At 59.1% G+C, this 230,686-nt stretch carries 196 protein-coding genes and 5 pseudogenes (1 of these 201 only partly in view); 110 read left to right on the top strand and 91 right to left on the bottom strand.

Annotated features, from left to right (window positions below):
- A protein-coding gene (locus tag ACZZ0D_RS07730; protein ID WP_463552837.1) for an NAD(P)/FAD-dependent oxidoreductase crosses the window boundary here: on the bottom strand, positions 1 to 877 show its 5' portion. 368 nt of this gene lie to the left of the window's left edge; only the first 877 of its 1,245 coding nucleotides appear in the window; its start codon is at positions 875 to 877; the stop codon falls past the left edge of the window.
- 168 nt (positions 878 to 1,045) lie between these two features.
- Positions 1,046 to 1,387, bottom strand: a complete 342-nt coding sequence (locus ACZZ0D_RS07725; protein ID WP_463552836.1) for an ArsR/SmtB family transcription factor — start codon at positions 1,385 to 1,387, stop codon at positions 1,046 to 1,048.
- A gap of 103 nt (positions 1,388 to 1,490) precedes the next feature.
- Here ACZZ0D_RS07725 and ACZZ0D_RS07720 point away from each other — a divergent pair, with 103 nt between their 5' ends.
- Positions 1,491 to 2,354, top strand: a complete 864-nt coding sequence (locus ACZZ0D_RS07720) for an MBL fold metallo-hydrolase (protein WP_463552835.1) — start codon at positions 1,491 to 1,493, stop codon at positions 2,352 to 2,354.
- Between the two features lie 126 nt (positions 2,355 to 2,480).
- Positions 2,481 to 4,088, top strand: coding sequence for a hypothetical protein (locus ACZZ0D_RS07715; protein ID WP_463552834.1), 1,608 nt, complete (start codon positions 2,481 to 2,483; stop codon positions 4,086 to 4,088).
- 31 nt (positions 4,089 to 4,119) lie between these two features.
- On the opposite strand, the gene bkdR is transcribed toward ACZZ0D_RS07715, so the two are convergent.
- Positions 4,120 to 4,608: a Bkd operon transcriptional regulator BkdR gene (gene bkdR / locus ACZZ0D_RS07710; RefSeq protein ID WP_008086971.1), complete on the bottom strand. Its 489-nt coding sequence runs from the start codon at positions 4,606 to 4,608 to the stop codon at positions 4,120 to 4,122.
- A gap of 185 nt (positions 4,609 to 4,793) precedes the next feature.
- On the opposite strand from bkdR, the gene ACZZ0D_RS07705 reads away from it, so the two are divergent.
- The 5 genes from ACZZ0D_RS07705 (at position 4,794) to ACZZ0D_RS07685 (ending at position 10,976) form a co-directional block, all read left to right on the top strand.
- Positions 4,794 to 6,029 (top strand): 3-methyl-2-oxobutanoate dehydrogenase (2-methylpropanoyl-transferring) subunit alpha, encoded by a 1,236-nt coding sequence (locus ACZZ0D_RS07705; RefSeq protein WP_007915086.1) that lies wholly within the window; start codon positions 4,794 to 4,796, stop codon positions 6,027 to 6,029.
- Between the two features lies 1 nt (position 6,030).
- Complete coding sequence (locus ACZZ0D_RS07700; RefSeq protein WP_463552833.1) at positions 6,031 to 7,089, top strand: alpha-ketoacid dehydrogenase subunit beta; 1,059 nt, start codon at positions 6,031 to 6,033, stop codon at positions 7,087 to 7,089.
- Positions 7,090 to 8,361, top strand: coding sequence for a dihydrolipoamide acetyltransferase family protein (locus ACZZ0D_RS07695; RefSeq protein ID WP_463552832.1), 1,272 nt, complete (start codon positions 7,090 to 7,092; stop codon positions 8,359 to 8,361). It abuts the gene before it with no gap.
- A 7-nt stretch (positions 8,362 to 8,368) separates the two neighbouring features.
- The gene (gene lpdA / locus ACZZ0D_RS07690) at positions 8,369 to 9,742 is read left to right on the top strand and encodes a dihydrolipoyl dehydrogenase (protein ID WP_463552831.1); all 1,374 of its coding nucleotides are present in this window, start codon (positions 8,369 to 8,371) and stop codon (positions 9,740 to 9,742) included.
- Positions 9,743 to 9,956: 214 nt separating this feature from the next.
- Positions 9,957 to 10,976, top strand: coding sequence for a branched-chain amino acid aminotransferase (locus ACZZ0D_RS07685; RefSeq protein ID WP_053121443.1), 1,020 nt, complete (start codon positions 9,957 to 9,959; stop codon positions 10,974 to 10,976).
- A gap of 165 nt (positions 10,977 to 11,141) precedes the next feature.
- On the opposite strand, the gene ACZZ0D_RS07680 is transcribed toward ACZZ0D_RS07685, so the two are convergent.
- From ACZZ0D_RS07680 to ACZZ0D_RS07670, 3 genes are all read right to left on the bottom strand, one after another.
- Positions 11,142 to 11,963 carry a TIGR03915 family putative DNA repair protein gene (locus ACZZ0D_RS07680; RefSeq protein WP_463552830.1) on the bottom strand — a complete coding sequence of 274 codons (822 nt, stop codon included), beginning with the start codon at positions 11,961 to 11,963 and terminating at the stop codon, positions 11,142 to 11,144.
- Positions 11,960 to 13,180, bottom strand: coding sequence for a putative DNA modification/repair radical SAM protein (locus ACZZ0D_RS07675; RefSeq protein ID WP_463552829.1), 1,221 nt, complete (start codon positions 13,178 to 13,180; stop codon positions 11,960 to 11,962). The genes ACZZ0D_RS07680 and ACZZ0D_RS07675 overlap by 4 nt, the downstream gene beginning before the upstream one ends.
- A 119-nt stretch (positions 13,181 to 13,299) precedes the next feature.
- On the bottom strand, positions 13,300 to 14,061 hold the full coding sequence (locus ACZZ0D_RS07670) for an ArsR/SmtB family transcription factor (protein ID WP_463552828.1): 762 nt from the start codon (positions 14,059 to 14,061) through the stop codon (positions 13,300 to 13,302).
- Positions 14,062 to 14,139: 78 nt separating this feature from the next.
- Between ACZZ0D_RS07670 and ACZZ0D_RS07665 the strand changes: the two genes are divergently transcribed.
- The 5 genes from ACZZ0D_RS07665 to ACZZ0D_RS07645 all read left to right on the top strand — a co-directional run bounded on the left by ACZZ0D_RS07665 (position 14,140) and on the right by ACZZ0D_RS07645 (position 18,102).
- The gene (locus ACZZ0D_RS07665; protein ID WP_463552827.1) at positions 14,140 to 15,243 is read left to right on the top strand and encodes a cytochrome P450; all 1,104 of its coding nucleotides are present in this window, start codon (positions 14,140 to 14,142) and stop codon (positions 15,241 to 15,243) included.
- Between the two features lie 436 nt (positions 15,244 to 15,679).
- Positions 15,680 to 16,057, top strand: coding sequence for a DUF6124 family protein (locus ACZZ0D_RS07660; RefSeq protein WP_463552826.1), 378 nt, complete (start codon positions 15,680 to 15,682; stop codon positions 16,055 to 16,057).
- 202 nt (positions 16,058 to 16,259) lie between these two features.
- Positions 16,260 to 16,520, top strand: coding sequence for a helix-turn-helix domain-containing protein (locus ACZZ0D_RS07655; RefSeq protein ID WP_463552825.1), 261 nt, complete (start codon positions 16,260 to 16,262; stop codon positions 16,518 to 16,520).
- A 107-nt stretch (positions 16,521 to 16,627) separates the two neighbouring features.
- Positions 16,628 to 17,848, top strand: coding sequence for an S-type pyocin domain-containing protein (locus ACZZ0D_RS07650; RefSeq protein WP_463552824.1), 1,221 nt, complete (start codon positions 16,628 to 16,630; stop codon positions 17,846 to 17,848).
- A gap of 14 nt (positions 17,849 to 17,862) precedes the next feature.
- A complete protein-coding gene (locus ACZZ0D_RS07645; protein WP_463552823.1) occupies positions 17,863 to 18,102 on the top strand; it encodes a pyocin S6 family toxin immunity protein in 240 nt (79 codons plus the stop codon).
- Positions 18,103 to 18,505: 403 nt separating this feature from the next.
- Here the strand turns inward: ACZZ0D_RS07645 and ACZZ0D_RS07640 are convergent, their stop codons facing one another.
- Positions 18,506 to 18,844: an FKBP-type peptidyl-prolyl cis-trans isomerase gene (locus tag ACZZ0D_RS07640; RefSeq protein WP_463552822.1), complete on the bottom strand. Its 339-nt coding sequence runs from the start codon at positions 18,842 to 18,844 to the stop codon at positions 18,506 to 18,508.
- Between the two features lie 163 nt (positions 18,845 to 19,007).
- Between ACZZ0D_RS07640 and ACZZ0D_RS07635 the strand changes: the two genes are divergently transcribed.
- Positions 19,008 to 20,087: a diguanylate cyclase domain-containing protein gene (locus tag ACZZ0D_RS07635; RefSeq protein WP_463552821.1), complete on the top strand. Its 1,080-nt coding sequence runs from the start codon at positions 19,008 to 19,010 to the stop codon at positions 20,085 to 20,087.
- A gap of 8 nt (positions 20,088 to 20,095) precedes the next feature.
- On the opposite strand, the gene ACZZ0D_RS07630 is transcribed toward ACZZ0D_RS07635, so the two are convergent.
- The gene (locus tag ACZZ0D_RS07630) at positions 20,096 to 20,401 is read right to left on the bottom strand and encodes an RcnB family protein (RefSeq protein ID WP_053121466.1); all 306 of its coding nucleotides are present in this window, start codon (positions 20,399 to 20,401) and stop codon (positions 20,096 to 20,098) included.
- 323 nt (positions 20,402 to 20,724) lie between these two features.
- On the opposite strand from ACZZ0D_RS07630, the gene ACZZ0D_RS07625 reads away from it, so the two are divergent.
- The 4 genes from ACZZ0D_RS07625 to ACZZ0D_RS07610 all read left to right on the top strand — a co-directional run bounded on the left by ACZZ0D_RS07625 (position 20,725) and on the right by ACZZ0D_RS07610 (position 25,612).
- Positions 20,725 to 21,327: a LemA family protein gene (locus ACZZ0D_RS07625; RefSeq protein WP_463554770.1), complete on the top strand. Its 603-nt coding sequence runs from the start codon at positions 20,725 to 20,727 to the stop codon at positions 21,325 to 21,327.
- Positions 21,328 to 21,495: 168 nt separating this feature from the next.
- Positions 21,496 to 23,214, top strand: a complete 1,719-nt coding sequence (locus ACZZ0D_RS07620) for a M48 family metallopeptidase (protein WP_463552820.1) — start codon at positions 21,496 to 21,498, stop codon at positions 23,212 to 23,214.
- 325 nt (positions 23,215 to 23,539) lie between these two features.
- Positions 23,540 to 24,832, top strand: coding sequence for an MFS transporter (tcuC, locus tag ACZZ0D_RS07615; protein ID WP_053121470.1), 1,293 nt, complete (start codon positions 23,540 to 23,542; stop codon positions 24,830 to 24,832).
- Between the two features lie 12 nt (positions 24,833 to 24,844).
- Complete coding sequence (locus tag ACZZ0D_RS07610; RefSeq protein WP_463552819.1) at positions 24,845 to 25,612, top strand: substrate-binding domain-containing protein; 768 nt, start codon at positions 24,845 to 24,847, stop codon at positions 25,610 to 25,612.
- Here ACZZ0D_RS07610 and ACZZ0D_RS07605 read toward each other — a convergent pair.
- Positions 25,602 to 26,516, bottom strand: a complete 915-nt coding sequence (locus tag ACZZ0D_RS07605) for a LysR family transcriptional regulator (RefSeq protein WP_212544650.1) — start codon at positions 26,514 to 26,516, stop codon at positions 25,602 to 25,604. The two genes, ACZZ0D_RS07610 and ACZZ0D_RS07605, sit on opposite strands and share 11 nt — an antisense overlap.
- 249 nt (positions 26,517 to 26,765) lie before the next feature.
- On the opposite strand from ACZZ0D_RS07605, the gene ACZZ0D_RS07600 reads away from it, so the two are divergent.
- A complete protein-coding gene (locus ACZZ0D_RS07600; RefSeq protein WP_463552818.1) occupies positions 26,766 to 28,574 on the top strand; it encodes a monovalent cation:proton antiporter-2 (CPA2) family protein in 1,809 nt (602 codons plus the stop codon).
- Positions 28,575 to 28,710: 136 nt separating this feature from the next.
- Here the strand turns inward: ACZZ0D_RS07600 and hcnC are convergent, their stop codons facing one another.
- The 4 genes from hcnC to ACZZ0D_RS07580 all read right to left on the bottom strand — a co-directional run bounded on the left by hcnC (position 28,711) and on the right by ACZZ0D_RS07580 (position 32,997).
- A complete protein-coding gene (hcnC, locus tag ACZZ0D_RS07595) occupies positions 28,711 to 29,970 on the bottom strand; it encodes a cyanide-forming glycine dehydrogenase subunit HcnC (protein ID WP_463552817.1) in 1,260 nt (419 codons plus the stop codon).
- A complete protein-coding gene (gene hcnB, locus ACZZ0D_RS07590; RefSeq protein WP_463552816.1) occupies positions 29,963 to 31,372 on the bottom strand; it encodes a cyanide-forming glycine dehydrogenase subunit HcnB in 1,410 nt (469 codons plus the stop codon). The genes hcnC and hcnB overlap by 8 nt, the downstream gene beginning before the upstream one ends.
- Positions 31,369 to 31,683, bottom strand: coding sequence for a (2Fe-2S)-binding protein (locus ACZZ0D_RS07585; RefSeq protein ID WP_463552815.1), 315 nt, complete (start codon positions 31,681 to 31,683; stop codon positions 31,369 to 31,371). The genes hcnB and ACZZ0D_RS07585 overlap by 4 nt, the downstream gene beginning before the upstream one ends.
- Positions 31,684 to 32,064: 381 nt before the next feature.
- Positions 32,065 to 32,997, bottom strand: coding sequence for a hypothetical protein (locus ACZZ0D_RS07580; protein ID WP_053121485.1), 933 nt, complete (start codon positions 32,995 to 32,997; stop codon positions 32,065 to 32,067).
- Between the two features lie 309 nt (positions 32,998 to 33,306).
- On the opposite strand from ACZZ0D_RS07580, the gene ACZZ0D_RS07575 reads away from it, so the two are divergent.
- Complete coding sequence (locus tag ACZZ0D_RS07575; RefSeq protein ID WP_212544654.1) at positions 33,307 to 33,990, top strand: response regulator transcription factor; 684 nt, start codon at positions 33,307 to 33,309, stop codon at positions 33,988 to 33,990.
- Positions 33,968 to 35,362: a sensor histidine kinase gene (locus ACZZ0D_RS07570; protein WP_463552814.1), complete on the top strand. Its 1,395-nt coding sequence runs from the start codon at positions 33,968 to 33,970 to the stop codon at positions 35,360 to 35,362. Before ACZZ0D_RS07575 ends, ACZZ0D_RS07570 begins: the two co-directional genes overlap by 23 nt.
- Positions 35,363 to 36,163: 801 nt before the next feature.
- Here the strand turns inward: ACZZ0D_RS07570 and ACZZ0D_RS07565 are convergent.
- From ACZZ0D_RS07565 to ACZZ0D_RS07555, 3 genes are read right to left on the bottom strand one after another with little or no spacing between them, the layout of a single operon-like run.
- Positions 36,164 to 36,574, bottom strand: a complete 411-nt coding sequence (locus ACZZ0D_RS07565) for an SRPBCC family protein (RefSeq protein WP_400752325.1) — start codon at positions 36,572 to 36,574, stop codon at positions 36,164 to 36,166.
- A 23-nt stretch (positions 36,575 to 36,597) separates the two neighbouring features.
- The gene (locus ACZZ0D_RS07560; protein WP_463552813.1) at positions 36,598 to 37,395 is read right to left on the bottom strand and encodes an SDR family NAD(P)-dependent oxidoreductase; all 798 of its coding nucleotides are present in this window, start codon (positions 37,393 to 37,395) and stop codon (positions 36,598 to 36,600) included.
- Complete coding sequence (locus ACZZ0D_RS07555; protein WP_159814705.1) at positions 37,392 to 38,414, bottom strand: aldo/keto reductase; 1,023 nt, start codon at positions 38,412 to 38,414, stop codon at positions 37,392 to 37,394. Before ACZZ0D_RS07555 ends, ACZZ0D_RS07560 begins: the two co-directional genes overlap by 4 nt.
- A 112-nt stretch (positions 38,415 to 38,526) precedes the next feature.
- Here ACZZ0D_RS07555 and ACZZ0D_RS07550 point away from each other — a divergent pair, with 112 nt between their 5' ends.
- Together ACZZ0D_RS07550 and ACZZ0D_RS07545 are read left to right on the top strand one after the other, a co-directional pair.
- Positions 38,527 to 39,513: a LysR substrate-binding domain-containing protein gene (locus tag ACZZ0D_RS07550; protein WP_463552812.1), complete on the top strand. Its 987-nt coding sequence runs from the start codon at positions 38,527 to 38,529 to the stop codon at positions 39,511 to 39,513.
- A 165-nt stretch (positions 39,514 to 39,678) separates the two neighbouring features.
- The gene (locus ACZZ0D_RS07545; protein ID WP_463552811.1) at positions 39,679 to 40,338 is read left to right on the top strand and encodes a methyltransferase family protein; all 660 of its coding nucleotides are present in this window, start codon (positions 39,679 to 39,681) and stop codon (positions 40,336 to 40,338) included.
- Between the two features lie 111 nt (positions 40,339 to 40,449).
- On the opposite strand, the gene ACZZ0D_RS07540 is transcribed toward ACZZ0D_RS07545, so the two are convergent.
- Both ACZZ0D_RS07540 and ACZZ0D_RS07535 read right to left on the bottom strand, forming a co-directional pair.
- Positions 40,450 to 41,115 carry an HAD family hydrolase gene (locus ACZZ0D_RS07540; RefSeq protein ID WP_463552810.1) on the bottom strand — a complete coding sequence of 222 codons (666 nt, stop codon included), beginning with the start codon at positions 41,113 to 41,115 and terminating at the stop codon, positions 40,450 to 40,452.
- 56 nt (positions 41,116 to 41,171) lie between these two features.
- A complete protein-coding gene (locus ACZZ0D_RS07535; protein WP_053121513.1) occupies positions 41,172 to 41,585 on the bottom strand; it encodes a response regulator in 414 nt (137 codons plus the stop codon).
- 199 nt (positions 41,586 to 41,784) lie between these two features.
- On the opposite strand from ACZZ0D_RS07535, the gene ACZZ0D_RS07530 reads away from it, so the two are divergent.
- Positions 41,785 to 42,726 carry a class I SAM-dependent methyltransferase gene (locus ACZZ0D_RS07530; RefSeq protein ID WP_463552809.1) on the top strand — a complete coding sequence of 314 codons (942 nt, stop codon included), beginning with the start codon at positions 41,785 to 41,787 and terminating at the stop codon, positions 42,724 to 42,726.
- A 120-nt stretch (positions 42,727 to 42,846) separates the two neighbouring features.
- On the opposite strand, the gene ACZZ0D_RS07525 is transcribed toward ACZZ0D_RS07530, so the two are convergent.
- On the bottom strand, positions 42,847 to 43,626 hold the full coding sequence (locus tag ACZZ0D_RS07525) for a helix-turn-helix transcriptional regulator (protein ID WP_212551492.1): 780 nt from the start codon (positions 43,624 to 43,626) through the stop codon (positions 42,847 to 42,849).
- 305 nt (positions 43,627 to 43,931) lie between these two features.
- On the opposite strand from ACZZ0D_RS07525, the gene ACZZ0D_RS07520 reads away from it, so the two are divergent.
- Positions 43,932 to 45,050 carry a DmpA family aminopeptidase gene (locus ACZZ0D_RS07520; RefSeq protein ID WP_463552808.1) on the top strand — a complete coding sequence of 373 codons (1,119 nt, stop codon included), beginning with the start codon at positions 43,932 to 43,934 and terminating at the stop codon, positions 45,048 to 45,050.
- Positions 45,051 to 45,146: 96 nt separating this feature from the next.
- On the opposite strand, the gene ACZZ0D_RS07515 is transcribed toward ACZZ0D_RS07520, so the two are convergent.
- Positions 45,147 to 45,734, bottom strand: coding sequence for an NAD(P)H-dependent oxidoreductase (locus tag ACZZ0D_RS07515; RefSeq protein WP_463552807.1), 588 nt, complete (start codon positions 45,732 to 45,734; stop codon positions 45,147 to 45,149).
- An 85-nt stretch (positions 45,735 to 45,819) separates the two neighbouring features.
- Between ACZZ0D_RS07515 and ACZZ0D_RS07510 the strand changes: the two genes are divergently transcribed.
- The gene (locus tag ACZZ0D_RS07510; RefSeq protein ID WP_463552806.1) at positions 45,820 to 46,446 is read left to right on the top strand and encodes a TetR/AcrR family transcriptional regulator; all 627 of its coding nucleotides are present in this window, start codon (positions 45,820 to 45,822) and stop codon (positions 46,444 to 46,446) included.
- On the opposite strand, the gene ACZZ0D_RS07505 is transcribed toward ACZZ0D_RS07510, so the two are convergent.
- From ACZZ0D_RS07505 to ACZZ0D_RS07490, 4 genes are all read right to left on the bottom strand, one after another.
- The gene (locus tag ACZZ0D_RS07505; protein WP_053121525.1) at positions 46,443 to 47,129 is read right to left on the bottom strand and encodes a GNAT family N-acetyltransferase; all 687 of its coding nucleotides are present in this window, start codon (positions 47,127 to 47,129) and stop codon (positions 46,443 to 46,445) included. The genes ACZZ0D_RS07510 and ACZZ0D_RS07505 overlap by 4 nt on opposite strands.
- Positions 47,130 to 47,287: 158 nt before the next feature.
- The gene (locus ACZZ0D_RS07500) at positions 47,288 to 47,845 is read right to left on the bottom strand and encodes a YceI family protein (protein ID WP_463552805.1); all 558 of its coding nucleotides are present in this window, start codon (positions 47,843 to 47,845) and stop codon (positions 47,288 to 47,290) included.
- 72 nt (positions 47,846 to 47,917) lie between these two features.
- Positions 47,918 to 48,922 carry an acyltransferase family protein gene (locus tag ACZZ0D_RS07495; protein ID WP_463552804.1) on the bottom strand — a complete coding sequence of 335 codons (1,005 nt, stop codon included), beginning with the start codon at positions 48,920 to 48,922 and terminating at the stop codon, positions 47,918 to 47,920.
- Positions 48,923 to 49,495: 573 nt separating this feature from the next.
- Complete coding sequence (locus ACZZ0D_RS07490; protein WP_053121529.1) at positions 49,496 to 50,854, bottom strand: MATE family efflux transporter; 1,359 nt, start codon at positions 50,852 to 50,854, stop codon at positions 49,496 to 49,498.
- A 170-nt stretch (positions 50,855 to 51,024) separates the two neighbouring features.
- On the opposite strand from ACZZ0D_RS07490, the gene ACZZ0D_RS07485 reads away from it, so the two are divergent.
- Together ACZZ0D_RS07485 and ACZZ0D_RS07480 are read left to right on the top strand one after the other, a co-directional pair.
- Positions 51,025 to 51,591, top strand: coding sequence for a chorismate mutase (locus ACZZ0D_RS07485; protein WP_463552803.1), 567 nt, complete (start codon positions 51,025 to 51,027; stop codon positions 51,589 to 51,591).
- A gap of 144 nt (positions 51,592 to 51,735) precedes the next feature.
- Positions 51,736 to 53,379, top strand: a complete 1,644-nt coding sequence (locus ACZZ0D_RS07480) for a sensor domain-containing diguanylate cyclase (RefSeq protein WP_159815220.1) — start codon at positions 51,736 to 51,738, stop codon at positions 53,377 to 53,379.
- On the opposite strand, the gene ACZZ0D_RS07475 is transcribed toward ACZZ0D_RS07480, so the two are convergent.
- From ACZZ0D_RS07475 to ACZZ0D_RS07465, 3 genes are all read right to left on the bottom strand, one after another.
- A complete protein-coding gene (locus tag ACZZ0D_RS07475; protein WP_159815219.1) occupies positions 53,380 to 53,673 on the bottom strand; it encodes a hypothetical protein in 294 nt (97 codons plus the stop codon). It lies immediately after the preceding gene.
- An 89-nt stretch (positions 53,674 to 53,762) separates the two neighbouring features.
- A complete protein-coding gene (locus ACZZ0D_RS07470; protein WP_463552802.1) occupies positions 53,763 to 54,851 on the bottom strand; it encodes a polyamine ABC transporter substrate-binding protein in 1,089 nt (362 codons plus the stop codon).
- A 54-nt stretch (positions 54,852 to 54,905) separates the two neighbouring features.
- Positions 54,906 to 56,207, bottom strand: a complete 1,302-nt coding sequence (locus ACZZ0D_RS07465) for an NAD(P)/FAD-dependent oxidoreductase (RefSeq protein ID WP_463552801.1) — start codon at positions 56,205 to 56,207, stop codon at positions 54,906 to 54,908.
- A gap of 160 nt (positions 56,208 to 56,367) precedes the next feature.
- On the opposite strand from ACZZ0D_RS07465, the gene ACZZ0D_RS07460 reads away from it, so the two are divergent.
- Complete coding sequence (locus ACZZ0D_RS07460) at positions 56,368 to 57,258, top strand: LysR family transcriptional regulator (RefSeq protein WP_463552800.1); 891 nt, start codon at positions 56,368 to 56,370, stop codon at positions 57,256 to 57,258.
- Positions 57,259 to 57,333: 75 nt separating this feature from the next.
- Here ACZZ0D_RS07460 and ACZZ0D_RS07455 read toward each other — a convergent pair whose 3' ends face one another.
- Together ACZZ0D_RS07455 and ACZZ0D_RS07450 are read right to left on the bottom strand one after the other, a co-directional pair.
- Positions 57,334 to 57,720 carry a c-type cytochrome gene (locus ACZZ0D_RS07455; protein WP_159815215.1) on the bottom strand — a complete coding sequence of 129 codons (387 nt, stop codon included), beginning with the start codon at positions 57,718 to 57,720 and terminating at the stop codon, positions 57,334 to 57,336.
- A gap of 65 nt (positions 57,721 to 57,785) precedes the next feature.
- Entirely contained in the window at positions 57,786 to 59,117 is a 1,332-nt protein-coding gene (locus ACZZ0D_RS07450) for an aminotransferase-like domain-containing protein (protein WP_463552799.1), read from the bottom strand.
- Positions 59,118 to 59,207: 90 nt separating this feature from the next.
- Between ACZZ0D_RS07450 and ACZZ0D_RS07445 the strand changes: the two genes are divergently transcribed.
- Positions 59,208 to 60,101, top strand: coding sequence for a DMT family transporter (locus ACZZ0D_RS07445; protein WP_463552798.1), 894 nt, complete (start codon positions 59,208 to 59,210; stop codon positions 60,099 to 60,101).
- A 3-nt stretch (positions 60,102 to 60,104) separates the two neighbouring features.
- Here ACZZ0D_RS07445 and ACZZ0D_RS07440 read toward each other — a convergent pair whose 3' ends face one another.
- On the bottom strand, positions 60,105 to 60,920 hold the full coding sequence (locus ACZZ0D_RS07440; RefSeq protein WP_463552797.1) for a cupin domain-containing protein: 816 nt from the start codon (positions 60,918 to 60,920) through the stop codon (positions 60,105 to 60,107).
- Positions 60,921 to 61,053: 133 nt separating this feature from the next.
- On the opposite strand from ACZZ0D_RS07440, the gene ACZZ0D_RS07435 reads away from it, so the two are divergent.
- The gene (locus ACZZ0D_RS07435; RefSeq protein ID WP_401237380.1) at positions 61,054 to 61,572 is read left to right on the top strand and encodes a carboxymuconolactone decarboxylase family protein; all 519 of its coding nucleotides are present in this window, start codon (positions 61,054 to 61,056) and stop codon (positions 61,570 to 61,572) included.
- Between the two features lie 179 nt (positions 61,573 to 61,751).
- Here the strand turns inward: ACZZ0D_RS07435 and ACZZ0D_RS07430 are convergent, their stop codons facing one another.
- The gene (locus ACZZ0D_RS07430; protein ID WP_463552796.1) at positions 61,752 to 63,197 is read right to left on the bottom strand and encodes a SulP family inorganic anion transporter; all 1,446 of its coding nucleotides are present in this window, start codon (positions 63,195 to 63,197) and stop codon (positions 61,752 to 61,754) included.
- 157 nt (positions 63,198 to 63,354) lie between these two features.
- Here ACZZ0D_RS07430 and ACZZ0D_RS07425 point away from each other — a divergent pair, with 157 nt between their 5' ends.
- Positions 63,355 to 63,663, top strand: coding sequence for a DUF7693 family protein (locus ACZZ0D_RS07425; RefSeq protein WP_463552795.1), 309 nt, complete (start codon positions 63,355 to 63,357; stop codon positions 63,661 to 63,663).
- Here the strand turns inward: ACZZ0D_RS07425 and ACZZ0D_RS07420 are convergent.
- The gene (locus tag ACZZ0D_RS07420; protein ID WP_463552794.1) at positions 63,654 to 64,112 is read right to left on the bottom strand and encodes a GNAT family N-acetyltransferase; all 459 of its coding nucleotides are present in this window, start codon (positions 64,110 to 64,112) and stop codon (positions 63,654 to 63,656) included. The two genes, ACZZ0D_RS07425 and ACZZ0D_RS07420, sit on opposite strands and share 10 nt — an antisense overlap.
- A gap of 142 nt (positions 64,113 to 64,254) precedes the next feature.
- Between ACZZ0D_RS07420 and ACZZ0D_RS07415 the strand changes: the two genes are divergently transcribed.
- Entirely contained in the window at positions 64,255 to 64,896 is a 642-nt protein-coding gene (locus ACZZ0D_RS07415; protein ID WP_463552793.1) for a TetR family transcriptional regulator C-terminal domain-containing protein, read from the top strand.
- 641 nt (positions 64,897 to 65,537) lie between these two features.
- Here the strand turns inward: ACZZ0D_RS07415 and ACZZ0D_RS07410 are convergent.
- Positions 65,538 to 66,071, bottom strand: a complete 534-nt coding sequence (locus tag ACZZ0D_RS07410; RefSeq protein ID WP_463552792.1) for a cysteine hydrolase family protein — start codon at positions 66,069 to 66,071, stop codon at positions 65,538 to 65,540.
- A gap of 66 nt (positions 66,072 to 66,137) precedes the next feature.
- Positions 66,138 to 67,865 carry a gamma-glutamyltransferase gene (gene ggt, locus ACZZ0D_RS07405; protein WP_212544682.1) on the bottom strand — a complete coding sequence of 576 codons (1,728 nt, stop codon included), beginning with the start codon at positions 67,863 to 67,865 and terminating at the stop codon, positions 66,138 to 66,140.
- 151 nt (positions 67,866 to 68,016) lie between these two features.
- Between ggt and ACZZ0D_RS07400 the strand changes: the two genes are divergently transcribed.
- Positions 68,017 to 68,553 carry a methylated-DNA--[protein]-cysteine S-methyltransferase gene (locus ACZZ0D_RS07400; RefSeq protein ID WP_463554769.1) on the top strand — a complete coding sequence of 179 codons (537 nt, stop codon included), beginning with the start codon at positions 68,017 to 68,019 and terminating at the stop codon, positions 68,551 to 68,553.
- Between the two features lie 28 nt (positions 68,554 to 68,581).
- Here the strand turns inward: ACZZ0D_RS07400 and ACZZ0D_RS07395 are convergent, their stop codons facing one another.
- Positions 68,582 to 69,025 carry a hemerythrin domain-containing protein gene (locus ACZZ0D_RS07395; protein WP_401237367.1) on the bottom strand — a complete coding sequence of 148 codons (444 nt, stop codon included), beginning with the start codon at positions 69,023 to 69,025 and terminating at the stop codon, positions 68,582 to 68,584.
- 149 nt (positions 69,026 to 69,174) lie between these two features.
- Here ACZZ0D_RS07395 and ACZZ0D_RS07390 point away from each other — a divergent pair, with 149 nt between their 5' ends.
- Positions 69,175 to 69,600 (top strand): GNAT family N-acetyltransferase, encoded by a 426-nt coding sequence (locus ACZZ0D_RS07390; RefSeq protein WP_463552791.1) that lies wholly within the window; start codon positions 69,175 to 69,177, stop codon positions 69,598 to 69,600.
- A gap of 103 nt (positions 69,601 to 69,703) precedes the next feature.
- Here the strand turns inward: ACZZ0D_RS07390 and ACZZ0D_RS07385 are convergent, their stop codons facing one another.
- Positions 69,704 to 70,054 carry a hypothetical protein gene (locus tag ACZZ0D_RS07385; RefSeq protein WP_053121569.1) on the bottom strand — a complete coding sequence of 117 codons (351 nt, stop codon included), beginning with the start codon at positions 70,052 to 70,054 and terminating at the stop codon, positions 69,704 to 69,706.
- A gap of 135 nt (positions 70,055 to 70,189) precedes the next feature.
- Here ACZZ0D_RS07385 and ACZZ0D_RS07380 point away from each other — a divergent pair, with 135 nt between their 5' ends.
- Both ACZZ0D_RS07380 and ACZZ0D_RS07375 read left to right on the top strand, forming a co-directional pair.
- The gene (locus ACZZ0D_RS07380; protein WP_212544684.1) at positions 70,190 to 70,519 is read left to right on the top strand and encodes a DUF6388 family protein; all 330 of its coding nucleotides are present in this window, start codon (positions 70,190 to 70,192) and stop codon (positions 70,517 to 70,519) included.
- Positions 70,520 to 70,545: 26 nt separating this feature from the next.
- A complete protein-coding gene (locus ACZZ0D_RS07375; RefSeq protein WP_463552790.1) occupies positions 70,546 to 71,250 on the top strand; it encodes a YoaK family protein in 705 nt (234 codons plus the stop codon).
- A gap of 57 nt (positions 71,251 to 71,307) precedes the next feature.
- Here the strand turns inward: ACZZ0D_RS07375 and ACZZ0D_RS07370 are convergent, their stop codons facing one another.
- Complete coding sequence (locus tag ACZZ0D_RS07370; RefSeq protein WP_463552789.1) at positions 71,308 to 71,442, bottom strand: hypothetical protein; 135 nt, start codon at positions 71,440 to 71,442, stop codon at positions 71,308 to 71,310.
- Here ACZZ0D_RS07370 and tusD point away from each other — a divergent pair.
- The 6 genes from tusD (at position 71,441) to ACZZ0D_RS07340 (ending at position 74,907) form a co-directional block, all read left to right on the top strand.
- Positions 71,441 to 71,833 carry a sulfurtransferase complex subunit TusD gene (gene tusD / locus ACZZ0D_RS07365; RefSeq protein ID WP_212544685.1) on the top strand — a complete coding sequence of 131 codons (393 nt, stop codon included), beginning with the start codon at positions 71,441 to 71,443 and terminating at the stop codon, positions 71,831 to 71,833. The two genes, ACZZ0D_RS07370 and tusD, sit on opposite strands and share 2 nt — an antisense overlap.
- Position 71,834: 1 nt before the next feature.
- The gene (gene tusC, locus ACZZ0D_RS07360) at positions 71,835 to 72,191 is read left to right on the top strand and encodes a sulfurtransferase complex subunit TusC (protein WP_212544686.1); all 357 of its coding nucleotides are present in this window, start codon (positions 71,835 to 71,837) and stop codon (positions 72,189 to 72,191) included.
- Positions 72,191 to 72,484 (top strand): sulfurtransferase complex subunit TusB, encoded by a 294-nt coding sequence (gene tusB, locus ACZZ0D_RS07355; protein ID WP_401237362.1) that lies wholly within the window; start codon positions 72,191 to 72,193, stop codon positions 72,482 to 72,484. Before tusC ends, tusB begins: the two co-directional genes overlap by 1 nt.
- The gene (locus ACZZ0D_RS07350) at positions 72,481 to 72,816 is read left to right on the top strand and encodes a TusE/DsrC/DsvC family sulfur relay protein (RefSeq protein ID WP_159815199.1); all 336 of its coding nucleotides are present in this window, start codon (positions 72,481 to 72,483) and stop codon (positions 72,814 to 72,816) included. Before tusB ends, ACZZ0D_RS07350 begins: the two co-directional genes overlap by 4 nt.
- Positions 72,813 to 73,814, top strand: a complete 1,002-nt coding sequence (locus ACZZ0D_RS07345) for a glycosyl transferase family protein (RefSeq protein ID WP_463552788.1) — start codon at positions 72,813 to 72,815, stop codon at positions 73,812 to 73,814. The genes ACZZ0D_RS07350 and ACZZ0D_RS07345 overlap by 4 nt, the downstream gene beginning before the upstream one ends.
- Before the next feature lie 91 nt (positions 73,815 to 73,905).
- On the top strand, positions 73,906 to 74,907 hold the full coding sequence (locus ACZZ0D_RS07340) for a glutathione S-transferase family protein (protein WP_463552787.1): 1,002 nt from the start codon (positions 73,906 to 73,908) through the stop codon (positions 74,905 to 74,907).
- A 94-nt stretch (positions 74,908 to 75,001) separates the two neighbouring features.
- Here ACZZ0D_RS07340 and cysG read toward each other — a convergent pair whose 3' ends face one another.
- The 6 genes from cysG to ACZZ0D_RS07310 all read right to left on the bottom strand — a co-directional run bounded on the left by cysG (position 75,002) and on the right by ACZZ0D_RS07310 (position 82,641).
- Positions 75,002 to 76,396, bottom strand: a complete 1,395-nt coding sequence (gene cysG, locus ACZZ0D_RS07335; RefSeq protein ID WP_463552786.1) for a siroheme synthase CysG — start codon at positions 76,394 to 76,396, stop codon at positions 75,002 to 75,004.
- Positions 76,397 to 77,677: a serine--tRNA ligase gene (serS, locus tag ACZZ0D_RS07330; protein ID WP_053121586.1), complete on the bottom strand. Its 1,281-nt coding sequence runs from the start codon at positions 77,675 to 77,677 to the stop codon at positions 76,397 to 76,399. It abuts the gene before it with no gap.
- A gap of 15 nt (positions 77,678 to 77,692) precedes the next feature.
- The gene (crcB, locus tag ACZZ0D_RS07325; RefSeq protein WP_053121588.1) at positions 77,693 to 78,067 is read right to left on the bottom strand and encodes a fluoride efflux transporter CrcB; all 375 of its coding nucleotides are present in this window, start codon (positions 78,065 to 78,067) and stop codon (positions 77,693 to 77,695) included.
- Complete coding sequence (locus ACZZ0D_RS07320; RefSeq protein ID WP_053121590.1) at positions 78,067 to 79,389, bottom strand: replication-associated recombination protein A; 1,323 nt, start codon at positions 79,387 to 79,389, stop codon at positions 78,067 to 78,069. Before ACZZ0D_RS07320 ends, crcB begins: the two co-directional genes overlap by 1 nt.
- Before the next feature lie 155 nt (positions 79,390 to 79,544).
- Positions 79,545 to 80,165, bottom strand: coding sequence for an outer membrane lipoprotein periplasmic chaperone LolA (gene lolA, locus ACZZ0D_RS07315; protein WP_053121592.1), 621 nt, complete (start codon positions 80,163 to 80,165; stop codon positions 79,545 to 79,547).
- 67 nt (positions 80,166 to 80,232) lie between these two features.
- Positions 80,233 to 82,641, bottom strand: a complete 2,409-nt coding sequence (locus ACZZ0D_RS07310) for a DNA translocase FtsK (RefSeq protein WP_053121593.1) — start codon at positions 82,639 to 82,641, stop codon at positions 80,233 to 80,235.
- A 297-nt stretch (positions 82,642 to 82,938) separates the two neighbouring features.
- Here ACZZ0D_RS07310 and ACZZ0D_RS07305 point away from each other — a divergent pair, with 297 nt between their 5' ends.
- The 4 genes from ACZZ0D_RS07305 (at position 82,939) to infA (ending at position 84,967) form a co-directional block, all read left to right on the top strand.
- Positions 82,939 to 83,127 (top strand): hypothetical protein, encoded by a 189-nt coding sequence (locus ACZZ0D_RS07305; protein ID WP_400652208.1) that lies wholly within the window; start codon positions 82,939 to 82,941, stop codon positions 83,125 to 83,127.
- 63 nt (positions 83,128 to 83,190) lie between these two features.
- Positions 83,191 to 83,871: a leucyl/phenylalanyl-tRNA--protein transferase gene (gene aat, locus ACZZ0D_RS07300; protein WP_053121596.1), complete on the top strand. Its 681-nt coding sequence runs from the start codon at positions 83,191 to 83,193 to the stop codon at positions 83,869 to 83,871.
- A 57-nt stretch (positions 83,872 to 83,928) separates the two neighbouring features.
- On the top strand, positions 83,929 to 84,636 hold the full coding sequence (locus ACZZ0D_RS07295; RefSeq protein ID WP_053121598.1) for an arginyltransferase: 708 nt from the start codon (positions 83,929 to 83,931) through the stop codon (positions 84,634 to 84,636).
- Between the two features lie 112 nt (positions 84,637 to 84,748).
- Entirely contained in the window at positions 84,749 to 84,967 is a 219-nt protein-coding gene (gene infA / locus ACZZ0D_RS07290; protein ID WP_002553999.1) for a translation initiation factor IF-1, read from the top strand.
- A gap of 962 nt (positions 84,968 to 85,929) precedes the next feature.
- Here infA and clpA read toward each other — a convergent pair.
- Together clpA and clpS are read right to left on the bottom strand one after the other, a co-directional pair.
- Complete coding sequence (clpA, locus tag ACZZ0D_RS07285) at positions 85,930 to 88,200, bottom strand: ATP-dependent Clp protease ATP-binding subunit ClpA (protein ID WP_053121600.1); 2,271 nt, start codon at positions 88,198 to 88,200, stop codon at positions 85,930 to 85,932.
- A 30-nt stretch (positions 88,201 to 88,230) separates the two neighbouring features.
- Positions 88,231 to 88,614, bottom strand: coding sequence for an ATP-dependent Clp protease adapter ClpS (clpS, locus tag ACZZ0D_RS07280; protein WP_053121602.1), 384 nt, complete (start codon positions 88,612 to 88,614; stop codon positions 88,231 to 88,233).
- Positions 88,615 to 88,838: 224 nt separating this feature from the next.
- Here clpS and cspD point away from each other — a divergent pair, with 224 nt between their 5' ends.
- Entirely contained in the window at positions 88,839 to 89,126 is a 288-nt protein-coding gene (cspD, locus tag ACZZ0D_RS07275; protein ID WP_400755944.1) for a cold shock domain-containing protein CspD, read from the top strand.
- Positions 89,127 to 89,209: 83 nt separating this feature from the next.
- Here the strand turns inward: cspD and icd are convergent, their stop codons facing one another.
- On the bottom strand, positions 89,210 to 90,466 hold the full coding sequence (icd, locus tag ACZZ0D_RS07270) for an NADP-dependent isocitrate dehydrogenase (protein WP_159813875.1): 1,257 nt from the start codon (positions 90,464 to 90,466) through the stop codon (positions 89,210 to 89,212).
- A gap of 481 nt (positions 90,467 to 90,947) precedes the next feature.
- On the opposite strand from icd, the gene ACZZ0D_RS07265 reads away from it, so the two are divergent.
- The 32 genes and pseudogenes from ACZZ0D_RS07265 (at position 90,948) to ACZZ0D_RS07110 (ending at position 138,639) form a co-directional block, all read left to right on the top strand.
- Positions 90,948 to 93,173, top strand: a complete 2,226-nt coding sequence (locus ACZZ0D_RS07265; protein ID WP_053121607.1) for an NADP-dependent isocitrate dehydrogenase — start codon at positions 90,948 to 90,950, stop codon at positions 93,171 to 93,173.
- Positions 93,174 to 93,373: 200 nt separating this feature from the next.
- The gene (locus ACZZ0D_RS07260) at positions 93,374 to 93,820 is read left to right on the top strand and encodes an NUDIX hydrolase (RefSeq protein WP_053121609.1); all 447 of its coding nucleotides are present in this window, start codon (positions 93,374 to 93,376) and stop codon (positions 93,818 to 93,820) included.
- A 59-nt stretch (positions 93,821 to 93,879) separates the two neighbouring features.
- Entirely contained in the window at positions 93,880 to 95,004 is a 1,125-nt protein-coding gene (gene mnmA, locus ACZZ0D_RS07255; protein WP_122661291.1) for a tRNA 2-thiouridine(34) synthase MnmA, read from the top strand.
- Positions 95,001 to 95,624: a high frequency lysogenization protein HflD gene (hflD, locus tag ACZZ0D_RS07250; protein ID WP_053121613.1), complete on the top strand. Its 624-nt coding sequence runs from the start codon at positions 95,001 to 95,003 to the stop codon at positions 95,622 to 95,624. The genes mnmA and hflD overlap by 4 nt, the downstream gene beginning before the upstream one ends.
- 127 nt (positions 95,625 to 95,751) lie before the next feature.
- Positions 95,752 to 97,122, top strand: coding sequence for an adenylosuccinate lyase (purB, locus tag ACZZ0D_RS07245; RefSeq protein ID WP_463552785.1), 1,371 nt, complete (start codon positions 95,752 to 95,754; stop codon positions 97,120 to 97,122).
- Between the two features lie 86 nt (positions 97,123 to 97,208).
- Positions 97,209 to 98,378, top strand: a complete 1,170-nt coding sequence (locus ACZZ0D_RS07240) for a ribosomal protein uL16 3-hydroxylase (protein ID WP_053121616.1) — start codon at positions 97,209 to 97,211, stop codon at positions 98,376 to 98,378.
- Positions 98,371 to 98,796: a GNAT family N-acetyltransferase gene (locus ACZZ0D_RS07235; protein ID WP_053121618.1), complete on the top strand. Its 426-nt coding sequence runs from the start codon at positions 98,371 to 98,373 to the stop codon at positions 98,794 to 98,796. Before ACZZ0D_RS07240 ends, ACZZ0D_RS07235 begins: the two co-directional genes overlap by 8 nt.
- 950 nt (positions 98,797 to 99,746) lie before the next feature.
- A complete protein-coding gene (locus ACZZ0D_RS07230; RefSeq protein WP_463552784.1) occupies positions 99,747 to 100,508 on the top strand; it encodes a secretin N-terminal domain-containing protein in 762 nt (253 codons plus the stop codon).
- Positions 100,509 to 100,982: 474 nt separating this feature from the next.
- The gene (aceA, locus tag ACZZ0D_RS07225; RefSeq protein WP_008032724.1) at positions 100,983 to 102,308 is read left to right on the top strand and encodes an isocitrate lyase; all 1,326 of its coding nucleotides are present in this window, start codon (positions 100,983 to 100,985) and stop codon (positions 102,306 to 102,308) included.
- A gap of 494 nt (positions 102,309 to 102,802) precedes the next feature.
- Entirely contained in the window at positions 102,803 to 103,168 is a 366-nt protein-coding gene (locus ACZZ0D_RS07220; protein WP_463552783.1) for a DUF6124 family protein, read from the top strand.
- Between the two features lie 135 nt (positions 103,169 to 103,303).
- Entirely contained in the window at positions 103,304 to 103,663 is a 360-nt protein-coding gene (locus ACZZ0D_RS07215; protein ID WP_053121623.1) for a DUF6124 family protein, read from the top strand.
- Between the two features lie 704 nt (positions 103,664 to 104,367).
- Positions 104,368 to 105,792, top strand: a complete 1,425-nt coding sequence (locus tag ACZZ0D_RS07210) for an amino acid permease (RefSeq protein ID WP_463552782.1) — start codon at positions 104,368 to 104,370, stop codon at positions 105,790 to 105,792.
- Between the two features lie 139 nt (positions 105,793 to 105,931).
- Positions 105,932 to 106,468: a 2,4'-dihydroxyacetophenone dioxygenase family protein gene (locus ACZZ0D_RS07205; protein WP_053121625.1), complete on the top strand. Its 537-nt coding sequence runs from the start codon at positions 105,932 to 105,934 to the stop codon at positions 106,466 to 106,468.
- 42 nt (positions 106,469 to 106,510) lie between these two features.
- Positions 106,511 to 107,422, top strand: a complete 912-nt coding sequence (locus tag ACZZ0D_RS07200) for a LysR family transcriptional regulator (RefSeq protein ID WP_400755604.1) — start codon at positions 106,511 to 106,513, stop codon at positions 107,420 to 107,422.
- A 32-nt stretch (positions 107,423 to 107,454) separates the two neighbouring features.
- A complete protein-coding gene (locus tag ACZZ0D_RS07195) occupies positions 107,455 to 108,696 on the top strand; it encodes an aspartate aminotransferase family protein (protein WP_463552781.1) in 1,242 nt (413 codons plus the stop codon).
- A gap of 2,281 nt (positions 108,697 to 110,977) precedes the next feature.
- Positions 110,978 to 111,391: an NADH-quinone oxidoreductase subunit A gene (locus ACZZ0D_RS07190; RefSeq protein WP_003223812.1), complete on the top strand. Its 414-nt coding sequence runs from the start codon at positions 110,978 to 110,980 to the stop codon at positions 111,389 to 111,391.
- 10 nt (positions 111,392 to 111,401) lie between these two features.
- Entirely contained in the window at positions 111,402 to 112,076 is a 675-nt protein-coding gene (locus ACZZ0D_RS07185) for a NuoB/complex I 20 kDa subunit family protein (protein WP_053121628.1), read from the top strand.
- Between the two features lie 73 nt (positions 112,077 to 112,149).
- Positions 112,150 to 113,933: pseudogene (nuoC, locus tag ACZZ0D_RS07180) on the top strand (NADH-quinone oxidoreductase subunit C/D).
- Between the two features lie 2 nt (positions 113,934 to 113,935).
- A complete protein-coding gene (nuoE, locus tag ACZZ0D_RS07175) occupies positions 113,936 to 114,433 on the top strand; it encodes an NADH-quinone oxidoreductase subunit NuoE (protein ID WP_007920186.1) in 498 nt (165 codons plus the stop codon).
- Positions 114,430 to 115,785, top strand: a complete 1,356-nt coding sequence (gene nuoF / locus ACZZ0D_RS07170) for an NADH-quinone oxidoreductase subunit NuoF (RefSeq protein WP_008082856.1) — start codon at positions 114,430 to 114,432, stop codon at positions 115,783 to 115,785. The genes nuoE and nuoF overlap by 4 nt, the downstream gene beginning before the upstream one ends.
- 134 nt (positions 115,786 to 115,919) lie before the next feature.
- Entirely contained in the window at positions 115,920 to 118,634 is a 2,715-nt protein-coding gene (gene nuoG / locus ACZZ0D_RS07165; RefSeq protein ID WP_463552780.1) for an NADH-quinone oxidoreductase subunit NuoG, read from the top strand.
- Positions 118,631 to 119,638, top strand: a complete 1,008-nt coding sequence (gene nuoH / locus ACZZ0D_RS07160; RefSeq protein WP_463552779.1) for an NADH-quinone oxidoreductase subunit NuoH — start codon at positions 118,631 to 118,633, stop codon at positions 119,636 to 119,638. The genes nuoG and nuoH overlap by 4 nt, the downstream gene beginning before the upstream one ends.
- Positions 119,639 to 119,649: 11 nt before the next feature.
- Entirely contained in the window at positions 119,650 to 120,198 is a 549-nt protein-coding gene (nuoI, locus tag ACZZ0D_RS07155) for an NADH-quinone oxidoreductase subunit NuoI (protein ID WP_007920177.1), read from the top strand.
- A gap of 9 nt (positions 120,199 to 120,207) precedes the next feature.
- Complete coding sequence (gene nuoJ, locus ACZZ0D_RS07150) at positions 120,208 to 120,708, top strand: NADH-quinone oxidoreductase subunit J (protein WP_008082850.1); 501 nt, start codon at positions 120,208 to 120,210, stop codon at positions 120,706 to 120,708.
- A 3-nt stretch (positions 120,709 to 120,711) separates the two neighbouring features.
- A pseudogene (gene nuoK / locus ACZZ0D_RS07145) lies at positions 120,712 to 121,021 on the top strand (NADH-quinone oxidoreductase subunit NuoK).
- Positions 121,018 to 122,871, top strand: a complete 1,854-nt coding sequence (gene nuoL / locus ACZZ0D_RS07140) for an NADH-quinone oxidoreductase subunit L (protein WP_038362640.1) — start codon at positions 121,018 to 121,020, stop codon at positions 122,869 to 122,871. The pseudogene nuoK and the gene nuoL overlap by 4 nt, the downstream one beginning before the upstream one ends.
- 39 nt (positions 122,872 to 122,910) lie before the next feature.
- On the top strand, positions 122,911 to 124,443 hold the full coding sequence (gene nuoM, locus ACZZ0D_RS07135) for an NADH-quinone oxidoreductase subunit M (protein WP_008082846.1): 1,533 nt from the start codon (positions 122,911 to 122,913) through the stop codon (positions 124,441 to 124,443).
- Positions 124,444 to 124,450: 7 nt separating this feature from the next.
- Positions 124,451 to 125,914 carry an NADH-quinone oxidoreductase subunit NuoN gene (gene nuoN / locus ACZZ0D_RS07130; protein WP_159813898.1) on the top strand — a complete coding sequence of 488 codons (1,464 nt, stop codon included), beginning with the start codon at positions 124,451 to 124,453 and terminating at the stop codon, positions 125,912 to 125,914.
- 954 nt (positions 125,915 to 126,868) lie between these two features.
- Entirely contained in the window at positions 126,869 to 128,194 is a 1,326-nt protein-coding gene (locus ACZZ0D_RS07125) for an OprD family porin (protein WP_463552778.1), read from the top strand.
- A 414-nt stretch (positions 128,195 to 128,608) separates the two neighbouring features.
- Positions 128,609 to 133,216, top strand: coding sequence for a SpvB/TcaC N-terminal domain-containing protein (locus tag ACZZ0D_RS07120; RefSeq protein WP_463552777.1), 4,608 nt, complete (start codon positions 128,609 to 128,611; stop codon positions 133,214 to 133,216).
- The gene (locus ACZZ0D_RS07115) at positions 133,213 to 135,867 is read left to right on the top strand and encodes an RHS repeat domain-containing protein (protein WP_463552776.1); all 2,655 of its coding nucleotides are present in this window, start codon (positions 133,213 to 133,215) and stop codon (positions 135,865 to 135,867) included. The genes ACZZ0D_RS07120 and ACZZ0D_RS07115 overlap by 4 nt, the downstream gene beginning before the upstream one ends.
- A gap of 93 nt (positions 135,868 to 135,960) precedes the next feature.
- Positions 135,961 to 138,639, top strand: coding sequence for an RHS repeat domain-containing protein (locus tag ACZZ0D_RS07110; protein ID WP_463552775.1), 2,679 nt, complete (start codon positions 135,961 to 135,963; stop codon positions 138,637 to 138,639).
- Positions 138,640 to 138,713: 74 nt separating this feature from the next.
- On the opposite strand, the pseudogene ACZZ0D_RS07105 reads toward ACZZ0D_RS07110, so the two are convergent.
- Positions 138,714 to 138,893 (bottom strand): annotated as a pseudogene (locus ACZZ0D_RS07105) (DUF6124 family protein); the annotation flags it as partial.
- Positions 138,894 to 139,061: 168 nt separating this feature from the next.
- Between ACZZ0D_RS07105 and ACZZ0D_RS07100 the strand changes: the two are divergent.
- Positions 139,062 to 139,466 carry a hypothetical protein gene (locus tag ACZZ0D_RS07100; RefSeq protein ID WP_463552774.1) on the top strand — a complete coding sequence of 135 codons (405 nt, stop codon included), beginning with the start codon at positions 139,062 to 139,064 and terminating at the stop codon, positions 139,464 to 139,466.
- A gap of 169 nt (positions 139,467 to 139,635) precedes the next feature.
- On the opposite strand, the gene ACZZ0D_RS07095 is transcribed toward ACZZ0D_RS07100, so the two are convergent.
- From ACZZ0D_RS07095 to ACZZ0D_RS07075, 5 genes are all read right to left on the bottom strand, one after another.
- Positions 139,636 to 139,968 (bottom strand): DUF2790 domain-containing protein, encoded by a 333-nt coding sequence (locus ACZZ0D_RS07095; protein ID WP_463552773.1) that lies wholly within the window; start codon positions 139,966 to 139,968, stop codon positions 139,636 to 139,638.
- A 66-nt stretch (positions 139,969 to 140,034) separates the two neighbouring features.
- Complete coding sequence (locus ACZZ0D_RS07090) at positions 140,035 to 140,235, bottom strand: co-regulatory protein PtrA N-terminal domain-containing protein (protein ID WP_463552772.1); 201 nt, start codon at positions 140,233 to 140,235, stop codon at positions 140,035 to 140,037.
- A 226-nt stretch (positions 140,236 to 140,461) separates the two neighbouring features.
- Complete coding sequence (locus ACZZ0D_RS07085; protein WP_463552771.1) at positions 140,462 to 143,611, bottom strand: CusA/CzcA family heavy metal efflux RND transporter; 3,150 nt, start codon at positions 143,609 to 143,611, stop codon at positions 140,462 to 140,464.
- Between the two features lie 14 nt (positions 143,612 to 143,625).
- Positions 143,626 to 144,813 carry an efflux RND transporter periplasmic adaptor subunit gene (locus tag ACZZ0D_RS07080; RefSeq protein WP_463552770.1) on the bottom strand — a complete coding sequence of 396 codons (1,188 nt, stop codon included), beginning with the start codon at positions 144,811 to 144,813 and terminating at the stop codon, positions 143,626 to 143,628.
- Positions 144,814 to 144,862: 49 nt separating this feature from the next.
- Positions 144,863 to 146,110: a TolC family protein gene (locus ACZZ0D_RS07075; RefSeq protein ID WP_463552769.1), complete on the bottom strand. Its 1,248-nt coding sequence runs from the start codon at positions 146,108 to 146,110 to the stop codon at positions 144,863 to 144,865.
- Between the two features lie 536 nt (positions 146,111 to 146,646).
- On the opposite strand from ACZZ0D_RS07075, the gene ACZZ0D_RS07070 reads away from it, so the two are divergent.
- From ACZZ0D_RS07070 to ACZZ0D_RS07055, 4 genes are all read left to right on the top strand, one after another.
- Positions 146,647 to 147,321, top strand: a complete 675-nt coding sequence (locus ACZZ0D_RS07070) for a heavy metal response regulator transcription factor (RefSeq protein ID WP_053121655.1) — start codon at positions 146,647 to 146,649, stop codon at positions 147,319 to 147,321.
- A complete protein-coding gene (locus ACZZ0D_RS07065) occupies positions 147,318 to 148,724 on the top strand; it encodes a heavy metal sensor histidine kinase (RefSeq protein WP_463552768.1) in 1,407 nt (468 codons plus the stop codon). The genes ACZZ0D_RS07070 and ACZZ0D_RS07065 overlap by 4 nt, the downstream gene beginning before the upstream one ends.
- Positions 148,725 to 148,982: 258 nt before the next feature.
- Positions 148,983 to 149,321: a type II toxin-antitoxin system Phd/YefM family antitoxin gene (locus ACZZ0D_RS07060; RefSeq protein WP_256671872.1), complete on the top strand. Its 339-nt coding sequence runs from the start codon at positions 148,983 to 148,985 to the stop codon at positions 149,319 to 149,321.
- On the top strand, positions 149,318 to 149,695 hold the full coding sequence (locus ACZZ0D_RS07055; protein ID WP_053121660.1) for a type II toxin-antitoxin system VapC family toxin: 378 nt from the start codon (positions 149,318 to 149,320) through the stop codon (positions 149,693 to 149,695). The genes ACZZ0D_RS07060 and ACZZ0D_RS07055 overlap by 4 nt, the downstream gene beginning before the upstream one ends.
- A 1,038-nt stretch (positions 149,696 to 150,733) precedes the next feature.
- Here ACZZ0D_RS07055 and ACZZ0D_RS07050 read toward each other — a convergent pair.
- The 6 genes from ACZZ0D_RS07050 to ACZZ0D_RS07025 are packed head-to-tail and all read right to left on the bottom strand — an operon-like array spanning position 150,734 to position 156,702.
- Positions 150,734 to 152,476 (bottom strand): ABC transporter substrate-binding protein, encoded by a 1,743-nt coding sequence (locus ACZZ0D_RS07050; RefSeq protein ID WP_053121662.1) that lies wholly within the window; start codon positions 152,474 to 152,476, stop codon positions 150,734 to 150,736.
- 48 nt (positions 152,477 to 152,524) lie between these two features.
- Positions 152,525 to 152,797 (bottom strand): DUF2160 domain-containing protein, encoded by a 273-nt coding sequence (locus tag ACZZ0D_RS07045; protein WP_053121664.1) that lies wholly within the window; start codon positions 152,795 to 152,797, stop codon positions 152,525 to 152,527.
- 10 nt (positions 152,798 to 152,807) lie between these two features.
- Positions 152,808 to 153,602, bottom strand: coding sequence for a carbohydrate ABC transporter permease (locus ACZZ0D_RS07040; protein ID WP_371926003.1), 795 nt, complete (start codon positions 153,600 to 153,602; stop codon positions 152,808 to 152,810).
- Between the two features lie 30 nt (positions 153,603 to 153,632).
- Positions 153,633 to 154,499, bottom strand: coding sequence for a carbohydrate ABC transporter permease (locus ACZZ0D_RS07035; protein WP_463552767.1), 867 nt, complete (start codon positions 154,497 to 154,499; stop codon positions 153,633 to 153,635).
- Positions 154,496 to 155,608: an ABC transporter ATP-binding protein gene (locus ACZZ0D_RS07030; RefSeq protein WP_463552766.1), complete on the bottom strand. Its 1,113-nt coding sequence runs from the start codon at positions 155,606 to 155,608 to the stop codon at positions 154,496 to 154,498. The genes ACZZ0D_RS07035 and ACZZ0D_RS07030 overlap by 4 nt, the downstream gene beginning before the upstream one ends.
- Entirely contained in the window at positions 155,608 to 156,702 is a 1,095-nt protein-coding gene (locus ACZZ0D_RS07025; protein ID WP_463552765.1) for an ABC transporter ATP-binding protein, read from the bottom strand. Before ACZZ0D_RS07025 ends, ACZZ0D_RS07030 begins: the two co-directional genes overlap by 1 nt.
- Positions 156,703 to 157,084: 382 nt before the next feature.
- Here ACZZ0D_RS07025 and ACZZ0D_RS07020 point away from each other — a divergent pair, with 382 nt between their 5' ends.
- A complete protein-coding gene (locus tag ACZZ0D_RS07020) occupies positions 157,085 to 158,923 on the top strand; it encodes a sigma-54-dependent Fis family transcriptional regulator (protein WP_463552764.1) in 1,839 nt (612 codons plus the stop codon).
- A gap of 84 nt (positions 158,924 to 159,007) precedes the next feature.
- Here ACZZ0D_RS07020 and ACZZ0D_RS07015 read toward each other — a convergent pair whose 3' ends face one another.
- Positions 159,008 to 160,213, bottom strand: coding sequence for an MFS transporter (locus ACZZ0D_RS07015; RefSeq protein ID WP_463552763.1), 1,206 nt, complete (start codon positions 160,211 to 160,213; stop codon positions 159,008 to 159,010).
- 518 nt (positions 160,214 to 160,731) lie between these two features.
- Here ACZZ0D_RS07015 and ACZZ0D_RS07010 point away from each other — a divergent pair.
- The gene (locus ACZZ0D_RS07010) at positions 160,732 to 161,715 is read left to right on the top strand and encodes a hypothetical protein (RefSeq protein ID WP_463552762.1); all 984 of its coding nucleotides are present in this window, start codon (positions 160,732 to 160,734) and stop codon (positions 161,713 to 161,715) included.
- A 4-nt stretch (positions 161,716 to 161,719) separates the two neighbouring features.
- Entirely contained in the window at positions 161,720 to 163,429 is a 1,710-nt protein-coding gene (locus ACZZ0D_RS07005) for an Ig-like domain-containing protein (protein WP_463552761.1), read from the top strand.
- A gap of 94 nt (positions 163,430 to 163,523) precedes the next feature.
- Here ACZZ0D_RS07005 and cysS read toward each other — a convergent pair whose 3' ends face one another.
- Positions 163,524 to 164,906, bottom strand: coding sequence for a cysteine--tRNA ligase (gene cysS, locus ACZZ0D_RS07000; protein WP_008082133.1), 1,383 nt, complete (start codon positions 164,904 to 164,906; stop codon positions 163,524 to 163,526).
- A 22-nt stretch (positions 164,907 to 164,928) separates the two neighbouring features.
- Positions 164,929 to 166,626, bottom strand: a complete 1,698-nt coding sequence (locus ACZZ0D_RS06995) for a glutamine--tRNA ligase/YqeY domain fusion protein (protein WP_463552760.1) — start codon at positions 166,624 to 166,626, stop codon at positions 164,929 to 164,931.
- A 249-nt stretch (positions 166,627 to 166,875) separates the two neighbouring features.
- Between ACZZ0D_RS06995 and ACZZ0D_RS06990 the strand changes: the two genes are divergently transcribed.
- Entirely contained in the window at positions 166,876 to 167,382 is a 507-nt protein-coding gene (locus ACZZ0D_RS06990) for a peptidylprolyl isomerase (RefSeq protein WP_053121679.1), read from the top strand.
- Positions 167,379 to 168,125: a UDP-2,3-diacylglucosamine diphosphatase gene (gene lpxH / locus ACZZ0D_RS06985; protein ID WP_463552759.1), complete on the top strand. Its 747-nt coding sequence runs from the start codon at positions 167,379 to 167,381 to the stop codon at positions 168,123 to 168,125. The genes ACZZ0D_RS06990 and lpxH overlap by 4 nt, the downstream gene beginning before the upstream one ends.
- Positions 168,126 to 168,293: 168 nt before the next feature.
- Here the strand turns inward: lpxH and ACZZ0D_RS06980 are convergent, their stop codons facing one another.
- The 7 genes and pseudogenes from ACZZ0D_RS06980 to ACZZ0D_RS06950 form a co-directional block, all read right to left on the bottom strand.
- Positions 168,294 to 169,823: a DHA2 family efflux MFS transporter permease subunit gene (locus tag ACZZ0D_RS06980; RefSeq protein WP_053121684.1), complete on the bottom strand. Its 1,530-nt coding sequence runs from the start codon at positions 169,821 to 169,823 to the stop codon at positions 168,294 to 168,296.
- A 259-nt stretch (positions 169,824 to 170,082) separates the two neighbouring features.
- Entirely contained in the window at positions 170,083 to 171,285 is a 1,203-nt protein-coding gene (locus ACZZ0D_RS06975) for an HlyD family secretion protein (RefSeq protein ID WP_212544715.1), read from the bottom strand.
- Positions 171,286 to 171,300: 15 nt separating this feature from the next.
- Positions 171,301 to 172,771, bottom strand: a pseudogene (locus ACZZ0D_RS06970) (efflux transporter outer membrane subunit).
- On the bottom strand, positions 172,761 to 173,243 hold the full coding sequence (locus ACZZ0D_RS06965; protein ID WP_129392145.1) for a MarR family winged helix-turn-helix transcriptional regulator: 483 nt from the start codon (positions 173,241 to 173,243) through the stop codon (positions 172,761 to 172,763). The pseudogene ACZZ0D_RS06970 and the gene ACZZ0D_RS06965 overlap by 11 nt, the downstream one beginning before the upstream one ends.
- A 236-nt stretch (positions 173,244 to 173,479) precedes the next feature.
- Positions 173,480 to 177,154, bottom strand: a complete 3,675-nt coding sequence (locus ACZZ0D_RS06960; protein WP_463552758.1) for a translocation/assembly module TamB domain-containing protein — start codon at positions 177,152 to 177,154, stop codon at positions 173,480 to 173,482.
- Positions 177,151 to 178,877 (bottom strand): annotated as a pseudogene (locus tag ACZZ0D_RS06955) (autotransporter assembly complex protein TamA). Before ACZZ0D_RS06955 ends, ACZZ0D_RS06960 begins: the two are co-directional and overlap by 4 nt.
- A 66-nt stretch (positions 178,878 to 178,943) precedes the next feature.
- A complete protein-coding gene (locus tag ACZZ0D_RS06950; RefSeq protein ID WP_053121694.1) occupies positions 178,944 to 179,594 on the bottom strand; it encodes a GNAT family N-acetyltransferase in 651 nt (216 codons plus the stop codon).
- A gap of 295 nt (positions 179,595 to 179,889) precedes the next feature.
- Here ACZZ0D_RS06950 and xthA point away from each other — a divergent pair, with 295 nt between their 5' ends.
- Positions 179,890 to 180,702 carry an exodeoxyribonuclease III gene (gene xthA, locus ACZZ0D_RS06945; protein WP_463552757.1) on the top strand — a complete coding sequence of 271 codons (813 nt, stop codon included), beginning with the start codon at positions 179,890 to 179,892 and terminating at the stop codon, positions 180,700 to 180,702.
- 291 nt (positions 180,703 to 180,993) lie between these two features.
- Positions 180,994 to 182,328 (top strand): substrate-binding domain-containing protein, encoded by a 1,335-nt coding sequence (locus ACZZ0D_RS06940; RefSeq protein ID WP_463552756.1) that lies wholly within the window; start codon positions 180,994 to 180,996, stop codon positions 182,326 to 182,328.
- A 121-nt stretch (positions 182,329 to 182,449) separates the two neighbouring features.
- On the opposite strand, the gene ACZZ0D_RS06935 is transcribed toward ACZZ0D_RS06940, so the two are convergent.
- Complete coding sequence (locus ACZZ0D_RS06935) at positions 182,450 to 183,679, bottom strand: acyl-CoA dehydrogenase (protein WP_212551218.1); 1,230 nt, start codon at positions 183,677 to 183,679, stop codon at positions 182,450 to 182,452.
- Between the two features lie 185 nt (positions 183,680 to 183,864).
- On the opposite strand from ACZZ0D_RS06935, the gene ACZZ0D_RS06930 reads away from it, so the two are divergent.
- The 3 genes from ACZZ0D_RS06930 (at position 183,865) to ACZZ0D_RS06920 (ending at position 186,432) form a co-directional block, all read left to right on the top strand.
- Entirely contained in the window at positions 183,865 to 184,794 is a 930-nt protein-coding gene (locus ACZZ0D_RS06930) for a LysR family transcriptional regulator (RefSeq protein ID WP_016986544.1), read from the top strand.
- A 196-nt stretch (positions 184,795 to 184,990) separates the two neighbouring features.
- On the top strand, positions 184,991 to 185,389 hold the full coding sequence (locus ACZZ0D_RS06925) for a MerR family transcriptional regulator (protein ID WP_007917234.1): 399 nt from the start codon (positions 184,991 to 184,993) through the stop codon (positions 185,387 to 185,389).
- Positions 185,390 to 185,532: 143 nt separating this feature from the next.
- Positions 185,533 to 186,432: a hydroxymethylglutaryl-CoA lyase gene (locus ACZZ0D_RS06920; protein ID WP_463552755.1), complete on the top strand. Its 900-nt coding sequence runs from the start codon at positions 185,533 to 185,535 to the stop codon at positions 186,430 to 186,432.
- Positions 186,433 to 187,101: 669 nt separating this feature from the next.
- Here the strand turns inward: ACZZ0D_RS06920 and ACZZ0D_RS06915 are convergent.
- The gene (locus tag ACZZ0D_RS06915) at positions 187,102 to 188,799 is read right to left on the bottom strand and encodes an AMP-binding protein (RefSeq protein ID WP_463552754.1); all 1,698 of its coding nucleotides are present in this window, start codon (positions 188,797 to 188,799) and stop codon (positions 187,102 to 187,104) included.
- 294 nt (positions 188,800 to 189,093) lie between these two features.
- On the opposite strand from ACZZ0D_RS06915, the gene ACZZ0D_RS06910 reads away from it, so the two are divergent.
- From ACZZ0D_RS06910 to ACZZ0D_RS06895, 4 genes are all read left to right on the top strand, one after another.
- On the top strand, positions 189,094 to 190,257 hold the full coding sequence (locus ACZZ0D_RS06910; protein ID WP_008082097.1) for an isovaleryl-CoA dehydrogenase: 1,164 nt from the start codon (positions 189,094 to 189,096) through the stop codon (positions 190,255 to 190,257).
- A gap of 12 nt (positions 190,258 to 190,269) precedes the next feature.
- On the top strand, positions 190,270 to 191,877 hold the full coding sequence (locus tag ACZZ0D_RS06905) for a carboxyl transferase domain-containing protein (RefSeq protein WP_150693883.1): 1,608 nt from the start codon (positions 190,270 to 190,272) through the stop codon (positions 191,875 to 191,877).
- A 118-nt stretch (positions 191,878 to 191,995) separates the two neighbouring features.
- A complete protein-coding gene (locus ACZZ0D_RS06900; protein WP_053121779.1) occupies positions 191,996 to 192,811 on the top strand; it encodes a gamma-carboxygeranoyl-CoA hydratase in 816 nt (271 codons plus the stop codon).
- Positions 192,811 to 194,760, top strand: coding sequence for an acetyl/propionyl/methylcrotonyl-CoA carboxylase subunit alpha (locus ACZZ0D_RS06895; protein WP_463552753.1), 1,950 nt, complete (start codon positions 192,811 to 192,813; stop codon positions 194,758 to 194,760). The genes ACZZ0D_RS06900 and ACZZ0D_RS06895 overlap by 1 nt, the downstream gene beginning before the upstream one ends.
- A 40-nt stretch (positions 194,761 to 194,800) precedes the next feature.
- On the opposite strand, the gene ACZZ0D_RS06890 is transcribed toward ACZZ0D_RS06895, so the two are convergent.
- Positions 194,801 to 195,460 carry a LexA family protein gene (locus ACZZ0D_RS06890; protein WP_463552752.1) on the bottom strand — a complete coding sequence of 220 codons (660 nt, stop codon included), beginning with the start codon at positions 195,458 to 195,460 and terminating at the stop codon, positions 194,801 to 194,803.
- Between the two features lie 131 nt (positions 195,461 to 195,591).
- Here ACZZ0D_RS06890 and ACZZ0D_RS06885 point away from each other — a divergent pair, with 131 nt between their 5' ends.
- On the top strand, positions 195,592 to 195,930 hold the full coding sequence (locus tag ACZZ0D_RS06885; RefSeq protein ID WP_053121713.1) for a DUF6124 family protein: 339 nt from the start codon (positions 195,592 to 195,594) through the stop codon (positions 195,928 to 195,930).
- Positions 195,931 to 196,074: 144 nt separating this feature from the next.
- Here the strand turns inward: ACZZ0D_RS06885 and ACZZ0D_RS06880 are convergent, their stop codons facing one another.
- A complete protein-coding gene (locus tag ACZZ0D_RS06880) occupies positions 196,075 to 196,386 on the bottom strand; it encodes a hypothetical protein (protein WP_053121716.1) in 312 nt (103 codons plus the stop codon).
- Positions 196,387 to 196,409: 23 nt separating this feature from the next.
- On the opposite strand from ACZZ0D_RS06880, the gene ACZZ0D_RS06875 reads away from it, so the two are divergent.
- Positions 196,410 to 197,561, top strand: coding sequence for a M14 family metallopeptidase (locus ACZZ0D_RS06875; protein WP_463552751.1), 1,152 nt, complete (start codon positions 196,410 to 196,412; stop codon positions 197,559 to 197,561).
- A 92-nt stretch (positions 197,562 to 197,653) separates the two neighbouring features.
- On the opposite strand, the gene ACZZ0D_RS06870 is transcribed toward ACZZ0D_RS06875, so the two are convergent.
- Both ACZZ0D_RS06870 and ACZZ0D_RS06865 read right to left on the bottom strand, forming a co-directional pair.
- Positions 197,654 to 198,199, bottom strand: coding sequence for a cytochrome b (locus tag ACZZ0D_RS06870; RefSeq protein ID WP_426619687.1), 546 nt, complete (start codon positions 198,197 to 198,199; stop codon positions 197,654 to 197,656).
- Positions 198,196 to 199,302, bottom strand: a complete 1,107-nt coding sequence (locus ACZZ0D_RS06865; protein ID WP_463552750.1) for a catalase family peroxidase — start codon at positions 199,300 to 199,302, stop codon at positions 198,196 to 198,198. Before ACZZ0D_RS06865 ends, ACZZ0D_RS06870 begins: the two co-directional genes overlap by 4 nt.
- 157 nt (positions 199,303 to 199,459) lie before the next feature.
- On the opposite strand from ACZZ0D_RS06865, the gene ACZZ0D_RS06860 reads away from it, so the two are divergent.
- Together ACZZ0D_RS06860 and ACZZ0D_RS06855 are read left to right on the top strand one after the other, a co-directional pair.
- Entirely contained in the window at positions 199,460 to 199,966 is a 507-nt protein-coding gene (locus ACZZ0D_RS06860; RefSeq protein ID WP_053121724.1) for a sigma-70 family RNA polymerase sigma factor, read from the top strand.
- On the top strand, positions 199,963 to 200,700 hold the full coding sequence (locus ACZZ0D_RS06855) for an anti-sigma factor family protein (protein ID WP_463552749.1): 738 nt from the start codon (positions 199,963 to 199,965) through the stop codon (positions 200,698 to 200,700). The genes ACZZ0D_RS06860 and ACZZ0D_RS06855 overlap by 4 nt, the downstream gene beginning before the upstream one ends.
- Before the next feature lie 120 nt (positions 200,701 to 200,820).
- Here the strand turns inward: ACZZ0D_RS06855 and ACZZ0D_RS06850 are convergent, their stop codons facing one another.
- The 7 genes from ACZZ0D_RS06850 to ACZZ0D_RS06820 all read right to left on the bottom strand — a co-directional run bounded on the left by ACZZ0D_RS06850 (position 200,821) and on the right by ACZZ0D_RS06820 (position 207,262).
- Positions 200,821 to 201,792 (bottom strand): Csu type fimbrial protein, encoded by a 972-nt coding sequence (locus ACZZ0D_RS06850; RefSeq protein WP_053121727.1) that lies wholly within the window; start codon positions 201,790 to 201,792, stop codon positions 200,821 to 200,823.
- On the bottom strand, positions 201,789 to 204,146 hold the full coding sequence (locus ACZZ0D_RS06845) for a fimbria/pilus outer membrane usher protein (RefSeq protein ID WP_463552748.1): 2,358 nt from the start codon (positions 204,144 to 204,146) through the stop codon (positions 201,789 to 201,791). Before ACZZ0D_RS06845 ends, ACZZ0D_RS06850 begins: the two co-directional genes overlap by 4 nt.
- Positions 204,147 to 204,273: 127 nt before the next feature.
- Entirely contained in the window at positions 204,274 to 205,050 is a 777-nt protein-coding gene (locus tag ACZZ0D_RS06840) for a fimbrial biogenesis chaperone (protein WP_212545731.1), read from the bottom strand.
- Positions 205,051 to 205,084: 34 nt separating this feature from the next.
- Entirely contained in the window at positions 205,085 to 205,585 is a 501-nt protein-coding gene (locus ACZZ0D_RS06835; RefSeq protein ID WP_212545730.1) for a Csu type fimbrial protein, read from the bottom strand.
- Positions 205,586 to 205,589: 4 nt separating this feature from the next.
- On the bottom strand, positions 205,590 to 206,126 hold the full coding sequence (locus ACZZ0D_RS06830; protein WP_053121735.1) for a Csu type fimbrial protein: 537 nt from the start codon (positions 206,124 to 206,126) through the stop codon (positions 205,590 to 205,592).
- Positions 206,127 to 206,146: 20 nt separating this feature from the next.
- Positions 206,147 to 206,680 (bottom strand): Csu type fimbrial protein, encoded by a 534-nt coding sequence (locus ACZZ0D_RS06825; protein WP_400751881.1) that lies wholly within the window; start codon positions 206,678 to 206,680, stop codon positions 206,147 to 206,149.
- 78 nt (positions 206,681 to 206,758) lie between these two features.
- Positions 206,759 to 207,262 (bottom strand): Csu type fimbrial protein, encoded by a 504-nt coding sequence (locus tag ACZZ0D_RS06820; protein ID WP_463554768.1) that lies wholly within the window; start codon positions 207,260 to 207,262, stop codon positions 206,759 to 206,761.
- 269 nt (positions 207,263 to 207,531) lie between these two features.
- Between ACZZ0D_RS06820 and zapE the strand changes: the two genes are divergently transcribed.
- Positions 207,532 to 208,662, top strand: coding sequence for a cell division protein ZapE (gene zapE / locus ACZZ0D_RS06815; protein ID WP_463552747.1), 1,131 nt, complete (start codon positions 207,532 to 207,534; stop codon positions 208,660 to 208,662).
- Between the two features lie 180 nt (positions 208,663 to 208,842).
- A complete protein-coding gene (locus tag ACZZ0D_RS06810) occupies positions 208,843 to 210,156 on the top strand; it encodes a leucine-rich repeat-containing protein kinase family protein (RefSeq protein WP_463552746.1) in 1,314 nt (437 codons plus the stop codon).
- Between the two features lie 102 nt (positions 210,157 to 210,258).
- Here the strand turns inward: ACZZ0D_RS06810 and ACZZ0D_RS06805 are convergent, their stop codons facing one another.
- A complete protein-coding gene (locus ACZZ0D_RS06805) occupies positions 210,259 to 210,963 on the bottom strand; it encodes a YebC/PmpR family DNA-binding transcriptional regulator (RefSeq protein WP_053121745.1) in 705 nt (234 codons plus the stop codon).
- Between the two features lie 221 nt (positions 210,964 to 211,184).
- On the opposite strand from ACZZ0D_RS06805, the gene ACZZ0D_RS06800 reads away from it, so the two are divergent.
- On the top strand, positions 211,185 to 212,570 hold the full coding sequence (locus tag ACZZ0D_RS06800; RefSeq protein WP_463552745.1) for a type VI secretion system Vgr family protein: 1,386 nt from the start codon (positions 211,185 to 211,187) through the stop codon (positions 212,568 to 212,570).
- Positions 212,571 to 212,688: 118 nt separating this feature from the next.
- Here the strand turns inward: ACZZ0D_RS06800 and ACZZ0D_RS06795 are convergent, their stop codons facing one another.
- Both ACZZ0D_RS06795 and ACZZ0D_RS06790 read right to left on the bottom strand, forming a co-directional pair.
- The gene (locus ACZZ0D_RS06795) at positions 212,689 to 214,086 is read right to left on the bottom strand and encodes an FAD-dependent oxidoreductase (RefSeq protein WP_463554767.1); all 1,398 of its coding nucleotides are present in this window, start codon (positions 214,084 to 214,086) and stop codon (positions 212,689 to 212,691) included.
- 67 nt (positions 214,087 to 214,153) lie between these two features.
- A complete protein-coding gene (locus ACZZ0D_RS06790; RefSeq protein ID WP_053121750.1) occupies positions 214,154 to 215,479 on the bottom strand; it encodes an MFS transporter in 1,326 nt (441 codons plus the stop codon).
- Between the two features lie 285 nt (positions 215,480 to 215,764).
- On the opposite strand from ACZZ0D_RS06790, the gene ACZZ0D_RS06785 reads away from it, so the two are divergent.
- Both ACZZ0D_RS06785 and ACZZ0D_RS06780 read left to right on the top strand, forming a co-directional pair.
- Positions 215,765 to 216,637, top strand: coding sequence for a LysR family transcriptional regulator (locus ACZZ0D_RS06785; protein WP_053121752.1), 873 nt, complete (start codon positions 215,765 to 215,767; stop codon positions 216,635 to 216,637).
- 122 nt (positions 216,638 to 216,759) lie between these two features.
- The gene (locus ACZZ0D_RS06780) at positions 216,760 to 217,488 is read left to right on the top strand and encodes a CatB-related O-acetyltransferase (protein WP_463552744.1); all 729 of its coding nucleotides are present in this window, start codon (positions 216,760 to 216,762) and stop codon (positions 217,486 to 217,488) included.
- Position 217,489: 1 nt separating this feature from the next.
- On the opposite strand, the gene ACZZ0D_RS06775 is transcribed toward ACZZ0D_RS06780, so the two are convergent.
- Positions 217,490 to 218,350, bottom strand: a complete 861-nt coding sequence (locus tag ACZZ0D_RS06775) for a LysR substrate-binding domain-containing protein (RefSeq protein ID WP_426619676.1) — start codon at positions 218,348 to 218,350, stop codon at positions 217,490 to 217,492.
- A 112-nt stretch (positions 218,351 to 218,462) separates the two neighbouring features.
- Here ACZZ0D_RS06775 and ACZZ0D_RS06770 point away from each other — a divergent pair, with 112 nt between their 5' ends.
- The 3 genes from ACZZ0D_RS06770 to ACZZ0D_RS06760 all read left to right on the top strand — a co-directional run bounded on the left by ACZZ0D_RS06770 (position 218,463) and on the right by ACZZ0D_RS06760 (position 221,281).
- Positions 218,463 to 219,572, top strand: coding sequence for a 2-aminoethylphosphonate--pyruvate transaminase (locus ACZZ0D_RS06770; RefSeq protein ID WP_282358772.1), 1,110 nt, complete (start codon positions 218,463 to 218,465; stop codon positions 219,570 to 219,572).
- 144 nt (positions 219,573 to 219,716) lie between these two features.
- Positions 219,717 to 220,544, top strand: a complete 828-nt coding sequence (gene phnX, locus ACZZ0D_RS06765) for a phosphonoacetaldehyde hydrolase (RefSeq protein ID WP_053121759.1) — start codon at positions 219,717 to 219,719, stop codon at positions 220,542 to 220,544.
- Positions 220,545 to 220,732: 188 nt separating this feature from the next.
- Positions 220,733 to 221,281, top strand: coding sequence for a cytochrome b (locus ACZZ0D_RS06760; protein ID WP_053121761.1), 549 nt, complete (start codon positions 220,733 to 220,735; stop codon positions 221,279 to 221,281).
- A 182-nt stretch (positions 221,282 to 221,463) separates the two neighbouring features.
- On the opposite strand, the gene ACZZ0D_RS06755 is transcribed toward ACZZ0D_RS06760, so the two are convergent.
- The 6 genes from ACZZ0D_RS06755 to speB form a co-directional block, all read right to left on the bottom strand.
- Entirely contained in the window at positions 221,464 to 222,387 is a 924-nt protein-coding gene (locus ACZZ0D_RS06755) for a 1-aminocyclopropane-1-carboxylate deaminase/D-cysteine desulfhydrase (RefSeq protein WP_463552743.1), read from the bottom strand.
- 153 nt (positions 222,388 to 222,540) lie between these two features.
- Positions 222,541 to 224,580: an NADPH-dependent 2,4-dienoyl-CoA reductase gene (locus tag ACZZ0D_RS06750; RefSeq protein ID WP_053121765.1), complete on the bottom strand. Its 2,040-nt coding sequence runs from the start codon at positions 224,578 to 224,580 to the stop codon at positions 222,541 to 222,543.
- A gap of 167 nt (positions 224,581 to 224,747) precedes the next feature.
- On the bottom strand, positions 224,748 to 226,436 hold the full coding sequence (gene betA / locus ACZZ0D_RS06745; protein ID WP_463552742.1) for a choline dehydrogenase: 1,689 nt from the start codon (positions 226,434 to 226,436) through the stop codon (positions 224,748 to 224,750).
- 2 nt (positions 226,437 to 226,438) lie between these two features.
- On the bottom strand, positions 226,439 to 228,007 hold the full coding sequence (locus ACZZ0D_RS06740; RefSeq protein ID WP_463552741.1) for a purine-cytosine permease family protein: 1,569 nt from the start codon (positions 228,005 to 228,007) through the stop codon (positions 226,439 to 226,441).
- Positions 228,008 to 228,116: 109 nt separating this feature from the next.
- Entirely contained in the window at positions 228,117 to 229,625 is a 1,509-nt protein-coding gene (locus ACZZ0D_RS06735) for an aldehyde dehydrogenase family protein (RefSeq protein ID WP_463552740.1), read from the bottom strand.
- Positions 229,626 to 229,648: 23 nt separating this feature from the next.
- Entirely contained in the window at positions 229,649 to 230,647 is a 999-nt protein-coding gene (speB, locus tag ACZZ0D_RS06730) for an agmatinase (protein WP_463552739.1), read from the bottom strand.
- Positions 230,648 to 230,686: the final 39 nt, after the last annotated feature.

Below are 230,686 nucleotides of genomic sequence, written 5' to 3'. Positions count from 1 at the left end.
GGCTGTGCTGATTGACTTCGCACCAGCCGGCGGCGTCGGCCAACGGACTGTTCGCGATGAAATCCGGCGAGACCTGCGGCGGCACGACGTGCAGCAGATCGAAGGTTTTTGCCTCGCGAGTGACGTTGCCGTCAGCGTCCTTGATCTCGAACCATGCGGTTTTCGCCGGGCCGTCGACCTTGACCAGATTGGAGTTGAAGGCCAGTTGCGCGTTGTATTTTTCGATGTACTTCATCAGTGGCGGCACGAACGTCGCCACCCCGAACAACGCGGCGCCGGCGAGATTGAATTCGACATTGATGTTGTTCAGCACGCCGCTTTTAAGCCAGTGATCGCAGGACAGATACAGCGCCTTTTGCGGCGCGCCGGCGCATTTGATCGGCATCGCCGGTTGCGTGAACAGCGCTTTGCCGCCGCGCAGTTTTTGCACCTGATCCCAGGTGTATTGCGCGTGCTGATAGCTGTAATTGGAAGTGACGCCGTGCTGACCGAGGCTTTCCTGCAAGCCTTCGATTTTCTCCCAGGCCAGACGCAGGCCGGGGCAGACGATCAGGTTTTGATAGCTGACCGTGCGTTGATCATTAAGGGTGAGTTGGCGCTTGTCGGGATCGATGCCGGTGACGGCGGCTTGCAGCCAGTCGACCTGACGCGGCATTACCTTGGCCATGGGTCTGGCGGTGTCTTTTGCGTCGTAAGCACCGCCGCCGACCAGCGTCCACGCTGGCTGGTAATAGTGCTGCGAACTCGGCTCGATCACGGTGATTTTCAGGTCAGGATCACGCTTGAGCAGGCTGGCGACGAAGCCGATGCCCGCCGTGCCGCCGCCGATAACCACGATGTCTGCACTGATGGATGGGCCCCAGTGTTGATCGTTCATTGCTTGTTCCTTTTGCTGCACGCAAGGATTTCGTCAGCCATCACACAGATCCAATGTAGGAGTGAGCCTGCTCGCGATCGCGGTGGGTCAGCCAACATGTTTATCGACTGATACACCGCTATCGCGAGCAGGCTCACTCCTACAGGGGATTGGTGCGATGGCTGGCATTTATGGGTATTCCCAGCTTTTTAGGACGGCCCCGCAATAAAGCCCCGACAGGGTCTTCATCACCTGAATCACTTCCGGGCTGGCGAGCCCATAAAAAATGTATTTGCCTTCGCGGCGAGTGGCGACCATGCCTTCGTCGCGCAAAATGCCCAATTGCTGGGACAGCGTTGGCTGGCGTACGCCGGTCATGGTTTCCAGCTCGCCGACGTTGCGTTCGCCCTGGGTCAATTGACAGAGGATCAACAAACGATCCTCATTGGCCAACGCCTTGAGCAACGCACAGGCCTTGGTGGCCGAGGCGCGTAATTGGGCGACTTCACATTCGGTCAGACTGGATTGCATTTGCACGATGCCTTCAACGTCACTTAAGCTGCGAACATTATGTTTTTACATAAAGTGTTGCAACCCCGAATGACTTTTCGCCCACTCGTACAGGTTTGTGTCCATGCCCGCGCTGATTGAAGCTTTCCTCGACCCCGCCTCCTCGACCTACAGTTACGTGGTCTATGAAGCCGACGGCGGACACTGCGCAATCGTCGATCCGGTGCTCGACTACGACGGCGCCGCCGGCCGCACCTGTACCGCTCAAGCCGACAAAATCATTGCCTTCGTCCGCCAACACAACTTGCAAGTGCAGTGGCTGCTGGAAACCCACGCCCACGCCGATCACCTGTCCGCCGCGCCCTACCTGCGCCGGGAACTGGGCGGCAAGATCGCCATCGGCGAGTCGATCAGCAAAGTGCAGAACGTGTTCAAGGCGCTGTTCAATCTGGAGCCGGAGTTCTGCGTCGACGGCTCTCAGTTCGATCACCTGTTCGCGCCGAACGAGTCATTCAGCATCGGTAATCTCAAAGCTACCGCGCTGCATGTACCCGGCCACACACCGGCGGACATGGCTTACCTGATTGATGGCGAGCAGATTCTGGTCGGCGACACGCTGTTCATGCCGGATGTGGGCACGGCGCGCTGCGACTTCCCCGGCGGCAACGCCAATCAACTGTACAACTCGATCCACAAACTGCTGGCCTTCCCGGCAAGCGTGAAGCTTTACGTCTGCCACGACTACCCGCCTGAAGGTCGCGAGTCGCAGTGCCAGACCACGGTGGGCGAGCAGCGCAAAAGCAACATTCATGTGCATGACGGGGTTGATGAGGCGGCGTTTGTCGACATGCGCACGAAGCGTGATGCCGGGTTGGGCATGCCGACGCTGTTGCTGCCGGCGATTCAGGTGAATGTGCGGGCGGGGAACTTGCCGGCGGCTGAGGACAATGGTGTGGTTTATCTAAAGATTCCGATCAACAAACTCTGATCGACAGCACTGACCGACAGACGGTTGGTTTTCACCCGTGAACCTGTAATTTCTGACAGTAGACGCCAAAGCGCCCAATGCGCAGAGTCAAAACTCCCGACCGATCGAGTTAAAAGGAGTTTTCTCATGAGCGCAGTAGCTGACGAAGTGACCATCCTTTTTCCCAAAAATCACGCAACTGTCCACCACGACATCCTGTTTCAGGGAAAAGGCACAACCGGAGCGACTGTTGTCCTGACGGCAAACACCGTTGAGATTGGTCGCACTGTCGTGACAGAAGAAAGTTCCTGGCACATTGATTTTGCATTGCTTGGCAATGGCGCAAAAAACATTGTTGCAACCCAGACCGACCTGCTTGGAAATGTCACCCGCCACGGCGTTACCCTCTACGTCACAACTAGGGAAGTCAAAATCAGTTCACCTCTCGAAAACGACTCGGTGCTTTCTCATGTTCTGGTGAATGGCGAAGGCGATCCGGAGGCAATCATCGAAGCGTTTATCAACGGTAAAAGCGTTGCCAGCGCGACGGCGGATTGGGGTTATTTCACCCTCTCGATCGGCCCTCTGCCTGACGGGAACCACCGAATAGCCGTACAGCAACGCTCTATTAGTGGCGAGGTTTCATCAGCCATTGTGAACATCACCTGTAATGCTGGCCGGCCGTTGCACATCAAGCAGCCTGTAGAGGGTGAGGAAGTATTTTCTGGCCACGAGTTCAGAATTGAAGCTTTGGCCAATGCAACACTGATCGCCACGGAAAATGGCGAATCCATAGCTCAAGGTCAAAGCGACATCTATGGACACTGGCTATTTACCTACGATGCAACTTCACTCGGTGAAAAAACGGTCAAAGTAATGCAGGAGTTGGAGGGTTCAATCCAAACCACGTCCGTAACTTTTAGCGTTATCAGAGGGCATATTCAGGTTTCTATTTATGCTCCGTATCCAGATTCCGATGTTTCGCCAGGAGTGGGATTCGCCGGAAATGGTGAGGGCTGCGCAAAAATTACGCTTTCGGATGCAAATCAGGTCCTCGGAGAGGGAGTAGTCGACCGCTTAAATCCAATAGGTGACGCGTATTGGTATGTGATTCCAGACAAGAAGCTCACGCCAGGCGAAAAATACATAACCGCGACACAAATCACGCACGACGGGTTGAAGTCCAGCGCAACCATTAAGGTCAATGTTGTCGAGAAATTGCCGGTGACCTTCTTCCATCCTCATGACGGTGAAACAACGGGATCAATTTTTTCAACCTACGGCACTGGCACCGTAGGGGCTCAAATACTCCTGACTGAAGACTCGCACCCGATAGGCAACGCTACCGTTGATACATCGCACGATTGGATGATCGACGTTAAAGGCCTATCGGCTGGAGAAAAAAAATCGACCGCGGTTCAGACTTATGAAGACGGAACAACCAGTAAAGCGACCGTGGTGTTTAATGTCGAACCCCAAATACCATTCACTATTGAATACCCGGAAGAGGGCTCGACGGTTCATCAGCTTGACCCTGAATTCGCGGGAACAGGACAGCCGGATGCAATAGCGGTTTATATAGATGAATTTGAAGGAGACATTCCGATAGTCATTGCCAGGGTCGACGGCAATGGCAACTGGAAAGGTCGTTCTGGAAAAGCTTTTCAGTATGGCAAAAACAGCATAACCATATCCCAGCAAAACGCACTCGAACCCACAAGCGTCACGCGCACTTTCTACATAACGCCCCCTTGATGCTTTTATTCGATCCGGGTTGATTTGGGGATCACGCCCCCAACGTCAACCCATTCGCCGGCAACGGCAGCGCGGTTTTATACCGCACCTGCTTCAACGCAAAACTCGAGCGAATATTCGCCACCCCCGGCACTTTGGTCAGAAAGTCCATCATGAAGCGCTCCAACGACTGAATCGTCGGCACCAGCACCCGGATCAGATAATCCGGGTCGCCGGCCATCAAATAGCACTCCATCACTTCGGGGCGATCAGAAATCGCTTCTTCGAAATGCTGCAACGCCAACTCCACCTGTTTCTCCAGGCTGACGTGAATAAACACGTTCACGTGCAGCCCCAGCAGATCGGCGTCCAGCAGCGTCACCTGCTCGCGAATCAGGCCTAATTCTTCCATCGCTTTCACCCGATTGAAGCACGGCGTCGGCGACAGATTCACCGAGCGTGCAAGGTCGGCGTTGGTGATGCGCGCGTTCTCTTGAAGGCTGTTGAGAATGCCGATGTCAGTACGATCCAGTTTGCGCATGAGACAAAACCACCTGTTTTTTATGTTTATGCAGAATTTCTATCTGCAAATCGTCTCCAGCGCAACGAAACAGAGATAAATATTCTTCTTCGCCCGGCCTATGATTGTTGTAGGACAAGATTTCCTCTACCGAGGAATGACTGCCAGCTCACTACAAGAAATTCACAAGATCGAGCGTAGAAGCCATGACCCAAGCGTATGAACCGCTGCGTCTGCACGTCCCTGAACCCTCGGGCCGTCCAGGCTGCAAAACCGATTTTTCCTACCTGCATCTGACCGATGCCGGTACGGTGCGCAAACCTTCCATCGACGTCGAACCTGCCGACACCGCCGACCTGGCGCGTGGGCTGATTCGCGTGCTCGACGATCAAGGCAACGCCCTCGGCCCTTGGGCTGAAAACGTGCCGGTCGAGATCCTGCGCAAAGGCATGCGCGCCATGCTCAAGACGCGCATCTACGACAACCGCATGGTCGTCGCCCAGCGTCAGAAAAAGATGTCGTTCTACATGCAGAGCCTTGGCGAAGAAGCCATTGGCAGTGCTCAGGCGTTGGCGCTGAACATCGACGACATGTGCTTTCCGACCTATCGTCAGCAAAGCATTCTGATGGCCCGCGAAGTGCCACTGGTCGACCTGATCTGCCAACTGCTGTCCAACGAGCGCGATCCGCTCAAGGGCCGCCAGTTGCCGATCATGTATTCGGTTAAAGAGGCGGGGTTCTTTACCATTTCCGGCAACCTTGCGACCCAGTTCATTCAAGCGGTCGGCTGGGGCATGGCGTCGGCGATCAAGGGCGACACCAAAATCGCCTCGGCGTGGATCGGTGACGGCGCGACCGCCGAATCGGATTTCCACACCGCCCTCACCTTCGCTCACGTTTATCGCGCGCCGGTGATCCTCAACGTGGTCAACAACCAGTGGGCGATTTCGACCTTCCAGGCGATCGCCGGTGGTGAAGCCACCACCTTCGCCGGACGCGGCGTCGGTTGCGGCATCGCTTCTCTGCGCGTCGATGGCAACGACTTCTACGCGGTCTACGCCGCTTCTGCCTGGGCTGCCGAACGCGCCCGCCGCAACCTCGGCCCGACCATGATTGAATGGGTCACCTACCGCGCCGGCCCGCACTCGACCTCCGACGACCCATCGAAATACCGTCCTGCCGATGACTGGAGCCACTTCCCGCTCGGCGACCCGATCGCCCGTCTCAAACAGCATCTGATCAAGGTCGGCCACTGGTCGGACGAAGAGCACGCCGCCGTCAGCGCCGAACTCGAAGCCGAAGTGATTGCCGCGCAGAAACAGGCCGAACAGTACGGCACCCTCGCCGGCGGGCAGATTCCAAGCGCCGCGACCATGTTCGAAGACGTCTACAAAGAGATGCCGGAGCACTTGAAGCGCCAGCGTCAGCAGTTGGGGATCTGACATGAACGATCACAACAACAATATTCAGCTGGAAACCGCCATGACCACGACCACCATGACCATGATCCAGGCCCTGCGCTCGGCCATGGATGTGATGCTTGAGCGTGACGACAACGTGGTGGTGTTCGGTCAGGACGTCGGCTATTTCGGCGGCGTGTTCCGTTGCACCGAAGGCCTGCAAACCAAGTACGGCGCCTCGCGCGTGTTCGATGCGCCGATTTCTGAAAGCGGCATCGTCGGGGTTGCCGTTGGCATGGGCGCCTACGGTTTGCGTCCGGTCGCCGAGATTCAGTTCGCCGACTACGTCTACCCCGCCTCCGACCAGATCATTTCCGAAGCGGCGCGCCTGCGTTATCGCTCGGCTGGCGAGTTCACCGCACCGATGACCCTGCGCATGCCTTGCGGCGGCGGCATCTACGGCGGCCAGACGCACAGCCAGAGCATCGAGGCGATGTTCACTCAGGTCTGCGGCTTGCGCACCGTGATGCCATCCAACCCGTATGACGCCAAAGGCCTGCTGATCGCCTCCATAGAAAACGATGACCCGGTGATCTTCCTTGAGCCGAAACGCCTGTACAACGGCCCGTTCGACGGCCATCACGACCGCCCGGTAACCCCGTGGTCGAAACACCCGCAAGCGCAGGTTCCGGACGGTTACTACACCGTGCCGCTGGACGTTGCCGCGATCACGCGTCCGGGCAAGGACGTGACCGTGCTGACCTACGGCACCACCGTGTATGTCTCGCAAGTCGCTGCCGAAGAATCCGGTGTGGATGCCGAAGTCATCGACCTGCGCAGCCTGTGGCCGCTGGATCTGGACACCATCGTCAAGTCGGTGAAGAAAACCGGCCGCTGCGTGGTGGTTCACGAAGCCACGCGCACCTGCGGTTTCGGCGCCGAACTGGTGTCGTTGGTGCAAGAGCATTGCTTCCATCACCTGGAAGCGCCGATCGAACGCGTCACCGGTTGGGACACCCCCTACCCGCACGCGCAGGAGTGGGCGTATTTCCCAGGGCCGTCCCGAGTGGGCGCGGCGTTGAAACGGGTTATGGAGGTCTGAATGGGCACGCACGTTATCAAGATGCCGGACATCGGCGAAGGCATCGCAGAAGTAGAACTGTCGCAGTGGCACGTCAAGGTCGGCGATCTGGTCGTTGAAGATCAGGTGCTGGCGGACGTGATGACTGACAAGGCGATGGTCGATATTCCGTCGCCGGTGCATGGCAAGGTGATTGCGCTTGGTGGTCAGCCGGGTGAAGTGATGGCGGTTGGCAGTGTGCTGATCAGCATTGAGGTTGAAGGTGCCGGCAATCTGAAAGAATCCGCCGCGCCTGCGCCTGTTAAAGAAGCACCCGTTGCGCCGAAAGTTGAGGCCGTTGTTGAGAGCAAGCCCTCTCCAGCCGCCCCACGTCCGGCTGCCGTTTGCCAAGGCCCGATGGTGGCTCGCGAAGCAGACGAACGCCCGCTCGCCTCCCCGGCCGTGCGCAAACATGCGCTGGATCTGGGTATTCAATTGCGTCTGGTGCGCGGTTCCGGCCCGGCCGGTCGGGTGTTGCACGAAGACCTTGAAACCTACTTGGCGCAAGGTCAGTCGAACGCCTCGGCACCAGTTGCCGCTGCTTACGCCCAGCGTAATGACGAAGAACAGATTCAAGTGATCGGCATGCGCCGCAAGATCGCCCAGCGCATGCAGGACGCCACTCAACGTGCCGCACACTTCAGTTATGTCGAAGAAATCGACGTTACTGCGATTGAAGAACTGCGTGCGCACCTGAATGAAAAACACGGGGCCAGCCGTGGCAAGTTGACCTTGCTGCCGTTCCTCGTCCGCGCCTTGGTCGTCGCCCTGCGCGACTTCCCGCAGATGAATGCCCGTTACGACGACGAAGCTCAGGTCATCACCCGCCTCGGCGCGGTACATGTCGGCGTCGCCACGCAAAGCGATGTCGGCCTGATGGTGCCGGTGGTGCGTCACGCCGAAACGCGCAGCCTGTGGGACAGCGCCACGGAAATCTCGCGTTTGGCCAATGCCGCGCGTAATGGCAAGGCCAGCCGCGACGAATTGTCCGGCTCGACCATCACCCTGACCAGCCTCGGTGCGCTGGGCGGCATCGTCAGTACGCCAGTGTTGAATCTGCCGGAAGTAGCCATCGTCGGCGTCAACAAAATCGTCGAACGGCCGATGGTCGTCAAAGGCCAAGTGGTGATCCGCAAGATGATGAACCTCTCCAGCTCGTTCGATCACCGCGTGGTCGATGGCATGGACGCGGCACTCTTCATCCAGGCCATTCGCGGCTTGATCGAACAACCTGCCACTTTGTTTGTGGAGTAAGGCTCGTATGCAATCTCTGAACACCACGCTGCTGATCATCGGCGGTGGCCCCGGCGGTTATGTAACCGCTATTCGCGCCGGGCAACTGGGCATTCCGACGATTCTGGTCGAAGGCCAATCGCTGGGCGGCACTTGCCTGAACATCGGCTGCATACCGTCGAAAGCGCTGATCCATGTGGCTGAGCAGTTTCACCAGACCCGGCATCACAGTCAGCATTCGGCGCTGGGCATCAGCGTTGCCGCGCCGACGCTCGACATCACTAAAAGTGTCGAGTGGAAGGACGGCATCGTTGATCGCCTGACCACAGGCGTGGCTGCCCTGCTGAAGAAGAACAAGGTTCAAGTGATCAATGGCTGGGCCAAAGTCATCGACGGCAAGACTGTTGAAGTCGGCGACACGCGTATTCAGTGCGAGCACATGGTGCTGGCCACCGGTTCGACCAGCGTCAATCTGCCGATCCTGCCGATTGGCGGGCCGATCATTTCCTCCACCGAAGCGCTGGCGCCGACATCCGTGCCGAAACGTCTGGTCGTGGTGGGTGGGGGTTACATCGGTCTGGAATTGGGCATCGCTTATCGCAAGCTCGGCGCCGACGTCAGTGTGGTCGAGGCACAGGATCGCATCCTGCCAGCCTACGACGCCGAACTGACGCAACCGGTGCATGACGCGCTGAAGCAACTCGGCGTGAAGCTGTTCTTGAAACACAGCGTGCTGGGTTTCGACGGCACGTTGCAGGTGCGCGACCCTGAGGGCGAGACGCTGAACCTGGAAACCGATCAGGTGCTGGTAGCCGTCGGTCGCAAGCCGAATACACAGGGCTGGAATCTGGAAGCGCTGAATCTGGACATGAACGGCTCGGCGATCAAGATCGACAGCCGCTGCCAGACCAGCATGCTCAATGTCTACGCGATAGGCGATTTGAGCGGCGAGCCGATGCTGGCCCACCGCGCGATGGCGCAGGGCGAAATGGTTGCCGAGTTGATCAGCGGCAAAACCCGTGAATTCAGCCCGACCGCGATTGCTGCGGTGTGCTTTACCGATCCGGAACTGGTGGTGGTCGGCAAGACGCCGGACGAGGCTAAAGCTGCGGGGCTGGACTGCATTGTGGCGAGTTTCCCGTTCGCGGCGAATGGCCGGGCGATGACGCTGGAGTCGAAAAGCGGCTTCGTGCGCGTGGTCGCTCGTCGGGACAATCATCTGATTGTCGGCTGGCAGGCGGTGGGCGTTGGCGTGTCCGAGTTGTCGACAGCGTTTGCGCAAAGCCTGGAAATGGGCGCGCGGCTCGAGGACATCGGCGGCACCATCCATGCGCATCCGACCTTGGGAGAAGCGGTGCAGGAAGCGGCGTTGCGTGCCCTCGGGCATGCGTTGCACCTGTAGGCCCCTTCGCGAGCAAGCTCGCTCCCACATTTGGAATGCATTCCCCTGTGGGAGCGGGCTTGCTCGCGAATTCTTGAGAGCAACGCGATTTATCTGTCTGTCATCCGATAGTCCGGGCTGCGAAACCGCTCAAGAATGAAGTATTGTTGTGCCCATCCAAAAAACGTCAGAAGCCTTGAACCGTTTCGACGGTTGTTCAGTGATAGAGGGTGTCATGGGTAACGAAAGCATCAATTGGGACAAGCTGGGTTTTGACTACATCAAGACCGACAAGCGCTATCTGTCGTACTTTCGCGATGGCGAGTGGGACAAGGGCACCCTGACCGAAGATAACGTGCTGCACATCAGCGAAGGCTCGACGGCCCTTCACTATGGCCAGCAGTGCTTCGAAGGCATGAAGGCCTATCGTTGCAAGGACGGCTCGATCAACCTGTTCCGCCCGGATCAGAACGCCCTGCGTATGCAACGCAGCTGCGCGCGTCTGCTGATGCCGACCGTTGATACCGAGCAGTTCATCGAAGCCTGTAAGGAAGTGGTTCGTGCCAACGAGCGTTTCATTCCGCCTTATGGCACCGGCGGCGCGCTGTACCTGCGCCCGTTCGTGATCGGCGTAGGTGACAACATCGGCGTGCGCACTGCCCCCGAGTTCATCTTCTCAATCTTCTGCATCCCGGTCGGCGCCTACTTCAAGGGCGGCCTGACCCCGCACAACTTCCAGATCTCCAGCTACGACCGCGCCGCCCCACAAGGCACCGGCGCAGCCAAAGTCGGCGGCAACTACGCGGCCAGCCTGATGCCGGGCTCGAAAGCCAAGAAAGCCAACTTCGCTGACGCGATCTACCTCGATCCGATGACCCACACCAAGATCGAAGAAGTCGGTTCGGCCAACTTCTTCGGGATCACCCACGACAACAAGTTCATCACCCCGAACTCGCCGTCGGTTCTGCCAGGCATCACCCGCCTGTCGCTGATCGAACTGGCGAAATCGCGTCTGGGCCTGGAAGTGGTTGAAGGCGATGTGCTGATCGACAAGCTGTCGGACTTCAAAGAAGCCGGCGCTTGCGGTACTGCGGCAGTGATCACGCCGATCGGTGGCATCAGCTACAACGATCATCTGCATGTTTTCCACAGCGAGACAGAAGTCGGCCCTGTGACCCAGAAGCTTTATAAAGAGCTGACCGGTGTACAGACCGGCGACATCGAAGCGCCAGCAGGTTGGATCGTTAAGGTTTGATTTGACGGCTCTGGATGTATAAAAGCCCTCCACCGAGTGATTGGTGGGGGGCTTTTTTGTTGTGGTGATAAAGATCAAAAGATCGCAGCCTTCGGCAGCTCCTACATAGATCTCCTGTAGGAACTGCCGAAGGCTCGGGCCGCGATCGGACGATCTTTTGATCTTCTATTTCAAGGCAATCCTTTTTCCGGCACGACTGGCGATCCCACTCGCCTGCCCGTTCTGCTGTTTCCCCATCCGCGCCTGCGTAATCAGCCCAGGAATCAACTCGCCCTCCGGCAGATTCTTCCAGAACCGCACCGGCAAATGTCCCTGCATGACCTTCGGATTCAACCGCGCCGGATTGAAGATGTGGCTGTAATACGTCAACCACAGATCACCATGCGGATCATCGACGTTCTGCGCCAGTTGCTGCCATTCCACGGGGCATTGACGCTGGTGAATCAGTTGCTCGCCATCGTAATAAACCCCGTCACGCGGCGTCGCGATCAGCCAGCGATGACGGCCCATGCGCCCGATGAAATGTTCGCTGGCACTGTGCAGGATGTCGTGGGCCGGTTCGTGCCACGCCACGTATTGCGGGCCAGCGCTGGCTGATGGCCGTTCGATGAAGCGCACAAACGCATGCAGGTGATGGGCTTCGCGGCGCACCTGTTTGATACGCCGCTGTAGCTCGCTGCCAAGCTTGTCTCCGGCGAGCATGGCCGTGCGATCGCCATGGCTGACCCGCCACAGCACTTCATACAAAAGGCTCCAGCGCTGATCGCCGCGGTATTGCGCCGCTTGTTCCAGCGTATCGAGCAATGCACGCGGGATCCTCGCCATAAACGGCCCCTGACCCTCTGGAACTGGATCATCATTGGCGAACAGATCTCCCACCCCTTCCGACGCCCAACTCACCAGACTTGGATCGATTTCATGGCTCAGCAGCCAACGTGCTTGCTGACGCCACGTCTCGAACAGATCGTCGCAATCAAGATTGATCATCCCCACAGCCCCATTTGCTGCGGCATCGGCCGGTCGCGTAATTGCTGATAAAGCAAATGGCTGGTGACTTCGGCCTGCTGTGGGTGGTAATCGCTGGTGATGATGAACGGCTTGGCCTTGGCCAGCACGCAGCGCATACGCGCGACGTCTTCGTAGCGGATTCGGCGCTGACGACGCAGCTCGACCAGGCGTTCGGTGGTGCGCAGGCCGATGCCGGGGATGCGTGAGATCAGACACGCTTCGGCACGGTTCAGATCCAGCGGGAACACTTCACGATTCTGCAGTGCCCACGCCAGTTTCGGATCGATGTCCAAGGCCAGATTGCCCGGGCCCTTGAGCAGTTCGTCAGCGCTGTATCCGTAGCTGCGCAGGAGGAAATCGGCTTGGTACAGGCGATGCTCGCGCATCAATGGCGGCGCGGCGAGGGGCACGCTTTTCGGGCTGTCGGGGATCGGGCTGAATGCCGAATAATAAACCCGCCGCAAACGGAAGTTGCCGTACAGCGACTGCGCACTGTGCAAAATTGTGCTGTCGTCGGTGTCATCGGCGCCGACGATCATTTGCGTGCTCTGCCCAGCGGGCGCGAACTTCGCTGAACGGGGTTCATTGAGAACGGTCTGCACACCGGTGAAGATGGTGTTCATGGCCTGCTTGATCGAGCCGATATCTTTCTCCGGCGCCAACGTCTGCAGGCTGGCGTCGGTGGGCAGTTCGATATTCACGCTCAAACGATCGGCATAACGCCCCGCTTCTTCGATCAACGCAGGATCGGCTTCGGGGATGGTTTTAAGGTGGATGTAACCGCGAAATTCATGTTCTTCGCGCAGCAGCTTCGCGACGCGTACCAGTTGCTCCATGGTGTAGTCCGCCGAGCGGATGATTCCGGAACTGAGAAACAGCCCGCTGACGCAGTTGCGCCGGTAGAAATCCATGGTCAGCGCCACCACTTCTTCCGGCGTGAAACGTGCGCGGGGGACGTCACTGGAACGGCGATTGACGCAGTATTGGCAATCGTAGAGACAGAAATTGGTCAGCAGAATCTTCAACAGCGACACGCAGCGCCCGTCCGGCGTGTAGCTGTGGCAAATGCCCATGCCATCGGTCGAGCCCAGACCACTCTTGCCCTCGGAGCTGCGTTTGGGCGCACCGCTGCTCGCACATGACGCGTCGTACTTGGCGGCGTCGGCGAGAATGCTCAGCTTGTCGATGATTTGCATGGCGCGGGCTCTTTACTGTTTGGATATACAGTATAGCGTCGCGAGCTTGGGCACAAGGTTGGGCACGACCCCTCGTCGGCTTGGAGCGAAGATCAAAAGATCGCAGCCTTCGGCAGCTCCTACACGTGATCCGTTACCCCTGTAGGAGCTGCCGAAGGCTGCGATCTTTTGATCTGGCCTTTATCAATCGCCACCTCAACACCAAACCGCACACTGATTTCCTTGCGCCCTACGGCCGTCAACGCCAACGCCCGACTGTCCAGATCCTGCGTCACCCACTTACGCCTCAACGCCGCTTGCAACAACGCAGCCCCCAGCGAACCACCCAGATGTGGGCGCCGCATGCTCCAGTCCAGACAAGGACAAGCAAACTTGCGGCGCAACGTGCTCAAATCCTGCACCTCGATACCCAGACATTCAAACAGCGCCCCGCCACTGTCACTCAAGCGATATGCCTGCTCGCCAGTCTCCACCAGCCATCCGGCCTCGATAAAACGGTCATGCAGCAACACCGCCAGCGTCCCGGCCATATGGTCATAGCAAGTCCGCGCGAATTGCAGACGATCCGGCGTGTGCGGTTTGAACGTCGGCGCGGCGCTCTGGCCAATCACCATCAAGGCTTCCAACGCCTGGGCGACACGCTGGTCGGCGAGGCTGTAATAACGATGACGGCCCTGCACATGCAGACGCACCAGCGCGAGATCCTTGAGTTTGGCCAGGTGCGCACTGGCCGTGGAGGCGCTGACCTCAGCGATGGCGGCCAACTCCGTACTGGTGCGGGCGTGGCCATCCATCAGCGAGCAAAGCATTTTCGTACGTGCCGGTTCCGCGATGGCGGCGGCCACTTGCGAAACGCCGATGTCTTGATGTTCTGCGTGCATATTTCGCTCCCGGACGAATCGTCGCCGCTGACGAACGACGATACTCGCATCACTTTCCTGACGACAAGGCTGCGAACCATGGATCCGATCAACGCTGCGACTCATACCGATCCCTATCCTTATTACGCATCGCTGCGTGCTCAAGGAGGCTTGGTGTTTCATCAGGAACTGAAATTGTGGGTCGCCAGCAGCGCCCGTGCGGTGTGCGTGGTGTTGGCGCATGCCGATTGCCGCGTGCGTCCTGCACAGGAACCTGTGCCGAAAGCGATTGCCGATGGCATGGCCGGCAAGGTGTTCGGCCAGTTGATGCGGATGAATGATGGCGAGCGTCAGCGTTGCCCGCGTTCGGCAATCGAGCCTGCGCTTGAGCTGATCAATAAAGCCGAGGTTCGCGCCTTGGTGGCTGCACGGTTAATAAACGTGGACGCCGACGGCTTATATAAAGCCATGTTTCGCGGGCCTGTTTGCGTGGTCGCGGCGCTGCTAGGTTTTACCCCGGCGCAGGGCCGGGCGATCAGTGCGCTGACGGCGGATTTCGTCGCCTGTCTCTCACCGTTGAGCAATGACCTGCAATTGGCGGCGGCGCATGCGGCGGCTGAGCAGTTGCGCGGGTATTTCATCGAGTTGCTGGCTGAGGCGGACAGCGCTTTGCTGACAGAAATTCAGCGGCGTTTTGAAGGCGATGGGGAAGCGCTGATCGCCAATTTGATCGGGCTGTGTTCACAGACTTATGAAGCCACTGCCGGGTTGATCGGTAATGCGTTGGTGGCGCTAAAACGTCAGCCCAATTTGCGTGAGGCGCCGATGGAAGCGGTGTTGGCGGAAGTGCAGCGTTTTGATCCGTCAGTGCAGAACACGCGACGGTTTGTGGCGCAGTCCTGTGAGATCGATGGGGTGCGCGTTGAGGCTGGGGATGTGATTCTGCTGTTGTTGGCCTCGGCCAATCGGGATCCGGCGTTGAACGAGCATCCTGACCAGTTTTTGCCGGATCGCCCGAACCGGCGCAGTTTCAGTTTTGGCAGCGGTCGGCATCAGTGTCCCGGGCAAATACTGGCGATGGAAATTGCCAGTGCGACTGTCAGAGAAATCCTCGATCACGGTGTGAATCTGGAGCGACTGGCCTGGCATTACCGGCCTTCGCTGAATGGGCGGATGCCGATGTTCAGTTTCTTCGGTGACTGATAGGCCGCCTTCGCGAGCAAGCCCGCTCCCACAGTTGATTTGCGTCGGGCTCGAATCCCCTGTGGGAGCGGGCTTGCTCGCGAAGAGGCGCGGAAAAACGCAGCATCATTTCGGCATCATCCACAAGGCTACAGCGCCTTGCGCCTTTGCCTACAACTACGCCAGAATCCGCCGGCTTGTGCGGTTTGGGGGCTGCCGGTAACTTGGTTCGCGTCACTGAATGTTCAGTGATCGGGTTTAGTCGCTCGGTAATCCACTCAATCTGTACAACGTTCCAGACAGTGGGTATTTCGATACCTCACTCAATGGTAGCTGTGCGCAGGGCGCCTTCGGGTGCGCCGGTTTGGGTGGGGTTTCCGGTCGACTAACCTGCGTATAGCTGCCACCTCTCGTTTAGTCGCGAAGTGGTGTCAGCATCACTTTGGAAACCTCCGCAATGTTCAAAGTAACGCCGAATCCACCAGAAACAGATGCCATACCCGAATCAGATCCAACCTCCCCCTACTCAGCCCCCAATTCCAGAAAACTCCACGAAGCTGCCGAACGCGCCCTCGACCATTACCTCAAACCGCACCTCCCGTCCGAACGAAAACCCAGCACCATGTTCCTCGTCGCCCCGAACATGGACACCGAATCCCTTCTGGCTCACGCCTGCGAATCCATGGCCTCGGCCAGCATCATGCTCAGCGACTTCGCCGGCCTGCTCGAAACGCCCTACCGCAACACCCTGCTCGGCATCCAGCAAGTCGTCATGCTCGGCGAACTCGCCGTCAACCGCGCCCTCGACAACCTCGAACCGCCCACCCGAAACTAAGACTGAAAACTGTGGCGAGGGAGCTTGTCGAATCGTCGCACCGTCCCGCTCGGCTGCGAAACAGTCGCAAAACCGGTATCTGCGGTGTATCTGAAATACCCGGATTGAATGGTTTTAGGGTTGCAACGCAACCCAGCGGGAGCAAGCTCCCTCGCCACAAAAAAGCAGGCCGTCTGAAACCAAGGAAACAGGCTATGAACCCATGACGGATCATCAAAACCGCAATCAGAGATATTCAAGTGTTTGGGACGCATTGGAAGACACTCCGCAGGACGCAGCCAATATGCGTCTGCGAGCCAAACTGATGCGTACGCTTTGCGAGACCGTTAAGAGCTCGGATGACCCACCGAAGAAAGCAGCCAAACGACTTGGAATCGGTGAGTTTCAGCTCAAGGATTTGCTAAAGGGCAAAATCGATAAGTTTTCGCTCGATAAGTTGTTAAACCTGTCGCCCCAACCATGATTTTTACACTTGTAACAAGCACTAGAGCTTCAGACTCGTCCTACATCTAACTGATGCATATTGATTTAGCGTCCACATCGCTTTTTGACGATGGAACAAGGACGCTCATGCCTCTTAGATCTGACATCCCTCGGGTTCAAAACCCACCCGCTGGTGACGGGCACCACATCACCACACGCTACATGACTGCCACCGAACTGGCAGAACGCGAAGCCAGGCAAACAGCTTACGAAGACATGTTGGCCAGACAGCAAGCTTACGAAAATCGACTTATCAAACAACCGATACAACTTCAGCCCGAAACAAAAGGTTGTGTATTTGCCAAGAGCTGCAAGCTTCCGAATGGTGTCATCAATCATGCCAGCAACGCCGGATTCATCCCTGTCGAGAAGCTGGCCGATTTTGGAGAGTTGGCCCTGTTAGGCGGGCGCGAAAGAGATGCCCTTGGAAATATCCCCTTAAAAAGAATCGGCGGTAGCAACTTGCCCACCACAGTGGGAACCCTTGCTCTAGGTTCGATTGCGACTGCAAGCTCCAACGCCGGTACCGTCGGTGGAGCTAATGTAATGTCGGCAGGTGTCGCTGCCGGTGCAATGATCGGTATGGTTGCGTTGCTTTGGCCATCCAGCGTGGGAGACAGTTCGCTTTATACAGAAGAACAACTGAAATCACTTGAGAAAGGCCGCAGTCGCGTCCGACTGCATGTAGAGCAACAGGCTGATGGCACTTTGAAGGGGTATGGATTCAACACCCAGACCCGCAGCGATTGGGAAATGATTCCTGTCGTTCAATTCGTCGAACACGGCAATCAACGAATCGCAAACTTCGGCAACGGTGCAACACTGATCTGGACGCCGGCCATTGACTCATCCAGCACCTTGGGTATTCCAACGCTGGAGGCTTCGCCGCAAACTCCACACATCTGGATTTACCCTCCGACCGAACAAGCAGACAGAATCATCGTCAATCCGGTTTACCCACCGGAGTACCAAGATTTCATTCTGGTTTTTCCGGCTGACTCAGGGGTGCCGCCTCTGTATGTAGTGCTTTCAAGACCCGCTCTCGGCGGTGATATTAAGTACCACAGGCCCCCGGTAACTCTCCCCGCATTCCCGGATACCTTTCCTGTCAAATCCAAAAGCAGCGTTCAAGGCGGCGGTAGCAGACGAAGCCGATGGAAAGACAGGAAGGGTCGAATTTACGAGTGGGACAGTAAGACTGGCGCGATTGAGCTTTATAACAAGCAGGGCAAACATCTTGGCGAGTTTAACCACGAGACAGGGGAGCGGATCGATCCAGCAGACCCTGAAAGATCAACCCCAAAATGACCAGGAGGTTACTGATGTTTTTATGGATTAGCGGTTTTTTGAAAGATGATGACTACGATGACTCATTAAAATATGAGTTCACTGTGAATCAAAAATCCGAACCCGCCGTGCTCGCCGTACTGGGCTGGAAGAATTTGGATGATAGCCCTGATGGAGAGTGGCTGCTGACAAGTGATCAAGTTCAACAAATCAGCGAAGTAATTGCTGAGCAAATACCTATGGAGCTGGATGTATTCATTGGCGTAAGAGGTTAACCCCGCTGAACCTTGAATATGACGATTCATCAATATCCCGCGAACACGCGATAGGACTTCTTGCTAGCGGCGTTAACAAGAGCGTCATTATCGGATTGATTTCTATTGGATTAACCGAGGAAGACAGAGCTTGGGCAGAGGACATCTGCCTGAAACACCTATCCAGCGAAACCGAAGCGATTGTGGCGTCCGCAGTTACTGCTCTCGGCCACATCGCACGCCGACATGGCGAACTGGATACCGAAACGGTCTTGCCGGCGCTGGAAATAACCAAGGAGAGATTTCCCTCTCTCGTAGGGACGATCGAAGATACGCTTGACGATATCGACGTATTCACCTGATACGCCGAATGTCATTTGGATGAGGGCAAGTCCCTCATCCAGCCCAATAGCCGTCCGCCATCTCAATCCTCCCGCGTTAAAACCTCCAACAACTCAATCTCAAACACCAGATTCGAATTCGGCGGAATCTTGCCCATCGTCCGCTCGCCATAAGCCAAATGCGCCGGAACCAGCAATTTACGCTTGCCGCCCACCTGCATCCCCATCAGTCCTTGATCCCAGCCCTTAATTACACGACCGGTGCCAATCACGCACTGAAAAGGTTTGCCACGGCTGTAGGAAGAATCGAACTCGCTGCCGTCTTCCAGCCAGCCTGTGTATTGGGTGGTGATCAGCGCGCCTTTGACTGCGGCTTTGCCCTCGCCCACTTGGAGATCGATTACCTGCAGTTCATCATTCATAACATTCGCTCTATTGTTCAGCAGGCCGCCGTTTTCCCAGAATTGCTGGCTGTTGGCAACCCGAACACGCAGATCAACGCTGTATCCGAATCGAGTGATGACGAATTAAGATAGCCAACCGCCACTACTTCACGGATCGATTCGCCATGCCGGCAGCGCCCCAATGACCCAGCTCTGGATCGGCCTCGCCGTTGGCGTGATTTTGCTGGCCGTGATTGCCGTGCTGTTCTGGCGCGAACGTGAATTGCGTCGGCAACTCGCCGATTACCGAGAGCTGCTGACCCGCGCAGCCGATGGCCAGAACATTCATCAAGACGGCGATGCCGAGCGCTTTAAACGCAGCCAATATTTCGCGCGCATTGGCACCTGGGATTGGGAGGTCGATACCGATCGCCTTTACTGGTCAGACGCCATCTACGGCATGTTCGGTTTCAAGATCGGTGACATCACGCCGTCCTATGCCCTCTTCTGCTCCTGCGTACACCCGGATGACCGCGTGCGGGTGCGCGACGGTGAGTTGCGTTGCCTGGAAACCGGGGAAAACCATGACGAGGAATACCGCGTGGTCTGGCCCGACGGCACGATTCGCTGGCTGCGCGAGACCGGCAACGTAGTGCGCAACGACCACGATGCGGTGATCAAAATGATGGGCGTGGTGCGCGACATCACTGAAGAAAAGGCCTCGGCCAGTTACCTCCAGCATCTCGCCCACTTCGATCCGCTGACCGGTTTGCCCAATCGTCTGGTGCTGGAGCAACGGCTGTCCGAAGCACTGGATCAGGCGCGACAAACCGAAACCCGCGTCGCGCTGGTGTTCGTCGACCTCAACGGTTTCAAAAACATCAACGACCACTACGGCCACGCAGCCGGCGACCGCGTTTTGATCACCACGGCCACCCGCCTGAAACGCATCCTGCGCAGCACCGACACCGTCGCGCGCATTGGTGGCGACGAATTCGTGGTCATCCTGCAGGGCCTGTCACCGAGCCTCAACCTGCAGGACGAAGCCCGCAGCATCTGTCAGAAAATTTTCATCGAACTGTCGCCACCGATCAGCATCGGCAACGACCAGCGCCACATCGGCACCAGCCTTGGGGTGGCGGTGTTTCCGGATCATGCGACGGCGATGGATCGGTTGCTGCACATTGCCGATCTGGCGATGTATGAGGCTAAGCGCAGTGGGAATAATCAGTATCGATTGGGCGGGGAAAGCCCTGCGCGAGTGCATGCGCAGGGCTTTTGAATCTCAACTTAACGCGGAACCGGTTTCATCTCGACAATCGTCCCGTTGGTAATCATCACCATGACGTACTGGTCATTGATCTGCACCCATTGCGCCTGCTCAACCGGTTTTTTCAGGCCTTTGGCTTTCCAGTCGATGGCTTTTTCGCTGCGTTGATAGATATCCGGGGCGCGGTCGTTGACCTTCAATTCGCGGTCGCTGACCGGGGATTGAACGGAGGGATCGCTTGAGGTTTGCGCCGCTTGAACAAGTGGACTGATCCCGGCAATGCCGGCGACGAGGGCCAGGCTGGCGATTAGGGTTTTGCTGTTCATCGGTGAACCTCTAATGATGTGTGATACCTGAACTCCGACTGCGGGGCGCGGGAATCATTCCGTATTTTTGCTCGGGCTGGCCAGGAAATTGTAGCCGCCTGTCATGCCTTCATCGCTGGCAAGCCAGGCTCCCACAGGATTTTCATGTGTCCGCAAATTTCGTGCACACAGCAAAACCTGTGGGAGCGGGCTTGCTCGCGAATGCGGTAGCACCGACAAAATATCCAGAGAATGACACACCGCTTTCGCGAGCAAGCCCGCTCCCACAGGAGTGATGTTTTTGCGCTACCATGCCGCGCAATTTCCCGCCGAGTGAAAAGGACATCACCGTGAACACCTATCTCGTCGTCAATCTGGTTTTGCTGGCGCTGTGCGCCCTCTACGCCATGCACGTGTTCAACTCGCTGGTGGCGCGGCGCAACGAAATTAAGAACGCCTTCGCGCAAGTCGAAGTGCAGCTCAAACGTCGTTATGACCTGATCCCCAATCTGGTGGCCATCGCCAAAGGTGCGATGGCCAACGAACGCGAAACCCTCGAAGCCGTGATCGTCGCGCGCAATGCCGCAGTGGCGGTGCTTGCAGCCGCACAGTCGCAACCGGGCAAGGCGCAAAACATCGAACAATTGGGTCAGGCCGACAGCGCGCTCAACGGCGCCGTGGATCGTTTGACTGTGACGCTCGAGGCCTATCCGGATCTGAAAGCCTCGCAGAACATGCTGCAACTGAGTGAAGAGTTGAGCAGCACCGAGAACAGAGTGAGTTTCGCGCGCCAGGCTTACAACGATGCGGTGATGGCTTACAACACGCTCAAACAGAGTTTTCCGGCGGTGCTGCTGGCGACCAGTTTTGGCCACGGCACCGATGCCGCTCCCCTTAAATTCGCTGACACATTGGCCATCAAGGTCGCTCCAAAAGTGTCGTTCTGATCCTCTTTGCCAACGGATGGCTTCATGAATTTTTTTGAACAACAGCGTCAGTCTCGACATCAGACTGCGCGGCTGATCTTGCTGATGGTCATGGCAGTTGCCTGCCTGATTCTGCTCACCAGCCTGCCCTTCGTCATCGGCGCCTTTGATCGCCGACACAACAGCGACATGGGCGCCGCCTGGCGTGCGTTGGCGTTCACCGCAACGTGGGTGTCGGGCATTGTGCTGGCGGGCAGTCTGTACAAATTCTTTCAACTGCGCGGTGGCGGCAAAGTCGTTGCGCAGACGCTTGGCGGGCGCTCTGTTAACGAAGACGTGCGCACGCTGGAAGAGCGCCAGTTAATGAACGTAGTCGAGGAAATGGCGCTGGCCTCTGGTGTCCCTGTACCGGCGGTTTACCTGCTGCCGGATGAGAGCATCAACGCTTTCGCCGCCGGATTCACGACCGAAGATGCAGCGATCGGTGTGACTCAGGGTGCAATAACACTGCTGACTCGCGATGAGTTGCAAGGCGTCATCGCTCATGAGTTCAGCCATATCTACAACGGCGATATGCGCCTCAACACGCGGTTGGTGGCAGTGGTTCACGGGATACTGGTGCTGGGTTTGGCAGGCGCTTCCTTACTCGCAGGGCTAGCCAATACCGGCAAGGGTGAAAAGCGTGATGGCCGGTTGGTTTTCGTACTGGCTTGTCTCGGACTGATACTGTGCGCGGCCGGTTTTGCCGGTAGTTACTTTGGCAATCTGATCAAGGCAGCGGTCAGTCGCCAACGCGAGTTTTTGGCGGATGCCAGTGCCGTGCAATTTACGCGCAACCCCCAGGGCCTTGCCGGTGCGCTGAAAAAGATTGCCAGTCAGGGTTCGTCCTTGAGTTCACCACGAGCCCAGCAGTTCAGTCATCTGTACTTCAGCGACGGCTCAGCAAAGCCGTTGAAAAACCAGCTAGCCACTCACCCTGATATTGGCGAGCGCATTCGGCGGATTGATCCTCTTTGGGATGGCAGTTTTACCAATATCCCGGGATCAATCCAAGCGCGAACCGAGCCTCGAACCTTTCCGCATCTGTCTGACGTCTTCAGCATGGTTCCTGATTCAGCCATGGCTGTGCTTTACGAGATGAATGCGGATCAGGCTCCCATTTCTACCATCGGCGTCATCCCCCAAACTCTCAAAGATGCCGCTCACAGCACCGAAGGCGCACAGGCCATCGTTTACGGCCTGCTACTTTCCCGCTCGCCTTCACTCTCGGCAATTCAACTCGATGCACTACAAGATGATATCGACGCCGCAGTATTCGACACCCTCAACCATCTACATGAACCGTTATTGACGCTGAATCCAGGCCTGCGTCTACCGCTGCTGGATCTCGCTATCCCCAGCCTCAAGCACCTGGACAAGAAGCCCTTCGCGGCGTTGAAGCAAACCATGAACCGGCTGATAAATACCGACAACGAAACCGAGCTACTGGAGTGGACACTGCTGGGCATCGTCGAACGCAATGTCGAGGGCGCGCCTGCGGTTCAGTTCAAGTTCGGATTGTTTCAGTGCGCGGAACAATTGCTGGTTTTGCTCAACGCCATGGCCCGCGCCGGGCAGCAGAATCAACAGGCAGCCTTGAAGGCGCTGCATTTTGCCTGGGAAGGACTGACGTTCGAACCGCCGGAAGAACTGCCGATTGAACTGGAAGAACTGGCAGGACTGGAAGCGGCGATCAAGCGTCTGCGCCATCTTATGCCGGAAGAGCGGCCCGCCCTGCTCAACGCGATGACTCGTTGTGTGATGCATGACGGCGTAATCACCGTGGCTGAGGCGGAAATTTTCCGCGCGGTGGCTGATTTGCTCGATTGTCCGTTGCCACCGTTTCTGGTCGCAACTGCTGACGCTTAGACCGCCATCGCTGGCAAGCCAGACTCCCACAGGATTGCGGGGTGCTCGCAAAATCTGTGGTCACCCCGATCAACTGTGGGAGCGGGCTTGCTCGCGAATGCGGTAGCCCAGGCAAAATATCCAGAGAATGACACACCGCTTTCGCGAGCAAGCCCGCTCCCACAGGGTTGTGCGTCGCAGCTGTGGGTATTGATCCGCTTTACACATCAATGCATGCCAACAATGCAATTAACATATTGTTACACCTGCGCCACCATCCGCCCCAATAACATCCGTGCGCAGACTCTCCGTGGCGCACGTCATAAAAGCGGTGGAGTACTTTGCTATGACAGCCACAATCCCTCACGGCGGCTCGCGGGCCGGCGCCATTTTCCGGGTGACCTCGGGCAACTTCCTCGAACAGTTCGACTTCTTTCTGTTCGGCTTCTATGCCACCCAAATCGCGTCGGTGTTCTTCCCGGCGAGCAGTGAATTCGCGTCCCTGATGATGACCTTCGCGGTGTTCGGCGCAGGCTTTTTGATGCGTCCGCTGGGGGCAATCGTGCTCGGTGCGTACATCGATGACGTCGGTCGCCGTAAGGGTTTGATCGTCACGTTGTCGATCATGGCCAGCGGCACGATATTGATTGTGTTGGTGCCCGGATACGAAACCATCGGCCTGTTTGCGCCGGCGCTGGTGCTGATCGGGCGTCTGTTGCAAGGATTCTCCGCCGGTGCGGAATTGGGCGGGGTTTCGGTGTATTTGTCCGAAATCGCTACGCCGGGCCGCAAGGGCTTTTTCACCGCGTGGCAGTCGGCCAGTCAGCAAGTGGCGATCATCGTTGCCGCTGCGTTGGGCTTCGCGCTGAACGCATGGATGGCGCCGGATGTGATTGCCGATTGGGGCTGGCGCATTCCGTTTTTCGTCGGTTGCATGATCGTGCCGTTCATCTTTCTGTTGCGTCGTAATCTGGCGGAAACCGAAGAGTTTGCCGCGCGCAAACACCGTCCAAAAATGGGCGAAGTGTTCCGCACTCTTGGCCAGAATTGGGTGGTGGTGCTCGGCGGGATGTTGATGGTCGCCCTGACCACCACCGCGTTTTACCTGATCACCGTGTACGCGCCGACGTTCGGCAAAACCGTGCTGCACCTGAGCACCTCGGACGCGCTGCTGGTGACTTTGCTGGTCGGCGTGTCGAACTTCTTCTGGCTGCCGATCGGCGGCATGTTGTCGGATCGCATCGGCCGTCGTCCGGTGCTGATCGCGATGTCGCTGCTGGCACTGGCCACGACTTATCCGGCGCTGTCGTATCTGGTGCAGGCGCCAAGCTTCAGCCACATGTTGCTGTCCCTGCTGTGGCTGTCGTTTATCTACGGCATGTACAACGGCGCGATGATTCCGGCGCTGACCGAGATCATGCCGGTAGAAGTGCGTGTGGCTGGTTTCTCTCTGGCGTATAGCCTGGCGACCGCGATTTTCGGCGGTTTCACCCCGGCCATGTCGACCTTCCTGATTCAGTACACCGGCGACAAAGCCGCGCCGGGTTACTGGATGAGCATCGGCGCGCTGTGCGCATTGTGCGCGACGCTGTACCTCTATCGCCGCGCGGGCGGCCGTCTGCAACCGGTTGCCGCATAAGGAATCATGACCATGAAAAAACTCTTCAACCTCACCGCCCTCGCCCTCTTCGCGTTCAGCGCTCTGGCACATGCCGAACAACTGAACGTGATGACGTCGGGAGGCTTCACCGCCGCTTACAAAATCCTCGGCCCGAAATTCGCTGCTGCCACCGGTAACACCCTCGACACCCAACTCGGCCCGTCGATGGGCAAGGCGCCAGAAGCAATCCCCAATCGCCTCGCGCGCGGTGAACACGCCGACGTGGTGATCATGGTCGGCTATGCCCTCGATGACTTGATCAAACAAGGCAAGGTCGACCCGGCTTCCCGCGTTGAACTGGCGGATTCGCGGATCGGCCTGGTGGTGCGCGAAGGCGCGGCGAAACCGGACATCAGCAACGTCGACAACCTGAAGAAAACCCTGCTCGACGCACAGTCGGTGGCTTACTCCGACAGCGCCAGCGGCGTGTACATCGAGCAGCAGTTGTTCAAGAAACTCGGCATCGAGGATCAACTGAAAGCGAAAGCGAAGATGATCCCGAAAGTCCCGGTGGGCTCGGTGGTTGCCACTGGCGACTATCAACTGGGCTTCCAGCAAGTCAGCGAATTGCTGCCAGTGCCGGGGGTGAGTTTTGTCGCGAAGATTCCGGAATCGGTGCAGTCGGTGACGCGTTTTGCTGCCGGGATTCCGGTGAACGCTGAGCATCCAGCCGAAGCGAAAGCCTTGCTCGCTTATCTCGCCGCGCCCGCCGCCCAGGCTGACGTGCAAGCGACCGGGCTGGATTCGGTCAAGCGCTGACGGTCGGCGACACGACTTTCATTTCCACCACCAGCCGCTCCAGTTCCAATGCTGCCGGGGTCAACGTACGATCCCGGCGCTTGATGATGCCGACGCTGCGCATCACCTGCGGATCGGTCAGCGGCACCCGCGTCAGAATCGGATGATCCGGCCCCGGCATCGCCATCAACGGCACCGCCGCCACGCCCAACCCGGCCTCCACCAAACCGATCATCGTCGTCACATGCAGGGTCTCGCAGATGCTTTGACGCTGCGGCACCACACGGCTCAAGGCCTGATCGAGCAAAAAGCGATTGCCCGAGGTTTTGTCCAGCGAGATGTAATCCTGCTGATAAAACTCGTCCCACGTCACGCTGCTGCGCCCGGCCAGCGGGTGATCGCGGCGACAAGCGACCACGTAGCACTCCTGCACAAGCGGTTCAAAATCAACTTTGGCATCCTGCGTGCCCATAAAACTCAATCCGAAATCCGCCTCGCCGTTGACCACGGCGGTAAGGACATCGTGGGCGCTGGAGTCGAGGACTTTGACCTTGATCCGCGGAAATTGCTGGTGATAGCGGGCGACCACGCGCGGCATGAAGAAGTACGCGGCAGACGGCACGCAGGCGACGGTGACGTGGCCCAATCGGGTCGAGGCGACTTCGCTGATGCCGAGCAGCGCGACATCCAGATCATCCAGCAAACGCTCGACGCTGGGCAGAAACCCGCGTCCGGCCTGAGTCAGGCTGACTTTGCGCGTGGTGCGCTCGAACAGCTTTACCCCGAGCGCGTCTTCGAGCTTCTCGATGCGCCGGCTCAGGGCTGGTTGCGACAGACGCACGGTGTCGGCGGCCTTGCGGAAACTGCCCTGCTCGACCACCGCGCGAAAGGCTTGCAGGTCGTTGAGGTCGAAGTTGATGGCCATGGCGGACTCGCAGGGATTGATACGCAGGGGTTATGAATGTAACCAATTGATGCAAATTATTACAGACTCACCGCATAACCCTGTGGGAGCGGGCTTGCTCGCGAATGCGGTTGCAGCAGAAAAATATCCATCAACTGACACACCGCTTTCGCGAGCAAGCCCGCTCCCACATTGGATCTGTGGTGGATATGCAATCGTTTCAGCCCTTATCCTTGCCGCATTCGCCGTACCGTTGTCAGGAGTAAACCCATGCCCCATGAAGGCAATTTGTTACAAGCCATCGTCGTCTTTCTATTGGCGGCGGTGCTTATTGTGCCTTTGGCCAAACGTCTGCAATTGGGCGCTGTGCTCGGTTATCTGTTTGCCGGGGTGATCATCGGCCCATCCGTGCTGGGGCTGATCGGTAACCCGCAAAGCGTCAGCCATATTTCCGAATTGGGCGTGGTGTTGTTGCTGTTCATCATCGGCCTTGAGCTGTCGCCGCGACGGTTGTGGGTGATGCGTAAATCGGTGTTCGGCGTTGGCCTGGCGCAGGTGCTGCTGACGGCGTCGGTGATCGGTGTGTTGGCGTTGTTCGCCTTCGGCCAACCGCTCAACAGCGCGATTGTGCTCGGCCTCGGTCTGGCCTTGTCGTCAACGGCGTTCGGCCTGCAAAGCCTGGCCGAGCGCAAAGAGCTGACCAGTCCTCACGGTCGGCTGGCGTTTGCGATTTTGCTGTTTCAGGACATTGCGGCGATCCCGTTGATTGCGCTGGTGCCAATGCTGGCCGGCGGCGATCACACCACCAGCGCCGCTCAAGACTTGAACCACGGTTTACAGGTGCTGGGCAGTATCGCCGTGGTCGTGGTCGGCGGCCGTTATCTGTTGCGCCCGGTGTTTCGTATTGTCGCGAAAACCGGCCTGCCGGAAGTCTCGACCGCCACCGCACTGCTGGTGGTGATCGGCACGGCGTGGCTGATGGATCTGGTCGGCGTGTCGATGGCACTGGGCGCGTTTCTCGCCGGCCTGCTGTTGGCGGATTCGGAATATCGCCATGAGCTGGAAGCGCAGATCGAACCGTTCAAAGGCTTGCTGCTCGGCCTGTTTTTCATCAGCGTCGGCATGGGCGCCAACCTCAGTTTGCTGCTCAGTGCGCCAATTACTGTACTGGGGCTGACGCTGCTGTTGATTGGTCTGAAACTGCCACTGTTGTTTATCGTGGGACGCTTGGCCGGCGGACTGAACAAGGTCAGTGCGATTCGTCTCGGTATCGTGTTGGCGGCTGGCGGTGAGTTTGCCTTTGTGGTGTTCAAGATCGGACGCGATCAGAACCTGTTCGATCCGCGCCTGTATGATTTGCTGGTACTGACCATCACCCTGTCGATGGCGGTGACGCCGCTGCTGTTGTTGATCTGCGCCAAAATGGTCAGCCCGAAAGTGCAGCCGGTGGAAGTCCCGGAGAAATTTCGCGAAATCGATACCGACAGCCCGCGCGTGGTGATCGCTGGCATGGGACGGATGGGTCAGATCGTCGCGCGGATTTTGCGTGCGCAGAACATCAAGTTTGTCGCCCTCGACACGTCGGTGGAAACCATCGAACTGTCGCGCAGCTTCGGCGGTGTGCCGGTGTTCTACGGCGACCCGATGCGCCCGGAAATTCTCAACGCGGCGAAGGTTGGCGAGGCGGAATATTTCGTGATTGCCACGGACGATCCGGAGACCAACATCAAGACCGCCGAAGTGGTGCGCAAGCTGTATCCGCACATGAAAATCATCGCCCGGGCGCGTAACCGTCAGCACGTTCACCGTTTGGTGGACGTCGGGGCTGAGGCGATTCGTGAAACGTACTACTCAAGTCTGGAAATGAGCCGGCGCACGTTGGTGGGGCTTGGGTTGACGCAAGCGCAGGCCGATGCGCGGATCAAACGCTTCAAGCATCACGACGAACAGGTACTGGAAGCGCAACATGCGGTTTACGACGACATGGCCAAAGTCCTGCAAACAGCCCAGGAAGCCAGAGCGGAGCTGGCGCGGCTGTTTGAGTCGGATCAGCTGGAAGAGGAATCGCGCAAAACCTGAGCCCGTGTTCAATACCGAAATGATGTGGTAACCCAACCCTGTAGGAGCTGCCGAAGGCTGCGATCTTTTGATGTTGTTTTTTATAGGATCAGGATCAAAAGATCGCAGCCTTCGGCAGCTCCTACAGGGGATTGTGTCAGGCCAGGTCAAGTTCCAGGGCTTGCTTGACCGGCACAGCTTCAAAGCGATCGGCCAGAAACGGCGTGATGTCCAGTGGCAGCGGTTCATCGTTGACCAGTTTGTCCAGCAACACGCCGGTAATCGCCGAGGTCAGAATCCCGGTGCGGAAGTGTCCGCAGGCATTCAAATACCCTTCCACGCCGCGCATCGGCCCTAGAATTGGCAACTCATCCGGCGAACCCGGGCGCAATCCCGCCCATGTGCGTTTCAGGTTCACATCCTTGAGCTCTGGCAAACAGCGCACCGCGCCCTGCACCAGCCCGGCAATTTCCGGATAGGTGGTGGTGACGTCGAAGCCTTTGTCTTCGGTGGTGCTGCCAATCAGGATTTCACCGTTGTCCTTTTGCGCCACGTAGCAATCACTGGTGGTCAGGCAGCCGTTGAGGATTTTCGGCATGCGTTCGGTCAGCAGAATCTGGCCCTTCACCGGTTTCACCGGAATACGGATGCCGGTCGCCCACTCGCTCAAATCTGCCGCCCAGGCACCGCCCGCGTTGATCAGGGTTTTGCAGTGGAACACGCCTTCTTCCGCCGCTTGCACACCGGTCACCCGCGAACCGTGATGCAGCACACCGGTCACGTTAGTGTTGACGTAGATATCGACGCCGTTCTGCCGCGCACCTTCGGTGTAGGCATCGGCGAGACGGAACGGGCTGACCTGATGGTCGCAAAGGAATTCCAGCGCCCCGCGTGCTTCGTGACTGACGCTCGGTTCAGCTGCGCGCAACTCGGCCCGATCCAGCCAGCGCACTTGATCGGCCAGATGCGGAATGCATCCAACGATATGCTCGGCGTACAACCGATCCTCATCGTCATAGATAACGAATTTCAGCCCGGTTTTTTCGAACTTGAAATCCATTCCGTGGTTGTCCTTCAACTCACGGTGCAGCGCCGGGTACAGCGCGTTGGATTGCAGGGCGAAGTCGAAGAACGACGGCGGCAGAATGTGCGGCGTGCTCGAGTCGACTGCAACAGCGGCGCCTTGGGTTTCGCGCTTGCGGTTGGCCGACATCATGCGAAAAAAGATCACCCCGCAACCGAGGCCAACCGACTCGCCAATCGCCCACAAACCACCGGCGGAAGCACGGGTGGCGTTGCCCGGGCGCTTGGCATCGATCAGGGCGACTTTAAGATTTTTGCGCTTGGACAATTGATAGGCGCAGGACGCGCCGATCACGCCGCCACCGGCGATGATCACGTCGTAGAACTTACTCATGGGAAGCGGCCTCCGTGCCGACGGACTGAAACGCGGAAAAGGGAATCGGATCAATCGGGAAACGCGGGCGCAGCCAGCCGACATCCTTACGTCCGGTGGCCTGGCGCAAACGGTCGCTGCAATAGCCGACGCACATGCGCCCCTGACAATCGCCCATGCTCACGCGGGTGCGCATTTTCAGACTGGCGATGTCTTGCACGCCTTGCTCCAGCGCCAGATCGATGTCGGCACGGGTGGCGTGTTCGCAGCGGCAGATCACCGTGTCGGCCGCGGGCAATGCCGTTTGGCCAACCCCGCGTTCGGTGTAGCGATCGACCGCCGCACGGAATCGCACAATGGCTTTGAGTTTGGCCAGAAAGCGGTCGCGTCGAATCTGCGCCAGCTCCTCTTCGAAGACGCCGCGTTGCAGGAGGATCGACGTGGCGGCAATTTTGCCGGCGAGCATCGCCGCTTCACCGCCGCGAATCCCGCCCATGTCACCGGCCAGATGCACGTGGGGCTGATTGCTTTGCTGCCAGATATTCGAATGGGCACGCAGATAACCGTCGTCACTGAAACCGTGATCCAGGCCCATTTGCTGACTGAGCTGCGTACGCGGGATAAAGCCGTAACCGACGGCCAAGGTCTGCGCTTCGAAACGCTCGACGCGGGCCATGTCCGGCGCCCACGTGGCCGAGTAAGGTGCGACGCTGACGCTTTTCAGTTCGCCCTCGCCATGGGCTTCGACCACGCCCCAGCCGTAGTGCATCGCAATGCCGTGCAGTTTCAGATAGGCCAGCATGCTCAACCCGTCGAGGAAGAGCTGCGGTTTGTTCAGCAGCGCCAGACTCTCCCGTGCGATCTTGCCGAACGCGCAGGCCTCATAAACGCCAGACACCTTGACGCCGGACGCATGCAGTTGCGTCGCCACCAACGGCAGCAGGGGCCCGGTGCCGGCAATGATCACGGGGCCTAGCGGTTTAACCACGCCACTTTTGATCTGCAATTGCAGGCCACCGAGCATGATCACCCCCGGTAGCGTCCAGCCAGGAAACGGCACGCTGCGTTCGTGGCAACCGGCCGCGAGCAATAACTGCGGGTATTCGATTTCGTGGAGTTGTTCATCACCATCAAGCATCACCAGTGCGCGAGTACCTTCGGCACCGACCACACGATGGTTGAGCCGGACGTCAATCAGTTCGGCATGCTTCTGGAACTCACCGTGCAGTTTGCCCAACGCCTCCGAATAACGCGGCCCCAGATAATCCAGTTGCACGCCGTCCCGCAACGGCCCGCGATACACCACGCCACCCAGACGCGAAGCCTCCTCCAGCACCGTGCAACGCACGCCGTGGCGAGCCAGTTCAATGGCCGCGGCCATGCCCGCCGGCCCACCGCCAACAATCACCGGATGCAGGTTCATACGACCTCCTGCGCAGTGATGCGGTTGACTTTAGTTTCAATTTGCATACCGTCACGCACCACCGTCTGGCAGGCGCGGCGCTTGTGCCGGCCATCGATTTTCACCAGACAGCACTGGCACACGCCCATGCCGCAGTAGGCACCGCTGATCTGCTCATGGTCGTTGCGTGCGATCTGACGCATGCCGAGGGATTGAATGACGCTGAGAACGGTTTCGCCAATGGCGGCGTCGACCGACTGGCCGTTGATATGGACAGTCATATCCGCCCGCGCCAAGGGCTGGATATCGAAGGTTCTTTCTAGGCAGTGCATTGCAATTCATCCGTGAAAATTTCAGGGGAGTTGTGCGTCAGCTCCTTGCTGCACTACAGCGTGTCGACGTGTGTACTTCATCTGATTCGTGCGTCGTTTCGGCTACTACGTCAGCGCAGTATTTGCGCCTGATTCACTGTAGCTCACGCCCAGCCAGGGTCTGGATCAAATACGTTAGTGAATATTCCAGACGGAAATATTGATCCAGATCGGTAACTGATCATCCAGGCAAAAACGAAAAAGCCGCTTGCACCCGAAGGTGCAAGCGGCCGAGGCATAAGCCCCATTAGATCAGTGTACGAACAGCGCAATCAGGATGATGATCGGGATCGGTACGCCGAGAAAAAACAGTAGAAGTGAGCGCATGGTGATGCTCCTTGTTTAACGGACTGGAGTGGTCGTGGTGTAGGTGTCGACTTCAACGTACTCGACTGCATCGCGACGACGACCGCCGAAGGTGGCCGCGAGGCTGGCAAAGAACGCACCGGCCAGCAGCGCGATAAACATCCACAGCGAAGTCCAGGCAGCGACTTTCGCAGCGGTGTCAGCCGCTTGTTGAGCTTTGACTTTGGCGTCGGCGATGGCTTTCTGAGTGCGGGCGTAGACTTCGTCTACACGGCGCTCGGCATCAGCCTGCGACAAGTTAGTACGTTGAGCGACCAGTTGCGCGAGGTAGGTACGATCCTCGGCACTCAGCTGACCGTTGGCCAGGCTTTGCGCAAAGATGCGGGCCACGGCGCCGTGGGCAGCGTCATCGCTGACCGAAGCCGGGCGATCATCACGGAACAGGCTGTCGATGAAGTAACCGTACTGGTTGCTGTCGGTGTTCGCCGCAGCGGTACCGGCCGCCTGGGTCATGGCACTGGCTGCACCGCCCGCCACGCTGGCACCGGCCTGCACACCGCCGCTGACAATGCTGCTGACCGAGCCGACCACCAATGTTGCGGTGACCAACGTTGCCACACACCAGGCGAGGAAACCGTGCGCGGTGTCGCGGAAGTACACCTCGTCACCGTGCATGTTCGCCCATTTGACGCGCAGACGCCCGGCCACATAACCGCCCATGCCGGAAGCGATAATCTGCGTCGCCGCCAGCCACACGATTGTTGAAATACCGAGGCCCTTGGCACTCACGCCCTCCCCGGCCCACGGTGAAACAGCGGAGAAACCCAGACCGAAACCGAGCAGTACAAGGATCAACGACAATGCCGCAGCCGCCGCCGCGCCAGCGAAGATCGCGCCCCAGGACACCCCTGAGACGTTGCTCGAATCTCCTTCAAAGGCAGGATAAAACCCATCAGAGGATCTATTCATTGTTGTTCTGCTCCAGGCATGAAAAATGGTGTTACAACTCGTTCGAGAGAGGAATTGCAGCGACCGTGCCAGATACAGATATTAAATAAATCCTTTATTTTCATTTAGTTACAAAGAATGAACTTCCTAAGACCATGCAAATTGCAACAAGCTGTGAATTACAGCGGGTTTTATGCATTAGTCTGCATTGATCCGCAGCAAGCGAATCTGCGTTTCTGACAGCCCCTACATGAAAGTTAATTTAAAGCGTCAGGCAAAAATCTTGGCAAAATGCTGCCATTCCGTTTCAACCGATCAGCAGGCCTGCCCATGACTCGCATTTTGACCATCGAAGACGACGCCGTGACCGCCCGGGAAATCGTTGCCGAACTGAGCAGCCATGGCCTGGACGTGGATTGGGTCGACAATGGCCGAGAAGGCCTCGACCGTGCCGTCAGCGGCAACTACGACCTGATAACCCTCGATCGCATGCTGCCCGAACTGGATGGTCTGGCCATCGTCACAACGCTGCGCACCATGGGCGTGTCGACACCGATTCTGATGATCAGCGCCCTCTCCGATGTTGATGAACGCGTGCGCGGTTTGCGCGCCGGTGGTGATGACTACCTGACCAAACCGTTCGCCACCGATGAGATGGCCGCGCGGGTTGAAGTGCTGTTGCGCCGCCAAAGCAGCGCCGATACGCCACCGACCACGTTGCAAGTCGCCGACCTTGAGCTGGATTTGATCAGCCACGAAGCACGCCGCGCCGAGCAAGTGCTGACGCTGCTGCCGACCGAATATAAATTGCTCGAATTTCTGATGCGCAACAGCGGCCAGATTCTGTCGCGGATGATGATTTTCGAAGAGGTCTGGGGTTATCACTTCGACCCGGGCACCAACCTGATCGACGTGCACATCGGCCGCTTGCGCAAGAAAATCGACGCGGTGGGCAATGTTCCACTGATCCGCACGGTACGGGGCTCCGGTTATGTCATTGCCGAACCCGTCTGACGGTTGGCGCTCTTCCAGCAGCCGCTTGCTGGCGCTGTACAGTTCGTTGTTCGTGGCCTGGAGCGCGATCCTCATGGGGGTCATGTACTTCGAGGTGTCCAGCTACCTCGATAACCTCGCCAAGCATTCGCTGATGCAACGTCAGCATCTGTTTTCGCACTTTCGCGGTGAACAATTGGAAGACGCCCTCGCCGCGAGCATGACTTTCGACATTCGTGGCATCGACGCTTATGGCCTGTTCGACGTCGAAGGCCGCTACCTTGGCGGCGCCCTGCAACAAATCCCCGAAGGTCTGCCGCTGGACGGCAAGATTCACATGCTCGCCGACTGCGCGGGCTCCGATGATCCGACCTTGCCCAATGACAGTTGCGACGCCGTCGCCACGCAAACCCGTGACGGCCGCTGGCTGGTACTGCTGCGTGACAACGGCTCGTTGTTCGCGGTGACACGGATCATCTTGCATGCGTTGTTCTGGGGTGTTTCGTTAACGATTCTGCCGGGGATCGCCGGTTGGCACTTGCTGCGACGCCGACCTTTGCGACGGATCAGAGCGATACAGGACAGCGCTCAGGCGATCGTCGCGGGCGACTTGACCCATCGCCTGCCACTGTCCAATCGCCGCGATGAACTGGACATGCTCGCTGCCATCGTCAACGCCATGCTTGAACGCATCGAACGTTTGATGAACGAGGTCAAGGGGGTTTGCGACAACATCGCCCATGACTTGCGCACACCGTTGACCCGCTTGCGCGCGCAGTTGTATCGCATGCAGCAACAGGCCGGCGAAGGTTCGCAAGAAGCGGCGCAACTGGATCTGGTGCTGGCTGAGGCGGACACGCTGATGGCGCGGTTTCGTGGTTTGTTGCGGATTTCCGAACTGGAAGATCGCCAGCGCCGCTCCGGTTTTGTCGAGCTGGATCCGGTGCAATTGCTGCAGGAACTGCATGAGTTTTATCTGCCGCTGGCTGAAGAAGATGAGCTGCATTTCGAACTGAACATGCCGGAAACATTGCCGGCGCTAAATGGCGATCGGGCGTTGTTGTTTGAGGCGCTGGCGAACCTGTTGAGCAACTCGATCAAATTCACGCCGGCGGGTGGCACGGTGATTTTGCGCGGTGTGAATGACGCAGGGCATACGCGCATCGAAGTGCACGATTCGGGGCCGGGGATTGCCGAGTCAGAGCGTGAGGCGGTGTTTCAACGTTTCTATCGTACCGAGGGTGGACAGCCGCAGAGCGGGTTCGGATTGGGGCTTTCGATCGTTGCGGCGATTGTCAGCTTGCATGGTTTCAGCCTTGAAGTCGGCACCAGCGACCTCGGCGGCGCGAAACTGGTGCTCGACTGCCGGCAGAGCCTGATCACCCATTCCTGAAGTTCATTTGGAATGCGATCAATGTGGGCGCGGGCTTGCTCGCGAAGGCAGTGTGTCAGGCAACAAATGTATCGACTGACCCACCGCTATCGCGAGCAAGCTCGACTCCCACAGGGCTCTCGGCTGTACACATAATCCCGGGCACACCACAAATTAATGTAGGAGTGAGCCTGCTCGCGAAGGCAGTGTGTCAGGCAACAAATGTATCGACTGACCCAACGCATTCGCGAGCAAGCTCGACTCCCACAGGGCTCTCGGCTGTACACATAATCCCGGGCGCACCACAAATTAATGTAGGAGTGAGCCTGCTCGCGAAGGCGGTGTGTCAGGCAACAAATGTATCGTCTGACCTTCCGCATTCGCGAGCAGGCTCACTCCTACAGGGATCTCGGCTGTACACATAATCCGGGGCGCACCTACGATCAATGTGGGAGCGGGCTTGCTCGCGAAGGCGGTGTGTCAGGCAACAAATGTATCGTCTGACCCACCGCATTCGCGAGCAGGCTCACTCCTACAGGGATCTCGGCTGTACACATAATCCGGGGCGCACCTACGATCAATGTGGGAGCGGGCTTGCTCGCGAAAGCGGTGTGTCAGGCAACAAATGTATCGTCTGACCCTCCGCCTTCGCGAGCAGGCTCACTCCTACAGGGATCTCGGCTGTACACATATCCCGGGCACACCTGCGATCCATGTGGGAGCGGGCTTGCTCGCGAAGGCGGTAGGTCAGGCAATAAATGTATCGTCTGATCCACCGCTTTCGCGAGCAAGCCCGGCTCCTACAAAGGATTTTGCGGTGGCTTAGGTTGGGTAGTTGGCCCGCAGGGCTTCTAGGCCGCCCTGGTAGATGCCGGTGAACAGCGCCACCACTTCATCATCGCTCACGCCTTTGGCGGTGAAGCGCCCTGACCACGTCACCCGTGCGCCCTGCCCTTGGGCTTCAACCTTGATCGTCGCCAGATAATCCGTTGCCGGAAACGGTGCCTGTTCGATCGAGTAGCTGTAGGTCTTGGCGGCGTTATCGAACGCTTGCAGGCGTTCGATCACCACGGCGCCGTCAGCGGTTTGCAAGGTGCGAACACGGCCGCCGTCGCTCAGTTCACTTTTGGGAATGAACGGCAGCCAGTCCGGTAGCGTGTTGAAGCCGCCGATCAATTGCCAGACCTGATCGGCCGAGGCCGGGATGTCGATATGTGCAGATGCAGATGCCATGGATAAACGTCTCTCTCAAGAATTCAAATAGTCAGGCTGTCGACCACGCCGCCATCGACGCGCAACGCAGCGCCCGTGGTAGCCGAGGACAGCGGCGAAGCAATGTAAGTCACCAGGTGCGCGACTTCTTCAACATCCGCAACACGCTGGATGATCGAGGTCGGGCGGGCCTTGAGCACAAAGGCGTCGGCCTCATCGCGCAAGTTGCGGCCAGACTCGGCGGCGGCATCCTTGAGCATGTCTTGCAGGCCATCGGTGAACGTCGGCCCCGGCAAAATCGCGTTCACCGTCACACCAGTGCCCGCCAAGCGCTTGGCCAAACCGTGGGACACCGCGAGATTGGCGCTTTTCGTCACGCCGTAATTGATCATGTCGGCCGGCGTCGCCACCCCGGATTCCGAGGACAGAAAGATCACCCGTCCCCAGCCCTGCTCGACCATCGCTGGCACGTAATGCCGCGCCAGGCGTACGCCGGAAATCACGTTGACCTCATAGAACCGCGTCCACTCGCTGTCCGGCGCTTCGAAGAAATCGACGGCGTCGAAGATGCCAAGATTATTCACCAGAATGTCTGCGCGCAGTTCGGCGGCGAACAGTGTCTGCGCGCCCTCCGCCGTGCCGAGGTCGGCCGCCAGACCGCGCAATTGCGCGCCCGGCACTTTTTCGCGAATGCTCGCCAACGCCTGCTCGACCTTGCCGCTGTCGCGGCCGATCACCACCACGGTGGCGCCGGCTTCGGCCAGCGACTGGCTGATGCCCAGACCGATCCCAGCGGTGCTGCCGCTGACGATGGCCAGTTTTCCACTCAGATCAATCTTCATGCTTTCACCTCATCGATGGGTAATGGTGCGCGTTCAGAAACCAGTTTTGCCTCACGCATGGCCTGCCAGAAACCGGCAGGAATCACCGCCGACAACGCCGCGACATCTTCAGCGATGCGGCCCGGTTTGCTCGCGCCGGGAATCACCGCAGCAACGGCAGGATTGGCCAACGAAAATTGCAGCGCGGCAGCTTTTACATCAACGTTGTAAGCGGCGGCGATGCGTTTGATCTGTTCAACTTTAGCGATCACTTCCGGGCTGGCCTTCTGGTATTCGAAGTGCGAACCACCGGCCAGAATGCCCGAGCTGTAAGGGCCGCCGACGACGATTTCGACATTCTGCGCCAGCGCCGAGTCCATCAAACGTTGCAACGGACGTTCGTGATCGAGCAGCGTGTAGCGCCCGGCCAACAGGAAGCCATCCGGTTGCGCTTCGGTCAGATCGAGGGTCAATTCGCACGGTTCGACTTTGTTCACGCCCAGACCCCAGCCCTTGATCACGCCTTCTTCGCGCAAACGGGTCAGTACTTTGAACGCGCCAGTACGGGCCTGATTGAAGTATTCCAGCCATTGATCGCCGTAAAAGTCCTGAGCGATGTCGTGTACCCAGACGATGTCGAGGCGATCGGTTTGCAGGCGTTTGAGGCTGTCTTCGATCGAGCGCAGGGTCGCGTCGGCGCTGTAGTCGTTGACGATTTTGTTCGGGCGACCGTGTTCGAACACGCCGCTCTTCTCGCCGAGATCGCGGGCTGCAGCGTCTTCGACTTCATCAAGAATCACCCGGCCAACCTTGCTGCTCAGCACATAGTCGTCGCGCTTGTATTGCTTCAAGGCTTCGCCGAGGCGAATTTCCGACAGGCCCGAGCCGTAAAACGGTGCGGTGTCGAAGTAACGCACGCCGGCATCCCACGCAGCATGCACAGTGGCCTGCGCTTCTGCTTCGGGAATGGCGCGGAACATGTTGCCCAGTGGTGCGGTGCCGAAGCCCAGTTGGCCGGGCAGTTTGTCTTTCAAACTCATCGGATTGTCCTCATTCGTTGGTGGTCTGCGTGACCGTTGAGCAGATCCTAGATTGCGACACCGAGACCGTCCAAGACATAATGCGCAGCACTTGAGTCCCTATAGGTCTGACATGATCGACATCCGCCAATTGCGCTACTTCGTCGCCGTCGCCGAGGAAGAACACGTCGGCCGCGCCGCCGAACGACTGCATATTTCCCAGTCGCCGCTGAGCCGGCAGATCGCTCAGCTTGAAGAGCGCCTCGGCCTGACGCTGTTCGAACGCAGCCAGCAGCGCATTCGCCTGACCCGCGATGGCCAGACCTTTCTTGCTGAAACCCGCGCACTGCTCACGCACGCCAATCGCCTCGAATCCCTCGGTAAACGCTTGGGTCGTGGCGAAGAAGGCGGTTTGTGCATCGGCTATATCGAGAACGCCATGCACGCCGGGGTTTTGCCCAATGCCCTGCGTGTGTTGCGGGTCGATCGGCCGAATGTCCACGTCGCGCTGTACAACCTGAGTTCCGCCGAGCAACTCGAAGGCCTGCGTCAGCGTAGTCTCGATATCGCATTGGTGAGTGAGCCGCCGACCGATGACGACCCGGATCTGCTGGGCTTTCAGGTGCTGGATGATCCGATGCTGCTGGCGCTGCCGGAACAGCATCCGCTGGCGCAGCAGGCGGTGTTGAGCCCGCAGGATCTCGCGGATCAGGAATGGATCGGCGTGCAGCCACGGCAGGACGCGAGTGATGAGTTTGTCAGCGCGTGCATCAGAGCGGGTTTCACGCCGGATGTGCGCATGCAGGCGACTGAGCCGTTTACCGCGCTGGGGCTGGTGGCGTCGGGGCTGGGGATTGCGATGATTCAGAAAGGCCTGAGCCATAACGCGCCGCCGGGAGTGGTGCTGCGCGAGGTGCCGTGGCTGGCGTTTACTACGCCGTTGTGGGCGGCGTGGCACCGGATCAATTTGCGGCCGTTGGTGGAAACCTTCCGCAAAGTCCTCACCGCCGCACAACCTGTCCCTTGTGGGAGCGAGCCTGCTCGCGAAAGCGGTCTGCCAGTTACCGGCATATTGACTGAGCCACCGCATTCGCGAGCAAGCCCGCTCCCACAGGGGTAGGTGGCGTACGCAAATTCTGTGTGCACCGCCAATTACTGTAGGAGCTGCCGAAGGCTGCGATCTTTTGATCTTGTTTTTAAAAGAACAGGATCAAAAGATCGCAGCCTTCGGCAGCTCCTACGGGGATCTACACTGCAAGAGTGTGTATGCCGCCGTGAGAACGCCATGAGAATGTCAGCGCAAATGACCGTGGTCGCCGTGCTCGCTACCCTCGCCTATCTGGGCCTGGCGGTGTGGGGCATTGGTGGCGTGGGGATGTTCTTTTCCCACGGCTCGCTGGTGGTGGTCGCGCTGGCCACCGTGGCGATGGTGATCGCGTCGTTGTTTACCGAGGTCAACCTGAGCTCCGGCGAACGCGAGGATCGCGCCAATCGCTGGGTGCTTCCGGCGTTTGCCTTGATTGGTTTGCTCAGCGGTTTTCTACCCGCGTACTGCGATCGGCTGAATTTCTGGACGTTTGGCGGCGAAGGTGTGCGCTGGCTTGGCGCATTGTTGTTCATCATTGGCGGGGCGCTGCGCTTGTGGCCGGTGTTTGTCTTGGGCCACCGATTCAGCGGGTTGGTGGCGATTCAGCCGGGGCATCGGTTGGTGACCGATGGGATTTATCAGCACCTGCGCAACCCGAGTTATCTGGGGTTGGTGGTGAATGCGCTGGGATGGGCGTTGGCGTTTCGTTCAACTGTCGGGTTGCTGCTGGCGGCGCTGACGTTGATCCCGTTGATCGCGCGTATCCATTCTGAAGAGGCGCTGCTGCGCGGTCAGTTTGGCGCCGAGTACGATGCCTACTGCGCCCGGAGCTGGCGCTTGTTACCGGGTGTCTACTAACGCCGCACCCCCTGTAGGAGCTGCCGAAGGCTGCGATCTTTTGATCTTGGTCTTTTAAAAAAACAAGATCAAAAGATCGCAGCCTTCGGCAGCTCCTACAGGGGGACAGCTTCAGGCAGGCTGTAGGTGCAGGCCGTCGTTGTCGATTTGGACGCGGATCGCATCGTAACTGGCCAGCGTCGAGTGCTCGGTTTCAAGCGGATGCTGATGCGTCGTGGTGATGATCATCAACGACGCGCCCGCCGCTTCAGCGGCTTGAATCCCAACGGTTGCATCCTCAAAAATCAGACACTCCGCCGGTTCCAGCCCCAAACGTTTAGCCGCCAGCAGATAACCCGCCGGATCCGGCTTCCCCGCCTTCACATCCTCAGCCGTAATCATCACCGCCGGCTCGGGAATCCCCGCCGCCGCCATCCGCCGCAATGCCAGATCGCGCGGAGCCGACGTCACCATGGCCCAACGATCCTTTGGCAATTGATTGAGAAACGCCGCCGCCCCCGGAATCTCGACAATGCCTTCAACATCCTCGATCTCCGCCGCGGTAATAAACGCCGCTTGTGCCTCCGCGTCCACGCCCGGCAGGTTCAGCCGATTGATCGTGTCGATCGCCCGTGCGCCATGAATGGTCGGCAGAAACGTCTCGACATCGACGCCATGGCGCACGGCCCAAGCTGACCAGATCCGCTCGGCGGCGGCGATGGAGTTGAGGACGGTGCCGTCCATGTCGAACAGGAACGCGCCGAACGCGCGGTCGAAAAGATCATTGTGAGCAGACAAAGGGTCGCATCCTCTGGCAAGGGGCCGGGCAAATTTGCCCGGCAATGTAGCACTTGTCAGTGCAGACGCGGAGCCTTGGACTTGAAGGCACTCTCGACGCAATCGAGCAACTGGCCGATCGCCCAAGGTTTCTTGATGAACGCGACCGAGTGCTTGACCCCAGACGTCTCCGGCGTTTCATAACCCGACATGACCATCACCGGTTTGTCCGGCCAGCGATCGCCGACCAGGTTGGCCAGATCGGCGCCGTTGAGGGTGCCGGGCATGGTGATGTCGGTCAGCAATAGATTCACTTCCGGCGCGTGCTCGTCCAGATATAACTTGGCTGCGTCGGCGCTGCTATGCGGCTCGACCTTGAAACCTTCCTCCTGAAGAATTTCGCAAAGAAACTCCAGAATCAACGGATCATCCTCAACTACCAGAATCAACCCGCCAGGAAGGTGCGCGTCCGCCGTTGGTGATGGGCACATGAAACTGCACTCCCTGAATAGCATTAACGATTTAGCGGCTTGAATCCGCTGCTTATCTGGTATGAGCAGCGCGTTCTGTAGAAATTCATTTTTGATACAGGAGTTTTCCAAATGGTCGAATTGGCAATCCTGAGACAAACGTTCGAAGTGGCATAATTGTGGTTAAAATGCCGGCCCATTTGCTTGCCGACCGTGACCGATGAACCCTGAAGCCCTCGCCACCCTCCACGCCCATTTGCTGCCGGCACTCGCCAGCGCACCGGGCGAAACCCGTCGCTTGTTTCATGGGCGCGGGCGTTGCTGGCCGGGTCTGGAACAGGTCACGGTGGACTGGCTGCAAGGCGTGGTGCTGGTGTCGCTGTTCAAGGAGCCGGCGCCGGAGCAACTGGAAGATCTCAAGCGTGTGTTGCTCGACATCACCGCTTCGGCCGAATGGCAGCAGTCCAAAGCGCACACGTTGCTGATCCAGCACCGTTATCTGCCGCAGAGCACCGCCGAATGGCTAATGGGCGATGAGATCGAGGAAATGACCATCGTCGAAGGCGGTCTGCAATACCGCGTCGACCTGGGCCGCAAGCAGAACGCCGGGCTGTTTCTCGACATGCGTTACGGGCGCAACTGGGTGCGCGAACAGTCCGCCGGCAAGCGCGTGCTGAACCTGTTCGCCTACACCTGCGGTTTCTCCGTGGCGGCCATTGAGGGTGGCGCCAGCCATGTGGTCAATCTGGACATGTCCCGCGCCGCGCTCAGCCGTGGTCGCGACAATCACCGTTTGAATGGCCATGACACCGGCAAAGTCAGCTTCCTCGGCCACGACCTGTTCAAGTCCTGGGGCAAGGTGATCAACAGCGGCCCTTACGATCTGGTGATCATCGACCCGCCGTCGTTTCAGAAAGGCAGTTTTTTGCTGACCAAGGATTATCAGCGCGTGTTGCGGCGTCTGCCGGAGTTGCTGACGGCGGACGGCACGGTGCTGGCCTGCATGAATGATCCGGCGTTTGGTTCGGACTTTTTGATTGATGGCGTGACGCAGGAGGCGCCGAGTTTGCGCTTTGAACAGCGGCTGGAGAACCCGCCGGAATTTCCCGACATCGATCCCGAAAGCGGCCTGAAAGCCCTGGTCTTCAAACGCACTTCCTGACACAACCCAAATCCCCTGTGGGAGCGGGCTTGCTCGCGAAAGCGGTGTGTCAGTTAATTAGATGTTGGCTGACCCACCGCTTTCGCGAGCAAGCCCGCTCCCACAGGGGGAATTGTGGGGTCAAAGAGTTGGTGGGCGCAGCACCAGGGCGAACAGCTCACCATGTCCGGTGACATTGAGCTTTTGATAGAGATTGCGCCGATGCACTTTCACCGTTTCCGGCGAAATCCCCATCTGCTGGGCGATCGCCTTACTGGAGAAACCCTGCAAGATCAGCCGCGCCGTGTCGTTTTCACGCACCGTCAGCCGCGCATCGAAGCGATCCAGCAACGTCGCCAGATCGCCGACCAGCACTTCAGCAACCGCCCCTTGCGGCGGCAATAGCTGCACATGCCGGCGCATCGCTGCGAGCACCCAGTCGCGCACACACAGCAGCCGGCCCTGCTCGGCCATTTCGAACGGCGTCGAACGCCCCATCGATAAGCCCAACACGCTGCCATCAACGTTAATCATGAACTGCAACTCATCCGCGCCCACCACCGAGCGGAAGTAGCTCTGGTAGTACTCACTCTGCAAAAACTGGTCAGGCGCCACCGACGCCAGGCTGTGCAAGCCATCAGCGAGCCCCGCCGAAGCGGCCTGATAAAACGGATCGAGCAGGTACATGCCGGCGGTGTAATCGGCGAGGTTTTCCTGTTCTTCGACAGCGCCCTTGCTGTCGATATCAATCAGCAATTGCGGCGCCTGGCCCGCCTTCATCACCGCGACCAAGGCGTTATCCATCGGCACCAGCAGGCGCAAGGTATCGACCAGCGCCCGCCAGAATCCGTCCTGCCCGACACAGGTGAAGACCCGCGCCAGACTTTGATGCACAGGCAATTCCTGCAACAACGCGTCCACGCTCTACCCCTTTTGTGTAACCCATGATGGGAATGGGTCAGGCGCGATCGGATCGATAGGCTGACCGCACTTGATCAACACCGGCCGCATTGGCCAGAAGTGTCGAATCATGCGGGGTCATCGAGGGGATATCAACCGGTGGTCCAGAAAGTAAAAACACCGTAAATCCCTGTGGGAGCGGGCTTGCTCGCGAAGGCGTCGTGTCAGGTGACACCTGCGTTGACTGAACGGACGCTTTCGCGAGCAAGCCCGCTCCCACAGGGTTTGGTGATCGGCTCAATATTTTTATGGAGAGACAGAAGTCAATGAAACCTCGTGCCCGTGACCTCAACATCCGCATTGGCCAGATGCAGCCCGGCCCGCTCAATGCGATCACCGACGTGCCCGGTGTGCGTGTCGGCCACAGCAACGTGCGCGGTAAAAGCACGGCCGGTCGTGACATTTGCACTGGCGTCACCCTGATCGAACCGCGTCAGGGTTCGACCAACCGGCAACCGTGTTTCGCCGGCGTGCATGTGCTCAATGGCAACGGTGACGCCAGCGGTCTTGAGTGGATTCGCGAGGCGGGCCTGTTGACCAGTCCGATCGCCTTCACCAATACCCACAGCCTCGGCGTGGTGCGCGATGCGCTGATTGTGCTGGATCGTCAGCAGCAACCGGACGATGGCCGTCTCTACTGGAACATGCCGGTGGTGCTGGAGACTTACGACGGGTTGCTCAATGACATCAACGGCTTCCACATCAAACCTGAACATGTCGCCGAAGCCCTGCACAACGCGGTCGACGGCCCGGTTGTGGAAGGCGCGGTCGGCGGTGGCAGCGGCATGATCTGCCATGAATTCAAGGGCGGCATCGGCACTTCGTCGCGGCGATTGAGCGCTGCGCAGGGCGGCTGGACAGTGGGTGCGATCGTCCAGGCCAACCACGGCATTCGCAACGAATTGCGGGTCGACGGTTACCCGGTCGGGCGCTTTATGGAACAGAAAGATTCACCGTTTTTGCGCGCCGCGCTGCCGCATCCGGGCATGGGCTCGATCGTGGTTTGTCTTGCCACCGATGCGCCGTTATTGCCACATCAATGCACGCGTTTGGCGCAACGGGCGAGCCTCGGTCTGGCGCGCACCGGTGGCGGCAATGAGGATCACAGTGGCGACATCTTTATCGCCTTCGCCACGGGTAACGATCACGTACCGCCGGCGGCTTATGAAGGTAAAGGCGCGGCGACGTGTGACGGCTTGCGGATGGTCAATAACGATCACATCAGCGAGCTGTTTCTGGCCGCCACCGAGGCGGTTGAGGAAGCGATCATCAATGCCTTGCTGGCCAGCGAGAGCACTGAAGGCAATGGCCATTCAGTTCAGGGGCTGGATGCACAAACCTTACTCGCCGCCCTCGAAAAGGCAGGCTGGCCTGGCTCGCGATAACCCCACAAATCCCTGTAGGAGCTGCCGAAGGCTGCGATCTTTTGATGTTGTTTTTCAAGATCAAAAAATCGCAGCCTTCGGCAGCTCCTACAGGGGTTATGTGAACATCTGATAACCGAGTTTCCGGGCCACTTGCAGCTGCAACTGCGGCTCGCGCAATTCTGACTCAGGCAACAACGTCGAACTCAGCACCGTCGCCCCGCTGTAATCGAAAATCCCGTGTTCAATCTGCGCCTTCATCGCCGCACCGTAACCGTGACGTTCATAGGTGCGTTCGTCCGCCCCGGCGAGTTGTACAAGGTGCACGCGCAAACGCTGCAGCAACTTCACATGCTTCAAGTCACCCGCAAAATCGAACGCCCAGCCATTGCTGAACACCCGATCAATCCAGCCCTTGAGCAGTGCCGGCATCGACCACCAATACACCGGGTAAACCAGCACCAACGCATCGGCGCGATCAATGCGTGCCTGTTCCGCCAGCACATCCCCCGGCGGCGAGGCCTCGCGATGATGCACGGCAAAATCCGCTGCGCCGAAACGCGGTTCGAAGCCTTCAGCGTAGAGATCGGCGATCTCGAAGGTGTTGGCCGGATCGGCTTCGGTCAGGCCGGCAGCAATTTGTGTGGCAACGCTGTGGGTCAGTGAGCGCTGATCGTGATGAGCAACAACAATCAATGCGTGCATGGCAATTCTCCGGTTGGTGAGGCTGATCAAGGCTTATATACTCTTGGTAAGTTACGAAGCTTAAGTTACCTTTGGTATATAAACCATGTCAACTGATCAACTGACCGATAAGAATTCCCCCGCGCAACCGCGCAAACGCCTTTCCCGTGAGGATCGCCTGCGCCAATTGCTCGATGTCGCCTGGCAGATCATTCGCGCCGAGGGCACCGATGCGCTGACCCTCGGCTATCTCGCCGAAAAGGCCGGCGTGACCAAACCGGTGGTCTACGACCATTTCGTCACCCGCGCCGGCCTGCTTGCGGCGTTGTACCGCGATTTCGATGCACGCCAGACCGTGGTGATGGACGCCGCGATCGCCGAATGCGAGCCGACACTCGTCGGCACCGCTTCAGTGATTGCCAAGGCGTATGTCGATTGTGTGATGTTTCAGGGAACGGAAATTCCGGGGATCATCGCCGCGCTGGCGAGCACCCCGGAACTGGAGAAAATCAAGCGAGAGTACGAGGCGATCTTCCTCGAAAAGTGCCGCCGCGACCTGGCGCCTTACGCCAATGGCGGGACGATCACTGCTGCCGGACTACGTGCAATGCTCGGCGCCGCCGAAGCGCTGTCGCACGCTGCCGCCAACGGTGAAATCAGCGCCGAGGACGCGATCAACGAGTTGTTCGCAACCATCATCGCAATGGTCGAACGCGCCACTGTCAGGCTCTAGTGCAGGGTCAGCCGCTGACGGACAAATTCTTCCGTGTGGCGAGTGGTTTGATCCAGATGGCGATCGCGCTGCTTCTCGGCATCGAGCATCGCGCGCTTGCTGTTTTTCTGTAGCAGATACGTGTGAATCTGCTGCACTTCCAGTGAGCGGTAAATCGGCGTGGTGTCGATGAAACCGCGCAAGCCGTTGCTGCGGTAATGCCGGGTGCTCATCAGTACCTGGGTCTCGCGCGAGCCGATCACCTCAAAGCCCAGCGCTTCGAAATACGGGACTTTGCCGACGGTGCAGCCCAGCTCCGCATGCGGATAACGGCCGAGCATTTCGCCGATCATCGCCCGCGCCACGCCTTGCCGCCGGTGCCCTTCGCGCACCGCCATGTAGGCGACACTGCACGCTTCCCAGTCGCCCTGCACCGGCAGGTACAAAAGGAAACCGATCACCTGTTCCGGATCTTCATCGGCGGTCGCCACCAGCAACTCGACTTCGGTGCCCTTGTCGCCATTCAACGCTTCCAGATACAAATGCACCTCGTAGCCCACCGCGTACTGATACACGTTGTACAGCAGGTTGCTCGGGCCCAGGCCAACCGCGCTGATGTCGGTCAGGTAGTCGACGACCATTTGCAGAATCTGGCTGTTGACGCCCTCGGGGCATGGGGATTTGTAGTGGGTGATGCGAGGCATGGCAGCTGAACTCCGGCAGAAAACCGCGACATCATACCTTGTCCCTGCGCCAACCCCTGTAGGAGCTGCCGAAGGCTGCGATCTTTTGATCTTGTGTTTAAAAGCAAAATCAAAAGATCGCAGCCTTCGGCAGCTCCTACATTGGGAAAGTCGGGGTATTACTGCTGCGGCGCCACCACTTTGATTTTGATCGCGATGTCCTTCGACACCACGGTGTCCGCCCACTCCCCCGCGCCGAGCCCAAACTCGTCGCGCTTGAGCAGCAACTCTCCGTCAAAAATGCCGATGGCGTTCTCCGGCTTCAATTCAACCGGCACCTGCACGTCGCGGGTGATGCCTTTGAGGGTGAGCTGGCCGGCGATCAGGTAGCGGTTTTCCGCCACTTGCGTGAAATGGCTCGATTCGAATACCGCGACGGGGAATTTTTCCGTGTCGAACCACGCCGGTTTCACCAGTTCGGTGTTGGCGTCTTCGCTGCCGGCATCGATGCTGGTGAGGTCGATGTGCAGCGTGGTGTGGGCATTGGCGAGATTGTCGGAATCGAAGCTCAGCGTCGCCTCGAACTTGCCGAACGTGCCGTACATCCGCGAGCCCATCTGGTTATAGGTGAAGCTGATCTGACTGGCGGTCGTGTTGACCCGGTTGTATTCAACCGCCTGCGCAATCGACACGGCGCACAGGCAAAGCACGGCAGCGAGCAGGAATCGGATCGACATGGGATTCTCCGGGCAGCGCTTGCCGTCGAGGGCCTCGATTGACTTAAGCAAACATCCGCCGGTTATGCCACCTCAGGTGCTTTCGATTGCGCTACTGCCCTGCGAGGGCGCCGTCGTAGTTTTCAAACCCGCGCGTAGCTTGTGACGCAGTGCCAATATCGGTTTTTCGACGAAGTAATACGACACGCAACTCAACCCGAACGCGAGAACCAGAACCGCTGTAACCATCTGCGCGTCATACGCCACCGGCCAGAACCCGCGCAGCAAGTACATCACCACAAAATGGTTGAGAAACACGCCATAGCTGATATTGCCGAGCAATTCGTCGACGCGGTGATACTTGAATCGCGTGAGCACCAACACCGCCGGAATCCCCAGCGCGATGCCCAGTGTGACCTCAGCATTGAACGGATGGCGCGTAATCACGCCGGTCATGATCGCCACAAACAAAATGCTGGCCGCCACGGTGGTCAGCCCGGCCACGAGCAACCCTCTGGCCTGCGGGCGGTACAAATAGCTGCCGCACAGAAAGATGAACAGCACCCCCGGCAGCAGGCGATAGCCGTAGACATCGGTGTTGATGTAACCGAAACACGCCACCAGGAAAACACCGACCGACAGTACAAATGCCACACCGCGCAGCTTGAAAATCAGCAGAAACGGGAACACCAGGTAGAAGCACAGCTCAAGCCCCAGCGACCATCCGGCCGGGAGAATCCAGCTACTACCGACGCCGAACATATAGAAGCCCAGCGGCAGCATCGTCAGGCTGGTGAGAATTTTTTCAATCGTCAACTCGGCCGCTTGCGGCGTGCCGGGTAGCAGCCAGTGAATCACTGCACAGGAAGCGAGGAAATACAGCAGAAATTGCGGATAAAGCCTGAGCGCCCGGTTCAGATAAAACCGCCCGACGCTGGCCGTGGTTTTATAGTTGCGCTCGATCAGCGAAGTCATCACGAAGCCGCTGATGATCAGAAAGGAAATCACGGCGACCACACCGGGGTTGAGCCCCGCGAACGTCTTGCCCATATGTGAAACGGCTACCAGAACAGCCAACAGCAGTCGAAAAGCTCCCACTTACACCCTCGAACGTTCTTATATTTATGGCGCGTAAGCTACGATGCTTTCCCTGATATTGCCAGTAACAAAAAGGGTGGCCCCACAGGACAACCCTTGCTCTCGTTCATCTCCCCACCCTGTGGGAGCGAGCTTGCTCGCGAAAGCGGTAGATCTGCGGCAATGATGTTGAATGTGACCACGCCTTCGCGGGCAAGCCCGGCTCCCACAGGTTGCCATGCCCTGCACAGAATCTCGGACAAAACCAAAATCCCTGTGGGAGCGGGCTTGCTCGCGAAAGCGGTATATCTGCGGCAATGATGTTGAATGTGACCACGCCTTCGCGGGCAAGCCCGGCTCCCACAGGTTGCCATGCCCTGCACAGAATCTCGGACAAAACCAAAATCCCTGTGCGGGCTTGCTCGCGAAAGCGGTTTATCTGCGGCAATGATGTTGAATGTGACCACGCCTTCGCGGGCAAGCCCGGCTCCCACAGGTTGCCATGCCCTGCACAGAATCCCGGACACAGCCAAAATCCCTGTGGGAGCGGGGCTTGCTCGCGAAGGCGCGAGACCCGTCAACCGAGCATCAGGATCAAACCATCCGCTCGATCTTCTGATGCTTCCACACCAGTTTGTAATACAGCGTCTGCAACACCAGCATCCCCAGATACGCCACCGGAAACGCCATCCACACACCCTGCAAACCGTACTGGCCATCAAGCCAGTACGCCGCCGGCAACTGCACGCCGACCACACAAATAATCGCAATGATCACCGGCACCAGCACTGTGCCACTGGCGCGCATGATCCCGCCGATGATCGCCTGGAAGCCAAACACCAGCAGGCTCCAGAGCATGATGTGCAGCAGATGCTCGGCCATCGCCCGGGTTGAGTCTTCGGTCAGGAACAAGCCAAGCAGCCAGTGCGACAGCAGGTAACCCAGCACAATCAACCCACCGGTCAGGCACACGTTGATCAGCAAACCCGTGCGCAGAATCGGCGCCATGCGCTCCAGACGCCCGGCACCAATCGCCTGTGCGCCCAGAATCGACGCAGTGATGGCAATCGACAACGCCGGAAACTGCACGTAGTTAACGATCTGCGTCACCGCGCCATACGCCGCCGTCGCCTGCGAACCGTGCTGATTCACCAGCGCCAGAATCACCAGTTCCGACAGAGAAAGAACAATCATCTGCACGCCAGTCGGCAGGCCTATACGCAGCACCTTGCCGAGGATTGCACCGTTGAGCCGCAGCGCTGCAAAAAACTCTCGATCCGGCGCCAGCGGATGGCCCTTGCGGATCAAGCGCCACGCCAGCCACGCCATCGCCGCGAGGTTACCGGCCAGGCCCGCGTACGCCGCACTTTGAATGCCCAGTTGCGGCAGGCCAAACCAGCCGCGAATCAACGCCGGGGTCAGCGCCAGACCCACACTGGTCGAGACGATCAGCGCCAGCAGCGGCGACAACGTGTCACTCACCCCACGTAGCAACTGGGTGAACAGCACAAACACCAGCATCGACGGCAGAATCCACATCATCACGTGCGCGTAGGCCACCGCATCGTCCAGCACATCCGCCGGCGTGCCCAATCCGGTCAACGCCTGCCGCGCGAACACACTGCCGAGCACTGCCGCAATCAAACCAATCAGCACACCCAGCAACAACGTTGCGCCGGCGATGGCTTTAACCATGTGCGGCTCGCGCGCGCCCCACGCCTGACCGATCAACACGCCCGCGCCCGCGCCAAGGCCGATGACCAGCGCGATAAAGAAGAAGATGATCGGAAACATCCCCGACACCGCCGCCAGCGCCTGAGTGCCGAGCATCTGGCCGATGTAAATGCTGTTCACCGTGCCCGACATCGACTGCAGAAAATTCGACAACACCATCGGGGCGAGGAACAACAAATACGTTTGCCAGAGGGGTTTGGTGACGGCTGGGGTTTGCATGGGGCAGGAGGTCCATCTCGACGGCAGGAAGGCTTAAGGAGGATAGCTTCGATGAGTTGTCGGCGGGGCGCAATTAACATTTAAGCTTCGTGTTTAATTTCGCCCTGAAGCGATGCCGAAGTCTGTGGTAAACAACACTCCACCCATTGTTCGTGATTGAGATTTTGCTCATGCCGCACGTTCCAAATCTGCTGACCAGCGCCCTCCTCGTTCTTCTCGCCGGCAGCGCTTGCGCCGCCACGCCCAGCGCTGCTCCCGAAGCCTTGAAGCCGTTGTTGATGACGTTGAACGAGCGCCTGAACATCGGCGATCTGGTAGCGCTGACCAAGTGGGACAGCGGCAAGCCGATTCAGGACAGCCCGCGTGAAGCGCAGGTGATTGCCAATGCGCGCACGCTGGCCGCCGAGCGCAAACTTGATGCTGAAGACGTGGCGCAATTGATTGCTGCGCAAATGGAGGCCAATAAACTGGTGCAGTACGGTTTGCTCGCACAATGGCAAGCGGCGGGTGTGGCGCCGGACACTGCACGCCCGGATCTGGGCAAGCAGATTCGGCCGCGACTGGATGAGCTGCAGAGCCGATTGTTGCAGCAGTACGCTGATTTCGCGCCTTACCGTCGGGATCCGAATTGTTCGAGCTGGCTGGCGGAATCGCGCAAGGGATTGGCGCGGGATGCGCTGCATGAGTTGGCGTTGATGCGGGGCACCGGTGAATTGTGTGTGCGGGCGGCGAGGTAATAAAGTCAAAAGATCGCAACCTGCGGCAGCTCCTACAACGGTCAGCGACGGGTCTGACAAATCCTGGCGCAAGTGACGACTGGCGGTCGGTCGATCATTGCGCATACCATCCGGCCACAACTTCAAAACAGAATCCGCTCGCCCATGCTCAAAGCCAGTCTGCGTAGCCATCTCACTCTTTGGTTTGCCGGTTTATCCCTGCTGACGCTGCTGAGCGTGGGTTTCTACGTCGGTCATATCGCCACCGAGCAGATGAAACAGGCCAGCGGCAATGCGCTGCTGAGCACCGCGCGCTCGGCGGCGGCATTGCTTGGCGAACAGTTGCGCGAGCGGCAACTTGAGGTTTATTTGCTCAGTCGAGCGCCGCATCTGGAGCGCGGCGATCTGGACAACCCGGCGATTCTCAAGTCGATGCAGTTGCGCACCCAGGCCCGTGCCGAATATGCGTGGATGGGCGTGGCCGATGCCGACGGTCTCGTGCATCAGGCCGTAAACGGTTTGCTGGTCGGTCAATCGGTGCAACAACGGCCGTGGTTCCAGGCTGGTCTGCGCAATGAGTACACCGGTGATCCGCACGAAGCCGTGTTACTCGCCAAATTGCTGCCGGGATTGCCGAATGGCGAACCGTTGCGCTTCATTGACTTCGCCGCGCCGATTCACAACGCCGAGGGCCAAGTGATTGGTGTGCTGGGGGCTCACGCACACTGGAGCTGGGTGACGCGGATTGTCGAATCGGCGGCGGTGTCGCACAAGGATTCGGCGCCGGATCTCGAAGCGCTGATCATCGATCATGACGGTAAAGTGCTGTACCCGGAGGCGTTGATGGGCCAACAGGTCGCGGCCAACGATCCGAACTCGCCGGGCTGGACGGTCGGCGATGGTTATCTGACCAGCCGTGTGACCGTACCGACACCGTCGAGCACTGCATTGTCGTGGTCGATTGCTGTGCGCCAACCGCTGGACACTGCCCTGCAACCGGCGCGCCTGCTGCTCTACAAACTGTTGCTGTTGGGCGTGTTCGCGGCAATCGGTTGTGGCTTGGTGGCGTACTACCTGGCGCTGTACCTCAGCCGCCCGATTGAACAACTCGCTCGCTCGGCCAAACGCGTACAGAACAATCAACCCGGCGCACACTTCCCGCTGCAACATCCAGTGCAGGAAATTGCCCAACTCGGCCAGTCGATCGATGCGATGACGCAATCACTGCTCGGCAAAGAACGTCAGTTGCAGGAGGCCAATGCCTCACTGGAAGCGACCGTCGCGCAACGCACGGCGGCCCTCACCCAAGCCAACGCCGAACTGCTCAGTCTGGCGACCCACGATTCCCTGACCGGCGTTTTCAACCGTCGTCGCTTCGACGAAAAGCTTACCGAGTACAACCTGCTGTTCCGCCGTACCGGCCGCCCGTTTGCCTTGCTGCTGATCGACGCCGATCATTTCAAACGGATCAACGACACCTACGGCCACGCCATCGGCGATGACGTGCTGGTGCAACTGGCGCAACTGATTCGCGAGAGCACCCGCAGCACCGATTTCGTGGCGCGCTACGGTGGTGAAGAGTTCGCGGTGTTGTTGCCGGAAGTCGCGCAACCGGATACCCCTGAAGTGGTCGCCGAGAAAATCCGCACAGCCATCGCCAACGCGCATTTCCCTCATGTCGGCAACATGACCGTCAGCATCGGCATCGGCCTGGCGGATCCGGCTGACAACAGCCAGACCCTGCTGATCAAACGCGCTGACCAACAGCTGTACCGGGCAAAAGCCGCCGGGCGCAATCAGATCGCCTGATCAGCCCTGCTTCACTTCGCAGATCCCGTTGGCCTTGTTCTTCCCGGTGTACGACACCCCCGGTGAACCATCGGGATTGATGCTCAGCGAAATGGTCACGCCCGCGCCTTTGGCCTCGAAATAGTTGTCGTTGAATTTCTTCAATTTGGCTTCCTTGCCATTGATGTAGATCGGCCCGCCCTCATCGGCGTGAACTTCGATCTTGCCCGGGCAAGTGGCATTGAGCATCGGAATGCCAGCGTGGGCCACTGATGCGATGAGCAACAAAGGTGCTGCCAGCAACAAAGATTTCATGGAAAGCTCCTTGGTTTCGGCGACATGCCGCGCTGTCAGCAATAACCCAAAATCGCCCATCCCACCAGTGTCACCGTTGTCGCGGGGGGTCAGGTATTGGTTTTCAACTTCGTCCACAACCGCGTCGTCAGCCGCGCAATCGCTGCCGGCAGTTCTTCGACGGTGAACAATTTGTCCGTCACTTCTTTTGGCGGATAAATCGCCGGATCGCCGATCACGTCCTGATTGAGAAACTCATTGGCCGCCGCATTCGGATTGGCGTAATGGATGCTGTTGCTGATGTTGGCAATTACCTTCGGTTCGAGCAGGTAGTTCATGTAGGCGTAGCCGTTCTTTTCATGCGGCGCGCTTTTCGGCATGACCATCATGTCGAACCACAATGTCGTGCCTTCGGTCGGGATCGAATAGGCGATGTCGATGCCGTTCTTGGCTTCCTTGGCGCTCGCCGCTGCTTGAACGATGTCACCGTTGAAACCGATCACCGCGCAGACGTTGCCGTTGGCCAGGTCGCTGATGTATTTCGAGGCGTGGAAATACTGGATGTACGGGCGGATTTTCAGCAAGGCCTGCTCGGCTTGTTTGTAGTCGGCCGGTTCGTGGCTGTGCGGCGGCAAGCCGAGGTAGTTGAGGGTGATCGGCAGCACCTGTGTCGGGTTGTCGATGATCGCCACGCCGCACTGGCTCAGCTTCTTGATGTTCTCTTCGTCGAAAAACATCTTCCACGAACGGGTGATGTCGGTGTTGCCGAAGATCGCTTTGATTTTTTCGACGTTGTAGCCGATGCCGGCCGTGCCCCACATGTACGGGTAGCCGTACTGATTACCTGGATCGTTGACTTCGAGTTTCTTCATCAACACCGGGTCGAGGTTTTTCCAGTTCGGCAGTTGCGACTTGTCGAGTTTCTGAATCGCCCCGGCCTTGATCAGGCGCGAGAGAAAGTGGTTCGACGGGCTGACCACGTCATAACCGGTGTTGCCGGTCATCAACTTCGACTCCAGTACTTCGTTGCTGTCGTGGATGTCGTAAGTGGTCTTGATGCCGCTGGTCTGGGTGAAATTGGCCAGCGTGTCCGGGGCGATGTAGCTGTTCCAGTTGGAAATGTTGACGGTTTCGTCGGCACAAGCGGCCGCCGACGTTGCAGCGAGGGCGATCGCCAGGGTGAGCGTAATGATGCGCATGTTCTATCACCTGAAAGGAAGTGGCTTTTTTGTTCTTCTGCGGTTCGCGGATTTTCAGATTTCTGTTCTGGCCCTGACCGCCTCCACGCGCATGCGAAGCATGGCACCGATGTCGAAGAAAGGACGCGGCGGCAACCAGCCAGGTTCGGCGCGCTGCATCACTGATTGCAGCAGTGGCGAGTCAACGCCCGAGGCCAGTTCTGCCAGCAGTCGGCCCCACAAGGTTCCGCGCGCAACGCCGGAACCGTTGCAGCCCGCGACGGCGTACACGCCCTCTTCCACCCGGTCGAAATACGCCTGACCGCTGCGGGTAGCGCTCAAATGACCGGTCCAGGTGAATTGAATGTCGCGCTCGTCGAGGAAGGGAAAACGCCGCTGCAATCCAAGTACATGATGCTGGCGACGTTGCGCGAGTGCGCCGTTGGACAGGTCGCGCGTGCGGTATTCGGCGGTGTTGCGGATCATCACGCGGCGATCCGGGGTCAGGCGCACGGTGGCGCCGAGTGGCCGGGTCGACAGCACGCCCCAAGGCTCGACCGCGCCAATCGCCTGAAACTCGTGATCGGTCAGCGGCCGCGTCAGACTGGCGCTGAGTTCCATCGGGAATGTGCCGCTATCGTTGATGCCGACCCGAGGGATAAATGCGTTCAGGCACACCAGCACTTTCTTCGCTTCAACGCTGCCGTTAGCCGCGTTGGCGCGCAGCCCGCCCTGACTCAGACGCTCGACACTGGCGATGTCGGTGTCCTCATACACGGTGATGTTGCCCGGCAGTGCGTTGAGCAAACCTTTCACATACTTGGCCGGTTGCAGCAGCGCATTGCCATGGCCACACCAGATCGCGGCGGCGTAGTGACGGGTGCCAAGTTTCTGCGCCAACGGTTCACCTTGCAGAAACTCGGCCCGGGCACCGAGCGCGCGCAACGTCGCCAGTTTGGCCTCGACATGATCAAGCTTGGCCGCGTCATTGACCGCAAAGTAATAACCGCTGTCGCGAAAGTCGCACTCGATCGCGTGCTGGCCGATGCGCTGACGGACTTCTTCGCTGGCCGCACGGGAAATCATCGTGTCGGTTTCGAACCCGGCAAATCCGGCGGTGCCGATCAATTCGCTGTGCGCCGGGTGTTCGTGAGCAACGACAAAACCCGAATTGCGCGCCGAAGCACCTTGCGCCGCGCATTGCCGGTCGACCACCACAATGCGTGCCTGCGGATGCATTTCGGCAAGCGTGTGCGCAGCGCTGAGGCCGGTAATGCCGGCGCCAATCACCAGCCAATCGGCCTTTTGCGCGCCACTCAGGCGACCGCGCTCCGGCGAATGGCCAGCCTGCGCGATCCAGCCGCATATGTTTTCCATACATCACCTCATAGGACTGTCGTTCAACGGCTTGCCTCTGTGTAAAGTGCATGCGTGAATCGCATGGACACCTTGAGAAGATCGCCGCCAGAGCTAGAATCTATAAGGTCTTCGTCAGACCAACCAACGTTATAAAATCATCGAGCCATTCTGAAATCGCATGGATAAAATTCGCCACGTACCGTCCCTTCAGGCCATGCAGGCACTGGTCGAAGTCGCCGATTGCGGCAGCTTCACCTTGGCGGCGCAGAAGCTGTGCCTGACCCAAAGCGCGGTCAGTCGGCAAGTTCAGCAACTGGAAAGCCACTTCAATGTCGCGCTGTTTATCCGCACCAGCCGCAGCCTGCGCCTGACCGCAGAAGGCGAGCAGGTGCTGGCCAGCGCGCGCAGCATTCTCGAACAACTGAAAAATCTCGAAGAGCGCCTCGCCCCACAGGAGCGGCCATTCCGCATCCGCATGCACGTGTCACTGGCGGTGCGCTGGCTGCTGCCCAAACTCAGCGACTTTTACCTCAGCCATCCCGAGGTTTCCTTGGCGATTGAGACGGTCGCCACCGAAGTGGTTGAGCCGGCCAGCGACAGCGACGCGTACATTCTGTATCTGCCGCAAGCGACCAGCGACCCGGCGTATCTGACGCTGTTTGCAGAAACGCTGGTGCCGGTGTGCGCGCCCAATCTGCCGGGCGCACCGCGATCAGTGGACGAGTTGCAGCGTTTTGCCTTGCTGCATCGCTCGGCTGATCGTCAGGCGTGGTTCGAATGGCTGGCGGCGAATAATGGAAAACCGCTGGAGGATTACCGGCACATCCCGTTCAACCTTGATGAGTTGGCACTGGATGCGGCGGCGCGCGGGTTGGGCGTGGCGGTCACTGACATGACGCTGGCGGCGGAGTCGCTGGAGCGCGGCGTGTTGGTGGTGCCGTTCGGCCCACCGCTGAAAACCGGCGGCATTTATTCGCTGTGCTTGCAGCCGTCAGCGGCGACGCACCCGGCGTGTGCATCGGTGATGCAATGGTTCACCAAACAAACCGACACCCCACAATCCCCGTAGGAGCTGCCGAAGGCTGCGATCTTTTGATCTTGCCCTTAAAAAACCAGATCAAAAGATCGCAGCCTTCGGCAGCTCCTACAGGTGTTCCGAGAAGGTCTGCAGGTAGGCGAGCAGGTTGTCGAGTTTCTCTTCATCGCTCAGGCCCCAGAAAATCATCCGCGTGCCTGGCACCACGCCTTTCGGGTCTTTGAGATACGCCCGCAACGTGTCGGCATCCCAGGTCACGCCGGAGTTTTTCATCGCGTCGGAATAGACGTAATTGGCCGAAGTACCGGCAGGCCGACCGACGATGCCGTTGAGTTCCGGGCCGAAACCGGGGCGGGCCGACTCACCGACCTGATGGCAACCACCACACAAACGCGGGAAGATTTTTGCCCCCGCTTCAGGGTCGCCGGCGGCTTGGGCAGTTGAACAGGTGGCGATAAGGCTCAAGGCCAGGGACAGTAAAGCAGTGGTTTTCATCGAACGATCCAAAAACAGGCGCTACACAATTGCGGCAAGCCTAACATTTTGTGCAAGGCAGTTTTTTACAGGTAAGCGCCGATGATCTTTCTGACGGTGATCAATGCCTGACGCAAAACGGCCATGTCCACCGAGCCCAGCGCCAGCCGAATCGCATGCGGCACATGGGCGGACACCGCAAATGGTTCGGCTGTGGTGACGGAGATCTGATGCTGCTGCAGTTCCACGACGATCTGATCGGCGCGCACATCTTCCGGCAGCGGCAGCCACAAAAAATACGAAGACGGATGGCCGATGCACGACAGCCCTTTGAGCAATTCCGCGGCCAATTTTTGCCGTGCTTTGGCGTCGTTGCGCTTCTGTTCCTCAAGCTCAATGACGGTGCCATCGTCGAGCCAGCCGCAGGCAATCGCAGTCATCACGCCGGGCGTGTTCCAGGTCGTGGCGCGAATGACGCGTTCCAGCGCCGGCACCATCCCCACGGGCGCGGCGATAAATCCGACGCGCAAACCGGTGGCGATGTTTTTCGACAGTCCCGACACGTACACCGTGCGCTCCGGCGCCAGATCAATCAGCGGGCGCGGTGGGTTTTCCACCAGAAAGGCGTAGGCCGCGTCTTCGATGATTGTCAGATCATGCCGTCGGGCGATCGCCAGCAGTTGTTCGCGTTGATCAATCGGCATTACCCAACCCAGCGGATTGTGCAACGTCGGCATGCTGTACACCGCGCGTACCGAGCGCTGCCGACAAAGCTTGTCCAGTGCCTGCAAATCCGGGCCGTGCGCGGTCAGCGGGATCGCCACCACTTCCAGATGCAGCGCTTCGGCCAGCACTTTGAACCCGGAATAGGTCAACGCGTCAGCGGCAATCACATCACCCGGTTTGAGCAACGCCATCAGCGTCACCGCCAGCCCTTGCTGCGCACCGTTGACGATCAGCACTTGCTCGGCCTCGACCTGCACGCCACGGCTTAGCAGATGTTGCGCAACCGACGCGCGCTCATGGACGCGACCGGCGTGCGGCTGATAACGCAGCAACGCTTCGAGATCGCCCGACAACGCCAACTGCCGCAGCGCCGTGCGCAGCAGATCGGCCTGACCGGGCAACGACGGGTAGTTGAAATTGAGGTCAATCATGCCGACCGCGACGTCCTTCTGATCGATGCCCTGCCCCGGCGACAACGAGGTTTCCCGCACAAAAGTGCCGCGCCCGGCCTCGCCACTGACCAGGCCCATCGCCTCCAGTTCGGCATAAACCCGTGAAGCGGTGACCAGCGCCAGCCCTTCGCTCGCCGCCAGTTGCCGGTGCGTCGGCAGGCGCGTGCCCGGCGACAGGCGACCCGAGCGAATGTCATCGGCGTAGGTATCAACCAGCGTCTTGTATCGGGAGCGCGGCATGTCGGCTGTATCCATGACAATTCTTTGATTGTGCTGATTCTCAGCCATAGGATTCAAATGACGCAACCCCACCTTTGAGCGCGACCTGGCATGGAACGAACCTCGAATCTGACGAACCCGGCACTGGAAAAAACCAGCGGCTGGATCAACGGCTTTATTGGCGTGGTGATTTTCAGCGGTTCACTGCCGGCCACGCGATTGGCAGTGCTGGAATTCGATCCGGTGTTTCTCACGGTATTGCGTGCCGCCATCGCTGGGGTATTGGCCGTGGCACTGCTGTGGCTGTTTCGCGAACGGCGCCCCACACGCGATCAGTGGCTGTCGTTGTTCATCGTGGCGATGGGCGTGGTGCTCGGATTTCCGCTGCTGACTGCGTTGGCATTGCAACACGTGACGTCAGCGCATTCGATTGTCTTTGTAGGATTGCTTCCGTTGGCCACGGCGATTTTCGGCGTCCTGCGCGGCGGTGAACGGCCGCGTCCGGTGTTCTGGATTTTCTCGGTACTCGGCAGTGCGCTGGTGGTGGGGTTTGCGATCTCTCAAGGCCTGACCGCTTCGCCCACCGGCGACTTGCTGATGCTGGCCGCCATCGTCGCCTGCGGTCTGGGCTACGCCGAAGGGGCGAAACTGTCGCGCAGCCTCGGCGGCTGGCAGGTGATTTGCTGGGCGCTGGTGCTGTCGCTGCCGCTGATGGCTGTACTCAGTCTGTGGCTGGCGCCCGCCTCGTTCAGCACCATCAGCCTGTCGGCGTGGTTGTGCCTGGGCTATGTGTCGCTGTTCAGCATGTTGATCGGTTTTGTGTTCTGGTATCGCGGCCTGGCGCAGGGCGGGATTGCGGCGGTGAGTCAGTTGCAGTTGTTGCAGCCGTTTTTTGGCCTGGCGCTGGCGGCGACACTGCTGCATGAACACGTCAGCGTCGGCATGCTCGCGGTGACATTGGGCGTGATTCTGTGCGTCGCCGGAGCGAAGAAATTCGCCAAATAATCCCTAAGCGCCAGCCTTCCACTCGCGCGGGCTGAGCCCGGTCTTGCGGCGAAACGCGCGAGCCAGCGCCGAAGGGCTTTCGTAACCGACCTCTGCAGCGATCAGCGCAATTGGCTTGCCCTCGCGCAAACGTTTCTGCGCCAGGCTGACCCGCCAGCTCAGCAGATAATCAGCCGGCGTCTGCCCGACCACGCGGCGAAACTGCTCGGCAAAACTGGCGCGCGACAGGTTGGCGACGCTGGCCAGCTCGGCCACGCTCCACGGTTTATGCGGCTGCTCGTGCATCTGGATCAAGGCCCGCGACAAACGCGGATCGGCGAGCCCGGCCATCATCCCCGGTTGTTGATCGCGACTGCTGATGAGGTGGCGCAACAGCAGAATCACCAGCAGTTCAAACAGCCGATCCATCACCGCAACCCGCCCGCAGTGTCCTTCGAAGGCTTCCCTGAACAACCATTCCAGCGTGCTGCCGAGTTCGGGAATGTCGCTGAGTTTCAGCACCAGATAATCCGGCAACGCGGTGGCGAGTGCATTGCCCGATCCGCCGTCGAACGTCAGCGTGGCGCAGACCACGCGGGTGTCCATGGACTCGTCGGCAGACATTCGGTGGGGAAACGGTCGCGGAAAGAAAATCAGCGAGGGTTCACTCAGCCTGAACTCGCGTTCGTTACCCGGCCTGAGCAGCAACTCGCCCGCCTGCAACAGATGCACATGCCCGCACGGCTCGCCCTCATGCACGCTGATGCCGCAAAACGCGCCGCTGTGAAAGGTGCCGGCATTCACACCGAAGTGGCTGAGCAAAGTAGAAAGGCGATCCATTGGGCGACTCCTGCGGGCGAATCTGGACGATCTGCCGCATATCGTCGACGATTTGCCGCCAAAGCACCAGTTTCGCTCACTAACATTCATTCCATCGCCGACGCAGTTCGCGCCGGACTTTCGGAGAATCACCATGAGCCGCATCAACGCCATCAGCCTCGAAACCGCCACCGACGCCACCCGCCCCGTGCTGGAAGGTGTGAAGAAGAAAATCGGTTTCCTGCCGAACCTGTTCGCCACACTGGCCAAGGCGCCGGTCGCGCTCGACACCTACGTGCAGGCATCGGCGACACTGGGCAAATCGTCGCTCAGCGCCAAGGAAAAAGAAGCGGTGTACCTGGCGACCTCGCAGGTTAACGGCTGCGATTACTGCCTGGCGGCGCACACCTTTTTCGGCAGCAAGGCCGGGTTGTCGGCCGAGGACATCGTCGCGGCGCGCCAAGGTGAGTTGAACGCCTATGCCGCCCTCGCCTATCAATTGACGGAAAGCCGTGGCCACTTGAGTGACGAGCAGATCGCCGCCGCTCGCGCCGCGGGGATTGATGACAGCAAGATCATCGAAGTGATTGCCGTGGTCGCGGTGCAGACCCTGACCAACTACCTGAACAACGTGGCGCTGACCGAGATCGACTTCCCGGCCATCGACGCCTGATTAGAAGACCCGTGTAACCCTTGTGGTGAGGGGATTTAGCGAAACGTCGCACCGCCCCGTTGGATTGCGGAGCGATCCCTCTTTTAACTAGAAAACAGGGGCCTGCTGCGCAGTCCAACGGGGATAAATCCCCTCGCCACAAGTCAACATTCATCACAAAGTCGTGTAAGCGACGTGTGTCAGTCGTGATCGACGCCGGCGCGCTTGAGCAGTTTTTTGCAGCGCTCGGACAAGTGGAATACCTGCAGATCCTTGCCTGCCTTGGCGTAACGCTCACGCAAGGTTTTCAGTGCGGCAATCGCCGAGTAATCGACAAAGCTCAGATGCCGGCAATCGAGGGTGACTTTTTGCGGATCGGTCGCCGGGTCGAACTGGTTGAGGAACGGCGTGGTCGAGGCAAAAAACAGCGTGCCGTGCAGACGATAGAGTTTGCTGCCATCCGCTTCCAAATGCTCATCGGCGTACAACTCGCGCGCCTGCTGCCAGGCGAAATTCAGCGCAGCAATGATGATGCCGCACAGCACAGCGGTGGCCAGATCGGTGAACACGGTGATGGTGGTCACCGCGATGATCACCAGCACATCGTTGAGCGGGACTTTGTTGATGACGCGCAACGACGCCCAGGCGAAAGTCTGCTGCGAGACCACGAACATCACCCCGACCAACGCCGCCAGTGGAATACGCTCGATCAGCGGCGATAGAAACAGAATGAACAACAAAATCAGCACGCCCGCGACCACACCGGACAAACGTCCGCGCCCGCCGGAGCTGAGGTTGATCACGGTCTGGCCGATCATCGCGCAACCGCCCATACCGCCGAATGCGCCCGAGACCATGTTCGCCGCGCCCAGCGCCACGCATTCACGATCCGGGTAGCCACGGCTTTCAGTGATTTCGTCGGTGAGGTTGAGCGTCAGCAGGGTTTCCAGCAGCCCGACCAGCGCCATCAGAATCGCGTAGGGGGCGATGATGCGCAGGGTTTCGAAAGTCCACGGGATGTCCGGCAAGGCGAAAGTCGGCAGACCACCGGCGATATGCGCCATGTCGCCGAGGGTGCGGGTCGGCAGGCCGAACAGATAGACCAGCAGGCCGACGCCGAGAATCGCCACCAGCGCCGGCGGCACCGCTTTGGTCAGGCGCGGCAGGATGTAAACGATCGCCATGGTCAGCGCCACCAGCCCTGCCATCAGGTACAACGGCGTGCCGCTGAGCCATTCCTCACCGTTCTTGAAATGCTCCAGTTGCGCCAGGGCAATGATGATCGCCAGACCGTTAACGAAGCCGAGCATCACCGGGTGCGGCACCATCCGCACCAGTTTGCCCAAGCGCAGCAAACCGAACGCCATCATGATCAAACCGCCGAGCAGCACGGTCGCCAGCAGGTATTGCACGCCGTGTTGCACCACCAGCGCAACAATCACCACCGCCATCGAACCCGCCGCGCCGGAGACCATACCCGGCCGACCGCCGAACAAAGCGGTCAGCGTGCAGATGATGAAAGCACCGTACAGGCCCATCAGCGGATTGAGGTGTGCCACCAGCGCGAAGGCGATGCATTCGGGCAACAGGGCAAACGAGGTGGTGAGTCCGGCCAGGACATCGGCGCGCAGACGAATCGGTTTCATGGCTTACCTGACTGAGCGGCCGACGTCGGCGACCGCAGGTGTTCGGGGAAAAGTGGGTTGCGGATGTTACGGAATTGTCCTCGCAGCGGCCAGTGATCGCTGACAGTTATCGACCTGCGCTTTATGCTGGCGCGCTCAGTCCTCATCGAGTTCGAACATGTCTGCATTTTTAACCGCTCGCGAAGTTTGTCAGCGTTTGCGTGACGCGGCGCTTGAGATGCTCACCTTTAAAGTAGGCGAGGCGCCCTCCGCCTCCGGGCTGGTTGCCGTCGATATCGAGGGCTGGCGCTTGCTGCTGGATTTTGACGGCGGCCGATTGCATCACTGTGAATACGCGCGCGATACCGATGGGCGCGAAGGCGCGCTCGAGGGTTGGCAACGTTATGGCACTGATCCGGTGAGCTTGCTCAGTACTTGGGAATTGGCGCAGATCGAGCGGCTACTGGCGCAACCCCCTCAGCCCTGACGCAAGTCGAGCATGTAAGTGTAATAACCGGTATCGCGCACATACCCCAACGACTCGTACAAACCCTGCGCGGTGAAGTTGTCGGTGGCGGTTTCCAGTACGAGACCTTTGGCGCCGGTTTCCAGGGCAAACGCGCGGGCGGTGTTCATCAGCAATCGGCCAACGCCGCGACCCCGCGCGGCTGGCGTGGTGAACAGATCGCTGAGCAGCCAGGTGCGGTGGGCGTCGATGGAGGAAAACGTCGGATACAACTGCACAAATCCCAGCGCTTCACCGTGCTCGTCCTGCGCCAAAAAAATCGCCGATTCACCCGCCGCCATGCGTTCGGCGATGAAGGCGCGCGACTGTTCAAGGTTCGACGGCTGCTTGTAAAAGCCTCGATACGCGTCGAACAACTGCGCCACCGCGTCCACCTGTGCGGTATCGGCGCGCAATGCCTTAATCGTCATGACCCCGTCCTCGTTTATTCAATGATCGAAGCAGCATAGCGCTGTCTGTCGAGTAAGCTGGCCTCACCGCTATATAGTTTTGTATATTGCGAAACCGAAATCGCCAGAATCTTTCCATGTTGTTTATTCAGACTGTTTTTCCATGAGCGCCATCCGCGTACGCAACGAGCAGTTGATCCTCAACGCTGCCAGTGAAGAATTCGCCGCCAACGGCTTCGACGCCACCCAGACCCGCGACATCGCCGCCCGCGCCGGCGTGCCCAAGGCGAACCTGTATTACTACTTCCAGACCAAGGAAAACCTCTACTCGAAAGTCTTGCTGGGGTTTGTCGAACCGTTGCTGGAGGCGTCGGCGGTGCTGCGTGAAAGCGATGATCCGCTGGTGGGTTTGCGCGCTTACGTCGCTGCGCGGATTCGTATTGCCCGCGAGCATCCGGCGATAGCCAAGGTTTTCAGTGGAGAGTTGTTGCTCGGCGGGCGGCAGTTGCCAGACGAGTGCCGCGACCTGCTGCACGCTGAAGCGCGACGGAATGTCGAGTGTTTGCGCAGCTGGATCGAGCGCGGTTTGCTGGCACCGGTGGATCCGGAGCATTTGATGCTGTTCATCTGGTCGGCGACGCGCACGTACACCAACATTGGCTGGCAGATGGGCCGAATCATGGAACGCGAAGAGCCGCTGGATGAGGATTACGAACGGGCGGCGGAGACGATTACGCGGTTGGTGCTGGAGGGTGTTGTGCCGCCAAGGGTTGGCGAGATTCGTGGGATTCTGTTTGCGACTTGAACCGCTTTTGGTGGGAGCGGGCTTGCTCGCGAAAGCGGTGAATCAGTCGCCTTCAATGTGTCTGACACGCCGCTTTCGCGAGCAAGTCGAATCGTCGCACCGCCGCTCCCACAAGGGGATTCGTGGTGTGGTCGGAAGCCGATTCCGCTGCTGGAAGAGGTTGTGGCGCCACAGGCTGGGAAGATTCGTGGGTTTATTTACGACTCGAGCAGGCTTTTGTGGGAGCGGGCTTGCTCGCGAAAGCGGTGAATCAGTCGCCTTCAACATGTCTGACACACCGCCTTCGCGAGCAAGCCCGCTCCCACTCGGGATTCGTGGTGTGGTCGGAAGCCGATTCCGCTGCTGGAAGAGGTTGTGGCGCCGTGAGTTGGGGGGATTCGCGGGAGTTTGTTTGCGACTCAAGCCCGCTCCCACTCGGAATTTGTGGTGTGGTCAGAAGCCGATTCTGCTGATGGAAGAGGTTGTGGCGCCGTGAGTTGGGGGGATTCGCGGGAGTTTGTTTGCGACTCAAGCAGGCTTTTGTGGGAGCGGGCTTGCTCGCGAAAGCGGTGAATCAGTCGCCATTAGTGTGTCTGGCACACCGCTTTCGCGAGCAAGTCGAATCGTCGCACCGACGCTCCCACATGGGATTTGTGGTTTGGCTAGAAAACGATGTCGGCAGCGGGTTTCACGTCGATGCGGGCGACGGAGCCGGTCAAATGCGCGAGGTCTTTGTTGTGTTCGGCGATGATATCGTCGGCGCTCATCGGGCCGTTGTCGACGGTGGAGTGTGCGTCGGCGGCGAGCACTACGTCGTAGCCCAGTTGATGGGCCTGGCGCACGGTCGCGTTGATGCAATAGTCGGTTTGCAACCCGCAAATGACCAAGCGTTCGAAATCCTCGCTCGGCAGCAGTTTGCGTAAATCAGTCTGATAGAACGAATCGGGCGTGGTCTTGCGCACGCGTAAATCCTCGCTCGATGTTTCCAGCCCTTCGGCCAGTTGCCAGCCTTCCGCGGCATGGGCCAACGGACTGTCCTTTTCTTCATGCTGAATCAGCACCACCGGCACCCCGGCCGTGCGCGCTCGGCGGCTGAGGCTGTTGATGGTATCGATCACCCGGTGAATGTCATGGCACTCATACTCGCCCGAGCAGAGAGCTTGCTGGACGTCGATGATCAGCAATGCGGTGGTCATGATGAGCCTTCCTTGATCAGTCCATGAAACAGGGGCGGACATGGGCCCGCCCCGTTTTTACGCGCCTTAGTAACCCAATGACAACCCGGTATTACGCCGTGGATCGTTGGCACCGTAGAAGCGGTTTTTGCCAACCGGCTTACCGCCCAGCGACGGTGCGCCGACCAGAATCGCGGCGATGTGGTTGGCATCCTGCGGGCCGGCAAACTTGTGGCCCCAGCTCTCGAGAATCTTCTTCGTGTCGGGACTCGCCGCGAAGTCTTCGAGGTTGGTTTCCTCCGGCATCCACTGCTGGTGGAAGCGCGGCGCATCGACTGCTTCCTGCAGGCCCATACCGTAGTCGATGACGTTGAGCATGGTCAGCAAGGTCGCGGTGATGATCCGGCTACCGCCCGGCGTGCCCACCACCATCACCACTTTGCCGTCCTTGGTGACGATGGTCGGGCTCATCGACGACAGCGGTGCCTTGCCCGGCGCGATCGCGTTGGCTTCGCCCTGCACCAGACCGTACATGTTCGGCACGCCGACCTTGGAGGTGAAGTCGTCCATTTCATCGTTGAGGATCACCCCGGTCTTGCTCGCCATCACGCCCGCGCCGAACCAGTCGTTGAGGGTGTAAGTGACCGAAACCGCGTTACCCCACTTGTCGACGATCGAATAGTGCGTGGTGTTGCTGCCTTCATGCGGTGCGGTACCCGGTTTCAGCTCGGCCGAGACGCCAGCCTTTTGCGGTTGAATCGCGTCGCGCAGTTTCGTTGCGTAGTTCTTGTCGAGCAGATGTTCGATCGGGTTTTTGACGAAATCCGGATCACCCAGATAGCTGTTGCGATCCACGTACGCGTGGCGCATCGCTTCGATCTGATAGTGCATGCCCTGGGCCGAATGGAAGCCCAGATCCTTCATCGGATAGCCTTCGAGGATGTTCATGATCTGGCAGATCACCACACCGCCGGAGCTTGGCGGTGGCGCGGAAACCACGTGGTAGCCACGGTAATCACACTCGACCGGCGCCAATTCGCGGGTCTTGTATTTGTCGAGGTCGGCCTGGGTGATGATGCCCTTGTTGGCCTGACTCGACGTCACGATCGCATCGGCGACCCAGCCTTTATAGAAGCCGTCGGTGCCTTTTTCGGAAATGGTGCGCAGGGTTTTAGCCAGATCCTTCTGCACCAGTTTCTGCCCGACCTGCATCGGCTCGCCGTTGTGCAGGAAGATCGAGCCGGAATCGCGCATGTCCTTTTTGAACACATCGGTGGCATATTCCAGCAGCTCGACGTCGCCCTGCTCCAGTTCGAAACCGTCTTCAGCCAGTTTGATGGCCGGGGCGATCATGTCTTTGCGCGGCTTGGTGCCGTACTTGCTCAGCGCCAGTTCCATGCCGGAGACGGTGCCCGGTACGCCGACCGCCAAGTGGCCGCGCGTGCTCAGATCAGGAATGACGTTGCCTTCCTTGTCCAGATACATATTGGCGGTCGCGGCCAGCGGCGCCTTTTCGCGGAAATCGAGGAAGGTCTTGCGCCCGTCAGCCAGTTGAATGGTCATGAAACCGCCACCGCCGAGGTTGCCCGCTGCGGGGTAAACCACCGCCAGCGCGTAACCCACCGCGACGGCGGCATCCACCGCGTTGCCGCCGCTTTTCAACACATCGACGCCGACGTGGGTCGCCAGATGTTGCGCGGTGACCACCATGCCGTTTTCGGCAGCGACCGGTGCGACCGAGGCCGCGTGAGCCATCAGACAGCTGAGTGCCAATGAGGTCGCTATCAGCGATTTGGCCAAAGGTTCGTACTTCATGAGTCGATCTCTTTTTTGTTTTTAGGGTCTGTGCAAAACAGAGGTGAACGCTTCAAGAGCAACAAGCAGTATGGTCGCGATTGCGCATTGCGCCTCCCCACGCAGGCAGTATGCTGAGCGCCATCAATGCCCTGAACCGGAGCTGGCCTGCATGGCTTTTACCTTCATCACCCTGCCCTCGCCCGTCGGCGAGTTGAAGCTGGTCGCGAACGGTTCACGACTGGCGGCCATCCTCTGGGAAAACGACAAACCGAACCGCGTGCGCCTCGGGCCGATGAGCGCAGCACCAGACAATCTGATCCTGATAAAAACCGCTCGGCAGCTGCAAGAATATTTTTCCGGCACCCGCGATCGATTCGATCTGGAACTGGATTTTGTCGGCACTGATTTTCAAAAACAGGTGTGGGCGGCGTTGCTGACCATTCCGTTTGGCGAGACGCGCAGCTACAGCCAGATTGCCGCGCAGATCGGCAATCCTTCGGCAGTGCGGGCGGTGGGCGCAGCGAATGGGCGTAATCCGATTTCGATTGTGGCGCCGTGTCATCGGGTGATTGGCGCGTCGGGGAAACTCACCGGGTTTGCGGGCGGGCTGGAGGCCAAGGAGCATTTGCTGACGCTGGAGGGAGCTTTAACATCAAAAGATCGCAGCCCGCGGCAGCCCCTGCATTTGCAATTCGATCTCCTGTAGGAGCTGCCGAAGGCTGCGATCTTTTGATCTACTTGGCGTCGACCTGCTCCTGATACTCTTTTTCATATTGTCCGGCGAGCTGCACCTTCTGCTTCTCATTGAGCAATTTGCCGGCCATCTGGAAGAACTTCTGCTCTTCTTCCTCCAGGTGGTGATGCACCTTCTCCGACAACTTCTTCGCCGTCGCCAACCACGCCGGGCTCGACATCTCGGTCTCGTCGAGCTCTTCCATCATCTCGTCCATTTCATGGTGCTCGGAAATCGCGTGACGACTGAGGTCGACACCGGCATCGCACTCCATCAACGGAATGTAGAAGTGACGTTCTTCGGCGGTTTCGTGGGCTTGCAGTTCATCTTTAAGCAGTTTGTAAGCCTCAACCCGCTCTGGGGTGTCACCGCTGGTTTTGATCAGGCTTTTGGCGTAAGTGCGCTGGCGGTCGTGGCTTTCACGAAGGGCTTCAAAAATATTCATGGCGTGTCCTCATCAACCGCGTGCTGGAATGACGCTGTAAAAGCTAGACCGCGACGCGCGAGCGACGGTTCCACCGGTTTTGCGCAGGGACTTGGAAGCAGACCACCGGGCAGGATACGCTGGCGAATTATCCTACAAGGAAGTCCTGCATGAACTTGCGCATCGAGTTAACGCAAACACCCACGGAAGAACACCGCGCGGCGATTCTGGCGCCACTGCGCGCACATAACGTCTCCCAGGCCGGCCCATCGGCGTGGGAACCGATCGCGCTGTTGGTGCGCGACGAGCACGACGCTGTGCTCGGCGGCCTGTATGGCCACACGTTTTATCGCTGGTTGTTCATTGAATTGTTGGCCGTGCCGATGGAGGGGCGCGGTCAGGGCATCGGTTCGAAATTGATGCAGATGGCTGAAGATTTTGCGCGAGAGAAGGATTGCGTGGGGATCTGGCTCGACACCTTTTCGTTTCAGGCGCCGGAGTTTTACAAGAAGGTCGGGTATACCGAGTGCGGTGAGATTGTTGATTATCCGCTGGGGCATAAGCGGCATTTTTTCCAGAAGCGGTTGATTGACTGAATGTGACGGCCCCTTCGCGAGCAAGCCCGCTCCCACATTGGAATGCATTTCAAATTGTGGGAGCGAGCCTGCTCGCGAAGGCGGCCGTCAATTCACCCAATAATCAGAGGCAAGTCGCCAACGCCGCCAACCGCCGCTTCGCGACAAAATCATCTTTCTGCGCGTAGTAGTTCAGCGTCGTCCCCGACGGCTCCGTGCTCAGGTCAACGAACGACTCCGCCGAACGGGTGTACACCGTCGAACCGCCCTTCTTGCCCGGTTGCAGATAAGCCCCCGCGTCCACGCCAAATACCGCCTCGTCTTGCCAGGCGAATTGCACGCACTGCGCCACGAGCTTCTCGGCTTTGTCCGAGGTCATGACTTTATAAGGCGCCTGGGTGCGCGCATCGTCCATCGCCGAACCTGCGCAACCGGCCAGAACCGTCGCCGCCAGCGCTACCATCAGAATTCGCATTGCATTCGCTCATTCGGAAAAAAGCGGACTGTATCACCGCCGCAAGCGGAAATCGTTCTGCTTTACTGCATTTATAGCGAGACAGGCACTCGCCGCTGCGGCAACCTAAGGTCATCAGCCTCACAAGGAAAACCCATGGCGCCTACCGATCAGCGACATGAACACGCCCTGAAACTGTTTCTCGATGCGCGCCCTGAATTGCGCGAAAGCCTCGACCACCTCAATCCTCTGCTGGCTCAGGCCAAGGGCGAAACCCAGGCGCAATACCGCGAAGAACGTCTGCATGAGGCGTTTGAAGAAGAGGCGGACAAACTGGGGTTGTTTGCCTGGGAACTGACGTTGCAGCTGACCGCTGATTCGCCTGAGGAATATCAGGCGCAGCGCCTGGAAGTGCATCGCGAGGTGGCGGAAATGGCCGGCATGGACTGGCTGGAATACTGCGACCTGTATGGGATAGAACCTTAACCGCCACGCCAAGGATCCTTTCGCCGATGCTGCCTTCCGCCTCGACTCATCGCGCCAGCCCCGGCCATCTGCACACGCAGAAATGGCGCGGACGCGTGGGTCTGGCGCTGGTCGCCAGCCTGTCGGTACTGGCCGGCATGACCGATGCCATCGGTTTCATGGCCAGCGGCGATTTCGTTTCGTTCATGAGCGGGAACACCACACGACTGGCGGTGGCGATCAGTGAAGGTGATCTCGGGTTGACCTTGCGCCTGGTGATTCTTGTCGCGACGTTCATCCTCGGTAATGCCTTGGGCGTACTCGTCGCGCGCCTCGGTGGGCGACGCGCGCTGCCGCTGCTGCTGTGCATCGCCACCCTGCTCAGCACCTCGGCAGCGTGGCCGTTCGACGCGCAACTGCCGGCACTGCTGGCCGCGATCATTGCGATGGGCATGCTCAACGCGGCGGTCGAGGAAGTGAATGGCCTGCCGGTCGGGCTGACCTACGTGACCGGCGCGCTGTCGCGATTTGGCCGAGGACTGGGGCGCTGGATGCTCGGCGAACGGCGCAGCGGCTGGCGGGTGCAACTGGTGCCGTGGAGCGGGATGTTTATCGGCGCCATTTTGGGGGCGGTGCTGGAACAGCATCTGGGCCTCAAGGCCATGTTTGTCAGCGCTGTGCTGGCCGCGATGATCGGCCTGCTTTCCCTCAGAATCCCGCGACGCTGGCAACTCGGCTACATGCCCCGCTAACCAAGGACACCAAAAATCCCTGTGGCAGCGGGCTTGCTCGCGAAAGCGGTGGGTCAGTCAAATACATTTCAACTGACCCACCGCTTTCGCGAGCAAGCCCGCTCCCACATTTTGATCGCCTGCAACTTGGATTTCGCGGCTGTCGCCATAAAGCTTTATCATGGCCGCAGTTTTGCTGATCGAGTCCGTCATGAAGTTCGCCATCGCGTTGTTTTCCGCCGCCCATGCGCCCTCCTCGCGCCGTGCCCTGCTGTTTGCGCAGGCGGCACTGGCCGGTGGGCATGAGATTGTCCGGCTGTTTTTCTATCAGGACGGCGTCTACAACGCCTCCGACGCGGTGGTCACCCCGCAGGACGAACTCGACTTGCCCAAGCAATGGCGCGCGTTTATTACCGAGCAGAAGCTCGACGGCGTGGTCTGCATCGCCGCCGCCCTGCGCCGTGGCGCCCTGAACGCGGAAGAAGCCAAGCGTTACCAGCGCGAAGCGATTTCGGTCAGCACGCCGTGGGAATTGTCCGGCCTCGGTCAGTTGCATGATGCGGTGCAAGATGCCGATCGCCTGATCTGCTTCGGAGGTGCATGAGATGGCTAAATCCTTGTTGATCATCAGCCGCCAGTCGCCATGGTCGGGCCCCGGCGCCCGCGAAGCGCTGGACATCGTGCTGGCCGGCGGTGCGTTCGATCTGCCGATCGGATTGCTGTTTCTCGATGACGGCGTGCTGCAACTCAGCGCCGGGCAAAACGCGAAAGCGCTGCAGCAGAAAGACCTCAGCGCCAACCTGCAAGCGCTGCCGATGTTCGGTGTTGAAGAGCTGTTCTATTGCGCCGACAGCGCCAGCGCCCGCGGCCTCAGCACGTTGTCGCTGGACGAAGCCGCGCCGCTGGCCGCCGAGCAAATCACCGCCCTTATTGACCGCTACGACCAGGTGATCACCCTCTGATGTCGACTTTGCATGTGTTGTCTCATTCCCCGTTCGGCGACGATCGCCTGACCAGTTGCCTGCGCGTGATCGGCGGCGCTGATGCTTTATTGCTGTCCGGCGATGCGGTCTACGCGTTGCAACCGGGCACCGCGCCGTTCACCGCGCTGCACAACCGCCAGATCAAATTGTTCGTTCTGGCCGAAGATGCGCAGGCGCGCGCCATCCAAGTTCCTGACTGGGCCGAAGTGATCGATTACCCGGCCTTCGTCGAACTGTCGATCCATCACGACAAGGTCAACAGCTGGCTATGAATTCCATGACCGTCGGCGCCCGCGCCATCGAACTGGACAAGGATGGTTTCCTCGTTGACCTCAGCGACTGGTCGCAGGATGTCGCCAGCGCCCTCGCCGCTGCCGAAGAGATTGAGTTGACCGCCGAACACTGGGAAGTCCTCGAATTGCTGCGCAGCTTCTACGCCGAATTCCAGTTGTCCCCGGCCACGCGTCCGCTGATCAAGTACACCGCGCTGAAACTCGGTGTGGAAAAAGGCAACAGCCTGCACCTGAACCGACTGTTCAAAGGCACCCCTGCCAAACTCGCCGCAAAACTGGCGGGCCTGCCCAAACCGACGAACTGCTTATGACCGACTTTCCAGCGCTGACCCTCGAAACGCCTGCCGAACATCCATTCGCCCAGTTCGTACGCATCCTCGGCAAGGGCAAACGCGGCGCCCGTGACCTGACGCGCGAAGAAGCGCGCGAAGCCATGGGCATGGTGCTCGACGACAAGGTCGAGGACACCCAGCTCGGTGCGTTCCTGATGTTGCTGCGCCACAAGGAAGAAAGCGCCGAGGAAATGGCCGGTTTCACCGAAGCCTTGCGGGAACGCTTGCAGGCGCCGGCGCTGAACGTCGATCTGGATTGGCCGACCTACGCCGGTAAGAAGCGCCATCTGCCGTGGTACCTGCTGGCCGCCAAGTGCCTGGCGAAGAACGGCGTGCGCATCTTCATGCACGGCGGCGGCGCGCACACCGCCGGGCGGCTGTACAGCGAGCAACTGCTCGGCGAGTTGAACATCCCGTTGTGTCGCACCTGGCAACAGGTCGGCACGGCGCTGGACAACGGCGGCCTCGCATTTATGCCGCTGGTGGACTGGGCGCCGCAGTTGCAGAACATGATCGATCTGCGCAACACCTTGGGTCTGCGCTCGCCGATTCATTCGCTGGCGCGGATTCTCAATCCACTGGGCGCACGCTGCGGGCTGCAAAGTATTTTCCACCCCGGCTACCAAGCGGTGCACCGCGATGCCAGCGGCCTGCTCGGCGACACAGCGATTGTGGTCAAGGGTGATGGCGGCGAAATCGAGATCAACCCGGATGCAAACAGCCACCTCTACGGCACCACTGGCGGCGAGAGCTGGGATGAGGAATGGCCGCAGATGTCGGCGCAACGCCACGTCAAACCTTCATCGCTGGATATTGAGCACTTGAAAGCCGTGTGGCGCGGCGACGTGGTCGACAGCTACCCACAAATGGCGCTGATCTCGACGATGGCGCTGGCCCTGCGCGGGCTTGGCCAACCGCGTGAACAAGCCTTCGAAACCGCCGAGCAATACTGGGCTGCGCGGGACAAATCGATTTAACCGATCATTCACGCCCGATCTTTGCGCTTTTTGTTCGAACTCACAGGAATAGACTCGACTCCAACGTTTACTGATTTACGGAGTCTTGATCATGGGTTTACTCGTCGATGGCCACTGGCAGGACAAGTGGTACGAAAGCGGCAAAGACGGCGCGTTCCAGCGCGAACAGGCGCAACGCCGCAACTGGGTGACCGCCAACGGCGAGCCCGGCCCGAGCGGTGAAGGTGGTTTTGCCGCCGAGGCCGGTCGCTATCACCTCTACGTGTCACTCGCTTGTCCATGGGCACATCGCACGCTGATCCTGCGCAAACTCAAAGGTCTGGAAAGTCTGATCGACGTTTCGGTGGTCAGTTGGTTGATGCTGGAAAACGGCTGGACGTTCGACAAAGCGCTGGGCTCGACCGGCGACAAACTCGATGGCTTTGAATTCATGCATCAGCGCTACACCTCTGACACCGCCGACTACACCGGCCGCGTCACCGTGCCGGTGCTGTGGGACAAAAAGCTCAAACGCATCGTCAGTAATGAATCAGCGGAGATCATCCGCATGTTCAACAACGCGTTTGATGGATTGACCGGCAACGAGCTGGACTTCTACCCGGCGCCACTGCGCAGCGAGATCGATGCACTGAACGATCGAATTTATCCGGCCGTGAACAACGGCGTGTACCGCGCGGGGTTTGCCACGTCGCAACAGGCGTATGAACAAGCGTTCGATGAGGTGTTTGCTGAGCTTGATAATCTGGAGCGGGTTTTAGGTGCGAATCGCTATCTGACCGGCGAGTACCTGACCGAAGCCGATGTGCGCCTGTTCACCACGATGATTCGTTTTGACGCGGTGTATCACGGGCACTTCAAGTGCAATCTGCGACGGATTGCCGATTACCCGAATCTGTCGAACTGGCTGCGTGAGGTGTATCAGCTGCCGGGGATTAGCGAGACGGTGGATTTTCAGCACATCAAGAACCACTACTACGGCAGTCACAAGACCATTAACCCGACGGGGATTGTGCCGAAGGGGCCGGAGCAGGATTTCACGGCGGCCCATGATCGGGCGCGGTTGGCTGGGAAAGGGGTTTGGTTGAAGGGCTAACAGCAAAAAGCAAAAGATCGCAGCCTTCGGCAGCTCCTACATGAGAATGCGTTCTCTGTAGGAGCTGCCGAAGGCTGCGATCTTTTGATCTGACTCAGACCTGCGCCTGAGCCCCTTCAAACCACGCCAGTTTCTCGCGCAGTTGCACCACTTCCCCCACGATCACTAATGTCGGCGCATGCACTTCATGCTCCGCCACCATGCGTGGCAGATCCGCCAGCGTGCCGGTAAAGACTCGCTGATTGACCGTGGTGCCTTGCTGAATCAACGCCGCCGGGGTATCCGCCGCGCGACCGTGCTTGATCAACTGCTCGCAGATCACCGGCAAGCCCACCAGGCCCATGTAGAACACCAGCGTCTGCGCCGGGGCGACGAGGTCGGCCCAGGGCAGGTCGGTCGAACCGTCCTTCAAATGCCCGGTGACAAAGCGCACTGACTGCGCGTAATCACGATGGGTCAGCGGAATCCCGGCATACGCCGCGCAACCACTGGCTGCGGTAATCCCAGGCACCACCTGGAATGGAATCCCATGCGCCGCCAGTTCTTCGATCTCTTCGCCGCCACGGCCGAAGATAAACGGATCACCGCCCTTCAAGCGCACCACGCGCTTGCCGGCCTTGGCCAGATCAACCAGTTGCTGGTTGATCTGATCCTGCGGCACTGCATGATCTGAACGGCGCTTGCCGACATACACGCGCTCGGCATCGCGACGGCACAACTCAAGAATCGCTGGCGCGACCAAACGGTCGTACAACACCACGTCGGCTTGCTGCATCAGACGCAAAGCCTTGAACGTCAGCAGATCCGGATCACCCGGCCCTGCGCCGACCAAATACACTTCACCGGTGGTAACCGTTACTTCGCCATCAATCTTGGCCTGCAACAGACGCTCGGCTTCGGCGCCCTGCCCGGCCAGTTGGCGGTCGGCAATCGGCCCTTGGAACACGTCCTCCCAGAATCCGCGACGCTGCTGCACATCCGGAAACAGGCTTTTCACCTGATTACGGAAACGTGCGGCGAGCCCGGCCAATTGGCCGTAAGTCGAGGGAATCCAGGTTTCGATCTTGGCGCGAATCAGTCGCGCCAGCACCGGCGCGTCGCCACCGCTGGACACGGCGATGATCAGCGGCGAGCGATCGACGATCGCCGGGAAGATCACGCTGCACAAGGCAGGCGCGTCGACCACGTTGACCGGCACGCAGCGCTTGTGAGCATCGGTGGAGACTTGTGCGTTCAGCGTTTCATCGTCGGTGGCGGCGATGATCAGCCCGCAACCGTCCAGATCCGCCTCGACGTAACCGCGCAACAGGCATTCGCCGCCAGAAGCTGCGACCAGCTCACGCAGCTGCGATTCGATTTCAGGTGCGACCACCCGCAGCAGCGCACCGGCATCGGCCAGCAGGCGGGATTTGCGCAAGGCAATTTCCCCCCCACCGACGACCAACGCACGACTGCCGCGCAGGTTGTGAAACAGCGGCAGATATTTCATTTAGCCGATGACCTCAAGGCCACCCATGTACGGCTTCAGCACGTCCGGCACACGGATCGAACCGTCGGCCTGCTGGTAGTTTTCCAGCACGGCAACCAGGGTACGGCCGACGGCCAGACCGGAACCGTTCAGGGTGTGCACCAGCTCAGGCTTGCCGGTTTCCGGGTTGCGGAAACGCGCTTGCATACGACGCGCCTGGAAGTCGCCGCAGTTCGAGCACGACGAAATTTCGCGGTACTTGTCCTGGCTCGGAATCCACACTTCCAGATCGTAAGTCTTGACCGCGCTGAAGCCCATGTCGCCGGTGCACAGCGCCAGGGTGCGATACGGTAGACCGAGCAGTTGCAGGACTTTTTCAGCGTTGGCGGTCAGGCCTTCCAGCGCTTCCATCGAGGTCGACGGCTCAACGATCTGCACCATTTCAACTTTGTCGAACTGGTGCTGACGGATCATGCCGCGGGTGTCGCGACCCGATGCACCGGCTTCACTGCGGAAGCACGGGGTGTGGGCAACGAATTTGATCGGCAGCAGTTTCGAATCGACGATTTCGCCAGCGACGATGTTGGTCAGCGACACTTCGGCAGTCGGGATCAGGTACAGATCGGCTTCGCCTTCGCGGGCGATCTTGAACAGGTCTTCTTCGAATTTCGGCAGTTGACCGGTGCCTTGCAGCGCCGGGGCCTGAACCAGATAAGGCGTGTAAGCCTCTTCGTAGCCGTGCTCGTTGACGTGCAGGTTGATCATGAACTGCGCCAAGGCGCGGTGCAGACGGGCGATCGGGCCACGCAGCAGGGCGAAACGCGCGCCGGACAGCTTGGCGGCGGTTTCAAAGTCCAGCCAGCCGAACTTCTCGCCGAGGGCAACGTGGTCTTTCACTTCGAAATCGAAAGCGGTCGGCGTGCCCCAGCGGCGCACTTCGACGTTGTCGTCTTCGTCCTTGCCGACCGGCACGGATTCGTGCGGCAGGTTAGGAATGCCCAGCACGATCGAGTCCAGTTCGGTCTGGATCGCGTCCAGCTCGACTTTACCGGCACTCAATTCGCCCGCCATGCGCTCGACGTCCGCCATCAACGGCGCGATGTCTTCGCCGCGCTGCTTGGCCTGACCGATGGATTTGGAACGCGCGTTACGCTCAGCCTGCAGTGCTTCGGTGCGGGTCTGGACGGTCTTGCGCTGTTCTTCCAGCGCTTCGATGCGCGCGGTATCCAGGGCAAAGCCACGGGAAGCCAGGCGGTCCGCTACGTCCTGAAGGTTGCTACGTAACAGTTTGGAATCGAGCATGTCGGTTTCTCGTTATCAAAGTTTGGTCAAAGACAGGCCAGCCCACGTCGCGAGCAGCCCGCCGAATACGCTGAGTGCCGCGTAGCCCAGGGCCAGCGGCACTTGCCCGCTTTCCAGCAGGCGCACCGTATCCAGTGAAAAGGATGAAAAAGTCGTCAGGCCCCCGAGGAAGCCGACCATCAACCCGGCACGCACCTCGATCGGCACTTCCGGGCGTATCAAAAACAGGCCATACAACACGCCGATCAGCAGGCAGCCCACGATATTAACGGCCAGCGTCGCGGTATAGAAGTGCCGCGGCCAATTGGCGTTGATCCAATTGCCGGTGGCGAAGCGCAACAAAGTGCCAGCAACGCCGCCGGCAGACACCGCAATGATCAATGGAAGCACTATTTTCTCCGCTGCCGAGGACTTAAACGATCGAGTTGGGCGAGGTGGTTGAGCTTCTCGCCGATCTTCAACTCCAGGCCACGCGGCACCGGTTGGTAGAACGGGATCGGGTCGAGTTCGTCCGGAAAATAGTCTTCGCCGGCGGCATAAGCGTCCGGTTCATCGTGGGCGTAACGGTATTCGTCGCCGTAGCCCAACTGTTTCATCAGTTTGGTTGGCGCGTTGCGCAAGTGCAGCGGTACTTCCAGCGAACCGTGTTCGGCGGCGGCGCGCAGGGCAGTTTTGAAACCCATGTACACCGCGTTGCTTTTCGGCGCGCAGGCCAGATAGGTGATGGCTTGCGCCACGGCCAATTCGCCCTCCGGACTGCCGAGGCGCTCCTGCACTTCCCACGCAGCGAGGCACAGGCTCAGCGCGCGCGGGTCGGCATTGCCGATGTCTTCGCTGGCCATGCGCACCACGCGCCGAGCCAGGTACAGCGGATCGCAACCACCGTCGATCATCCGCGCGAACCAGTACAGCGCGCCGTCGGGGTTGGAACCGCGTACCGATTTGTGCAGCGCCGAAATCTGGTCGTAGAACGCTTCGCCGCCCTTGTCGAAGCGCCGACGCGTATCGCCGAGCAGACTCTGCAGCAGATCAATGCCCATCTCGCTGTTGTCGTCGGCCAGGTCGGAGGCGTTTTCCAGCAGATTAAGCAGACGCCGGCCATCGCCATCGGCGGCGGACAGCAGCATCTGGAAACCTTCATCGCTGAGGGTCAGATTGCGCTTGCCCAGCCCGCGCTCTTCGGTAAGTGCGCGGTGCACCAGTTTGCGCAGCGCCGCTTCGTCGAGGCTTTTCAGCACGTAGACGCGGGCCCGCGACAACAAGGCGTTGTTGAGTTCGAACGAAGGGTTTTCGGTGGTGGCGCCGATGAAGATCAGCGTGCCGTCTTCAACGTACGGCAGGAATGCGTCCTGCTGCGACTTGTTGAAACGGTGGACTTCATCGACGAACAGAATTGTGCGCTTGCCGTACTGACCGGCCTGCTGCTTGGCGATCTCAACCGCCTGACGGATCTCTTTGACCCCGGCGAGTACCGCCGAAACCGTTTCGAAGTGCGCGTCCGAGACTTCCGCGAGCAACCGCGCCAAGGTGGTTTTACCCACGCCCGGCGGCCCCCAGAAAATCATCGAATGCAGAGCACCCTGCTCCAGCGCCTCACGCAGAGGCTTGCCGCGAGCGAGCACGTGCTCCTGACCGACGTACTCATCCAGATTGGTCGCACGCAAACGCGCGGCCAGTGGCTGGGCAATCGGTGCACTGCGAAACAGATCCATCACGTAGCGTTGAAACCTCTATTTGAATCGGTTGCCGATCATGCTTTTGATTTTGTAGGAGTGAGCCTGCTCGCGATTAGATTTGTCAGTCACAGATGCATTGTCTGACCCACCGCTATCGCGAGCAGGCTCACTCCTACAAAGGATTTTGCATTTTACTCTTGGATTACATCCGCACCCTTGGGGATGTCGAACTTGAACTTGGAGGCCGGCACTGGCTCGTTGGCCTTCACCCCGGTGAACAGGATGTTGGTGCGTTGGCCGACGCTGTCGATCAGTTGCATGTCATTAAGCAAACCGTTGCGGAACGACAGGCGCAGGTTGTCGAACAGGGTGTCTTTGGTTTTCGGCTTCAGCGTGAAGTCGATCACGCCGCCCGCTTCTTTCGCGGTGATGTCGAAGCTCTGGCTGATCTTCGACACGTCGCCGGACAACAGCAGCGCCGGAGTCTGGGTCAGACGCTCGTCGAGCTTCTTGATGGTCGCCTGTTCCAGATCCGGATCCCACAGGGTGACTTTCTTGCCATCAGAGACCATGGTCTGCTCGGCCGGCGCATTGGTGTGCCAGTAGAACAGGCCCGGGCGCTGCAGGGTCATGTTGCCGGTGGTTTCCTGCAACTGGGTGCCGCCGCCGTCGAGGGTCAGCTGCGAGAAGTTGGCGGTCAGGGTTTTCGATGTTTCCAGCAATTGGGTCAGACGCGCCACGTCCTTGTCATCGGCGTGAGCCGTGAGGGTGGTCAACGCCAGTACTGGCAACAGCATGCGGATAAGACGCATGGGAGTCCTCTTGAATACTCGTTGGGAGAGCGGCGGAACATCATTGTCCCGCCTCTTGCTTCTGGATTCAGTCGCGAACCGGGCCCGGGGCCAGGACTTCACGCGAACCGTTGGTGTTCATTGAGGTGACGACGCCGGCCATTTCCATGGCTTCGATCATCCGGGCGGCGCGGTTGTAGCCGATCTTCAGCTTGCGCTGCACAGCAGAAATCGAGGCGCGACGGCTTTCGAGGACGAATTGCACGGCTTCGTCATACAGCGCGTCAGCTTCCGGATCATCGCCATCGCCGCCACCGCTGCTGCCTTCAAAGCCGCTGCCCGCCTCTTCGACACCGTTGAGGATGTCGTCGTTGTATTCAGGAGCGCCGCGCAGTTTCCACGCTTCCACCACACGGTGAACTTCTTCGTCGGAGACGAACGCGCCGTGAACCCGGATCGGCAGGCTGGTGCCCGGCGGCATGTAGAGCATGTCACCGTGGCCAAGCAGTTGTTCGGCGCCGCCCTGATCGATGATCGTCCGGGAGTCGATCTTGCTCGACACCTGGAACGCCATGCGCGTCGGAATGTTCGCTTTGATCAGACCGGTGATCACGTCCACCGACGGCCGCTGGGTCGCGAGGATCAAGTGAATACCGGCCGCACGCGCCTTCTGCGCAATACGGGCGATCAGTTCTTCAACCTTCTTGCCGACGATCATCATCATGTCGGCGAATTCGTCGACGACCACGACGATGGTCGGCAGCTTCTGCAACAGCGGCGCTTCGTCGTGGATGCTTTCGCGCTTGTACAGCGGATCGCTCAACGGCTCGCCGGCGTCCTGCGCTTCCTTGACCTTGGCGTTAAAGCCGGACAGGTTACGCACGCCCATCTTCGCCATCAGCTTGTAGCGGCGTTCCATCTCGGCAACGCTCCAGCGCAGGGCGTTGGCAGCGTCCTTCATGTCGGTCACGACCGGGCACAGCAGGTGCGGAATGCCTTCGTAGATCGACAACTCCAACATCTTCGGGTCGATCATGATCAGCTTGGCGTCTTCCGGGCCAGACTTGAACAGGATCGACAGAATCATCGCGTTCACGCCCACCGACTTACCGGAACCGGTCGTACCGGCCACCAGCAAGTGCGGCATCTTCGCCAGGTCAGTGATGACCGGCTTGCCGCCGATGTCATGGCCCAGCGCCAGAGTGACCGGCGATTTGAAGTTGTCGTACTCAGGCGTCGACAGCACTTCCGAGAAGCGCACGATCTGCCGGTCTTCGTTGGGAATCTCGATACCGACCGTGGTCTTGCCCGGAATCACCTCAACCACCCGCACACTGGTCACGGCCAGCGAACGCGCAAGGTCTTTGGCGAGGTTGGCGATGCGGCTGACTTTGACGCCGGCGGCAGGCTGAATTTCGTAACGGGTAATCACCGGACCCGGGTGGATCGAGTCGACGGTCACTTCAACACCGAATTCCTTGAGCTTGATCTCCAGCAAGTGGCCGACCGCTGCCAGGGATTCCGGCGAGTAATTGAGTTGTTTCTTTTCCGCAGGATCGAGGATCGAGATCGGCGGCAAGGTGCCTTCCACGGCGCTGTCGACGAACAACGGCACCTGTTTCTCTTTCTGCACGCGCTTGCTTGGCTCGGGCGCTTTGGCCGGCGCCGGAGCAATCACTGGCGGAACCTGTTTCTCGCGATCGGACATGTGCTTGCTCAGCGCTTGCTCACGTTCGATCAGGCGTTCTTTGACTTTGGCCTGCTCGCGCTTGTCGGTCACCGTCGGCGCGACCACGTCATGCACGCGATCATCGACCTCACGCAGTTGCGCGACCAGTTGCTTGCGCTCGGTACGCGCCGACCACCAGCGATTGAGCGCGCCCTGGAACAGTTCGAACAGGTCGAGGGTGATCTTGCCGGTGATGTCCATCACCTTGAACCACGACAGGTCGGTGAACACCGTCAGACCAAACAGGAACAGCGCGATGAACAACAACGTGCTGCCCTGAATGTTCAGCGCGTTCTTCGCCAGATTGCCGAGGCTTTCGCCCAACGCACCACCGGCACCGGCCGGCAGACCCGACGCGGCATGGAAATGCAGATGCGCCAGCGCAGCGCCGGACAGCACCAGAAACACCAGACCGATCAGGCGCCAGGAGAACAGCCAGCCGCTCCACTGCCATGGTTCGTGGCGTTGACGGAAGATCTGATAAGCCTTGATCGCCAGCAGCAACGGGAAGATGTAGGCGAAGTAACCCAGCACCATAAACAGGATGTCAGCGCTGTAGGAGCCCGCCGGGCCGCCGAAATTCTGCACGTCGTCGATCTTGCTGTTGTGGCTCCAGCCCGGATCGTCCTTGCCGTAGGTGAGCAAGGCCATCATCAGGAACAGGCACAAAGCGCCGATGGCGATCAATGCACCTTCCTTGAGCCGGTAGTGCAACTGTTGGCGCCAGAGCGGAACGACTGTTTTGGGTGCTGCGGTGGATTTCTTCAAAACGCTACTTTTCCTGCGCCAATGGCGCGTCCATCTATTGAATGACGATAAAAAACTGCCCAATCCAGGCAGGTAACAAAGTGAACGAGCGCAACTGAGACTACTTTTAACACTGCGCCGTGGCTTTTAAAAACACGGCACAACGCGAATATTCTGTAACAGCCCGGCATTGTACGGGTTTGTACGTGCGATGCCATGCTTCAAACCCCAGGGTAAAGCATAGTCAAGCACACAAAACCCACGGGCCAATTTGAGCATGCATTACCTTTTGTGACAAAGGCTTATGAGGTGTATTTGATGAACGCAGCGAAGCATTCACGCCTGATCATCCTCAACTCCGGCACGGCGCTGATGGAACGCTTGCATCAACACGCCACACGGGCTGCCATAGCGATCGTTTACGACCACAGCCTCGACGCCAAGTTGCAGCCGCGTCCATTCGGCTGCATGAGCGAGCAGTCTCTGGACGACATTCCTGTCATTTAACGGCACACTTTATCGCGGGCCGAACAGCCCGCCCCGCCCTCCCCTTCTGCAAGCCTGGATGCCATGCTGACTTGGTTACAACGCAACTCCCTGACTTTTCCGCCATTGGAAAAGGCCATGCGCGAACCCAACGGACTGCTCGCCGCCGGTGGTGATCTGTCCGCCGATCGTTTGATTCAGGCGTATCGTCACGGCTGCTTTCCATGGTTTTCCGAAGGCCAGCCGATTCTCTGGTGGTCGCCGGATCCGCGCACGGTGATGTTTCCCGACGAACTGCACGTCTCGCGCAGCCTCGGCAAACTCCTGCGCAAGGAACGCTATCAAGTCACCTTCGATAAAGACTTCGACGCGGTCATTCGCGCCTGCGCCGCACCCCGCGATTACGCCGATGGCACGTGGATCACCGAAGCGATGCAGGACGCCTACGTTGAATTGCATCGACGCGGCTTCGCGCATTCGGTGGAGGTTTGGGATCAGGGCGAACTGGTCGGCGGCCTGTATGGGCTGGCGATGGGTCAACTGTTCTTTGGCGAGTCGATGTTCAGCCGCGCCGACAACGCCTCCAAGTACGGTTTCGCCACGCTGGTGCGCCATCTGCAAGATTCGGGTTTTGTGCTGATCGACTGCCAGATGCCGACCGATCATCTGCACAGCCTTGGCGCCCGCTCGATTCCCCGTCAGGAATTTGCTGACTACCTTGCCCGACATCTGGATCAACCCAGTCGCGCCACCTGGGTTTGCTGAGCGACTTTTGCGCGCGTGGCTTACACTTAATTCACCAGCTTATCCCGAGGGTTGATCATGACCGAGTTGGCGCGTCTGAAGTTCTATGCCACTCAACCTCACTCTTGCAGTTATCTGCCTGAGGAGCAGGCTACCACCCTGTTTCTCGACCCGAGTCAGCCCATGGATGTGCATGTCTACGCAGACCTGTCGGAAATGGGCTTTCGTCGCAGCGGCGATCATCTGTACCGCCCGCATTGCCAGAACTGCAATGCGTGCGTGCCTGCGCGCATCCCCGTCGCACAGTTCACCCCCAATCGTCAGCAGAAACGCATTTTCAAGCGCAACGCCGATTTGCAGGTGCGCCCGGTCAAACCGCAATTCAGTGAAGAATATTTCGATCTATATCAGCGCTACATCGAACAACGCCATGCCGATGGCGACATGTACCCGCCGAGCCGTGATCAATTCTCGACGTTTCTGGTGCGTGATTTGCCCTTCTCGCGTTTTTATGAGTTTCGTCTCGACGGACGGTTGCTCGCCGTGGCGGTGACCGATTTGCTGCCTAATGGCTTGTCGGCGGTTTACACCTTTTACGAACCGGCGGAAGAACGCCGTAGCCTTGGCCGCTTCGGCATTCTCTGGCAGATCAGCGAGAGCCAGCGCCTGGGACTGGAGGCGGTTTACCTCGGTTACTGGATCAAGAACTGCAAAAAGATGAACTACAAAACCCAATATCGCCCCATTGAACTGCTGATTAATCAGCGCTGGGTCATCCTCAACTAAACCAAAGCCCTAAACCCCTTGGCGTAAACCCCATTTTTCGGGCACAATGCACGCCGCTTTTGCCTGGCGCAGTTGCACCGGGCCATTCATTGGATACCGAGGGCTTTACTGCATGTCGAAAGAAGACAGCTTCGAAATGGAAGGCACTGTCGTCGACACCCTGCCCAACACCATGTTTCGTGTGGAGTTGGAAAATGGGCACGTCGTAACCGCGCATATTTCCGGCAAGATGCGCAAGAACTACATTCGTATTCTTACCGGTGACAAAGTGCGCGTCGAGCTGACGCCCTATGACTTGAGCAAAGGGCGCATTACTTACCGCGCTCGTTAATCAGGTCAATACAAGACGCCCGGTTTATGCCGGGCGTTTTTGTTTGTGCGTTTTTTGAGGTTTTGGGTTTTGGGGGCATATCCGTTGCTGCGGGTGATGCCGCTGGCGGTTTCGCTCTTACAGCGAGTCACCTTTTCCAGATGCCGAAAAGGTAACCCAAAAGGCTTGGCCCCGGCGTACGGCACTTCGCTTAGGCTCAGTGTTCCCTCGCTCCGGTGCCCATCAGGGGGCATCGCCTACGGTTTGCTTCGCTGCACCTCCTCTCGATGTATGCGGCTGCGCCGCATGGCGCTACGCGCCTACCCCTGATGGGCACCTACGCTCGGCCTGCCGAAGGGGCTGAAGATCAAGAGCCAGAGCCAGATCAAGGGCCAAATCAAAATCAAAAGCCCCTCACCCTAGCCCTCTCCCGGAGGGAGAGGGGACTGATCGCGTGGATTGGTAGAGATACGCCGACTTGCGATACCGAGGCGAACGCATATTTTGAAAAGCCCACGAATCGGCCCCCTCTCCCTCGGGAGAGGGCTGGGGTGAGGGGCGAATCCAACGCATATCAAAAAGCCGTGCGCGCCCCGCTCTTCACCACTCAATAGGCCGAGTGTCAGCTCGCCTGCTTTTGATCTTGATCTTGATCTCGGAGCCCATCGGCAGGCTGAGTGGAGGGATTGATCCGGGTGTGGGAGCGCAGCGACCGTTTGGCGCAGCCAAACACAGCGAGAGGAGGTGCAGCGAAGCAAACCGTAGGCGCTGAACCCCGGATCAATCCCGGAGCGAAGGAACCCGAGCCTTAGCGAGGGCCGAACGTCAGGGCAAAGCGTTTTGGTTACTTTTGGGCTTCTGCAAAAGTGACCCGCCGTAAGGGCGGAACCCTAACCAGCCATCACCACAACAACGGATATTCACCCAAAAACACCAGACAACAAAAAGGGCGCCCGAAGGCGCCCTCAGCGTAACAACAACGATCAAGCCATCTCAGCAGTGGTCTCGAAATCAAAGGTCAACTCACCATCCTTGATATCGATATGAACAACCCCACCATGCTCAGCCAACTCACCAAACAAGATCTCCTCCGCCAGCGGACGCTTGATCTTGTCCTGAATCAGACGAGCCATCGGACGCGCCCCCATCGCCGCATCATAACCACCCGCCGCAATCCAGCTACGCGCCGCGTCAGTCACTTCCAGCAACACACGCTTGTCTTCCAGTTGCGCCTGAAGCTCGGTAAGGAACTTGTCCACCACACTTTTGATAACCTCATGACTGAGGCGACCAAACTGAATAATGGTGTCCAGACGGTTACGGAACTCCGGCGTGAAGCTCTTCTTGATCACTTCCATCGCATCAGACGAGTGATCCTGATGGGTGAAACCGATCGAAGCCCGCGCCGCCGTTTCAGCACCGGCGTTAGTGGTCATGATCACAATCACATTGCGGAAGTCCGCTTTGCGCCCGTTGTTATCGGTCAGTGTGCCGTGATCCATCACCTGCAGCAGCAGGTTGAAGACTTCCGGATGCGCCTTCTCGATCTCATCGAGCAGCAATACGCAATGCGGCTGCTTGGTGATCGCTTCGGTCAACAGACCGCCCTGGTCGAAACCAACATAGCCTGGAGGCGCACCGATCAGACGCGATACGGTGTGGCGTTCCATGTACTCGGACATATCGAAGCGAACCAGTTCAATGCCCAACGCCTTGGCCAATTGCCGCGCGGCCTCGGTTTTACCGACACCGGTCGGGCCGGCGAACAGGAACGAACCGACTGGCTTGTCAGGCGACTTGAGGCCAGCACGGGACAGTTTGATCGCAGTCGACAGCGAATCGATCGCCGCGTCCTGACCAAACACCGTCAGCTTCAGGTCACGCTCCAGGTTACGCAGCAGTTCCTTGTCGGAGCTGGTGACGTGCTTCGGCGGAATTCGCGCGATCTTCGCCACGATGTCTTCGACGTGCGGCACTTCGATGCGCTTGGCGCGCTTCTCGACCGGTTGCAGGCGCTGATAGGCGCCCGCCTCGTCGATCACATCAATGGCTTTGTCCGGCATGTGCCGGTCATTGATATAGCGCGACGCCAGTTCAGCAGCGGCACGCAGTGCTTCGTCGCTGTATTCGATGTTGTGGTGCTGCTCGAAACGCCCTTTCAGGCCGCGCAGGATACCGATGGTGTCTTCCACCGACGGCTCGACGACATCAACCTTCTGGAAGCGACGCGCCAAGGCACGATCCTTCTCGAAGATGCCGCGGAATTCCTGGAACGTGGTCGAACCGATGCAGCGAATGTCGCCAGACGACAGCAGCGGCTTGAGCAGGTTTGAAGCATCCATAACCCCGCCCGACGCAGCGCCCGCACCAATAATGGTGTGGATCTCGTCGATAAACAGAATCGCTTGCGGACGTTTCTTCAGTTCATTGAGCAGCGCTTTGAAGCGCTTCTCGAAATCACCGCGATACTTGGTGCCCGCGAGCAGAGCACCAAGATCAAGCGAATAAACGACGCTACCCGCCAACAGATCCGGCACCTGGTTGTCGACAATACGCTTGGCCAGGCCTTCGGCAATCGCGGTTTTACCCACGCCCGCCTCGCCGACCAGCAGCGGATTGTTTTTGCGCCGACGCGCGAGAATCTGCGCGACACGCTCGACTTCTGACTCACGGCCGACCAGCGGATCGATACGACCCTGGCGCGCGAGTTCGTTGAGGTTGCTGGCATACGCATCCAGAGGATTGCCTGAAGAAGAAGACTCACCGCCCTCGTCGTCCTGCATATCTTGTTCACCTTCAGAGTGATCGCCATGCCCCGGCACTTTGGAAATGCCATGGGCGATGTAGTTGACGACATCGATGCGCGCAACGCTCTGCTGTTTCAGCAGGAACACCGCCTGACTCTCTTGCTCACTGAAGATGGCAACCAGCACGTTGGCGCCGGTCACTTCGCGTTTGCCCGAGCTCTGTACGTGAAAAACAGCACGCTGCAGTACACGCTGGAAGCCCAGGGTTGGCTGGGTTTCGCGATCTTCGTCATGAACGGGGATCAATGGCGTGGTGGAGTCGATGAACTCCTGCAGGTCATGCTTGAGTTTGTCGAGGTTTGCGCCGCAGGCACGCAAAACGGTGGCGGCAGCCTCATTATCCAATAGGGCCAGCAGGAGATGTTCGACGGTCATGAATTCATGACGCTTCGAACGAGCCTCCTTGAAGGCTAAATTGAGGGTGACTTCGAGCTCGCGGTTTAACATAGCTTCACCTCATACCCAAGTGGTCGGCGATTAACCGTCCTTCTCGATTTCACAGAGTAGCGGATGCTGGCTTTCCCTGGCGTACTGGTTGACCTGCATGGCCTTTGTCTCGGCGATGTCGCGGGTAAACACTCCACATACTGCCCGTCCTTCTGTATGAACGGCCAGCATGACCTTGGTCGCCAGCTCGCGATTCAGGTTAAAAAACACCTCGAGCACTTCGACGACGAAATCCATCGGTGTGTAGTCATCGTTGAACAAAACCACCTTGTACATCGGCGGCGCCTGTAATGCAGGCTTTGCTTCCTGAACAGCAACGCCCGCCGAACCGTCGTCGTGTTCCTCCGGGTGATCCTTTTGGAAAGTCGGGCGATCCTGATTGAATGTTAGTCGAATCTGGCTGATTGCATGCATGGAAAGAAAGGTTCGTCAGTTGTGCAAATACAGTGGTGGGGGCGGTTGTACACGTTTTCAACTCCGACTGCCCGGTCACCTTGACTATCGGGAAAACGGTGTTACAACCAATAGAGCCCACAGTGGGTAAAAAAGATCCGCGGAGTCAATCCTTTTAACGGATTAGATTGCGGATGAATTGGATGATACTCCAGCGATGGAATCTGTTGCAGAGGGATTTGAGCATGGCAGGCGTCAAGGTCAGCGGTAAGGTCAAATGGTTCAACAATGCCAAGGGTTTTGGATTCATTAACGAGGACAGCCAGACAGAAGACCTGTTTGCCCATTACTCGGCGATCCAGATGGATGGTTACAAAACCCTGAAGGCCGGCCAAGAGGTGTACTTCGAACTTATTCAAGGCCCCAAAGGCCTGCACGCCATCGCGATTCAGGACAAAAAAACAGTGGATGACGCAGTTGGTGCAGCAGCGGCCGCAGCCGCCGCTACCAGCCAAGCCGCAGTCGTGAGCTGAGCAACCCTCGCCCAAGACGTCCGGCCATAAAAAAACCGCCTGACTCAATTCATCGAGTCAGGCGGTTTTTGTGTACCTGCGTTTTACATGTGCGAGATCAGCGCATCACCGAAACCCGAAGACGACACCAGTTTGGCCCCGTCCATCAGACGTTCGAAGTCATAAGTCACGGTTTTGGCCGAGATAGCGCCGTTGGTGCCCTTGATGATCAGATCCGCCGCTTCCGTCCAGCCCATGTGGCGCAGCATCATTTCTGCCGAAAGAATCAACGAACCCGGGTTAACCTGATCCTTGCCGGCGTACTTCGGTGCAGTGCCGTGGGTGGCTTCGAACATCGCCACGGTGTCAGACAGGTTGGCGCCCGGCGCGATGCCGATACCGCCCACTTCTGCCGCGAGGGCATCGGAGAGGTAGTCACCGTTAAGGTTGAGGGTCGCGATCACATCGTATTCGGCCGGGCGCAGCAGGATCTGCTGGAGCATTGCGTCGGCGATGGCGTCTTTGACCACAACGTTCTTGCCGGTTTTCGGGTTTTTGAACTGCATCCACGGGCCGCCGTCGAGCAGGGTCGCGCCGAATTCTTCAGCGGCCACTTCGTAGGCCCACTCTTTGAAGGCACCTTCGGTGAACTTCATGATGTTGCCTTTGTGCACGATGGTCAGCGAATCGCGGTCGTTATCGACCACATATTGCAGAGCCTTGCGTGCCAGACGCTTGGTGCCTTCCAGCGAAACCGGCTTGACGCCGATGCCGCAGTTTTCGTCGAAACGGATCTTGGTGACGCCCATTTCTTCTTTAAGGAATTTGATGACCTTGGTGGCTTCCGGCGAACCGGCCTTCCACTCAATGCCGGCATAGATGTCTTCGGAGTTCTCGCGGAAGATGGTCATGTCGACGTCGCCAGGCTTTTTCACCGGGCTTGGTACGCCTTCGAACCAGCGCACCGGGCGCAGGCAGACGTACAGGTCGAGCTGCTGACGCAGGGCCACGTTCAGCGAACGGATGCCGCCACCGACCGGCGTGGTCAGCGGGCCTTTGATGGAAACCACGTAATCCTTGACTGCGTCCAGCGTTTCCTGAGGCAGCCAGGTGTCCTGATCGTAAACCTGAGTGGCTTTTTCCCCGGCGAAGACTTCCATCCAGGAAATCTTGCGTTTACCGCCGTATGCCTTTTGAACTGCAGCATCGACAACCTTGATCATCACCGGGCTGATGTCGACACCAATGCCGTCACCTTCGATGAAGGGGATGATCGGGTTATCAGGAACATTGAGAGAATGGTCTGCATTGACGGTGATTTTGTCGCCGACGGCTGGAACCTGAATCTTCTTGTAACCCATGCTGAACTCCATTGTTTGGATTGAACATCTGGCTTGGTTCGAGCGTAACCCAGTTAAATCAACACGCAAACCCTCTGTTCCCGGCAATCGCACAACTCGTTTCGTACAACCCTGAAAGCAAAGGGAAAAGCGCCAAACTCAAGCATTCGCAACGACTCTACGCGCCACCTTGCCCTGCGACCTTTAGACCAATGGACGAGATTGGTTGCATATGAACCATCGGCAGATTGCCAGCTACCTATGTATAATGCCCGCCGCTGACCACAGGGTCACGACGGCTGGCCTCTCTAGAACGAGACTTTCCGCCTGATTGGTCGGGTTGTTACCGCAGCCTGACTGCTTGACGCTCTACTGATGCACCCAACATCACCGCGAAGAATCTCGACATTCGGTTCATGGATGACTTTGAACGAACGCGCTTACCCGGCGCCCCTCGAGTTTCTGCGCACGCTTTAGCAAAGAAGAGAGAGTTAATCCGAATATGCCCACCCGCTCGAAGATCATCTATACCTTCACCGACGAAGCTCCAGCCCTCGCCACCTATTCCCTGCTGCCGATCATCGAGGCCTACACCGCTTCGGCCGATATCGCCGTGGAAACCCGCGATATCTCTCTTGCAGCACGTATTCTGGCCAGCTTCCCCGAGCAACTGGGTGACAAAGCCGTAGCCGACCACCTCGCCGAACTGGGCGACCTGGCCGTTACGCCTGAAGCCAACATCATCAAGCTGCCGAACATCAGCGCTTCGGTGCCTCAGCTGCAAGCCGCGATCAAAGAGCTGCAAGCGCAGGGTTACAACCTGCCGGACTACCCGGAAACCGTGACCAGCGACGCCGACAAAGACGCCAAGGCGCGTTACGACAAGGTCAAGGGCAGCGCCGTGAACCCGGTTCTGCGTGAAGGCAACTCCGACCGTCGCGCTCCGCTGTCGGTTAAAAACTATGCGCGCAAGCACCCGCACAAAATGGGCGCCTGGGCCAAAGACTCCAAGTCCCACGTCGCTCACATGAGCACCGGCGATTTCTACGGCAGCGAAAAAGCTGCCCTGATCGACGCCGCTGACGCCGTGAAGATCGAGCTGATCGCCAAAGACGGCACCGCGACCGTTCTGAAAGAAAAAACCACCGTTCAGGCTGGCGAGATCCTCGACTGCGCCGTGATGAGCAAAAACGCCCTGCGCGCGTTCATCGCTGCTGAAATCGAAAGCGCCAAGGCCCAAGGCGTGCTGCTGTCTGTTCACCTGAAAGCGACCATGATGAAGGTCTCCGACCCGATCATGTTTGGTCAGATCGTTGCCGAGTTCTATAAAGACGCGCTGACCAAGCACGCAGCCGTGCTGGCCGAGATCGGCTTCAACCTGAACAACGGCATCGGCGATCTGTACGCGCGCATCAAAGCCCTGCCGGCTGAGCAGCAAGCGCAGATCGAAGCCGACATGGCCGCCGTGTACGCCGCTCGTCCGTCGCTGGCGATGGTCAACTCCGACAAAGGCATCACCAACCTGCACGTGCCGAGCGACGTTATCGTCGACGCCTCGATGCCAGCGATGATCCGTGACTCCGGCAAAATGTGGGGCACTGACGGTCAGTTGCACGACACCAAGGCTGTGATTCCGGATCGTTGCTACGCAACCATCTACCAGGCCGTGATCGAAGATTGCAAAGCCAATGGCGCTTTCGACCCGACCACCATGGGCAGCGTGCCAAACGTGGGTCTGATGGCGAAGAAAGCCGAAGAGTACGGCTCGCACGACAAGACCTTCCAGATCAAGGCTGACGGCGTGGTTCGCGTGACCGACAGCAAAGGCACCCTGCTGATGGAACAGGCTGTTGAAGCCGGCGACATCTTCCGCATGTGCCAGACCAAAGACGCGCCGATCCAGGACTGGGTCAAACTGGCCGTCAACCGTGCTCGCGCCAGCAGCACGCCAGCAATCTTCTGGCTCGACCCAATGCGCGCTCACGACGGCGTAGTGATCGAGAAAGTTCAGGCGTACCTGAAGGATCACGACACGGCCGGTCTGGACATCCAGATCATGGCGCCGGTCGACGCCATGAAGTTCACCCTGCAGCGCACCCGCGAAGGCAAGGACACCATCTCGGTGACCGGCAACGTACTGCGCGACTACCTGACCGACCTGTTCCCGATCATGGAACTGGGCACCAGCGCCAAGATGCTGTCGATCGTGCCGCTGATGAACGGCGGTGGCCTGTTCGAAACCGGCGCTGGCGGTTCGGCGCCGAAGCACGTGCAGCAATTGGTTGAAGAGAACTTCCTGCGCTGGGATTCGCTGGGCGAGTTCCTCGCACTGGCGGCGTCTCTTGAGCATCTGGGTGTGAACTACAACAACCCGAAAGCGCTGGTGCTGTCGAAAACCCTGGATCAGGCCACTGGCCAATTCCTCGACAACAACAAGTCGCCATCGCGCAAAGTCGGCAACATCGACAACCGCGGCAGCCACTTCTACCTGGCGATGTACTGGGCTCAGGCCCTGGCCGCCCAGACTGAAGATGCGGCACTGCAAGCGCAGTTCGCGACTCTGGCCAAGACTCTGACCGAGAACGAAGCAACCATCGTTGCCGAACTCAACGCCGTTCAGGGCAAGCCAGTCGACATCGGCGGTTACTACCACGCCAATGCCGAGCTGATCAGCAAGGCCATGCGCCCAAGCGCAACCCTCAACGCGGCGATTGCTGCGCTGGTTTAAGGTTGTAAAGGGAACATCACAAACCCCGGCCCCCTGCCGGGGTTTGTGTTTTCAGAGTTCACACAATTCCCCTGTAGGAGTGAGCCTGCTCGCGATAGCGGTATACCATTCAACAATTATGGTGACTGACAATGCGCTATCGCGAGCAGGCTCACTCCTACATTGGATTGCATTTCAACCCCAGACTTGAGGAAGGTTTTATGGAATGGCTCCCCCACATCACCGTCGCCACCATCGTCGAGGACAACGGTCGCTTCCTGATGGTTGAAGAACACAAAGCCGGGCGCAACGTGCTCAACCAGCCCGCCGGTCATCTCGATCCGGACGAAACCCTGATCGACGCCGCCATCCGCGAAACCCTTGAAGAAACCGGCTGGGACGTCGAGCCCACAGGCGTCATCGGCATTTACCTCTACACCGCCCCGAGCAACGGCGTGACCTACCAGCGCGTGTGCTTCAGCGCCAAAGCCGTTAAACACCACCCGGATTACCAATTGGACGACGGCATCGTCGGCGCCAAGTGGCTGACCCGCGACGAATTAATCGCCCAGCGCGACAACTGGCGCAGTGAGCTGATCATCCGTTGCATCGACGATTATCTGGCCGGGCATCACTTCAGCCTCGAACTGATCCGCCCTTCTCTTTAGCCTTGAGGCCGCGAGCCTGCTAGAATCGCGTCCTTTTTCAAGACACTCATTGAATCCCTATGCGTGATCCAGCCCCTTCTGACACATCCAAGAAGCGCGTCATTGTCGGCATGTCCGGCGGCGTGGACTCTTCCGTTTCCGCTCTCCTGCTGATCGAGCAGGGCTATGAAGTGGAAGGCCTGTTCATGAAGAACTGGGAAGAAGACGACGGAACGGAATACTGCACCGCCATGGACGACCTGGCGGATGCCCAGGCTGTCTGCGACAAAATCGGTATCAAACTGCACACCGCCAACTTCGCTGCCGAGTACTGGGACAACGTGTTCGAGCACTTCCTGGCCGAATACAAGGCCGGTCGCACGCCGAACCCGGACATCCTCTGTAACCGCGAGATCAAGTTCAAGGCGTTCCTCGATTACGCCATGATGCTCGGCGCCGACCTGATTGCCACCGGCCACTACGTGCGCCGCCGCGACATCGATGGCCGCACCGAACTGCTCAAAGGCCTCGATCCGAACAAGGATCAGAGCTACTTCCTGCACGCCGTTGGCGGCGAACAGATCGCCAAGACCCTGTTCCCGGTCGGCGAACTGGAAAAGCCGGAAGTCCGTGCAATTGCCGAGAAATACGAGCTGGCGACCGCCAAGAAGAAGGATTCCACCGGGATCTGCTTCATCGGCGAGCGTCGCTTCAGCGACTTCCTCAAGCAATACCTGCCAGCGCAACCGGGCGAGATCAAAACCACCGAAGGCGAAGTCATCGGCCGTCACCACGGCTTGATGTACCACACCATCGGTCAGCGTCAGGGCCTCGGCATCGGCGGGTTGAAAGACGCCGGCGACGAGCCGTGGTACGTGCTGCGCAAGGATCTCGACACCAACGAGTTGATCGTCGGCCAGGGCAACAACCATCCGTGGCTGTTCTCCGGCGCCCTGCTCGCTTCGGAAATATATTGGGTCAACCCGATCGACCTGAGCCAGCCGCTGCGCCTGACCGCCAAGGTTCGCTATCGCCAGAGCGATCAAGCCTGCACCCTGGAAAAAACCGCCAATGGCTACCGCGCCGTGTTCGACGAGCCGCAACGCGCGGTGACGCCGGGCCAGTCCGTGGTGTTCTATGACGGTGAAATCTGCCTCGGCGGCGGCGTGATCGAAGTGGCCGAGCCGTGGAGCGGCCAGGCATGAGCCCGACTCAGGAGCAACTGACGGCGCTGGGCGGCGTGTTTCTCGCCGCCGTGCTGGTCGACCGGATCGCCAAAAGCGGCCAGACCAGCGAAGCCGGCCTGACGTGCATGCTCGGCAGCCTGTTGGTGCGCGACCCGAAAGACACGCTGGACGTGTACGGCGGCGATGACCTCAATCTGCGCGAAGGCTACCGCGCGCTGATCGGCGCCCTCGAACGCGACCCGAGCACTTTGCAGCGCGAGCCATTGCGTTATGCCCTGTCGATGCTCGGCCTGGAACGCCAACTGGCGAAACGTGGCGACATGCTCGATGTGATCGGCAAACGTCTGCCGCAGATTCAGTCGCAGGTCGAACACTTCGGCCCTGCCCATGAAAACGTGATTGCCGCTTGCGGCGCGCTGTATCAGGACACCCTGAGTACCTTGCGCCAACGGATTCAGGTGCACGGCGACATGCGCAACCTGCAACAACCGAGCAACGCCTCGAAGATTCGCGCCCTGCTGCTCGCCGGTATCCGTTCGGCACGCCTGTGGCGACAGCTCGGCGGCCATCGCTGGCAGTTGGTGATCAGCCGGCGCAAGCTGCTCAAAGAGCTGTATCCGTTGATGCGCAGCGAGTAATTCGCCCTGCAATAAAAGCTTTGTAGTCTGTAACGCGTAATACGCCGGTCAGTTGGCAACGAGCAGGCGGATTTTTTCATGTATGATACGCGCCCCATTTCGTTGCCCGACTGTCCGAGAACACCCCATGCAGCTTTCTTCGCTCACTGCGGTTTCCCCTGTTGACGGCCGCTACGCCGGCAAAACCCAGGCCCTGCGCCCGATTTTCAGCGAGTACGGTTTGATCCGTGCCCGAGTTCTGGTTGAAGTGCGCTGGCTCCAGCGCCTGGCCGCCCACGCTGCTATCCCAGAAGTGCCAGCCTTCTCCGCCGAGGCCAACGCCGTTCTCAATGAACTGGCTGAAAACTTCTCGCTGGAGCACGCCGAGCGCGTCAAAGAGATCGAGCGCACCACCAACCACGACGTCAAAGCGATCGAATACCTGCTCAAAGAGCAAGCGGCCAAGCTGCCGGAGCTGGCCCAGGTCAGCGAGTTCATCCACTTTGCCTGCACCAGCGAAGACATCAACAACCTGTCCCACGCCCTGATGCTGCGCGAAGGCCGTGATGACGTGATGCTGCCGCTGATGCGCCAGACCGCCGAAGCCATCCGCGAACTGGCCATCCGTTTCGCTGACGTGCCGATGCTGTCGCGCACCCACGGTCAACCGGCCTCGCCGACCACTCTGGGTAAAGAGCTGGCGAACGTGGTTTACCGTCTCGAGCGTCAGATTGCTCAAGTCGCTGCCGTACCGCTGCTGGGCAAGATCAACGGCGCTGTCGGCAACTACAACGCGCACCTGTCGGCCTACCCGCAGATCGACTGGGAAGCCAATGCCCGCGCCTTCATCGAAGACGAGCTGGGCCTGGGTTTCAACCCGTACACCACGCAGATCGAACCGCACGACTACATCGCCGAGCTGTTTGACGCGATCGCGCGCTTCAACACCATCCTGATCGACTTCGACCGTGACATCTGGGGCTACATCTCCCTGGGTTATTTCAAGCAGCGCACCATCGCAGGCGAAATCGGTTCGTCGACCATGCCGCACAAGGTCAACCCGATCGACTTCGAAAACTCCGAAGGCAACCTGGGCATCGCCAACGCGCTGTTCCAGCACCTGGCGAGCAAACTGCCAATCTCCCGCTGGCAGCGCGACCTGACCGACTCCACCGTACTGCGTAACCTCGGTGTCGGCTTCGCCCACAGCGTGATCGCGTACGAAGCCAGCCTCAAAGGCATCAGCAAACTCGAGCTGAACGCTCAGAAGATTGCCGCTGACCTCGACGCTTGCTGGGAAGTGTTGGCTGAGCCGATCCAGACCGTGATGCGCCGCTACAACATCGAAAACCCGTACGAGAAGCTGAAAGAACTGACCCGCGGCAAGGGCATCAGCCCTGAAGCGCTGCAGACTTTCATCGATGGTCTGGACATGCCAGCCGAAGCGAAAGCCGAGCTCAAGCAACTGACCCCGGCCAACTACATCGGCAACGCTGTAGCGCAAGCCAAACGCATCTGATCGACCGTTTGCCCCGTTTGAGACGCCCGGCCGCGCCGGGCGTTTTTATTCCCGTCTGAAAAGTGCTTTTTTTCAATAGGTTACACATGAATCCTGATATTCCTCTGCAACTTCTGGGTGGCATCACCGCACGCGAATTCCTGCGCGACTACTGGCAGAAAAAACCGCTGCTGATCCGCCAGGCAATCCCTGACTTCGAAAGCCCGATCGACGCCGACGAGCTGGCGGGTCTGGCCCTGGAAGAAGAAGTCGAATCGCGTCTGGTGATCGAGCACGGCGAGCGCCCATGGGAATTGCGTCGCGGCCCGTTCGCTGAAGACGAATTCAGCAAATTGCCGGAAAAAGAGTGGACGCTGCTGGTTCAGGCCGTCGATCAGTTCGTGCCGGAGGTCAGCGAGCTGCTGGAAAACTTCCGCTTCCTGCCGAGCTGGCGCGTCGACGACGTGATGATCAGCTTCGCCGCCCCGGGTGGCAGCGTCGGCCCGCACTTCGACAACTACGACGTGTTCTTGCTGCAAGGTCACGGCAAGCGCAACTGGAAAATTGGCCAGATGTGCGATTCCGAAAGCCCGCTGCTGCAACACGCGGATCTGCGCATCCTCGCTGAATTCCACGAGACCGAAGAGTGGACGCTGGAACCGGGCGACATGCTCTACCTGCCGCCACGTCTGGCTCACTGCGGTGTCGCGGTCGACAACTGCATGACCTACTCGGTCGGTTTCCGCGCGCCGAGCGCCTCTGAGGTGCTGACCCACTTCACCGACTTCCTCAGCCAGTTCCTGACTGACGAAGAGCGCTACACCGACGCCGACGCGCAACCAGCCGCTGACCCGCATCAGATTCAACACGATGCGCTGGATCGCCTCAAAGCCCTGCTCGCCGAGCACATGAGCGACGAGCGTCTGCTGCTGACCTGGTTCGGCCAGTACATGACCGAGCCGCGCTACCCGGAACTGGTCAGCGGCCCTGACGACGTCGAGGAAGAAGAATTCCTTAACGCTCTGCAAGACGGCGCCGTGCTGATCCGCAATCCGAGCGCGCGTTTGGCGTGGTCGGAAGTCGATGACGACCTGTTGCTGTTCGCCAGCGGCCAGAGCCGCTACCTGCCGGGCAAACTGCGCGAGCTGCTGAAACTGATCTGCGCCGCCGACGCCCTGCACGCCGACAACCTCGGCGAGTGGCTGAACGACGAAGACGGTGCCGGCCTGCTCTGCGAACTGGTCAAGCAAGGCAGCTTGGGGTTCGCTGATGAATAAGATTCGCGTTCGTGTCGCAGACTGGCAGAAGGACATCGCCGAGATCCGGCGCATTCGTGAAACGGTGTTCATTGCCGAGCAATCGGTGCCACCTGAGTTGGAATGGGACGCGGACGACGCCAGCGCCGTGCATTTCCTGGCGTTTGAAGGCGACTTCCCGATCGGCACTGCGCGCCTGTTGCCTGACGGCCACATCGGCCGCGTGTCGGTGCTGAAAGACTGGCGCGGGATGAAGGTCGGTGATGCGCTGATGCAAGCGGTCATCGCCGAAGCGGAAGCACGCGGTTTGAAAGAGCAAATGCTCAGCGCGCAAGTGCAAGCCACGGCGTTCTATGAGCGCCTGGGCTTCAGCCTGGTCAGCGAGGAATTCCTCGAAGCCGGGATTCCGCACGTCGACATGGTTCGCCATTCGGCTTAAGACCGCGGCGCGGCCTTCGCGAGCAAGCCCGCTCCCACAGGGGATCTCTATTTGGCGCAAAATTTGTGCCCACCAGAGATCCAATGTGGGAGCGGGCTTGCTCGCGAAAAGGCCCTCCAGCTCAGCACAAAATTCAATACTGAACATGCAAAACCCTGTGGTGAGGGGATTTATCCCCGATCGGCTGCACAGCAGTCGCCAACCCGACAAACTCGGTTTACCTGACGCACCGCGTTTTCAGGATTTGGGGCTGCTTCGCAGCCCATCGGGGATAAATCCCCTCGCCACAAAGGCCCGCAAGAGCACCACAAAACGCCCCGCCATTTTCGGATGCCGAGGCGTTTTGCTGTCCTGGATTCATCGGCCTGAGACCGCGGCGCGGCCTTCGCGAGCAAGCCCGCTCCCACAGGGGATCTCTATTTGGCGCAAAATTTGTGCCCACCAGAGATCCAATGTGGGAGCGGGCTTGCTCGCGAAGAGGCCCTCCAGCACCGCACAAAATTCAATAATGAACATGCAAAACCCTGTGGTGAGGGGATTTATCCCCGTTCGGCTGCGCAGCAGTCGCCAACCCGACAAACTCGGTCTACCTGACGCACCGCGTTTTCAGGATTTGGGGCTGCTTCGCAGCCCATCGGGGATAAATCCCCTCGCCACAAAGGCCCTCGCTAAACACCACAGACCTGTGCCCCCCCTGTTGTGAGCCACACAAGCAGCTCTCAAAGCGCCTTGGTAGCCAGTGATGCCGGGGCGTTTTGCTGTCCAGGATTCAACTTGCCCCATCTCAGGCCGAAAACCCTGTAGGAGCTGCCGAAGGCTGCGATCTTTTAAGCTTCAGCACAATAAACGCGGCGTCGTTTTGATATCTTGGGCTGAGGAGCAAGTGCCAGATCCAAAGATCGCAGCCTTCGGCAGCTCCTACAGAAATTTATTCAGCGGAGATAACGGACATGTCCCTACGCACCCTGCTCACCACCCTGCTGCTCGGTTGCAGTTTTTCGGTGATGGCAGCCACAGAAATCGTCCCCCTCAAGTACCACACCAGCGCCGACATGCTGCCGGTGGCGCAGGACTTCATCGGTCAGGACGGCCAGGTCAGCGCCTACGGCAACCAGCTCATCGTCAAGGCCGAGCCGGGCAAGATTCAGGAACTCAAGGATCTGCTGTCACAACTCGACACCGCGCCCAAACGCCTGCTGATCACCGTCGACACCAACGAAAACAATGGCCGTGGCGACGAAGGCTATTCAGTCAACGGCGCCCCGCCGAACCAGACCCGCATCATCAGCCGCAGCACCACCAGCCGTAACGGCGGCATCCAGCAAGTACAGGCCAGTGAAGGCGCACCGGCGCTGATTCAAGTAGGCCAAAGCGTGCCGATCACCAGCAGCCAGAGTAATTCCTACGGCGATTACAACAGCCAGACCCAGTATCGCAACGTCACTCAAGGGTTCTACGTTACCGCCAGCGTCACCGGCGACACCGTTCACCTGGCGATCAGTACCAACCGTGACCGCATGAGCCAGGAACGTCCCGATGTAGTGAACGTGCAAAGCACTGACACAACCGTCACCGGCCGCCTCGGTGAGTGGATCACCCTCGCCGGCGTCAACAGCCAGACTCAGGCTGACAAACAGGGCCTGACCCGCAGCTACTCTACTCAAGGCCGGGATGACATGACCTTGCGGGTGAAAGTCGACACCTTGGACTAACTCACCAAAAACTGACTGATTAGTCGTATTAGACGAAAGATGTAGTGCTTGAAAAAAAGCACTACAAAACGTTTGACGAGGCAAAAAAGCAAAGGCATGATGGCCTCGCTCCCGCTAATCAGAGGCCCTGGCAAGGGCCTTCGAAGCGATGTTCGCACCTACCCCGCGAACCGCTTCGTGTCTGTACCGCCCACAAGGTGTGTTTGACGAGGTTGCCGACTGGAACGAAGTTGTCCCGAGGGACGGAAGCGTAATTAGGTAACCCGGCTCCACGCTGTAGACCGTATAGAGGCCCACGACGCCCGAATGCGCCCGCAGTCCGCCACTACCTGCTCACTTCCCCTCGAGCCCATCGTTCATCCCGTCGCCTACCCCGCCGAATCCGACTTGACCCCCTAAGCTTCTGGTCAGCGAGCGCAGGAATTTTCCACCGCAGAACAACTTTTCATAAAAGACGCGACGAGGTTTATCTCCATGGCACTGACACGCGAACAGCAAATTGCAGCCCTCGAAAAAGACTGGGCTGAAAACCCGCGCTGGAAAGGCGTGACACGCGCTTACTCCGCTGCTGACGTCGTCCGCCTGCGTGGCTCGGTTCAACCTGAGCACACTTTTGCAAAACTGGGCGCCGAGAAGCTGTGGAACCTGGTCACCCAGGGCGCCAAGCCGTCCTTCCGTCCTGAGAAAGATTTCGTCAACTGCATGGGCGCCCTGACCGGCGGCCAGGCTGTGCAACAAGTCAAAGCCGGTATCCAGGCGATCTACCTGTCGGGCTGGCAAGTAGCTGCGGACAACAACTCCGCCGAATCGATGTACCCGGATCAGTCGCTGTACCCAGTGGATTCGGTTCCAACCGTGGTCAAGCGCATCAACAACTCGTTCCGTCGTGCTGACCAGATCCAGTGGAAAGCCGGCAAAGGCCCGGGCGACGAAGGCTACATCGACTACTTCGCACCAATCGTGGCTGACGCTGAAGCCGGTTTCGGTGGCGTGCTGAACGCTTACGAGCTGATGAAAAGCATGATCGAAGCAGGCGCCGCCGGCGTTCACTTCGAAGACCAACTGGCTTCCGTGAAAAAATGCGGTCACATGGGCGGTAAAGTACTGGTTCCAACTCAGGAAGCCGTACAGAAGCTGACCGCTGCACGTCTGGCTGCTGACGTTGCCGGTACCCCGACCATCATTCTGGCCCGTACCGACGCGAACGCCGCTGACCTGCTGACCTCCGATTGCGACCCGTACGACCAGCCGTTCGTGACTGGCGAGCGCACTCAGGAAGGTTTCTACAAGGTACGTGCCGGTCTGGATCAAGCCATCGCTCGCGGTCTGGCTTACGCGCCATACGCCGACCTGATCTGGTGCGAAACCGCCAAGCCGGATCTGGACGAGGCTCGTCGCTTCGCCGAAGCGATCAAAAAGGAATACCCGGACCAACTGCTGTCGTACAACTGCTCGCCTTCCTTCAACTGGAAGAAAAACCTGGACGACGCGACCATCGCCAAGTTCCAGCGCGAACTGTCCGCCATGGGTTACAAGCACCAGTTCATCACCCTGGCCGGCATTCACAACATGTGGCACAGCATGTTCAACCTGGCGCACGACTACGCCCGTAACGACATGACTGCTTACGTGAAACTGCAAGAGCAGGAATTCGCTGACGCCGCCAAGGGTTACACCTTCGTGGCTCACCAGCAGGAAGTGGGCACCGGCTACTTCGACGACATGACCACCGTGATTCAAGGTGGCTCGTCTTCGGTAACCGCACTGACCGGTTCGACTGAAGAAGAACAGTTCCACTAATTCTGCTTCGCCTGAGCAAACGGCCCCTGCGGATCGGATAGAAAGCTAACCGCAGAGCCGCAAAACTGACGCCCCGACTGGTTCGGGGCGTTTTTTTGTCTGGGATTTGGCGGTCTGCTGAGGTGATTAAACACAAATCCGCATGCGCGTTTAAATTACACAAACCGTTACGCCATAAAGGCTACAACGCCTTGCGCCGTTACCTACGCGCACCTCAGAATCCGCCGGCATACGCTGCTATGGGTCGGGTTATATCGTTGCTCTGTCACTGAAAAACAGTGATCGGGTTTGGTAGCCCGTTTCTAAGCGTGTGTTGACGCCTGTTGCAGTCCCTTTTTTGGGGACTCGGCTTTTATGGCGGCCATGCGTGGGGCTTCTTCGGGAGCGCCGGGGTTTTACTCCGCTTAGACCGGTCTACCAACCCGCGCCTGGCCGCCACCCTCGTTTGGTAGCGAGAGTGATGGCTCTTCATTTTGCTGAGTGGAGTTCCATCTATGTTCAAAGTCACGCCCAACCCACCGGAAACCGATCCGATCCCGTTTGACCCGTCGCTCGAACCTCAAAAGATAAAAGAGGCGACAGACCGGGCCATCAATTTCTACCTCAACCCCGATTCACTGAAACTCTCCACCCCTTCCCGCAAGACCAGCAAGATCTTCCTGATCGACCCCGCCGTAGACGAAGAAACATTACTCGTCGAAGCCTGCGAATCATTGGCCGCCGCCAACGACATGGCGCGTGAAATTGGCGAAGCCGTCGACAACTCACAACGCCGATCCCTGTTGATGCTGCATCAGGTAATCATGCTGAGTGAACTCATGGTCAATCGAGTCCTGGACGGCCGACGCCTGCCGCACTAACAAACTCCCCACAATCCCCTGTAGGAGCTGCCGAAGGCTGCGATCTTTTGATCTGCTTTTGTAAAACCAAGATCAAAAGATCGCAGCCTTCGGCAGCTCCTACAGGGTGTCATTTATCCATCGGAGTTTCAGTTGATGTCCGAAACCACAAACAATCCGCCGGTCACAGACCCGGCGTCACCCTATGAATCACTCAATTCGAAAAAGCTTCATGCAGCGGCTGAGCGCGCGCTCGATCATTATCTTGCGCCTGAGAAAATCATGGCCACGCCGTACAGCCCCAGCACGCTGTTTATGGTTAATCCGCAATCTGACACCGAAACTTTGCTGGCCAATGCTTGCGAATCACTGGCCTCGGCCACGGTGATGCTGGGTGATTTTGCCGGGATGCTGGAAGGGCCGAATCGCAATACGTTGCTGGGGATTGCGCAGGTGGTGATGCTGGGGGAATTGGCGGTGAACAAGGCGCTGGATAATGTTGTGCCGAGTGCCTGAACCGCTGCCCTCACCCCAACCTCTCCCAGAGTTATTGGGGACTGACCGAGTTGTCTGGGCGTTATACATCGACCTGAAAAATCCAGTCGATTATGGATTCAAAGCGGCACGTTCAAGTCGGCGTATCCCTCCAGCATCCCCCATTCAGTCCCCTCTCCCTCTGGGAGAGGGCTAGGGTGAGGGGCTTTTCAAGCTGACCGCTGATCGCTGATCGCGCAGGCAGATCTGCTCAACAGCATCCGCGCAATCTTCAGTAAACGTCTGTAATGGATCAACGTCCTTTCCCCTCACCCCAGCCCTCTCCCGTAGGTAGAGGGAGCCGACCGAGGTATCTGGCGTTATACATCGACCTGAAAAATCCAGTCGATTATGGATTCAAAGCAGCACGTTCAAGTCGGCGTATCTCGTGAGCATCTCCCACTCAGTCCCCTCTCCCTCCGGGAGAGGGAGCCGACCGAGGTGTCTGCCGCTATACCTCGACCTGAAAAATCCAGTCGATTATGGATTCGGCAGAGCATCCGCCCGCCATCCCCCGTCCTTGACACTCCCCCACCAAACCTTCCCCATCTGTGACGACAGTTCACACCCTCTTTGAACCATTTAGGGCTAATACCCTCCCCTCTATCCGCTTAGGGTACGGCCCATCGCCGTGTCGTTGCGGCGTTTCAGACAATAATAAAGACGTTCATTCGAGGTACGAGCCGATGCGTGATGACAAAGACAAGGCTAACAACGAGCTAGGGAATGGCTTGAAAGGACGGCAGGTCACGATGATTTCGATCGGCGGCGTGATTGGCGCCGGTCTGTTTGTGGGTTCGAGTAATGCCATTGCCACCGCTGGCCCTGCGGTGCTGGTGTCGTATGTCTGCGCCGCGATCATTGTGGTGCTGGTCATGCAGATGCTCGGCGAGATGGCGACTGCGCGGCCGGACACCGGGTCGTTTTCTTCCTATGCCGATCAGGCGATTGGTCGCTGGGCCGGGTTTTCCATCGGTTGGTTGTACTGGTGGTTTTACGTGTTGGTGATTGCCATTGAAGCAATTGTTGCCGGCAATATTCTGGGCGACTGGCTGGGGATTTCGCATTGGGTGGCGGCGTTCGGCGTCACGTTCGCATTGATCCTGTGCAACAGCCTCAGCGTCGGTTCGTTCGGTACGCTGGAATATTGGTTGTCGCTGTTTAAGGTCGTGTCGATCGTCGGTTTCATCATTCTCGGTGTGCTGGCGATTTTCGGGATTTTGCCGGGTTCCTCGACCAGCGGGATTTCCAATCTCTACGCCAACGGCGGTTTTGCTCCCAACGGTAATGTGGCGATTGTCGCCGGCCTGCTGACAGCGATGTTCAGTTTCCAGGGCAGCGAAGTGGTGACCATTGCCGCCGCTGAATCCAAGGATCCCAAAGCCAATATCAAGAAAGCCATTCGTGCCGTGGTCTGGCGTCTGGGCTTGTTCTATCTCGGCTCGATGTTTGTGGTGGTGTGCCTGATTCCGTGGAACGCGCCGGATCTGGCGCAGGGTTCTTACCAGGCTGTGCTGAGCGCGATGAACATTCCGTGGGCGCCGCAGATCATGGGCATTGTTGTGCTGGTGGCGGTCACCAGTTGCCTCAATTCAGCGATCTACACCGCTTCGCGCATGGCCTACTCGCTGGCACGTCGCGGTGATGCGCCGAACGCGGTGTCGCACACCACCCGTCACGGCGTGCCGCTGTTGGCCGTCGCGCTTACATCGGTTGCTGCGCTGACGGCGCTGACCGCCAACTATCTGCTACCCAAGCAAGTGTTCCAGTTTCTGCTGGCCACCAGCGGCGCATTGGCCTTGCTGATGTACCTGGTGATCGCCGTCACGCAATTGTGCATGCGCCGCAAACTGGTCGCGCAGGGCAGAAAACTCGAAGTGCGCATGTGGATGTTTCCGTATCTGACAATCCTCACAATCGTGTTCATCCTCGGCGTGTTCGCGATCATGGCGGCTTTCCCCGGTCAGCGTGCGGAACTGCTCTCGACCCTTGGCCTGACTGCGGTGCTGGTGATCATCGGCGCGTATTTGCAGAAGTCGCAGCCCGAATTGTCGGCACGACGCAGCGCCATGGCGCCAGTTGAAACCGCCACCCCGCAAGTATTGGCCTGAACACCGCCCGCCGCTGTGACTGAGCGTCACAGCGAGTGTGCCGGCGACCTGCTTTTTCACAGCTGATCGCCACCCTACTCTGCTTGAAACCCCGGCCAACAACCGGCCGGGGGTTATCAAAACTTACAAGGAACGCCTCATGAGTATTGCGCCTAAACCTGACGAACTGGCCATCCCGTATCAACTGCCGCAAGTGCCGTACATGGCGCCCGACATGGTGCACCCCGGCGTCCTCGGCCAGTGGCTGGAAGACGATCAACTGTGGGTGCCGGTGACCGATTCGGTGTCGTTCAAACCGGTGTTGCTCAGCGTGTCCGGTGGCTACTACATCAACTTGCTGCGCGTGCGCAAAAGCGGCGTGCTCTCGCGTCATCGTCATACCGGCGGCGTGCACGCGATGGTGCTTAAAGGTCGCTGGTACTATCTGGAGCATGACTGGGTCGCCGAGGAAGGTTCGTTTGCCTTCGAGCCGCCGGGCGAGACTCACACCCTGTTCGTGCCGGAAGATGTCGAAGAGATGATCACCTGGTTCCACGTGCAGGGCGGTTACACCTACGTTGACCCACAAGGTGTAGCGGTCGGTTACGAAGACGTTTTCACCAAACTGGAAACCGCTCGCGCGCATTACAAAAAGCTCGGGCTGCCAGACGATTACATCGAACAGTTCATTCGCTGATCGACGCCGTGGCAGGCGTCGGATCGACACGGGAGGCAAGTCTTGGATAACTACTCGCAGCTGCTGGCGTTTCTTTGGGCCACGGAGCACGGTAACTTTTCAGCGGCCTCTCGCGCCCACGGTCTGACGCCGTCGGCCATCAGCAAGCTGATTTCGCGTCTGGAGGATCGTTTGCAGGTGCGCCTGTTTCAACGCGGCACGCGCAGTTTGTCGCTGACCGAAGAAGGCGCGGCCTATCTGGTCAGCGCCCGCGCGGTGATCAACGCGATGGCCGAAGCCGACTCGCTGGCCGAAGCGTTTCCGACGCGGGTCAGTGGCATGCTGCGGATTCACACGATGTCGACGTTTGCCAAACACCAGATCATTCCGTGGCTGCCGGAGTTTTTGGCGGCCTACCCCGGGTTGACGATTGATATCCAGATCGGCGCGCAATTTTCCGATCAGTTCGATCAAGGGCTGGATCTAGCGATTCACAGCGGCGTGCTGCCGGACTCCACGCGCATCGCCCGCAAGATTGGCCAGAGTCGCTGGATTATCTGCGCCTCCCCGGACTACCTCGCCCGCCACGGAACGCCCGAACATCCGCAGCAGTTGCTTGATCACACCTGTTTCAGCTTCGGCTTCAACAGCGTGTGGAACGACTGGGATTTCCTCATCGATGGCAACCCGACCAGCATCCCGGTGATTCCCAAAGCGACTTTCGCTCAGGGTGATCTGCTGCGCGATCTGGCCCTCAGCGGCGCGGGCATTGTGCGCTTGGCCGAGTTTCATATCGGCCACGACATCCGCGAGGGCCGCTTGATCCCGCTGCTACAGAGCTACAGCCCGGACAGCTTCGAACCGATTTACATGATCTACACCAATCGCAAGCACCTCAGCCCCAGGATCCGCGTGTTCCGCGACTTTCTTGAACAGAAACTCGCGCAGAGTCCGTGGAACACCGAGCGCGGCTGAACGCTCACCTATTAATAAGCACAGAGGCTTCTATGCGTAACCTGATTGGCGATGTCTCCAGCGCCGCGCGCATCCTTCCGAAACTCAATGGCGAAACCCTGTTTATCCGCAACGGCAAGGATGCCTATGTGTATGACGATCAAGGTCGTCGCTACATCGACACGGCGCTTGGCTTTGGCGCGGTGCTGTTGGGGCACGCCAATAATCGCGTCAACGAACAGGTGGCGGCGGCGTTGGCCGATTCTGCCGCGCCATCGTGGGCGCATGTCCGTGAACACGCGGCGGCCTCGGCACTGGCGGCGCATACCGGTGCGCTGAGCAAGGTGATTTTCACCAACTCCGGCAGTGAAGCGGTGCACCTCGCCTGCCGCGCGGCTCGCGCGTATACCGGGCGCGGGCGTATCGCGAAAATGGCCGCGGGGTTCGATGGCTGGTTTGATGACGTCAGCTTTGGCAATGTGTCGTCCAATGAGGCGAATTTTGCTGACGGTCAGCGACCTTCTACGCCGCGCACTACGTTGCTGCGCTTCAATGACTTTGCTGATGTCGAGCGACTGTTTGCTGAGGATTCCGACATTGCGGCGGTGATTCTTGAGCCGATGCTCGCTAATGCGGGATGCATCATGCCAGCGCCGGGGTATTTGCTGCATGTGCAGGAAGTCGCGCATCGGCATGGGGCGCTGGTGATCTGTGATGAAGTGTTGATGGGGTTTCGTTTGTTCGCCGGGCTCGCGGGTTTGCAGGCAGGGCTGGATCCGGACATCGCCAGTGTTGGCAAGGCGATTGGTAATGGTGTGCCGGTGTCGGCGATTGTCGGCAAGCCGCATATTTTGGCGGGTTTTGAGGAAGGTCGCGTGTTGCGTGGCGGTACGTTCAGCGGCAACCCGATGGCGTGCGCGGCGGTGATCAGCACCTTGGCGCAACTGGATGACGCGGATTATCAGCGTTTGATTGCGCGGGGTGAGGCGCTGCGCGTTTCGGTGGAGGCCTCGTTCAAGGCGCACGGGATGACGGTGAGCACCAGCGGCTACGGCAATGTGTTCGGGATCTGGCCTTCGGCGCAGCCCCCGACGAATTATGCCGAGGCGCTGGAATGTGGCGATGCGGAGTTTAGTAAGGCGCTGCATTTGGCGTTGCGCGAGGCTGGGGTGTTGGTGATGCCTTCGCCTTATGGGCGGGTTTATCTGTCGTTTGCGCATGATGATGAGGTGGTTGAGGAAATGAAGGCTGCTTTTGAGGTCGCGGCTTCGAAGCTGGCTGGGCGGTTTGGCTGAGAGGATTGGAGGGGACTGGCCTGGCGTGCAAGGCGTCGGGGCTGGTGGTGATTGATCTGGCGCTTTCGCGAGCAGGCTCGCTCCCACAGGGGTTCTCGGTAGTACACAAAACCTCGGGGACACCACGAATCATTGTAGGAACTGAGCTTGCTCGCGAAGGCGGTGTGTCAGGCAATAGATGTTTCGACTGATCTGGCGCTTTCGCGAGCAAGCTCGCTCCCACAGGGGTTCTCGGTAGTACACAAAACCTCGGGCGCACCACAAATCATTGTAGGAGTGAGCCTGCTCGCGATGGCTTAAAGTCAGCCAACATCTTCGGTACAGACACACCGCTATCGCGAGCAGGCTCACTCCTACAAGGTTCGTGTCAACGCCACAAATCAGTGTGGGAGCGGGCTTGCTCGCGAAGGCGGTGTGTCAGGCAATAAATGTGTTGGGTGATCTGGCGCTTTCGCGAGCAAGCTCGCTCCCACAGGGGTTCTCGGTAGTACACAAAACCCCAGGCACACCACGAATCATTGAAGGAGTGAGCCTGCTCGCGATGGCTTAAAGTCAGCCAACATCTTCGGTACAGACACACCGCTATCGCGAGCAGGCTCACTCCTACAAGGTTCGTGTCAACGCCACAAATCAGTGTGGGAGCGGGCTTGCTCGCGAAGGCGGTGTGTCAGGCAATAGATGTGTCGACTGATCTGGCGCTTTCGCGAGCAAGCCCGCTCCCACAGGGGTTCTCGGTAGTACACAAAACCTCGGGCGCACCACAAATCAATGTAGGAGTGAGCCTGCTCGCGATGGCTTAAAATCAGCCAACGTCTTCGGCACAGACACACCGCTATCGCGAGCAGGCTCACTCCTACAAGGTTCGTGTCCACGCCACAAATCAGTGTGGGAGCGGGCTTGCTCGCGAAGGCGGTGTGTCAGGCAATAGATGTGTTGGGTGATCTGGCGCTTTCGCGAGCAAGCTCGCTCCCACAGGGGTTCTCGGTAGTACACAAAACCTCGGGCGCACCACAAATCATTGTAGGAGTGAGCCTGCTCGCGATGGCTTAAAGTCAGCCAACATCTTCGGTACAGACACACCGCTATCGCGAGCAGGCTCACTCCTACAAGGTTCGTGTCCACGCCACAAATCAGTGTGGGAGCGGGCTTGCTCGCGAAGGCGGTGTGTCAGGCAATAGATGTGTTGGGTGATCTGGCGCTTTCGCGAGCAAGCCCGCTCCCACAGGGGTTCTCGGTAGTACACAAAACCTCGGGGACACCACGAATCATTGTAGGAACTGAGCTTGCTCGCGAAGGCGGTGTGTCAGGCAATAAATGTGTTGGGTGATCTGGCGCTTTCACGAGCAAGCTCGCTCCCACAGGGTTCTCGGTAGTACACAAAATCCCAGTCACACCACAAATTGATGTAGGAGTGAGCCTGCTCGCGATGGCTTAAAGTCAGCCAACATCTTCGGTACAGACACACCGCTATCGCGAGCAGGCTCACTCCTACAAGGTTCGTGTCCACGCCACAAATCAGTGTGGGAGCGGGCTTGCTCGCGAAGGCGGTGTGTCAGGCAATAGATGTGTTGGCTGATATGGCGCTTTCGCGAGCAAGCTCGCTCCCACAGGGTTCTCGGTAGTACACAAAATCCCAGTCACACCACAAATTGATGTAGGAGTGAGCCTGCTCGCGATGGCTTAAAGTCAGCCAACATCTTCGGTACAGACACACCGCTATCGCGAGCAGGCTCACTCCTACAAGGTTCGTGTCAACGCCACAAATCAGTGTGGGAGCGGGCTTGCTCGCGAAGGCGGTGTGTCAGGCAATAGATGTGTTGGCTGATCTGACGCTTTCGCGAGCAGGCTCGCTCTCACAGGGATCTGCGGTGCTCGGACAAAACATTGATCCAGAGCGGTAGCGGCGTAGGAAAAATCGTGTAAAACGGGCGCCGTCGCTACTTGCAGTAACGTGCAAGTAAGACAACTTCCCAATACCTCACCCGTTAAACAGTTACAAAACCGCGCCAAACAATATTGATTATCATTTAGCAGCAACTATGTTCGTTACATTTCAAACAAAACATATTTCCCGCAAAACCGGCTAATGCCCGCAACGCATGGGCTGGCGGGGCCTGGAGGTACGCTATGTCCTTATTCCAATAAATAATTTCGCTATAGGAATTTTACTTGCCGGGTGTTTAGCCATAAAATCAGCGCGATTGATTGCTGCGACATATCGTCACTGCCTTATTTCTTTATCAAGCTCAGAGACCTTTGCTCTCTGTTAAGGATTACCAGCATGCCCGAAGCGACAGGACTCATGGCCCACAACTGGGGCTTTGCCATTTTCCTTCTGGGTGTCGTCGGCCTGTGTGCCTTCATGCTCGGTGTCTCCAGCCTCCTTGGGTCAAAAGCCTGGGGCCGCAGCAAAAACGAACCGTTCGAGTCGGGCATGCTACCTACCGGTGGCGCCCGCTTGCGGCTCTCAGCCAAATTCTATCTGGTCGCGATGCTCTTCGTGATCTTCGATATCGAAGCCCTCTTTCTCTTTGCATGGTCTGTGTCCGTCCGCGAAAGCGGCTGGACCGGATTCGTCGAAGCTCTCGTTTTCATAGCAATTCTGTTGGCAGGTCTTGTCTACCTGTTCCGAGTGGGCGCCCTTGACTGGGCTCCGGAAGCTCGTCGCAAGCGGCAGGCGAAGCTGAAACAATGAGGCTTTGGCAATGCAATACAATCTCACCAGGATCGACCCCGATGCTCCTAACGAGCAATATCCGATTGGCGAACGGGAAACCGTTTCCGATCCGTTAGAAGATCAAGTCCACAAAAACATTTTCATGGGCAAGCTGGAAGACGTGCTGAGTGGCGCGGTCAACTGGGGACGTAAGAACTCCCTGTGGCCGTACAACTTCGGCTTGTCGTGCTGCTACGTGGAAATGACCACCGCCTTCACGGCGCCCCACGACATCGCGCGCTTTGGCGCCGAGGTTATCCGGGCATCGCCGCGTCAGGCCGACTTCATGGTTATCGCCGGTACCTGCTTCATCAAGATGGCGCCGATCATCCAGCGTCTCTACGAGCAAATGCTCGAGCCGAAGTGGGTGATCTCCATGGGTTCGTGCGCTAACTCCGGTGGCATGTACGACATCTACTCTGTGGTTCAAGGGGTGGACAAGTTCCTGCCCGTGGACGTCTACGTACCTGGCTGCCCTCCTCGTCCGGAAGCATTTCTGCAAGGCTTGATGCTGTTGCAGGAATCGATCGGCAAGGAGCGTCGTCCGCTTTCCTGGGTCGTTGGCGATCAAGGCGTTTATCGCGCCGACATGCCTTCGCAGAAGGAACAGCGCCGCGAACAGCGAATCGCAGTCACCAACCTGCGCAGCCCTGACGAAGTCTGATCCAGATCTGTTCTGACAAAGAAACGAGAAGCTGGCTTCATTCTTTACGTTGACCGAAAGCGAAAAAATAACCATGACTACAGGCAGCGCTCTGTACATCCCGCCTTATAAGGCAGACGACCAGGATGTGGTCGTTGAATTGAACAACCGTTTTGGCGCCGAAGCGTTCACCGCTCAGTCGACCCGCACCGGCATGCCGGTGCTGTGGGTGGCGCGCGCCAAACTCGTCGAAGTCCTGACCTTCCTGCGTAACCTGCCCAAGCCGTACGTCATGCTCTATGACCTGCACGGCGTGGACGAGCGTCTGCGCACCAAGCGTCAAGGGCTGCCGAGCGACGCTGAGTTCACCGTGTTCTATCACCTCATGTCGCTGGAGCGTAACAGTGACGTGATGATCAAGGTCGCCTTGTCCGAGAGCGACCTCAGCTTGCCGACCGTTACCGGTATCTGGCCGAACGCCAACTGGTACGAGCGTGAAGTCTGGGACATGTTCGGCATCGACTTCAAAGGCCACCCGCACCTGTCGCGCATCATGATGCCGCCGACCTGGGAAGGTCACCCGCTGCGCAAGGACTTCCCGGCGCGTGCGACCGAATTCGATCCGTTCAGCCTCAACCTCGCCAAGCAACAGCTTGAGGAAGAAGCCGCGCGTTTCCGTCCTGAAGACTGGGGCATGAAGCGTTCCGGGACGAACGAGGACTACATGTTCCTCAACCTCGGTCCGAACCACCCTTCGGCGCACGGTGCGTTCCGCATCATTCTGCAACTGGACGGTGAAGAAATCGTCGACTGCGTACCGGATGTCGGTTACCACCACCGTGGTGCCGAGAAGATGGCCGAGCGTCAGTCGTGGCACAGTTTCATCCCGTACACCGACCGTATCGATTACCTCGGCGGCGTGATGAACAACCTGCCGTACGTGCTCTCGGTCGAGAAGCTGGCCGGCATCAAGGTGCCTGAGAAGGTTGACGTCATCCGCATCATGATGGCCGAGTTCTTCCGGATCACCAGCCACCTGCTGTTCCTCGGGACTTACATCCAGGACGTCGGCGCCATGACTCCGGTGTTCTTCACTTTCACCGACCGCCAGAAGGCGTACACGGTGATTGAAGCCATTACCGGTTTCCGTCTGCACCCGGCCTGGTACCGCATCGGTGGCGTTGCCCACGACCTGCCGCGCGGCTGGGAAAAACTGGTGAAAGACTTCGTTGAATGGCTGCCAAAACGCCTCGACGAGTACACCAAGGCTGCCCTGCAGAACAGCATCCTCAAGGGCCGTACCATCGGCGTCGCTGCCTACAACACCAAAGAAGCCCTGGAATGGGGCGTCACCGGTGCCGGCCTGCGTTCGACCGGTTGCGACTTTGACCTGCGTAAAGCGCGTCCATACTCCGGCTACGAGAACTTCGAATTCGAAGTGCCGCTGGCTGCCAATGGCGATGCCTACGACCGCTGCATGGTGCGCGTTGAAGAGATGCGCCAGAGCATCAAGATCATCGACCAGTGCATGCGCAACATGCCGGAAGGCCCGTACAAGGCGGATCACCCGCTGACCACGCCGCCGCCGAAAGAGCGCACGCTGCAGCACATCGAAACCTTGATCACGCACTTCCTGCAAGTTTCGTGGGTCCGGTGATGCCGGCCAACGAATCCTTCCAGATGATCGAAGCGACCAAGGGCATCAACAGTTATTACCTGACGAGCGACGGCGGCACCATGAGCTACCGTACCCGGATCCGCACTCCGAGCTTCCCGCATCTGCAACAGATCCCTTCGGTGATCAAAGGCAGCATGGTCGCGGACTTGATTGCGTACCTGGGTAGTATCGACTTCGTTATGGCCGACGTGGACCGCTAAGCATGAACAGCACGCTTATCCAGACAGACCGTTTCACCCTCAGTGAAACCGAGCGCTCGGCCATCGAGCACGAGCTGCATCACTACGAAGACCCGCGCGCGGCGTCGATCGAAGCCTTGAAGATCGTTCAGAAGGAACGCGGCTGGGTGCCGGATGGCGCCTTGTACGCGATCGGCGAGATCCTCGGCATCCCGGCCAGCGACGTTGAAGGTGTGGCGACGTTCTATAGCCAGATTTTCCGTCAGCCGGTTGGCCGTCACATCATTCGCGTCTGCGACAGCATGGTCTGCTACATCGGTGGCCACGAGTCGGTGGTCAGCGAAATCCAGAACAATCTGGGCATCGGCCTGGGTCAGACCACCACCGACGGTCGTTTCACCCTGCTGCCGGTCTGCTGCCTCGGCAACTGCGACAAGGCACCGGCGCTGATGATCGACGACGACACCTTTGGTGATGTGCAGCCTGCTGGCGTCGCCAAACTGCTCGAGGGCTACGTATGACCCTGACATCTTTCGGTCCTGCCAACCGCATTCAGCGTTCGGCCGAGACTCACCCGCTGACCTGGCGTCTGCGTGACGACGGCGAAGCCGTGTGGCTCGACGAGTACCAGGCCAAGAACGGTTACGCCGCTGCGCGCAAAGCCTTCGCTGACATGGATCAGGACGCCATCGTCCAGACCGTGAAAGACGCAGGTTTGAAAGGTCGCGGCGGTGCAGGCTTCCCCACGGGCGTGAAGTGGGGCCTGATGCCCAAAGACGAATCCATCAACATCCGCTACCTGCTGTGCAATGCGGATGAAATGGAGCCGAACACCTGGAAAGACCGCATGCTGATGGAGCAACTGCCCCATCTGCTGATCGAAGGCATGCTGATCAGTGCTCGCGCACTGAAAACCTACCGTGGCTACATCTTCCTGCGTGGCGAATACACCACCGCCGCCAAGCACTTGAATCGTGCAGTGGAAGAAGCCAAGGCTGCGGGCTTGCTGGGTAAAAACATTCTGGGCAGCGGCTTCGATTTCGAGCTGTTCGTCCACACCGGTGCCGGGCGTTACATCTGCGGTGAAGAAACCGCACTGATCAACTCCCTCGAAGGCCGCCGCGCCAACCCGCGCTCCAAGCCGCCCTTCCCTGCCGCCGTCGGCGTGTGGGGCAAGCCGACTTGCGTGAACAACGTCGAAACCCTGTGCAACGTGCCGGCGATCATTGCCGACGGCGTTGACTGGTACAAATCGTTGGCCCGCGAAGGCAGCGAAGACATGGGCACCAAGCTCATGGGCTTCTCCGGCAAAGTCAAAAACCCGGGCCTGTGGGAACTGCCATTCGGCGTCACCGGTCGCGAGTTGTTCGAAGACTACGCCGGCGGCATGCGCGACGGTTTCAAACTGAAGGCCTGGCAGCCAGGCGGGGCCGGTACCGGTTTCCTTCTGCCTGAGCACCTCGACGCACAGATGTACGCCGGCGGCATCGCCAAAGTGGGCACCCGTATGGGTACCGGCCTGGCCATGGCGGTGGATGACAGCGTCAATATGGTCTCCTTGCTGCGCAACATGGAACAGTTCTTCGCTCGCGAGTCGTGCGGTTTCTGCACCCCGTGCCGTGATGGTTTGCCATGGAGCGTGAAGCTCTTGATGGCCATCGAAGAAGGCCGCGGTCAGCCAGGCGACATCGAGACCCTGCTGGGTCTGGTCAACTTCCTCGGCCCGGGCAAGACCTTCTGTGCTCACGCACCGGGTGCCGTGGAACCGTTGGGCAGTGCCATCAAATACTTCCGTCCAGAGTTCGAAGCCGGTATCGCGCCAGTCAGCGCCGCCGTCCCGCCTCTGGCAAGGCCGATCGTAATCGGCGCGTAAATGCTTAATAAGGTGAAGGGCCTGGGCCTTTCACCTCCTGCGATGACGCCTTTCGAGGCTGGTTTGATTCGCACGGATAACAAGATTCCATTAGCCACGCCCGCTGACACCGGGCCAACGAAGACCTTTGAACCATGGCCACTATCCACGTAGACGGCAAAGCGCTCGAAGTCGACGGGGCAGACAACCTGTTACAGGCATGTCTGTCGCTGGGCCTCGACATTCCATATTTCTGCTGGCACCCCGCGCTTGGTAGCGTCGGGGCTTGCCGCCAGTGCGCGGTCAAGCAGTACACCGACGAGAACGACACCCGTGGTCGCATCGTCATGTCCTGCATGACCCCGGCCACCGACAACACCTGGATCTCCATCGAAGATGAAGAATCCAAGGCGTTCCGCGCCAGTGTTGTTGAATGGCTGATGACCAACCACCCGCACGACTGCCCTGTGTGCGAAGAAGGCGGTCATTGCCACCTGCAAGACATGACAGTGATGACCGGCCACAACGAGCGCCGTTATCGCTTCACCAAACGCACCCACCAGAACCAGCAACTGGGCCCGTTCATTTCCCACGAAATGAACCGCTGCATCGCTTGCTACCGCTGTGTGCGTTTCTATAAGGATTACGCTGGCGGCACCGACCTCGGTGTGTTCGGCGCCCACGACAACGTGTACTTCGGTCGCGTTGAAGACGGCACCCTCGAAAGCGAGTTCTCCGGCAACCTCACCGAGGTCTGCCCGACCGGTGTGTTCACCGACAAGACTCACTCCGAGCGCTACAACCGTAAGTGGGACATGCAGTTCTCGCCGAGCATCTGCCATGGCTGCTCGAGCGGTTGCAACATCTCCCCGGGCGAGCGTTACGGTGAACTGCGTCGCATCGAAAACCGTTTCAACGGTTCGGTGAACCAATACTTCCTGTGCGACCGTGGCCGTTTCGGTTATGGCTACGTCAACCGCACCGACCGTCCACGTCAGCCGCTGCTGGCCGACGGCACCAAGCTCGGTCTGGATGCTGCACTGGATAAAGCCGCTGACCTGCTGCGCGGTCGCAACATCGTCGGTATCGGTTCGCCGCGTGCCAGCCTCGAAAGCAACTACGCGTTGCGCGAACTGGTTGGCGCCGAGCACTTCTACTCGGGTATCGAAGCGTCCGAACTGGAACGCATTCGTCTGGTCTTGCAGGTGCTGAACGACAGCCCGCTGCCTGTGCCGAACATGCGCGACATCGAAGACCACGATGCGATCTTCGTCCTCGGTGAAGACCTGACCCAGACCGCCGCTCGCGTGGCGCTGTCGCTGCGTCAATCGGTCAAGGGCAAAGCTGAAGACATGGCCGAAGCCATGCGCGTTCAGCCTTGGCTCGACGCTGCGGTGAAGAACATTGGTCAGCACGCGCTGAACCCGCTGTTCATCGCCAGCCTGGCGGAAACCAAGCTCGACGACATCGCTGAAGAATGCGTACACGCTGCTCCGGACGACCTGGCGCGCATCGGTTTCGCCGTTGCCCACGCACTGGACGCCAGCGCCCCGGCCGTTGAAGGTCTGGACGCCGAAGCACTGGAACTGGCTCAGCGCATCGCCGATGCCCTGCTCGCGGCCAAACGTCCGCTGATCATCGCCGGTACTTCGCTGGGCTCCAAAGCCTTGATCGAAGCCGCCGCAAACATCGCCAAAGCACTGAAACTGCGCGAGAAGAACGGCTCGATCAGCTTGATCGTACCGGAAGCCAACAGCCTCGGTCTGGCCATGCTCGGTGGCGAATCGGTCGACGCGGCGCTGCAAGCCGTCATCGACGGCAAGGCTGACGCGATCGTTGTGCTGGAAAACGATCTGTTCACCCGCACCGCCAATGACAAGGTCGATGCCGCACTGAACGCTGCGAAAGTAGTGATCGTTGCTGATCATCAGAAGACCGCGACCACCAACCGCGCGCACCTGGTTCTGCCAGCCGCAAGCTTCGCTGAAGGCGACGGTACGCTGGTCAGCCAGGAAGGTCGTGCTCAGCGCTTCTTCCAGGTTTTCGATCCGCAATACCTCGACGCAAGCATCCTGGTTCACGAAGGCTGGCGCTGGCTGCACGCCCTGCGCGCGACCCTGCTGAACCAGCCGATCGACTGGACGCAACTCGACCACGTCACCGCTGCCGTTGCTTCGAGCACCGCGCAACTGGCGCGTATCGTCGACGCAGCACCGTCGGCGGCGTTCCGTATCAAGGGTCTGAAACTGGCGCGTGAGCCGCTGCGTTACTCCGGTCGCACCGCAATGCGCGCCGACATCAGCGTTCACGAACCACGCACCCCGCAAGACAAAGACACCGCGTTCGCCTTCTCCATGGAAGGTTACTCGGGTTCGGTTGAGCCGCGTCAGCAGGTTCCGTTTGCCTGGTCTCCGGGCTGGAACTCGCCACAAGCGTGGAACAAGTTCCAGGACGAAGTCGGCGGTCACATCCGTGCTGGCGACCCGGGCACCCGCCTGATCGAAAGCACTGGCGATTCGCTGAACTGGTTCGCTGCAGCACCGCGTGCCTTCAACCCGGCAGCGGGCACCTGGCAAGCCGTGCCGTTCTTCCACCTGTTCGGCAGCGAAGAAAACTCTTCGAAAGCCGCACCGGTTCAAGAGCGCATTCCGGCTCCTTACGTGGCACTGGCGAAATCCGAAGCGGATCGTCTGGGCGTCAACGAAGGTGCATTGCTGAGCCTGAACGTGGCCGGTCAGACCCTGCGTCTGCCGCTGCGCATCAATGAAGAACTGGGCGCCGGTCTGGTGGCATTGCCAGCGGGCATCGCCGGCATTCCACCGGCATTCGCCGGCGTATCCGTCGACGGTCTGCAGGAGGCAGCGCAATGACCTGGTTCACCCCTGAAGTGATCGATGTGATCCTGACGGTCATCAAAGCCATCGTCATTCTGTTGGCCGTGGTGGTCGCCGGTGCGTTGCTCAGCTTTGTCGAACGTCGCCTGCTGGGCTGGTGGCAGGACCGCTACGGTCCGAACCGCGTTGGGCCGTTTGGTATGTTCCAGATCGCCGCCGACATGCTGAAGATGTTCTTCAAGGAAGACTGGACGCCGCCGTTTGCCGACAAAGTGATCTTCACTTTGGCGCCGGTGGTGGCCATGTCCGCCTTGCTGATCGCGTTTGCGATCATCCCGATCACCCCGACCTGGGGCGTCGCGGATCTGAACATCGGCTTGCTGTTCTTCTTCGCCATGGCCGGTCTGTCGGTCTACGCGGTGTTGTTCGCCGGCTGGTCGAGTAACAACAAGTTCGCCCTGCTCGGCGCCCTGCGTGCTTCGGCGCAGACCGTGTCCTACGAAGTGTTCATGGGCCTGGCCCTGATGGGCATCGTGGTGCAGGTCGGCTCGTTCAACATGCGCGACATCGTCGAATACCAGGCGCAGAACCTGTGGTTCATCATTCCGCAGTTCTTCGGTTTCTGTACCTTCTTCATCGCTGGCGTCGCCGTGACTCACCGTCACCCGTTCGACCAGCCGGAAGCGGAACAGGAACTGGCCGACGGTTACCACATTGAATACGCCGGTATGAAATGGGGCATGTTCTTCGTTGGTGAATACATCGGCATCATCTTGATCTCGGCGCTGCTGGTCACCCTGTTCTTCGGTGGCTGGCACAGTTCGTTCGGCATCTTGCCGCAACTGTCCTTCCTCTGGTTCGCACTGAAGACCGCGTTCTTCATCATGCTGTTCATCCTGCTGCGCGCGTCTATCCCGCGTCCGCGTTATGACCAGGTGATGGATTTCAGCTGGAAATTCTGCTTGCCACTGACCCTGATCAATTTGCTGGTGACCGCTGCGGTCGTGTTGTGGAACACGCCTGCAGTCGCGGTTCAGTGAGGATTTGACCCATGTTCAAATATATTGGCGACATCGTTAAGGGTACTGGTACCCAGTTGCGCAGTCTGGTCATGGTCTTCGGCCATGGCTTTCGCAAGCGCGACACCCTGCAATACCCGGAAGAAGCGGTCTACCTGCCACCACGCTACCGTGGTCGTATCGTCCTGACCCGTGACCCCGATGGCGAAGAGCGTTGCGTTGCCTGCAACCTGTGCGCCGTGGCTTGCCCGGTGGGTTGCATCTCGCTGCAGAAAGCTGAAACCGAAGACGGTCGCTGGTACCCGGACTTCTTCCGTATCAACTTCTCGCGCTGCATTTTCTGCGGTCTCTGCGAGGAAGCCTGTCCGACCACCGCAATCCAGCTGACACCGGATTTCGAGATGGCCGAGTTCAAACGTCAGGATCTGGTGTACGAGAAAGAAGATCTTCTGATCTCCGGCCCCGGCAAAAACCCTGATTACAACTTCTATCGTGTTGCAGGTATGGCAATCGCTGGCAAGCCGAAAGGCTCCGCACAGAACGAAGCCGAACCGATCAACGTGAAGAGCTTGCTGCCTTAAGGAAGAACGATGGAATTCGCTTTCTATTTCGCATCGGGTATCGCTGTTGTGGCCACGCTACGTGTGGTCACCAACACCAACCCTGTGCACGCCCTGCTCTACCTGATCATCTCGTTGATCGCTGTGGCCATGACCTTCTTCGCACTCGGCGCACCGTTCGCCGGCGTGCTGGAAGTGATCGCCTACGCCGGCGCCATCATGGTGCTGTTCGTGTTCGTGGTGATGATGCTCAACCTCGGCCCCGCCGCGGTTCAGCAAGAACGCGCCTGGCTCAAGCCCGGTATCTGGGCAGGGCCGGTGATTCTCGCCGGGCTGCTGCTGGCCGAACTGCTGTATGTGCTGTTCGCTCACCAGAGCGGTCAGGCCATCGGCCACACCACCGTAGACGCGAAAGCCGTGGGCATCAGCCTGTTCGGCCCGTACCTGCTGGTGGTCGAACTCGCCTCGATGCTGCTGCTCGCTGCAGCCGTCACGGCGTTCCATTTGGGCCGTAACGAGGCGAAGGAGTAAGTCATGCCTGCTATCCCTCTCGAGCATGGATTGGCCGTCGCCGGCATCCTGTTCTGCCTTGGTCTGGTCGGCCTGATGGTCTCGCCGCAACATTTTGTTCGTGTTGATGAGTCTGGAAGTGATGATGAACGCCTCTGCACTGGCGTTCATTGTCGCGGGCGCCCGTTGGGGCCAGCCGGATGGACAGATCATGTTCATCCTGGTGATCAGCCTTGCAGCTGCCGAGGCCAGTATTGGTCTGGCGATCCTGCTGCAACTGTATCGCCGCTTCCATACGCTCGATATCGACGCTGCCAGTGAGATGCGCGGATGAACCTGATCTTTCTGACTTTCGTATTCCCTCTGATCGGTTTCCTGCTGCTGTCGTTCTCCCGTGGACGCTGGTCGGAAAACCTCTCGGCGCTGATCGGCGTGGGTTCCATCGGCTTGTCGGCGATTGTCGCCGCTTACGTCATCTGGCAATTCAACGTCGCACCACCCGAAGGCGGTCACTACACCCTGGTGCTGTGGAAGTGGATGGCGGTCGAAGGCTTCAAGCCTGACTTCGCCCTCTACGTCGACGGCCTGTCGATCACCATGCTCGGCGTGGTCGTTGGCGTCGGTTTCCTGATCCACCTGTTCGCGTCCTGGTACATGCGTGGCGAAGCGGGTTACTCGCGCTTCTTCTCGTACACCAACCTGTTTATCGCCAGCATGCTGTTTCTGGTACTCGGCGATAACCTGTTGTTCCTGTACTTCGGCTGGGAAGGCGTGGGCCTGTGCTCGTACCTGTTGATCGGTTTCTACTACAGCAACCGCAACAACGGTAACGCCGCGCTCAAAGCCTTCATCGTGACCCGGATCGGCGACGTGTTCATGGCCATCGGCCTGTTCATCCTGTTCCAGCAAGTGGGCACGCTGAACATCCAGGAACTGCTGGTGCTGGCACCGCAGAAATTCCAGGTCGGCGACTTCTGGATCACTTTGGCGACCCTGATGCTGCTGGGTGGCGCAGTCGGTAAATCGGCACAACTGCCGCTGCAAACCTGGCTCGCGGACGCGATGGCCGGCCCGACCCCGGTTTCGGCACTGATCCACGCCGCAACCATGGTAACTGCCGGTGTATACCTGATCGCCCGTACTCACGGCCTGTTCACCCTGGCGCCGGAAATCCTGCACCTGGTGGGGATCGTTGGTGGTGTGACCCTGGTTCTGGCAGGTTTCGCCGCGCTGGTACAAACCGACATCAAACGTATCCTCGCCTATTCGACCATGAGCCAGATCGGCTACATGTTCCTGGCGCTGGGCGTTGGCGCATGGGATGGCGCGATTTTCCACCTGATGACCCACGCCTTCTTCAAGGCCCTGCTGTTCCTTGCTTCCGGTGCGGTGATCGTTGCCTGCCACCACGAGCAGAACATCTTCAAGATGGGCGGTCTGTGGAAAAAACTGCCACTGGCCTACGCCAGCTTCATCGTCGGCGGCGCGGCACTGGCTGCCCTGCCACTGGTCACCGCAGGCTTCTACTCCAAGGACGAAATCCTTTGGGAAGCGTTCGCCAGCGGCAACCACGGTCTGCTCTACGCAGGTCTGGTCGGCGCGTTCATGACGTCGCTGTACACCTTCCGCCTGATCTTCATCACGTTCCACGGTGAAGCCAAGACTGAAGCCCACGCCGGTCACGGCATTGCTCACTGGCTGCCATTGTCGGTGCTGATCGTATTGTCCACCGCCATTGGCGCGATGATCGTTCCGCCACTGCACGGCGTACTGCCAGAAAGCGTTGGCCATGCCGGTGGCGAAGCCAAGCACAGTCTGGAAATCGCGTCGGGCGCCATCGCCCTCGCCGGTATCCTGCTGGCAGCGCTGCTGTTCCTCGGCAAGCGTCGCTTCGTCACGGCGATCGCCAACAGCGGCATCGGCCGTTTCCTTTCGGCCTGGTGGTTCGCTGCCTGGGGCTTCGACTGGATCTACGACAAACTGTTCGTCAAGCCTTACCTGGCGATCAGCCACGTACTGCGCAAAGACCCGCTCGACCAGACCATCGGTCTGATCCCGCGTATGGCCAAGGGTGGTCACACTGCCCTGAGCCGCACCGAGACCGGTCAACTGCGTTGGTACGCTGCTTCGATGGCTGCTGGTGCCGTGCTGGTTATCGGCGCCATCGTGCTGGTAGCGGTCTGATATGAACCTTGCGAATTTGCGAAAGGAAACGAGCCCGTCATGATTCTGCCTTGGCTAATCCTGATCCCCTTCATCGGCGGCCTGCTGTGCTGGATGGGTGAGCGCTTCGGCGCTACCCTCCCGCGCTGGATTGCGCTGTTGACCATGACCCTGGAACTCGCCCTCGGCCTCTGGCTGTGGGCCCACGGTGACTATTCATTTGCCCCGGCGCCTGGCGCCGATCCGACCTGGGCGCTTGAGTTCAAGCACATCTGGATCGCGCGTTTCGGCATCAGCGTACACCTGGCCCTCGACGGCCTGTCGCTGTTGATGATCCTGCTGACCGGTCTGCTGGGTATCCTCTCGGTACTCTGCTCGTGGAAAGAGATTCAACGTCACGTTGGCTTCTTCCACCTGAACCTGATGTGGATCCTGGGCGGCGTTGTCGGCGTGTTCCTCGCCCTCGACCTGTTCATGTTCTTCTTCTTCTGGGAAATGATGCTGGTGCCGATGTACTTCCTCATCGCGCTCTGGGGTCACAGTTCTTCGGATGGCAAGAAAACCCGGATCTACGCGGCGACCAAGTTCTTCATCTTCACTCAGGCGTCCGGCCTGATCATGCTGGTGGCGATCCTCGGTCTGGTGCTGGTCAACTTCAACAACACTGGCGTGATTACCTTCAACTACGCCGACCTGTTGAAAACCAAGATGTCGATGACCACCGAGTACATCCTGATGCTCGGCTTTTTCATCGCCTTCGCGGTCAAGCTGCCGGTTGTACCGTTCCACTCCTGGTTGCCTGATGCTCACGCCCAGGCGCCGACTGCAGGTTCCGTCGACCTCGCCGGTATCTTGCTGAAAACCGCTGCTTACGGTCTGCTGCGTTTCGCCCTGCCGCTGTTCCCGAATGCCTCGGCCGAGTTCGCGCCGATCGCCATGACCCTCGGTCTGATCGGGATCTTCTACGGTGCGTTCCTCGCGTTCGCGCAAACCGACATCAAGCGTCTGATTGCCTTCTCGTCCGTTTCCCACATGGGTTTCGTGTTGATCGGCATCTACTCCGGCAGCCAACTGGCCCTGCAAGGTGCAGTGATCCAGATGCTCGCGCACGGTGTGTCGGCGGCGGCACTGTTTATCCTCAGCGGTCAGTTGTACGAGCGTCTGCACACTCGTGACATGCGTGAGATGGGCGGTGTGTGGTCGCGTATCGCTTACCTGCCGGCAATCAGCCTGTTCTTTGCAGCCGCGTCCTTGGGTCTGCCGGGTACCGGTAACTTTGTCGGTGAGTTCCTGATCCTGATCGGCTCTTTCGCGAGCTGGCCGTGGATTACTGCGATTGCCACTTCCGGTCTGGTGTTCGGTTCGGTCTACTCGCTGATCATGATCCACCGTGCTTACTTCGGCCCGGCGAAATCGGATTCGATCCTGCACGGTATGGACGCTCGCGAACTGATCATGGTGCTAGGCCTTGCGGTGTTGCTGATCTACATCGGCGTCTACCCGCAACCGTTCCTCGACACTTCTGCCGCCACGATGCATGGCGTTCAGCAGTGGCTCGGCACCGCCTTCACTCAACTCGCTTCGGCCCGGTAAGAGCGCTATGGAATTCACGATTCAACACTTTATTGCGCTTGCGCCACTGTTGATCACCAGCCTCACCATTATCGTGGTGATGCTGGCAATCGCCTGGCGCCGCAACCACTCGCAGACCTTCCTGATTTCGGTGGCGGGTCTGAACCTGGCCCTGTTGTCGATCCTGCCTGCCCTGAAAGTCGCGCCTCTGGCCGTGACCCCGTTGCTGCAGATCGACTCGTTTGCCTGCCTGTACATGGCGCTGATCCTGGTCGCCACCCTCGCCTGCGTCACCCTCGCCCACGCCTATCTGGGTGATGGCGGTTCGGGTTACCCGGGCAACCGTGAAGAACTGTACTTGCTGATCCTGATGGCCGCCGCCGGTGGTCTGGTTCTGGTCAGTGCGCAGCACCTGGCCGGTTTGTTCATCGGTCTGGAACTGCTCTCGGTACCGGTTTACGGTCTGGTGGCTTACGCCTTCTTCAACAAGCGTTCGCTGGAAGCCGGCATCAAGTACATGGTGCTGTCGGCGGCCGGTTCCGCGTTCCTGTTGTTCGGTATGGCCCTGCTCTACGCTGACGCCGGTTCCCTGAGCTTCACCGGTATCGGTCAGGCACTGGCCGCGACGGGTCTGCCTAGCCCGCTGGCACAACTGGGCCTGGGCATGATGCTGATCGGTCTGGCGTTCAAGCTGTCGCTGGTACCGTTCCACCTGTGGACGCCGGACGTCTACGAAGGTGCTCCGGCGCCGGTGGCAGCGTTCCTTGCGACCGCGTCGAAGGTTGCGGTGTTTGCGGTGATGGTGCGTCTGTTCCAGATCTCCCCTGCCGCCAGCAGTGGCGTACTGAGCGACGTGCTGACCGTTATCGCCATCGCCTCGATCCTGTTCGGTAACCTGCTGGCCCTGACCCAGAGCAACCTCAAGCGTCTGCTCGGTTACTCGTCCATCGCGCACTTCGGCTACCTGCTGATCGCGCTGGTGGCGAGCAAGGGTCTGGCGGTGGAAGCCATCGGCGTGTACCTGGTGACTTATGTGATCACCAGCCTCGGCGCCTTCGGCGTGATCACCCTGATGTCCTCGCCGTACAACGGCCGTGACGCGGATGCCCTGTACGAATACCGCGGCCTGTTCTGGCGCCGTCCGTACCTGACCGCCGTGCTGACCGTGATGATGCTGTCGCTGGCCGGTATCCCGCTGACCGCTGGCTTCATCGGCAAGTTCTACATCATCGCCACCGGTGTTGAAGCGCACCAATGGTGGCTGGTCGGTTCGCTGGTACTGGGCAGCGCCATCGGCGTCTTCTACTACCTGCGCGTGATGGTCACCCTGTACCTGATCGAACCAAACCTGCGTCGCCACGACGCCCAACTGCACTGGGAACAAAAGGCAGGCGGCGTGATGCTGCTGGCCATCGCCCTGGTCGCATTCTTCCTGGGTGTGTACCCGCAGCCATTGCTGACACTGGTTCAGCAGGCGGGTCTGGCGGGCTGATTGCTCGGCTGGCTACACATGAAAACGGCACCTTCGGGTGCCGTTTTTGTTTTTGTGGGATTTAACATTTTCATTGCCTGACCCACCGCTTTCGCGAGCAAGCCCGCTCCCACAGGTTATGTGTCGTGCACAAATTCTGTGGCCATCCCGGATCATTGTGGGAGTGAGCCTGCTCGCGAAGGCGTCGGCACATTCAACATCTTCATTGCCTGAACCACCGCTTTCGCGAGCAGGCTCGCTCCCACAGGTTATGTGTCGTGCACAAACTCTGTGGTCATCCCGGATCATTGTGGGAGCCGGGCTTGCCCGCGAAGGCGTCGGCACATTCATCATCTTCGTTGTCTGACACACCGCTTTCGCGAGCAAGCCCGCTCCCACAGGTTATGTGTCGTGCATAGATTCTGTTGTTATCCCGGATCATTGTGGGAGCTGGGCTTGCCCGCGAAGGCGTCGGCACATTCAACATTTTCATTGCCTGACCCACCGCTTTCGCGAGCAGGCTCGCTCCCACAGGTTATGTGTCGTGCACAAACTCTGTGGTCATCCCGGATCATTGTGGGAGCCGGGCTTGCCCGCGAAGGCGTCGGCACATTCATCATCTTCGTTGTCTGACCCACCGCTTTCGCGAGCAAGCCCGCTCCCACAGGTTATGTGTCGTGCACAAACTCTGTGGTCATCCCGGATCATTGTGGGAGTGAGCCTGCTCGCGAAGGCGTCGGCACATTCAACATTTTCATTGCCTGACCCACCGCTTTCGCGAGCAGGCTCGCTCCGACAGGGTTCAGTGGTATTCACACCCGCCACATGACGAAATTGTAATTCCCTCATCACCTTGGCGTTATCCGCAGCTTGCAACGATGTCACCCGGCGACCATGCCGGCGGGCCCTCGCCCGTCGAACAATAAAACTCACGCCGAAGCACGTTCCCGTTCTGCCGAACTCCAGGAGTGACTGATGCTTAACCCTACAAAAATATCGATGGCCGCTTTAACGGTGGCGATCAGCGCCGGATCACCCATGGTAGTGGCGGAGGAAAAAGCCGAAGGCTTTATCGAAGGCAGCAGCCTCACCGTCCTCAACCGCAACTACTACTTCAATCGTGATCACCGCAACGGCCAGTCCAGCCCTACCGGCAATGGCTATTCCGAAGCCTGGGCGCACGCAGTAATCAGCAAGTTCGAATCCGGATTCACTCAAGGCACTGTCGGCTTCGGTGTTGATGCGTTTGCCATGATCGGCCTGAAACTCGACACCGGTGACGGCCGTAACGGCGCTCGTAGCTCCTTCGATGTGTTGCCGGTCAACAGCGATGGCCAGACGCAGGACGAGTACACCAAATTCGGCGGCGCCGCCAAAGTAAGCGCATTCGATACGGTCGTACGGGTGGGCGATGTGTTCCCAGCCACTCCGGTGGTTGCAGCCGGTGACTCACGATTGCTGCCGGAGAGCTTTAAAGGCGTGACAGCCATCAACACCAGTATCGAAGGCCTGTCGGTACAGGGCGGTCGACTGCATGCAATGAGCCAACCGACCTCCAGCGACCTCAATGATAACTTCGCCACCTTCTACGCCGGCCCGGTCAATTCCCCGTGGATCGCCTACGGCGGCGGCGATTACACGCTGAACAAAAACCTCACGTTCAGCCTGTATTCCAGCCGTCTCAAGGACGCCTGGAATCAGTACTACGCCGGTACCGCATGGACGTATCCATTGGCAGATGACCTGTCATTGTTCGGCGACCTCAACTACTACAAGGCCGTCGACGAAGGCAAACAACTGCTCGGCGAATTCGACAACAACATCTGGAGCGGCCGCGTCGGAGTGAAAGTCGGCGGTCACTCGGTTGCCCTCTCCCACCAGCGCAACAACGGCAACGACGACTTCGATTACCTGCGCCAGTCCGACTCGATCTTCCTCGACAACTCCGTCCAGTACAGCGACTTCAACTCGCCCAAGGAACGTTCGTGGATGGTGCGCTATGACCTCGACATGACCCCGTACGGCGTGCCGGGTCTGTCGTTCATGACCCGTTATGGTCGCGGCACCGATGCTGATTATTCCAACGCCAACGCTGTGTACATGCGCCGCGACGCGGAGGGTAATCCGCTCACCGATCAGAAGCGCTGGGAGCGCGATGTTGAAGTCAAATACGTGGTGCAAAGCGGCTCGATGAAAGACCTGTCACTGCGTTTGCGTCAGGCCACGACCCGCGCCACAGCGTTCGAGTCCGATCTGGAAGAAGTGCGGGTGATCGTCGAATACCCGCTGGCGATTCTGTGAATTTCATGAGCGATAAGATTCACCTTTAGAAGCTCCTTGCTCCTTTGGAAAGAGGTGAATTTTTGGCGTCCTTCGGGGCGCCTTTTTTATTCCGTGGAGACACGAAAAACCCGTAGGAGCTGCCGAAGGCTGCGATCTTTTGATCCTGAAAGACACAATCAAAAGAACGCAGCCTTCGGCAGCTCCTACAAGTTTTGGCGATAGATCGGTTATCTGTTGAGCGAATTTGATCTAAGAAAACTGCACCACCCTGTCAGGTCTGACAGGTTACACCGCCAGTCTTTACCGCTAGCGTTAACCCGCCGGGCATCCTATCGATGCCACCCATCTGGCAGGGAGATTCACTGATATGGCCGTCGCCACCTCCATCATCGCTTACATAAGTTGCACGGCCAGACGCAACGGCGGTTCGCTATGAGTGAGCAACCGCAGCAACAGTCAACGATGCAAATCAACACCCCCACCCTGCCAAAAATGGGCGGTGCCATTCAAAGTATCGGCAAGGGTTCAGGTGGCGTCGGCACCACCGGCGCGGCATCGCTTGAATTGCCCCTGCCGATTTCCCCCGGCCGTGGTTTTGCCCCGGCGCTGGGTTTGAGTTACAGCAGCAACGTCGGCAATAGCCCCTTTGGCATTGGCTGGCATCTGACGGTCAATGCCATCACCCTGCGCACCACCAAAGGCGTGCCGACGTATGAGGGGAATGATCAGATCGTGGGGCCTGGCGGTGATGTGTGGATGCCCGAACGCAATGACAGCAGCGGCAGCATCATCAGCAGAAACGTCACACGCTACAACGGCACCGAACTGGGTACCGTCCATGTGGTCGTGCGCTACTGGCCCAGGCTCGAAGGTGCTTTCAGCCTGATCGAGCACTGGTCAACCGCGACCGACGCAAGCGGATTCTGGTTGATTCATGGTGCCGATGGCAGCCTGCATATCTATGGCAAAACTCCCGACTCACGCCGAGCCGACCCGGCCGATCCATTGCGCGTCGGCGTGTGGATGATCGACGAAAGCCTCAACACGCGCGGCGAGCACATCGTCTACCAATACAAAGCGGAAACTGACGCCCCCGCCCCGCCGCAACTGCGCGACTACCGTGCGCAGCGCTACCTCAAGTGCGTGTATTACGGCAACGCCAAGGCCCATCCGCACCTGTACGCCTGGGTCACCGACAGCTGGAAAGCCGAGCAATGGCACTTCCATTTACTGTTCGATTACGGCGAACGCAGCACTACCCTGGAAACCGCCCCCACCTACGCAGAAACACAACCGTGGCCCGTACGCAGCGATCCCTTCTGGAATTACAGCTACGGCTTTGAACTGGGCACCCAGCGCCTGTGCCGGCAAGTGCTGATGTTTCATCACTTCCCCAAAGAACTCGGCGATACGCCCGTGCTGGTGCAGCGCCTGTTGCTCGAGCACCGGGCCAACCCGCTCGGCTACAACCATCTGACCGCCGCGCACATTCAAGCGTATGACGCACTCGGTCAGGTCGAAAGTCGCCCGCCCATGGAGTTCGGCTACAACGCTTGCGAGCTCGACCCCAAACATCCGGGCTGGACACAGTTTCCCGACATGCCCGGACTCAATGACGGCCAGTTCTATCAACTGGTCGACTTGTATGGCGAAGGCCTGCCGGGGGTGCTGTGTCGTTATGATCAAGCGTGGTATTACCGCGAACCATTGCGCTGCGACAGTGGCGGCGACGACGTCTGCTACAGCGACTGGAAACGGCTGGAAAACATTCCGGTGGCCGACAGCAGCAAAGCGATTCACCAATCGCTGACCGACCTGACGGGCGACGGCAAGCTCGACTGGGTAATCGCCATGCCCGGTATGCACGGCTTTTTCACCCTTGGCCCGGATCGCGACTGGTCAAACTACGTTCCCTTCAAAGCGTTCCCCAACGAATTCCTGCATTCAATGTCACGCCTGACCGATCTGGTCGGCGACGGCCTCAGCGACCTCGCACTGATCGGCACCAACAGCGTGCGTCTGTATGCCAATCGCCGCGAGCACGGGTTCGACGACGGCGTCGACGTGCCTCATCGTTATAAATTGCCCGACGGTGACGACGATGAGCTGCCGTCATTGCTGAATACGCAAACCGAAGTGGTCGCGTTCGCCGACCTGCTCGGCAGTGGCCAGCAGCATCTGGTGCGCATCCGCCACAACGAAGTCAAAGTCTGGCCGAATCTGGGGCGCGGGCGCTTCGGCAAAGGGTTTGTGCTGTGCGCGCTGCCGTTCACCTACAGCGAGTTCAATGCGGCACAGGTTCTGTTGGCCGATCTCGACGGCTCCGGCGCGGCGGATCTGATCTACCCGGAACCCAAGCGTCTGCGTGTGTTCATGAACCACGCCGGTAGTGGATTCGAGCAAAGCAGTGTCGACCTGCCGTGGCCCGAAGGCGTGCTTTACGACCGACTTACCCAGGTCAGCACCGCCGACCTGCAAGGGCTGGGTTGCTCAAGCCTGATCGTGACGGTGCCGTACATGGCCCCTCGACACTGGCGCTACGATTTCGTCAAAGCCAAGCCGTATCTGGTCAACCGCACCTGCAACAACATGGGTTCCAGCAGCGGCGTGACCTACCGCAGTTCGGCGCAGGAGTGGCTGGATGAAAAAAACCAGCAGCAGGCAGCGGGTATCGAAAACCCGATTTCCCGATTGCCCATGGCGCTGCATGTGGTCAAGCAACAGACCCAGCACGATGACATCACCGGCAATACGCTGACGCAGGGTTTCAGTTATCGCGGCGGCTATTACGACAGTTCCGAGCGTGAATTCCGCGGCTTTCGCTTGCTCATGCAGACCGATACCGAAGCGACGCAAGCCGAACGCGCAACCGCCGGTTTCACCGCACCGATCCTGAGCAAAACCTGGTTCCACACCGGCGAGGATATCGACCCTTCCCGCGACGGTTATTACACGGGCGACCCGTCTGCGGTAGCCCTGCAACCCACGCTGCTACACGATCACGCGGCGCAACCCATCGAGTCACCAGACGAAGACCTCCAGCGCGAAATTGCCCGCTGCCTGAGCGGCAGAGTCCTGCGCTCGGAGGTCTACGCAGCAGACGACGATCCCGCCACTGCCGTGCCTTACGCTGTCCAGGAAAGCCGCGTCGCCGTGCGCGTGTCGCGGCCCAAAGGTGAGCACAATCCTTACGCGGTGGTACAGCCGCTTGACCTGGAATCGATCAGTTATCAATACGAGCCAGACATCGCCGATGACCCGCTATGTCAGCACACACTGAACCTGGAATGGGATGAATACGGCAGCGTCATTCATGGCTTTACCGTGCACTACGCCCGGCGCAAAACCTTGAGCGATACACCGCCGTTCAGCGACGAATATCACCAAACCTGGTGGAAGGATGCCCACGACGATGCCCAACAAAAGTGGTACCTGACGCAAACCAAAGCGCTGCACCTTCACCTGCCAAATCCAGAAGCCTGGCGCCTTGGCCTGCCCTATCAGGCGCGCGGCAACGCACTGGTGCTCGACAAACCGGCGCTCACCGCCGCCAACATCACCCATGAGTATTTTCTGCAACAAAGCGCCGACGACGGCGCGTGGGCGAAACAATCCGTGCTCACAGGCTTGTCGATGCAGCTCTACATGAACCCCGCCAACAACCAGCCCCTTGCACCCGGCCAAGCGACGTTCGAAGGCTTGCCCGCGTACATAGAAACGGCGGAGCTGGATGCCATCGCCCTTAGCGCTTACGACAAACTCAAGGACGCGAATGGCAACATGCCCTTCAACCTGAAAGAAAAACTCGAGTCGCCGGAAGTCGGTTACCACATCATGGATCTGTTCCTGCCTGAAGTGAAAAACACCCCACCGACCGACCCGGACGATGCAAAAAACTACCTGTGGTCGGTGCGTAAAGGCTTCCCCACCTATCACACGCTAGATGGTTTTTTTAACATCCAGAAGTATCGCGAAACCCTTAGCCACGGTGAGACCCAGGTCTTTTACGACGACTATTGGTGCCTGACCAATGCCGTCACCCTGCCCGATGGCTGCACCACCCGCACCCTCGATGTGGATTACCGCAGCTTTCTGCCAGCCGCCATCGAAGACGCCAACCGCAATATTCAAGAAGCACTTTACAACGCCTTCGGCGAGGCACTGGTCAGCAGTTTCCACGGCACGGAGCTGGGGCTGCCAGTGGGTTTTGATCTGCTGAACACCTACGTCCCGCCTGCCGACCGCGACCCGGCGATCGCCATTGCCGACCCGAAAAAAGCCATCGGCAATTTCGCCAGTGTCGGTTTCAGCGATCCGTTCAGCTGGATGGGGCGCATCTCACGCACCGCACCGCCCTCCCCTGAATGGCAGGCATGGGCCAGACGTGAAGGATTCATCCTGCCCAGCGGCCACTTCTGCGACAGAGCGCGGCAGCATCTCGCCGACGTGCACACCCCAGACGCAAACGAAAAAATCCTCAAGCAACAACTCGACGCCACCCAGCGCGAACCGATACACGCCGTTACGATGTTGGCCGACCGCTACCCCGGTGATCCGGAGATGCAAGTGCGGGTCAGCATTGTCTGCTGGGATGGTTTTGGTCGAACGTTGCAAACCAAACAGGAAGTCGAGCCGGGGAAATCGTGGCAAGTCGACGACAACGGTGAATTGATCCTCGACTCGGACGGCAAGCCTGTAGAAGCCGAGGTGCCACGACGCTGGCGTGTCAGTGAGCCGGTTGAATACAACAACAAGGGCGAGACCGTGCGGATCTATCGCCCCTACTTTGCCGATCAGCCGCGCTACATCAATGATCGCTCGATGCGCGAGCATGCCTTCCACGATCAGCAGTTTTACGATGCAGCCGGTCGCCCGACTGAAACGGTGCTGGCGAAAAAAATGCTCCAGGGCAATCCACCGCAAATGAAACCGTTGCGACGGGAGACGTGGTACTGGATCTGGTGCAACGTGGCGTTTGATGAAAACGATCTGTTTGAGCCGCCGCCGGAACAACCGCGCAAGAAGTTTCCATTCATATGAGTTCAGGGATTGATGCATTTACCCCGAATCTCACTGCCACCGATAGCCGTGGTTTGCCAGTACGGCAGATTGCCTATTGGCGGCGGGATGTCAGCCAGCGTGAAGCGCGAGCCACGATTCAGCAGCATGACGCTGTTGGTCGCCTGGTGGCGCAACAGGATCCGCGGTTGCTGGCGGATGCTTCGGCGCCGGCGAATCTCGTGTCGGTCTATTCGCTGTCCGGGAAGGTGTTGAGCACGGTCAGTGTGGATGCCGGCTGGCGGCTCAGCTTGTCGGGTGAAGCGGATCAAGCGTTGTTGGGATGGGATGGCCGGGGGAGCCAGCGCAGGACGGAGTATGACGATCAGGTACGGCCGATCGCGGTATTTGAGCAGGCAATTGATGATGGCTTGTTGTGTACCGAGCGTTTTGCCTATGGCGACGACGATCCGGAATTTTCCGCGCGTAACCAGTGCGGGCGACTGATTCGCCACGACGATCCTGCAGGTACACAGCTTTTCGAGAAGTTCGGTTTGGCGGGTAAAGTCTTACAGCAGACACGCCATTTTTTGCAGACGCTGGAATCCCCCGACTGGCCGGAGCCCATTGCCGAGCGTGACACGTTGCTTGAGCCCGGAGCCGGATTCAAGGCGCGCGCGCGGTTCAACTCGTTGGGTGAGGCCATCGAACAAATCGACGCCAGAGGTAACCGGCAGTTTTCCATTCACACCCTCGCCGGCCAGTTGCGCGAAGTTCGTTTGCAACTGGCAAAGGACGTCGCGCCGAAGGTATTGGTCAGCGCCATCCAGTACAACGCCCTCGGTCAGACTGTGCGGGAGACAGCCGGTAATGGCGTGATTACTTCGCTGGATTACGCCGCTGACGACGGTCGGCTTTCGCGGTTACAGGCCAAACGAGGTAACGACGCTCTGCAAGATTTGCGCTACGCCTACGATTCGGTCGGCAATGTGCTCAGTATCGAAGACGCCGCCCTGCCCGTTCGCTACTTTGCCAATCAGCGGGTTGAACCGGTTAATCGCTACGTTTACGACAGCCTCTATCAGTTGATCAACGCGACGGGATGGGAGGCTGGCGGTTCTAATCAAGGCCCGACATTTTCGAGGTTTGACGATCCGGCGTCGTGCGCCAACTATTCGCAATCCTACCGCTATGACCGTGGCGGCAACTTGCTGGAACTGACGCATGACGGGCCGCAGAGTCACGGTCATCGACTGGTGGCGGCTGCGCAGAGTAATAGCTGTTTGCCGGTGATCAATGGCGTGGAACCGACCGACGAGGACTTTCGCAAAAGCTTCGATGCCAACGGCAATTTGCTCAACCTTCAACCGGGGCAGGTTTTGCGTTGGGATCTGCGTAATCAGTTGTGCGAAGTCAGACCCGTGGCGAATGACCGTGAGCGTTACGTTTACGGCGCCGACGGTATGCGCGTTCGTAAAGTGCGCTCTGTGCAAACCAACGCCCGAACGCTGATTTCGGATGTTCGTTACCTGCCAGGCCTGGAGTTACGCACCCACAGCGGAACGGGGGAAGCGTTGCAGGTGATCACCGTTCAAGCCGGACGAAGCAGCGTGCGGGTTTTACATTGGGAATCCGAGCCGCCGAAAGACATCGCCAACGATCAATATCGCTACAGCCTTAATGATCATCTCGGTTCCTGCGTGCTCGAATTGGACAACTCAGGCGACATCATCAGCCAGGAGCTCTATCACCCGTTTGGCACCACCGCATGGTTTGCCGGGCGCAGCGAAATCGAAGCGGGTTACAAAACCGTGCGTTATTCGGGGCAAGAGCGAGATGCCACGGGGCTTTATTATTATGGTTTCAGGTATTACGCGCCGTGTATGCAACGTTGGCTGAATCCGGATCCCGCTGGATACGTAGACGATCTTAACTTTTACAAAATGACCATTAACAATCCGCTTGTCTTTAACGACAAATTAGGATTGGCCCCGGTATTCGCTGAAGGTATGGAGGCACAATTAGCACCACATACCAATCTGATTATCGACCAACCTGAGGCGAATGAAAATTTTTTTGTATCTTACCGCGTACAGGGGTTGAAAGAGCGCTTGTCAGCAGCTGACGAACTATCAAAAGGTCGGGCCGAACATGTAGCAAACGCATTCACACACAAAGTCATCCTGAAAACCATTGTCATGACAGAGCCCAAAATAAAGGACATGGATAGCAGCAAAGTCAGCAAATACTTCAACATGATTAATAAACACGAATGGGAGTTCAAACAGAATTACAAATTCAAAGACTCAGGAAATGTGTTTGCCAACGATATATTCAGGCACCAGTACAAAGTAGCTTCAGAAAAAAACAAAAATTTTGGCGAGCTTCCCAGCGCCATTCGAAGATCTAAAGTAAAGAATGACACGACATTGAAAACAACTGAAGGCCTTCAAAGTGGCACCCCCGAGCTACTCGATGCCTTCTTCAAAACACCCAACGGCAAAACGACTCAAAGAGTGATTGAGGATTTCGGTATGGTCGCGACGAAGGTTACAACAGAAGCAAACGGAAAAGACCTGGATTTCGTTGTTACCGTTAAGCCACTGGGTGATTACCAAACCATCAACACGCTTCAGGTGCAACCAAAAAGAACAGGCAAAGCTGCGGTATTTACAAAATCGACAACCACTTGAGAGCAACCCGACGATCTAAATATCTTTGCAGGTGATGCGGCTGATAATTGCAGCAAGCTTGAATCGACAGTGCGTTTCAATAAGGGTGACTATATGGGTGTCAGTTCACTTACCCCAAACGTCGCAGTAAATGACAATCGTGGCTTGCCGGTGCGGCAGATTGCGTACTGGCGCCAGGATGTCAGCGAGCCTGAGGCGCGGGTGACCCTTGCGCAGCATGACGCCGCCGGGCGATTGGTGGCGCAGCAGGATCCGCGGTTGCTGGCGGATGCTTCGGCGCCGGCGAATCTCGTGTCGGTCTATTCGCTGTCCGGGAAGGTGTTGAGCACGGTCAGTGTGGATGCCGGCTGGCGGCTCAGCTTGTCGGGTGAAGCGGATCAAACGTTGTTGGGATGGGATGGTCGGGGGAGTCAGCGCTGGACGGAGTATGACGACCAAATCCGGCCAATCGCGGCGTTTGAGCACGCAGTTGATGCTGGTTTTTTGTGTGCCGAGCGTTTTGCCTATGGCGGCGACAATCCGGCATTTTCCGCGCGTAACCAATGCGGGCAACTGATTCGCCACGATGATGCGGCGGGCACACAGCTGTTCGAACAGTTCGGTTTGGCGGGTGAGGTGTTACAGCAGACACGCCATTTTTTGCAGACGCTGGAATCACCCGACTGGCCGGAGCCCATTGCCGAGCGTGACACGTTGCTTGAACCCGGTGCGGGGTTCACGGCCCGCGCACGGTTTAACCCGCTGGGTGAGGCCATCGAACAAACCGATGCCAAAGGTAACCGGCAGATGATCAGCCACACCGTTGACGGCCTGTTGCACGAGGTTCGTTTGCAACTGGCAAAGGACGTCGCGCCGAAGGTATTGGTCAGCGCCATTCAGTACAACGCCCACGGTCAGACTGAGCGGGAAACGGCCGGCAATGGCGTGATCACCTCGCTGGAGTATGCCGCGCAGAACGGTCACCTAACACGACTTCAAGCCAAACGTGGCAACGACGCACTGCAAGATTTGCGTTACGTATACGATCCGGTAGGCAACGTGCTCAGCATCGAAGACGCCGCCCTGCCCGTTCGCTACTTTGCCAATCAGCGGGTTGAACCGGTTAATCGCTACGTTTACGACAGCCTCTATCAGTTGATCAACGCGACGGGATGGGAGGCTGGCGGTTCTAATCAAGGCCCGACATTTTCGAGGTTTGACGATCCGGCGTCGTGCGCCAACTATTCGCAATCCTACCGCTATGACCGTGGCGGCAACTTGCTGGAACTGACGCATGACGGGCCGCAGAGTCACGGTCATCGACTGGTGGCGGCTGCGCAGAGTAATCGCTGTTTACCGGTGATCAATGGCGTGGAACCGAGCGAAGAGGACTTTCGCAACAGCTTTGATAGCAGCGGCAATTTGCTCAACCTGCAACCGGGGCAGGTTTTGCGTTGGGATCTGCGTAACCAGTTGTGCGAAGTCAGACCCGTGGCGAATGACCGTGAGCGTTACGTTTACGGCGCCGACGGTATGCGCGTTCGTAAAGTGCGCTCTGTGCAAACCAACGCCCGAACGCTGATTTCGGATGTTCGTTATCTGCCAGGTCTGGAACTGCGCACCCACAGCGGAACGGGGGAAGCGTTGCAGGTGATCACCGTTCAAGCCGGACGCAGCAGCGTGCGGGTTTTGCATTGGGAATCCGAGCCGCCGAAAGACATCGCCAACGATCAATATCGCTACAGCCTTAATGATCATCTCGGTTCCTGCGCGCTCGAACTGGACAACTCAGGCGACATCATCAGCCAGGAGCGCTATCACCCGTTTGGCACGACCGCATGGTTTGCCGGGCGCAGCGAAATCGAAGCGGGTTACAAAACGGTGCGCTATTCGGGGCAAGAGCGAGATGCCACGGGGCTTTATTACTATGGGTTTAGGTATTACGTGCCGTGGTTACAGCGCTGGCTTAATCCGGATCCGTTGGGAACCGTGGATAGCTTGAACTTATTTAGCATGGTCATAAACAACCCGATGAGTTACTTCGATGTCGATGGCGGAGTTCGCGAAGGGCTCACGGATGCTAGGCGGACGGAGGAACCACCTGAACATACGCCTGCTGCATTGACAGGTACTCCGTTCTCATCAAGTGAGAAAGAACCAGGTAGTTCGAAATTTGATTTCCCTGACCCCGTCCCTCCTTCTCCGCAAAGCAACGAAAATGCTCACCTCTTGACTGAGTCCATGCAGCTACTTGAGTTGAATGCAACGCCCTCCACAACGAGCATCATCTCTGTTCTAGACGATATCGGTAATCGCCCACCTATTTCTGGAGGTGGTGAGGGGGAGATTTTCGAGAGCCTCGATGGTAATTACGTCTACAAGAAATTTCATGGATTTAGTAGCTTGGACTCCATTCCCGGCTCTGTGAAATTTGAGGAGCAAGGTTTCAATGATTACTACGGGGCCGGCGCAGCAACGGCTATTTTGGAGGATAAACAGGTTTACCTGAAGATGATAAAGCTTGACGGAAAGCCTTTGGACAAATTTGAAAACCAATCCATAACGATAGACGCTGTTTACGCGCTACAAACTATGTTTGAAGAGCTGGAAGGCAAGGATCTATTCCATCAGGACGTACAGAGCAAGAATTTTCTTTATTCCGAGAAACACAAAAAAGCTTATCCCGTTGACATGGCAGTACTCAGCTACGAACTCGCTCAGTACACCATCGATGTTTACAACAGAAACCAGCAAAGTGTGATCCAGGATTTTGCAAACAAGGTAAAACACTGAGAATGCTATGGGCGGCCGAAAAAACCGGCTCATTCAATCTGAGCCGATTTGGCGCCACCGAACTGATGCACCGCTTATGCGGGCGGATCGACGTTATCCCAAGCTTTATTTACCGCCAATTCACCGAGCATGACCACTTGCGCGATACCCAGCAGCGTCTTGCGATGCGTGCCTTCGAGTTGCGCGGCGAAGTCGCCGAGCATGACGGTGGCCGAGGCGAGGGATTCGCGGGCGTTGGCCAGTAAGAATTCGCTGAGGGCAAATGCGCTCCACAGAAATCGATATAACACTGAGCAACTCAGAAAAACGTCCAAGACGTCTACTGTCAACTCTGACAGTAGATCACCGAATAAAAATATCGATACTATCGAACGGCTGCTTTTAGAAGCGGCTCAATATATTCATTACGTAAAGGAATAGACATGAGCAACTCAACTGAAATCTCTACCACGTCGTTGACTGGCCACTTTAAAGCTATTACCACACACGACAGCAAGCCGTACTTGACCAGCGATACAGTGACTTACAGCAGCGACAACGTGACCGGGCGCCAAGGCGCACGCGAACTTCGACTGACATTTAAAAAAGGCACTCCACCAGGCGAATATCAATTTGACAAAGGGCATTTTACAGGAGGACAACTCACGAGCCAGCTTCCAGGCTCAGGGGTCATCAACACACGATTCATTATTATCCAAGGTGACTTAACGTTAACTGAAACAAGTCTTTCTAGAGTCACAGGCGCGTTTCATATCAAACTGATTGGCACACAAGACCTCAACGAAAAAATCGAGCTTAAGGGCACATTTGATATTCAAGACATTTAATAACCAACCCCTTCATTTTCGTTATAATCAGCGGCATAGAGCCAGAATTGATGCCGAAATAAAATCCGTTCACTGTAGGAGCTGCCGTAGGCTGCGATCTTTTGATCTTGAAAACCAAGATCAAAAGATCGCAGCCTACGGCAGCTCCTACAGGGGATTGTGATTTTTTTCAGCTTCCGCCGTTGCGGCAAACGCCCGCCACGCTGTATTTGATTGTGTTGAGCTGGCCCTTCGAATCTTCGTACGTCATCGCTGTCGGCACCACGGCGCAGGCCGCCTCGGGCTTGACCACGCTCACCACTTTGACCACGTCGAGCTTCATCCCGTACGCGTAATCCTTCACCACCGGCGGCGCTTTGCCTTGGCTGGCGGCGTACTGTTCCATGGCTTTGGTGTTGGCGCTGAGCGCGCGTTCGAAGGTGCGATCACCGCCGCCCTCGGCCAGCGCATTCACCGACACTGCCATCGCTGCAGCGAACGCTATCCGTTTAAAAATCTTCATGTCCATTGCCTCATCGAATAGCCCGGCATCGGCAGTCGATGACAGGCTTGCTCATTTTCCGAACGCTTACAGCGCTTTGGTTTTGTCGTCTTTTTTCTCGTTCAACACGACAGGGTCGCGGGCCTGTTCCTTGGCGACGAACAGTTCGACGGAACGGTCGTTGGCGGCCATCATTTTTGCGAACGTGCGGTCACCGCCACCTTCGGCCATGACCAGGGAAGACACCGCGAGCGCGGCTGCGAAGGCACTGAGTTGGGCTAGTTTCATGGTTGACTCCTCGTTTAAGTAGCTGACGGGATCAAGGTAACAAGGTGAACCTTTCGTGACGGTGGCGGGGAAATTACAGATCCGTTATCTGCCGAAACAGCCTTTTAAGTCCGCACACAAAACCAATGTGGGAGCGGGCTTGCTCGCGAAAGCGGTGTGTCATTCAAATAATGTTTTGACTGACACACCGCTTTCGCGAGCAAGCCCGCTCCCACAGGGGGATTACCTATTTAGTTGGAACGTTGTCCTCATCCCGGCGATGCGCGAGCTGGTAGAGAGCCGGCAAGATCAGCAGTGTGAGGATGGTCGAGGAGAGGATCCCGCCGATCACTACGGTGGCGAGCGGCCGCTGCACTTCGGCGCCGGTGCCGGTGGCGAGGGCCATTGGGATGAACCCCAGCGATGCGACAAGCGCTGTCATCAACACTGGCCGCAAGCGTGTCAGTGCGCCTTCGTTAATGGCATCGGAAAGCGAACGCCCCTCCTCGCGCAAATTACGAATAAACGCAATCATCACCAAGCCATTCAACACCGCCACACCCGACAACGCGATAAACCCCACCCCCGCCGAAATCGACAGCGGAATATCTCGCAGCCACAGCGCCATCACGCCGCCGGTCAGCGCAAACGGGATCCCGGTAAACACCAGCAGTCCATCCTTCAGATTGTTGAACATCATGAACAACAACCCAAACACCAACAGCAACGCCACTGGCACGACAATCTGCAAACGCTTGGCCGCCGATTGCAGTTGTTCGAACTGCCCGCCCCAACTCGTCCAGTAACCAGCGGGCACCTGCACATCACGCTCAATCACTGCGCCAGCCTCGCTGACAAACGAACCGATATCACGCCCACGCACGTTGGCGCTGACGATCACCAGGCGTTTACCGTTTTCGCGGCTGACCTGATTCGGGCCGAGCACCAGGTCGAGGCTGGCGACTTCCTTGAGGGCGATAAAACCGATCTGACTCGCCGTGCCATTCACAGAAGGCACCGGAATCAGCAGCGCCGAGAGTCCGTCGATGTCCTTGCGCATGGCATCGGACAAACGCACGACCATGTCGAAACGCCGATCGCCTTCATACAAAATCCCCGCCTGACGCCCGCCCACCGCAACGGCAATCGTGTCCTGCACATCCCCCACATTCAGCCCATAACGCGCCGCCTTGTCGCGATCGATATTGATGGTCAGCACCGGCAACCCGGTGGTTTGCTCGACCTTCACTTCAGAGGCGCCGTTGACCTTTTGCATGGCTGCGGCAATCTTCGCCGCCGTGGCGTTGAGCACGTCCATGTCATCGCCAAACACCTTCACCGCGACGTCACTGCGCACCCCGGAGATCAGCTCGTTGAAGCGCAACTGAATCGGCTGCGACAACTCATAGTTGCTGCCCGGCAAGGTCGCGGCAGCGGCTTGCAACTCGGCCATCAAGGTTTCGCGCGACTTGCGCGGATCCGGCCACTGCTCTTTCGGCTTGAGCATCACGTAGCTGTCGGAGATGTTCGGCGGCATCGGATCGGAAGCGATTTCGGCGGTGCCGGTACGAGCAAAGACGCGTTCGACCTCCGGCACTTTCGCCAGAATCACCCTCTCCAGGCGCTGCTGCATGTCCACCGATTGCGTCAGGCTGGTGCCCGGCACGCGCAACGCTTGCAGAGCAAAATCCCCTTCGCTGAGGCTCGGCACAAACTCGCTGCCCATGCGACTGGTGAGCACGCCGCTGAGCACGATCACGGCCAACGCAGCGCTCACCGCGACAGCGCGATGACTCATCACCCAGGCCAGCGCCGGCGCATAAACGCGGCGTGCACCGCGCATCACCGCGCCCTCTTCTTCTTTGACTTTGCCGGTCACGAACAACGCAATCGCCGCCGGGACAAAGGTCACCGACAACAGCATCGCGCCAAGCAAAGCGATGACCACGGTGAACGCCATCGGATGGAACATTTTCCCTTCGACGCCGCTCAACGCGAAAATCGGCAGGTACACGACCATGATAATCAACTGCCCGAAAATCAGCGGTCGCCGCGCTTCTTTCGCCGCCGCAAACACCTCCTTGAAACGCTCGGCGCGGGTCAATAAACGCCCATGATGCTGCTGCGCATGGGCCAATCGCCGCAGGGTGTTTTCAACGATTACCACCGCGCCATCGACGATGATGCCGAAGTCCAGCGCGCCCAAACTCATCAGGTTGGCGCTGACTTTGTTGCTGAACATCCCGGTGAAGGTGAACAGCATCGACAACGGAATCACCATCGCGGTAATCAGCGCCGCGCGGATGTTGCCGAGGAACAAAAACAGAATCGCGATCACCAGAATCGCGCCTTCAATGAGGTTCTTTTTCACCGTGGCGATGGCTTTGTCGACTAGGTGAGTACGGTCATAAACCGGCACGGCGATTACGCCTTGGGGCAAGGATTTATTGATCTGTTCGAGCTTGCTGGCCACCGCTTGCGAGACCGTTCGACTGTTCTCGCCGATCAGCATGAACACCGTGCCGAGCACCACTTCGCGACCGTTTTCCGTGGCCGCGCCGCTGCGCAATTCGCGGCCGATTTCTACCGTCGCCACGTTCTTCACGCGGATCGGCGTGCCGTCGACATTGGCCATGACGATATTGGCGATGTCCTCGGTGCTCGCCACTTGCCCCGGTGCGCGAATCAGCAACTGCTCGCCGCTGCGCTCGATGTACCCGGCGCCGACGTTGGCGTTGTTGCGCTCCAGCGCGGTGACCAGATCAGTGAGCGTCAACTTGTACGCCGCCAGCCGTTTCGGATCCGGCGCAATCTGATATTCCTTGGCGAAACCGCCGATGGTGTTGATCTCGGCCACGCCCGGCACGTTGCGCAATTGCGGCTTGATGATCCAGTCCTGAATCACCCGCAAATCGGTCGGCGTGTAGCTTGTGCCGTCGTCCTTGAGCGCGCCCTCCTTGGCTTCAACCGTCCACAGAAAAATCTCGCCGAGCCCGGTGGAAATCGGCCCCATCATCGCTTCCGCGCCTTCGGGCAATTGCTCCTTGGCGATCTGCAAACGCTCGTTGACCAGTTGACGGGCGAAGAACAGGTCGGTGCCGTCCTTAAAGATCACCGTCACCTGCGACAGGCCCGAACGCGACAGCGATCGGGTCTGCTCCAGCGCCGGCAAACCGGCCATCGCCGTTTCAATCGGGAAGGTGATGCGCTGCTCGGTTTCCAGCGGCGAGAACCCGGCAGCGCCGGTGTTGATTTGCACTTGGACGTTGGTGATGTCGGGCACGGCGTCGATCGGCAGTTTTTGATAACTGGCGATACCGAGGCCAGCCATAAGCAGAACGGCGAGCAGCACGATAATGCGCTGCTCGATGGCAAACTGGATCAGGCGTTCGAACATGGGAGTCTTCCGGATCAGTGGCTATGCTCGGCTGAGGCTTTGCCCAGTTCCGATTTGAGGACGAAGCTGCCGGCGCTGGCGACTTGCACGCCGGGTTCCAGCCCCTGGGTGATTTCCACCTGGCCCGCCGCGCGACTGCCCAATTCAACCGGGCGCGCTTCGAAACCATCGTCAGTGCGCACGAACACCGTGGGTTTGTCCTCGACGGTCTGGATCGCCGTTTCCGGCACAGCGACTTTTGCTTCGCGGCTGTCGGTGGCGACCAGCGCGGTGACGAACAGACCGGGGCGCCATGAGCCTTGCGGGTTTTCCAGGGTCACGCGCACGGTTGCAGTGCGGGTTTGTTCGCCGAGCAAACTGCCAACATAGGCCACGCTGCCAACAACTTCGGCGTTCAATTCCGGCGCACTGACGGTGACCGCTTTACCCACTTGCACCTTGGTCAAATCCTTCGGTGAAACGCCGAATGTCACCCACACCCGCGACAGATCCGAGAGCGTGAACGCTGCCGTGGTTTCATCGACCACTTCACCCGGCGTCAGGTGTTTTTCCACCACCACGCCGTCAAACGGCGCACGCAATTCGTAGCGATTGCCGCCGGTGGCGACCACGCTGCCGCTGAGCACGCTGATCTTTTGCCGCGCATTACTCACGGCGATTTCGGCTTCTTGCAAAGCCTGACGCGCCTGGAGGAAATCCTGCTCGGCGGAGATCTTGTCCTGCCAGAGTTTCTTCTCTCGCTCATAGGTTGTGCGCGCCAATGCCAAACGCCGTTGCGCCGCCGCTTGTTCGCTGCGCTGATCGGATATCTGCTGACTGGCGATCACCGCGAGCAACTGGCCCTTCTTCACCGTCTGCCCGAGGTTGACCGAGACCGCCTCGACCACCCCCGGCACACGCGGCACCACGTGGGCGGTGCGGTCTTCGTCGAAACGCACTTCACCGGGGAACGGCAAGCCGAGGCTGATGTTTTGCGGTTTCGCTTCAGCCAATTGAATGCCGGCAGCGGTGATCTGCTCGGCGCTCAATTCGATGTGCCCTTCTTCGCCATGCTCAGCCGCAGCGCCTTCTTCAGCGTGATCGGCGTGATCCGCCGCTTCATCGGCATGCGCGTCGATGGAGGCATTGCCCGACCACATCGAGCCCACACCAATGCCCAACGCCAATGTCGCCGCAGCGACCACAATCAGTTTTTTATCCATGGAAACTCCTCTGCGCCGTGCCATCGCGCAGTGCTCAAAAAGATGAAATTCAAGGGCTGACGGCGAGCTCGCCGAAGATCCGTTCGATGCGTACGCGGGCGTCGGTGGCTTCACTGACGGCCTGGATGTATTGGCTGCGCGCGGCGATCAAGGTGCGCTGCGCATCTAGCACATCGAGGAAGCCGAACTTGCCCATTTCAAAGCCGCGCGTGGCGCTGTCGACGGCACTTTGCGCGGCGGGCAGGATGGTCTGGTTGAACGCTGTGACTTCGCCGTTAGCGGTCTGCCATTGCTCAAGGCTGGTCTGGATTTCGGTGCGCAAACGCAGTTCGGTAGCGTTGCGCAGATCCCGTGCCTGATCGGTGCGGCGCGCGGCGGCGAGTACGTTGCCTTGATTGCGATTGAACAGCGGAATCGGCATCGACAGCCCGACCACGTTGACCCGTTCGCGCTCGGTTTCGCTGTATTGGCTGCCGAGGCTTACGGTCAGATCGGGGATGCGCTGGGACTTCTCCAATCCCAATGAGGCTTCGCGCTGATCGATCTGCAACCTGGCCAGACGCAGCTCGGCGGTTTCGTTCAGACGCTCGAGTAATCTTGTCGGCGGTGGAACAGCCATCAGGCTTTTCGTCGGTGCTTGCACCTTGGTCGATGCAGGCAAAGGCGCGCCCATCACCTGCGCCAATTGTTGGTAAGCGTTGGCCTGATCGCGCTCGGCGCGGCTCACTTCAAGACGTACTTCCGAGAGCTGCACTTGCGCCCGCGTGCCTTCAACCGGCGACGATTTACCGGCCTCAATGCGCCCGTCAGCCACGCGCAAACCCTTCTCGGCGAGTTGCAGCGATTGTCGAGACAGATCCAGGCGTTGCTGTGCGGTTTGCGCGCTGTTGAATGCTTGAATCACATCGGCGCGCAAGGCATTGCGCTTGCGCTCCAGCTCAATGCCAGCCGCGTCCTGCGCGCGGCTGGCGACGTCGATCCGTGCACCGCGTTTACCGCCCAGTTCAATCGGTTGGCTGAGCATGATCGTCGTGGTGCGCGAATCGCGGCGAGTGTCTTCGGCCTCCCAGGAAACTTCGGGATTGGGGATCAAACCAGCCTGCACACGATCACCTTCGGCAATGCCGATTTCCCACTGCGCGGCGGCCAGATCGGGGTTACCGGCGAAGGCGCTTTGCAGGGCTTGATCCAGAGTCAGCGTCGAGGCGTTCGCCAGGCTGGCACTGGCCAGTAACAGCAGGCCGCCGAGTGTTTTTTGCAGGCGTGATCGCGCCGTCAGTTCAATTAAACCGGGCAATGGCAGACTTCCTTTATTCAAGAATCTTTGATGCCGCCACGGTAGGGTCTTGAACTTATCGACAAGGTGACTGGAACATTACAAATCCGTTATCCACGGTTTGAACTAGTTGTTTTGTTCTAGGATGCGAAGTGCGAACGCTGTTGTCGTAATACATAGAAACAAATGCAGGTTAGATATCTGCTGAACAGCCCTTGTGTAAATCAATGTCATGGGGGGTTTTGCAGTTTGTGCTGCGACAGGCTGTCGCAGATCGCCGTTTTAAAGCGCTTGGCGGTTGACCCTGTAGCCACTACAACCTTTATTGTGCGACTTCCCCTCACCCCAGCCCTCTCCCGGAGGTAGAGGGAGCCGACCGAGTTGTCTGGCGTTATTTAGCGACCTGTTACATCAAGTCGATTATGGATTCAGTAAAGCTTTTTCACGTCGGCGTAGTTCTGAAATATCCCCCATTCAGTCCCCTCTCCCTCCGGGAGAGCGCTAGGGTGAGGGCCCTTTTTAATCAAATACCCATTAAATATAAGTGGTGAAAGATCATGCGAATCCTTGTCGTCGAGGACGAGCTTAAAGCTGCCGAATACTTGCATCAGGGATTGACCGAAAGTGGATATGTGGTTGACCACGCCGCCACCGGCGCCGATGGTTTGCACCTGGCGCAACAACAGGCCTATGACCTGATTATTCTCGATGTGAACCTGCCCGAACTGGACGGCTGGGGCGTGCTGGAACAACTGCGCAAAACCCACGCCACGCGGGTGATGATGCTCACCGCGCGCGGACGTCTGGCCGACAAGATTCGTGGCCTCGATCTGGGCGCCGATGACTATCTGGTCAAGCCGTTCGAATTCCCCGAACTGCTCGCGCGGGTGCGCACCTTGATGCGTCGCAGCGAAAACATTCCGCTACCACAGGTGCTGAAAGTCGCCGATCTGGAACTCGACCCGGGCCGCCATCGCGCATTCCGTGGCGAGCAACGCATCGACCTGACCACCAAGGAATTCGCCCTGCTGCACCTGCTGATGCGCCAGTCCGGCGAAGTGCTGACGCGCACGCAAATCATCTCGCTGGTGTGGGACATGAATTTCGACTGCGACACCAATGTGGTCGAAGTGTCGATCCGCCGCTTGCGCGCAAAAATCGACGACCCGTTCGACAGCAAACTGATCCACACCCTGCGCGGTGTCGGCTACGTGCTGGAGGCGCGCGAATGAAACCGGCCAGCCTGTCGATGCGCCTCGGTTTGACGGTGAGCATTCTTGGCGCGCTGCTGGTGGTGTTTCTGGCGATCCTCGCCTATTTCGCCCTGACCCATGAGCTGAATGCGCTTTCCAGAGACAGTCTGGAAAAGAAGATGCAACAGGTTGAGCACAGCCTGTCGTTGTACGTCGACGCCAATGAAATCAGCGGTAAACCACATATCCTGCTCGATCAGGTGATGGGCCATGACAACCTCACGCTGACCATTTACGACCGCATTAATCAACGCTCGCCGCTGCTCAAATCCGGCTCGGGACTGGCCGAGCCACGGGTTGAATTGAAGGCGGTTCGCGCCACCACAGATCAGTTGACCTACAGCGACAGCACCGACGCGGAAGGGAAGAAATTCCTCACCGCCTCGAAACTGATTCGCCTCAAGGACGGCAACAGCGTGCCGGTGCTGCTGTCGGTGGATAACGCCCACGACGAGGCGTTGCTCAGCGCCTATCTACGCTCGACGCTGATTGCCTTGCCGCTGTTGCTGGTATTCATCGGCCTCACGGCGTGGGGCGCGGTGCAACGCGGACTGGCGCCGATGCGCGAGTTTCGCAAAGTCGCGGCGATGGTCTCGACTCAGGATCTCGATCATCGCCTGTCGGTGGTGAACATGCCACAGGAGCTCAGTGAATTGGCGCAGGGCATCAACTTCATGCTGCATCGACTGGATGCCGGGGTGCAGCAGTTGTCGCAGTTCTCCGACGATCTGGCGCATGAACTGCGCACGCCGATCAACAACCTGATGGGCAAGGCGCAAGTGACGCTCTCACGCGAACGCAGCGTGGAGGAATACAAGGATGTGCTGGTGTCGTGCACCGAAGAACTGGAGCGCGTGGCGCGGATCGTTTCCGACATGTTGTTTCTGGCGCAAGTGAGTCATCCGTCAGCGCTGGCGCCGTTTGAATCGGTGGCGCTGGAGGTTGAAGTGACGAAGGTGGCGGAGATGTTTTCATTGTCGGCGCAGGATAAGGGCATCCATTTGAACGTGGTCGGGAGCGCGACGGTGATGGGCGATCGGCTGATGATTCAGCGGGCGATTTCGAATTTGTTGTCGAATGCGCTGCGTCATTGCCCGAACGGGAAAACCGTCACGTTGTTGCTTGAACAAGGCGCGACGCAGACGTCGTTGCTAGTGAGCAATCCCGGCGCCGGGATCGAGGCGCAGCATCTACCGTATCTGTTTGACCGCTTCTACCGCGTTGATAGCAGCCGCTCAAGAACGCAGGGAAGTACCGGGTTGGGGTTGGCGATCGTGCGCTCGATCATGAGCCTGCATCAGGGGGTGGCGGAGGTGAAGAGCTTGCCGGGGGTGATGACGGTGTTCCGCCTGGGCTTCCCCACCACCGAATCATCCCTGTAGGAGTTACCGCAGGCTGCGATCTTTTGCTCTTTTTTTTTAGATCAAGATCAAAAGATCGCAGCCTGCGGCAGCGCCTACATAGATTTTCGGAGGTCGTGTCGGTCGATATTTTCGTACGACTTTTTACCGGTTTGCTCCCGTCCCTACGCAAACACCGAAAGCTCTCGCCGCAACCTCCGTTTTGTCCTACAGCCAGATTTGAGTAGGTAGTTCTATGGTGGTGGCCTTGGCAGATGGAATATCGACGAGAGGCAAAAAATGAACAGGGATATCGTTTGCGAATGGGCTGAAGAAGTCTATGAATTGGCAGTGCTGAAATATTCTGGCTATATTTGTCCAGAATACAGGGGTGAGCCGATGATCATCGTTCCGCTGGCTGAAGCAAAAAACAATTTATCCAAACTCGTCGATGATGCCGCTGCTGGCAAAGTCATTACGATTGCCAAGCATGGCCGAGCGATGGCTCGCCTCGTTCCCGTAGGAAAGCCCAGCGCACAGCGAATTGGCGCAATGAAAGGCAAACTGGTATTGCCCGACGATTTCGACTCACCATTGCCCGATGACATGCTTGATGCATTTGAGGGCACTCAAGCATGAGGCTTCTGCTCGACACGCACATTTTGCTCTGGACGCTCAGTGATGACGCGAGACTGTCCGGCAAAGCCAGAAAACTGATTGAGAACGCTGCCGATGTCTACATCAGCGCCGCCACCTTTTGGGAAATGGCGATCAAGGTCGGGCTCGGCAAGCTGAATGTTGATCTGGAAGAAGTCCGCCAATCTTGCCTTGATAGCGGCTTCATCGAACTGCCGGTGACTGCAGAACACGCCATCGCCGTGAAGGATCTTGAGCACCATCACCGGGATCCGTTTGACCGCATTATCGTGGCCACCGCAATGACCGAACCGATGAAGTTGCTCACGGCTGATCCTTTGGTTGCTCGGTACACCGACCTGGCTGTTTTGGTTTGACCTGATACCCCAGAAGCCTCAGGGCAGATGGCCTGCAAGCGATAGCGGTGGGTCAGTTGTTTTCGATGTTGAATGGCAGACCGCATTCGCTTGCAGGCAAGCTCCCACAGTGACCTGCGGCGTGCGCGGAGTCTGTGGTCACCGCAGAAAAATGTGGGAGCCAGCCTGCTGGCGAAAGCGGTGGGTCAGTTGATTTCGATGTTGAATGGCAGACCGCATTCGCTTGCAGGCAAGCTCCCACAGTGACCTGCGGCGTGCGCGGAGTCTGTGGTCATCGCAGAAAATGTGGGAGCCAGCCTGCTGGCGAAAGCGGTGGGTCAGTTGATTTCGTCGTTGAATGGCAGGCCGCAATCGCTTGCAGGCAAGCTCCCACAGTGATTTGCGGCGTGCGCGGAGTCTGTGGTCATCGCAGAAAAATGTGGGAGCCAGCCTGCTGGCGAAAGCGGTGGGTCAGTCAATTTTGATGTTGGATGGTAGACCGGATTCGCGAGCAAGCCCGCTCCCACAGTGGTTTGTGGCGTACCCAGATTTTGTGAACACTGCAAAAAACTGTGGGAGCGGGCTTGCTCGCGAAAGCGGTGGGTCAGTTGATTTCGATGTTGAATGTGAGGCCGCTTTCGCGAGCAAGCTCTGCTCCTACAAAAGCAAGATCAACAGATCGCAGCCTTCGGCAGCTCCTACATGGAATCGCGGCGAACTCGCACCCAATTAGGCCGAGTGTCAGCTCGCCTGCTTTTGATCTTGATCTTAGAGCCCGTCGGGAGGCTGAGTGGAGGGATTCATACGGGGAAAGCATCGAGAGGAGGTGCAGCGAAGCAAACCGTAGGCGATGCCCCCGGATGAACCCGGAGCGAAGGAACCCGAGCCTTAGCGAGGGCCGGACGTCAGGGCAAAGCGTTTTGGTTACTTTTGGGCGTCTGCAAAAGTGACCCGCCGTAAGGGCGGAACCCTAATCAGCCCCCCCCCCGCAGCAACGGATATGTACACAATCATCCAAAAAAAACGGCACCTCGCAGTGCCGTTTTCCAGCTTCAATGTTTACTTCCGCGCATCCGCCCAGGATTTCAGCAGCTCGTTATAACTCACCGTCTCCCCCTTAGGCTTCTCATTCGCCAACTTAGGCTTCGGCGCCCCCGGCTGATCAAACCAATATTGCGCATCCCGCTCCGGATTCATCTTCGGCGCACACACCGCCTGCGCCTTCGAACGCTCCAGACGCGTCATGATCGCATCCTGATCCTTGGCCAACCCATCCAGCGCCTGCTGCGGCGTCTTCTCACCACTCGCCGCCTCAGCAATATGACTCCACCACAACTGCGCCAGACGCGGATAGTCCGGCACGTTAGTCCCGGTCGGCGTCCACTGCACCCGCGCCGGGCTGCGATAAAACTCAACCAGACCACCGAGCTTCGGCGCCAGATCAGTCATCGCCTGCGAGTTGATGTCCGACTCACGAATCGGCGTCAGCCCGACAATGGTTTTCTTCAGCGACACGGTTTTCGACGTCACAAACTGCGCATACAACCACGCCGCCAGTTTCTGCTTCTCAGGCGTCGACTTCATGAACGTCCACGAACCCACGTCCTGATACCCGAGCTTCATGCCCTCCTCCCAATACGGCCCGCGTGGCGACGGCGCCATCCGCCACTTCGGCGTGCCGTCGGCGTTGACCACCGGCAGGCCCGGTTTGGTCATATCGGCGGTAAACGCGGTGTACCAGAAAATCTGCTGGGCGATATTGCCCTGCGACGGCACCGGCCCCGACTCGGAGAAGGTCATGCCCGCCGCTTCCGGTGGCGCATAAGCCTTCAGCCAATCGACATATTTCTGCGTGGCGAACACAGCGGCCGGGCCGTTGGTGTCGCCGCCACGGGTCACGCTGGAACCGACCGGATGGCAGTCCTCGACGCGAATTCCCCACTCGTCCACCGGCAAACCGTTGGGCAAACCCTTGTCGCCGCCACCGGCCATGGAGAACCAGGCATCGGTGAAGCGCCAGCCCAGCGACGGGTCTTTCTTGCCGTAATCCATGTGCCCGTAAACGCGCTTGCCGTCGATTTCCTTGACGTCTTCGCTGAAGAATTTGGCGATGTCTTCATAGGCCGACCAGTTCACAGGCACGCCCAATTCGTAGCCGTACTTTTCCTTGAACTTGGCTTTCAGATCGGCGCGCTCGAACCAGTCAGCGCGGAACCAGTAAAGGTTGGCGAATTGCTGGTCAGGCAGTTGATAGATCTTGCCGTCCGGCGCGGTGGTGAACGAGATGCCGATGAAGTCCTTGATGTCGAGGGTCGGCGAGGTGAAGTTCTTGCCTTCGTTGGCCATCAGGTCGGTGATCGATTCGGTCTTGCCGTAGCGAAAGTGCGTACCGATCAGGTCCGAGTCGTTGACCCAGCCGTCATAGATATTTTTGTCGGACTGCATCACCGTCTGCATTTTCTCGACCACGTCGCCTTCTTGCAGCAGGTCGTGGGTGAGCTTGATCCCGGTGATTTCGGTGAAGGCCTTGGCGAGCACTTTCGACTCGTATTCGTGGGTGGTCAGGGTCTCGGAAACGACCTTGATTTCCATGCCGCGAAACGGCTCGGCAGCCTTGATGAACCACTTCAATTCTTCGAGCTGCTGTTCAGCCGTCAGGGTCGACGGTTTGAATTCACTGCCGATCCATTTTTTCGCCGCGTCTTCGTAGGCATCGGCCCACGCGGCGGCGCTCAAACCGCTGAGTGCCAGCATGGCTGCCAATGAAATGCTATGTCGCAGCTTATTGTTTTTGTCGAACATAGAGACCTCCTGTTTAGGATTTCGGAGCACGGTTGCCGATTGACTCGACTAGCCCCAACGCATCACAGCCAACAGCCACACCAGGGACAACGCGGACGCCACCCAGATGCTCCAGTCGGTGGCGCCGATCACCAGCAAATGCAGGTAGGCGCTGCCGAGAAGACCGATAAACAAACGATCGCCACGGGTGGTGGCAATCGGTAGAAAACCTCGCCGCAAGATGCTCGGCGAACGCAATTCCCACGTGGTCATGCCGACCAGCAGGAGACCGATGACGATGAAAAATGCTGCGGTGGGTGTGGTCCAACTCATCCATTCCATCATCAGTTCCTCAGACCCGACCGAGGGCAAAGCCCTTGGCCACGTGGTTGCGAACAAACCAGATCACCAGCATGCCCGGCAGAATGGTCAACACCCCCGCCGCCGCCAGCACGCCCCAATCGATACCCGATGCTGAAACCGTACGCGTCATCACCGCCGCAATCGGCTTGGCGTTTACCGAGGTCAACGTGCGCGCCAGCAGCAACTCGACCCAGGAAAACATGAAGCAGAAAAACGCCGTGACACCGATACCGGAGCCGATCAGCGGGATGAAAATCTTCACGAAAAACTTGGGGAAACTGTAGCCGTCGATGTAGGCGGTTTCATCGATTTCCTTGGGCACGCCGGACATGAAACCTTCGAGAATCCACACCGCCAGCGGCACGTTGAACAGGCAGTGCGCCAAGGCCACGGCGATGTGCGTGTCGAACAGTCCAATCGACGAATACAACTGGAAGAACGGCAGCAAAAACACCGCCGGTGGCGCCATGCGGTTGGTCAGCAGCCAGAAGAACAGATGCTTGTCGCCAAGAAAACGGTAGCGCGAAAACGCATACGCCGCTGGCAGCGCCACGCTCAGCGAGATCACCGTGTTCAGGCTCACGTAATACAGCGAGTTGAGATAACCGTTGTACCAACTCGGATCGGTGAAGATCACTTTGTAGTTCGCCAGCGTAAAGTCCTGTGGGAAAAGGGTCAGACCGCCGAGGATTTCGGTGTTGCTCTTGAAGGACATGTTCAGCAGCCAGTAGATCGGCACCAGCAGGAACAGGATGTACACCAGCAACGGAATAACTTTTTTCATAGGGGTAAGCCGTTTGCTCATGGCCGGGCCTCAGCGGTTGGCGTCGGAGTGCGTCATGGCGGTGTAGAACAGCCAGGACACCAACAGGATGATCAGGAAGTACACCAGCGAAAACGCCGCTGCCGGACCGAGGTCGAATTGCCCTACGGCCATCTGGGTCAACGTCTGACTCAAGAAGGTCGTGGCATTACCCGGCCCGCCGCCGGTGAGCACGAACGGCTCGGTGTAAATCATGAAACTGTCCATGAAGCGCAGCATCACCGCGATCAGCAACACGCTTTTCAGCTTGGGCAATTGGATGTGCCTGAACACCGCCCAGGCCGAAGCGCGGTCGATGCGTGCGGCTTGGTAATACACGTCGGCAATCGCGCGCAATCCGGAGAAGCACAGCAACGCCACCAATGAAGTCCAGTGCCAGACATCCATCACCAGCACCGTCACCCAGGCGTCCATGGTGTTGGCCGCGTAGTTGTAGCTGATGCCCATCGCGTTGAGGCTTGAACCCAGTAGACCAATGTCGGCGCGGCCGAAAATCTGCCAGATGGTGCCGACCACGTTCCACGGAATCAGCAGCGGAATCGCCAGAATGATCAGCACCACCGACGACCAGCGACCTTTGGTCGGCATGGTCAACGCGACGGCAATGCCCAGCGGAATTTCAATCAACAACACGCACGCCGAGTAGATGAACTGACGCAGCAACGAGTCGTGCAGACGCGGATCGAGCAGCACTTGCTTGTACCAGTCAGCGCCGACGAAGTAGCGGCTGGACTGGTCGAAGATGTCCTGCACCGAATAGTTGACCACGGTCATCATCGGGATCACCGCACTGAACGCCACCAGCAGGAACACCGGCAACACCAGCCACCAGGCCTTGTTGTTCTGCACCTTGTTCATGGCTGCACCTCGCTGCTGTCGGCTTCTAGCAGAAACTCATCGGCATAAACCATCAGCCACTGCGCCGGAAAACTGATGTACGCGGTGCCCTGCGGCACCGGTTTGTCTTCGGCCAGACGCACTTTCAACGGCGCGCCGTCGAGGTCGAGGGTCATGATCTTGTAGGTGCCGAGGTCTTCGACGTGTACGACGCTTGCCTGCATCGCGTCATCAAACGGCTCGTCCCACACGTGAATGAATTCAGGACGGATACCGACCTTCAGATTTTTCCACTGGCCGTGCTCGATATGTCGCTGCATGGCGTCGGACAAGGGCAAATGTGTCGAGGCGAAACCGACGCCGCCGGGTTGCGGCTGCACTTCGATCAGGTTCATCCCCGGGCTGCCGATGAAATAGCCGACAAAGGTGTGGCTCGGCCGTTCGAACAATTCCCGTGGCGTACCGAACTGCACAATCTGGCCGCCGTACATCACCGCGATCTTGTCGGCGAAGGTCGAAGCCTCCAGTTGATCGTGGGTGACGTAGACCATGGTGATGTTGAACTGCTCGTGGATCTGCTTGAGCTTGCGCCGCAGTTTCCACTTCAGGTGCGGGTCGATCACCGTCAGCGGCTCGTCGAAAAGGATCGCGGAAACGTCATCGCGCACCAGACCACGGCCCATCGAGACTTTCTGTTTTTCGTCGGCGGTGAGGTTGCGTGCCTTCTTGCTCAGTAGGTTTTGCAGGTCGAGCACTTCGGCAATTTCCTGCACCTTGCTGTGCACTTTCGCCTCGGCCATGCCCTGATTGCGTAGGGGGAAGGCGAGGTTATCGAACACGGTCATGGTGTCGTAGACCACCGGAAACTGGAAAACCTGAGCGATGTTGCGCTTCTCCGGCGTCAGGTCGTTGACCGCTTTGCCGTCAAACAGCACATGGCCCTGCGAGGGGCTGAGCAATCCGGAAATGATGTTGAGCAAAGTCGACTTGCCGCAACCCGATGGGCCAAGCAAGGCGTAAGCGCCGCCCTGCTCCCAGACGTGATCCATCTCGCGGATCGCATAATCCTCCGCGCCACTCGGGGTTTTGCTGTAGCTGTGGGCGAGGTGCTGCAAACGGATTTCGGCCATCAGGCAACCCTCGCGACACGCCGGCCCGGTGCTTGCACCAGACGGCCTTGCGCATCGAAAACGAACAGTTTGTGGGTCGGGATGTAAATGCGGATCGGCGCATCGACGTCGTATTCGTGAACGCCGGGCAGGTGCAGCACCAGCAGAAAATGCTCGTTGCGCACGTGCAGGAAGGTTTCCGAACCGCTGATCTCGGCGACTTCGACGGTGACCGCCAGTTCGAGGTCGTCATCGTTGCTCGGCACCAGCGAGATGTGGCTGGGGCGCACGCCAAAACGGAACTCGCCCTCGCCCACCGGGCGCAGATCGACGTTTAACGGGAAGTGCACAAAATTGGCGAAGCTGACTTCGTTGCCGGCGATGCGCCCCGGCATCAGGTTGATCGGTGGCTCGGAGAACAATTCGGCAGCGAGCACGGTTTGTGGCTGGTGATACACCGAAGTCGACGGGCCGCTCTGGATCACCCGGCCTTCGTGAAGAATGGTCGTGGTGCCACCGAGGGCCAGCGCTTCGTTGGGTTCGGTGGTGGCGTAAATCGCGATGGTGTGGCGCGCCTTGAACAGCTCGCGCATTTCCTGGCGCAGTTCTTCGCGCAACTTGTAGTCGAGGTTGACCAGCGGCTCATCGAACAGGATCAGTTCGGCGTCCTTGACCAATGCGCGAGCCATGGCCGTGCGCTGCTGTTGACCGCCGGACAGCTCCAGCGGATAGCGCTGCAGAAACTTCTCGATGCGCAGCATGCGCGCGGTTTCCTGCACTTTGCTGTGGATGATCTCTTTCGACACACCGGCCTGACGCAGCGGCGAGGCGATGTTCTCGAACACGGTCATGGTCGGGTAGTTGATGAACTGCTGATAGACCATCGACACGTTGCGCAAACGCACCGGACGCTGGGTGACATCGACGCCGTTCATCAGGATGCGGCCCGTGTCGGGCTTGTCGAGACCGGCCATTAAACGCATGAGGCTGGTTTTGCCGGACAGGGTGCGGCCGAGCAAAACGTTGAACGAACCGGCTTCGAATTTCAGGCACGCATCGTCGATCCAGGTCTGGCCCTCGACGGTGCGGCTGACGTGCTCCAGGGTGAGTGACATGGCTCGGCCTTTTTATTATTGGAGTCAAGCGACCTGTGCACAGGAGCGAGTTTCGTGCCAGAAATGGCAAGTGATTGATTAGTCGCGAAAATCGTTGAAAACGCAGGGATTGGGCGTTCATTGCTGAACACATTTGAACAGTCGGGCGATTGACAATGAACAATAGTGAACAACACTCTATGAACGCTTTTTACCCAATTCTGTGAACGCCGAAGATCCATTGTAGGAGTGAGCCTGCTCGCGATAGCGGTGAGTCAGTCGATGCAATTTTGTCTGATAGACCGCTATCGCGAGCAGGCTCACTCCTACAGGGGATCTGTGCAGGTTTCGAAGATCGGGCCCATAACAACAATAAAAATCGCTGCATCAGAGGCTGACTGCCATGGCCGCAATTGCCCCGCCGCTGTCCCACGACGCGATCGTCCAGACTTCCTGGCAACGTTGCCGCGCGTTCGGTCTCGACCACCAAAGCACGCCCGCCTTCGACCAGCTCCCCGCCGCCGGCATCACGCATCTGCTCGATAGCCATCATTCACTGGTACAAACCACGCACCAGGAAGTCCTGCCCTATTACGAGAATATCCTCAGCAACTCCAATTGCCTGATCATGCTCGCCGACAATCAGGGCCAGGTGCTGACATCGTGGGGCACGCAGCGCTTTATCGAGCCGAATCTGGCCAGGGGGTTTCAGGCCGGTGCGAGCTGGATGGAGCGATGCAGCGGCACCAACGCGATCGGCACGGCACTGGCGTGCGAACAAGCGGTACACATCGAACACGATGAACACTTCCTCAAGGCCAACCGCTTTATGACCGGTTCCGCCGCGCCGATTTTCGACGCCGAGCGCAAGGTGATCGCCGTGCTCGATGTGTCCAGCGACAGTTATCTACCGCCCTCGCACACCTTGGGCATGGTCAAGATGATGAGCCAGACCGTGGAAAACCGGCTGATCCTCAACCTGTTCCATGGCCAGCATTTTCAACTGACCTTCAATACCGGACTGAACAACCTCGACAGCCAGTGGGCCGGGTTGTTGATTTTTGATGAGAGCGGGCAAGTGCTGTCGGCCAATCGTCGGGCGGATAACCTGCTCGGTGTGCGCTTGTCGCGGGTCAGTGTTGAGAGTTTGTTTAATGTGTCGCTGCTGGAATTGCTCAATCAGCCGGATGATCTGCCGTTTGCCTTGCAGACTTCTGGGCGCAACCGTTTTCAGTGTCTATTGAAACGGCCGAAGCAGGCGTTGGTTCAGCCACGGGTGTTTATCGCGGAGGCCAAAGCGGCCGCACCATCGGGCATTAGCCTCAACTCCCTGCACTTCGGCGATAGCCGCGTGGAAAAAGCCGTGCGTCAGGCGGAACGGCTGTTGGAGAAAGACATTCCACTGCTGATCCACGGCGAAACCGGCGTCGGTAAGGAAGTCTTCGTCAAAGCCCTGCATCAAGCCAGCTCGCGCAGCAAACAGACCTTCATCGCCGTCAACTGCGCAGCGATCCCTGCCGAACTGGTTGAATCCGAACTATTTGGCTACGAGAAAGGCGCGTTCACTGGAGCCAATCAGAAAGGCAGCATCGGCCTGATTCGCAAGGCTGACAAAGGCACGCTGTTTCTTGATGAGATCGGTGACATGCCGCTGCCGACGCAGGCGCGATTGTTGCGGGTGTTGCAGGAACGTTGTGTGCAACCGGTGGGGAGTAGCGAGTTGTTTGCCGTGGATTTACGGATTATCTCGGCGACTAATCGCTCCTTGCGCGAACAAGTGCAATTAGGGCGGTTCAGGGAGGATTTGTATTACCGCATTGGTGGGCTGACGCTGGAACTGCCCCCGCTGCGGGAGCGCAGTGATAAAGAGGCGTTATTTAAACGCTTGTGGGAGCAGCATCGCGAGCCGACGCAATGGGCGGGATTGAGCCAGGAAGTGCTGGATTTGTTTGATCGGCATCCGTGGCCGGGCAATTTGCGTCAAGTCAGCAGCGTGATGCAGGTGGCGCTGGCCATGGCCGAGGAGCAGCCAGTAAGGCCGGAGCATTTGCCGGATGATTTTTTTGTCGATCTGGAGATGGAGCCGATGGAAACCTGCGCCCCGTTAGGGATTGATCTGAACGATGTCGAGGCGTTGAACCGGGAGCTGAAGGCTTCCGGGGGCAATATCTCGCATTTGGCGCGGCGGTTGGGGGTGAGCCGCAATACGCTTTATAAGCGGTTGCGGCAGTTGGGGGGTTAGCAGCGCAGATCAAAAGATCGCAGCCTTCGGCAGCTCCTACAGGGATCGTATGTAGGAGCTGCCGAAGGCTGCGATCTTTTGACTTTAAATGGCTGGCTCAACCTGCACAGCCGAAGCCGCCGCCAATGTGCGCAACCCCACCAGCACAACAACCACCATCATCAAACCCGCACCAATAGCCACCGCAAATCCCGCTCGCGCGCCAAAGGCATCAATCACCATCCCCGCCAGCATGCCACCGAGTGCAACACCCACGCTGATACCGGTGGTCATCCACGTCAGCCCCTCGGTGATCCGCGACGGCGGGATAATGATCGTGCCCATTTTCATCACCACCACCATCGTCGGCGCAAACGAGATGCCGGCGATAAACAGCGCTGCGGTCAGCACATAAACGTCCGTCGCAAAAACCGGCAGCACACCGGTAAACGCCGTGACCAATATCCCGATCAGGAACTGTTTTTCAATCGCCAGGGAAACCCTCATCGCCCCGAACGTCAGGCCTGCCACCAGCGAACCAAAGGCATAAGCCGCGAGAATGAATGTCGCCGACGCTGGCCAGCCTTGCGCATTGGCGAACGCAACGACGGCGACATCGATTGCCCCGCCGATAACGCCCATCGCCAGCAGCGCCAAAACAATGGTGCGGACGCCGGGGATCAGCAAGGTTGAGCCGGCATGACTGCTGTGGCCCACGACAACCTTGGGTTCGGTCTGGCGTTGCAGCACAAACGCCGTGACCCCGATGGCCAGCAATCCGACCGCGACCAGCGGCCCCGCTTCGGCGAAAAAGCTCACGCTCAGTCCGATTGCCAGTGGTGGGCCGACGATGTAGGCCATTTCAGTCAGAACCGTGTCCAGCGAAAACGCCGTGTGTAACTGCGGCTTGCCCCGGAATAGCTGCGTCCATCGGGCGCGGATCATCGACGGCATGCTCGGCATCGTCCCCGCCAGTGCCGCCAGAATAAACAGCCATGCGGCGGGCGCGCGAATGTACACGGCAATGATCAGCGCCAGCAGCATCACGATGCTGAAAACCGTCACGACCGGCAGCACGCGGCTCTGGCCGCGCTGGTCAACGAGTTTCGAGATGTACGGGCCGAGCAGTGCATTGGCCAGGGTGAACGTGCCGGCGACTGCGCCGGCCAACCAGTACACACCGGTTTGCTGAACCAGCATGGTGATGATGCCAATGCCGATCATCGCCTGCGGCAACCGCGCGATGGAGCTCGCGAGCACTAACCCGGTGGCGCCGGGGGTCGTGAACAGTTCGCGGTAGTGATTGGCCATGATTTCTCCGTTGCAGAATCGTCATCGACGCAGCATCCGGCTGCGTCAGACATCAAGACCTACGCGCAGAGCAAAAGCAACCTCGGCTAAAAGCACAGATCAAAAGATCGCAGCCTTCGGCAGCTCCTACAGGAATCGCATTTCATGTAGGAGCTGTCGAAGGCTGCGATCTTGATCGTTCCCACGCTCCGCGTGGGCATGCAGCCGGGGACGCTCTGCGTCCCTGCAAAACCGAACGCGGAGCGTCCGAAGAGGCATTCCCACGCAGAGCGTGGGAACGATCAAAACCAGTCGATTACGGATTCGGTACAGCACGTTCACGTCGGCGTATCTCGTGAGCATCCCCCACTCAGTCCCCTCTCCCTCCGGGAGAGGGTTAGGGTGAGGGGCTTTTCAATCTCCTAAGACCGACCATTCGTCGCCACTGTCAGATCTGACAGTAGCCGCCCCAGCCTCTTTTCCCGCCTGATACCCCCACAGCCAATACCGGCCACGTCGTTCGCTGATCGGACCATCCCATGACCACTCAACCCGATCAAACCGCGCAGGATGAAACCCCACTCGCCAATCGCCCGCCGACGATCGTGGCCAGAACCGAGATGACTCACCCTGAACACTACGACGGCGGCATCTCCATTGTTGCACTCGCCCACGGTCTGCGAGTGGCCATCAATCCGTGGCTCAACATTGCCTACGACGATCTGGTCGAAATGTTCTGGGGCAACAACACGCATCCGGTCTGGAAAAAAGTCATCGACAGCGCCGAAGAATTGACCGAAGGCGTGCGCTTCAATATCCCCAGCGGCTTCATCATCGATGGTGAGGCCACGCCGGTGTTCTACCGCGTGACCAAACTTCATCAGACGCCGGAGGACTCTACACCGCTATCGATTTACCTGGTCAAACTCACCCGCCCCGGCGGCGTGGATGATGATGGCGAAGGCAATGGCAATCCGGGGCTCAAGTATTCGTTTACGCCCGACATCTCCGGCGGGGTCACCAGCAACATCGCCAATCGCGGCGTGCAGATGCACATCGTGCCTTACCAAAATATCACCCGCTTTGATCGCATCGTCGCCCGCTGGGGTGATCAGGAAGTGGTGCATTATCCGGTGACGCAGGAGCAAATCACTGACCCGAACAACCATCCGATCGTGATGAATTTCACCAAAGCGGTTATCGAGAAAGCAGGCAACGGCGAACGACTGCCGGTTTCCTATCAAGTGATTGACCGCTGCGGCAACTACCCGGACGAGCAGGATCCGTGGGCCAAAATTACGCAAGTGTTTGTCGATCTGGACGATCACCGCCTCGATGCGCCGGTTGCGCTCGTCGCCGGTCAACCGGTTGAGCTGATCGAACTCGATGCCTTGGGCGAGGCCGATGTCACCGTTCGTGTTAATGCTCTTTCCCCGGATTTCGCAGCAAACGACTTAATCCGTATGACCTGGACTGGCACGCCGGCAGAAGGCGATCCCGTTATCGTCGGTTCCGCTGGATAAAACCGTGGGCGCGTTGCCCGGCGATTATGATTTCACTATCCCTAACGTCATGGTCAAAGCGATCGCCAAGGGTTGGGCAACCGTGGGTTATCTGCGTATTCGTGCGGGCGTGGCTGATCTGCCGTCCAAAACTGCCAGCCTTAACGTCAAGGGTGAGATTCCTCAGCTGTTGGCGCCGAGTGTGAAGGAAGCCAACGGTACGCAGCTTGATCCGATGAAAGTGCAGCAAAAGCTGGTTGTGATGTTGCCGCAGGGGACGTTGCTGCCGACAGATAAAGTCAGTGTGAGTTGGCTCGCGGCTGACGGTTCACCGGCGGCGGCTTCACACACCACCCTGACCCGGCCTGTAAGCGAAAGTGGGATCGAGATCGAGATCCCGGTGTCAGTGATCGCCTATAACCTGGGCAAACCGGTGACAGTGATTTACAGCGTGGCGCGAGGTACGGCAGCGCCCAAGGACTCGCTGCCGTTGTTGCTGAACGTGTTACCGATTGCGGCGAGTGAGTTCAAGCGCCCGACGATTCTGGTGGCAGATAACAATGGTGAAGGCCCGGTTCTGGATGTCACGGACCTCACGGATGGTGCAGCAGTGCGTATTGGCGTGTGGCCGCATATCGCGGTGGGTCAATACGTTTGGCTGACTCTGAAAGGCAAGAATGCCAATGGCGAACAGCATGACTTGTCACTGTGGCTGCAACCTTCGGACGTTAGCGTCAACGCACGGTGGATCGCCGATGGGTTCGTTGATAAACCGGTGCCTTACAACTATTTGAAAAGCCTTGGGCACAACACTGAACTGAGCATCGTGTTCAAGGCATCGTTGAGCAAGAGTCAGGAGGAAAGTACGGCTCAAGCGTTTGCAGTACGCACTTACACGATCAAGTCGACGCCGACCATTACATGGCTGAGAGGCTCGCCGAGTGGTCAGGCGATTGCGCCGGGCGGTTATACCAAAGAAACCAGCGTGACGTTGAGCGGCACTGCGAGCAAAGGTCAGCAGGTAGATATACGAGATGGAGACGACTCAAAAGGTCAGGCCGTTGCTGACGCGGTAACCGGAATTTGGCAACTGCTGATTCACGTACTGGCCGTGGCGCGGCACAGCTTGACCGCCAGAGCGATGGACGCTGGTGGAGCGACATCCAAGGCATGGGTATTTACTGTTATTGATGAGCTGAGCATTGATCGGCAACAGATGAACCTGAACGGGCTCTCCGTGAAAATGCCGGACTGGCCGAGGACGGGTGAGGATTCGATTGGTAATACCCAAGTCCGCCAACCGACGGGTGGGTTAGCGCCGTATTTTTATGTCTCTAGTAATCCGACCATCGCGTCTGTAACGGCAGATGGGAAAGTGACGGGTAATAAAAACGGCGTTGCTACCATTGCTGTTTCTGACTCTGCTGGAGCGTCTATTACTTATACCGTCGCGGTGACTAATGTGTATCGCTTGAGGTTAAATGAAACCCCTATGACTGCACGGCAGGCTGTTGAGTGGAGAGAGAGTCTGGCCAACGCGATCCCCTGCACTGATCCAGCATTGTTTGATTTAGACCTTGTACATGGGAAACCTCTACCAATTTCCTCCAATCTCTGGCAGTGCACTTTAAGTGGCTGCCCCGATTTATATTTCCCGGTATTTTACAAGTCAGGGGGCGTAGGTTGCCGTATTGGATTATATGAATATGCAGCATGGTGTATTCAACCAACATAATCTTGGTATGGCCAAACGCCAAGTCAGGCGCTATTTAGCTCCTAAAAAAACAAAACCCGCACAAGGCGGGTTTTGTTTTGCAGCAATCAGGCAATCAGTCAGCCAGACGCCAGGTAGTCCCACCCTTACCGTCTTCCAACACAACACCCATCGCCGTCAGTTGATCACGAATCCGATCCGACTCAGCCCAATCCTTCCCGGCCCGAGCCGCCAGACGCGCGGCAATCAGCGCATCAACTTCAGCCGCATCGACACGCCCTTCGGCGCCCGCCTGCAGGAAGTCATCGGCTTCCAACTGCAACACACCCAACACGCTCGCCAGCTCTTTCAATCGTGCCGCCAGACCCGCCGCCGCATCGAGATCGCTCTCACGCAGGCGGTTGATCTCCCGCACCATCTCAAACAGCACCGCGCACGCTTCCGGGGTACCGAAGTCGTCGTTCATCACGGTAGTGAAGCGTTCAACAAACGCTTCGCCGCCCGCCGGTGCAACAGTCGGCAGGCCTTTCAAGGCGTGGTAGAAACGCTCGAGTGCGCCTTTGGCGTCCTTGAGGTTGTCTTCCGAGTAGTTGATCGCGCTGCGGTAGTGGCTCGACACCAGCAGGTAACGCACGACTTCCGGGTGGTATTTTTCCAGCACGTCGCGAATGGTGAAGAAGTTGTTCAAGGACTTGGACATCTTCTCGCCATTGATGCGAATCATGCCGCAATGCATCCACGCATTGGCGTAGGTCTTGCCGGTGGCCGCTTCGCTCTGGGCGATTTCGTTTTCGTGGTGCGGGAACTCGAGGTCGCTGCCGCCGCCATGAATGTCGAAGGTCTCGCCGAGGCAGCAGGTGGACATCACCGAGCACTCGATGTGCCAGCCCGGACGCCCGGCGCCCCACGGCGATTCCCAGCTTGGCTCGCCCGGTTTGGTGGCTTTCCACAGCACGAAGTCGAGCGGATCCTGCTTGGCTTCGTCGACTTCGATGCGCGCGCCGATGCGCAGGTCTTCGATTTTCTTGCGCGACAGTTTGCCGTAGCCCATGAACTTGGCGACGCGGTAGTACACGTCGCCATTGCCCGGGGCGTAGGCGTAACCCTTGTCGATCAGGGTCTGGATCATGCTCAGCATGCCCGGAATATGATCGGTGGCACGCGGTTCCATGTCCGGCTTGAGGATGTTGAGGCGCGCTTCGTCCTCGTGCATCGCGGTGATCATGCGCTCGGTCAGCGCGTCGTACGGCTCGCCGTTTTCGCGGGCACGATTGATGATCTTGTCTTCAATGTCGGTGATATTGCGCACGTACGTCAGGTTGTAACCGCTGAAGCGCAACCAGCGGGTCACAAGGTCGAACGCGACCATGCTGCGGCCGTGGCCGATGTGGCAGTAGTCATACACGGTCATCCCGCAGACGTACATGCGCACATTGTTGCCATCCAGCGGTTTGAAGACTTCTTTGCTCTTGGTGAGCGTGTTGTAAATCGTCAGCACTTTTAATTTCCTTGACGCTGAATCACTGGCCCCACGAATCACGCAGGGTCACGGTACGGTTGAATACCGGCTGACCTGGTTTCGAGTCCTTCAAATCGGCGACGAAGTAGCCTTCGCGCTCGAACTGGAAACGGTCTTCCGGCTGCGCATTGCCAAGCGATGGCTCCGCACGACAACCGGTGAGTACCTGCAGCGAATCAGGGTTGATGTTGTCGAGGAAACTTGCGCTGTCTTCAGCCTTCTCAGGGTTCGCCGAACGGAACAGACGATCGTACAGACGCACTTCGCACTCGACGCTGGCCGCAGCCGGTACCCAGTGGATCACGCCCTTGACCTTGCGGCCTTCAGGGTTTTTACCGAGGGTTTCCGGGTCGTACGAGCAACGCAGTTCGACGATGTTGCCGTCGGCGTCCTTGATCGCTTCGTCGGCACGGATCACATAGCTGCCACGCAGACGTACTTCGCCGGCGGGTTCGAGGCGCTTGTAGCCCTTTGGCGGCTCCTCCATGAAGTCGTCACGGTCGATGTAGATTTCCCGGGCGAACGGCAGAGCGCGCACGCCCATGTCTTCTTTCGGGTGGCGCGGCAGCTCGAGGTTTTCGACCTGGCCTTCCGGGTAGTTGGTGATCACGACTTTCAGCGGACGCAGCACGCACATGGCACGCGGCGCAGTGTGGTCGAGGTCATCACGGATGCTGAATTCGAGCATGCCGAAGTCAACCACGCCGTCGGAACGGTTGGTGCCGACCATTTCGCAGAAGTTGCGGATCGATTTCGGCGTGTAGCCACGGCGGCGGAAACCCGACAGCGTGGACATGCGCGGGTCGTCCCAGCCATGCACGTGCTTTTCATCGACCAGTTGCTTGAGCTTGCGCTTGCTGGTGATGGTGTAGTTGAGGTTCAGACGGCTGAACTCGTACTGACGCGGGTGCGCCGGCACTGGCAGCGCGTCGAGGAACCACTCGTACAGCGGACGATGGCTTTCGAATTCCAGGGTGCAGATCGAATGAGTGATGCCTTCGATGGCGTCCGACTGACCGTGGGTGAAGTCGTAGTTCGGGTAGATGCACCACTTGTCGCCCGTCTGGTGGTGATGAGCGTGGCGGATGCGGTACATGATCGGGTCGCGCAGGTTCATGTTCGGCGAGGCCATGTCGATCTTCGCACGCAGCACGCGGGCGCCGTCCGGGAACTCACCGGCGCGCATGCGGGCGAACCAGTCGAGGTTCTCTTCCACCGAACGGTCGCGGAACGGGCTGTTTTTGCCCGGCTCGGTCAGGCTGCCACGGTATTCCTTGGCTTGTTCAGGCGTGAGGTCGTCGACGTAGGCCTTGCCAGCCTTGATCAGCTCAACGGCCCAATCGTGCAACTGGTCGAAATACTGCGAGGCGTAGCGCACTTCGCCGAACCATTCGAAGCCCAGCCATTTGACGTCGGCTTCGATCGCGTCGATGTATTCCTGGTCTTCCTTGGCCGGGTTGGTGTCGTCGAAACGCAGGTGCGTGACGCCGCCGAACTCCTGGGCCAGGCCAAAGTTCACGCAGATCGACTTGGCGTGGCCGATGTGCAGGTAGCCGTTGGGCTCAGGCGGGAAACGCGTGACGATCTGGGTGTGCTTGCCCGAGTCCAGGTCTGCCTGGATGATCGGCCGCAGGAAATTGACCGGCACGGCGGGGCCGGACTTGGCATTCGAGGTAGGGTCGACAGTGGGCTTGCTCATAGGATCCTTGACTTACAGGTGCGCGGCCGCAGTGGGGGCCAGACAAAACAAAGCCGCTATCATAGCCGATGCCGTCAAGGGGCTGACAGAGCAGGCCCTATAAAGGCATGCATTTAATCGCCAGGATTTGAAAAACTGCCTCGAAATTCGCGCCTGTCACGCTAAACTGCGCACCTTGGCCCACGCTGGCTGAACCGGTTTGGGGGCTCGATGTCCCAAAACCACGAATTCCTCTAAAGAGAAGCGATCATGACTCAAGTCAAACTGACCACCAACCATGGCGACATCGTCATCGAACTGAACGCTGACAAGGCGCCGATCACCGTCGCCAACTTCATCGAGTACGTGAAAGCCGGTCACTACGAAAACACTGTTTTCCACCGTGTCATCGGTAACTTCATGATCCAGGGCGGCGGTTTCGAGCCAGGCATGAAAGAAAAGAAAGACAAGCGTCCAAGCATCCAGAACGAAGCTGACAACGGTCTTTCCAACGACAAGTACACCGTTGCCATGGCCCGCACCATGGAGCCGCATTCGGCTTCCGCGCAGTTCTTCATCAACGTTGCCGACAACTCTTTCCTCAACCACAGCGGCAAGAACACTCAGGGCTGGGGTTACGCGGTATTCGGTAAAGTGACCGCCGGCACCGACGTTGTCGACAAGATCAAAGGCGTGTCGACCACCATGAAGTCCGGCCACCAGGACGTACCAGCAGACGACGTGATCATCGAGAAAGCCGAGATCATCGAAGCGTGATATTGCTGATTTCAGACTTGCATCTGGAAGAGGAGCGCCCGGACATCACCCGGGCGTTTCTGGATTTGCTCGCCGGACGCGCCCGCTCGGCGAGTGCGTTGTACATTCTTGGCGACTTCTTTGAAGCGTGGATTGGCGACGACGCCATGACGCCCTTCCAGCGTTCCATCTGCCAGGCCCTGCGCCAATTGAGCGACAGCGGCACGGCGATTTTTCTGATGCACGGCAATCGCGACTTCATGCTCGGCAAGGCGTTCTGCAAAGAAGCCGGCTGCACCCTGCTGAAAGACCCGAGTGTCGTACAGTTTTACGGCGAGCCGGTGCTGCTGATGCACGGCGACAGCCTCTGCACCCGCGACGTCGGCTATATGAAGCTGCGCCGCTATCTGCGTAATCCGATCACGCTGTTTATCCTGCGCAATCTACCGCTGAGCAGCCGCCATAAACTGGCGCGCAAACTGCGCAGCGAGAGCAAGGCGCAGACGCGGATGAAGGCCAATGACATTGTTGATGTCACGCCGGAAGAGATTCCGCGGATCATGCAGGAGTTTGGCGTGAAAACCCTGATCCACGGCCACACCCATCGCCCGGCGATTCACAAGTTGCAGATTGGTGATGAAGCGGCAAAGCGGATTGTGCTGGGGGATTGGGATCGTCAGGGTTGGGCGTTGCAGGTGGATGAGAGCGGCTACGCGCTGGCGCCGTTCGACTTCGCCCCACCGCTGGCATTGCCGCACGGCTGAAGATCGCCACCCCCTCACCCCAACCCTCTCCCGAGGGAGAGGGAGCCGATTTGTGGGCTTTTCAAAACCTGAGTTCGACTCGGTATTGCAAGTCGGTGTAGTTCAAACATCCATCTCGGTCAGTCCCCTCTCCCTCCGGGAGAGGGTTAGGGTGAGGGGCTTTTAACCTCAGTGCCCCGAAGCGGCAGGCCCTGCCTTCGCGGCAAACGGCGGCTTCGCCAGCCACACAATCAAAATCAACCCCATAAACCCCCACCCCAGCAGCGTGAAGTAATCCACGGTCGACAGCATGTACGCTTGACTGGTCAGCACATGATCCAGCTGCGCATACGCCGGGTTGCTCGCCCCGCCCAACTGGTTCAGCGCCTCCCGCGTCGCCGGTTCATACGTGCTGATGCTCTCGCTCATATACGCATGATGCTGGTCAGCCCGACGAATCCAGATCCAGGTAGTCAGCGAAGCCGCGAAGCTGCCGCCCAACGTCCGCAGGAATGTGGCAAGACCGGCGCCGTCGGCGATCTGGTTCGGCGGCAAGTCCGACATCAGAATGCTCAGGGTCGGCATGAAGAACAGCGCCACGCCAATGCCCATGAACAGTTGCACCAGCGCGATATGCTGGAAATCGACTTCGTTGGTGAACTCGGCGCGCATAAAGCAGCTCAAGCCAATCGCCAGGAACGCGATGCCGGCGAGTAAACGCAGGTCGAACTTGTGCGCGTACTTGCCGACAAACGGCGACAGCAGCACCGGCAGAATCCCGATCGGCGCCACGGCCAGACCGGCCCAGGTCGCGGTGTAGCCCATTTGCGTCTGCAACCACTGCGGCAGGATCAGGTTGATACCGAAGAAGCCGGCGTAACCCAACACCAGCACCAGCGTGCCGATGCGGAAGTTGCGGTAAGCGAACAGCCGCAGATTCACCACCGGGTGGCGGTCGGTCATTTCCCAGATCACGAACACCGCCAGCGCCACCACGGAAATCGCCGCGCCGATGATGATGAAATTCGACTCAAACCAGTCGAGGTCGTTGCCCTTGTCGAGGATCACCTGCAACGCGCCGACGCCGATGATCAGCGTGATCAGACCGACGTAGTCCATCGGCTGACGGCTGGTTTCCACCGGACGTTTGGCCAGTTGCGAACGCACCACCATCACCGCAAAAATCCCGATCGGCACGTTGATGAAGAAGATCCACGGCCAGCTGTAGCTGTCTGTAATCCAGCCACCGAGGATGGGGCCTGCAATCGGCGCGACCACCGTGACCATCGCCAATAACGCGAGGGCCATGCCTCGCTTCGCGGGGGGATAGACCGCGATCAACAGGGTTTGCGTCATCGGATAGAGCGGCCCGGCGACCAGGCCTTGCAGGACGCGGAAGCCGATCAGTTCCGGCATCGACGTCGAGATACCGCAGAGAAACGAGGCCAGCACGAACAGAATCGTCGCCCACAAAAACAGTTTCACCTCACCGAAACGCCGACTGAGCCAACCGGTCAACGGCAGCGCAATCGCGTTACTCACGGCGAACGAAGTGATCACCCAGGTGCCCTGCTCCGAACTCACCCCGAGGTTGCCGGAAATCGTCGGCAACGCCACGTTGGCGATGGTGGTGTCGAGCACTTGCATGAACGTCGCCAGCGACAGACCGATGGTGCTGAGCAACAGGCTGGGCGGCGTGAAAGAAGCGTTATTGCTCATTGTGAATCCTTTGGAACCGGGTTGACGCTGCGTCAGTTACAGACGCGGCTGCCCATGCGGAAAACAATCTATGGGATAAGGAAAACTACTGTGGCGAGGGGATTTATCCCCGTTGGACTGCGCAGCAGTCCCGTCTTTTCCTGATCCAAAGAGGGGTCGCTGCGCGACCCAACGGGGATAAATCCCCTCGCCACAAGGAATTCCTTTTCCCAGATCAATCCCTGTACCTCAGATAAATCCCCTGACCACAGGTGCGATCTCAGCGTTGCGCGGTTTTGCTCGCCGCGGCGCTGTTGTCGTGGATCAGTTGCGCGATCATCGCGTCGGCGTCGGCCAGTTGCTGATCGTAGATATTGGTGGTGAACGAGGCCTTTTGCGGTGGCTGCTGCGCCAGCATCGGGCCGCTCTGGTCGTGCAGGTTCACTTCAACGTTGGTCGACAGACCGACGCGCAGCGGGTGCTTGGCCAGTTCTTCGGCATTGATGTGGATGCGCACCGGCACACGCTGAACGATCTTGATCCAGTTACCGGTGGCGTTCTGCGCAGGCAGTAGCGCAAACGCACTACCAGTACCGGCGCCGAGGCTGTCGACGGTGCCGCTGTATTTCACATCGCTGCCGTACACATCGGATTCGATGTCCACCGGCTGACCGATACGCATGTCGCGCAGTTGGGTTTCCTTGAAGTTGGCGTCGATCCACAGTTGATCCAGCGGAATCACCGCCATCAGCGCGGTACCCGGTTGCACACGCTGACCGAGTTGCACAGTGCGTTTGGCCACGTAACCAGTGACCGGCGCGATCAAGGTGCTGCGCGCATTGGTCAGGTAAGCCTGACGCAATTCAGCGGCGGCCTGCATCACGTCCGGGTGCGAAGAGACCACGGTGTCATCGACCAGCGCGCTGGTGGTTTTCAGTTGCTGTTTGGCATTGGCCAAGGCGTTTTGCGCCGAGGTCAGATCGTCGCGAGCGTGGGACAGTTCTTCCTGAGAAATCGCGCCGCCAGCGGCAAGGTTCTTCCGGCGATTGAAGTTGTCCTGGGCTTTCTGCACTTCGGCCTGTTGCGCGTTGACCTGGGCTTTCATGCCATCCACGTTGCTGTACAGACCGCGCACCTGACGCACGGTGCGCGCCAGTTTCGCTTGCGCACTTTGCAGGCCGACTTCCGCGTCGTTCGGGTCGAAGTTGATCAGCACCTGACCTTCGTGCACCAGATCGCCGTCGTCAGCACCGATGCTGACCACGGTGCCAGTCACCAACGGCGTGATTTCCACAACGTTGCCATTCACGTAGGCATCGTCGGTGCTTTCATTAAAGCGCCCGATGAACTCGTGATACGCCCACACGCCAGCGCAGGCGAGCAGGACGACAACAGCCAGCACCACCAGCATCACTTTGCGTTTGCGCGGGTTGCCGTTGTCCGGGGTGTTGTCTTGAGCTTGAGTGTTTTCGGCAGTGGCCATGACAATTACCTTGAATTAGTTGTGCGGCGTGGCTGGGGTGGCGTTGGCTGCGGTCAGGGTCTGCCCCTGGAAGCCGCCGCCCAGCGCTTGCATCAGTTGAATCGACAGGTCGATCTGCTCGGCATTGAGGTTGGCCAGTTGACGTTGGGCCTGCAGCAATTGCTGCTCGATGCTGAGCACGTCCAGGTAGTTGCCGATGCCGGAACCGTAACGCTGGACGACGGTGTTGTAAGAATCCTGAGCAATCTCGGTGGCGTGTTGCTGCGCGCCGATTTGCCGGCCGATATCACGCAACTGATTGATCGTGTCGCTGACATCGCCCAGTGCTTGCACCAGATTTTTGTTGTACTGCGCCACTGCCAGATCGTAATCGGCGTCGCGCGCGTCGAGGTTGGCGCGCAGGCGTCCGCCGTCGAAGATCGGCACCGAAATGGTCGGGGCAATGTTGAAGAAGCGACTGGCCGAGCCAAACATCGCGTCACCCAACAAAGATTCGGCACCGGCCGAGGCCGACAGGTTCAAGTTGGGATAGAAGCGGGTTTTCGCCGAGTCGATGTCTTTGCTCGCCGCTTCTACACGCCAGCGTGCGGCGATCAGATCCGGACGACGACCCAGCAGCTCGGCGGGCAATACCGACGGCACTGCGACAGCGCTGGCTTGCAGGACTTTCGGCCGGGCAATTTCATTGCCGCGATCCGGGCCTTTGCCGAGCAGTACGGCCAGCGCAATTTTGGCGCTGTTCAGGCGCTTTTCCGCGTCGATCAGGTTGGCCTCAGACGTAGCTTCCAGACTTTGCGTTTGTTGGTATTGATACTGGCTGTCGATCCCCGCACTCAAGCGACGCTGGCTCAGGTTGAGCATCTGCTTGGTGCGTTTGAGGTCGTCGTTGGACAGGTCATAAACGATGTGCGCCTGACCGAGATCGCTGTAAGCGCGAGCGACGTCGGCAGCGAGGGTCAGCTGTGCCGCCTGACGATCGACTTCGGCGGCGCGGGCCTGACCGAGTGCCGCTTCCCAGGCATCGCGCTGGCCGCCCCACAGATCGAAGTTGTAATTGAAACCGGCGCTGACGTTACGCACGGTGGCGTAGGCATCGCCCTGCCCCAGCGGATCCTGATCCTTGGCCAGGCGTGAACGGCTGATGCCGGCGCTGGCGTCGAGGGTCGGATAGCGTTCGGCATCGGCGGCATAGGCGGCGGCGCTGGCCTGGTGGGCGCGTGCTGCGGCGATCTGCATGTCCGGGCTGTCGTGCAGGGCTTCGCGGATCAAGCCGTCGAGTTGCGGATCGCCGAGGCTGGCTCGACCAATCGCTTTTCGGCCATGCGGCTGGCGACAGGGTCACGCCGTTGAGGGACTGGCCGACTTTCAGGTTTTTCGCATCAAGGTTCTGGCCTTGAGTGTCGAGGCCGCTGTAGTTGGCGCAACCGGCGAGGATCATCGCCGACAGCACCAGCGTCAGGCTGCTGCGCAAGGTTTTACCGCTCATTGTGTTCACCTAACCGCTGGAGAGTGATCGGGTCACCGGCTGCCAGCAGGATTTTCTTGAGGATGTATTCCAGGGTCTTCAACTCGTCCGGAGTGACGGCGCCCGCCAGTTCATTCATCGCGTCGGCGCCGATGTGCGGCAGGCGATCGGCCAGTAACTGGCCTTGCTCGGTCAGGGTCAGTTGCACCTGACGGCGGTCGCCTTCGCTGCGTTGGCGAGCCAGAAAACCTTTCTGCTCCAGACGATCGAGCATGCGCGTCATCGAACCGCTGTCGAGCGACAGATGCCGGCAAAGTTCGGCCGGGGTATCGACGCCGTACTGGGCCATGATGATCAACACCTTGAACTGCGCGGCGGTGATGCCGTGGGGTTCCATGTGGGTGTCGATGATCCGGTCTTTGAGCAGCGCAGCACGGCCAAGCAACAGGCCGAGATGGCAGTGTTTGAATTCGTCCGGGGTGAAATGCTTCATTTGCTCACCTAATAACTGCCTAGGCAGTGAATGTATGTCGAGATGTTACTGCCTAGGCAGCGAATGTCAACGCAATAGTTAGGTTGCTTAGCAATTAGTTGACCAGTGGGCTTGGTTTTTGTGTTGCCCGCACGGACGCCATCGCGAGCAGGCTCACTCCTACAAGGGAACGCATTCCAAATGTAGGAGTGAGCCTGCTCGCGATTGAAGCGACTCGGTTTTGGAGGGAGCGCGGTCTAGAAATCGCGCTTGTAGAAGATATCCAGCGAACTCGCGACGCCACTCGCCGCTTCGACGTAGACCTTTTTGCTCAGCTTGTAGCGCAGCGCGATGGTGCTGGCCGGTTCAAACACGCCAACGCCATAACGCAAACTGAGCTTCTCGGTAATGTTGCCGCTGGCCACCACGCTGGTGGCATCGCCGCTGCCCGCCGTGTCGAGCTGGAAGTCCTGAATCCCGAGATCCTTGGCCAGGCTGCTGGTCACCCCGGCGCTGCCCATCAAGCCCAACCCCAACGCCGCTTGCGCGAGCATGTTGTTGTCTTCGCCGTTGGTGCTCAGCGGACGGCCGAGTACCAGATAGGACAGCGCCTGCTCCTGGCTCATCGCCGGTTCGGAGAAGATCTGCGTGGTCGGCTGTTCAGCGCTGCCGCTCAGGCGAATACCGGCGATCACGTCGTCGGTCTGGCGAATCGCTTCGATGTCCAGATACGGCTGATCGATGGGCCCGGCGAACAGCAGGCGCGCACGCCGCACAGACAAGCGCTGACCGTAAGCACTGTATTTGCCATCGTTGAGCCACAGCTCGCCACGGGTGTCCATGTTGTCGCCGATGTGCACATGCCCCTGCACATTAGCGGTCAGGCCAAATCCGGCGAAGGCGAGTTTGTCGTCGCCAACCTCCACGTCGATGTCCATTTTCATGGCCATCGGCGGTTTACCCGCTTCGGTCTGCGCACCGACGATGATCGTGTCGTCAGAGACTTTCACCGTCGATGGCGGCAGTTCACGCACGGTGATTTCGCCTTTCGGCACCCGCACTTTACCGGCGATTTTCAGCTCATCGCCGGCCATGGAAATTTTCAGATCCGGCGCCATTTCGAGCTTGGCGTACGGTTCGACAGTGACCGGCAACTGCGTGCCTTTCAACGCCAGATCGACCACCAGCGCCTGACCCCAGGCGACGTTACCGTTCAAGCTGCCTTGCCCGCTCTTGCCGCTTTTCCAGCCGCCGTCCAGACGCACCGATTCACCGGCGATCAATGCGGTGAGTTGCAGATCCTGCAGCTCCATCGGCAACTCGGCGCCGGACACTTCGCCGTCACTGAGTTGCACCGTGCCGTTGACCAATGGCGCCAGCAGGCCACCGGAAATCGTGCCGCTGCCGTTCAGGCGCCCGGTGAGTTTCTCGACCATCGGCACAAACGGCCGCGCCACCGACAGATCCAGACCGGTGAGGCGGAACGAGCCGCTCAGCGGTTTGTTTTTCGGCAATGGATTGAGCTGCGCCTGCACCATCAGTTCGCCAAGCTTGCCGCCGACGAAGTTGAGGTCGGTGTCGACGCGCTTCGGCGTGAGTTTGCTGGTGAGCTTGAGCGTCTGGTACGGGAAGTTCAGCCACTGATCCTTTTCTTTCATGCGCAAAGTACCGCCGCTGGCATCGACGCTGATCACACCGTTCGGGCCGCTCGCCGGCAAGTCCAGTTGCAGATCGGCGTTGAGCTTGCCCTGCCAGGCGAAGTCTTTTGGCAACCATTGCGCGAGGCTTTCAATCGGGAACTGCTTGAGGTGGTAGCGCAGTTTCGGCTCCGGCATCAGCCGTTGGTCTTCACCGCACAGACTGGCATTGCCGGACATCCAGCAATGCGCGCCGAAGTTGATTTTGCCGTCAGCCAGACGCTCAAGTTTGGCCGGGTTTTGCAGCTTCCAGTCTTGGCCACCGGCCTGAATATCACCGCTGGCCAAACGGCCGCGCCAGTTGCCCTTGTCCAGATTGCCGTCGAGACCGAGGGCCAGTTTCAGCTTCGGCCCGAGCAGGTCGAGGCTGAGTTTCTGGCTCTTGATGTCGCCTTGAGCGCTGGCGGTCAGCGTGCCCAAAGACGTATCCCCGGCCTGAATGCCACTGCCCTTGAGGTCGATTTTCGCCCGTTGCGCACTGTCGAGGGTGGCGTCGAGGTTGAGGCTTTGCAGGCGATTATCCTGGAACGCCAGTTGTGAACCTTGCAGACCGAGTTTGCCCTGCGGGGCTTTCAGCGTGCCGGCGACATCGACGCGGCCGTTGATCTGCCCGCGCAGTTCTGGCCAAAGCTGAGCCAGACGCGCCAGTTTGATGTCGATCTGTCCGGTGAGTTTCTGTTGCAGACTGCCCTTGCCGTTGATGCTGTTGTCGCCGAGGCGAATTTGCAGGGCATTCAGGTTCCACTGTTCGCTAGCGCCGTCGGCCTTGGCTTGCAGGATCGCCGGTTGCCCACGCAGTTTGCCTTTGAGGTCGAGGTCAGCGGTAAGGCTCAGGCGTTCGTTTTTCATCTCGCCTTTGCTTTTCAGCGGCCCGGCCAAGGTGCCCGGCAACTCAGCGACCCAATACGCCGGGTTCAGCGCCGAGAGATCGAGCGCCGTGTCCCAGGCGATGCCGTCGGCGAACTGCACATTGACGTGCCCTTCAGCCTTGCCCTGCCCGGCTGCCATTTTCAATTGCGGCAAAGCGATCTGCTTGAGGTTGCCGCTGAACGGACTGCTCAGAGTGAACGCGCCCGCCGGGCCATCCAGTGCGGCGGCGAAGTTGCCGAGGTATTGACCGTCGGTGTAGGAGACTTCGCCAGTGAAGGTACGCAAAGCGACTTGCGGCTCGTCGATTTCGTTATAGAGCCGGTGCCACGGGAAATCCTGCCAATTGATGTTGGCTTGCGCCGTGAGGCCTTTGCTCCAGTCGACGCTGCCGGTGAGCTTGAGGCTTTGTTTGTCGTTGGCGCTCAGGTCGAGGCCGGCGATTTGCGCGCCACTGGCGTCAACTTTGCCTTTCAGCAACAACGCGACCGGGCCTTGATCGGCGGGCAGCGCAGCGTTGCCGTTTAACTGGTAACCGTTTTTCAGGTCGCCTTCGGCGGTCAGCAGCAGTTGATTAAGTTGCAGGGTGTCCGGCAGATCGGCGCTTGGTTTGAACGCGTCGCTGGTGATACGCAGCTTGGCCGGCAGGTTTTCCACCAGCGGTTGCAACTCGCCGCTCAATTGGCCGTCGAGGTAGCCACGACTGTCGGCGTGCAGGTTGAGGGTTTTCAGCAGGTCGCCGTCGATTTTTAGCGCCAGCGTCCATGGGCCCTTATCCGGCGATGGCAACGTCAGGTCACCGGCGATGTTCAACGGCCAGTTACCGGTCGGCGCGAGGGTGCCGGACAGGTTCAGGCTGAGGTCGTCGCGCTGCAATTTGATGCTTTCAATCTGCATGCCCTGCGCCGTCCAATGCGCCGCCAGTTGCAAGCCCTTGAGCTGTTCGCTGCCGTTGAACAACAGGCTGCCGACCTGCACGTCGCCCAGCTCGATGGCCACCGGCAATTGCAGATCCGGCAGTTTGATCGGGCCGCTTTCAGTGGTTTCTTCACTCGGCGGAAATTGCAGGATGACCTGATCAGCCTTGAGCTGTTCGATGCACAACGTCATGCGCGTCAGGCACAGCGGCGACCAGGCGAAGATCGCCTTGTTCAGCTCGACGCGGCTGGTGTCTTGCTGCCAGAGCAGATGATCGGCGCTCCACTGACCGCCGAGGCGACCCTGAAAATTCTCGACGCTGAGGCCCGGCACCAGACCCAACACCCAACGGCTGCCGGCCTGCGTGCCGAGCACCGTGGCGACGCTCAATACAATCAACAACACCAGCGCCAATAGCGTGAGTGCCGTTATTTTCAAACCACGCTTCACAGCTCAGGCCCCATGGAAAAGTGCAGCCGGATGCCGCCGTCGTCGTCGAGTGCGTGGGCCAGGTCGAGGCGGATCGGCCCGACCGGCGAGACCCAGCGCACACCAATACCGACCCCGGTCTTGAGGTTCGGCAGTTCGAGTTTATTGAAAGAGTTGCCCTGATCGACGAAGGTCGCCACGCGCCATTTCTCGGCGATCGAGTACTGATACTCGACGCTGCCGGCGACCATGTAACGGCCACCGATGCGATCGCCCTCGGAGTTTTCCGGGACAGGCTCTGGTAATCGTAACCGCGCACGCTCTGATCGCCACCGGCGAAGAAGCGCAGCGACGGCGGCACCGATTTATAGCCGTTGGTGGCGCTGCCGCCGACCTGCACGCGACCGAGCAAGCGGTGTTTGTCGAACACCGTGGTCAGGCCTTTGACCAGCGCGGTGCCATATAGAAGGTTGTTATCTGAACCCAGACCTTCTTTCGCCACTTTGCTTTCGAAGCTCAGGCGATAGCCGTTGTGCGGGTCGATGCGGTTGTCGCTTTTCAGGTACGAGTAGCTGATGCCGGGCATCAGCAAAGTACTCAGGCCTGAGTCGTCACCGAGTTCGTATTCTTCGCGCTGCCATTTCAGCGAGATCACCCGCTGCCAGCCGCTCGGCAATTTGCTGTGCCATTCCGGGCCGAAGGTCAGCAGCTTGCTCAACGTGTCGGAGCCGTCGATGTCTTCAAATTGATAGCCGCCGGCCCAGCGCAGTTTGTCGGTCAGTGGCGGGTCGAGCGGGATGTCGTAGAACAGCCCGACGTTTTGCCGTGGCGCCGAGAGTTCGGCCTCCCAGCCATAACTGTCGCCCTGCGGGTTGACCCAGTGGCGCGTCCAGTTGGCTTTGATGCGTGGGCCGACGTCGGTCGAGTAACCGAGGCCAAGGCCCATGGTGCGTGGTTTGCGCGTGTCGAGTTTGACGTCGACCGGGATCACATCATTCTTTGCGGCAGTCGGTGCGGCATCGACGCGCACGCCCTCGAAATAGCCGCTCGATTGCAGGTCGCGGTTGAGTTCGGCGATCAGCTCCGAGTCGTACGGCTCGCCTTCCTTGAACGGCACCATGCGTTGCAGCAGGTCTTCGTCGAACGGCGTGTCGCCTTCGAATTTGACGCGGCCCAGCGCGTAACGCGGGCCGCTGTCGTAGATCAACTCAACATCGGCGACACCCGCGCGCGGGTCGACCAGGAGTTTTTGGCTGGTGAAGTGGCCGCTAAAGAAACCGAAGCGTGAAGCCTGATTCTGAATAATTCTTTTGGCGTCTTCATAACGCCCATGATTGAGCACCGCGCCGGACTTGAGCACGTCGCTTTTCGGTACACGAAAGGATTTGAGGGAGGCAGCCGGGCCGTCGACACGGATGGTGACGTTGCGCAGACGAATCGGTTCGCCGGGATCGATGTTCAGCACCAGGCGCGGTTTTTCGCCGCCCTTCACGTCACTTTCAATCTGCGGCTGGTAGTAGCCCAACGCCTGGGCCGCTTTGCGCGCCTGCTCTTCGGCACCGCGACTGAAGCGCAGCAAGGCTTCTTCGTCACGGTCACCGAGGCTGCCGATATAGCCTTCTATATTGGCCTTCAGTTCATCGTTGGACGGTTTGATCCGCACATCCAATTCACTTTGCGCCAGCGCCGCGCAGCTGGATAACAGCATGAGCACGCCACTGGTAAATCTTCCTGGAAACTTCATAGGCGCGGATGCTATCACGAGCTTGGGAGCGTGATAGATCAAGACTTGTCTCGAAAAGTTCGACGCTTAAGCAGTCGCCGTTTGTAACACTTGCGGATTGGCGTGGAAAAATACGTGTTCTCGCACCGGGCCGACGGCAACCTCGCCGATCTCCTCGTAACCCTGCCTTTTATAGAATTCCAGATAACGTGGATTGCCGGTGTCGAGCACCACGCCTTGCGACGTTTCATCGACGGCGCACCAGTTGTGCACGGCGGTCAGCAGTTGCTCACCAAAGTGTTTGCCCTGGAACTGCGGATGAATGCCCAGCAGCGGCAGCATGTGCACTGACTCGGTCGGCACGCACGCGGAAACGGCGTCGTGGTATTCGAGATAGCGGCGGGTGCAGCGGAAACCGGTGCTGAGCACCATGCGCAGGCGCCAGGCCCAACTTTCGGTGATGCCCAAGCGTCGTTGCGGTGGCGCGATCAGAGCGATGCCGATCAAGCGGTCGTTGACCAACAGGCCGATGGCCGGCAAGTCCTGGAGGAAATGTTGTTTGACCAATTCACGCACGGTGGCGCGAACTCGTTGCTCGTAGCCTGGGCGCTCGGCTTCGAACAGGTAGCCGAAGGTCGGTTCGTGGCGATAGGCCTGATAGAGCAGCGATCGGGCTTCGCGGGAATAACCGCGGTCGAGCATATGAATGTCGGCGATGGCGGTCTGGGTTTCAGGCATGACAGTGATTCTCCCCGGGGCGCGTCAAATGGCGGCGCTCTTGTTGGTACGAACCTTTTGGCGTTGGCACAGTTCCCCACAGGTATAGACCAACCTTGCATCTTCATCGACTGGGCGGGCCCTATCGCGAGCAGGCTCACTCCTACATTTGGAATGAGTTCCCCTGTAGGAGTGAGCCTGCTCGCGATGGCGCCTTTGCAGACACCACAAATCCCACAGCCAAAAATGATTTCTCCCACACTGGCCCATCTCCCCCATGTCAGCTAGCATCGCCCTTTTGCCAGGACTGCCGACCATGAAGATCGTTTCCTTCAACATCAACGGACTGCGCGCCCGTCCGCATCAGCTGGCAGCGCTGATCGAAAAACACCAGCCGGACGTGATCGGCCTGCAGGAAACCAAAGTCCACGACGACCAGTTCCCGCTCGAAGAAGTCCGCGCCCTCGGCTACCACGTGTACTTCCACGGGCAGAAAGGCCATTACGGCGTAGCGATGCTGTCGCGTCAGGAACCGATCGCCATTCACAAAGGTTTCGCCACCGACGACGAAGACGCCCAGCGGCGCTTTATCTGGGGCACCTTCACCGACGCCAATGGCGTGCCGGTGACGATCATGAACGGCTATTTCCCACAGGGCGAAAGCCGCGACCACCCGACCAAATTCCCCGCCAAGCAGCGTTTCTACAGCGATCTGCAAGCACTGCTGGAAAGCCAGTTCCACAACGAACAACCGGTCGTGGTGATGGGCGATGTGAACATTTCCCCGGAAGACTGCGACATCGGCATCGGCCCGGACAACATGAAGCGCTGGCTGAAAACCGGCAAATGCAGCTTCCTGCCGGAAGAGCGCGAGTGGATGGCGCGCCTGAAGAACTGGGGCCTGACCGACAGCTATCGCCACCTCAACCCGGACGTGACCGACATGTTCAGCTGGTTCGATTACCGCAGCCGTGGTTTTGAGGATGAGCCGAAGCGCGGGCTGCGCATTGATGTGATTCTGGCGTCGCATGGTTTGTTGCCGCGGGTGAAGGCGGCGGGCGTGGATTATGAATTGCGCGGGATGGAAAAGCCGTCCGACCATGCGCCGATCTGGCTGGAACTGGCCTGATCCTCGAATCACCAGAACCCCATTTGGCTATGGGGTTCTTTACTCAGATGACCTGAATTGGGTGGTCAGAAGAAGTACCTGTGGCGAGGGGATTTATCCCCGATGGGGTGCGAAGCGCCCCCATATTCTTCCTGTTAAACCGCATTCACAGGTTTTGGGTCGGCTTCGCCAACCATCGGGGATAAATCCCCTCGCCACAAAAGCCTTTCCACATTTAGATCGCTGTCATCTTCAAGTAACTTTTCTGACTTAATCTCCCCGGCAATCCCCTTGGCTTGATTCGGTGCCGGCATGACCCTGCGTGTTCTGTGCGTCTTTCTCTTGAGTGCGTGGCTGACGGTGTCCGCCGCCGGTTTGCCGGTGCCGGACGATGGGCCGGCGTTGCGCATTCAGGGTTCCAACACCATCGGCGCCGAACTCGGCCCGGCATTGGTCGAAGGTCTGCTGCAACAGCAAGGCCTGCTGAAGATCCACCGCGAAACCCAGGGCACCGCTAACGAATTGCGCATTGTTGGCCAGACGGCTGAAGGCAAACGCGTGCTCATCGACGTCGCCGCTCACGGCTCCAGCACCGGTTTCACCGCCCTGAAAAATGCCAGCGCCGACCTCGCCGCCTCCTCCCGCGAAATCAAGGACAGCGAGCTGCTAAGTCTGCAATCCCTCGGCGATCTGAAAAGCTCTGCCGCCGAGCAAGTCATCGCCATCGATGGCCTGGCGATCATCCTTCACCCCGGAAACCCGTTGCAGCAACTCGACACCGAGCAACTGGCGCGGATCTTCGCCGGCGAAGTGAAAAGCTGGGAAGACCTCGGTGGTCGCGGCGGTGCGATTCATTTATATGCGCGGGATGATCAGTCCGGCACCTACGACACGTTCAAGGAATTGGTGCTCAGTCGTCGTGGGAAAACGCTGAGTAGCGCGGCGAAACGTTTCGAATCCAGCGAGGAATTATCCGACTCGGTGAGTAGTGATCCGCAGGGCATCGGTTTTATCGGTTTGCCTTACGTGCGTCAGGCCAAAGCCGTGGCGATTGCCGATGGCGCGTCGCAATCGATGCTGCCGCTCAACAGTCTGATCGCCACTGAGGACTATCCGTTGTCCCGGCGTTTGTTCTTCTATCTGCCGCCGGACAGCAGCAATCCATGGGCAAAAGCGCTGGTGGCGTTCGCGCAAAGTCGTCAGGGTCAGGAGATTGTTGCGCGCAACGGTTTTATCAGTCAGACCGTGCACGCCATGACGGTCGCGCCGAATGCGTTGATGCCCGAGGGTTATCAATCCCTCAGCCGTCACGCCCAACGTCTGACAGTGAATTTCCGTTTTGAAGAAGGCAGCGCGAGTCTGGACAACAAGGCGCGTCAGGATCTGGCGCGGGTGTTCGACTATATAAAGCGCCATGACAAGACCGATCGTGCGGTGACGCTGGTAGGGTTTGGTGATGTAAAGGACGACCCGGCGCGCGCGGATTTGCTGTCGAAGTTGCGGGCGATGGCGGTGCGACGGGAGTTGGTGAAGAACGGCGTGGTGTTGCGCGAGGTGCGCGGGTTTGGCGCGCAGATGCCGGTGGCGACCAACAGTGCGGATGAGGGAAGGATCAAGAATCGGCGGGTTGAGGTTTGGGTGTATTGAGTCTGATGTTGATGGGTTGAATGTTCAGGCCCTTTCGCGAGCAAGCCCGCTCCCACAGGATCTGTGGCGTTCACAAATCCAATGTGGGAGCGGGCTTGCTCGCGAAAGGGGCGACGCGGTCTTACTGACCGCTACGCAACATTTCCTTCGGCACGTATTTGCCGATCTCAAACTTGCCAATCGCCGCACGGTGCACTTCGTCAGGGCCATCGGCCAGACGCAATGTCCGTTGCATCGCATACATATAAGCCAGCGGGAAATCGTTCGACACCCCGGCGCCGCCATGCATCTGGATCGCCCGGTCGATCACGCGCAGCGCGACGTTCGGCGCGACCACCTTGATCTGCGCGATCTCGCTTTTCGCGATTTTGTTACCCACGGTGTCCATCATGTACGCCGCTTTCAGCGTCAGCAGGCGCGCCATGTCGATCTCCATGCGCGAGTCGGCGATCTTGTCGATGTTACCGCCCAAGCGTGCCAATGGTTTGCCGAAAGCAGTACGGCTCACCGAACGTTTGCACATCAATTCCAGCGCACGCTCAGCCATGCCGACCGAACGCATGCAGTGGTGAATCCGGCCTGGGCCAAGACGACCTTGGGCAATTTCAAAGCCGCGTCCTTCACCCAACAGTACGTTTTCGTACGGCACACGCACGTTGTCGAACAGCACTTCGGCGTGACCGTGCGGCGCATCGTCGTAACCGAACACTGGCAACGGACGAACGATTTTCACGCCCGGCGTATCGACCGGCACGAGAATCATCGAGTGCTGCGCGTGGCGCGGTGCATCGGGATTGCTCAGGCCCATGAAGATCAGAATCTTGCAGCGCGGATCGCAAGCACCGGACGTCCACCATTTTTTGCCGTTGATCACCCACTCGTCGCCATCACGCACGGCGCGGGCGGCCATGTTGGTGGCGTCGGAGGAGGCAACATCGGGTTCGGTCATGGCGAACGCCGAGCGGATTTCGCCGCGCAGCAACGGTTCCAGCCAGCGTTGTTTTTGCTCTTCGTTGGCGTAACGCACCAGCACTTCCATGTTGCCGGTGTCCGGCGCCGAGCAGTTGAACGGCTCCGGGCCGAGCAGTGAGCGGCCCATGATTTCCGCCAGTGGCGCGTATTCGAGGTTGGTCAGGCCGGCACCCAGTTCCGATTCAGGCAGAAACAGATTCCACAGGCCTTCGGCTTTGGCCTTGGCTTTGAGTTCTTCCATGATCGCCGTCGGCTGCCAGCGATCGCCCTCGGCGACCTGGCGCTCGAACACGGCTTCGGCCGGGTAAACGTAAGTGTCCATGAACGCGGTTACGCGCTCACGCAGTTCTTGCACCTTGGGCGAATAAGCGAAATCCATGAGCAGCTCCCGATGGTTAAGGCAGTTCTTGAGCAGAGGTTGTTTAGGTCATGCAATCGATGCTAGAACAGCGTTGATAATTTACCTAGCCTATTCTCGGCGTGTATAAACATTCATCACCGATATATGATCGGCTGATTGCCAGCCCTCCAAACACCGCACTAAATAACAAGAGAAGCCGCGTTATGAATCTGAGCAAGGTCGACCTCAACCTTTTCATCGTCTTCGACGCGATCTACACCGAAGCCAACCTGACCCGCGCCGGGCAGATTGTCGGCATCACCCAGCCGGCGGTGTCCAACGCGCTGGCACGGCTGCGCGAAACCTTCAACGACCCGCTCTTCGTGCGCACCGCCCAAGGCATGGTGCCGACGCCGATGGCGCAGAACATCATCGGTCCGGTGCGTAACGCGCTGTCGCTGCTGCGCGTGTCGGTTCAGGAAAGTCGTATTTTCAACCCGGCGCAAGCGGTCAAGACCTACCGCATCAGCATGACTGACCTCACCGAGGCAGTGATTTTGCCGCCGCTGTTCCAGCGCCTGCGCCGTTTGGCGCCGACCGTGATTATCGAAAGTTTCCTGTCGAAACGCCGTGAGACCACCAAGGAACTGGCGGCCGGGCGTCTGGATTTTGCTGTGGACGCGCCGCTCAACACCGACCCGCAGGTGCGCCACGTCAAGCTGATGGAAGACCGTTATGTGTGTGCGATGCGCAAGGGGCATCCGATGGCGGGCAAGGAAAAGCTGTCGCTGGATGATTATTTGTCGCTGACCCATATCCATATTTCCAGCCGCCGCAGCGGTCTGGGCTATGTCGATCTGGCACTGGGCAAAATGGGCATTCAGCGCAAGATCGCCCTGCGCTCGCAGCATTATTTGATGGCGTCGCAGGTGATGCAGCAGACGGATATGGTCATGACCGTGCCGGAACGCTTTGCTCGTCGGCATGAACTGCAGGCGTTTAATCTGCCGGTGAATGATGTGCCGCCAGTGGAGACGCATCTGTATTGGCATGAAAGCACTGACCAGGATCCGGCGAATCGCTGGATGCGCGAGCAGATGATTGAGTTGTGCCAGCAGGTGACGGCGCAGGAGAAGAAGCTCGATAAGGTGTAAGACCTATTACCACGGCGCTACTATCGCGAGCAGGCTCACTCCTACAATTGGTTGCATTTCTTCAGATGAAACACGGTCAACTGTAGGAGTGAGCCTGCTCGCGATGAGGCCAGCATTGACACTACAAATCATCCCGCTTGACGTAAACGTCAACCTGCCATTAGCTTAGCGCCAAGACCTTTTTCCGAGCGCTTCCATGAGCAGCCAGACCTACAGCATTTCCGACCTCGCCCGCGAGCTGGACATCACCACCCGGGCGATCCGCTTTTATGAAGAGCAAGGCCTGCTCAGCCCTGAGCGCCGTGGCCAGGAACGCATCTACTCGCCGCGCGACAAGGTCAGCCTGAAGCTGATCCTGCGTGGCAAGCGCATCGGCTTCTCCTTGGCCGAATGCCGCGAACTGATCGAACTCTACGACCCGTCCAGCGGTAACACCAAACAGCTCAACAGCATGCTGGCGAAAATCACCGAGCGCCGTGAGCAACTGGAGCAGCAGTTGCTGGATATCGAACAAATGAAGCTGGAGCTTGATACCGCTGAAGAGCGCTGCGTGCAGGCGCTTGAACAAACCCTCAAGAGCCAGCAGGCGATCTAGTCGACAACACAAATCCCCTTGTAGGAGTGAGCCTGCTCGCGATAGCGGTGTGTCAGATAATATTGTTCGACTGACACACCGCTATCGCGAGCAGGCTCACTCCTACAAAGGATCTCCACGAATTCAAAAGAGCAGGTCAGCCCATGTCCCTCCCCTCCCAAGTACGCCTGATCGAAGTCGGCCCGCGCGATGGCCTGCAGAACGAAGCCCAACCGATCAGCGTCACCGACAAGGTGCAACTGGTCGATGCGCTCAGCGCCGCCGGCCTTGGCTATATAGAAGTCGGCAGTTTCGTTTCGCCCAAGTGGGTGCCGCAGATGGCCGGTTCCGCCGACGTGTTCGCGCAGATCCAGCGCAAACCCGGCGTGACTTATGGCGCACTGGCGCCGAACCTGCGCGGTTTTGAAGATGCGATCGCTGCCGGGGTCAAGGAAGTCGCGGTGTTCGCCGCCGCGTCCGAAGCCTTCTCGCAGCGCAACATCAACTGCTCGATCAGCGAAAGCCTGGCGCGCTTCGCCCCGATCATGGAAGCGGCGAAGCAACACGGTGTAACCGTGCGCGGTTACGTGTCCTGTGTGCTCGGTTGCCCGTATGAAGGCACGGTCGCACCGGAGCAGGTGGCGATGGTCGCGCGCGAGCTGTACGCGATGGGCTGCTACGAAGTTTCGCTAGGCGACACCATCGGCACCGGCACTGCTGGCGCGACCCGCCGTTTGTTTGAAGTGGTTTCGGCGCAGGTGCCACGGGACAAACTCGCCGGACATTTCCACGACACCTACGGTCAGGCGATGGCCAACATCTACGCCAGTCTGCTCGAAGGCATTTCCGTATTCGACAGCTCTATCGCGGGCCTCGGCGGCTGCCCGTACGCCAAAGGTGCGAGCGGTAACGTTGCCACCGAAGACGTGGTGTACCTGCTCAACGGCCTCGGCATCGAGAGCGGAATCGACCTGGACGCCTTGATTGCCGCGGGTCAGCAGATCAGCGCGGTGCTCGGTCGCCCGAGCGGTTCGCGCGTAGCCAAGGCCCGCAGCGCACAGTGAAGGGGAAAGGTGTTACCGCTGAGTCTGGAATGTGGGGCTCAAGCGAGTAACACGGAAACAAATTGTCTGGGTTGGTCTGAATGAAAAATCCTGCAAAATCTCAACTCATTGATTTATATAGGTTTTTAAAAGTTGGCACGCGTAATGCTATCTCTATGGCATAACAAGAATAAAAAGCAGCAAACCAATAAAAATAAGACGTACCGACTCTGACATAACAAAAACAACACGGCAGAGACGCAGCTAACAGATTTTTTTGGAGAAGGTGTGCTTTTCAGGGTGCTCTCAGGAGTGACCCGCAACCGGGCAGAGAACAATAAAACTACCTTCAGGTAGCTCCCGAATCGGTTGGATCGTTTAACGAGAAAGCAGATCAGCGCTCAAAAAAATACGTTTGCTCTTGACCCCGGATGGGGGTCACCAAAAACAGCGGTAAAGGGCCACGGTTGCCAAAAAAAACAACAGACCGACCCTCAATAATAAAAAAGAGCACGCGACGACAAAATTAAAGGGGAGCCTCGGCTCCCCTTTGTGCTTTCTGCAATTCCTCTTTCCAACGCATATCCCTTGTAGGAGTGAGCCTGCTCGCGATAGCGTCGTGTCAGTCGATGAAAATATTGACTGGTACACCGCTATCGCGAGCAGGCTCACTCCTACAGGGGTTTGGTATCAGGCGTGCTTTTCGCGAAGTTCTTCGATGCTGATTTCACGCATCCTGAATTTCTGAATCTTACCCGTCACCGTCATCGGAAACTCTTCGACGAACTTGAAGTGCCGTGGCGTCTTGAAGTGCGCGATGCGTTCCTTACACCAGGTTTGCAACTCCAGCTCGGAGGCGTTGTGGCCGGGATGGAATTTGATCCAGGCGACAATCTCCTCGCCGTAACGCGAGCACGGAATGCCGATCACCTGCACATCCGCCACCGCCGGATGGGTGAAGAAAAACTCTTCCAGCTCACGCGGATAAACGTTCTCGCCGCCGCGAATGATCATGTCCTTGTTACGTCCGGCGATGTTGACGTAACCCTCCTCGTTCATGCTCGCCAGGTCGCCGGTGTGCATCCAGCCCGCGTCATCGATAGCTTCAGCGGTGGCTTGCGGGTTTTGCCAATAGCCGAGCATCACGCTGTAACCACGGGTGCACAGTTCGCCGATGGTGCCGCGCGGCACGAGGTTGCCGGCCTCGTCGATGATCTTGCTTTCCAGTTGCGGCTGGGTGCGGCCGACCGTGGTCACGCGCAGTTCCAGCTCATCGTTGGGGCCGGTTTGCAGTGACACCGGGCTGGTTTCGGTCATGCCGTAGGCGATCTGCACTTCGCTCATGTGCATCTCGCTGATGACCCGGCGCATCACTTCGATCGGGCAGGTGGCGCCGGCCATGATCCCGGTGCGCAGGCTCGACAGATCGAATTCGGCGCGTTGCGGCTGATCGAGCATGGCGATGAACATGGTCGGCACGCCGTAGAGGCCGGTGGCTTTTTCTTCGGCGACGGTCTGCAGGGTCAGCAACGGATCGAACGCGTCGTTGGGGTAAATCATCGTGCTGCCGTGGGTGACGCAGCCGAGATTGCCCATGACCATGCCGAAGCAGTGATACAGCGGCACCGGGATCACCAGGCGATCGGTCGGGGTCAGGCCGATGCTTTCGCCGACCATGTAACCGTTGTTGAGGATGTTGTAGTGGCTGAGGGTCGCGCCTTTGGGGAATCCGGTGGTGCCGGAGGTGTATTGAATGTTTACCGGTTGATCGAAGTGCAGGCTGTCGCTGCGTACGTTGAGTTGTTGCGGGGTAACGCTGGCCGCCATGTCGGTCAATTGTGACCACGGCAGGAAACCTGATGGCGGTTTCGCGTCGAGGCTGATCACGCCGCGCAATTCTGGCAAGCGCTCGCTGCACAGTTGGCCGATGGATTGTTCGGCCAGTTCTGACACCAATCCTTGCAACATGCCGTGGTAGTTCGACGACTTGAACGCGCCGGCGCAGACCAGCCATTGGCAGCCGGATTGTTTGAGCACGTATTCCAGTTCGGAACTGCGGTAGGCCGGGTTGACGTTGACCAGGATCACACCGATTTTCGCCGTGGCGAACTGGGTGATGCACCACTCAGCGCAGTTCGGTGCCCAGATGCCGAGGCGATCGCCGGCCTGTAAACCCAGGGCGAGCAGCGCTCTGGCGTGCACGTCGACGGCATCGGCCAGTTGCCGCCATGAGTAGCGCAACTGCTGATGGCGCACGACGAGCGCTTCGCCGTCGGGATATTGCGCGACCGTGTGATCGAACTTCTGCCCGATGGTCATCGCCAGCAAGGCTTTGTCCTGTGAGCCACGGGTGTAGCTGCGCTGCGGGTTTGCACTGGGTTGATCCATGACGACCCCTATTGTCTTTATTTATGGGTTGCCGACGGTCACTTGTAGGAGTGAGCCTGCTCGCGATCTCGATCCAGTAGTCAACACTTACGTCGACTGACACGACGCGATCGCGAGCAGGCTCACTCCTACAAAAACTAATCAGCTTTCAATCTTGAACTGCCCCTACTCTCGCTCAAGTTGACGTTAACGTAAAGGGTGATTGACAGCCATTCGTCACAGGCTTACGTTAACGTAAAGGTGAGAGCAGAGTGACCGCCCTCCCCACCCTACAAAAAAGCCAAAAGGTGACCCATGAGCTATCCATCCCTGAATTTTGCCCTCGGTGAAACCATCGACATGCTGCGCGATCAGGTTCAGTCCTTTGTCGCCAAGGAGATCGCCCCGCGTGCGGCGCAGATCGACAGCGACAACCTGTTCCCCGCCGACATGTGGCGCAAATTCGGTGACATGGGCCTGCTCGGCATTACCGTGCCGGAAGAGTACGGCGGTGCTGGCCTCGGTTACCTGGCACACGTCGTGGCGATGGAAGAAATCAGCCGTGGCTCGGCTTCGGTGGCGCTGTCCTACGGCGCGCATTCGAACCTCTGCGTCAACCAGATCAATCGCAACGGTAACCACGAACAGAAAACCAAGTACCTGCCGAAGCTGATCAGCGGCGAGCACGTCGGCGCATTGGCGATGAGCGAACCGAATGCCGGTTCCGACGTGGTTTCGATGAAATTGCGCGCGGACAAACGCGGCGACCGTTACGTCCTCAACGGCAGCAAAACCTGGATCACCAACGGCCCCGACGCCAACACTTACGTGATCTACGCCAAAACCGATCTGGAAAAAGGCCCGCACGGCATCACCGCATTCATCGTCGAACGCGACTGGAAAGGCTTCAGCCGCAGCAACAAGTTCGACAAGCTCGGCATGCGCGGCTCCAACACTTGCGAGCTGTTCTTCGATGACGTCGAAGTGCCGGAAGAAAACATCCTCGGCGTGCTCAACGGTGGTGTGAAAGTGTTGATGAGCGGCCTCGATTACGAGCGGGTCGTGCTCTCTGGCGGCCCGACCGGGATCATGCAGTCGTGCATGGACCTGATCGTGCCGTACATCCACGACCGCAAACAGTTCGGCCAAAGCATCGGCGAGTTCCAGCTGATCCAGGGCAAAGTCGCCGACATGTACACCCAACTCAACGCCAGCCGCGCTTATCTGTATGCCGTTGCCCAAGCCTGCGAGCGTGGCGAAACCACGCGTAAAGATGCCGCTGGCGTAATCCTCTACACCGCTGAACGCGCCACACAAATGGCCCTCGACGCGATCCAGATTCTCGGCGGTAACGGTTACATCAACGAATTCCCGGCGGGCCGTCTGCTGCGCGACGCCAAGCTGTACGAAATCGGCGCTGGCACCAGTGAGATCCGTCGCATGCTGATCGGTCGCGAACTGTTCAACGAAACCCGCTAAACGGAGCTGACCATGGCAACCTTGCATACACAGCTCAATCCTCGTTCAGCGGAGTTCGCCGCCAACAGCGCGGCGATGCTCAAACAGGTCGACGCTCTGCACACCCTGCTCGCCCAAGTGGCGCAGGGTGGTGGCGCGAAAGCTCAGGAACGCCACACTTCACGGGGCAAATTGCTGCCGCGTGAACGCATCAACCGTTTGCTCGATCCGGGTTCACCGTTTCTGGAGATCAGCCAACTGGCCGCCCACGCTGTGTATGGCGAAGACGTGCCGGCGGCTGGTGTGATTGCCGGTATCGGCCGGGTCGAAGGCGTCGAGTGCATGATCGTCGCCAACGACGCGACGGTTAAGGGTGGCTCGTACTACCCGCTGACTGTGAAAAAACATCTGCGCGCACAAACCATCGCGCAGCAGAATCGTCTGCCGTGCATCTATCTGGTCGACTCCGGCGGCGCCAACCTGCCGCGTCAGGACGAAGTGTTTCCGGATCGCGAGCACTTCGGGCGGATCTTCTTTAACCAGGCCAACATGAGCGCGATGGGTATTCCGCAAATCGCCGTGGTAATGGGCTCGTGCACTGCGGGCGGCGCTTACGTGCCGGCGATGGCCGACGAAGCGATCATGGTGCGCAATCAGGCGACGATTTTCCTCGCTGGCCCGCCGCTAGTGAAAGCCGCGACCGGTGAAGTGGTCAGCGCCGAAGACCTCGGCGGGGCCGACGTGCACTGCAAGATTTCCGGGGTTGCCGACCATTACGCCGAGAGTGACGAACACGCCCTCGCCCTCGCCCGCCGCAGCGTTGCCAACCTCAACTGGCGCAAGCTCGGCGAAGTGCAACAGCGCGCACCGATTGCGCCGCTGTACGCGAGCGATGAGTTGTACGGCGTGGTCTCGGCGGACGCCAAGCAGCCGTTCGACGTGCGCGAAGTGATTGCACGACTGGTCGACGGTTCGGTGTTCGATGAGTTCAAAGCGCTGTTCGGCACCACGCTGGTTTGCGGTTTTGCGCATTTGCACGGTTACCCGATCGCGATTTTGGCGAACAACGGCATCCTCTTCGCCGAAGCCGCGCAGAAAGGCGCGCACTTCATCGAGCTGGCCTGTCAGCGCGGCATTCCGTTGCTGTTTTTGCAGAACATCACCGGTTTCATGGTTGGGCAGAAATACGAGGCCGGTGGCATCGCCAAACACGGCGCGAAACTGGTGACGGCCGTGGCTTGCGCCAAGGTGCCGAAATTCACCGTGATCATCGGCGGCAGTTTCGGCGCCGGTAACTACGGCATGTGCGGCCGCGCTTACGATCCGCGTTTTCTGTGGATGTGGCCGAATGCGCGCATTGGCGTGATGGGCGCCGAACAGGCGGCCGGCGTGCTGGTGCAGGTCAAACGCGAGCAGGCTGAACGCAGTGGCCAAAGCTTCAGTGCCGAGCAGGAAGCCGAGATCAAGCAACCGATCCTCGACCAGTATGAAGAGCAGGGTCACCCCTACTATTCCAGCGCACGGCTGTGGGACGACGGCGTCATCGACCCGGCGCAGACCCGCGATGTGCTGGCCCTGGCCTTGTCCGCGTCGCTGAACGCGCCAATCGAACCGAGCCGCTTCGGCGTGTTCCGGATGTGATTTTTTTGTGGGAGCGGGCTTGCTCGCGAATACGGTTGATCAGTCGACATCTCTGATACCTGAAAGACCGCTTTCGCGAGCAAGCCCGCTCCCACAAAGACCGTGGAGACGGATGAATATGAGCGACTTCAACACCCTCGAACTGCAAAACGACCCGCGCGGTTTCGCGACGCTGTGGCTCAACCGCCCAGAGAAAAACAACGCGTTCAACGCCGAGATGATCCGCGAACTGATCCTCGCCCTCGACAAAGTTGCCAGTGACGCCAGCCTGCGTTTCCTGCTGGTGCGCGGGCGTGGCAAGCACTTCAGCGCCGGCGCCGATCTGGCGTGGATGCAGCAATCGGCCGAGCTCGATTACCACACCAACCTCGACGACGCCCGCGAGCTCGCCGAGCTGATGTACAACCTCGCCAAGCTGAAAATCCCCACCGTGGCCGTGGTGCAAGGCGCGGCATTCGGTGGCGCGCTGGGTTTGATCAGTTGCTGCGACATGGCGATTGGCGCCGACGACGCGCAGTTCTGTCTGTCGGAAGTACGCATCGGTCTGGCGCCAGCGGTGATCAGTCCGTTCGTCGTACAAGCCATTGGCGAACGTGCAGCACGGCGTTATGCGCTGACCGCTGAACGTTTTGGCGGTCAACGGGCACGGGAAATCGGCTTGTTGTCCGACAGCTATCCGGCCGCTGAACTGGAGCAACAGGTCGAACAGTGGATCAACAATCTGCTGCTCAACAGCCCCGCCGCCATGCGCGCCAGCAAAGACTTGCTGCGTGAAGTCGGCAACGGCGCGCTGACCCCGGCCCTGCGCCGCTACACCGAAAACGCCATCGCCCGCATCCGCGTCAGCCCGGAAGGTCAGGAAGGTCTGCGGGCCTTTCTGCAAAAACGTCCGCCGAGCTGGCAAGCCGAAACCACCACCAAGGAGCCGCGTTGATGAGCGCACCCGTTCTCACCACCCTGCTGGTGGCCAACCGTGGCGAAATCGCATGCCGCGTGATGCGCACCGCCAAAGCGCTGGGCCTGACCACCGTCGCCGTGCACAGCGCCACCGACCGTGAGGCGCGGCACAGCCGTGAAGCGGATATCCGCGTCGATCTCGGCGGCAGCAAAGCGGCTGACAGTTATTTGCAAGTCGACAAACTGATTGCGGCGGCCAAGGCCAGCGGCGCGCAGGCGATTCATCCGGGTTACGGCTTTCTGTCGGAGAACGCCGGGTTCGCCCGCGCGATTGAAGCGGCCGGGCTGATTTTCCTCGGCCCACCGGCCTCGGCCATCGACGCGATGGGCAGCAAATCGGCGGCCAAAGCGCTGATGGAAACTGCCGGCGTGCCTTTGGTGCCGGGTTATCACGGAGAAGCGCAGGATCTCGAGACCTTCCGTGCAGCCTGCGAACGCATCGGTTATCCGGTGCTGCTCAAAGCCACGGCCGGCGGCGGTGGCAAAGGCATGAAGGTTGTTGAAGAGGTCGGCCAGCTCGCCGAAGCACTCGCCTCCGCACAGCGTGAAGCGCAGTCGTCGTTCGGCGATTCGCGGATGCTGGTGGAGAAATATCTGCTGAAACCGCGTCACGTCGAAATTCAGGTGTTCGCCGATCAGCATGGCAATTGCCTGTACCTGAATGAACGTGATTGCTCGATTCAGCGGCGGCATCAGAAAGTCGTCGAAGAGGCGCCGGCACCGGGCCTGTCCGCTGAACTGCGTCGAGCTATGGGCGAAGCGGCTGTGCGTTCGGCGCAGGCGATTGGTTATGTCGGCGCCGGCACGGTGGAGTTTCTGCTGGATGCGCGTGGCGAATTCTTCTTTATGGAGATGAACACGCGCCTTCAAGTTGAACACCCGGTGACCGAGGCGATCACTGGTCTGGATCTGGTCGCCTGGCAGATTCGTGTGGCGCGGGGTGAAGCGCTGCCGATCACCCAAGAGCAGGTGCCGCTTAACGGTCATGCGATCGAAGTGCGCTTGTATGCCGAAGACCCTTCGAATGATTTCCTGCCAGCCACCGGGCGTCTGGATTTGTATCGCGAGTCGGCTGAAGGGCCTGGGCGTCGAGTGGACAGCGGGGTTGAGGAAGGTGATGAGATTTCGCCGTTCTACGACCCGATGCTCGGCAAGCTGATTGCCTGGGGCGAGGATCGTGAACAGGCGCGCCTGCGTTTGTTGAGCATGCTCGATGAATTTGCGATTGGCGGGTTGAAGACCAACATCAACTTTCTGCGGCGGATCATCGCGCATCCGGCGTTTGCGGCGGCGGAACTGGATACCGGGTTTATTCCGCGCTATCAGGCGCAATTGCTGCCAGCGCCGAGCGAATTGAGTGGCGGGTTCTGGCAGGCGGCGGCGCAGGCGTTTGCGCAGAGCTTGCCGAGCGTTGTGCGGGCGGATGATGCTGCTTCACCGTGGTCGCGGAACAGCGGATTGCGCGCGGGTTTGCCTCGGGAAATTACCCTGCATTTGAGTTGCGAGGGGCAGGATCGGGCGTTGACACTGGGGGCTGGCGGTGATGCAAAACTGCTGGGCGATTCGCTGGTTGTTGAACACGAAGGCGTGCGTCGTACCTTGCGGGCTATTCGTCAGGGTGATGCACTGTATCTGCAATGGGAAGGCGAGTTGCGTCGCGTTGAAGCGTACGACCCGATCAGTGCAGTGGAAGCCAGCAACAGTCATCAGGGCGGTCTGACGGCACCGATGAACGGCAGCATCGTGCGGGTCTTGGTCGAGGCCGGGCAAACGGTCGAAGCCGGTGCGCAACTGGTGGTGCTGGAAGCGATGAAGATGGAGCACAGCATCCGTGCGCCGCATGCCGGGGTGATCAAAGCGCTGTATTGCCAGGAAGGTGAAATGGTCGGCGAAGGCAGCGCTTTGGTTGAACTGGAAGCAGTGTGAATAAAGAGACCGATCCTACGCCTGGCGAGGATCGGTCTGACTAGAAGCGCGCCGTAGCCTGCACCACCACGCCGAGGATTCGACACTCCTCGGTGAACAAGACTTTCGGCCACGTCGGATTGAGCGGTATCAGGTAACGCTGGCCGCCCTCTTCGTCGAGCTTGCGGAAAATCGCTTCATGGCTGTCCGACCACTGGGCGATCACCAGTTTGCCGGGCACTGCCTCTGCCTCCGGATCGACCAGAATCAGCATGCCTTCGGGGATGCTCGTGCCTTTGGGCGCGGTCATCGAGTCCCCCGACACCCTCAGCCAGAACGCGGCGCCGCGAGCGTGGTAATCCGTCAGCTCGAAGCGTTTTCTGTCCTCGTGTTTGCCGTAGGGCTGCGGCGCGCTTTCCCGCGCTTGCAGTGGCGCGCTCCAGTCGCTCACCGGGTAGCGAAAGTAAGGGTTATATTTCTGTGTCAGCGGCATGTCGTCGTTCGCCACGGGCTGCGGCTCGCGAATGACCATCGCCACTTCGAGAAAATCCATGCCCAGCGCTTGCAGCACGCGGTTCATCTCCGCGACGCCCGGTTCACGACGTTTGTTCAGCCAATGGCCGATGCCGCCCTGGGACATGCCAACACGCTCTCCGAGCTCTGTTTGAGTGATTTTGAGCTCACTCATTTTGGCCTTGACCAACTCAATCCATTTATCCATGTGCGGCACCTTACGCGTGACGCCTTCGGCCAGCAAAACACAAATTGTCGTATTTAAATTCTGGTCACAACTACGCATCGTACTATGCTGATCGCACGGACAGTTAATCAAACAAGGAGTGGCCCTTCATCATGAACATCAGCAGCAAAGACTTGCCCGACCTGCAAATGGACACCACGTTCACCTCGCCCCAAGGCAACGCCGCCGCGCAACGAGCGCTCGACTATTACTTGAAACCAACTGTGTCGACACCCGAGGTCGATGAGCGTTTTTTCGACGTCAACCGTCATGTCAGCGGCGAAGAAGCACTGGTACACGCCTCCGACCTATTGCGCTGCGCCGCCGCCACCGCGTTCAAGGCAGCCGAAAACCTGCAAGGCGCGAGTCGCGATCTGGCATTTTCGGTGGTGCACATGGTGGATATGGCGCGGGCGATGGTCGACCACTCGCTGGATGGCGATGAAGTCTGAGGAACGGGGGTTCGAACGGACAGGAAAGAATTTTCCAATCGCGCAGATAAAAACATTTGACTTGCAAATGATAATGATTATTATTGCATGCAGCTGGTCGCGAGATCAGTCGATGGACCAGAGACCTTAGGTCGGTCTTCTGGACTATCTCCTCATCAGGCTAATCACGGTTTTTGACCCGGATTTTTTCCGGGTCTTTTTTTTACCCGTTTTTCGGGCTTGTGGCTTCAGGCTAATGAAGTCTTTAGGTGCTGCAAATTCGATGGCGCGGATAATATCAAAAGAATATCGATTGGCAAGCCAAGCCCGGCCGCATTGGGGCAAACTAACGACAAATAGCACTTGAGAATCAATCGCATAATCTCTAAGCTGCCTCCGCGTCATGGAGGACGCCCCCCGCCACAACCCCGCAATTCCCCTCGGTTTCAGCCCAATCTTGTGTAAAGTATCGGCCATAACAATCCTGATCAGGAACCGATATGACCGTGGCCAAATCTTCGTTCGACATCAGCGCCAATTTCGACAGCGGCAACATCCAAGTCATCGACATCAGCAATCCGCTCAGCCCGGTTCTGGCCATCCGCCCGGACACGCGCAGCGCCCATTTTCAGTGGTTCCACTTCAAGGCCAGCGGCTTGCACGTCGGTCAGGAACACTGGTTCCGCCTGAACAACGCCAGCCAGTCCTCGTACAACAAAGCCTGGGATGGCTATCAAGCCGTGGCCTCCTACGATCACGTCAACTGGTTCCGCGTACCAACAATTTTCGAAGGCGATTGCTTGCGCTTCTGCCTCGAAGCCACGCAGACCCACGCCTGGTTCGCCTACTTCGAACCGTACAGCCGTGGCCGTCACGACTGGCTGATCGAGCACGCGCTGACCAAGGCCGGCACTGAACTGCTCGCCACCGGCAAAAGCGTCGAAGGCCGCGACATCCAGTTGCTGCGCAAAGGCTCGGGCGCTGAAGGCCAGCGCAAAGTCTGGATCATCGCCCAGCAACACCCCGGCGAGCACATGGCCGAATGGTTCATGGAAGGCATCATCGAACGTCTGGAACGTCACGAAGATCCGGTGCTCAACAAGCTGCTGGCCAGCGCCGATCTGTACCTGGTGCCGAACATGAACCCGGACGGCGCTTTCCACGGCCACCTGCGCACCAACGCCATGGGCCAGGATTTGAACCGCGCCTGGCAGAACGCCAGTCAGGAAGTCAGCCCCGAGGTACTTTTCGTACAGCAGCAGATGGAAAAGTATGGCGTCGATCTGTTCCTTGACGCACACGGTGACGAGGAAATCCCTCACGTGTTCACCGCCGGTTGCGAAGGCAATCCGGGTTACACGCCGCGCATCGAGAAGCTTGAAGAACACTTCCGCAGTCACCTCAAGCACACCACCAAAGACTTCCAGACCAAGTACGGCTATGTTCGTGACGAACCGGGCCAGGCCAACATGACCCTCGCCTGCAACAGCGTCGGCCAGAAATACGACTGCCTGTCGTTGACCCTGGAGATGCCGTTCAAGGATCACGACGACCATCCCGACAAAGAAACCGGCTGGTCGGGCAAACGCTCGAAACAACTGGGCAAAGACGTGCTGACCACCATCGCCGACATGGTCGACACCCTGCGCTGATCCCCTCCTCCGCTTAACCAAAAGATCGCAGTCTGACTGCGATCTTTTGCTTCAGGCCGTAGCTTTACGCGCCGGCCCGCCCCCTGACTCGCTCAATGACGATCGCGACCGCGCAACATGCTGTCGAGCACCTCATCGCGGCGCACCCAGCCATGAAACAGCGCCGCCGCCAGGTGCAGCAGCACCGTCAGAAACAGCAGGTACGCCAGATAACCATGGGCCTTGCGCAGCAACGCAAACAACTGCGCATCGGCCGGCACAATCGACGGCAACTGCAGCGTGGTGCTGAGCATCACCGGTTCGCCAGAAGCGCTGATCATCGCCCAACCGAGCAGCGGTAACACCAGCATCAACGCGTACAACAACAGATGCGAAGCCTTGGCCGCCAACACCTGAAAGTCCGGCAGATCCGCTGGCAAAGGGGGTTGGCGCGTGGTCAAACGCACCAGCAGACGCACGACAACCAATACCAGAATCGCAATGCCCAACGGCTTGTGCAGATGGATCAGCCATTCATGCCGCTCTGAAACAGACGTCACCATGCCCGCGCCAATAAACAGCATGGCGATGATCATCAGCGCCATCAGCCAGTGCAGCAGTCGCGCCAACAATGCGAAATGCGTCGGTTGAGTTCTCATGGGCGAGCCTCCTGTTTGGCGGCGGGCAACTGGCTGACTTCGCTGGTGCGACGCAGATAGGAATCGGCGTAACCGGCGGAGCGCGCGGCGAGCAACGGATCGGCGCTGCCTTGAATCCCGGCCGGCAACACCAGCGGGTCGTAGTTGATGTCGCGGCACTCGCCACTCAGTTGCGGCTGAGTTTTCTCCAACACCAAGGTGCCGGCGTTGACCACTTTGCGCCCCGCCGGCCAGGTTTTACTGGCGTCGTTGACCGGATCCTCAGGATTGGCCAAGGTGATATTCAACTGAAACCGCAGCGGCGCGGCGGCCAGTTTTTGCACCAGATCCTTCTCAAGAAAATCGCCGCCCTCAGGTGCCGTCGCCCCCGCTGCATCCTGCGCCAACGGCGTCATGCTCCAGCGCACGGCCTGCTTTTTGCCGCTGGCGTCGACCAGATAAAACGCGTTGACGCTGTTATAGGTTTCCGTGGCGTAACTGGCCGACGGCTTGGCGGTCTTCACCCACGTCAAAAACGGCACCGCTTCCGGGTGCGAGGCGAAAAAGGCAGGCACCTTGCTCGGATCCGGTTTGCCCGTCGCGGGATCCGGCGACTGCGCCTGTTGCAATTGATAGAACGCCTCGGGCGTGCCGACCGGGAACACCGGCATGCTGTTCATCCCGGTGCGCCACTGCTGCCCGTTGGCCTGAGTGAAACGCAGCGCCAGACTGCGAATCGGCACGCTGCTGTCCGGCGCATAAGGGTTGCCCGCCGGCAGTGCGAAACGCCCGACCACCGGGGTACTCGGATCATTGAACACCTGGGCGGTGGAGAACACCCGCGCCTCGCCGCTGCTCTCGAAATGGCCGATCACGCAGACGCCTTTGGCATGATTACGACGAAATCCCGGATGCACGCCGTTGTTCTTTTCCAGCACATCGACCAGCGCTTTCGGCGTCAGACGTTGTGGGTCAAAGCTGCCGTGCACGTAGGCAAACGCCCCGGCCACGGCGGCGACCACGACAGCGATGCCGCCCAGACGCAAGATCAGGCTCGCAGCACTCAAGGGCGGGCGCTGCGGCCTTTCGGGCGGTGCAGCGTTGGGGGATGAGCGATCAACCATGAACGACTCCAGGGCCATCGGCCACGAGTAGGAAGAATCAGCAAGACGCGCCCCGTCGGGGTTTATTCCACAGCCCGGTATTTATTTTTCCGAACGTGGAATAACCTGCCACGGCGGACGTCTCCCTAGTCCACAGCGTAGTGACTAGCAGAACTTCATGAGCGAATTCGACGAACAGTTGAGAGAAATCATTCCCAGATTGCGCCGCTTTGCCGTGTCGTTGACGCGCAACAGCAGCAGCGCAGACGATCTGGTGCAGGCGAGCCTGGAGCGCGCCCTGTCGAGTTGGGGCGATAAACGTGCCGACGGCGATTTGCGAGCCTGGCTGTTTGCGATCCTCTATCGACAATTTCTCGACGCCCACCGCCGCTCCCGGCGCTATGCGCGGATGCTCGAATTTTTCACCGGACGTGACGACGCCGAACCCTCGGTCGAGCGCACAGTGATCGCCCAATCGACCCTGCAAGCCTTCGACCGACTGCCGACTGAACAGCGCGCCCTGCTGCTGATGGTCTCGGTCGAAGGCCTGACTTATAAAGAGGTCGCCGAGATTCTCGGCGCCCCGATCGGCACCGTGATGTCGCGCCTGTCCCGCGCCCGCCAGGCCTTGCGCCAACTCAGCGACGGCGAAATCAGCAGCCCTTCTTTGCGGATACTCAAATGATCAGCCTGCCTCCCAGCGAGCGTGATTTGCACGCCTACATCGACCACCAGCTCAGCGACGCCGACCGGCGTGTGCTGGAGACCTGGCTGGCCGCTCATCCGGATGAAGCCGCGCAAGTGCGCGCCTGGCAACAGGACGCCCAGCAACTGCGCGCGGCCCTCAGCGGCGCATTGCAGCAACCGGCCAATCCGGAGCTTGACCCGGCACTGATTCGTCAGCGCCGCCAACGCCAGTCTCGGCGCCATCTGGCCAGTGCGGCGATGTTGCTGATCGCGGTCAGCATCGGTGGTTTCAGTGGTTGGCAGGCACGGGAAATGACCCTTGTGCGTTCTTCGATGTTGCCGATGACCGACGCCCTTCAGGCCTATCGATTGATTGCGCAAAAAGGCATGTTGCCGGCGGATTACAAGGTCGACAGTGACGGCGACATGCAGCGCTGGCTCGATCGATATTTCAATCAGGCCAGCCGTTTGCCGGATCTGAAAGCGGCCGGGTTTGAACCGGTCAGCGGGCGCCTGCTGAGCACCGACGAAGGCCCGGCGGCGATGGTGCTGTATGAGGATGGCAGCGGGCACAAGGTGAGTTTCTACGTGCGCCCGCCGGGGCCGAAGAACACCTTTTTGCCGCGCGGTAGCCGCAGTGACGGGGATTTGCAGGCTGAGTACTGGTCGGGTGGCGGGTACAACTATGCGGTGGTGAGCCCGATCGAACTCAAGCCATCACTGCCATTCTGAAAAACACCGCAAAACCCTGTAGGAGTGAGCCTGCTCGCGATATCGGTGTATCAGCCCCATCATTTTCAATGACACACCGTTATCGCGAGCAGGCTCACTCCTACAGGGGATCGCGTGCGATTAAAACCCGACGTCGAGTACCACGTTATCCAGATACGTGCCCGCCGGCGGCGTGGTCTGGTCGGTGTAGATTTTTGCGTTGTAGTTGAAGATCTGGCTGCCTGTGCCCAGTCCGTTGCCGGGGTTGACCTCGGCATCGGTGCTCGACCGACGTGCCGTGCCGACACTGCCCCAGCGTGTCGTACCGGCGCTTTTAAAAATGTCGTAGGCCAGATAATTGCTGCCGGAAATCATCCGCCGCCGCCCGCCAACGCTTACTGCATTCTGCCCGTCGCTCAAGCCCACGGTGTAAGCGCTGCCCTTGGTGCACGCCAGATTGATGGTCTGCCCGCTCACCGGGGTGAATGCACTGATCACTGGCGCGCTGCCGAAAGCGATGTTCGGCGCGGTGATTGTGCAGTCATTGGATACAGTCAGGTTCACCGTCAACGTGGTCGTAGCGTTGTTGATATCGCGGCCGATGCAGATCGCCCCAATGCCAATCCCCGAACAGTAATTCCAGTTCCAGAAAATGCTCAGCGTCTCGGTGTAGACCCCGGCGGCGACGTTGCTGCCAATGGTTGTGCCCAAATACAGCGGCACGGTTTTCGGCGTCGTGCCGTTGAGCAGGCCCAAGGCATCAATGATGCCGTTGCGGGCGAAGTCGTAAGCGGTGCCACGGGTCAGCGGGTAGCTGGTGCTGTTGTTGGCGTAAATCGTGTAACTGATGACGTCGCCGGTCGGCCCGACCAGACCGCTTTGGGTCGAAGACACGGTACCCCAGAAATGGTCGTTGCTGGTCAGCAAGGACAGCAGCGATCCGGTGCAGCTCAACCCGCCATTCAATGTCGAACTGGGTTGAGAGGTGGTGCGCACGGCGATCGAACTGATCGAACCGAATGACGCTGGGGTCGTCCCCACCACCGAGCACAACGCCTGCGCCGCCCCCGGCAGCATCAGCGCGAGCCACAAAAACATCCGCGCAACAGTCATTGGCACACCAGCGGGCCGATCAGCGGCACCTGGTTCTGCTGCATATCGACCGGGAATTGCACTCGACAGATGCTGCCATCGGCCAACGTCACTTCCAGGGAATTCTGCGCTTCGAGATTTTCCAGATAGACCAGGCCATCCCAGCCCACCACCGTCCGCGCACCACTCTGCTCGTGCAGCACACCCGCGCCCAACGGCAGTTCGCGTTTCTGCGCGTCGACCAGCACGATGCTCGCGGCAATCACCCGCGTCAGCGGAAACTCCAGCAGATAACCACTGCCACGCCGCACGGCAATGCGCTGTTCGACGTTGGGGCTGCGCACATTTGGCGGCAGGTTGAGCGGATCGATCTCGTATTTGCCGCGGTAATAGGCGCTGCTCCACGGCACCAGCAAATGGCCGTTCTTGTCCGTCTCGCCGACCTGCTGATTCTCGTAGCGCACCGGAATGTTGGAAAAACCTTCAGTGCTGACCACAACAAAAGCATCGTCGATGCGGTTGGCGGCGAACACCTGCTTGTCCATCCAAACCAACGAACCACTGGCATCGGCCCAACGGGTTTCGGCGTCGGACGAACCGTAAACCCCGGCCTGCAACTGCACCGATTGTAGACGCCAGGTCACGTCGGCCTGTCGATAGTCCGGGCCATCGCCCTTGGCGTAACCCAGACTGAACCCTACGCCACCCTCGGTCGGCACCGCGCGGCTGTAGTTGACCCGCTGCTGGCTCTGTCCGGTTTTGCTGCGCTCGGTGCTGATCGCCAAGCTGCCACGCAGATCGAACGGAATCACCACTTGCGCCTGCAGCGCCCAGTTGCTGTCGCCAATCTCGCGGTTGGCTGACAGGTAGAAACTGCTGTTGCGCCACAACGGTTTGCTCCAGCTCAGGTTGAGTAATTGTGTGCGTGAATCGTCCGCTGCGCGCACATCGAAATAGCCGGCGCCGAGGCTGCCCCAACGGTCGAGGTTAACGCTGAGGGTCGCCTGTTCACTGCGCCGACTGAGACTGATGTAGGGCGTGTCGACCACGGTCAGATCGGCGTATTGATCGTGGCGTTGCAGGCGCTGATAAGAAAAGCTGAAACGCTGATTGCTGTACTGATAGCCGAGGCTTAATTGCTGACCGCCCTCGCCGTCGAAACGGCTCTGGCTCATGGCACTGTTGAGCACACCGAAATTACCCAGCCGCAGATTGCCGCCGAGGCCGCCGAGGGTCAGCGAGTCGGAGGCTTCAGCGTGGCTTTCCAGGGTAAAGCTGTCGCTGACGCCGTAGCGCAGGCTGCCGGAGGTTACGCCCGGGCCGTAGTTGAAATCCTTCAAAGCGTAATCGCGCCGCAGGGAACCGGCGGCCACGGAAAAATCGCTCAAGCCTTTTTGCAACAAGCTGCTGGTGACATAGAACGGCACCGTGGTCGACACCTGTCGACCCAACGCATCCGTGGTCACCACCACGGCTTCGCCCGCGCCGTTGATGAACGGAATGTTGGTCAGCGTGTACGGCCCCGGTTGCAGTTCGGCACTGCTGGATTTGTAGCCGTTGATAAACAGATCGACCGAGGACGGCACCGCCGCTTCGCCGGCAAATTGCGGCAACGGATAGGTGACCAGATCCGGGCGCACGGCGAAGTCCCGCGAGAACTGCACGCCACCGAGACGCACCGAACTGCTCCAAGGCAAGGCGCCGCTGATCACGTCGCCGGCTTCGTAAGTGAGCATTCGCTCGTCGTCGGAGTAACGCCAGGTGGTGTCGTAGCGCAGGTAACCGTTGTCCAGTGTGCTGACTGAATCACCGGACAATGTGCGTCGATACTGCCCGGTGTTGGACAACGTGCCCCAACTGTCGAACAGGCGTACTTCGTTCCACGCCGCTAAATAGGTGCCGGCATCATCGGTGTCGTTGAGATAGAGGTCGTAGTTGAACAACGCGCCGAAACTGCTCAGCGCCGGAGTGCGCGGATAGGCTTGGCGATTACCGATGAACTGTTCTGGCAGCCATTCCGGCGGCACGTTGAGCAGCAAGCGTTGACCGACGCTGTCGTATTCGCTGTGCAGACCGGGCAGGCTGTCGAGGTCGACTTCAGTGCTGATGTTTTCAGGCAGTTTCATACCGGTTTCACGCAGTGCCGTGGCGGGTAAAAACAGGCGCCCGCCGCGCTGCTGCACTGCCACCACTTGCCCGGTATTCATCTGGTTGACCACCAGTTCGAGAAACAACTGTGCATCGCTGACGGCCTCCATGCCGCTGGGCGGTGGCGGCAGTTCGCCGGCCCCGGACGGTTGAACGAACACCAGGCAGCACGCGCCGGTGAGATGCCACAACGGACGCTGAATACGGCGAGCCCATCCTCGGCTCATACGCGCTTTACGTCCGTCAATGGACTGAATCCTCCTGATACTGCGGGTGGCCATGACCACTTTCACTGTGGTCAGTGAACCCTGTGGCACTGGTGAATCCCTTTGCCATGACACCGAATCAGCCCATTCACTTCGCCGGGGTAATGCTCTGCACCTGCGCCCCGCCATTCACCCGCACCTGCAACGCCGAATCCCCCGCCAGCCCTCCCGGTGCCGGCCAGCGCATCACCGCGCCCGGCAGCACATAGCCGAGCAAGCCTTCCGCCAACGGTTTGTTCTGCCCACCCTGTTTGATCGCGACATCCGTCAACCGCGCATGCACCGCACCTTGATTGCGCACTTCGACATACGGCCGGCCGTCCACCGCTACCGTGCGCCAGGTCAATTGTGGCAAACCAATCCCCTTGGGATCGCGCTGGCGGGTGCTGTCTTCTTTGCTCCACAGACCGGCGCCGTAAGCGAACAGCGGCACCGAATAGCGCATCTGAAAACGAATCGCCGCCGCTGTTTTGCCACCTTCAGCACTGGGCGGTTGTGCGGACGGGATTTCGTCGATGATGATTCGGTAGGCCAGTTCCTGCCCGGGCGGCACGTCCTTGGTGCGGGTCAGACGCACCAGTTGTTTCTGACCCGGCTCGATCTTCGCCACCGGCGGACTGCCGATCACATCGCGCTGGTTCTGGTATTGCTCCTCGTAACCGTTCTGGCTCCAGCCGAACACGCGGATCTGCAGGTTGGCGGTTTCAGTGCCGCGATTTTCCAGCCACAACGCGCTGGCCTGTTGATCAGCCTCCAGCACCGGATCGATCGGCCAGATCAACACCGAACTGGCGGCGTGCGCATAACCTGCCCCGAGCGTGAACAGCGCCAACACCGCGCGCCGCATGAACGTAACTGCCCCCATAAACCTGCTCCTTGTCGGCACATCAAACCTCGCCTCACCACGACAGTTGCACCTGCAACACATCGCTGTACGTCCCCCCAGGCTGATTGCCCGGCAATTGCACCTGACCGTAAATCGGCAGGCGGATGTTGTTTGCATCGCTGTACGCCACCGCCACGCTCTGGCCGATGCCCAGGCTCTGGCTATACGCCGCATCGCGGAACAGCGTATACGCCACCCGCGCGCTGCCACTGTTGACCTGCATATGCCGGCCACTGCTGTTGTATTGGCCGCCATCGACGCTCATGTTCAACGTCACTCCCGGCGTGCATTGCAACTGCACGCCGCCAGTCAGTGCGACCTGCACCGTGCCGGTGGCCAGCGCCGACCGTGAACCGAAATTCAGCCCGCCATAGTTTGATACCCCGCCCACCACCAGGCACCCCGCCGTGACCGTGGCGCTAACCTGAAAGCTCTGGCTGGTCGCCGCCGTCAGCGGCAGCGGTGCACTGCCCGCACAGAGCAGGAGCAACGCGATGCCGCCATGGCGAAACATGGCATCAGAACGTCAGTTCAACAGCGACGGTGTCGGTGTAGGTGCCGGCCGGCAAACCGGCCTTGCCCACGGCCTGACCGTAGATATTCACGGTCTGCGCGACACCGGTACTCGCGGCGAGATTGATCGTCCCGTCGATCGCCAACAGCTGCGAGTGCCCGGCATCGGTGTAAAAGTCGTAGGGCACGTAATTCGCCACGCCGTCGTACAACGCACGGGTGCCACCCGGCGACATGCCGTCATGGGCACCGGCGCGCACTTTTACCGTCGGCGTGGTGCCGCTGGAGCACAGAATCGACAGCGCCCCGCCGCCACCGCCCAGCACTTGCCCGGTGGCCGTGGTGAACAGGCTGTTGGCGGTGCCGAAGTTCAAGGCACCGAAGTTGAGACCGGTGGAGCCACCGGCGCCGTTGACCTGACAGCTGCTGATCAGGATCAGGCTGGAGGTGATCTGGCCAGTGACCGTGGTGGCGGCGTTGGCGCTAGAAACCAGCGCCAGACCGAGCAGCGGCAAACCTATCCTTGATGCAAACGTACGCATGGTGTCCGTCCTCTACGGGGTTACCAGTCGAGCGTCACCGTCAGGGTGTCGGTGTAGACCCCTGCCGGAACCGCGCGGGTATTCGCCACCACCGAGCCAAATACCGGAATGGGTATTTGCGCAGCGCTGGTGACAGCGAAATTGTGTTGTTGGCCGATGCTGTAGCTCTGCGCGCCCGAGGGGTCGAGAAACAGCTGATAAGGGAGGGTCTGGCGACCGTTGCTCAGGCGCCGGGTGTTGCCGTCTCCATGGGTGCCGCCGTCGATGGTGACGGTAAAACCGGTGACCGAAGGGTTGCAGGCGACATTGAGTTTGCCGCTGGTGTCGCCGTCGAGGGCTGCTTTGATCGGCGCGTTCCAGGTCGGCCCCTGCTGACCGAAATCCAGCGTGCCGAGATCGCTGACCGGGCTGGCGGGATTGGAGGTGTTGGTGACTTCGCAGCCGGCGATCAGGATCAGCCGCGCGTGGATCTGCCCGCTGACCGCTGCTTGCGCATCGTCCGCGAGCAGCGCCAGCGTACCTGCTGCCATGACCATCCAGTGTTTGCCTGCCATTGCGCCCGTCCCTACTCCTTCAGCGACTTCATCCATTGCGCTCATCATTGAGCACTGCGTTGTTGCTGTCCGTTGCGATCACCAGGTGACCGTGACTTTCACTAAATCCGAATAGCGGCTGACCTTCGGCACTTCCGCCAGCCGCTCGATCCGCGCATACAACGGCAACTCCACCGTGCCCGTGTCGGGCACCCGCCCACTGACCGCTACGTCCACCACCAGCGGCACTCGCCGCGCCGCATCCTGATACAAGCGGTAAGGAATCGGCTTGCTGCCCTCCGTCCCCGCCATGTATCGCACCTCACCGACACCGCCGTGCAAACCGCCGTCAACGCGCATCTGATAAGGCGTATCCGGGTTGCACTCCAGCCGTGGCAAGCGTTGATTGGTCAGCGCCGCACTCAATGGCCCGTCAGGGTCGTCGAGGCGCGCGGTGCTACCAAAGTCGAGCACGCCGAGCTGCTCAATCCCGGCCTCGCGCTGCTGGCCGATCAACTGGCAGCCGCGCTGCACGTCGACTCGCACTTCGACCTGTAGATCCGCCGCGTATGCAGGTGCAGCAAGCACACCCAGCAGGCCCATGACCACTCGTTGATTCACTGCGCCATTCCTTGTCAGCACTGGCTTGCGCTGTCGTGACTGTGTTTCAGGTTAGCAACGCACGGCGATTGCGCCAGTCGATTGGATCCATGGAGCGGTCGGGTTATGTTTCGAAAGGTTGGCAACACGCGGAAAATGTTCTGTCACCGAACGGCCTCGACAGCCCGAGGTAGAAGCCGTTGACGTCGCCTGGTTACAATGTCGCGCCGCACTCCGGGGAGGCGGCATGACCGATACGGAGTGACCGCAGAGTGCCCGCCCGACCGCCGAAACGATCACACCTGAGCCAACGCTGGCCGGTGCTGCGCCGCTTGTTCGGCAAGGGCATTGGCGCCAGCGCCGGGCACGAGGCGAGCGCACAGTCGATCCGCGATTATTTCCGCAACAAGGCGCACCAGCAGGGTTACACCCTCAGCCACAGTCAGCAGCGCGTCATCGATTGCATGGCGCAACAGGCCAGTCTGCTGTTCGGCGCCACCGCACAAACTCCGCCGAGCCTGTACCTGCACGGCGCGGTCGGGCGTGGCAAGAGCTGGCTGCTCGACGGTTTCTTTCAGGCGCTGCCGATCACGCAAAAGCGGCGGCTGCACTTCCATCAGTTTTTCGCGCAATTGCATCAAGGCATGTTCAGCCACCGCGAGCAGGAAGACGCCCTCGCCACCACCCTCGATGACTTGCTGCAAGATTGTCGGGTGTTGTGTTTCGACGAATTTCACGTGCATGACATCGGCGACGCGATGCTCATCACCCGGCTGTTCAAAGCGCTGTTCCAGCGCGGGATTCTGCTGCTGGTGACCTCTAACTATCCGCCTGAAGGTTTGCTGCCCAACCCGCTCTATCACGCGCGTTTCAAACCGGTGATCGAGTTGATCAATACGCGCATGCAGGTCATGGAAGTTGGCGGCCCGCATGATTACCGCAGTCTGGCGCGCAATCATGAGCATCAAGTATTTACCCATGGGCATTATGTCTGGCCGGGTACGGCCGATCAGCGCATGGCCCTGAACCTGCCGGCACAGGATGCCCCGCCATTGTCGCTGGCCGTCGGTACCCGGCATTTTCGGGCGCGACGGTGTGACGACAGAAGCGTGGCTTTTACCTTCGATGACCTGTGCGAGCAGCCGACGGCGGTGATGGATTATCTGGAGTTGTGTCGGCGTTTCGACCACTGGGTGATTGATGATTTGCCACTGCTGGGCGACTGCTCGATTGCGGCGCAACAGCGCTTCATTAATTTGATCGACGTGCTTTACGACCAGGATAAACACCTGACGTTGATTGGCCGGTCGTCGCTGTGCGAAAGCCTGGGCGGCGATGCGATTGATCTGGGGCGTACGCGTAGCCGGTTGGGGCAGCTTCAGGTTATCCCTCAACTAGCCTGACGCCAGCCTCTGTAGGAGCTGTCGAGTGAAACGAGGCTGCGATCTTTTGACCCTCGGTTTGCCAAATCAAAAGATCGCAGCCTGCGGCAGCTCCTACACCTGCATTAGCTTCTGCCGTTATCATGTCGTCCATTCCCGAGCGCCTCGTGCGCTTGTCCTCTTTCTAAAGTGAACACCTACATGCACACCCTTGCTCAATTGCGCGCCGGCGAGTTGTCGGGCATCACGCGGCTGGATCTGTCGTGCGGGCTGACCGAGTTTCCACGCGAGATTTTCGAGCTGGCCGACACCCTCGAAATCCTCAATCTCAGCGGCAACAACCTGAGCAGTCTGCCTGACGACCTGCACCGTCTGACCCGCCTGCGCGTGCTGTTCTGCTCGGACAACCCGTTCACCGAACTGCCCGCTTGCCTCGGCCAATGCGCGGCGTTGACGATGATCGGTTTCAAGGCCAACCGCATCGTCAACGTTCCCGGTGTCGCGCTGCCGCCGCTGTTGCGCTGGTTGATCCTGACCGACAACTGCATCGAAACCCTGCCGACCGAACTGGGCGAGCGCCCTTATCTGCAGAAACTCATGCTGTCTGGCAATCGTCTGCAAGCGCTGCCGCCGTCGCTGAGCCAATGCCACCGGTTGGAGCTGTTACGCATTTCCGTCAACCAATTCAGCGAATTGCCGCAATGGCTGTTGAGTTTGCCGAGCCTGACGTGGCTGGCCTACGCCGGTAATCCGCTGGAAACCGAAGCCGATGCTGCCGCCCTTGAAGCCACGCCACTGATCGACTGGTCGGCGTTGCGGCTGGAGCAGAAGCTGGGCGAAGGCGCTTCCGGGGTGATTCACCGGGCGATCTGGCAACGTGCCGATCACAGCGAAGAGCCAGTCGCGGTGAAGTTGTACAAAGGTGAGATGACCAGCGACGGCTCACCGCTGCACGAGATGAACGCGTGCATCACAGCTGGCTTGCACCCGAACTTGATCCGCGTTGAAGGGCGAATCGACGGCCACCCCGACGGTCAGCAAGGCTTGGTCATGCAGTTGATCGATCCGAGCTTTCGCAACCTCGCCGGGTTGCCAAGTCTGGCGTCGTGTTCGCGGGATGTTTACGCCGATGACCTGCGCTTCACGGCTGACGTTGCGCTGCGCATTGCCAAGGGCGTTGCCTCGGCGGCGGAGCACCTGCATAAGCAAGGCATCACCCACGGCGACCTCTACGGGCACAACATTATGTTGAACGACCGAGGCGATTGTTTATTGGGGGATTTTGGCGGGGCGTCGTTCCATGCCACGACGGATAACGCGCAGACGCAGGCGCTGCAACGCATTGAAGTGCGGGCGTTCGGGGTTTTGTTGGGGGAGTTGCTGGCGCGTATCGACTCGGGGTTGAGTGACGAGCGCCGCGTGCAACTGCAAGCACTGGAGCGGCGTTGCTGCCAGGCGGACGTGCTGGCGCGGCCGGGGTTCGGTGAAGTTTTGCGGGATCTTGAAAATTTGTGACCGCTGCGCGGTCAATCGCGAGCAGGCTCACTCCTACAAGTGAAATGCGTTCCAATGTAGGAGTGAGCCTGCTCGCGATGAGGCCATCAGTGGCGACGAAAATCAGCCAGCCAGACCCACAAACATATCCTGCACGTCATCATGGTTATCGAGGCCTTCAAGGAACGCCTCAACTTCAGCCATCTGCTCATCGCTCAACCCGGTCACCGGGTTTTTCGGCTGGTAGCCAAGCTTGGCCGACAACACGGTGAAGCCTTGCTCCGGCAGGGCTTTCTGCACGGCATCAAGGTCAGTCGGGTCGGTCAGGAACAGTGTTGCGCCGTCTTCGCCCGGCTCGAAATCCTGAGCACCGGCTTCGATCGCGGCCATTTCCGGATCGGCGTCCGGGGTGTCCGGCGACGCTTCGATCATGCCGACGTGGTTGAAGTCCCACGCGACCGAACCGGAAGCGCCCAATTGGCCCTTACGGAACGCGACGCGGATTTCGGCGACGGTGCGGTTGACGTTGTCGGTCACGCACTCGACGATCAGCGGCACTTGGTGCGGGGCGAAACCTTCGTAGGTCACGCGGTGGTATTGCACCGCTTCACCGAGCAGACCGGCGCCTTTCTTGATCGCGCGATCGAGGGTTTCTTTCGGCATCGAGGCTTTCTTGGCCTGTTCAACCACCAGACGCAAGTGTGCGTTGGTGGTGGTATCGGCACCGTTACGCGCAGCAATGGTGATTTCTTTCACCAGTTTGCCGAAGATTTTGCCCCTGGCGTTGGCTGCCGCTTCTTTGTGTTTAACCTTCCACTGTGCGCCCATTACTCACTCTCTTGATCTGTGGCGCCGAGACATCTATTGGCCGACGCGTGGCGCCAAGTTTATACGGCCTAAAGTCGGCAATCGACCAAAAATATTGATTGGCGAATCGACATCTTCACCACAACGTGTAGGGCGATTCTGAAAAGCTGCCTTGCGGTGACTATTCCGCGCTGCGGTTTCGTACCCTCTGCCGTCCGTATTCACCGACAGAACCTGTACGAATGCTCAATGACATGGAAAGTCCCTTCACCCTGACCCTGATCGATGGCGGATTGTGCCTGCCGGTGGTGCGTTTCAGCGGTGATGAAGCGCTCAATCAGCCCTTTCGCTTCGAGGTCGATGTCATTGGCCTGGCGCCCGCCGTCCTGCCCGACAGCTTGCTGGAGCAACCGGCGTATTTACGCCTGAGCGAGCAGCACGGTGTGCATGGCCTGATTCACAGTGTCCGTTGCGAACATCGCGGCACGCACCGGATCGGTTATCGATTGGTGCTGGTGCCTTATCTGCAACGTCTGGCGCAATCGCTTAAACGCCGGGTGTTTGTGCAGTTGAGTGTGCCGGCGATCCTTGCACAATTGCTCGCGGAGCATGGGCTGCCAAAGAACAGCTTTCGCATCGAAATGACCGTCGGCCACTACCCCGTGCGGGACTTTTGCATTCAATACGAGGAAAGCGACCTGGCGCTGCTGCAACGTCTGTGTGAAGACGAAGGCATCCATTATCATTTCGAGCATCGGCCTGACGGGCATGTAGTGGTGTTTGCCGATGACAGCCTAAGCCTGCCGCAGGAACCTACGCTGCTGCCCTTCAGTCTCGACGATGACACGCCGTCGCCACGGGTCAGCGCGCTGTTTCAGCAACATGACGCCGCGCCAATTCGAGCGCTGCACAGGGTGCGCAATCGTGGCCAACAGGCGTCGGGCGAGGACTCGGCCAATCAAACCGTGCCTGTCCTCGCACCGCAGATGTTGTCCCTTGAACAACGTCATGCCGAACAACGCAGCCGCCGTCATCTGGAGCGCCAGCGCTGCCAGTACCGCTCGATTCACGGTCGCTGCGACAGCCCCGGATTGCACAGCGCCGACCTGCTGCAAGTGACCGAACATCCGATCAATGCCTTCAATGAACAATGGTTGATCACGTCGGTGCGCCATCAGGGTCAGCAACCTTGCATCCTTGATCCGGCGCCGAGTGTGTATCGCTATCACTGTGATTTCACGGCTTTGCCATGGTCGACGGATTTTCGCCCGGCGCTGAAACAATCACGGCCGAGCATTCCGGGGATTCACTTGGCGCGAGTGCTGGGCACGAAGGGGCAGCCATCGAAACTGGATGACAAGGGGCGAATCAAGGTGAGTTTGTGGCCGAGGCCAACATCGCCTGATTCTGAGGGGATTTGGCTGCCGATCGCGTTGACTAACGCCAATGGCCGCATTGCCGCGCATGAATTACCCCGCGCGGGCAGTGAGGTGTGGGTGAGTTTTCTCGACAGCGATCCGGATCGACCGATTTTGTGTTTGGGTGCACAGCGCGAATCCGCGCCGGTTGAAGCACCGCCTGCACGCGACAGCAGCCTGCTTCTCGACTGGCTGATCAACCGCTCCTGACCACAAATCCAGACCTGTAGGAGCTGCCGATGGCTGCGATCTTTTGATCTTGTTTTTTACAATCAACAGCAAAAGATCGCAGCCTTCGGCAGCTCCTACAGGGGTTGTTTTCAACCCTTCAGGCTTTGTCGGCTTTGCCGGCAGCAGCGGCGAATTTCGCCAGGCGCACGTCTAGATGCCGTGGCCGGTGGCCGTGATCTTCGGCGCGCTCTTTGCGGCGGATGGCGTTGCGCACCATCAATGAGCCCAGATAACGAATCGGCTCCGGCGGGAAATACCCCAGCGGCCCGTTCACAATCGGCGAACGCGTCCAGGCGTTATCCATCCCCTGCACCAGCGACGCCAGAATTTGCCCGCCCATGTGACAAGGCCCAACCCCGCTGCCGGAATAGCCAAACCCGTAGAACACATTGCCGCTGCTGCTCATCTGCCCAAAAAACGGCAAACCGGTCACCGAGCGATCCGACGGCCCGTTCCACGTCGCATCGACTTTCACATCGCTGAACGCCGGGAAGAAGTCATCCAGACTGCGCTTGAGCAACCCGGCATACGGCGACGGCTGATCGAACACCGGCAGCATCCGCCCGCCAAAGGCAAAGGTGTTGCCGCCCTTGCCGAGCATGATCCGGCCGTCCGGGGTGTTGTGGTAGTAGTGCACGAAAATCCGCGAATCGAGCACGGTGACGCCGCTGGTCAAACCGATCTCCTGCAACAGATCCGGGCGCGGTTCGGTGATCAGCATGTCGCTGGAAACAATCGCCACGCTGCGTTCGAACTGCGGAAAGGCCCGGGCCATCCACGCGTTCATCGCCAACACCACGCGGTCGGCGATGATGTTGCCGTTGGGCGTCTGAATGCGCGCCGGCCGCCCTTCCTCCAGACCGGTCATTGCTGTGTTTTCATGGATCGTCACGCCCAGTTGCAACGCCACACGCCGCAATCCGCGCACCAGCTTGCCCGGTTGCACACTGGCCGCCGCTGGTGAAAACCAGCCTTCCAGATGTTTGCCGGAACCGGCCATGCGCTGCACATCAGCGACCGGCCGCTGGGTGAAAGAGTTGATGCCGTTACGCTCCAGCGCCGCGATCACCGCATCGGTCGAGCCGACTTGCGCACGGTTGGTCGCGGTGTACAGCGTGCCGTCGAGGCGGTAATCGGCATCGACGCCGTACTGCTCACAGAACTCGCCGATCGCATGAATGCTGCGCTCGGATTCCTTGACCAGACGCACCGCCTCCTCGACGCCAAACAGGCGTTCCAGGGTGAAATATTTCGCCGACCATGACAGCGCACAACCGCCGTTACGGCCACTGGCGCCAGCGCCGCAGATGTCGGCTTCGATCAGCCGCACATCGAGTTCGGGGTTCTGTTGCTTGAGCATGATCGCCGTCCACAACCCGGTGTAACCGCCGCCGACGATGCACACATCGGTGCGCACTTCGCCTTGCAGCGGCGGGCAAGTCTCGGACGTATCAGCCTGCAAGGCCTGCTCCAGCCAAAACGGTCTCATGGGAATTCTCCAGTCAGTGGGCCACGGCGCAGCCTGCCGCGAACGTCGCAGCAGGCCACGCGGCAGCGGGTTTTCAGGTACGCAGAGGTTTGATGGTCAGCGGGCAATTGGGGATTGAGGCGCGCGGCTCCATGACGCCAACCGGGCGGCTGTTCCAGTGCGGGATCAGCACCAGCGCCGAGAACAGGGCGCAACCGGCGAAGACGATGAACACCGTCACCGAGTCGAAATAACCCGGCAGCAAACCACCGAGTACCGCGCCGACCGAGCCGCAACCGTTGACGAAACCGGCCGCCGTGGCGCCCGCCTTGGCTTTACCGAAATCGATGGCGGCTGCACCGCTGATCATCGAGTCTGGGCCATACAGGGTCAGGCCCATGACAAACAGCAGCGCGACCACCAGCAACACACTGCCGGTTTGCAGCGCGGCCATAAACAGCGCCAGCGTTACGGTCAGCGCCAGCAAACTGATGACACAGGCGGGCATGCGCCGCGCGCCGAAGAGTTTGTCCGAGGCCAGGCCGATGAGGATCGGCCCGAGCAATCCGGCCAGTTCAAACGACGTTGGAATGATCGCCGCGCCGACTTTGCCGACACTCGGCATCTGCTCAAACACGATCACCGGGCCCCATAACAGAATCGCGTAACGCGCCGGTTTCAACATGAAATACGCCAGACCGAGCACCAACACCGTGCGGTTGCGCAGGATTTCCTTGAGCGGCTCCCACACGCTTAGCTTGCTGTTGGCTGCGGTTTCCTCAGCGGTCAGTACCGGCTCCGGATCCACTTCCGGCAGGCCGACGTCTTCCGGTTTATTGCGCTGGAAGATAAAGAACAGTACCGCGACCACTGCCACCACCACCGCGCTGGAAATAAACGCCGCGTGCCAACTGCCGATCAACGTATACGCCCACCAACCGGCGAACGGCGACGCGACCAGACCGCCAAACGCGTAGCAGGAACTCCACAAGCCAAGCACCCGCCCGCGTTCCTTCGCAGGAAAGAAACTGCCAAGGTTTTTACACAACCCCGACCATCCGGTGGACTGCGCCAGGCCTTGTATCAGCATGCAAGTGGCGAAAATCGGAAGTGTGGCGTAACTGCCCATCACCAACGCGGCTGCGGCGGAAATCAGCAAGCCGCCGAGCACCACGACCCGTGGGCCAAAGCGGTCGGCGAGCATGCCCCAGGTGAATTGGCCCACGGCATACGCCGCCAGATAGATGGCGTCGAGGTTGGCCATGGCCATTTTGTCGAGCATGAAGGTCGGGTCTTCGGCGATGCCCAGTTTGGCCACCGAAAAGGCTTTGCGGGTGAAGTAGAAAGCGGCGTACGCAAGCCAGGTAATCGCGAAAATCTGCACGCGCCAACGTGCGATGGTGCCGATGTGCTTGTTCATTGTGGTTCTGACCTCAGGGTGTGAGTGTGCCGGCAGAATCGTTAAGCAAAACGCCTGTGTTTTTATTGTTGAGCACTGCGATACCACCCTTCCCTCTGGCGGTACCGGTCAGATGAGGCCTGCTGTTGCACGCACAGGCTCATGGCCAACGCCGCTGCTCGACCGAGCAGTCAGCGATGGCGTGAGCCGATCAAAGCAATTACTGTTTAATAAATAAAATCGATTTATCGTATTTCACTCATAAGCTCAGCTTGTTACTGAACTGATCTCGCACCAGGAGTCGCCATGGCAGTCTCCCACGCTCAACTCAAAGCCTTCCACGCCGTCGCGGTGCATGGCAGCTTCACCAAAGCCGCCGAGCGGCTCTACCTCACGCAACCGGCGATTTCCGACCAGGTGCGCAAACTGGAAGAACGCTTTGGCGTTTTGCTTTTTCACCGCAATAAACGTTCCGTGCGCCTGACCGATCTGGGCGAACGCTTGCTGGCGATCACCCAGCGGCTGTTCGTGATCGAAGCCGAAGCGCAGGAATTACTTCAGGAATCCCAGGCCTTGCAGACCGGCAGCCTGATTCTGGCGGTGGATGCGCCGGTGCATGTACTGCCGCAGATCGCGCGGTTCTGCGAGCGCTATCCGGGGATCAGCGTGAAGATCGAGACCGGCAACACCGACGAATCGCTGTTTCGCCTGTTCAACTATCAGGCCGATCTGGCCCTGCTCGGGCGTGATGTCAGCGATGAACGCTTGCTCTGTGTTCCGTTGCGTAACGATCCGATGGTCGCGTTTGTGTCGCGTAATCACCCGTGGGCCGAGCGCGAGTCGATCTGCCTGGCGGATCTCGATGACACGCCGTTGGTGTTGCGTGAACACGGTTCGGTAACGCGGCAAACCCTGGAAGAAGAAATGGCCCGGGCCGGGTTTCGCATTCGTCCGGCGATTCAGGTCGAAGGCCGGGAAGCGGCGCGTGAGGCCGTGGTGGTGGGGATTGGTGTCGGGGTGGTGTCGGCGGCAGAATTTGGGGCGGATTCGCGGGTGTGCGCATTGCCGATTATCGACTGCACACGACGCCTGACGGAAACGCTGGTGTGCCTGCGCGAACAGAGTTCGCGGCGCGTGGTGGCGACGTTTCTGGAAATGGTGCGCGAGAGTCTGGCGTAACGTCGGAATTTTCGTATTCAGTCGAATCGAGATCGTCGGCTACACTGGCGCCTGAGCTCCTGTGACAAATTATTTCCCAACACCTTTCGCAGAGTTGCGATCACGGAATCGAAGAACGCATCGTGAAAAAACTAATCAATTCCGTTCGAGATCATTTCTGGAAGAAATGGATTCGCCAGCACGATTGCAAAGTCGCCGGTGGCATTTCCTCGTTGCACAAGCGATCCAGGCTGACGCTCGAGGAGCACGTGTCCATCGGCTATGTGGTGATCGAGTCGAAACACCTGAACATCGGTGCGCACACCTACATTCGCAGCGATTGCGTGCTGTCCGCCGTGTCCTCGATTGGGCGGTTCTGCTCGATCAGCACCCGCTGCTTTATCGGCCAGCAAAAGAGTTCTCACCCGACAGACTGGCTCAGTTCTCATCCCTTTCAGTACACCGACACCGCCCTGACCTTCGACCCGGTGGTGGCCGACGTCACCATCGGCCACGACGTCTGGGTCGGGCACAGCGCGATGATTCTTGAAGGGGTGCAGATCGGCACTGGCGCGATTATCGCGACGCGTGCGCTGGTGACTCAGGATGTGCCGCCCTACGCGATCGTTGCCGGCACCCCGGCGAAGATCATCAAGTACCGGCATGACCCGCAGACCATCGAACGGTTGCTCAAGAGTCAGTGGTGGAATCTCGATGTGAAGCTGTTGCAGACGCTGCCGCTGAACGATCCGGCTGCTGCGCTGGATCTGCTCGAAGGCATGCAGTTGGAGCAGGCCGATTACCCGAGAATCGAGGTCACGCGCAAAACTACAGCGATCCTGCCGGCGCAAGCGCAGTTGGCGATTGCTTGATTCAGGCCGGTGCCAAACCGAAAAACGCCTGAATCAAGCGCAATTCCCGCCGCCGCTCCATGCAACCGATCATGTGCCGGTTGACCAAGCCGTCGCCGACAATCGGAATCGCCACCACGCGCGGGTCATGGCTGACCTCCACCGATGACACCACGCCGACGCCCAACTCGGCGGCCACCGCTTCCGTCACCGCCTCGCGGCTGTCCAGCTCCAGCAGCACACGCGGATGGATTGCGGCCTGCGCACAGGCCTCGTCAAACGTTCGTCGGGTGATCGAACTCGGTTCACGCAGCACCATGATCACTTGATCCAGCTCCTTGAGTTTTACCTCGCCTTGGCGCGTTGCCCACGAATGCGCGGCGGGCACCAGTGCGCAAATCCGCGACTCGCTCAGCGCTTGCAGGTGCAGGCCTTTGCGCGGCTCGACTTCGGTCAATACCGCGACGTCCGCGTGCTCGGATAACAGCGCCGCGAGGGTTTCCTGAGCATTGCCCAAACGCAGATTCACCGTGATCCCCGGATAACGCGCGCGCAGGCTCGCCAACATCGGCATGACCATGTGCGGGCCGTCCGCCGCGACTTCGAGGCGCCCGGTGAGCAATTGCCGATTGGCTTCGAGCATGGTCTGCGCCTCTTCCGCGAGGCCAAACATCGCGCGGGTGATCGCCGCCAGTTTGGTGCCCTCCTCGGTCAGTTCCACCCGTCGCGCGGTGCGGCGCAACAGGGTGATCTGGTAGTGCTCCTCCAGCGCCTTGATGTGTCCGGTGACCGCCGGCTGACTGATGAACAACCGCGCAGCAGCGCGGGTGAAGCTGCCTTCACGGGCCACGGCGTCAAAGGCGCGCAGTTGGAACAGGTTCATGGATAACTCTCACTGATGGCTGGCATAACAACAAACAATTTGATTGATGCAACGCCGAATTGCAACGTATGCCCCGTAGCTTCATCCCACAGCGCTATCCGAGGACACACGAATGAGTATTGCCGAACCCATCCTGCTCACTCCCGGCCCGTTGACCACTTCGGCCCGCACCCGCCAGGCGATGATGGTCGACTGGGGGTCATGGGATGACCGCTTCAACCAACTGACTGCCAGCCTCTGCGAACAATTGCTGGCGATCCTCAACGGTGCCGCCACTCACCATTGCGTGCCGTTGCAGGGCAGCGGCACCTTCGCCGTCGAAGCGGCCATCGGCACACTGGTGCCGCGCGACGGCAAAGTCCTGGTGCTGATCAACGGCGCTTACGGCAAACGACTGGCGAAAATCTGCGAAGTGCTCGGCCGCTCGTTCAGCACCTTCGAAACCGCTGAAGACGAACCGACCACCGCCGCCGACGTCGACCGCTTGCTGCGCGCCGACAGTGATATCACTCACGTCGCGCTGATTCATTGCGAAACCAGTACCGGGATTCTCAATCCGCTGCCAGAGATCGCCCACGTCGTCGAACAGCACGGCAAACGCCTGATCATCGACGCCATGAGCTCCTTCGGCGCCCTGCCGGTGGACGCACAGAAAGTGCCGTTCGACGCGCTGATCGCCGCGTCCGGCAAGTGTCTGGAAGGCGTGCCGGGGATGGGTTTCGTCTTCGCCCGCAAGGAAGCGTTGGCCGCTGCGGCTGGCAATTCGCACTCGCTGGCGATGGATCTGTTTGATCAACACGCTTATATGCAGAAAACCGGTCAATGGCGCTTCACCCCGCCGACCCACGTGGTCGCGGCGCTGCATGAAGCCTTGCTGCAATACAACGAAGAAGGTGGTTTGCCGGCACGGCATGCGCGTTATGCCGCCAACTGCCAGGCGCTGATGGAAGAGATGGGCAAACTCGGTTTGCGCAGTTTTCTGCCGGCGGCGATTCAAGCACCGATTATTGCCACGTTCCATGCGCCGAGCGATCCGCGTTATCAGTTCAAGGACTTCTACGAACGGGTCAAGGCCAAGGGTTACATCCTTTATCCGGGCAAGCTCACTCAGGTTGAGACCTTCCGTGTCGGCTGCATCGGTCATGTCAGCCCGGACCAAATGCGCCAAGCGGTGGCGGCTGTTGGTGAAGTGCTGCGTGAGATGGAAGTCCTCGAAATCTGAACTCCACACAAATCCCCTGTAGGAGTGAGCCTGCTCGCGATGAGGCCGTGTCAGTCGACGACGATGTTGAATGAACAATCGCTATCGCGAGCAGGCTCACTCCTACAGTTTGAATTGCATTGCCAACATAGGAATTTAATTGCCATGAACTACGTCAATCCAAGCAAGCTGCAAGCCGCGATCCTCGATTGGGCCGGTACCGTGGTCGATTTCGGTTCGTTCGCGCCGACGCAGATTTTCGTCGAAGCCTTTGCCGAATTCGATGTGCAGGTCTCCATCGAAGAAGCCCGTGGCCCGATGGGCATGGGCAAGTGGGATCACATCCGCACCCTCTGTGATCAGCCGCAGGTCGCCGAGCGTTATCGCAAGGTTTTCGGCCGCACGCCGACCGATGACGACGTCACCGCGATTTACAACCGCTTCATGCCGCTGCAGATCGAGAAGATCGCCGAGCACTCGGCGCTGATTCCCGGCGCGCTGGAAACCATCGCCAACCTGCGTCAGCAAGGGATCAAGATCGGCTCCTGCTCCGGCTATCCGAAGCAGGTCATGGACAAAGTCGTCGAACTGGCCGCCACCAACGGTTATGTCGCTGATCACGTGGTCGCCACCGACGAGGTGCCGAACGGTCGCCCATGGCCGGCTCAGGCATTGGCCAACGTGATTGCCTTGGGCATCGACGACGTCGGCGCCTGCGTGAAGATCGACGACACCGTGCCGGGCATTCTCGAAGGCCGTCGCGCCGGGATGTGGACGGTCGCGCTGATCTGCTCGGGCAACGCGCTGGGCCTGGATTACGAAGGTTTCCGCGCCTTGGGCAGCGATGAACTGGCCAGCGAACGCAAGCGCATCCACGCGCTGTTCGAAAGCTCGCGTCCGCACTACATGATCGACACCATCACTGATTTGCCGGAAGTGATTGCCGACATCAACAAGCGTCTGGCCAAGGGTGAGATGCCGCAATCGAGCTGATTGCCCGGCCCGCAGTAAACAAAAACGCCAGCGTCTGCCCGACGCTGGCGTTTTTTTTCATGAAACCCGTGATTCAGAGCATTGAAAGTCCGATCAGCCTCAGGCAAATCCGCCAAAGCGGATTACAGTTAAAGCATGCCGTCGCCCTAGAACGGCAGTGTTGACCCTGATCTGTGAGGAAACACCGTATGCCGTGGACAAGTTCCGAATCTCGCTACAGCACCGTGTCGGTTCTGCTGCACTGGCTGATGCTGGTGTTGTTGGTGCTGGTGTATGCCAGCATGGAATTGCGCGGCTTCTTCCCCAAAGGCAGCGGCGGCCGCACGCTGATCCGCGAAGTGCATTACATGCTCGGCCTGACCGTATTCGTGCTGGTGTGGTTTCGACTGCTCGCGCGCAGCCTCGGCCCGGCACCGAAAATCTTCCCCGCTTCGCCACAATGGCAAACCGTACTGGCGCGGCTGATGCACTGGGCGTTGTACCTGTTCATGATTAGCATGCCGATTCTGGGCTGGCTGATCACCAGCGCCGAGGGGCATCAGGTGATGTTCTATGGTTTTGATCTGCCGCTGCTGGTGGGTGAGGACAAAGCCTTCGCCAAACAGGTGGAGGGCTGGCACGTACTGATCGCCACGATCGGTTACTGGCTGATCGGCCTGCATGCGCTGGCGGGGATCTATCACCATTATGTGGTGAGGGATAACACGTTGCTGCGGATGATGCCGAAGCGCGGGTGAAGTACCTGCGGTTATGCAGTTCATTGTGGCGAGGGGATTTATCCCCGATGGGCTGCGAAGCGGCCCCAAAACCTCAACATGCTGTGAGTCAGGCTGAACTGTGGTGGCTGAACTGTGGTGGTTGAATTGGGGGCTGCTTCGCAGCCCAACGGGGATAAATCCCCTCGCCACAAAAACCTCATCTATCGGGGCTGGAAACCGCGTCTGCCCTGCAGGCCGCCAGTGTGGATGAAGATAAGTCGTGTGCCGCTGGAAAATTTACCTGACCCAATTTGTTCCTTAAGGGCCAGCAGCGCTTTGCCGGTATACAGCGGTTCCAAGGGCACACCGCTAGCCTGTTCGGTCTGTTCAATAAACGCGAGCAACCCCGGATCAACCTTGGCAAAACCACCTCGGCTGGCATCAATCAATTCATACCCCGCATCCACCCGCCCCGCTTCTCGCAGAATCGACTCAACCTGCGGCGCCACACCGTGATCTTCCGGCACCGCCAACGCACCATAAACCGTATGCGCCCCCGCCTCGGCAAGCACCAATCCCGCCAACGTCGTCCCGGTGCCGCACGCCAGCCACCAGCCGTGGTAATCACTCCAGCCCAATGAATGCAATTGCGCGTCGACCTGCTCTTTAAGCGTCACACAACCCAGCGCACCCGATAATCCCCCGCCACCCTCCGGCACCGCGTGCAACTCTGGATACTGCGCCCGCCATGGCAACCAGAACCCCGGCTCATGCCGCGCCCGGTAACCGGCAAACCCCAACCAATGCAGGTGCATGCCGAACGCCTGCAAATCCTTCACCGTCGGCGTTTCCTGCGCATGCCCGCGCAACAGCCCCACGGTTTTGAACCCCAGCCGTTTCCCCGCTGCTGCCAACGCATGCAAATGATTGGAGTGCGCACCGCCAAGGCTGATGATGCCTTCGGCGCCCACACGGTCAGCGGCTTTGAGGTGTTCGCTGAGTTTGAACCACTTGTTACCGCTGATCAGCGGGTCGATCAGGTCGAGACGCAGGATCGCCACTTCGATGCCGGCGGCGGTCAGCCAGTCCAGATGAAGGGGTTCGAGGGGGGCTTGGGGTAGCCAATCGGAGGGAGGCAAAAGCATTGGCGGCTATTCAATCTGGACAGAGCCAGCATTCTAGTCGCTCATAGGCAGCCATCGCGAGCAGGCTCACTCCTACATTGGTTTTGCAGCGAACACAAAACCTGTAGGAGTGAGCCTGCTCGCGATGGCCATTGGCACTCTAGACCTGCGGAATCAAAGTTCGGCTGCAAGGCGCGAGCCCTGGTTGATCGCGCGCTTGGCATCCAGCTCTGCCGCGACATCCGCGCCGCCGATCAGGTGCACATTCTGCCCCGCCGCGACCAGGCCATCGTGCAGCTCACGCAATGGATCCTGCCCCGCGCAAATCACGATGTTGTCCACCGCCAGCAATTGCGGCTCGCCGGTTTCGCCGATGCGAATGTGCAGACCGTCATCATCAATGCTCAGGTATTCCACGCTGTTGAGCATCTGCACCTGCTTGTTCTTCAAACCGGTACGGTGAATCCAGCCAGTGGTTTTACCCAGACCGTCGCCGACCTTGGTTTTCTTGCGCTGCAACAGGAACACTTCACGCGCCGGTGCATGCGGCGCCGCTTTGATCCCGGCGACGCCACCGCGTGCTTCCAGTTTCGTGTCGATGCCCCATTCTTTCCAGAACGCGGCGCGATCCTGACTGGTCGCAACGCCTTCATGAACAAGGAATTCCGAGACGTCAAAACCGATGCCGCCCGCGCCGATCACCGCGACACGCTTGCCAACCGGTTTGCGCTCAAGGATCACGTCGATGTAGTTCAACACCTTGGCGTTCTCAACGCCGGGAATCGCCGGCAGACGCGGGGCGATACCGGTGGCGAGGATGATTTCGTCGTAGCCGCCTTCAACCAGTTTGGCCACATCAACGCGAGTGTTCAGGCACACCTCAACATTGGTGGTTTGCAGCTTGCGCTTGAAGTAGCGCAGGGTTTCGAAGAACTCTTCTTTACCCGGCACACGCTTGGCGATGTTGAACTGACCGCCGATTTCGCTGGCCGAATCGAACAAGGTCACCTGATGGCCACGCTCGGCCGCCACGGTCGCGGCAGACAAACCGGCAGGGCCAGCACCGACCACGGCAATCTTCTTGATCTGCTGCACCGGCAGATAGTTGAGCTCGGTCTCGTGGCAGGCACGCGGGTTGACCAGGCAACTGGTCAGCTTGCCGCCGAAGGTGTGATCGAGGCACGCCTGGTTGCAGCCGATACAGGTGTTGATTTCGTCGGCGCGGCCTTCAGCAGCCTTGTTGACGAAGTCCGGGTCGGCGAGGAACGGTCGCGCCATGGAAACCATGTCGGCGTCGCCTTCAGCGAGAATCTGCTCGGCGATTTCCGGGGTGTTGATGCGGTTAGTGGTGATCAACGGAATGCTCACCGAACCACGCAGCTTGGCCGTGACCTTGCTGAATGCCGCACGCGGCACTTTGGTGGCGATGGTCGGAATCCGCGCTTCGTGCCAGCCGATGCCGGTGTTGATGATGGTCGCGCCGGCCTGCTCAATGGCTTTGGCCAGGGTGACGATCTCATCCCAGGTGCTGCCGCCCTCGACCAGGTCGAGCATCGACAGACGGAAAATGATGATGAAGTTCGGGCCCACCGCTTCGCGCACACGGCGGACGATTTCCACCGGCAGGCGCATACGGTTTTCGTAGCTGCCGCCCCAACGGTCGGTACGGTGGTTGGTGTGCGCGGCGAGGAACTGGTTAATGAAATAACCTTCCGAGCCCATGATTTCGACGCCGTCGTACTCGGCAGTCTGCGCCAGCACCGAGCAAGTGACGAAATCACTGATCTGCTTCTCGATGCCTTCCTCGTCCAGCTCTTTCGGTTTGAACGGGTTGATCGGCGCCTGAATCGCACTCGGTGCCACTTGTTTCGGGCTGTAGGCATAACGACCGGCGTGGAGAATCTGCATGCAGATCTTGCCGCCCGCGTCATGCACCGCACGGGTGACAATGCGGTGTTTGAGCGCTTCTTCTTCGGTGGTCAGCTTGGCCGCACCAGAATAAACGCCGCCCTCGTCGTTCGGGCCAATACCACCAGTCACCATCAGGCCAACACCGCCGCGCGCACGCTCAGCGAAGTACGCCGCCATGCGCTCGAAACCGCCCGGTTTTTCTTCCAGGCCGGTGTGCATCGAACCCATCAGGGTGCGGTTGCGCAGCGTGGTGAATCCCAGATCCAGCGGGGCCAACAGGTGCGGGTAATGAGCGGCGGTCATCGGTAACTCCACAACGAGCAATCACGGAAAAGTTGCGGGAGCTCTGCGTCCCCCGTCAGTCATGTTCGACAGACTAAGAGCCGCACCGTGATCACTCAATGACCGTAACTGACAACTTAATGATCTAAATGCACACCACCTACCTCGGCGCTGGATCACTCGAACAGCTAAACCCGGACATTGCGCCCTGGCAACGATGTGCGCTGGCTGTTCTCCCAATCCTGCACCAACCCCACCGGCGCCTCTGACGGCGGCAACATCGCCCGCCCGCGCAGCAGATCACTGGCGCGTTCGGCGAGCATGATGGTCGGAGCATTGAGGTTGCCATTCGGCTCGCTCGGGAACACCGACGAATCGATCACGCGCAATCCATCGAGGCCGTGCACGCGCAGGTCGGAGTCCACCACCGCCAGCGCGTCCTCGCCCATTCGACAGGAGCCGCACGGGTGATAGGTGCTTTCGAGGTTTTCGCGAACGAAGGCATCGAGGTCTTCGTCGCTGTTAACCAAAACGCCGGGAGCGATCTCGCTGTCGCGGAAACGATCCATGGCTTTCTGGCCGATGATCTCCCGGGTCAGGCGGATACAGCGGCGGAAACCTTCGCGGTCTTCTTCGCGTTGCAGGTAATTGAACTGGATCTGCGGATGCTCGTACGGATCCGCCGAGCGTGCGCGCACATAGCCGCGGCTCTTGGGTTTGTTCGGCCCGGTGAGCACCATGAAGCCGTGGCCCTTGATCGGCTTGTTGCCGTCGTAACGCATGGCCGCCGGCAGGAAGTGAAACTGGATGTCCGGCCAACGCAAACCCTTGTCCGAACGGATAAACCCGCCAGCCTCGAAATGGTTGGTCGCGCCGAGGCCATCCTTGAACAGCAGCCAGCGCAAACCGATGAGCAATTTGCTCAGCGGATCCATTTTGCCGTTGAGGGTCACCGGTTCCTTGCAACTGAACTGGATGTACACCTCGGCGTGATCCTGCAGGTTTTCACCGACACCGGGCAGATCGTGGCGCACTTCGATGCCGGCCTTGCGCAGCACCTCGGCCGGGCCGATGCCGGAGCGTTGCAGCAGGTGCGGCGAGCCGATCGGCCCGGACGAAACCACTACTTCGCGCCGGCAATAGACCTCATGCGTCTGGCCGTTGTGGTCATAGCTGACGCCGACCGCACGTTTGCCGTCGAGGATGATCTGCCGGGTCATCGCGTGGGTGATCACTGTCAGGTTCGGGCGCGCCATCGCCGGGCGCAAATAAGCGTTGGCCGTTGAACAGCGCACACCGTTTTTCACGGTCATGTGCATCGCGCCAAAACCTTCCTGCATGTAGCCGTTGCAGTCGTCGGTCTTGATGTAACCCGCCTCGGCGCCGGCCTGCACCCACGCGCCGTACAGCGGATTTTTCATGTGGTTGCCGTTGGTGGTGTGCAGCGGCCCGGTCTGCCCGCGATAGTTGTCGCCGCCTGCTTCATAGTGCTCGGCACGTTTGAAATACGGCAGGCAATTACGGTAGCCCCAGCCTTGCGCACCAAGGGATTCCCATTCGTCAAAATCGCAGGCGTGACCGCGAATGTAGACCAGCCCATTGATCGATGAAGAACCCCCCAGCACCTTGCCACGCGGGCAATGGATGCGCCGTCCGTTGAGGAATGGCTCCGGTTCGGTTTCATAGCGCCAGTTGTACTTTTTAGTGTTCATCGGAATCGAAAAAGCGCTCGGCATCTGGATCACCACACTGCGATCGCTGCCACCGAATTCCAGAACCAGCACCGAGGTGTCCGGGTCTTCGCTCAAGCGGTTGGCCAACACACAACCGGCGGAGCCGGCACCGATGATGATGTAGTCGTATTTTTGCGTAGCCATGCTTATCTCCCGGCCGTCGATGGCTTGATTGCAGGCGACACGCGTCGCGTCAGCGAGTCGCCGGTGGTGTATTGCGGAGAGGTTTTTTCGATCTGGCGGATCACGGTTTCTTCGCTCGCCAGGTCGATCGAGCGGCTGAACCAGTAATACGCCAGTCCCGACACGAGCAGCCCGACCAGCCAGGCGATGTCGATGCTGCCCAGCGCTCTGGCAAGCGGGCCGACATACACCTCGCGCTGTTCAACGCCGTCGTAGATGTAGAAAAACGGGATCATCGCGACAAACCCGATGGCGTACGCGGCGATGCCGCGCAGACCCCAGCTGCCGTAGATGTTGCCCTTGGGCATGAAGAAGTGCGGGATGGCGTAGCGGCCCTTGCGCACAAAGAAGTAGTCGGTGAGGTTGACCGACGTCCAGGGCACCAGGAAGTACAGCATCACCACCAGGTAAATCCCCAGCACCGACAAACCTTTGCCCGTGCTTTGAATACTCAGCGCCACGCCCAATTGCAGGAGGATCACGAAGGTGATCGCCAGCACCCGTGCCTTGCGTGTGGGTTGGATTTTTTTGATCGAGTCGACGCACGTCAGCGTGGTCAGTTTGGCGCTGTAGATGTTCATCGCGATCACCGGCAGGATCGCCAGAATCGTGATTACCACCACGGCTATGCCAACCAGTGGCGACATCACATTGCCGACCTGTCCGAGCGCCACCAGCACGTCGGTGGAATGCAGGTGATCGGCGAGCCAACCGCCCACGGAAATCATCCACGCGCCGGACAACGAGGCGCCGACAAACACCACGGCAATCAGCTTGCCGCTGGAGGTGTTCTTCGGCAGATACCGTGAATAGTCCGAGACGTAAGGCGCGTAGGCGATGTTGTAGCTGGCGGCGGCGGCAAACTGCGCGATGAAACCGGTCCAGTTAAACCCCAGTGGCGGTGGCGCGATGTCCCCGGCGGCGAGCACGGGCAGCGGCGCATCCGGCACCCAGCCCATCAGCACGGCCAACGTCACCAGACCGTACAACGGAATCGACAGGCACAACGCCCATTTGAAACTGCGGTGCATCCAGTCATGGCCGAGGATCGCCAGAATCGCCGCCGGAATCGTCACTGCCACGGCAACCAACCATGGCTCGAAACCGAACAGCGTGTGCATGCCCTGCATCATCAACACCAGATTGACGATGTTGAAACCGGCGAACACAAACAGTGTCGCCAGCAGCACCAGAATCACCCCGCGATAACCGAACTGCGCCCGCGACTGGATCATTTGCGGCAACCCAAGGTGCGGGCCTTGCGAGCCATGAAACGCCATGAACAGTGTGCCGAACATGATGCCCAGCGTGCCGGCGAGCGTCGTCCAGAGCGCGGTCAGCCCGACACTCGGGCCAACGAAACCGATGGTCATGGTGAAGAAAGTGAAATTGCCCAGAAACCAGAACGGCCCCTGACTCGATAACTTGTCGGTGCGTTCGTTTTCCGGAATGAAATCGATCGAATGACCCTCGACGACAGGTTTGTCGCCGAGGAGTGACACACCAGGAGCGGCTTTGGCTTCTATGTTCATGATGGGCTCTTATTGTTGGAAGATCATGACGAAGTAACGGCATCCTTTCGGGTTGCCCCTCCCCCGTGGAGAGGGGTTGTTCAGTGCTTTCTCCTTGAGGCTTGCCGGGTCAGGGCAGCGTGATCCAGACCGCTTTGGTTTCGAGCAGATAGTCGAGTTGCTCGGCGCCGAGATCCTTGCCGAAACCGGACTGTTTGTAGCCACCGAACGGCATCGACGGGTCGAGAGTGCCGTGGGCGTTGACGTAAACCGAACCCGCCCGCAAACGCGGAATCAGGCTGTGCACCTTGCCCAGATCATTGGAATACAGCGCCGCCGCGAGGCCGAACGCCGAGTCATTGGCCAGCGCCAGCGCTTCTTCGTCATCGTCGAACGGCGCGGTCACCAGCACCGGGCCGAAAATCTCCTCCTGAACAATGCGCATGTCGTTGCGGCAATGGGCAAAAATCGTCGGTTCTACAAAGAAGCCAGGGCCTTCAATCGGTTGGCCGCCATAGACCAGTTCGGCGCCCTCCTGCTTGCCGGTCTCGATGTAATCGCGCACGCGCTGCTGTTGCACGGCCGAAACCAAGGGGCCGATAAAACAGTCGGGATCCAGCCCCGGGGCGATCTTCAATGTGCGCGTGTAGGCAATCAGTTCACCGAGGAATTGTTCGTAGACGCTGCGATGCACATAAGCGCGGGTGCCGGCATCGCAGACCTGTCCCGAGTTGAAAAACACGCCATTGGCGACCGCTTGTGCCGCCGCCGGAATGTCCGCATCGGCGAAGACGATTACTGGCGATTTTCCGCCGAGTTCCAGCGTCAGTCGCTTCATTTCGTCGACGGCGGCGCGCCCGACCGTACGGCCGACCGGCGTCGAGCCGGTGAAGGTCAATTTGTCGATGCCCGGGTGCGAGGCCATCGCCGCGCCAACCACGGTGCCGCGCCCGCAGACGATGTTGATGACGCCGGCGGGGATCCCGGCTTCCTTCACCAATTCGGCAAAACGCAACGCCGACAGCGAGGTCAGTTCGGCCGGTTTGACCACCACCGTGCAACCGGTGGCCAGCGCCGCGCCGAGTTTCCAGGCCATGGTTTGCAGCGGGAAATTCCACGGCACGATTGCGCCGACCACGCCCACCGCTTCTTTGCGCGTATACGCCAGATAGTTGCCGGGCAGCGAAGGCTCGACCGTACGCCCGTGAAGTTTGGTCGCCCACCCGGCGAAGTAGCGCAGGGTATCGACGGTGCCCTGAATATCGACGTCCTTGGCGAAGGCCACGGACTTGCCCATGTCGATCGATTCGATTTCCGCCAGCTCGACGGCGTTCTGTTCAATCAGATCTGCCAGACGCTGAATCAAGCGTTCGCGTTCTGCCGGTTTTGCCTGGCGCCACGCACCGCCGTCGAACTGCGCGCGCGCCGCTTGCACTGCGCGATCGAGATCTTCGACGGTGCCCATCGGAATCCGCGTGATCAGGCCGGCGGTCGACGGTTCGATGACATCAGCGGTTTTCCCGTCGCTGGCATCGACAAACGCGCCACCGATAAACAACTTCTGCGCCTTGCCAAGGAAGGTTTGCGTTGCTTCGGATACTCCGAATTTCTGCAGGTACTGCTTGACGATCGTGTCCATGTTTATTCTCTCTGCCGGACGGCTCAGGCGGGGGTGGCAACGCTGTCGGCGGCGCGCACTTTGGCCCGTTCGTGGAAGATGAAACCGATGCTGTTCAGCAACAGTTGCGCGGCCAGAATCGAGGTCATGCCGGTCGGGTCATACACCGGCGCCACCTCCACCAGATCCATGCCGACGATGTTGCCTTGGCTGCGTTTGGCCAGCGCCTGAATGATTTCCAGCACTTCGTAATAGAGGAAACCGCCGTGGCTCGGCGTGCCGGTGCCGGGGGCGATGGACGGGTCGAAACCGTCGATGTCGATGGTGATGTAGTAGTTGATGTTCTGCGGGATCAGCGCCAACACGCCTTCCACCCCGAGGCGGCGTACGTCGCGCACCGAGAGGATCTTCGAACCCGCCGCATGGGCCGCTTCGTAGTCATCACGATTGGACGAGGAAACGTTGCGGATGCCCATTTGGGTCATACCGACAATGTGGTTCATTTCCGAGGCGCGGCGCAGCGGGTTGCCATGGCCGTAACGAACGCCGTGGCGCTCATCGACGAAATCCAGGTGCGCATCGAAGTGAATGATGTGAATCGGCCCGCGCCCCTCGAATGCCTTTATCACCGGCGCGTGCACCGAGTGATCGCCGCCAAGCACCACCGGCATGACACCGGCATCGAGGATCTTGCGCACCGCGTATTCGGTGTTGAGATTGCTGGTTACCATATCGGTGTGGACGATGTCGGCATCACCGACGTCGACCATGCGCACATCGGCGGCGGTCAGGTACATCACGTCATCTTCGTGATCGTAGGCACCGGCGTGACCGAAGGAGAACAGCGTCGACGCCTCGCGTATACCGCGTGGCCCGAAACGTGCGCCGGAGCGCCATTGCGTGCCCATATCGTTGGGCACGCCGAGTACCGCGACATCGGCATCAAGCGAGTCCCAGTCGGTGCACACCGGTGATTTGCCGAAGGTGCAATGCCCCACGAAAGGCAAGTTCAGGCGCCCGGATTCATAACCGTTATTGGACATTTCAAGCCTCTCCACTTGTTGTTATCGGCTCGGCGGACT

Source organism: Pseudomonas sp. AC193 (assembly GCF_979258075.1).
The sequence above is the reverse complement of the archived record's forward strand: the minus strand, read 5'-3'. Positions and strand labels throughout refer to the sequence as shown.

Bases quoted from the DNA above. Each gene is read 5' to 3' on its own strand.
- ACZZ0D_RS07685 (WP_053121443.1), top strand. From the start codon at position 9,957: ATGGGTAACGAAAGCATCAATTGGGACAAGCTGGGTTTTGACTACATC.
- ACZZ0D_RS07705 (WP_007915086.1), top strand. From the start codon at position 4,794: ATGACCCAAGCGTATGAACCGCTGCGTCTGCACGTCCCTGAACCCTCG.
- ACZZ0D_RS07265 (WP_053121607.1), top strand. From the start codon at position 90,948: ATGCCCACCCGCTCGAAGATCATCTATACCTTCACCGACGAAGCTCCA.
- ACZZ0D_RS06930 (WP_016986544.1), top strand. From the start codon at position 183,865: ATGAATCTGAGCAAGGTCGACCTCAACCTTTTCATCGTCTTCGACGCG.
- ACZZ0D_RS07550 (WP_463552812.1), top strand. From the start codon at position 38,527: ATGATCGACATCCGCCAATTGCGCTACTTCGTCGCCGTCGCCGAGGAA.
- ACZZ0D_RS06880 (WP_053121716.1), bottom strand. From the start codon at position 196,386: ATGGCCGATACTTTACACAAGATTGGGCTGAAACCGAGGGGAATTGCG.
- ACZZ0D_RS06940 (WP_463552756.1), top strand. From the start codon at position 180,994: ATGACCCTGCGTGTTCTGTGCGTCTTTCTCTTGAGTGCGTGGCTGACG.
- ACZZ0D_RS07020 (WP_463552764.1), top strand. From the start codon at position 157,085: ATGGCCGCAATTGCCCCGCCGCTGTCCCACGACGCGATCGTCCAGACT.
- ACZZ0D_RS07010 (WP_463552762.1), top strand. From the start codon at position 160,732: ATGACCACTCAACCCGATCAAACCGCGCAGGATGAAACCCCACTCGCC.
- ACZZ0D_RS07725 (WP_463552836.1), bottom strand. From the start codon at position 1,387: ATGCAATCCAGTCTGACCGAATGTGAAGTCGCCCAATTACGCGCCTCG.
- ACZZ0D_RS07100 (WP_463552774.1), top strand. From the start codon at position 139,062: ATGAGCAACTCAACTGAAATCTCTACCACGTCGTTGACTGGCCACTTT.
- ACZZ0D_RS07520 (WP_463552808.1), top strand. From the start codon at position 43,932: ATGAAACCTCGTGCCCGTGACCTCAACATCCGCATTGGCCAGATGCAG.
- phnX (WP_053121759.1), top strand. From the start codon at position 219,717: ATGAACTACGTCAATCCAAGCAAGCTGCAAGCCGCGATCCTCGATTGG.
- xthA (WP_463552757.1), top strand. From the start codon at position 179,890: ATGAAGATCGTTTCCTTCAACATCAACGGACTGCGCGCCCGTCCGCAT.
- ACZZ0D_RS07565 (WP_400752325.1), bottom strand. From the start codon at position 36,574: ATGGCATCTGCATCTGCACATATCGACATCCCGGCCTCGGCCGATCAG.
- ACZZ0D_RS07500 (WP_463552805.1), bottom strand. From the start codon at position 47,845: ATGTCGATCCGATTCCTGCTCGCTGCCGTGCTTTGCCTGTGCGCCGTG.
- ACZZ0D_RS06760 (WP_053121761.1), top strand. From the start codon at position 220,733: ATGCCGTGGACAAGTTCCGAATCTCGCTACAGCACCGTGTCGGTTCTG.
- nuoH (WP_463552779.1), top strand. From the start codon at position 118,631: ATGACCTGGTTCACCCCTGAAGTGATCGATGTGATCCTGACGGTCATC.
- tusD (WP_212544685.1), top strand. From the start codon at position 71,441: ATGAAGTTCGCCATCGCGTTGTTTTCCGCCGCCCATGCGCCCTCCTCG.
- ACZZ0D_RS06875 (WP_463552751.1), top strand. From the start codon at position 196,410: ATGACCGTGGCCAAATCTTCGTTCGACATCAGCGCCAATTTCGACAGC.
- aat (WP_053121596.1), top strand. From the start codon at position 83,191: ATGCTGACTTGGTTACAACGCAACTCCCTGACTTTTCCGCCATTGGAA.
- ACZZ0D_RS07645 (WP_463552823.1), top strand. From the start codon at position 17,863: ATGTTTTTATGGATTAGCGGTTTTTTGAAAGATGATGACTACGATGAC.
- ACZZ0D_RS07560 (WP_463552813.1), bottom strand. From the start codon at position 37,395: ATGAAGATTGATCTGAGTGGAAAACTGGCCATCGTCAGCGGCAGCACC.
- ACZZ0D_RS07505 (WP_053121525.1), bottom strand. From the start codon at position 47,129: ATGCCTCGCATCACCCACTACAAATCCCCATGCCCCGAGGGCGTCAAC.
- hcnC (WP_463552817.1), bottom strand. From the start codon at position 29,970: ATGAGTAAGTTCTACGACGTGATCATCGCCGGTGGCGGCGTGATCGGC.
- ACZZ0D_RS06865 (WP_463552750.1), bottom strand. From the start codon at position 199,302: ATGGTTGATCGCTCATCCCCCAACGCTGCACCGCCCGAAAGGCCGCAG.
- ACZZ0D_RS07620 (WP_463552820.1), top strand. From the start codon at position 21,496: ATGGGCGCCGCCTGGCGTGCGTTGGCGTTCACCGCAACGTGGGTGTCG.
- tcuC (WP_053121470.1), top strand. From the start codon at position 23,540: ATGACAGCCACAATCCCTCACGGCGGCTCGCGGGCCGGCGCCATTTTC.
- tusC (WP_212544686.1), top strand. From the start codon at position 71,835: ATGGCTAAATCCTTGTTGATCATCAGCCGCCAGTCGCCATGGTCGGGC.
- ACZZ0D_RS06750 (WP_053121765.1), bottom strand. From the start codon at position 224,580: ATGACCGCCGCTCATTACCCGCACCTGTTGGCCCCGCTGGATCTGGGA.
- aceA (WP_008032724.1), top strand. From the start codon at position 100,983: ATGGCACTGACACGCGAACAGCAAATTGCAGCCCTCGAAAAAGACTGG.
- hcnB (WP_463552816.1), bottom strand. From the start codon at position 31,372: ATGAACCTGCATCCGGTGATTGTTGGCGGTGGGCCGGCGGGCATGGCC.
- ACZZ0D_RS07110 (WP_463552775.1), top strand. From the start codon at position 135,961: ATGGGTGTCAGTTCACTTACCCCAAACGTCGCAGTAAATGACAATCGT.
- ACZZ0D_RS07060 (WP_256671872.1), top strand. From the start codon at position 148,983: ATGAACAGGGATATCGTTTGCGAATGGGCTGAAGAAGTCTATGAATTG.
- nuoE (WP_007920186.1), top strand. From the start codon at position 113,936: ATGAACAGCACGCTTATCCAGACAGACCGTTTCACCCTCAGTGAAACC.
- ACZZ0D_RS07125 (WP_463552778.1), top strand. From the start codon at position 126,869: ATGCTTAACCCTACAAAAATATCGATGGCCGCTTTAACGGTGGCGATC.
- cysG (WP_463552786.1), bottom strand. From the start codon at position 76,396: ATGAAATATCTGCCGCTGTTTCACAACCTGCGCGGCAGTCGTGCGTTG.
- ACZZ0D_RS06770 (WP_282358772.1), top strand. From the start codon at position 218,463: ATGAGTATTGCCGAACCCATCCTGCTCACTCCCGGCCCGTTGACCACT.
- ACZZ0D_RS07260 (WP_053121609.1), top strand. From the start codon at position 93,374: ATGGAATGGCTCCCCCACATCACCGTCGCCACCATCGTCGAGGACAAC.
- ACZZ0D_RS06975 (WP_212544715.1), bottom strand. From the start codon at position 171,285: ATGGCCACTGCCGAAAACACTCAAGCTCAAGACAACACCCCGGACAAC.
- ACZZ0D_RS07015 (WP_463552763.1), bottom strand. From the start codon at position 160,213: ATGGCCAATCACTACCGCGAACTGTTCACGACCCCCGGCGCCACCGGG.
- ACZZ0D_RS07220 (WP_463552783.1), top strand. From the start codon at position 102,803: ATGTTCAAAGTCACGCCCAACCCACCGGAAACCGATCCGATCCCGTTT.
- ACZZ0D_RS07715 (WP_463552834.1), top strand. From the start codon at position 2,481: ATGAGCGCAGTAGCTGACGAAGTGACCATCCTTTTTCCCAAAAATCAC.
- nuoM (WP_008082846.1), top strand. From the start codon at position 122,911: ATGATTCTGCCTTGGCTAATCCTGATCCCCTTCATCGGCGGCCTGCTG.
- ACZZ0D_RS07305 (WP_400652208.1), top strand. From the start codon at position 82,939: ATGAACGCAGCGAAGCATTCACGCCTGATCATCCTCAACTCCGGCACG.
- ACZZ0D_RS06850 (WP_053121727.1), bottom strand. From the start codon at position 201,792: ATGACTGTTGCGCGGATGTTTTTGTGGCTCGCGCTGATGCTGCCGGGG.
- ACZZ0D_RS07400 (WP_463554769.1), top strand. From the start codon at position 68,017: ATGGCTTTTACCTTCATCACCCTGCCCTCGCCCGTCGGCGAGTTGAAG.
- ACZZ0D_RS06885 (WP_053121713.1), top strand. From the start codon at position 195,592: ATGAACATCAGCAGCAAAGACTTGCCCGACCTGCAAATGGACACCACG.
- ACZZ0D_RS07605 (WP_212544650.1), bottom strand. From the start codon at position 26,516: ATGGCCATCAACTTCGACCTCAACGACCTGCAAGCCTTTCGCGCGGTG.
- ACZZ0D_RS06890 (WP_463552752.1), bottom strand. From the start codon at position 195,460: ATGGATAAATGGATTGAGTTGGTCAAGGCCAAAATGAGTGAGCTCAAA.
- ACZZ0D_RS07490 (WP_053121529.1), bottom strand. From the start codon at position 50,854: ATGCAAACCCCAGCCGTCACCAAACCCCTCTGGCAAACGTATTTGTTG.
- ACZZ0D_RS07385 (WP_053121569.1), bottom strand. From the start codon at position 70,054: ATGCGAATTCTGATGGTAGCGCTGGCGGCGACGGTTCTGGCCGGTTGC.
- ACZZ0D_RS07415 (WP_463552793.1), top strand. From the start codon at position 64,255: ATGAGCGCCATCCGCGTACGCAACGAGCAGTTGATCCTCAACGCTGCC.
- nuoG (WP_463552780.1), top strand. From the start codon at position 115,920: ATGGCCACTATCCACGTAGACGGCAAAGCGCTCGAAGTCGACGGGGCA.
- ACZZ0D_RS06990 (WP_053121679.1), top strand. From the start codon at position 166,876: ATGACTCAAGTCAAACTGACCACCAACCATGGCGACATCGTCATCGAA.
- ACZZ0D_RS07070 (WP_053121655.1), top strand. From the start codon at position 146,647: ATGCGAATCCTTGTCGTCGAGGACGAGCTTAAAGCTGCCGAATACTTG.
- ACZZ0D_RS07530 (WP_463552809.1), top strand. From the start codon at position 41,785: ATGAACCCTGAAGCCCTCGCCACCCTCCACGCCCATTTGCTGCCGGCA.
- ACZZ0D_RS07375 (WP_463552790.1), top strand. From the start codon at position 70,546: ATGCTGCCTTCCGCCTCGACTCATCGCGCCAGCCCCGGCCATCTGCAC.
- ACZZ0D_RS07055 (WP_053121660.1), top strand. From the start codon at position 149,318: ATGAGGCTTCTGCTCGACACGCACATTTTGCTCTGGACGCTCAGTGAT.
- ACZZ0D_RS06805 (WP_053121745.1), bottom strand. From the start codon at position 210,963: ATGGGCGCACAGTGGAAGGTTAAACACAAAGAAGCGGCAGCCAACGCC.
- ACZZ0D_RS06835 (WP_212545730.1), bottom strand. From the start codon at position 205,585: ATGTTTCGCCATGGCGGCATCGCGTTGCTCCTGCTCTGTGCGGGCAGT.
- ACZZ0D_RS07450 (WP_463552799.1), bottom strand. From the start codon at position 59,117: ATGCCGCGCTCCCGATACAAGACGCTGGTTGATACCTACGCCGATGAC.
- ACZZ0D_RS06920 (WP_463552755.1), top strand. From the start codon at position 185,533: ATGTCCCTCCCCTCCCAAGTACGCCTGATCGAAGTCGGCCCGCGCGAT.
- ACZZ0D_RS06825 (WP_400751881.1), bottom strand. From the start codon at position 206,680: ATGGCAGGCAAACACTGGATGGTCATGGCAGCAGGTACGCTGGCGCTG.
- ACZZ0D_RS06810 (WP_463552746.1), top strand. From the start codon at position 208,843: ATGCACACCCTTGCTCAATTGCGCGCCGGCGAGTTGTCGGGCATCACG.
- hflD (WP_053121613.1), top strand. From the start codon at position 95,001: ATGAGCCCGACTCAGGAGCAACTGACGGCGCTGGGCGGCGTGTTTCTC.
- ACZZ0D_RS07040 (WP_371926003.1), bottom strand. From the start codon at position 153,602: ATGAAAAAAGTTATTCCGTTGCTGGTGTACATCCTGTTCCTGCTGGTG.
- ACZZ0D_RS07295 (WP_053121598.1), top strand. From the start codon at position 83,929: ATGACCGAGTTGGCGCGTCTGAAGTTCTATGCCACTCAACCTCACTCT.
- serS (WP_053121586.1), bottom strand. From the start codon at position 77,677: ATGCTCGATTCCAAACTGTTACGTAGCAACCTTCAGGACGTAGCGGAC.
- ACZZ0D_RS06820 (WP_463554768.1), bottom strand. From the start codon at position 207,262: ATGGGCCTGCTGGGTGTGCTTGCTGCACCTGCATACGCGGCGGATCTA.
- ACZZ0D_RS07580 (WP_053121485.1), bottom strand. From the start codon at position 32,997: ATGAATAGATCCTCTGATGGGTTTTATCCTGCCTTTGAAGGAGATTCG.
- ACZZ0D_RS07095 (WP_463552773.1), bottom strand. From the start codon at position 139,968: ATGAAGATTTTTAAACGGATAGCGTTCGCTGCAGCGATGGCAGTGTCG.
- ACZZ0D_RS06735 (WP_463552740.1), bottom strand. From the start codon at position 229,625: ATGGACACGATCGTCAAGCAGTACCTGCAGAAATTCGGAGTATCCGAA.
- ACZZ0D_RS07210 (WP_463552782.1), top strand. From the start codon at position 104,368: ATGCGTGATGACAAAGACAAGGCTAACAACGAGCTAGGGAATGGCTTG.
- ACZZ0D_RS06950 (WP_053121694.1), bottom strand. From the start codon at position 179,594: ATGCCTGAAACCCAGACCGCCATCGCCGACATTCATATGCTCGACCGC.
- cspD (WP_400755944.1), top strand. From the start codon at position 88,839: ATGGCAGGCGTCAAGGTCAGCGGTAAGGTCAAATGGTTCAACAATGCC.
- ACZZ0D_RS07430 (WP_463552796.1), bottom strand. From the start codon at position 63,197: ATGAAACCGATTCGTCTGCGCGCCGATGTCCTGGCCGGACTCACCACC.
- ACZZ0D_RS07555 (WP_159814705.1), bottom strand. From the start codon at position 38,414: ATGAGTTTGAAAGACAAACTGCCCGGCCAACTGGGCTTCGGCACCGCA.
- purB (WP_463552785.1), top strand. From the start codon at position 95,752: ATGCAGCTTTCTTCGCTCACTGCGGTTTCCCCTGTTGACGGCCGCTAC.
- ACZZ0D_RS07650 (WP_463552824.1), top strand. From the start codon at position 16,628: ATGCCTCTTAGATCTGACATCCCTCGGGTTCAAAACCCACCCGCTGGT.
- ACZZ0D_RS07465 (WP_463552801.1), bottom strand. From the start codon at position 56,207: ATGGAAAACATATGCGGCTGGATCGCGCAGGCTGGCCATTCGCCGGAG.
- ACZZ0D_RS07660 (WP_463552826.1), top strand. From the start codon at position 15,680: ATGTTCAAAGTAACGCCGAATCCACCAGAAACAGATGCCATACCCGAA.
- ACZZ0D_RS06785 (WP_053121752.1), top strand. From the start codon at position 215,765: ATGGCAGTCTCCCACGCTCAACTCAAAGCCTTCCACGCCGTCGCGGTG.
- ACZZ0D_RS07215 (WP_053121623.1), top strand. From the start codon at position 103,304: ATGTCCGAAACCACAAACAATCCGCCGGTCACAGACCCGGCGTCACCC.
- ACZZ0D_RS07240 (WP_053121616.1), top strand. From the start codon at position 97,209: ATGAATCCTGATATTCCTCTGCAACTTCTGGGTGGCATCACCGCACGC.
- ACZZ0D_RS07080 (WP_463552770.1), bottom strand. From the start codon at position 144,813: ATGGATAAAAAACTGATTGTGGTCGCTGCGGCGACATTGGCGTTGGGC.
- ACZZ0D_RS07030 (WP_463552766.1), bottom strand. From the start codon at position 155,608: ATGGCCGAAATCCGTTTGCAGCACCTCGCCCACAGCTACAGCAAAACC.
- ACZZ0D_RS07320 (WP_053121590.1), bottom strand. From the start codon at position 79,389: ATGGATCTGTTTCGCAGTGCACCGATTGCCCAGCCACTGGCCGCGCGT.
- ACZZ0D_RS07600 (WP_463552818.1), top strand. From the start codon at position 26,766: ATGCCCCATGAAGGCAATTTGTTACAAGCCATCGTCGTCTTTCTATTG.
- ACZZ0D_RS07545 (WP_463552811.1), top strand. From the start codon at position 39,679: ATGAGAATGTCAGCGCAAATGACCGTGGTCGCCGTGCTCGCTACCCTC.
- ACZZ0D_RS07585 (WP_463552815.1), bottom strand. From the start codon at position 31,683: ATGCACTGCCTAGAAAGAACCTTCGATATCCAGCCCTTGGCGCGGGCG.
- ACZZ0D_RS07115 (WP_463552776.1), top strand. From the start codon at position 133,213: ATGAGTTCAGGGATTGATGCATTTACCCCGAATCTCACTGCCACCGAT.
- ACZZ0D_RS06895 (WP_463552753.1), top strand. From the start codon at position 192,811: ATGAGCGCACCCGTTCTCACCACCCTGCTGGTGGCCAACCGTGGCGAA.
- ACZZ0D_RS07700 (WP_463552833.1), top strand. From the start codon at position 6,031: ATGAACGATCACAACAACAATATTCAGCTGGAAACCGCCATGACCACG.
- ACZZ0D_RS07485 (WP_463552803.1), top strand. From the start codon at position 51,025: ATGCCGCACGTTCCAAATCTGCTGACCAGCGCCCTCCTCGTTCTTCTC.
- ACZZ0D_RS07695 (WP_463552832.1), top strand. From the start codon at position 7,090: ATGGGCACGCACGTTATCAAGATGCCGGACATCGGCGAAGGCATCGCA.
- ACZZ0D_RS07205 (WP_053121625.1), top strand. From the start codon at position 105,932: ATGAGTATTGCGCCTAAACCTGACGAACTGGCCATCCCGTATCAACTG.
- ACZZ0D_RS06905 (WP_150693883.1), top strand. From the start codon at position 190,270: ATGGCAACCTTGCATACACAGCTCAATCCTCGTTCAGCGGAGTTCGCC.
- ACZZ0D_RS06965 (WP_129392145.1), bottom strand. From the start codon at position 173,243: ATGAAGCATTTCACCCCGGACGAATTCAAACACTGCCATCTCGGCCTG.
- ACZZ0D_RS06800 (WP_463552745.1), top strand. From the start codon at position 211,185: ATGCTCAATGACATGGAAAGTCCCTTCACCCTGACCCTGATCGATGGC.
- ACZZ0D_RS06995 (WP_463552760.1), bottom strand. From the start codon at position 166,626: ATGAGCAAGCCCACTGTCGACCCTACCTCGAATGCCAAGTCCGGCCCC.
- ACZZ0D_RS07085 (WP_463552771.1), bottom strand. From the start codon at position 143,611: ATGTTCGAACGCCTGATCCAGTTTGCCATCGAGCAGCGCATTATCGTG.
- ACZZ0D_RS06870 (WP_426619687.1), bottom strand. From the start codon at position 198,199: ATGAGAACTCAACCGACGCATTTCGCATTGTTGGCGCGACTGCTGCAC.
- ACZZ0D_RS07420 (WP_463552794.1), bottom strand. From the start codon at position 64,112: ATGACGATTAAGGCATTGCGCGCCGATACCGCACAGGTGGACGCGGTG.
- ACZZ0D_RS07195 (WP_463552781.1), top strand. From the start codon at position 107,455: ATGCGTAACCTGATTGGCGATGTCTCCAGCGCCGCGCGCATCCTTCCG.
- ACZZ0D_RS07410 (WP_463552792.1), bottom strand. From the start codon at position 66,071: ATGACCACCGCATTGCTGATCATCGACGTCCAGCAAGCTCTCTGCTCG.
- ACZZ0D_RS07535 (WP_053121513.1), bottom strand. From the start codon at position 41,585: ATGTGCCCATCACCAACGGCGGACGCGCACCTTCCTGGCGGGTTGATT.
- ACZZ0D_RS07025 (WP_463552765.1), bottom strand. From the start codon at position 156,702: ATGTCACTCACCCTGGAGCACGTCAGCCGCACCGTCGAGGGCCAGACC.
- ACZZ0D_RS07570 (WP_463552814.1), top strand. From the start codon at position 33,968: ATGTCATTGCCGAACCCGTCTGACGGTTGGCGCTCTTCCAGCAGCCGC.
- nuoN (WP_159813898.1), top strand. From the start codon at position 124,451: ATGGAATTCACGATTCAACACTTTATTGCGCTTGCGCCACTGTTGATC.
- ACZZ0D_RS07480 (WP_159815220.1), top strand. From the start codon at position 51,736: ATGCTCAAAGCCAGTCTGCGTAGCCATCTCACTCTTTGGTTTGCCGGT.
- ACZZ0D_RS07035 (WP_463552767.1), bottom strand. From the start codon at position 154,499: ATGAACAAGGTGCAGAACAACAAGGCCTGGTGGCTGGTGTTGCCGGTG.
- ACZZ0D_RS07425 (WP_463552795.1), top strand. From the start codon at position 63,355: ATGTCTGCATTTTTAACCGCTCGCGAAGTTTGTCAGCGTTTGCGTGAC.
- ACZZ0D_RS07190 (WP_003223812.1), top strand. From the start codon at position 110,978: ATGCCCGAAGCGACAGGACTCATGGCCCACAACTGGGGCTTTGCCATT.
- ACZZ0D_RS06775 (WP_426619676.1), bottom strand. From the start codon at position 218,350: ATGAACCTGTTCCAACTGCGCGCCTTTGACGCCGTGGCCCGTGAAGGC.
- ACZZ0D_RS06845 (WP_463552748.1), bottom strand. From the start codon at position 204,146: ATGAGCCGAGGATGGGCTCGCCGTATTCAGCGTCCGTTGTGGCATCTC.
- ACZZ0D_RS07510 (WP_463552806.1), top strand. From the start codon at position 45,820: ATGTCAACTGATCAACTGACCGATAAGAATTCCCCCGCGCAACCGCGC.
- ACZZ0D_RS06855 (WP_463552749.1), top strand. From the start codon at position 199,963: ATGATCAGCCTGCCTCCCAGCGAGCGTGATTTGCACGCCTACATCGAC.
- ACZZ0D_RS06980 (WP_053121684.1), bottom strand. From the start codon at position 169,823: ATGAGCAATAACGCTTCTTTCACGCCGCCCAGCCTGTTGCTCAGCACC.
- ACZZ0D_RS07440 (WP_463552797.1), bottom strand. From the start codon at position 60,920: ATGGATCGCCTTTCTACTTTGCTCAGCCACTTCGGTGTGAATGCCGGC.
- ACZZ0D_RS06790 (WP_053121750.1), bottom strand. From the start codon at position 215,479: ATGAACAAGCACATCGGCACCATCGCACGTTGGCGCGTGCAGATTTTC.
- ACZZ0D_RS07470 (WP_463552802.1), bottom strand. From the start codon at position 54,851: ATGCGCATCATTACGCTCACCCTGGCGATCGCCCTCGCTGCAACGTCG.
- ACZZ0D_RS07675 (WP_463552829.1), bottom strand. From the start codon at position 13,180: ATGCAAATCATCGACAAGCTGAGCATTCTCGCCGACGCCGCCAAGTAC.
- ACZZ0D_RS07680 (WP_463552830.1), bottom strand. From the start codon at position 11,963: ATGATCAATCTTGATTGCGACGATCTGTTCGAGACGTGGCGTCAGCAA.
- ACZZ0D_RS07455 (WP_159815215.1), bottom strand. From the start codon at position 57,720: ATGAAAACCACTGCTTTACTGTCCCTGGCCTTGAGCCTTATCGCCACC.
- nuoF (WP_008082856.1), top strand. From the start codon at position 114,430: ATGACCCTGACATCTTTCGGTCCTGCCAACCGCATTCAGCGTTCGGCC.
- clpS (WP_053121602.1), bottom strand. From the start codon at position 88,614: ATGCATGCAATCAGCCAGATTCGACTAACATTCAATCAGGATCGCCCG.
- ACZZ0D_RS07460 (WP_463552800.1), top strand. From the start codon at position 56,368: ATGGATAAAATTCGCCACGTACCGTCCCTTCAGGCCATGCAGGCACTG.
- ACZZ0D_RS07635 (WP_463552821.1), top strand. From the start codon at position 19,008: ATGACCCAGCTCTGGATCGGCCTCGCCGTTGGCGTGATTTTGCTGGCC.
- ACZZ0D_RS06900 (WP_053121779.1), top strand. From the start codon at position 191,996: ATGAGCGACTTCAACACCCTCGAACTGCAAAACGACCCGCGCGGTTTC.
- nuoI (WP_007920177.1), top strand. From the start codon at position 119,650: ATGTTCAAATATATTGGCGACATCGTTAAGGGTACTGGTACCCAGTTG.
- mnmA (WP_122661291.1), top strand. From the start codon at position 93,880: ATGCGTGATCCAGCCCCTTCTGACACATCCAAGAAGCGCGTCATTGTC.
- ACZZ0D_RS07340 (WP_463552787.1), top strand. From the start codon at position 73,906: ATGGGTTTACTCGTCGATGGCCACTGGCAGGACAAGTGGTACGAAAGC.
- ACZZ0D_RS07350 (WP_159815199.1), top strand. From the start codon at position 72,481: ATGAATTCCATGACCGTCGGCGCCCGCGCCATCGAACTGGACAAGGAT.
- ACZZ0D_RS07445 (WP_463552798.1), top strand. From the start codon at position 59,208: ATGGAACGAACCTCGAATCTGACGAACCCGGCACTGGAAAAAACCAGC.
- tusB (WP_401237362.1), top strand. From the start codon at position 72,191: ATGTCGACTTTGCATGTGTTGTCTCATTCCCCGTTCGGCGACGATCGC.
- ACZZ0D_RS07390 (WP_463552791.1), top strand. From the start codon at position 69,175: ATGAACTTGCGCATCGAGTTAACGCAAACACCCACGGAAGAACACCGC.
- ACZZ0D_RS07370 (WP_463552789.1), bottom strand. From the start codon at position 71,442: ATGACGGACTCGATCAGCAAAACTGCGGCCATGATAAAGCTTTATGGC.
- ACZZ0D_RS07475 (WP_159815219.1), bottom strand. From the start codon at position 53,673: ATGAAATCTTTGTTGCTGGCAGCACCTTTGTTGCTCATCGCATCAGTG.
- ACZZ0D_RS07435 (WP_401237380.1), top strand. From the start codon at position 61,054: ATGAGCCGCATCAACGCCATCAGCCTCGAAACCGCCACCGACGCCACC.
- nuoL (WP_038362640.1), top strand. From the start codon at position 121,018: ATGAACCTGATCTTTCTGACTTTCGTATTCCCTCTGATCGGTTTCCTG.
- nuoJ (WP_008082850.1), top strand. From the start codon at position 120,208: ATGGAATTCGCTTTCTATTTCGCATCGGGTATCGCTGTTGTGGCCACG.
- ACZZ0D_RS07575 (WP_212544654.1), top strand. From the start codon at position 33,307: ATGACTCGCATTTTGACCATCGAAGACGACGCCGTGACCGCCCGGGAA.
- ACZZ0D_RS07230 (WP_463552784.1), top strand. From the start codon at position 99,747: ATGTCCCTACGCACCCTGCTCACCACCCTGCTGCTCGGTTGCAGTTTT.
- betA (WP_463552742.1), bottom strand. From the start codon at position 226,436: ATGGCTACGCAAAAATACGACTACATCATCATCGGTGCCGGCTCCGCC.
- ACZZ0D_RS07345 (WP_463552788.1), top strand. From the start codon at position 72,813: ATGACCGACTTTCCAGCGCTGACCCTCGAAACGCCTGCCGAACATCCA.
- clpA (WP_053121600.1), bottom strand. From the start codon at position 88,200: ATGTTAAACCGCGAGCTCGAAGTCACCCTCAATTTAGCCTTCAAGGAG.
- ACZZ0D_RS06935 (WP_212551218.1), bottom strand. From the start codon at position 183,679: ATGGATTTCGCTTATTCGCCCAAGGTGCAAGAACTGCGTGAGCGCGTA.
- ACZZ0D_RS07670 (WP_463552828.1), bottom strand. From the start codon at position 14,061: ATGCACGCAGAACATCAAGACATCGGCGTTTCGCAAGTGGCCGCCGCC.
- ACZZ0D_RS07630 (WP_053121466.1), bottom strand. From the start codon at position 20,401: ATGAACAGCAAAACCCTAATCGCCAGCCTGGCCCTCGTCGCCGGCATT.
- ACZZ0D_RS07380 (WP_212544684.1), top strand. From the start codon at position 70,190: ATGGCGCCTACCGATCAGCGACATGAACACGCCCTGAAACTGTTTCTC.
- ACZZ0D_RS07610 (WP_463552819.1), top strand. From the start codon at position 24,845: ATGAAAAAACTCTTCAACCTCACCGCCCTCGCCCTCTTCGCGTTCAGC.
- ACZZ0D_RS06830 (WP_053121735.1), bottom strand. From the start codon at position 206,126: ATGCGTACGTTTGCATCAAGGATAGGTTTGCCGCTGCTCGGTCTGGCG.
- ACZZ0D_RS06840 (WP_212545731.1), bottom strand. From the start codon at position 205,050: ATGGGGGCAGTTACGTTCATGCGGCGCGCGGTGTTGGCGCTGTTCACG.
- ACZZ0D_RS07050 (WP_053121662.1), bottom strand. From the start codon at position 152,476: ATGTTCGACAAAAACAATAAGCTGCGACATAGCATTTCATTGGCAGCC.
- ACZZ0D_RS07395 (WP_401237367.1), bottom strand. From the start codon at position 69,025: ATGAATATTTTTGAAGCCCTTCGTGAAAGCCACGACCGCCAGCGCACT.
- ACZZ0D_RS07515 (WP_463552807.1), bottom strand. From the start codon at position 45,734: ATGCACGCATTGATTGTTGTTGCTCATCACGATCAGCGCTCACTGACC.
- lolA (WP_053121592.1), bottom strand. From the start codon at position 80,165: ATGCGTCTTATCCGCATGCTGTTGCCAGTACTGGCGTTGACCACCCTC.
- bkdR (WP_008086971.1), bottom strand. From the start codon at position 4,608: ATGCGCAAACTGGATCGTACTGACATCGGCATTCTCAACAGCCTTCAA.
- ACZZ0D_RS06740 (WP_463552741.1), bottom strand. From the start codon at position 228,007: ATGAACATAGAAGCCAAAGCCGCTCCTGGTGTGTCACTCCTCGGCGAC.
- ACZZ0D_RS07065 (WP_463552768.1), top strand. From the start codon at position 147,318: ATGAAACCGGCCAGCCTGTCGATGCGCCTCGGTTTGACGGTGAGCATT.
- speB (WP_463552739.1), bottom strand. From the start codon at position 230,647: ATGTCCAATAACGGTTATGAATCCGGGCGCCTGAACTTGCCTTTCGTG.
- infA (WP_002553999.1), top strand. From the start codon at position 84,749: ATGTCGAAAGAAGACAGCTTCGAAATGGAAGGCACTGTCGTCGACACC.
- ACZZ0D_RS06755 (WP_463552743.1), bottom strand. From the start codon at position 222,387: ATGCTTTTGCCTCCCTCCGATTGGCTACCCCAAGCCCCCCTCGAACCC.
- icd (WP_159813875.1), bottom strand. From the start codon at position 90,466: ATGGGTTACAAGAAGATTCAGGTTCCAGCCGTCGGCGACAAAATCACC.
- ACZZ0D_RS07120 (WP_463552777.1), top strand. From the start codon at position 128,609: ATGAGTGAGCAACCGCAGCAACAGTCAACGATGCAAATCAACACCCCC.
- ACZZ0D_RS07090 (WP_463552772.1), bottom strand. From the start codon at position 140,235: ATGAAACTAGCCCAACTCAGTGCCTTCGCAGCCGCGCTCGCGGTGTCT.
- ACZZ0D_RS06860 (WP_053121724.1), top strand. From the start codon at position 199,460: ATGAGCGAATTCGACGAACAGTTGAGAGAAATCATTCCCAGATTGCGC.
- ACZZ0D_RS06925 (WP_007917234.1), top strand. From the start codon at position 184,991: ATGAGCAGCCAGACCTACAGCATTTCCGACCTCGCCCGCGAGCTGGAC.
- ACZZ0D_RS07640 (WP_463552822.1), bottom strand. From the start codon at position 18,844: ATGAATGATGAACTGCAGGTAATCGATCTCCAAGTGGGCGAGGGCAAA.
- ggt (WP_212544682.1), bottom strand. From the start codon at position 67,865: ATGAAGTACGAACCTTTGGCCAAATCGCTGATAGCGACCTCATTGGCA.
- ACZZ0D_RS07655 (WP_463552825.1), top strand. From the start codon at position 16,260: ATGACGGATCATCAAAACCGCAATCAGAGATATTCAAGTGTTTGGGAC.
- ACZZ0D_RS07665 (WP_463552827.1), top strand. From the start codon at position 14,140: ATGGATCCGATCAACGCTGCGACTCATACCGATCCCTATCCTTATTAC.
- ACZZ0D_RS06915 (WP_463552754.1), bottom strand. From the start codon at position 188,799: ATGGATCAACCCAGTGCAAACCCGCAGCGCAGCTACACCCGTGGCTCA.
- ACZZ0D_RS07045 (WP_053121664.1), bottom strand. From the start codon at position 152,797: ATGGAATGGATGAGTTGGACCACACCCACCGCAGCATTTTTCATCGTC.
- ACZZ0D_RS07235 (WP_053121618.1), top strand. From the start codon at position 98,371: ATGAATAAGATTCGCGTTCGTGTCGCAGACTGGCAGAAGGACATCGCC.
- ACZZ0D_RS07720 (WP_463552835.1), top strand. From the start codon at position 1,491: ATGCCCGCGCTGATTGAAGCTTTCCTCGACCCCGCCTCCTCGACCTAC.
- ACZZ0D_RS07185 (WP_053121628.1), top strand. From the start codon at position 111,402: ATGCAATACAATCTCACCAGGATCGACCCCGATGCTCCTAACGAGCAA.
- ACZZ0D_RS06910 (WP_008082097.1), top strand. From the start codon at position 189,094: ATGAGCTATCCATCCCTGAATTTTGCCCTCGGTGAAACCATCGACATG.
- lpdA (WP_463552831.1), top strand. From the start codon at position 8,369: ATGCAATCTCTGAACACCACGCTGCTGATCATCGGCGGTGGCCCCGGC.